We start from the raw sequence: 224,196 nt of genomic DNA, 5'->3' as shown, positions 1-224,196 counted from the left end.
TAAGAAATTTCGGATTTCTAATCAATCGGTTAGAGTTTTAATAAATAAATTCGTTGGACGAATGTTAGTTGCGAAGAATGCCAAAAATATAAAAACAGAGATGTAGGAATTTTCTGTAAAACAGTGCGCTAAAGGACATTGATGTAATGGCAGAGAGCTTTAAGGAGATGCTGCGCACATTAATCGTGGCGATACGATTGGTAAGAGAGGTTGCGCCAGTCTCTGGGAGCTGAGCTTGCTCACGATGGAGGGAGCAGATTCGGAATGAGAGGCGGCTGACCCACCGCTATCGTGAGCAGGGCTCGCTCCCATAGTGGATTTGTGGTGGGGCGAGGATGGGGTATGGCGCCGGGCCTGTGGGCAAGCTCAGCGCCTGCGGGTTACTGCTTTTCCAACACCCACTGCCGCTTACCCGGCGTGAACGACGGCATTTCATCGGCCAGCGCTGCATTCACAGTCTGGAATATTTCCAGCGTCTTGCCGTTGCGGGCGAAGATCCAGGTGTTGCCGTGGCCGTTCTGTTGCAGCCAGATGTTGTCGTTGCCGCCGCTCATGGAGGCGCAGTCGCCAGCCAGGCAGAGGGCGTAGCGGTCGGCGCCGGGGAGGCCGCTGACCTGGCCGTCGGGTCGGAACTGCACGCTGGTGCCTTGGCCGGGGCCGTCGACGATGTTCCAGGTGCCACCCAGGTAGGCGGCATACAGCGCTCGCTCGAAGCTGGCGCCGATAGGGGCGCCTTCCGGTACCTGGACCTGGGCGCGGTCGAAGACTTGCTGGGGTTCGTTCTCGGTGGCGGTCTGGCTCAGTTGGTCGCCGTCGCGCTGGAGTTCGCTGGCCGAGCTGCCGTAGAAATCGACTTTCCACGCGCCGTCTTCTTCGCCCAGCAACTTGCCTTCGACGTTTTCAAAGCCGTTGGTGTAGCGCGCCTGACCGGCTCGGGTGTTGACGTCCCATTCCAGGTTCGGGCCATAGGCCTGCAGGGCTTCGCGCAGTGGGCCGCCCTTGGCGGCAGCGTCGATGGCGGCCTGGTTGATCCAGGTGCCGCTGATGTCACGGTCGGCGGGGTCGCTGGCGCAGCCGGCCAGGAGGAGGGCGAGCAGCGGGAGAGCAAGCGCTTTGCGCATGGTGGAATCCTTTAAAAACGAAAACGGCGCAGCGGGGGACGCTGCGCCGGCCTTGTTACTCGATGACCAGGATGGCATCCATCTCGACCTGCGCGCCTTTGGGCAGGGCGGCCACGCCGATGGCGGCGCGGGCAGGGTAGGGCTGTTCGAAGTACTTGCCCATGACCTCGTTGACCTTGGCGAAGTGGCTCAGGTCGGTGAGGAAGATGTTGAGCTTGACGATGTCCTTGAACGAACCACCGGCTGCCTCGGCCACGGCCTTGAGGTTTTCGAACACTTGCACGGTCTGGGCTTCGAAGCCTTCCACCAGCTCCATGGTTTTCGGGTCCAGTGGGATCTGGCCCGACATGTACACGGTGTTGCCTGCCTTGATCGCCTGGGAGTAGGTGCCGATGGCGGCCGGGGCCTTGTCGCTGGTGATAACGGTCTTGGTCATGAGGACTCCTTGTTATGGGTGGGCTACGCGCGCATGCGGGTGATGCGGATGACGCCGGTCAGGGCGCGCAGTTTCTTGATCACGCGGGCCAGATGCACGCGGTCGTGCACGCTGACCACCAGTTGGACGACGCTGATGCGGCCATCGCGTTCGTCCATGCTGATTTTCTCGATGTTGCCGTCGGCGGCGTTGACGCTGCTGGCCAGCAGGGCGATCAGGCCGCGCTGGTGCTCCAGCTCGACCCGCAGCTCGACGTTGAATTCGCCGGTGACATCCTTGGCCCAGGAGAGCTGGATGCATTTTTCCGGGTTGTGGCGGATTTCGCTGATGTTTCGGCAGTTTTCCAGGTGCACCACCATCCCCTTGCCGGCGGACAGGTGGCCGACGATCGGGTCGCCCGGAATCGGCGTGCAGCACTTGGCGTAGCTGAGCACCAGGCCCTCGGTGCCGCGAATCGCCAGCGGGCCTTCGGGGCTTGGCAGCTGTTCGCCTTCGCCGAGCAGGCGGCGGGCGACGACGTAGGCCATGCGGTTGCCCAGGCCGATGTCTTCGAGCAGGTCTTCGACCAGTTCGAGGCGGTACTCGGTGAGCATGATCTGCACGCGCTCGGCCGGGATCTTGTCCAGTGAGCTGTCGAAGCCGTTGAGGACTTTGTTCAGCAGGCGTTCGCCCAGGCTGATGGATTCGGAGCGACGTTGCAATTTCAGGGCGTGGCGGATGTGAGTCCGGGCCTTGCCGGTGACCACGAAGTTGAGCCAGGCGGGGTTCGGCCGCGCACCGGGGGCGCTGACGATTTCCACCGTGGAGCCGCTTTGCAGCGGTTCGGACAGCGGCGCCAGGCGACGGTTAATGCGACAGGCGATGCAGCTGTTGCCGACGTCGGTGTGCACCGCGTAGGCGAAGTCCACCGCCGTGGAGCCCTTGGGCAGTTCCATGATCCGGCCCTTGGGCGTGAAGACGTAGACCTCGTCCGGGAACAGGTCGATCTTGACGCTTTCGATGAATTCCAGCGAGTTGCCGGCGCGTTGCTGCATTTCCAGCACGCCCTTGACCCACTGCCGCGCTCGGGCGTGGGTGCCCTTGGGCTGTTCGTCGCCGCTGGATTTGTAGAGCCAATGGGCGGCGATGCCGTTGTTGGCCATCTCTTCCATTTCACGGGTGCGGATCTGGATCTCGATCGGGACGCCGTGCATGCCGAACAACGTGGTGTGCAGCGATTGGTAGCCGTTGGCCTTGGGGATCGCGATGTAGTCCTTGAAGCGCCCCGGCAACGGTTTGTACAAATTATGTACGGCACCCAGCACGCGATAGCAGGTATCGACCTTGTCGACGATGATCCGGAACGCGTAAACGTCCATGATCTCGTTGAAGGCCCGACGCTTGCCGCGCATTTTCTTGTAGATGCCGTAGAGGTGTTTCTGCCGGCCGCTGACTTCGCCTTCGATGCCGTCAATGGCCAGGCAGTGGCTCAGCGACTCTTCGATCTTGTTGACGATTTCCTTGCGGTTGCCCCGGGCGCGCTTGACGGCCTGGTTGATCCGCGCCGAACGCATCGGGTGCATGGCCTTGAAGCCGAGGTCTTCGAACTCGATGCGAATCGCATGCATGCCCAGGCGGTTGGCGATGGGCGCGTAGATTTCCAGGGTTTCCTTGGCGATGCGCCGGCGTTTTTCACCGGACAGTACTTCCAGGGTGCGCATGTTGTGGAGGCGGTCGGCGAGCTTGACCAGGATCACGCGAATGTCGCGGGCCATGGCCATGGCCATTTTCTGGAAGTTTTCGGCCTGAGCCTCGGCCTTGGTCTCGAAGTTCATCTGGGTCAGTTTGCTGACCCCGTCGACCAGTTCGGCCACGGTCTCGCCGAACTGCGCTTGCAGCGCTTCCTTGGCGATGCCGGTGTCTTCGATCACGTCATGGAGCATGGCGGCCATCAGGCTCTGATGGTCCATGTGCATGTCGGCCAGGATATTCGCCACCGCAAGGGGATGCGTGACGTACGCCTCGCCGCTGCGGCGGCGCTGGCCGTCGTGGGCTTGTTCGGCGTAGAAATAGGCTCGGCGGACCAGATTGACCTGGTCCGTGCCGAGGTAGGCCGATAAGCGATCGGCGAGGGCGTCTATGCTCGGCATGATGATGACTCCTGCCGTTTGCTGTGACCCCGCGCCGTGCTACGTCGACCAGGCATAGATTTAGACCGCCTCGTTGGACTCGTCCTCGAACGCCGCGAACAGCGGTTCGTCTTCAACGATTTCAGCATTGGCGATGAACTCGTAGCTCATCAGGCCTTCGGCGATTTCACGCAGCGCTACCACGGTAGGCTTGTCGTTTTCCCACTGGACCAACGGCTCTTTGCCACCGGTGGCCAGCTGACGGGCCCGCTTGGTAGAGAGCATGACCAGCTCAAAGCGGTTTTCCACGTGTTCTAGGCAGTCTTCAACGGTTACGCGGGCCATGGTATTCCTCGGAGCGAATGCAATATGCGCGCTGCCCGGTTGGGCGAGCGGACTCGACAGTTTAAAAAAACACCAGCGTTTAGGGAAGCGCTGATTTTTTGACCAAACCCCTCGGCGCGCTGCGACTACCAATGTAAAGCCGTCGCAGCGGTTTTGGGAAGGGCCGGTCAGCCCAGCAGTTCGGCCAATAATTTTCCGAAACGTTGCTGCTGGCGTTTCTGTTGCAGCTGATTGGCGCGGAAAATGGCTTTCAGGTCGTCCAGTGCGTGGGCGAAATCATCGTTGATGATCAGGTAATCGTAGTCCACGTAGTGGCTCATTTCGCTGACTGCTTCTCGCATCCGGCCTTCGATGATCTCGTCGCTGTCCTGGCCACGGTTGGTCAGGCGCTGGCGCAAGGCCTGCTGGCTCGGTGGCAGGATGAAGATCGAACGGGCCTGGGGCATCAGCTTGCGCACCTGCTCGGCGCCTTGCCAGTCGATTTCCAGGATCAGGTCATGGCCTTCGTCCAGGGTCTGTTGCAGGTGGCTTTGCGAGGTGCCGTAGAGGTTGCCAAAGACTTCGGCGCGCTCCAGGAAGTCGCCGTGTTCGGCCATCCTCACGAATTCTTCGCGGTCGACGAAGTGATAGTTCACCCCGTTCACTTCGCCTGGACGCATGGCGCGGGTGGTGTGCGAGACCGAGACGCGGATCTGCGGCTCGGCGTCGATCAGGGCCTTGACCAGGCTGGTCTTGCCGGCGCCCGAGGGCGCGGAAATGATGTAGAGGGTGCCGGTGCTGTGGGTCATGTCGGGTTAGCCTTACTCAATGTTCTGCACTTGTTCGCGCATCTGCTCGATCAACACCTTGAGGTTGACCGCAGCCTGGGTGCTGCGCGGGTCGAAGGCTTTGGAGCCCAGTGTATTGGCTTCGCGGTTGAGTTCCTGCATCAGGAAGTCGAGGCGGCGGCCGGCCGCGCCACCGGATTTGAGCACCCGGCGGACTTCGATGATGTGGGTACTCAGACGATCCAGTTCTTCGGCCACGTCGCTCTTTTGCGCGAGCATGACCATTTCCTGTTCCAGGCGCTGCGGGTCCAGCTCGGCCTTCATGTCGGCGAAGCGATCGAGGACTTTCTGGCGCTGGGTGGCAAGCATTTGCGGGACCAGCTCGCGCAAGGTCGCCACGTCTTCTTCGATTGACGTCAGGCGCTCGTTGATCAGCCGGGCCAGTTCCGCTCCTTCGCGCTCACGGCCCGCCTTGAGTTCCTTGAGGCCCTGATTGAACAGCGCCAGTGCCTCGGCGTTCAGTGCCTGCGGGTCGCTCGCGTCTCCCACCAGCACGCCGGGCCAGGCCAGGACTTCCAACGGGTTCAGGGCGGCGGGGTGCTTGATCAGACTGGCGACGGTTTCGGCGGCGGCCACCAGTTGCGCGGCGCGCTCGCGGTCCACTTGCAGGGTTTTGCCGGTGTTTTCCTCGGTGAAGCGCAGGGTGCATTCCAGCTTGCCCCGGGACAGGCCCTGGCGCAGCGCTTCGCGCACGCCGCCTTCAAGGTCGCGGAAGGACTCGGGCAGGCGCAGGTGCGGCTCCAGGTAACGGCTGTTGACCGAGCGCAGTTCCCAGCTCAGCGTGCCTTGGGCGCCGGCCTTTTCGACGCGGGCGAAGGCGGTCATGCTGTGCACCATGGGGGTTCCTCGCAATGCAGGTCGGGCACGACGGTGGTCGTGGCGCCTGGAATCTATGAATAAAAGCCGACGGGCAGCAAAGGCGCAGGATTGTAGCGCAGTGAGGCGCATGGCCCCAAACCGGGCCTGTGACAAAGCGCTGCAGCCCGTCGGGCGGGGCTTTGAGGGGCCTCGCTCGTCGCAACGGTTTTTTAGAACTGCCTTCTGCCGGTCGACGGCTCTATAATGCCGGCAGTTTTCCGTCCTCTGTACAGGTGTTCCCTATGAAACGTCCAAGTGGTCGCGCTGCCGATCAGCTTCGCTCGATCCGCATTACCCGCAACTACACCAAACACGCCGAGGGATCTGTACTGGTCGAATTCGGTGACACCAAGGTCATCTGCACCGTCAGCGTCGAAAACGGCGTGCCACGGTTCCTCAAGGGCCAGGGCCAAGGCTGGCTGACCGCCGAATACGGCATGCTGCCGCGTGCCACCGGTGAGCGGAACCAGCGCGAGGCCAGCCGTGGCAAGCAGGGTGGCCGTACCTTGGAAATCCAGCGCCTGATCGGCCGTTCGCTGCGCGCCGCTCTGGACATGTCCAAGCTGGGCGACGTGACGCTGTATGTCGATTGCGACGTGATCCAGGCCGACGGCGGTACCCGCACTGCGTCCATCACCGGTGCCATGGTCGCGCTGGTCGATGCCTTGAAAGTGATCAAGAAGCGTGGCGGCCTGAAGGGCGGCGATCCGCTTAAACAGATGATCGGCGCGGTATCCGTGGGCATGTACCAAGGCGAGCCGGTGCTGGACCTGGACTACCTGGAAGATTCCGCCGCCGAGACCGACCTGAACGTGGTCATGACCAGTGCCGGCGGCTTCATCGAAGTGCAGGGCACCGCCGAAGGCGCACCGTTCCAGCCTGAAGAATTGAACGCTATGCTGGAGCTGGCGAAGAAAGGCATGAGTGAGATTTTCGAACTGCAAAAGGCCGCGTTGGCCGACTGATCGTTTCACGCTTCAGACAAGGAGAGCGACATGAGTGATGAGCAAGTCCTGCTGCCCAAGCCAAGCCAGGAGGCACGTCAGTGGGCGATGTTCTGCCACCTGTCCGCCTTGCTGGGCATCGTGATTCCGTTTGGTACGCTGATCGGGCCGCTGGTGCTCTGGCAGGTCAAGCGTGAGTCCGACCCGTTCGTCGATGCCCAGGGCAAGGAAGCGCTGAACTTCCAGATCACGGTGGCGATTGCCTCGCTCATCAGCTTCCTGTTGATGATCGTGGTGATTGGCTTCTTCCTGTTTGGGCTGATCGCCATCGGTGCGCTGGTGCTGACCATCATCGCCGGGATCAAGGCCAATGAAGGGCAGCCGTACCGGTATCCGTTCACCTGGCGGGTGATCAAATAACGATCAGTGAATAACCCCTGTGGGAGCGAGCTCTGCTCGCTCCCACAGGGGTAAAGCGATCAGCCACAAAAAACCGACATCGCTGTCGGTTTTTTTGTGGCTGCAAGATGACACTCAGATCGTCAGCGTCCAGTCGTAGTCCACGATCAGCGGCGCGTGCTGCGAGAACCGTGGCTGGCGCGGCAGGCGGGCGCTGCGTACGAAGCGGCGCAGGCCTGGTGTCAGCAACTGGTAGTCGAAGCGCCAACCGAGGTTGAGCATCTCCGCCTGTTCGTTATCCGGCCACCAGCTGTACTGATCGCCTTCACGGCTGACCTCGCGCAGGGCGTCGACATAGCCCATGTTGCCGATGATCTCGTCCATCCACGCCCGCTCCGGCGCCAGGAAGCCAGGCGATTGCTGGCTGTCGCGCCAGTTCTTGATGTCCAGCTTCTGTTGCGCCACGTATAGCGAGCCACAATAGATGTACTCGCGACGTTTGCGTCGCTGTTTATCAAGGTAACGGGCGAAGTCGTCCATCAACTTGAATTTCTGATTCAAATCTTCATCGCCGTTCTGCCCCGAAGGGAGCAGTAAGGTCGCGATGCTGACCTTGTCGAAATCGGCCTGCAGGTAGCGCCCGTAGCGGTCCGCCGTCTCGAAACCGAGACCGTTGATGACAGCCTTCGGTTGCAGCCGCGAGTACAAAGCCACGCCACCCTGGGCGGGGACTTCTGCATCGCAGGCATAAAGGAAGTAACCATCCAGTTGGAAGGCTGCATCGTCCAGTTCAAAGGCGGAGGCACGGGTATCCTGCAGGCAGATGACGTCGGCATTCTGTGCTTGCAGCCAACTGAGCAAACCACGCTCCACTGCAGCCTGAATACCATTGACGTTCACACTGATGATCCGCATAAATGGCCCCAAAAATCACGTGCGTGTATGATACACGCCGTCTACCTATTTAGCTAAATCCGCGGTATCTGAGGCTTTTTTCATGCAGGCGTATCAACGCGATTTCATTCGTTTTGCCATCGATCGCGGCGTTCTGCGCTTCGGTGAGTTCACCCTCAAGTCCGGGCGCACCAGCCCGTACTTCTTCAATGCCGGCTTGTTCAACAGCGGTTCCGCCCTGGCGCAACTGGGTCGTTTCTACGCAGCGGCCATCGTCGAGAGCGGCATCCCGTTCGATGTGCTGTTCGGTCCGGCCTACAAAGGCATCCCGCTGGCCGCTACCACCGCCGTCGCCCTGGCCGAACAACACGGTCGCGACCTGCCGTGGTGCTTCAACCGCAAGGAAGCCAAGGCCCATGGCGAAGGCGGCAGCCTGGTAGGCGCGCCATTGACCGGTGATGTGCTGATCATCGACGACGTGATCACCGCCGGCACCGCTATCCGCGAAGTAATGCAGATCATCGCTTCACAGGAAGGTGCCAAGGCCGCCGGTGTGCTGATCGCCCTGAACCGCCAGGAGCGCGGTAACGGCGAACTGTCGGCGATCCAGGAAGTAGAGCGTGATTTTGGTATTCCGGTGATCAGCATTGTTTCGTTGAACCAGGTGCTGGAGTTCCTGGCCGATGATCCGCAGCTCAAGCAGCATTTGCCGGCGGTGGAGGCCTACCGGGCGCAGTTCGGCGTCTGAAGGCTCGCTCCTTCTGGGGAGGCAAAAAAAGACCCCGTTCAACCAGGTTGAGCGGGGTCTTTTTTTGGATTGACGCTTAAGGACGCTTGCGATTGCTGATCAACGTACCCACACCCGTATCGGTAAAGATCTCCAGCAGGATCGCATTCGGCACTCGACCATCGATGATCAGCGAACTACCAACGCCGCCCTGTACCGCTTCGAGCGCGCAACGAATCTTCGGCAGCATGCCGCCGTAGATGGTGCCGTCGGCGATCAGGTCATCGACCTGCTGGGTCGACAGGCCGGTCAGGACTTTGCCCGACTTGTCCATGAGGCCGGCGATGTTGGTCAGCAGCATCAGCTTTTCGGCTTTCAGTGCTTCAGCGACCTTGCCGGCCACCAGATCGGCGTTGATGTTGTACGACTCGCCGTTGGCACCCACGCCGATAGGCGCGATCACCGGGATAAAGTCGCCCTGGACCAGTAGGTTCAGCAGGTCGGTGTTGATGCCGACTACTTCGCCCACATGACCGATGTCGATGATTTCCGGTTGGGTCATTTCCGGCGTCTGGCGAGTGACGGTGAGCTTTTTCGCCCGGATCAGCTCGGCATCTTTACCGGTCAGGCCGATGGCGCTGCCGCCATGACGGTTGATCAGGTTGACGATGTCCTTGTTGACCTGGCCGCCCAGGACCATTTCCACCACATCCATGGTTTGCGCGTCGGTGACCCGCATGCCATCGATGAAGTGGCTTTCGATCGACAGGCGCTTGAGCAGATCGCCGATCTGCGGGCCCCCGCCATGGACCACCACCGGGTTGATGCCCACGGCCTTCATCAGCACGATGTCGCGGGCGAAGCCCGTCTTGAGCTCCTCGCTTTCCATCGCGTTGCCGCCGTATTTGATCACCAGGGTCTTGCCGACGTAGCGTCGGATATAAGGCAACGCTTCGGACAAAACCTTGGCGGTATTGGTGGCGGCTTCGCGTTCGAGGGTCATTCAGGGCTCCGGAGCTTCAAAAAGTCAGAACGGTAGTTTCAGATCGGGTGCAACACGTTTGAGTTGGGTGTGGAACACATCCTTGATGCGCTGCAGTTCCGCTTCGTTGTCGGCCTCGAAGCGCAGCACCAGCACCGGTGTGGTGTTGGAGGCGCGAACCAGGCCCCAGCCATGGGGATAGTCGACCCGCACACCGTCGATGGTGGTCAGTTCGGCCCCTTCGCCCCATTGAGCGTCGTGCAGTGCATCAATGATGCTGAATTTGCTCTCTTCGGTCACATGGATATTGATTTCCGGCGTGGAAATATCGTTCGGGAAGGTCGCGAACAACTCTTCGGCCGTGGATTTTTCCTTGCTGAGGATTTCCAGCAGGCGCGCAGCGCTGTAGATGCCGTCGTCGAAACCGAACCAGCGCTCCTTGAAGAAAATGTGGCCGCTCATTTCGCCAGCCAGCAGGGCGCCGCTTTGTTTCATTTTCTTCTTGATCAACGAATGACCGGTCTTCCACATCAGGGGGCGACCGCCGTACTCCTTGATCAGTGGCACGAGGCGACGGGTGCATTTGACGTCGAAAATGATTTCAGCATCAGGGTTGCGCGCCACCACGTCCTTGGCGAACAGCATCAGCAGGCGATCGGGGAACACGACGCTGCCGGTGTTGGTCACTACGCCAACGCGGTCGCCGTCACCGTCGAAGGCCAGGCCCAGATCGGCGTTGGTTTCCTTGACTTTGGCGATCAGGTCTTCGAGGTTTTCCAGCTTGCCCGGATCCGGATGGTGGTTGGGGAAGTTGCCATCCACGTCGCAGAACAGCGGAATGACTTCGCAGTTCAGGGCTTCGATCAGTTGCGGGGCAATCACGCCGGCCGCGCCGTTGCCGCAGTCGACCACCACTTTCAGGCGACGGGCCAGTTTCACGTCCTTGACGATTTCGTCGTTGTAACGCTCGAGGATATCGACCTTGGTGATGCTGCCTTTGCCGCTGCTCAGGTCATTGGTCTTGAGGCGTGTGTGCAGGGCCTGGATCTGCTCGTTGGCAAGGGTGTCGCCGGCGATGACGATCTTGAAGCCGTTGTAGTTCGAAGGGTTGTGGCTGCCGGTGAGCATCACGCCGGATTTGCCGGCCAGCACGTTGGCGGCGTAGTACAGCGCCGGGGTCGGGACCAAGCCCACGTCGCTGACATGGCAGCCGCTGTCGGCAATGCCTTTGATCAATTGTTCGACCAGTTCCGGGCCAGACAGGCGGCCATCGCGACCGACGCATACGTTCGGTTCGCCCTGGGCCAGGCTCTGGGAGCCGATGGCGCGGCCGATCCAGTAGGCGGTTTCGGCGGTCAGGGTTTCCGGCACCACGCCACGGATGTCGTAGGCGCGGAAAATGCTCTCAGGAAAGATCGGGGCAATTGCGGCTGGGGTGTTCATGGGTGGGGCGCTCTATCAAGGAAGTGACTGGACAGGCCGACATTCAGCATCGGCAGGCTCAAGCTGAAGGGTATGACGGCGTTTTTGACAGAGAGTTCGTGGTGGGAAAATGCCATGAGACAGCGTTATCCCGGCCTCGGTCGCCTAATACATTGATTCCGGATGGGAAACCTAGCAGAAAGCCATTGCGCATTTTTTGCCCTGAAACAGAAGTTTAATTAACCGGCCGGACAGGCTGTCCGGCTGGAAGTGGCGGGGTCAGTGGCTGCCTGAATGGCCGAAACCACCTGCGCCGCGCTGGGTCTCGTCGAACTCCTGCACCAGTTCGAAGTGGGCCTGGACCACCGGTACCAGCACCAATTGGGCGATACGCTCGCCTACGGCGATGTTGAATGCGGTTTGTCCGCGGTTCCAGCACGACACCATCAACTCGCCCTGGTAGTCAGAGTCGATCAGGCCCACCAGGTTGCCCAGCACGATGCCGTGTTTGTGGCCCAGGCCCGAGCGCGGCAGGATCAGGGCGGCCAGGCCCGGGTCACCGATGTACACCGACAGGCCGGTGGGGATCAGAAGAGTCTGGCCCGGCTCCAGGAGTGTGTCCTGCTTGAGCATTGCGCGCAGGTCGAGGCCGGCGGAACCCGGCGTGGCGTACTGCGGCAGCGGAAATTCAGTGCCGATGCGGGGGTCGAGGATCTTGGCTTGTAGAGCGTGCATGAATTAAACCTGGTTCAGCCGTTCGGCAATGAAAGTGATCAGTTGGCGGGCAATCTTGCCCTTGCTGGTCTGGGCGAAAAGGGTGGCGTGCAACTGGCGGTCGATCACGCTGCAGGCGTTTTCTTCGCTGTTGAAGCCGATGCTCGGGTTAGCGACGTCGTTGGCCACGATCAGGTCCAGGTTCTTGTCCTGGAGCTTGCGCGCGGCGTAGTCGAGCAGGTTTTCGGTTTCGGCGGCGAAGCCGACACTGAAGGGACGGTCGGGGCGGGTGGCGATGGTCGCCAGAATGTCCGGATTGCGCACCATTTGTAGCAGCAGGCCGTCGCCGCTCGTAGGGTCTTTCTTCAATTTATGCGGGGCGACGACTTCGGGACGGTAATCCGCCACCGCAGCCGAGGCGATGAACAAATCACAGGGGATCGCCGCTTCGCAGGCCGCGAGCATGTCCCGTGCGCTGACCACGTCGATGCGGGTCACCCGGTCCGGCGTCTGCAGGTGCACCGGTCCGGTGATCAGCGTCACCCGGGCTCCAGCCTCGACAGCCGCTTCGGCCAGGGCGAAGCCCATTTTTCCCGAACTGTGGTTGGTGATGTAGCGCACCGGGTCGATGTTTTCCTGGGTCGGCCCGGCGGTGATCAGCACGTGCTTGCCGGTCAGGGCCTGGCGCTGGAAGCAATCGGCGGCACATTGAGCCAGATCGGTCGCTTCGAGCATCCGCCCCATGCCGACATCCCCGCAGGCCTGGCTGCCGGACGCCGGGCCGAAGACTTTCAGATCACGGCTTTCGAGTAATTGCAGGTTGGCCTGGGTGGCCGGGTCGCGCCACATGGCCTGGTTCATGGCCGGTGCGACGGCGACCACGGCGTCGGTGGCGAGCACCAGCGTGGTCAGCAGGTCGTCGGCGATGCCTTGGGCCAGGCGAGCGATCAGGTCGGCCGTGGCCGGTGCGATCAACACCAGGTCGGCCCATTTGGCCAGTTCGATATGGCCCATGGCGGCTTCGGCCGCCGGGTCGAGCAGGTCCAGGTGGACCGGGTGCCCGGACAGGGCCTGCATGGTCAGCGGCGTGATGAATTCACTGCCGCCACGGGTCATGACGACCCGCACTTCCGCGCCCTGGTCGATAAGCCTGCGAACCAGCTCGGCGCTCTTATAGGCGGCAATGCCGCCGCCGACGCCCAGAACGATGCGTTTCCGATACAGCCGCTGCATAGGCCTGCCTTTCGATTTCAGTGGTCAGTGCAAGGCGAACCTCTGGGCAACAGCCTGCCGGGGTGCAAATCGCCTGCAAAAAAGATGGGCTACGATATCACAGCGACCGCTATGGAACAGCGGCGCCCACGATCAGGGAGCGACTATGAGCATTCGGGATTGGCCTGCAGCCGAGCGGCCGCGGGAAAGGTTATTGGCGTTGGGAGCGGGAAGTCTCTCGGACGCCGAGTTGTTGGCGATTTTTCTACGAACCGGCGTCTCCGGTAAAAGCGCGGTTGATCTGGCGCGACATCTCTTGACCCAATTTGGCAGTCTGCGTGCTTTGCTCGAAGCCGATCAGGTCACGTTCAGCAGCCATGTGGGGCTGGGGCCGGCGAAATATGCCCAGTTACAAGCGGCTCAGGAAATGAGTCGTCGTCACCTGGCCGAACGGGCCCGACAAAGAACGACGCTGGAAAATCCCCATGTGGTCCGTGATTACCTGAAGTCGATGCTTCGCCACGAACCTCACGAGGTGTTTGGCTGCCTGTTTCTCAACTCCAGGCATCAGGTACTGACATTCGAGGCGCTGTTTCGCGGCTCTATCGACAACGCCAGTGTTCATCCGCGGCAGGTGGTCAAGCGAGCCCTGGCCCATAACGCCGCCGCGCTGATTCTGTGCCACAACCATCCCTCCGGCAACGCCGAACCGAGCCAGGCCGACCGGGTACTGACCGAGCGGCTTCAGGAAGCATTGGAGTTGATCGACGTACGGGTTCTCGACCATTTCATCATCGGCGATGGGGAGCCGTTGTCGATGGCGGAGTATGGGTGGATGTGAGCAAAGTCCGATGCGCTGAAGCTCTTTTGTGGGAGCGGACTTGTTCGCGAAGGCGGTGTGTCAGTCGACATTCATTCAACTGATCCACCGTTTTCGCGAGCAAGCCCGCTCCCACAGGGGGGACTGTGGGCAGGAGGTTACTTGAGACTGACCTTGGAATAATCCTGGCGTCCAAACGGGCTGACCGCATAACCCTGGACTTCCTTGCGGGTCAGCGCAAAGGCGGTCGGGTGCGCCAGAGGGAGCCAAAGGGCCTGCTGCTGGATCTGCGCCTGGGCCTGCTCATAGAGCTTGGTGCGCACGCCTTGTTCGCTCGTGGTCTTGCCGGCGCTGATCAGCTTGTCCAGGTCCGCGTTGCAATAGCGGGCGAAGTTGGTGCCGGACTTGACCGCCGCGCAGGAGAATTGCGGTGTGAGGAAGTTGTCCGGGTCGCCGTTGTCGCCGGCCCATCCCATGAACAGCAGGTCGTGCTCACCGGCTTTGGCGCGGCGGATCAGCTCGCCCCATTCGATCACGCGGATTTCGGCCTGGATGCCGATTTCCGCCAGGTCAGATTGCAGCAGTTGCGCTCCAAGGCTGGGGTTGGGATTCAGCAGGCTGCCGGATGGGCGGGTCCAGATCGTTGTTTGAAAGCCGTCCTTCAAGCCGGCCTTGACCAGCAGATCACGGGCCTTGGCCGGGTCATGGGCGTAACCGGGCAGATTCCTGGCGTAGCTCCAGGTGTTGGGTGGGTAGGGACCGTCTGCCGCTTCGGCGGTGCCTTCAAAGACTGTCTTGAGGTAGCTGCTCTTGTCGAAGGCGAGGTTGATGGCTTGCCGTACTTCAGGCTTGTCCAGCGGTGGGTGCTGGCTGTTGATCGCCACGAACGCGGTCATGAAGGCGTCGGTCTGCTCCACTTTCAGCGTGGCTTCCTGTCTGGCGGCCTGTACGTCCAGCGGCTTGGGTGACAGGGCAATCTGGCATTCATTGCGCCGCAATTTCTGCAAGCGCACATTCGCATCCGGGGTGATGGCGAAGATCAGCGGGTCCACCGAGGGCTTGCCGCCGAAATAGTCGCCGTTGGCCTTGTAGCGGATCGATGCGTCTTTCTGGAATCGATTGAACACGAACGGGCCAGTACCGATGGGCTGGCTGTTGAGCTTGTCCGGTGTCCCGGCCTTCATCAGTTGGTCGGCGTACTCAGCCGAATAGATCGAGGCGAAACCCATGCTCAGGGTGGCCAGAAAGGTCGAGTCCGCGTGATCGAGGGTGAAGCGCACGGTCAGCGGGTCCAGGGCGTCGATCTTTTTGATCAGCGCCGGCAATTGCATGGACTGGGCGTGGGGGAAGCCGCTCTGCGCGACTTTGTGCCAGGGATTGGCCGGATCCAGCATGCGCTCGAAGCTGAATTTCACGTCCTCGGCTGTCAAGTCTCGACGTGGCGTGAAGTATTCGGTGCGATGGAACCTGACCGTTGGACGCAACTTGAACACATAGGTCAAGCCATCGGGCGAGACTTCCCAGTGCTCGGCCAGGCCGGGGACTACTTTGCCGCTGGCGGTGTCGAATTCCACCAATCGATTCATCAGCACGTCGGCAGAGGCGTTGGTGGTCGTCAGGGAATTATATTGGACGACATCGAACCCTTCCGGGCTGGCCTCGGTGCAGACGCTCAGGGCAGCGGCCTGGGCCAGTGGGCTGGCCAGCAGGGGAGTGAGGAGCAGTGACAGGGCGGCGAGACGCATGAGCAGTTTCCTTGTGCAGGTCGAAGGCCCATCTGCGAGTGCAGTCTGGAAAAGGCCTACCCTAGTGGGCTCGCCGGTAAATGACTATCCCCTTTTTGCTTTTTCCGGCACGCTTTGCCGCCGTATCGATGGCTGGAAACCGGTCGACGGTATAAAAACGCCGGTTCAGCGACGAGCGGTCATGGATAGCGCCCGCCCTTGCACCGGCTATCCGGAGCGGTCGTTCGAGGATTTCCCCGGAAGACAAATCAAACGGGCTGTTGTTGTGCCTGGGTCTTTCTGGTATAAAGCAGCGCTCTTTTCTAGGGGCCCGGTTCCTTCACTGTAGGTGTAGCCGGTAAGACCCTTAAAGAAACGCGGCGCCTGGCGCCAAATGACTGAGAGATTAAGCGGCCAACCCATGCCGGGTTGGGCATGTGGTTTTAGAGGGCTGAGGCATGTCTAGAGTCTGTCAAGTTACCGGTAAGGGTCCGGTGACTGGGAATAACATTTCCCACGCAAACAACAAAACCCGTCGTCGTTTCCTGCCGAACCTGCAGCATCACCGCTTCTGGGTTGAGTCCGAGAAACGTTTTGTACGTCTGCGCGTATCTGCCAAGGGCATGCGTATCATCGACAAGCGCGGCATTGATGTCGTGCTGGCCGAACTTCGCCGCGATGGCAAGGTTTAAGGGAGCTAATCATGCGTGAATTGATTCGTTTGATCTCGAGCGCCGGTACTGGTCACTTCTACACTACCGACAAGAACAAGCGTACTACCCCGGACAAAATCGAGATCAAGAAATATGATCCGGTTGTTCGCAAGCACGTGATCTACAAGGAAGGCAAAATCAAGTAATTGATTTTCCCTCTGCAAAAAAGGCCCGTATCGAGAGATACGGGCCTTTTTTTTCAGGCCGGCCACGATCCTGTGGGAGCGAGCCTGCTCGCGATGAGGCCAGACCTGCCGGCCCTTACTCTCAAGCCTTTTCCTCGAACACCACATAAATCTTGCGGCACGGCTCCAGCACTTCCCAGGTGCCCTTGAATCCCGCCGGAATCACGAAACGGTCACCCGCTCGCAAGGTCTTGGCGTTGCCCTCGCTGTCGCGCAGCACGGAAACGCCCTGGACGATTTCGCAGTATTCATGCTCGGTGTAATTGACTGTCCACTGGCCGACCGCGCCTTCCCATACGCCGGCGTTCATTTGTCCGCAGGGGCTGTTGTAGTGGTTGAACACGGCTTGTTCGGGATCCCCCTTGAGAACCTTGGTCGGATCCGGGCGATAGCGGTCGGCGGTGGTGGTGGCCTGACTGAAATCGACGATGTCCTGAATGCTCATATCCGTAATCCCCGGTGAATGCCTGGAAAGCCCCGAGTCTATGTTTATTAAAATGAACATCGCAAGGCCGTTTCCCGCCTTGGTGTCAAATATATTGAAACACAGGGGGTGGCTGGTTTAGGGTGGCGGGTGCCTTGGGTCGAAAACTTGTTCCGTAAACAGGCTGGCCGGGCAGAATTCTTGAGCGCCGCGCACCGCACGGCGCTCGTACTCAAATAAGAGGAGGACACTCGCATGACCACCCTGACTCGTGCCGACTGGGAACAACGCGCCCGCGATTTGCGTATCGAGGGTCGCGCCTTCATCAACGGCGAATACACCGATGCGGTGTCCGGTGAAACCTTCGATTGCCTGAGCCCGGTCGATGGCCGGCTGCTGGGCAAAATCGCCAGCTGCGACGTGGCCGATGCCCAGCGTGCTGTCGAGAACGCCCGAGCAACCTTCAATTCCGGCGCCTGGTCGCGCCTGGCACCGAGCAAGCGTAAAGCCACCATGATTCGTTTCGCGGGCCTGCTCAAGCAGCACGCCGAGGAACTGGCCCTGCTCGAAACCCTGGACATGGGCAAGCCCATCAGCGATTCGCTGAACATTGACGTTCCCGGTGCGGCGCAAGCACTGAGCTGGAGCGGCGAGGCCATCGACAAACTCTACGATGAAGTGGCGTCGACCCCGCACGACCAATTGGGCCTGGTGACTCGCGAGCCGGTGGGCGTCGTGGGGGCTATCGTGCCGTGGAACTTTCCGCTGTTGATGGCCTGCTGGAAGCTCGGTCCGGCACTGTCCACCGGTAACTCGGTGGTGCTCAAGCCGTCAGAAAAATCGCCGCTCACCGCCATCCGCATCGCAGCCCTGGCCGTTGAGGCGGGCATTCCGAAAGGCGTGCTGAACGTGTTGCCTGGCTACGGCCACACCGTGGGCAAGGCCCTGGCGCTGCACATGGACGTCGATACGCTGGTGTTCACCGGTTCCACCAAGATCGCCAAGCAACTGATGATCTATTCCGGCGAGTCCAATATGAAGCGCGTCTGGCTGGAAGCTGGCGGCAAGAGCCCGAACATCGTGTTCGCCGACGCTCCGGACCTGCAAGCTGCCGCCGAGGCCGCGGCCAGCGCCATCGCCTTCAACCAGGGCGAAGTCTGCACCGCCGGCTCGCGCCTGTTGGTCGAACGCTCCATCAAGGACACCTTCCTGCCATTGGTAATCGAAGCCCTCAAGGGCTGGAAGCCTGGTAACCCGCTGGACCCCGCGACGAATGTCGGCGCTCTGGTCGACACCCAGCAAATGAACACCGTGCTGTCCTACATCCAGGCAGGCCATAGCGACGGCGCCAAGTTGGTGGCTGGCGGCAAGCGAATCCTGGAAGAAACCGGCGGTACCTACGTCGAGCCGACGATTTTCGATGGGGTGAGCAATGCCATGAAAATCGCCCAGGAGGAGATTTTCGGTCCGGTCTTGTCGGTCATCGCTTTCGATACCGCCGAAGAAGCTATTCAGATTGCCAACGACACGCCCTATGGCCTGGCCGCGGCGGTATGGACCCGGGACATCTCCAAGGCGCACCTGACCGCCAAGGCCTTGCGCGCTGGCAGCGTGTGGGTGAACCAGTACGACGGTGGCGACATGACCGCACCGTTCGGTGGCTTCAAGCAATCGGGTAACGGCCGTGACAAGTCGCTGCATGCGTTCGACAAATACACTGAGTTGAAGGCGACCTGGATCAAGCTCTGACGAGAGTCTGCTGCGACACGGATCCTCCTTGTGGGAGCGGGCTTGCTCGCGAAAGCGGTATCACATTCAACGACTGAGTTGACTGACACTCCGCCTTCGCCAGCAAGCCCGCTCCCACATTTGCTTTGTGTAAAGCTTGAAATGTAATTACCCACAGGAGCGTGGAAATGCGTTGGGCGACTTATTTCGCCGTGTTGGCGTCCGTCCTGAGTGTCGGGCTGGCCTTGGGCGTGAGCATGCCGCTGGTGTCGCTGCGTCTGGAAGGCTGGGGTTATGGCGCGTTTGCAATCGGCGTGATGGCGGCCATGCCGGCTGTCGGGGTGCTGCTTGGGGCCAAGGTGTCGAGTCGGCTGGCCGCGCGGTTTGGTACGGCGGCGTTGATGCGCCTGTGCCTCTGGGGCGGGGCGGTGTCCATCGGATTGCTGGCATTGTTGCCTAGTTATCCGGTCTGGTTGGTATTGCGGCTGGGGATCGGTGTGGTCCTGACCCTGGTGTTCATACTGGGTGAGAGCTGGATCAATCAACTGGTTATCGAGCAGTGGCGAGGACGGTTGGTGGCGCTGTATGGCTGCAGTTACGCCCTGAGCCAACTGTCGGGTCCGTTGCTGCTCGGTGCCCTGGGAACGGATCACGACTACGGTTTCTGGGTTGGCGTTGGCCTGTTGATGGTCGCCCCATTGTTGTTGCTCGGTCGCACCGGCGCGCCCACCAGCGAGGCCAGCAGCGTCACGCTCATGGATCTCTGGGGATTTTGCCGGAGCTTGCCAGCCATCGCCTGGGCCGTGTCGTTGTTCGCAGCGTTCGAGGCGATGATCCTGACGCTGTTGCCGGTTTATTGCTTGCGCCAGGGTTTCAGTGCCGATATTGCCTTGGCGATGGTCAGTACCGTGGTGGTGGGCGATGCGCTGTTGCAATTGCCCATAGGCGCCTTGGCCGATCGCTTGTCGCGTCGGTCGCTGTTCACCGGCTGTGCGGTGGCGCTGACCTTGTCCAGCCTGGCGGTTCCGCTGCTGATCGATACCTTGTTGATCTGGCCGTTGTGGGTGCTGTTTGGTGCCAGTGCGGGGGGCTTGTTCACGTTGTCGTTGATTCTGATTGGCGAGCGTTATCGCGATGATGCGCTGGTGCGTGCCAATGCCCATGTCGCCCAGTTGTGGGGGATCGGCTGCCTGGTCGGTCCCCTGGTGGCGGGGGCGGGCAGCCAGTGGATCAGTGGCCACGCGCTGCCCTTGTTCATGGCGGTGGGGGCGTTCGGGCTGGTGATACTGTTGTTGCGCCAAGGGGCATTCGGGGCGGCGCAGCCCGCCTGATCCCTATAGCATCCGCTCCAGGCCGATGGTGTTGGCGAACCAGGCATTGAACCGTCGCCACCAACTGCCCGGCTCGCGATCCAGATCGTGCAGCTTGCCGTTGTCTTCGGTGGTCCACACCAACTTTCCATCTTCCAGTCGGGGTCGATAACTCAAGGGCGGTGCCATGCCCTGCAAGGCCAGGTCGCGCACCTGGCCCGCCAGTTCCGGGCTGTCCACCAGGACGCCGACTTCGGTATTCCACAACACTGAGCGTGGGTCGAAATTGAACGAGCCGATGAAGGATTTCTGTCCGTCGAAAATGATCGCCTTGCTGTGCAGGCTCGAATCCGATTCGCCGTAGGATTTGCTATAGAACAGATGTGGGCTGCTGCCACCGGTGTCGCCAGGTTGGCGACGCAATTCGAACAGCCGTACGCCATGCTCTAGCAGCGTCTTGCGATAAGGCGCGTAGCCGCCGTGTACCGCCGGCACGTCGGTGGCGTCCAGGGAGTTGGTCAGCAGGCTCACTGACACCCCGGCGTCGGCGCGGCTGGTCAGGTATACCAGCCCCGGTTGGCCGGGAACGAAGTACGCTGAAATCATGATCAGCTCTTTGCTGACGCCCGTCAGCTCCGGGCCCAATTGGGTGGTCAGCAACAGTTGCGGGTCCGGTTCGTCCTTCGCCAGTACTTTGCTGGGCGCGTCCCACAATGCCTGGTTCCAGGCCCAGATCAACTGATCGCGCCAGATGTCCAGCCGCGGCTGGGTCCTGTAAGTGGTCAGTTGCTGGTACAGCGCGTGATTCTCCTTGTGCGTCTGCTCCAAAGACTCTTGCAGGCGCAGGCGGCTGTTATCCAGCTCCTTGGCGGTGGGGCGATGGGACAGGAATTGCTCGATCGGCTTGCTCAGGGCGCTATTCCAGTACTGGTCGAAACTGTGCCCCAACTGCTGCGCCACGGGACCGACGCCGAGCAGGTCGATGTCCGTGAAGTTGAGGTTGGGTTCGGCGTCGAAATACTCGTCACCCAGGTTGCGTCCGCCGACGATCGCCATGCTGTTGTCCGCCAGCCAGAGCTTGTTATGCATCCGCCGGTGCTGCAACGAAAGGTTGAACAGGCGCCCGAGGCCGCGCGTCACGCCTGTGGCGCGTCCCAGGTGGAGGGGGTTGAACAGGCGGATCTGGATGCGGGGATGGGCGGCGAGGGTGGCGATGATCTGATCCTGGCCATCACTGGTGGTGTCGTCCAGCAGGATCCGCACCCGTACGCCCCGGTCGGCGGCCTTGAGCAATTCGTCCACCAACATGCGTGTGCTGATGCCGTCATGAACGATGTAGTACTGCAGATCCAGGCTGCTCTGGGCGTTACGAATCAATTCGGCCCGGGCGGTGAAGGCGTCGGTGCTGTCGGAGAGCAGGCGAAACCCCGAGCGTCCTTCGTGAGGAGCGGCCTGGGCCTGGACCGAGCGGCCAAAGGAGGAGTCGGAAGCCGGCAATGCCTGGGAAGGCTCGCGGGTGATGTCTACGCTGGCGCAGCCACCCAGCAGCGAGACGATTAACAGGAGCGCAGGCAGGATCGGACTGGATCTCACGTAGGAACGTTCCGCTTGTTGTTATTGATCGGCTTTGATGCCGCTTCCCTGCGTAAACTTCAGACGTCGCTGCATTGGGTTTCGTTCAACAACGCAGCGGCAGCGGCACCGACCTTGCGTACAGCTTCCTCGATCTGTGCCGTTGGCTTGGCAGCGTAGTTCATCCGCAGGCAGTTGCGGTACTTGCCCGACGCCGAAAAAATACTGCCAACAGCAACCTGCACCCCTTGGTCGTGCAGGACCCGGTTGAGCTTCAGCGTATCGAAACCGTCAGGTAGCTCGATCCACAGCATGAAGCTGCCTCGCGGACGACTGGCCCGGGTGCCCGACGGAAAATAGCGGCTGACCCAGTCGATCATGGCGTCGCGATTACGCTGATATTGCGTACGCATCCGTCGCAAATGAGGTTCGAAGTGTCCGCCTTTGAGAAATTCTGCGATGGCGATCTGCGGCTGCGGGGCAGTGGAACCGGTGCTGATGTATTTCATGTGCAGCACTCGCTCCAGATACCGGCCCGGAGCGACCCAACCTACTCGCAGGCCCGGTGCCAGGGTCTTGGAAAAAGAACTGCAGAGTAGGACGCGGCCATCTTCGTCGAAGGACTTGATCGTGCGAGGGCGCGGGTAGGTGTAGGCCAATTCCCCATACACATCGTCCTCGATAATCGCCACGTCGAAGCGCTGGGCCAAGGTCAGCAGAGCGCGTTTATTGGCCTCCGGCATGATATAGCCCAGGGGATTGTTGCAACTGGGCGTCAACTGTATGGCCTTGATCGGCCACTGTTCCAGGGCCAGCTCCAGCGCGTCCAGGCTGATGCCCGTGAGCGGGTCTGTTGGAATTTCCAGGGCCTTCATGCCCAGGCCCTTGAGGGTTTGCATGGCGCCATGAAAGCTGGGGGAATCCACGGCCACGATATCGCCCTGCTCGCAGGTTGCGCGGATGCTGACCGACAGCGCTTCGTGGCAACCCGTGGTAACGATCAAGTCGCTCGGGCCCAACTGGCAACCGGAGTCCAGCGACAGGCGGGCGATCTGTTCGCGCAGGGCGAGGTTGCCATAGATGTTGTCGTAATACAGGCCGGGCATGTCCTGGCGACGGCTGATCTGAGCCAGGCTGCGCAGCAGCGGTTTCAGGGTCGGCGAGTTGACGTCCGGCATACCGCGCCCCAATTGCACCACATCCTTGCGTGGCACGGCGCGTATCAGCTCCAGCACCTGGTCCCATTGGGAAATGTCCACCGGTCGTTGGGCGGGACGGCCGACCACCGGCAGGTCTGGCAACTCGCGGCTGACCGGCACGAAATAGCCGGATTTGGGCTTCGGCATCGCCAGACCGCTGTCTTCGAGCACGCGATAGGCCTGCTGCACCGTACTCAGACTGACCCCGTGTTCCACGCTCAAGGCCCGTACCGACGGCAGCCGGTCACCGGGGCGATAGAAGCCCTGTTCTATGCGGGTGCCAAGCAATTCGGCGAGGTTCACGTAGAGGGTCATGGCGTGCTCTCGATGAGGTACCGATACAGTTGGTTGGTAAAAACAGGATTCAGTCCAAAAAAAGCCAAATCTGTATGCTTCTAAAATTAACAGGTTGAATCTGTATTGAGTTTTTCTGTCCGCGCATCATGAAAGCTCTGGCTATCCATGTAAACAGGAGCGATGAAAATGAACGGCTTGAGCGATGTACGGCTAACGCTGCACGGTCAGGAACTGGAGGCGGGGCAGGAAAAGGAGATGCGCAGTGCCATGCCGCGCAATGCGCCTGCCTGCCTCGGCCGCTGGGGCCTGTTCTGGCATCGTCTGCATACACGCAAAGCCTTGTTGGAGCTGACACCCGAACAGTTGCGGGATATCGGGTTGAGCCGGGAGCAGGCGCGGGCGGAGGGGTTGAAACCGTTCTGGCGGCTCTGAAGTGAAGTCGTCATCAATCTGCTATCGCGGGCAAGCCTTGCCTGCGATAGCTCCCTGAGCCACTCAAGCTTTCAGACCAACTCTTTCAGCCTGTGCCACAGCATCCCCAACGCCAACAGCGGTGAACGCAGGTGTTTGCCCCCAGGGAACGTGATGTGGGGCACCTTGGCGAACAGGTCGAACCCGCCGCTGTGCTGCCCACTGATGGCTTCGGCCAGTAGTTTTCCGGCCAGGTGCGTGGCATTCACGCCATGACCGGAGTAAGCCTGGGCGAAATACACATTGGGTTGGTCCTTGAGTCGACCGATTTGCGGCAGGCGATTGGCGCCGATGCCGATCATCCCACCCCATTGATAATCGATTTTCACGCCCGCCAGTTGCGGGAAGACCTTGAGCATCTTCGGACGCATATAGGCGCCGATGTCCTGCGGATCACGGCCCGAATAATGGCAGGCGCCGCCGAACAGCAGGCGTCGGTCCGCCGAAAGCCGATAGTAGTCCAGCGCCACCCGCTGATCACAGACCGCCATGTTTTGCGGCAATAAACTGTGGGCCAGGGTCTCGCTCAGGGGCTCCGTGGCGATGATGTAGCTGCCGGCCGGCAGCACTTTGCCGCTCAACTCCTGGTTGAGGCCGTTGAGGTAGGCGTTGCAACCCAGTACCAGGGTCTTGGCACGCACCGAGCCATGTTCGGTGTGCACCTTCACTTGCGGGCCGTAATCGATACGCGTGACCGCCGATTGCTCGAACAGGCTGACCCCCAGTCGCTGCGCCGCGTCGGCTTCGCCCAAGGCCAGATTCAAGGGGTGCAGGTGACCGGAGCCCATGTCAATCAGGCCCCCCACGTAGCGATCCGAGCCCACCACGCTGTGCATTTCGTGGGCTTGCAGCAGTCGGGTCGCGTGGCGATAGCCCAGGCTGCGCAACTCTTCGGCGTCTTCGGCGAAGCCTTCCAGATCGGCGGGCTTGTTGGCCAAGTCGCAGTAGCCCCAGGTCAGGTCACAGGAGATCTGAAAACGCTCGATGCGTTGTCGGACGATTTCCACCGCTTCCAGGCCCATGAGTTTCATCTGACGCACGCCTTCGGTACCGATGACCGGCGCGAACTGCTCCAGGCCATGGCCGACGCCTCGAATCAATTGGCCGCCGTTACGCCCGCTCGCGCCCCAACCGATCCTGTGGGCCTCCAGCAACACCACGTTCAGGCCGCGCTCGGCCAGTTCGATGGCCGTGTTCAGCCCGGAGAATCCGCCGCCGACCACGCAGACATCGGCCACTCGCTCGCCTTGCAGCGCCGGATGATCCGGTTGTGGCAGGCTGCTGGCGGCGTAATAGGAAGCGGCGTGTGCGTGGCTCGGGACAGCTTGCTGAACACGGGCGTTCATGTGCGTAATCCTGATTGTCATGTTTGAGAAATTTTACGGAGCATAAGCCGCGGCTTCGCTCGTGGGCAACATTGGTCGGCCGGCGCTGTCTGGCCCGCTGCTTTTTAAGGCAGAATCCCGGACTGTCTCGCCTTGGTAGCCGTTTCGATGAGTTGCAACAGTCAAAAAATCCGCACGCTGCGCCAGCAGATCCCGTCGTTCGAATGTGTGCCGGGGTGCCATGACTGCTGCGGGCCAGTGACCACGTCCCCCGAGGAAATGGCCCGTCTGCCGCGCAAGACCCGGGCCGAACAGGACGCCGCCCTGGAAGCGCTCGATTGCGTGCACTTGGGACCGAACGGTTGCACCGTTTATGACGAGCGACCGTTGATCTGTCGGCTGTTCGGCACCACGGCGAGTTTGCCGTGCCCCAATGGCCGGCGCCCGGTGGAGCTGATCCATCCGCGGGTCGAACAGCAGATCCATGAGTACATGGCCTGCAATCGGCAGGTATTGGTCTGACGCCGCAACGACCAGGTTCAATCCGGAATCGGCAGGTTCAGGCTCTCCTTCACCTCTTCCATCACGATATAACTCTTGGACTCACGAACGTGGGGCAGCTTGAGCAGGATGTCGCCCAGCAGCTTGCGGTAGGAGGCCATCTCGGAAATCCGTGCCTTTACCAGGTAGTCAAAATCCCCCGACACCAGATGGCACTCCAGAACGTGAGGTAATTTCAGTACGGCGCGTCGGAATTCTTCAAAAGTATCGCCGGATTTGTAGTCGAGGCTGATTTCGACAAATACCAGCAGGCTGCCTTTCAGGTGCTGGGGATTGAGCCGGGCGTTATAACCCATGATGATCCCTTCGCGCTCCAGGCGGCGCACCCGCTCGGTACAAGGAGTAGTGGACAGGCCGACCTTTTCGCCCAGCTCGGTGAAGGAGATCCGCCCGTCGGCCTGGAGGATGCGCAGGATGTTGCGGTCGATCTTGTCCAGTTCGCGTTTGGTCTGTGTATTGGTGCGCACAGGGGATGCTCCTCCATGAAAAGGGTTTTTGCCGAGAATTCTCGCCAAATATAGGCATTTATATAGTGAAAAGCACTGCCTGATCTTTTTTAAACTGCGCGCATCAAAGCTGTGTACAACAAACGTCAGCGGTTATCCGCGATGAGGTCATAAAATGCGCGTTCTGGTCTTGGGTAGCGGCGTCATCGGCACGGTCAGTGCCTACTATCTGGCCCGGGCCGGATTTGAAGTGGTTGTAGTCGACCGTCAACCGGCGCCCGCCATGGAAACCAGCTTCGCCAACGCCGGCCAGGTTTCGCCGGGCTATGCCTCGCCGTGGGCCGCTCCGGGCGTGCCGCTCAAGGCCATCAAGTGGCTGCTGCAACGTCATGCGCCGCTGGCCATCAAGGCCACGGCCGACATTGACCAGTACCTGTGGATGGCGCAGATGCTTCGCAACTGCACCGCCAGTCGTTACGCCATCAACAAGGAACGCATGGTGCGCCTGTCGGAGTACAGCCGCGACTGTCTCGACGAGTTGCGCGCCGAAACCGGCATTGCCTACGAAGGCCGTAGCCTGGGTACCACACAGTTGTTCCGTACACAGGCTCAGCTCGACGGCGCGGCGAAGGACATCGCCGTACTGAAAGAGTCCGGCGTGCCCTTCGAAGTCCTCGATCGCGAAGGCATCGCGCGGGTCGAGCCGGCCCTGGCCAATGTCACCGACATCCTGGCGGGCGCCCTGCGGTTGCCCAACGACCAGACCGGCGATTGCCAGATGTTCACCACGCGCCTGGCGGAAATGGCCGTCAAGCTCGGTGTGGAATTCCGCTTCGGCCAGGATATCCAGCGCCTGGACTTTGCCGGTGACCGCATCAATGGTGTCTGGATCGACGGCAAGCTGGAAACTGCTGATCGTTACGTCCTGGCCTTGGGCAGCTATTCGCCGCAATTGCTCAAACCCCTCGGTATCCGCGCCCCGGTCTACCCGCTCAAGGGGTATTCCCTGACCGTGCCGATCACCAACCCGGCAATGGCGCCCACCTCTACCATCCTCGACGAAACCTACAAGGTAGCGATCACCCGTTTCGACAACCGCATCCGTGTGGGCGGCATGGCGGAAATCGCCGGTTTCGACCTGTCGCTGAATCCGCGTCGCCGTGAAACCCTGGAGATGATCGTCAACGACCTATATCCTCGGGGCGGCGATCTGGCCCAGGCCAGTTTCTGGACCGGCTTGCGCCCGACGACCCCGGACGGTACGCCGATCGTTGGCGCCACGCCGTTCAGGAACCTGTTCCTGAATACCGGTCATGGCACGCTCGGCTGGACCATGGCCTGCGGTTCCGGTCGTTTGCTGGCGGACCTGATGGCTCGGAAAAAGCCACAGATCAGCGCCGAAGGTCTCGATATTTCCCGTTATGGCAGCAAACATCAGGAGTCTGCGAAACATGGCAATCCAGCGCCAGCTCACCAATGACCGCATGAGCCAGGTTGTGGTGCACAACGGCACCGTTTACCTGGCCGGGCAAGTCGGCGACGACATGAGCGCCGGCATTGAACAACAGACCCGCGAAACCCTCGCCAATATCGAGCGTCTGCTTGACCTGGCCGGGACCGACAAGAGCCGCTTGCTGTCGGTGACGATCTACCTGAAAGACATCGAGGCGGATTTCGCAGGCATGAACGCCGTCTGGGACAAATGGCTGCCCCAAGGTGTCGCGCCGGCCCGAGCCACAGTGCAGGCCCGGCTTTGCGAACCGGAAATCCTCATCGAACTGTCGGTCGTGGCCGCGCTGCCGTAAACCGATCGAATCAATCCCTCTCCCGGCGCTGTTGATGGTGCATGCCGTCAGCCAGCGCCGGTTTTTTACCCTGTCCGACTATTAGAAGTCTGCCGCCATGCGTCCTGCTCGTGCACTGATCGATCTCCAAGCCCTGCGTCATAACTACCAACTGGCCCGCGAAGTCACGGGGGCCAAGGCCCTTGCGGTCATCAAGGCCGACGCCTACGGGCACGGTGCGGTACGTTGCGCCGAGGCCCTGCAGGACAGTGCCGATGGGTTCGCCGTGGCCTGCATCGAAGAGGCCCTGGAGTTGCGGGCCGGTGGGATTCGTGGACCGATCCTGTTGCTGGAAGGTTTTTTCGAGGCCGACGAGCTGTCGCTGATCGTCGAGCATGATCTGTGGTGCGTCGTGCATTCCTTGTGGCAGCTCGAAGCAATCGAAAAGGCTGCGATGAGCAAGCCGATCACCGTCTGGCTCAAACTTGATTCCGGAATGCATCGGGTCGGATTGCACCCTGCGGACTATCAAGGCGCCTATCGTCGACTGCTGGCCAGCGGCAAGGTGGCGAAGATAGTGTTGATGACTCATTTCGCCCGTGCCGACGAGCTGCACGACTCCAGCAGCGTCCAGCAACTGGCGGTGTTCGAGGCGGCTCGCCAGGGCCTGGTGGCGGAAACGAGCCTGCGCAATTCACCGGCAGTTCTGGGATGGCCGCAGATTCCAAGCGACTGGGTGCGCCCGGGCATCATGCTGTATGGTGCGACGCCCTTCGATGAAGCCCAGGCTACGGCGTCACGCCTGCAACCGGTGATGACACTGGAGTCGAAGATCATCAGCGTGCGCGAATTACCCGCCGGCGAGCCGGTGGGATATGGCGCCCGCTTCGTGACCGCGCAACCGACTCGGGTCGGGGTGGTTGCCATGGGGTATGCCGATGGGTACCCACGCCAGGCGCCGACCGGTACGCCGGTGCAGGTAGACGGACAGCCCAGTCAACTGGTCGGACGGGTTTCGATGGACATGCTGTGTGTCGATCTGACGAACCTGCCACACGCCGGCCTCGGTTCGAGCGTAGAGCTTTGGGGCAAGCACGTTCTTGCCAGTGACGTCGCGAAGGCCGCCGGCACGATTCCCTATCAGATTTTTTGTAACCTGCGACGAGTGCCAAGGCTCTATTCCGAGGGCTGAGACGAAGCAGGTTTGACCGGAGGTCGCTTCACTGCGCAGGATTCGGGCCAAGGTGTTGTAAATACTGAACGCTGTCGCCATGATAACGCTCACTTACACCACAACCTGACTTCCTGGAGGTTCCTGCATTGGACGTCGGTGAACGACTGCAAGCCATTCGTAAACTCAAAGGTCTTTCCCAGCGTGAACTCGCCAAGCGCGCGGGCGTCACCAACAGCACCATTTCCATGATCGAGAAAAACAGTGTCAGCCCCTCGATCAGCTCGCTGCGTAAGGTCCTTGGCGGAATCCCCATGTCCATGGTCGAGTTTTTTTCCGAAGAAATCCTTCAGGAGAAACCGACCCAGATCGTCTACAAAGCCAACGAATTGATCGACATCTCCGATGGCGCCGTGACCATGAAACTGGTGGGCAGGGCGCATCCGAGCCGGGCTATCGCCTTCCTTAACGAGATCTACCCGCCTGGCGCCGATACCGGTGAAGAGATGCTTACCCATGAGGGTGAGGAGACCGGGATTCTGGTGGAAGGTCGGTTGGAGCTGGTGGTGGGTGCCGAGACATTCGTGCTCGAAGCGGGTGACAGCTACTATTTCGAAAGCACCAAGCCGCACCGTTTCCGTAATCCGTTCGATGCGCCGGCGCGACTGATCAGCGCAGCCACACCGGCCAATTTCTAAGAAACATGGCGCCGAGCCTGGATGGCAGAGGCGCCTGGGGGTAAGCGGGTCATGCCGAACAAGACCCTTGCGACTTTAGGGTTGTTTCAGTGTGACAGGCTTACCGCTATACTTGCGCCCGCCTGCAAACCGTGGCCGCAGGCGTGACTAGCCACCATTGAGGGTGTACGCGTGAACCTAATTATGAAAATGCTGGCTGCACCAGCTACCGTATTGGCCCTATGGGCTGCGAGCGCTCAAGCGGCGCCCAACGATGAAATCGCCAAGCGTCTTGAACCCGTCGGCCAGGTTTGTGTTCAGGGGAAAGAATGCAAGGGCATGGAAGTCGCCGCTTCGGCTGGTGGCGCTGGTGGTGCTGCCAAGACGCCAGACGCTGTGATTACAAAACATTGCAACGCATGCCACAGCACTGGGTTGCTGGGCGCTCCGAAAGTGGGTGACGCGGCAGCTTGGGGCGAAAGGGCAAAAAAAGAAGGTGGTGTTGATGGCCTGCTGGCCAAAGCTATCTCCGGTATCAATGCCATGCCGCCTAAAGGCACTTGCGCCGACTGCTCGGAAGACGAGCTCAAGGGCGCCATCAAAAAGATGTCTGGCCTGTAAAAGCCAACAGCCCGCATCCATCCGGAAAAGCCGCTTACGAGCGGCTTTTTTGTGCCTGCGGCTTTGCAACGCTGTTCATCGCAACCAAGACCCGTCAATCTCGGTCCAACCCACATTCACGGAGCAGGTCGGAGGGGCGGATGGTGCAATTGTGTTCAATCGAACAGGCGGTGGACGAGGTGCTGGAGCGGTTGCCGGCGCACATTCACCTTGGCATCCCCCTGGGGCTGGGCAAGCCCAACCTGTTCGTCAACGCGCTTTACCGACGCATCGCCCAACTGCCGGAGCGGCAGCTGACCCTCTACACGGCGCTGAGCCTGGGACGGCCGAACCTGGGCGATGGTTTGCAGAAGCGTTTCCTGGAGCCCTTCATCGAGCGTGTCTTTGGCGACTACCCTGAACTGGATTATCTCGCCGACCTGCATCGGGACTGCCTGCCTTCCAACATCCGGGTCGAGCAGTTCTTCCTGCAACCTGGCAGCCTGCTGCACAGCGCTTCGGCCCAGCAGGACTACGTCAGCAGCAATTACAGCCACGCTGCCCGGGATATCAATGCCGCTGGCCTGAACCTGATCGCGCAACTGGTGGCGAGCGACCCGCAGCACCCGGATCGCCTGAGTCTGAGCTGCAACCCCGACATCACGCTCGACCTGCTGCCCATGATTGCCAAGCGGCGGGCGGCGGGGGAGACCATCCTCATGCTGGGCCAGGTTCACAGCGACTTGCCCTACATGCCAGGGGACGCGGAAATCGGCATCGATGACTTTGATTTCCTGATCGACGAGAAGGACAGCCACACGCTGTTTTCCACGCCCAACATGCCGGTGGGGTTCCAGGATCATTTCATCGGCCTGCATGCCAGCACCCTGGTGCGCGACGGCGGCACGTTGCAGATCGGCATCGGCTCCATGGGGGACGCATTGACGGCCGCGTTGCTGGCGCGCCAGGCGGATAATCTGGGTTATCAGGCGTTGCTGGCCGACCTGAACCTTAGCCAGTGGGCGCAGTTGATCGAGCGCGAGGGCGGCGTCGAGCCGTTTACCAAAGGTCTGTATGGGTGCAGTGAAATGTTCGTCAACGGCCTGCTGGTGCTGGCCGAGGCCGGAATTATCCGCCGCAAGGTCTACCCCGACGTGACGACCCAGGAACAGGCCAACGCCGGCACCCTCGATGAGGCGGCGCAGCCCGACGGCGTGTGCATCCACGGTGGCTTCTTCCTGGGCCCGCGCAGTTTCTACGAGCGCTTGCACGAATTGCCTCAAAGCAGGCGGCTCGAATTCAACATGACCCGCATCAGCTACATCAACGAGCTGTACGGCCAGGAACAGCTCAAACGCCTGCAACGAATCGATGCGCGTTTCATCAACACGGTATTCACCATGACCTTGCTGGGCGCCGGGGTGGCCGATCAACTGGAAGACGGACGGGTGCTCAGCGGCGTGGGCGGGCAGTACAACTTCGTTGCCCAGGGTCATGCGCTGGAGGGGGCACGCTCGATTCTGCTCTTGCGCAGTTGGCGCGAGGCGGGAGGCGAGGTCAGCTCGAACATTGTCTGGGAGTACGGCCACTGCACGATCCCCCGGCACTTGCGGGACATCGTGGTCACCGAGTACGGCCTCGCCGACTTGCGGGGCAAGACCGACGCCGCCGTGATCGAAGCGTTGCTGAACATCAGCGATTCACGCTTCCAGCCGGGGCTGATCGAGCAGGCGCAGAACGCAGGCAAGCTGCCCAGGGATTTCCGTCTCGATCCACGCTTCGCCGACAACACCCCGCAACGTTTGCAGGCGATCCAGGCCCGGCATCCGAACCTGTTTCCCGAATACCCGCTGGGCTCTGATTTCGACGGGGTAGAGCGCGATCTCTTGCGGGCGTTGAATTGGCTCAAGAGCAAGTTCAAGCTCACCGAAATGTTCGAACTGGGCAAGGCTGCCCTCGATGCGCCGGAGCCCGGAGCCTACCCCGAGCATCTGGAGCGGATGCAGTTGGCGAGCCCGGACGGGCTAAAAGAGGAATTGGCTCAGCGGTTGCTGCTGGCGGGGTTGAAGGCTACGGCGCTGTAACGACGAACACATTCCATTGTGGGAGCGGGCTTGCTCGCGAATGCGGTGTGTCAGATAAGGTAATTTCAACTGACACACCGCATTCGCGAGCAAGCCCGCTCCCACAGGGAAATGCGTGCGGTCAGTCTATGAAGGTCACAACCCCACCCGCCAGCGACTTCACTCGCGCCAGCGATTCAACGCGATAGCCTTGGGCATCCAGCTCAGCACGACCGCCCTGGAAGGATTTCTCGATCACGATCCCCAGTCCGGCCATGGCTGCGCCTGCCTGCTTGATGATGGAGATCAGCGCCTGGGACGCCTTACCGTTGGCCAGGAAGTCATCGATGATCAGCACGCGGTCGCTGCTGGTCAGGTGGCGCGGGCTGATGGCTACGGTGTTTTCGGTTTTCTTGGTGAACGAATACACGGTGGCCGACAGCAGGTTTTCCGTCAGGGTCAGGGATTGCTGCTTGCGGGCGAAGATCACCGGTACGCCCAGGTTCAGGCCGGTCATGATCGCCGGGGCAATGCCCGAGGCTTCGATGGTGACGATCTTGGTCACGCCCGAATCCCTGAACCGCGCGGCAAATTCGTCGCCGATCAGCTTCATCAGCTGCGGGTCGATCTGGTGGTTCAGGAAGGCGTCGACTTTCAGAACCTGATCGGAAAGCACGATGCCTTGTTCACGGATTTTCTGGTGCAGGGCTTCCATGAAGCCTCCTTTGGTGGCGCTTTCGACGCCTGAGGTCAGTTGAAAAAATCGATTCTAGCGTTTGAGCATCGCGCGTATATCGGCCAGGGCGTTGTTGCCTCGCACGGCCTTCACTTCGGTCGGCGTGTCGTCGTTGCCTTCCCAGGCCAGGTCATCCGGCGGCAGTTCGTCGAGGAAGCGGCTCGGGGCGCAGTCGATCACCTCGCCGTATTGCTTGCGCTTGGCGGCGAATGTGAATGCCAGTGTCTGGCGTGCCCGGGTGATGCCGACATAGGCCAGGCGCCGTTCTTCTTCGATGGTGTCGGCTTCGATGCTGGAGCGGTGGGGCAGGATTTCCTCTTCCATGCCCATGATGAACACGTAGGGAAATTCCAGTCCCTTGGAAGCGTGAAGGGTCATCATCTGCACGCCTTCGGCACCTTCTTCCTCCTCCTGTTGGCGCTCGAGCATATCGCGCAGCACCAGCTTGCCGATGGCGTCCTCGACCGTCATGTCGCCGTCTTCGTCTTTTTCCAGGGTGTTCTTCAACGCTTCGATCAGGAACCAGACATTGCCCATGCGATAGTCGGCGGCCTTGTCGCTGGAGCTGTTGGTGCGCAGCCAGTTTTCATAGTCGATGTCCATGACCATGCTGCGCAGCGCCGAGATCGGGTCTTCCCCGGCGCACTGCTCGCGTACCTTGTCCATGAAGCGCTTGAAGCGCGCCAGGCGATCGGTGAAACGGCTGTCCAGGTGTTCGCCCAGGCCGATTTCATCGGTGGCGGCGTACATCGAGATCTTGCGCTCGGTGGCGTAGTTGCCAAGTTTTTCCAGGGTGGTGGAACCGATTTCCCGGCGCGGGACGTTGATCACCCGCAGGAAGGCGTTGTCGTCGTCCGGGTTCACGATCAGGCGGAAGTAGGCCATCAGGTCTTTCACTTCCTGGCGACCGAAAAAGCTGTTGCCGCCCGACAGGCGATAAGGGATCTGATGGTGCTGCAGCTTCAGTTCGATCAGCTTGGCCTGGTAGTTGCCGCGATACAGGATGGCAAAGTCGCTGTACGGTCGGTCGGTGCGCAGGTGCAGGCTGAGGATTTCCATGGCGACGCGTTCGGCTTCGGCGTCTTCGTTGCGGCAGCGGATCACTCGGATCTCGTCGCCGTGGCCCATCTCGCTCCACAGTTGTTTTTCGAACTCGTGGGGGTTGTTGGAAATCAGCACGTTGGCACAGCGCAGGATGCGGCTGGTGGAACGGTAGTTCTGCTCCAGCATCACCACCTTGAGCGACGGATAGTCTTCCTTGAGCAGCATGAGGTTTTCCGGCCGCGCCCCGCGCCAGGCATAGATCGACTGGTCGTCATCACCCACGACGGTGAACTGGTTGCGTTTGCCGATCAGCAGCTTCACCAGCAGATACTGGCTGGCGTTGGTGTCCTGGTATTCGTCCACCAGCAGATAGCGGACCCTGTTCTGCCATTTTTCAAGGATGTCGGCGTGGTCCTGGAACAGCTTGACCGGCAGCAGGATCAGGTCGTCGAAGTCCACCGCGTTGAAGGCCTTGAGCGTGCGCTGGTAATGGGCGTAGACGATGGCGGCGGTCTGTTCTTTGGGGTTGCGGGCGTTTTCCAGGGCCTCGGGCGGCAGGATCAGGTCGTTTTTCCAGGCGCCGATCATGTTCTTGATCTCGTCCACGCCGTCGTCGCCCGAGTATTCCTTTTGCATGATGTCGGTCATCAGGGCCTTGACGTCGGTCTCGTCGAAAATCGAAAAGCCCGGTTTGTAGCCCAGTCGCGCATGTTCCTTGCGGATGATGTTCAGGCCCAGGTTGTGGAACGTGCAGACCGTCAGGCCTCGGCCTTCGCCGGGGCGCAGCAGGCCGCCGACTCGCTCCTTCATTTCCCGGGCGGCCTTGTTGGTGAAGGTCATGGCGACAATGTACTGGGCGCGGATGCCACAATTCTGGATCAGATGGGCGATCTTGCGGGTGATCACACTGGTCTTGCCGGAGCCAGCACCGGCGAGCACCAAAAGTGGGCCGCCGACATAGTTCACGGCTTCTTGCTGCCGGGGATTGAGTCGGGACATGACAGAGTCAGGGAGTCGTTTGCGAAAATGGGCCGGCATTTTAACAGGCTCAGCGAATTGTGCTGCTTTGTCCGACTTGTGACGCCCCATCGCGGGAACATCGCCGTTTTGCTGGCGCGACCCGGAATTTGCGGCAGATTTGCAGGGAATGTTCGATTTTTGGATGAAAAATTCACCAGAAGCCTGTATTTGAGAACCATTGCCATTGGTCATTGCCGATTGGCAGGTCATAATGCCCGGCGCCTACCACCTTGCAGAGTCTAGGGAGTCAGCTTGTCCACGCCTGTCGAACCCTTGCGTTTGCTGCTATTGGCCGAAGAGCCTGAATGGCCGGCGATACTGCGCGAGTGCCTGGCGCCCATGGCGGGCTCCGTCGTGCTGATCAGCGCCCCGGACTGGGAGTCGGTCAGCAGTCTGTTCGAAGATAATCGCAATGCCGTACTGCTGACCGTCGCGGCATTGCAACCGGCGCCCGGCCGTTGCCGCCTGCCGACTGTCCTGCTGCTTGAACAGGAACCGGCGACGCCACCCGATGGCGCCAGCGACTGGCTGGTGCGAGACATGCTCGACAGCGCGACCCTGCGCCGTTGCCTGCGCCATGTGCGCGAACGCGGTGTGCTGGAAAATACGTTGCAGCGCCTGGCCGAACAGGACCCCTTGACTGGCATCGCGAATCGCCAGGGTTTCCAGACCCTGCTGGCGGCGCGCCTGGCCGAAAACGACGGTCGCGGCCTGGCGCTCGGTCATCTGGACCTGGACAACTTCCGCCACGCCAACGATGCCCTGGGCCATCAGGCTGGCGACCGCTTGATCCTGCAAGTGGTGTCGCGCCTCAAGGGATCGCTGGAGGCAGGCGACCAGCTGGCGCGCCTGGGCGGCGACGAGTTTGCCTTGCTGATCGACACCCGCCGCGCGCCTCAACGGGCCGAATGGATCGCCGAGCGCATCACGCAAGCCATGGCCGAGCCTTATTGGGTAGACGGTGAGAGCCTGCTGATTGGCTGCAGCCTGGGCATAGCCCACGCTCGCGCCCAGGCTGGCGCCGATCCGCTGATGTGGCACGCCCACATCGCAATGCAGCAGGCCAAGAGCACTCAGGGTTGTACCTTCCATATCTTCAACGAGCGGATCAACCGCAATGCCCGTAGCCTCGCCGACCTGGAGAGCGAACTGCGCCGGGCACTGCGGCGCGATGAGCTGGAACTGCATTATCAACCCCGACTGGATCTCGATAGCGGCAGTATTGTCGGCCTCGAAGCCCTGGTGCGCTGGCGCCACGGTGAGCGCGGGTTGCTGCCGCCGAGTGAATTCGTGCCGCTGGCCGAACAGAGTGGGTTGATTGTGCCGCTGGGCTACTGGGTGATTTCCCGGGCGCTCCGGGACATGCAGGCACTGCGCGAGCGGGGCCTGGCGCCATTGCATATGGCGGTCAACCTGTCGTTCCGGCAGTTCCAGGACAGTCAGTTGCTGGTGACCTTGAGCCGACTGATCGCCGAGCGCGGTGTGGAGGCTCAATGGCTTGAATTCGAACTCACCGAAACCGCCGTCATGCGCCGCAGTGAGTTGGTCAAGCAGACCATGGACGCCCTGGGACGCCTGGGGGTACGTTTTTCCCTGGACGACTTCGGCACCGGGTTTTCCTCATTCGTGCACCTCAACAGCCTGCCCATCGCCCTGCTCAAGATCGACAAGAGTTTTGTCGGTGGCATGGAGCAGCGTGAAGAGAACCGCAAGCTGGTACACGCGATGATCAACCTGGCTCACAACCTGAACCTGGACGTGGTGGCCGAAGGCGTGGAAACCCCGGAGCAGCTGGCGTTGCTGCGCGGCTTCGGTTGCGACCAGGTGCAGGGTTACCTGATCAGCAAACCGTTGCCGTTGCCTGATCTGGTTGAGTACCTGATGCTCGATGGCAGGTCGACACAGCAAGGCATGGCCTGACCTGGCCCCCCCGTCTTCTGTGGGAGCGAGCCTGCTCGCGATAGCGGCCTATCAGTCAACATTGAAGTAGCAGGCACACCGCCATCGCGAGCAGGGGAATGCTCAATCGATCTGGACGGTGTCGAAACCTCGCTGCCCAGTCGCAGCCCTGATCATCCGCGCCATCTTCCCCTCGAACGCCAGTGTCAGGCTCACCGCCGCGCATGCCAGTCCCAGGGCCAGGCCCCACCAGACACCGGTCGGCCCCCAATTCAGGTGAAAGGCCATCCACCACGCGGCCGGTGCACCGATCAGCCAATAACAACCCAGGCCCACCAGGAAGGTGGTCTTGGCATCCTTCAGCCCACGGATGCAGCCCATGGCGATGGTCTGCGTGCCATCGAACAACTCGAACCACGCCGCGACCGCCAGCAGGCTCACCGCCAGGTCGATGACCCCACGGAAAGCCGGGTCGTTGTGGTCCAGAAACAGGCCGATAAGCTGATTCGGCAACAGCCAGAACACCATGGCGAATGCCAGCATCACCGCCGCGCCGAAGCCGATACCGACCCGTCCGGACAGTCTCGCCATGAGCAGTTGCCCGGCGCCGTAGTGTTGGCCGATGCGCATGGTGATCGCATACGACATCCCCGCCGGGACCATGAACGCCACCGAGACGATTTGCAGGGCGATCTGGTGTGCCGCCAATGGCGTACTGCCCATGGTGCCCATGCACAGCGCGGCGAACGCAAACAGGCCGACCTCCACGGTATAGGTGCCGCCAATCGGCAAGCCCAGGCGCCAAAGTTCCTTGAGGTATTGGCGATTGGGTCGCGACAGGCCTGCAAGCAATGGATAAGCGTGGTAGGCCGGGTGCTTGTGGATATGCCACGCCAACACCAGGGCCATGCAATTGGCGACAATGGCCGTCACCAGGCCAATCCCCATCAGCCCCAGTTTCGGCAGGCCGAACAGGCCCGTGATAAGCGCATAGTTGAGCAGGAAGTTGGCCACGGTGCCGCCCAGGCTGATCACCATCACCGGCGTGGCCCGGCCAATGGCGCTGGTGAAACCGCGCAGGGCCATGAAACTCAGGTAGCCGGGCAGGGCGAATGGCAGGGCCAGCAGGAATTGCCCGGCGGACAGCACGTTGGTTTCGGTCTGGCCGAACATCAACAGCACGGGTTTGAGGTTCCACAGCAGTAACCCCGCCACCAGGGCCATCAGCCAGGCCAGCCATAACCCGGCCTGGGTCAGCCGGGTAGCGCCCTCGACATCGCCCGCGCCTTGGCGGATTGCAACCAGGGTGCCCACGGCTGCGATCACACCGATGCAGAAAATCGAGACAAACGAATAAGACGCCGCTCCCAGCCCACCACCGGCCAGGGCTTCGGGGCTCAGGCGCGCCATCATCAATGTGTCGGTCAGGACCATCAACATGTGCGCCAACTGCGAGGCGATCAACGGCCCCGCCAGCCGCAGAATGGCCCGGAGTTCGGTACGCGCCGGATGTTGCATGGTCATCACGCTCCCTGTTTGGAAAAGGCAGTAAAGCGTCGATTCTCGGCGTCTCCGGGGCTTTGCACAAAAGGATAAAAAAGATCGCTGGCATGATTAAAACTCATGCAGGATGTCTGGTACGGTGCGTGGACAACCTTACGGAGCTTCACCATGGCGCGTCGTCTTCCTCCTTTATATGCACTGCGGGCGTTCGAAGCCGCGGCGCGGTACAGCTCGTTTACCCGGGCCGCGGACGAATTGTCGATTACGCAAAGCGCGGTCAGCCGCCATATCCGTACCCTTGAGGAGCACTTTGCCTGCCGACTGTTCCAGCGCAGCGGACGCAACCTGCAACTGACCGAAGCGGCGCGGCTGCTACTGCCGGGCGTGCGCGAGGGGTTCATGGCGCTCGAACGGGCCTGCCATACCTTGCACGGGGAGGACGGTATCCTGCGCATGAAGGCACCCTCGACCTTGACCATGCGTTGGTTGCTGGCGCGCCTGAGTCGCTTTCGCCATTTGCAGCCGGGCAATGAAGTGCAGCTGACCAGTGCGTGGATGGATGTCGACTCGGTGGACTTCAACACCGAGCCTTTCGATTGCGCCGTATTGTTGAGCAACGGGCACTTCACGGCAGACTGGGAAGCGAGCCTGCTTTTTCCCGAAGAGTTGATCCCGGTAGGCGCGCCGAACCTGTTGAACGATCAGCCCTGGGACATTGGACGGCTGGCCTGCACGGAATTGCTGCACCCAACGCCAGACCGTCGGGACTGGCGCAAGTGGCTCGAATGCATGGGCCTTTCCGACAAGGTTTCGCTCAAGGGTGGCCAGGTGTTCGATACGCTGGAGCTGGGCATGATCGCGGCCGCTCGCGGTTATGGTGTATCGATGGGCGACTTGCTGATGGTGGCCGAGGATGTGGCCCAAGGGCGTTTGAGCCTGCCATGGCCGACAGCCGTCGCCAGCGGTGAGCATTACTACCTGGTCTGGCCGAAAACCCGGCCGGGAGGTGAACGTTTGCGTCGGCTCAGTGACTTTCTCCAGGGTGAGGTGAAGGCCATGCAATTACCAGCGGTAAAGCGCCTCGGCTGAATCGTTAAACGCCTGATTGATGGCTACTTGATATTAATCCGCCCGTGGCGCTCAAGTATTTGGCTTTGCCGCCGAATTCGTGCACATGGAACCTTCGTCCAGAAAGGGCTTACCGATAAATTCACCCGAATAAAATGCCGAGTGTGCGACTCGATCAGGATGATCCGGTCACTCGTCCAGGAGCCGTCATGTCTCAACCCCGTGCCCGGATCGCCTCACAGCTGGGTCTTGCCCTCGCCGTGATACTGGCGGTCGTGATTTCCGGTAGTACCGTTTTTGCCTTGCGTTCGCTGGATACAGCCAACCTGGCCACCCGCGAAGAACACCTGGCCAGCGAAGCGCGTTTGTTAGCCGACCAGCTCAGCACTTTCCATGGCACCCTGCGCGAAAGCACCCAGCGGTTGGCCGGCCTGTTCGAAAAGCGTTTCAGCGCTGGCCTCAGCGTACACCCGGACCAGCCGGTTGCCGTGGCGGGCGTCCAGGTCCCGAGCCTGAACCTGGGCAGTACGGTATTGAACAACGATTTCACCGAAGTCGACGAGTTCAAACAAATGACCGCCGGAACGGCCACGGTATTCGTGCGCAACGGCGATGATTTCTTCCGGGTCAGCACCTCGGTCAGCAAGCAGGACGGTACGCGCGCCATCGGTACGGTGCTCGACCATGCCAGCCCGGCCTATGCTCGCTTGATGGCCGGGCAGAGCTATATCGGTCGCACCTTGCTGTTCGGGCGCTACTACATGACCCAGTACAGCCCGGTGCGCGACAGCAGCGGCAAGATCATCGCCGCGCTGTATGTAGGGTTCGATTACACCGATGCGCAGAACGCGCAATTCGAAAACCTCAAGCGCTTCCGCATTGGCCAGACCGGTTCGCTGGCTTTGCTGGATGAGCAAAACAAATGGCTGGTGCCACCCGCCGGCGTGCAGGCGCTGGACCAGGCAGCCACCACGACCCAGAAGCTGATAAAGACGCCGGGCAAAGGTGTGTTCTGGAACGACACCGCCGAAGAGTTCTACAGCGTCGCCGTTGCGTTCGAAGGCGGGCCATGGGCGGTTGTGGCGAGCATGCCGAAAGCCGAGATCAGCGCCGTGACCTGGAATGTGGGCACGCAACTGGCCATTGGCAGCCTGCTGGCGATGCTGCTGGCCGTTGGCGCGGCGATGTGGCTGCTGCGCAGCAAACTGGCGCCTCTTGGGGATCTGGTACGCCAGGCGGAAGCCTTGGGGGCCGGTGATCTGAGCGTCCGCCTCAACGTGTCGAGCCATGACGAAATCGGTCAACTGGCCCGTGCCTTCAACCAGATGAGCCAGGCGCTGTCGACCATGGTCGAACACATCCGCAAGGCTTCCCAAGAAGTCAACAGCCGCGCCCAAGCCTTGTCCGGCTTGTCCAGCGGGGCGTACGAAGGGATGGAGCAGCAGTCCGGCGAAATCACCAGCATGGCCGGCGCGGTGGAAGAGTTCAGTGCGACGTCGTTGAACATTGCCGACAACATGAGTAACACCCAGCGTCTGGCGCAGGAAAACGCACAACAGACCCAGATCGGGCGCACGTCGATGGATGAAGCTTCGTCGTCCCTGGAGCAGATCGCCGGCGCGCTCAACAGTACCGCCACGGTCATCAATACTCTGGGCCAGCGTTCCCAGGAAATCGGCGGCATCGTGGGCGTGATTACGTCCATTGCCGAACAAACCAACCTGCTGGCCTTGAACGCCGCCATCGAAGCCGCCCGTGCGGGTGAGCAGGGCCGTGGTTTCGCCGTGGTGGCTGACGAAGTCCGTAGCCTGGCGTCCCGTACCCGTCAGGCCACTGACGAAATCTCCAGCATGATCACCAGCATCCAGCAGGAAACCGGCAACGCCATCAGTACCATGGAACAGGGCAACCTGTTGATGCAGGAAGGCCTGTCGCGCAACGCCAACGTGGCTTCGGCCCTGGCCCGCATCGACGAGCAGAGTCGTTCGGCCGGCCAGCAGTTCGCGGCGATTACCACCGCCACCCAGGAACAAAGCAGTACCGCGACCTTGTTGAGCAGTAACCTGCAGAGCATCGCCATGGCCAACAGTGAACAACGCGAAGTGGTCTCGAACCTGGCGATTACCGCCAAGGAACTGGAAAAACTGGCGCAGGACCTGCGTCAGGAAGTCGATCGGTTCCGCTGAGGCATTCTGCTGCCGGCAGAAGGGTCTCATCGCGAGCAGGCTCACTCCCACGGGATGACGGTTGATTTTCAGTCAAACCCTGTGCGAGCCCTGCTCGCGATAGCGGCAGGCCAGCCAGCCTCGCGCCAACCGGGCCGCTTTTATCGAGTCGCTTACCCCCCTTCATTTTCGCGGTGGTTGCGGTTTTTCTACTTGCTGAAACGTTTCTGCAAGACTATAAAATCCGCACAACTCCAAAAAGAAGGCTTACTCCCCATGACTCCGCTCAAACTTTTTGTTGCCCTCGGCGCCTTGGGCGTCGCGTCCCACGCCATGGCCTGGGACTACGTCCTGCTCGACACCGACAAAGCCGCACAACCCTGGCAAATCACCAGCCAGCAGCTTGGCGTCAAAACCGACAAACCCTTTTCCGTGACGATGCGCACCCTGCACGGCGGGCGGCAGGAGGGCGTCAGTATCGTGGACATCGACAACGGCACCCTGAAGCTTTCGGTAGTCCCGACCCGTGGCATGAACGTATTGCAGGCCTCGGTGGGCAGCGTGCGCATGGGCTGGGATTCGCCGGTCAAGGAAGTGGTCAATCCGGCCTTTATCGAGCTCAACGGTCGCGGTGGGCTGGGTTGGCTCGAAGGTTTCAACGAACTGGTGACCCGTTGCGGCTACGAATGGGTCGGCCACCCGGGCATGGACAATGGTGAGCTGCTGACCCTGCATGGTCGCGCCGCCAACATCCCGGCCAATAAGGTCACCCTGCATATCGATGAAAAACCGCCCTACGCCATCACGCTCCGCGGCGAGCTGAAGGAGCAGGCATTCAAGAAGGTCGACTTCTCGGTGCAGACCGAACTGGTCACCGAGCCTGGCAGTGTGACCTTCGCACTCAACGATACGTTGACCAACAATGGCGATTATCCGAAGGAATACCAGGCGCTGTACCACAGCAATTTCAGCACGCCGTTCCTGGAGCAGGGCGCGCGTTTCGCTGCCCCGGTCAAGCAGGTGTCGCCCTTCAACGACAAGGCCAAGGGCGACCTGGGCGATTGGCAAACCTACCGGGGGCCAACGCGTGATTACGACGAAACCGTCTACAACGTCGTGCCATACGCCGATGCCAAGGGCGACACACTCACTGTATTGCACAACAAGGCCGGCAACCTTGGCGTGTCGGTGGGCTTCAACACCGCGACGCTTCCGGTCTTCTCCCTGTGGAAAAACACCGACACCCAGGGCCAGGGATATGTGACCGGGTTGGAGCCGGGCACCAGTTTTTCCTATAACCGCCGGTACCAGCGGCCTTTGGGCCTGGTCCCCACTATCGGGCCGAAAGAGCACAAGCGGTTCACGATCAATTACAGCCTGTTGGCGGACAAGAGCGCCGTGGACAAAGCACTCAAACGCATCGATACCATCCAGAACGATCAGAAAACCGAAGTGCGCGACACGCCGCTGGTGGATCTGACCAAGCCATGACCCGGGTCATGGTGTAGCGGGCCGATATTGCAGCGCTTCGGCCAGGTGCTCGCGCCGGATGCTTGCCGCTTGCTCCAGGTCCGCCAATGTTCGGGCGACCTTGAGCAGGCGATGGGCTGCACGCAGCGATAAGGTCAGCCGTTCGCAGGCCGTTTCCAGCCAGGTTTCGTCAGGAGTGGATAAATGGCAGTACCGGCGCAAACCTGGCAGGTCCAGAAAAGCGTTGGCGCAACCCTGGCGTTTTTGCTGGCGCTCGCGGGCTTCGGCCACCTGTCCGGCGACGGTGGCCGTATCCTCGCCCGGTGTGCTCCGTGGATTGAGTGCGGTGGCTTCGCGGGAGACGGTCAAGTGCAAGTCGATACGGTCCAGCAAGGGGCCGGACAACTTGTTGCGATAGCGTTGCACCATGTCCGGCGTGCAGGAGCAGCGGCCAGTGGGCTCGCCCAGGTATCCACAGGGGCACGGATTCATTGCCGCCACCAGTTGGAAACGTGCCGGAAAGCGCACCCGGTCACGGGCGCGCGACACCACGATGAAACCTGATTCCAACGGTTCCCTCAGCACTTCCAGGACCTTGCGGTCAAATTCGGGCAGTTCATCCAGAAACAGCACGCCATGGTGAGCGAGGGTGATTTCCCCTGGCTGCGGTTTGGATCCGCCGCCCACCAGCGCTGGACCGGAGGCCGAGTGGTGCGGCTGGCGAAACGGCCGTTGCGGCCAGTGGCTCAACGGCACGCAACTGGCGACCGATTGAATCGCCGCGACCTCCAGGGCCTCGCTCTCGGCCAATGGCGGCAACAGCCCTGGCAGGCGGCTCGCCAGCAAGGTCTTGCCGGTTCCCGGAGGCCCGCTGAACAGCAGGTTATGAGCGCCGGCGGCAGCGATCAGCAAGGCGCGCTTGGCTCCGGCCTGGCCTTGTACTTCGTTCAGGTCTGGATAAGGCTTGCTGGCCGAGAGCAACCCATTGGAAACGAAAGGTTCGATGGGCGTATGGCTGTTGAGGTGCGCGACGGCTTCGAGCAGATGATCCACGGCGATGACCTTCAGGCCCGACGCCAGGCAGGCTTCCTCGGCGTTTGCCCGTGGGACTACCAGCGTACGCCCGGCCCTGCGTGCCGCCAGCGCCGCGGGCAAGACACCGCGCACCGGCCGCACCGCGCCGGATAATGCCAGCTCACCAAGGCATTCCACGTCGTCGAGGGTCAGGGTCGGCACTTGCACACTGGCTGCCAGGATCCCCAGGGCAATCGCCAGGTCGAACCGCCCGCCATCCTTCGGTAGATCGGCGGGCGCCAGGTTCAAGGTGATGCGCCGCGCCGGGAAGTTCAGCCCTGAGTTGATGATCGCGCTGCGCACCCGGTCCTTGCTTTCCTTCACAGCCGCTTCCGGCAAACCGACCATCGTCAGCGATGGCAAACCATTGGCCAGATGAACCTCAACGGTAACGGCAGGGGCCTCCACCCCTACCTGGGCGCGGCTGTGGACGATGGCGAGCGACATGGAACGTTCCTTGAGTGAAGAAAGGGCCGCGTCCTGCGGCTGTTCAAAGCGTAGTCGTGAGGGGAGACCCCGGAGCGGTAATTGAATGGCCGATTTTTCGCAGGATGTTTCGAATACGGCGTGGGCGATCAGGCCCCTCTGCTAGACTGAAAAAGTCCGGTATTGGCGGTATACAAACGGCACAGGGAGGAAGCGGCCATGGACAATCTGCTGGCGCTGTTGACCGACAACCGCTTCATGCCTCATGGCCACTGCTACATGTGGCGTCCGGACCTGCTCTGGACCAATGTCATCGCCGATGGCTTGATCACTTTTTCCTACATCAGCATTCCCTTCACCCTTCTTTACTTCATCCACAAGCGCAAGGACGTTCCGTTCGACTGGATGCTGGCGGCTTTCGGCGTCTTTATCCTGGCCTGCGGGACCAGCCATGTGATGGAAATCCTGACCATCTGGCAACCCTACTACTGGCTGTCGGCGCTGGTTAAGGTCATCACCGCCATTGCCTCGGTGATCACCGCTATTTTGCTGGTCCGGCTGATACCCGCGGCGCTGAAGATCCCCAGTCCCCAGCAGTTAGCCAGGGTCAACGACGAGTTGCGCGAAGCCCAGGCTGAACTGGTCACCACCGCCCGCCGAGCGGGAATGGCGGAAATAGCCACCAACGTCTTGCATAACGTGGGCAACGTGCTCAATAGCGTTAACGTGTCAGCCCAGGTCTTGTACGACAAATTGCACACGTCCAAAGGGCAGGGGGTCGCCAAGGTCGTCCAGTTGATGAAGGAACATTCCGACGATCTGGGCGATTTCTTCAACAGCGATCCAAAGGGTCGGGCTCTGCCGGAGTACCTGGGCAAACTCGCCGAGTCGCTGGCAATCGAGCAGCAGAGCATGATCAATGAGTTGGCGCAGTTGACCAAAAGCATCGACCACGTCAAGGAAATCGTCGCCACTCAGCAGGCGTATGCCGGCAACTCAAGTGTGTTGGAGCCGGGGTCGTTGCGAGAGTTGATCGAGGATGTGGTGCGAATCTGCCATGTCTCTCTGGCGCGTCATCATGTGACGGTGGTCAAAGAGCTCGACGATATCCCGCTGATGCCGCTGGATAAACACAAGGTTCTGCAGATATTGATCAACCTGATCAATAACGCCAAGCAGGCCCTCGACCCGGTCGTGGACCGGCCATCCCGGATCATCCTGCGTCTCAAGGCCATTGAAGACAAGCGAGTGCGGGTCGAGGTCGAGGACAACGGCGAGGGCATTTCCATGGGCAATCTCACCCGGGTGTTCGAGCATGGTTTCACGACACGGGTCGACGGCCATGGCTTCGGCTTGCACAGCTGCATCCTGGCGGCCCATGAAATGGGCGGTGAACTGATGGTACAAAGCGACGGGCCGGGACTCGGAGCGCTTTTTGCGCTGGAGCTGCCGATGGTGTCCGCTTCGGACAAACCGCATTGAAACATCCCAGGCGCATCCCGAGCCTGCTTATTCCTGCGTTGGAGCCAATCGCGCTTCCAGCTCCGCCACCTTCGCCTCCAGGCTCTCCAACCGGGCCCGGGTCCGCGCCAAAACCACCATCTGGCTGTCGAATTCTTCCCGGCTAACCAGGTCCAGCTTGCTGAATCCGCTTTGCAGCAGCGCTTTGAACTGGCTTTCGATTTCACTCTTGGGCAGGGGGGTATCGCCGCTGAGTAGACGGGAGGCGTGGCCGCTCAGGGCGTCGAGGAGGTCTTTTGGCGCAAGCATGTCTGGTGTCCTGAAAACAATGGCAGGCAGTGTATCACGCAGTGTCTATAGTCAATTCACGAGTGCGGATGCACGCTTTTCGCGCACGGGGCCGGGCGCTGTCGCACTGTTGTTGTGCGTATCGCTGCGGTTCGTGGTGCAGCGCAGGTCGGCGAATCGGGTAAGGGATTGAAATCAGTGGGTTTGGGCACAGATGGCAAGGTTTCTGCTTAGTGGCTGATGACCCATGCACTGATGCAGTCGTTGTGACGAATGCAGTGCAGCAGACGAAGCGGGGAGCTTCGTCAGGAACGGTTGACTGGCGCCGGTCGGGCAACTTGGGCCGACGATGCGTTACAAAGCCAGGCACTGCGCTTAGACTTGAGTCGGGTTTGTTTTCCTGGGGCAAGTCCACCAATTCGGGAGAGAGTTTCATGAAGCTAGTCACTGCCATCATCAAGCCGTTCAAGTTGGACGACGTGCGCGAGTCGCTGTCCGAAATCGGCGTGCAGGGCATTACCGTTACCGAGGTCAAGGGCTTCGGCCGGCAGAAAGGCCATACCGAGCTGTATCGCGGCGCGGAATACGTGGTCGATTTCCTGCCCAAGGTGAAGATCGACGTCGCCATCGACGACAAGGATCTGGACCGGGTCATCGAGGCCATCACCAAGGCTGCCAACACCGGCAAGATCGGTGATGGAAAGATCTTTGTGGTCAATCTGGAACAGGCTATCCGCATCCGTACCGGCGAAACCGATACCGACGCCATCTAAGCCGCCAAACCCAACGCCCCAGGAGAAAACAATATGACTCTGCGTAAATTCGCAGGGCTAGGAGCCCTGTTGTCCTTCGTAATGCCTGGCCTGGCCATGGCGGAAGAAGCGGCAGCCCCTGTACTGAATTCCGGCGACACCGCCTGGATGCTGACTGCCACGATTCTTGTCCTGTTCATGACCATCCCTGGCCTGGCGCTGTTTTACGGCGGCATGGTCCGGTCGAAAAACCTTCTTTCCGTGATGATGCAGTGCTTTGCCATTACCGGTCTGATCAGCATCCTGTGGGTCATCTATGGCTACAGCATCGCGTTCGATACCACCGGCATGGAGCAGGGCGTCGTCAATTTCAACTCCTTCATCGGCGGCCTGGGCAAAGCGTTCCTGGCGGGCGTCACCCCGGCCAGCATCACCGGCCCGGCGGCGCTGTTCCCTGAAGCGGTCTTCATCACTTTCCAGATGACGTTCGCCATCATCACGCCGGCCCTGATCGTCGGCGCCTTCGCCGAGCGGATGAAGTTCTCCGCCATGCTGATCTTCATGGGGGTGTGGTTCACGCTGGTCTACGCGCCGATTGCGCATATGGTCTGGTCCGGTAACGGCGGCCTGATGTGGGACTGGGGCGTGCTGGACTTCGCCGGCGGCACCGTAGTGCACATCAACGCCGGTATCGCGGGACTGGTGGCGTGCCTGGTGCTGGGCAAGCGCAAAGGCTTCCCGAGCACGCCGATGGCGCCGCATAACCTGGGTTACACCCTGATGGGCGCTGCCATGCTGTGGGTTGGCTGGTTCGGCTTCAACGCCGGTTCCGCCGTCGCCGCCAACGGCACGGCCGGCATGGCGATGCTGGTGACTCAGATCGCCACCGCTGCGGCGGCGCTGGGCTGGATGTTTGCCGAGTGGATCACCCACGGCAAGCCAAGCGCACTGGGCATCGCCTCGGGCGTGGTGGCGGGTCTGGTTGCGATCACACCGGCTGCCGGCACCGTGGGCCCGATGGGCGCCCTGGTCATCGGCCTGGCGGCGGGCGTGGTGTGCTTCTTCTGCGCGACCACCCTCAAGCGCAAGCTCGGCTACGACGACTCCCTGGATGCCTTCGGCGTGCATGGTATCGGCGGTATCCTCGGCGCGATCCTGACCGGTGTGTTCGCCGCACCGGCCCTGGGTGGCTTCGGCACCGTGACCGATATCGGTGCGCAGGTCTGGATTCAATTCAAAGGTGTGGGTTTCACCGTGATCTATACGGCGATCGTCACCTTCATCATCCTCAAGGTTCTGGACGCCGTCATGGGCCTGCGGGTCTCCGAGGAAGAAGAAGCCGTTGGCCTGGACCTGGCCGAACACAACGAGCGTGGCTACAACCTGTAAGCGCACGCAAAAAAAATTATGCCCGGTTCGCCGGGCATTTTTTTGTCCGCAGTTTGTCATTGCTCAGAAGAAGGCCCGGTTTTTTCCGACGTCTTTTGTCATGTAAGCGACACGGTTTTTCTACCGCCAAAGGCTTACATCGAAGGAGGAATATTAGGCTCTTTGTTTTTTTCCAGAGCGCGCTAGAATGCGCGCCGAACGTGCGGAGATCTGTATGTGGCAACAGACGCTGATAACCCTGCGGGCCAGGCCCAGGGGCTTTCATCTGGTGACGGACGAGTTGCTCGCCGGTCTGCCTGAACTCCGGGCGTGTCGCGTCGGTCTGTTGCATCTGTGGCTGCAGCATACCTCGGCCTCGTTGACCATCAACGAGAACGCCGATCCGGCGGTTCGTCGAGACTTCGAACGATTTTTCAATCGGCTGATCCCACAAGGAACCGCCGGTTATGAGCACAACGACGAAGGCCTGGACGACCTCCCGGCGCACTTCAAGGCCAGCGTGCTGGGTTGTCAGGTCAGCCTGCCGGTAACGGACGGGCGACTGGCACTGGGTACCTGGCAAGGTGTTTATCTGGGCGAGCACCGTGATCATGGCGGTGCTCGTAAAGTCCTCGCCACCTTGTACGGTGAAGGGGCATGACCGCTGATTGCCGGCGGATGTTGAATTTTTTCTGGCAGCCTTCGACAGTTGGCGAAGCTGGGCTATAACTAATCTGCTTTTCGCAAGTCATGAGGTAGAACATGAGCGACGATGATCTGGAAAACGACGACCTCGAAGTCGGTGACGAAGACGAGGCCGAAGACGGTCTGGAAGCGGCGGCTGAAGATGTTGCCGATGAGGATGTTGCCGATGTCCCGGTGCCTGCCAAGGGCAAGGCCAAAGCGGCAGTGTCGATCGACGAGCTGCCGAGCGTAGAGGCCAAGAACAAGGAGCGTGATGCGCTCGCCAAGGCCATGGAAGAGTTCCTGGCCAGGGGCGGAAAGGTGCAGGAAGTGGAGGCCAACGTGGTCGCCGATCCGCCCAAGAAGCCTGACAACAAGTACGGCAGCCGCCCTATCTGAGCTTCTGCTTTTTGCTTGCATGAAAAAGCCCGCCGTCGCTGCGGGCTTTTTCATGGGCGCATGACAGTGCACCGTCCATGTGGGAGCGGGCTTGCGCGCGAAGGCGTTTCAACATCCAGCAGATGAGTTGGCTGACCCAGCGCTTTCGCGAGCAAGTCCGCTCCCACAGAGAACTGTGGCGTTTGCCGGCTCAGGACTGGCTATGCCACCCCGCCAGCAACCCCGGCAGTTCCGTCAGGCTGCGAATCTCGGCATCCGGTTTGTGCTCGGCATCCCAGGTCTTGCCCGCCGGGTTGAACCACACCGCCCGCAAGCCGGCCTGCTGAGCGCCGGCGATGTCGTCGCCCGGATGATCGCCAATGTGCACGGCGGTTTGCGCGGTGGCGCCGCCGCGTTGCAGGGCTTCGTGAAACAACCGGGCGTCTGGCTTGGCGACGCCGATGTCTTCGGCACACAGGGCGAACTTGAAGTAGTCCGCCAGCCCCAGGCGACGTACATCGGCGTTGCCATTGGTGACCACGCCGAGGGAGAAGTGATTGGCCAGGATTTCCAGGGTGGGCTGCACCTCCGGAAAGACCTCCAATTGATGGCGCGCATGCAGGAACGCCTCGAATGCCTGGTCCGCCAGACCAGAGGCCTGCCACTGGTCATAGCCTGCCTCTTGCAGCGCACGGAACAGCACTCGCCGGCGCAGCGCACTGATGCGGTGCTTCAGGTCCGGCTCCTCGCGCAGCACTTGTTCGCGGATCGCCCACAGGTGCTCCACCGGCACGCCACCCAGATCCGGTGCGTTGTCGGTCAACCATTGGCGTAAGACGGCTTCGGCGCTGGCGATCACCGGGGCGGTGTCCCACAGCGTGTCGTCCAGGTCGAAAGTGATGAGCTCGATGGTCATGATTCGTCGCCCTTGATGCGTTTGGCCCTGGGGTGGGCACTGTCATAGACCGTCGCCAGGTGTTGGAAATCCAGATGAGTGTAGATCTGGGTGGTCTTGATGTCCGAGTGGCCGAGCAGCTCTTGGACCGCGCGCAGGTCCTGGGAAGATTCCAGCACGTGGCTGGCGAAGGAGTGCCTGAGCATGTGCGGATGCAGGTTCTGTCCCAGTTCGCGTTCGCCGGCGGCCTTGACCCGTATCTGGATGGCCCGTGGTCCGAGGCGCCGACCCTGTTGGCTGACGAAGACGGCGTCGTCGGCAGGGTTGGCCAGTGCCCGCAGCGGCAGCCACAACGCCAGGGCTTCGCGGGCCTTGCGGCCGATGGGCAGCAGGCGTGTCTTGCTGCCCTTGCCGAGCACCTGGACCATGCCATCGGCCAGGTCCAGTTGCTCCAGGTTCAGGCCCGTCAGCTCTGAAAGTCGCAAGCCGGAGGAATAGAACAGTTCGAGAATCGCCTGGTCCCGTCGCGCCAGGAAGTCATCCTCGACCGCGCCTTCGAGCAGTTGCAGGGCGCGGTCGGTGTCGAGGGTCTTCGGCAACCGGCGCTCGCCCTTGGGCGGTGCCAGTCCGGTGGCCGGATCGTGGTCGCAGAGGCCTTCGCGGTTGAGGTAGTGGTATAAGCCACGTACTGCCGACAACAGTCGTGCCAGGCTGCGGGAAGATTGTCCCTGCTGGTGCAGTCGTGCGATCAGGCTGCGCAGGCGCTGGATGTCCAAGGCCTGCCAACTGCCGACGTTCTGCTTCTGGCACCAGCCCAGCACTTTTTCCAAGTCGCGACGATAGGCCGACAACGTGTGGGGCGACACTTGGCGCTCACTGCGCAGGTGTTCGCAGTAGGCCTCCAACTGCCGCTCCATCATCAGCGTACCGAGCGCAGCGAACCGGCAACCCGTGGCAATACCCGGCCGGTGACTTCGGCGATGTAGCTCAAGAACAGCGTGCCCACCGAGCTCTTGTAGTGCTGGGGATCGCGACTGGCGATGGCCAGCACGCCGTGCACGCCCTGATGGGCGATGGCGACGACGGCGGTGGAGCCAATCTGCTTGCGTTGTTCTTCGCCAAAGAGGAAGTCCAGCTCATGCTCGCGCAGGCTGCCGCTGACGCTCTTGTTTTCCGTGAGCAGGCCGCCGATGGCGGTCTGCGCATCGGCATGGGTCACCCAGCGGCCGACCGGCATAGCGTTGTCGCCAAACAGGATCAGGCTGACAAAAGGCACCTGGAAATCCTGTCGCAGGCTGTCTTCGACGCTCATCACCACATCTTCCAGGGTACTGGCGTCCATCAGGGCCAGTATCAGGCGACGGGTCTTTTCGAACAGTCGGTCGTTGTCCCGGGCCACATCCATCAGGTGCGAGAGACGATGACGCATTTCAATGTTGCGCTCGCGCAGGATCTTCATCTGATGCTCCACCAGCGATACGGTATCGCCGCGCCGGTGGGGGATGCGCATCACTGAAAGCAACTCTTCGCGCTCGACGAAAAAGTCCGGATGAGCCTCCAGGTAAGCGGCCACCGCCGCGGCATCCGGAAGCGGGCTCGGGGTTTCGTCGGGCTGCGGGGCTGGAACCTGTGGCTTGTCGGTCATGGGTTTGACTCACTCAAAGACGAACTTGTCCTTCGTATACGCGTACTGCCGGCCCGGTCATCATCACCGGTTGGCCGGGGCCTGCCCACTCGATGGACAAGCGCCCGCCGGGCAGGTCGATCAACAGGGGTGAATCCATCCATCCCTGGCTGATCGCCGCGACGGCAGCGGCACAGGCGCCGGTGCCGCAGGCCTGGGTTTCCCCCGCACCGCGTTCCCAGACACGCAATTGCGCGCGGTGGCGGTCGATGACTTGCAGGAACCCGACGTTCACTCGCGCAGGGAAGCGCGGGTGGTTCTCGATCTTCGGTCCCAACTCATGCACCGGGGCGCTGTTGATGTCGCTGACCCGCAGCACCGCATGAGGGTTACCCATGGACACCGCCGCCAGTTCCACCGTGACGCCATCGACCTCCAGCGGATAGCTCAAGGCCTGGGCGGGTGCTTCGAACGGAATGTCCGCCGGTTTCAGGCGCGGGGCGCCCATGTTGACGCCGATCTGGCCGTCGTTGCGCACGTCCAGCTCGATGATGCCGCTTTTGGTCTCGACGCGAATCCGCCGTTTGGCGGTCAGGCGCTTGTCCAGCACGAAACGGGCGAAGCAGCGCGCACCGTTGCCGCACTGTTCCACTTCCGAACCGTCGGCATTGAAGATCCGATAACGGAAATCCACATCCGGATTGGTGGGGGCCTCGACGATCAGCAATTGGTCGAAACCGATACCAGTGTGCCGGTCGCCCCATTGCTTGGCATGCTTGGGCAGGATGTGCGCGTGCTGGCTGACCAGGTCGAGGACCATGAAGTCGTTGCCCAGGCCGTGCATCTTGGTAAAACGCAGCAGCATGGTTTTACTCCGGCAGCAGGCTTTCGCCGGCAAACAACTCGGCTACCGTCTCGCGGCGACGCACTTCGAATGCCTGGTCACCGTCTATCAGCACTTCGGCGCAGCGGCCGCGAGTGTTGTAGTTGGAGCTCATGACAAACCCATAGGCACCGGCCGAATGCACGGCCAGCAGATCCCCTTCTTCCAGCGCCAGCTCCCGGCTCTTGGCCAGGAAGTCGCCGGTTTCGCAGATCGGTCCGACGATATCGTAGCTGCGCGTGGCGGTATCGCGAGGACGTACCGCCGTCACGTCCATCCACGCTTGGTACAGCGCCGGGCGGATCAGGTCGTTCATGGCCGCGTCGACGATGGCGAAATCCTTGTGCTCGGTGTGCTTGAGGTATTCGACCCGGGTCAGCAGCACACCGGCGTTGGCGACGATGTAGCGGCCCGGCTCGAACATCAGCGCCAGGTCGCGACCTTCGAGGCGTTCGCGCACTGTCTTGATGTAGTCGGCCACCAGGGGCGGTTCTTCGTCGCGATAGCGCACGCCGACGCCGCCGCCCAGGTCGATGTGGCGCAGGTAGATGCCGCAATCACCGAGGCGGTCGACCAGGGCCAGCAGGCGGTCGAGGGCATCGATGAAGGGTTCCAGGGTGGTCAGCTGCGAGCCGATGTGGCAATCGACGCCCAGCACTTCCAGGTTCGGCAGTTGCGCGGCGCGCACGTACACGTCTTCGGCGTCGGCGATGGCGATACCGAACTTGTTTTCCTTGAGCCCGGTGGAAATGTACGGGTGGGTGCCGGCATCCACATCCGGGTTCACCCGCAGGGAGATCGGCGCGCGAACGCCCAATTCGGCGGCGACCACTTGCAGGCGTTCCAGCTCATCGGTGGATTCGATGTTGAAGCAGTGCACACCGACTTCCAGGGCGCGACGCATGTCTTCACGGGTCTTGCCGACGCCGGAAAACACGATCTTGTCGGCGCTGCCGCCGGCGGCCAGGACGCGTTCGAGCTCACCACCGGAGACGATGTCGAAACCGGCGCCCAGGCGTGCCAGGACGTTGAGCACGCCCAGGTTGGAGTTGGCTTTCACGGCAAAGCACACCAGGTGTGGCATGCCGCTGAGCGCGTCGGCGAAGGTCCGGTACTGGGCCTCGATATGGGCACGGGAATAGACATAGGTCGGCGTGCCGAAACGTTCGGCGATCGCAGACAGGGCGACTCCCTCCGCGAACAGCTCCCCGCCACGGTAGTTAAAAGCGTCCATGGCGTTCCCTTAGTAGGTGGTGGAATGGGTGTCGTGCGAGTGGGACTTGGACTGCGACGACTTGGCCTGCTCTTCAGGGGACTTGCTCTCATCAGGCAGATACAGGGGACCTTTCTGGCCGCAGGCTGTCACAAGGCAGGCAACCGCGACGAGCGCAGCAAGGGAAGAGATCAGGCGCTTCATGGCGAAATCCTTGAAAATGCGTTAATTGCGCCGGAGTATACCGGCCACCCGGCAGCTTGCCTATGCAACGGGACTCCCGTCCGGCGGGCCTGGGGGACGTTATCGACTCAGGCGGGCGCGGTTGGCGTCGATCGGTATATCCTTTGCAATCGCCAGAAAGCGCCCGTATCTTGCGGCGCTTGAGCATGAGCAGACATTTTCGAGGTTGTCGCAATGAGTTTGACTGAAGCCCGTTTCCACGATCTGGTCGATACCACCCAGCAAATGTTGGAGGACATCTTCGATGAGAGCGAACTGGACATCGACCTGGAAAGCGCCGCCGGTGTGCTGACCGTCAAGTTCGAAAATGGCAGCCAGCTGATTTTCAGTCGCCAGGAGCCGTTGCGGCAGTTGTGGCTGGCGGCAGTGTCCGGCGGTTTCCACTTCGACTACGACGAGGAAAGCGAGCGTTGGCTGTGCGACAAGAGCGAAGAGCAACTGGGCGAAATGCTCGAGCGCATCGTGGCGGCACAGGCCGGAGTGAAATTCGATTTCGAAGGTCTGTAACGGCGTGGCCCGGACCGCTGCGGTGCGACCGCCCAAGCCGCTCTACAGCAATGTCGGCCCGGCCGTGCCGTCGCCGTGCACCAGTGTGTGCAAGCTGAATGAGCAGAAAATCTGCCTGGGCTGCTTCCGCCACGTGGACGACATCCGCGAATGGCGCTCGGCCGATGATGAGCGGCGGCGGGCGATCTGTGCCGAGGCGCTCAGGCGCAAGCATCGCACCTAGATGCTGCCCCTGAATCATTGTGGGAGCGGGCTTGCTCGCGAATGCGGCGGGTCAGTTGAGTAAGTTCTTGGCTGTACCGCCGTCTTCGCGAGCAAGCCCGCTCCCACAGCGAACACGGTGTAGGGGTGTTCTCTTGGGGCTCCGGCTTGTTTATTTATTGAGCTGTGTTAGTGTCCGGCTACGCCTCAACGCCTCAACGCATCGAGGCCCGTGAAAACCCCGTCTTCCTGTGGCGGGGTTTTGCTTTTTTCGTGCAGAAGAAAGGAGTCTGCCTGGATCATGACCGCACCTTCCATCACCCTTACTCGCCTGGACGTACAGCGTCTGGAGCGTCTGATCGACAGCCTGGATGAAACGCTTCCGGGCGTGATCGCGTTGCAGACCGAACTGGACCGCGCCGACACCCTGGTGAGCCATGAAGACGTGCCCGCCGACGTCGTGACGATGAATTCGCGTGTGCATTGTCGCGAGGAAAGCAGTGGCAAGGACTATCACCTGACCCTGGTGTATCCACAGGATGCCAATGCCGACGAAGGCAAAATATCGATCCTGGCGCCGGTAGGCAGTGCGCTGCTGGGCCTGAAGGTTGGCCAGCACATCGACTGGCCGGCCCCGGGCGGCAAGACCCTCAAGTTGACATTGCTGGCTGTGGAATACCAGCCTGAAGCGGGCGGCGACTTCCACCTCTGACTATTTCAGACCAGGGCCAGCGCCTCGTTCAGGGCGCGTTCCAGGTCAGCCTTGTAGCGCAGGTACAAATTGCTTGAGCAGGCCCCGTCACCCACCAGGCCCGAAAGGTCCAGGTCGGTGATATAGCAGCGATAGCGTTCGGCCTCGCGACGCTGCTCGACGATTTCCCTGGCGACCACGCGGAACAGTTGGTCGCCATGTTCCAGTTCCGAAAACTCCTGCTGATTGCAATACAGGGTGACGTGGACCTGGCCGTGGGCGGCTTTACCGATAATCGCCTGCACGTCGTAGAACGGCTTGTTCACCGGTGTCTGCGGGGCCTGTCGCGCCTCGATCCGCCGCGCCCGGCCATTGCCTGAGGGCAGGAGCTGGTAATACAGGGTTTCGAGGTTCAACGGCTGGTCGCTGTCCATCGACAGCAGGGCGTCACGGCGGTACAACACCGATTGCAGGAAGCGTTGCAGCGGCACCAGCAGGCTTTGCTCGTCGTGATAGGGCAGGCGTTGTTGCCAAAGGGCGTTGAGCTCATCGAGTACGTACAGGTCAGCCTCATCTTCGTTGACCCGGTAGAACACCTGGAGGCACTCGGGTTGGCCCGTGGGCAGGATCAACGCCAGGTCGTGGTCTTCCAGGGCCATCGGATCCAGGTGCAGCGGACTGTAGGCCGTCAACTCTTCGCCCAGGTAATCCACCAGCGCCGACAGGCTGGCCAGCGCCACATGGTTGACCTGGCCAGGCACCAGCTCCAGCACATGGTAGTGCTGCTGGACTTGCAGCAGGTAACGGTGATTGAGGTTGCTGAGCAGCAGAGTCTGGGCCGTTTCGATGACTTCCTCGACCCGCCGTGCGATGAATTGCGCACGGTTGTGGCAGAAGCAGCGGACCCGCAAGCGTGGCTGGCGCTGCCCGGAGGGCAGGTCGTTGAGGTAGTCGCGCAGGCAATCGAGCAGGGCGTGCTCACCATCGAAGCGGTTGACCAGCACTTCGTTCCAACTATTGAGCGTGACCTGATCGAGAGTCAGCACCAGGTTCTCCCGAACCCCGGCGTAGCTCAGGGAGTCGGTGCGCTCGGTGGTCATCAGGATATTCAGGTCGCGGTGATGCTTGAGCGGGTCGACGCCGACGTTCACCAGGATCAGCACTTCGCTGGGCACGCTGGCATGCAGCAGCTGTTCTTCGTCGACCGTGGCCAAGGGCAGGGCAATGGCCTGTTGCAGGCTGCCCAGCAGATTGAACAGCTCGAATTCGCTCAAGTCACTGTCGCCAGGGTGCAGCGCCAGTCGCGTGCTGCTATCGATCACGCCGTTGCGATGGCACCAGGTCAACAGTTCCAGCAGTTCGCGGCTGCGCTTGATCGGCGCGAAGTTCTCCCACTCCAGGGCATTAAGGTTGCCGTTGTACAGACCCCACTGGTTTTGCCCGGGCTCTTTCTTGTTGGGCGACTGGACCAGCGTCAGGGTGTCCTCGGCCAAGTCCGGGGCGATGCCGGGGTTGATGAACTCGACCTTGTCGGCCTTGCGTTCGAACGCCGCATACAGGCGTCGGCCAAGGACGTTGAGGTCCCGTTTGTTGATCAGGCTGACGGTCTTCTCGGTACGGGCGAACTGAGTCAGGAATCGATAGCTGTAGGTCAGCTCGTTGACCAGCGCACGCCGTTCGTTGCTGACCTGGCGCACCTTCCACTGGCTGCGGCTATCCAGCAGCGCGAGCTGGCGCTGATCCCAGCCCCACTCGGCAGCCAGGCGCTCGAGGAGCGTGCGTTGCCAGCCGCTGCTGCGCGACGGGCCGGTGAGCTTGCGGTTGACCTTCAGATAGAGGGCACGACGGATCAGTTCCAGACGCTCGGGTTCGCCACGGGCGTTGAGGTATTCCTCGATGCGGCGATAGACCAGCACGTAGGGGTCCAATTCTTCCAGATCCAGGCGGTTGGCGAACACCGCTTGTTTGAAGCGCAGGCTCAAACATTGGACATCCGGGTGTTCGCTGGCGTAGACCTCGGTCAGCAGCAGCTTGAGCACGGACTTGTACGGCGACTCGATACCCTTGAACAACTGCCACAGCCCCGCCCCGATGAACTCGCCGGGTGGGATGTAGGCCATGTGCCCCAGGTCCAGCGTCTCGTCCGCGCGGATGAAGCGCTTGGAGATCAACGTGTGGGTGTATTGCTCATAGTTGTCTTCTTCATAGACCGGTACCAACCACCAGATCGGCGTACGCCCGGCGAGCCAGATCGCGGTGCGGTAGAACTCGTCCAGCAGCAGGTAGTGCTGGGTCGTGCCGCAATCGTCGGAACTGAGCCGGGTGTCCCGTTCGCCTCGCACGAACCGGGCCGGATCGATCAGGAAGAAGTGGGCTTCGGCACCCTGGGTCGCGGCCCAGGCTTCCAGCAACTGGCATTTCTTGCGCAACTCCGCCAGTTCGTCGTCGCTCAGGTCAGGTCCATGGCAGACCCACACATCCATGTCGCTCTGGTCCGCCTGGGCAAGTGTGCCCAGGCTGCCCATCAGGAACAGGCCGAGGATGGGGCGCGGCGGGTTGCTGCCGTGCCGTGGCTTGTAGGAAAACGAGCGGGTCAGCCGCTGGGCCTCGGTGAGAACATCGCCATCGGGTTCGTAGTTCGACAGCCCGGCCGGGGTATTGCTCGAGACGTAGCCGGGCAACAGGGGATGATTGACGTGGAAAAACAATGGCAGCAAGGTCAATACGCTCTGCTGGCGAGGCGACAGGCCTTCCAGGGCGCGATTCATCCGGATTGTGTTGAGCTTGAGAAAACGTGCGCGCAGCTGGTTCAGGACCTTGCGGTCGATTCCCTCATCCAGGTCTGGGCGTATTTCGTGATTGCGGGTCATGTCGGCTCAAACCGGCTCGCGGTGTCGAACGTGGGAGATCGAAGGTGATGGCAGTTTAGCGTCCGGGCTGTGGAATTCTTAAGCTGAAATATGATTTTGACGTCAGATTTCTTACATGGGCGCGCAATGCGCCTGCGGAAATCCCGATGCGGGGATTTCCGTGGGCGATAGGACGATCAGGCGGCTTGCGATACGACGTTGAGAATGGTCAACAGGCTTTGCACATGCTCGGCGGCATCCCGTCCCAGGCTGGTCAGGTAACCGCCATCGGACTGAGTGATCAGGCCTTTTTCGTGCAGGCGCTTGGCAGCAGCGATGGCAGAGGGGGCAGCGGTCTGATGAATTTTCAGGCCTTCCTGGGAACTGTCCAGGTTGAAGAGTGCAAGGATTTCCAGTTCGGCAACCAGCTCAGGGGTAAGCGACATAAGGACTCCAGACTTTCTAGGAATTTGGACGACAGCGCCCTTAAGTTGAGCGCACTCGGGCGAACTGTCCAGTGTCAGAGCCATGCTTTTTTATTTTACCGGGGGAGCACACCTTGCTCCCCCATCGGATTCATCGCTTTTCCGGCGGTAATTCGGGCAGGGCGCGCAATGCGGTTTCGTACCATTGGGTATCGAACGGGCGATCTTCCTCGAGCATGGCATCAATCTCATAGGCCAGCACATGGGCCATCAGGTTGAGAATGTCTTCGCGTTCGTAGTTCACCAGGGTCAGTTTGTTGAACGTCGCCTTGGCCGCCGGCGGGTTGCCGCTTTCGATCTGGTTTTCGATGGCTTCGATCAGCGTCGATTCGACGAATTCTTCTTCGTCGTTGTCGATGTCGTTTGGCTCGCTCATGGCAGGCTCCTGATAGGAAAGCCGCCAGTCTACCTGCATTCAGCAGGGTGATGCTCCTGGCGAGAAATGTGCGGGCGGTCTATAACGCAAGGCTGCCAACCCCACACGGCCTGGAGGCATTTGTAATGCTCGAGCTTTACGGTTTCTCTGTCAGTAATTATTACAACATGGTCAAGCTGGCGCTGCTGGAGAAGGGCCTGCCCTTCGAAGAGGTGCCGTTCTACGGCAACCAGACCCCCGAAGTACTCGCCGTCAGCCCTCGCGGCAAGGTGCCGGTGTTGAAAACCGAACACGGGTTTATCAACGAAACCAGTGTCATCCTCGAATACATCGAACAAACCCAGCCAGGCAAGCCACTGTTGCCCGATGAGCCGTTCGCACGCGCCCAGGTGCTGGCCCTCTGCAGGGAAATTGAACTGTACATCGAGCTGCCGGGACGGGCTTGCTACGCTGAGGCGTTTTTTGGCATGGCGGTGCCCGATGCCATCAAGGAAAAGACCCGGGCCGAGTTGCTGCTGGGATTTGCCACGCTCGGTCGCCACGGCAGGTTCTCGCCCTATGTGGCGGGCGATAGCTTGAGTCTGGCCGATCTGTATTTCCTCTACAGTGTCTCGCTGGCCTTACAAGTGGGCAGGAAATTGTTCGATATCGACCTGCTGGCCGACATGCCGGCGGCCAAGGCGCTGATGGAGCGGCTGGAGGCGAACCCGAACGTGCAGCGGATCGCTGCGGACAAGGAAGCGGCGATGCCGGGTTTTTTGGCAATGGTCGCGGCCAAGAAGTGAATTTGTAGCGTCTGAGCGGACGCCTTCGCGAGCAAGCTCGCTCCCACAGTAGATCTTCATAAATGCAGGCTCTATGAGCCGACGCAGATCCAATGTGTGAGCGGGCTTGCTCGCGAAGCTTTTCAGCTTTTAGCGGCTGGCGAGCAACGCCTGGCCGCGCGCCACGGCGGCCTTGACCTGTGCCGGTGCCGTGCCGCCGATGTGGTCACGGGCATTGACCGATCCTTCCAGGGTCAGTACCGCAAATACGTCCTGCTCGATCTGATCGCTGAACTGGCGCAGTTCATCCAGGCTCATCTCGGCCAGGTCCTTGCCATTGTCCACGCCGTACTTCACGGCATGGCCGACGATCTCATGGCAATCGCGGAAGGGCAGGCCACGGCGAACCAGGTAGTCCGCCAGGTCGGTGGCGGTGGAGAAGCCGCGCAGGGCCGCTTCGCGCATCACCGCATGCTTGGGCTTGATGGCAGGGACCATGTCGGCAAAGGCCCGCAGCGAGTCGCGCAGGGTGTCGGCGGCGTCGAACAGCGGTTCCTTGTCTTCCTGGTTGTCCTTGTTGTAGGCCAGTGGCTGGCCTTTCATCAGGGTCAACAGGCCCATCAGCGCGCCGAATACGCGGCCGCTCTTGCCCCGGACCAATTCCGGGACGTCGGGGTTTTTCTTTTGCGGCATGATCGAACTGCCGGTGCAGAAGCGATCCGGCAGGTCGATGAACTGGAATTGCGCGCTGGTCCACAGCACCAGCTCTTCGGAGAACCGGGACAGGTGCATCATCGCGATACCGGCGGCGGCGCAGAACTCGATAGCGAAGTCACGATCCGAGACGTTATCCAGGGAGTTGCCGCCCACGGCGTCGAAACCCAGCAACTGTGCGGTGTACTCACGATCGATGGGGTAAGTGGTGCCGGCCAGCGCAGCGCTGCCCAAGGGCATGCGGTTGGTGCGCTTGCGGCAATCGACCAGGCGTTCGTAGTCGCGGCTGAGCATCTCGAACCAGGCCAGCATGTGGTGCCCGAAGGTCACCGGTTGGGCTGTCTGCAGGTGGGTGAAGCCGGGCATGATGCTTTCGGCTTCGCGCTCGGCCAGTTCCAGCAGGCCTTTTTGCAGGCGGGTGATCTCGGCCAGGATCAGGTCGATTTCATCGCGCAGCCATAGACGGATGTCGGTGGCCACCTGGTCGTTGCGACTGCGACCGGTGTGCAGCTTCTTGCCGGTCACGCCGATGCGATCGGTCAGGCGTGCTTCGATGTTCATGTGCACGTCTTCGAGATCGACGCGCCAGTCGAATTGGCCGGCCTCGATCTCGCTCTGGATGGTCTTCAGGCCATCGATGATGCTGTCGCGCTCGGCATCGGTCAGCACGCCGACCTTGGCCAGCATGGTGGCGTGGGCGATCGAACCCATGATGTCGTGGCGATACAGGCGCTGGTCGAAGTTGACGGAGGCGGTGAAGCGGGCGACGAAAGCGTCGACGGGTTCACTGAAGCGGCCGCCCCAGGACTGATTGGTCTTGTCAGTGCTCATGAATTCGCTCGTGATCGGCTGTGGAAAAAGTAGCGGTTAAGGCTGCCACGGATGATAACAGGGTTACCGGCGCCGGCGCTGGCACTGTCCGGCAGGTTTTTTCGATGGCGCCCGGACTTGCGACGCAGGGTTTGCACAACGATATTTTCCAATTGAGCAATATCATCGTGGCAACCGTCTACAGTGGACGATAGGACGTCGGATTTTTTACTCATGGTGCATCGGACGAACCCAGACGCGGAGGTGCTCATATTGATCGGATCGAGTCTTGATAATCCCTACGGCGACGCCGTGCGACAACGGGCCCCGAGCATCGGTCGGCAAGCGCTGGTAAAGATAGGCAACCGCCTCGCGGCACTTTTTGGCCCTCGAACGAGTCTTAGCGTGAATCGCGGTGACGGATGTCATCGCCTCTGTCTACGCTATCCTTGTGCGAGACTCACGCAGGAATCCAGCGCACTATGAATGTCCTGATCGTTGATGACGAACCCCTGGCCCGCGAGCGCCTCAGCCGAATGGTTGGTGAACTCGAGGGGTACAGTGTCCTGGAGCCGAGCGCCACCAATGGCGAAGAGGCTCTGGCCCTTATCGACAGCCACAAGCCGGATATCGTATTGCTCGACATCCGCATGCCTGGCCTGGATGGCCTGCAGGTCGCGGCGAAGCTGTGCGAGCGAGAGTCGCCACCCGCGGTGGTGTTCTGCACCACGCGGGACGACTTCCCACCCGAGGTATTGCAGGCCGGGGCCGTGGGCTACCTGGTCAAGCCGGTGGCGTCCGAGGCATTGCTTGACGCGTTACGCAAGGCCGAGCGGCCCAATCGGAGTCAACTGGCGGCGCTGACCCGACCGGCCGCCGAAAGCGGTAGCGGCCCACGCAGTCACATCAGTGCGCGGACCCGCAAGGGTATCGAGCTGATTCCGTTGAATCAGGTGGTCTACTTCATTGCCGACCATAAATATGTGACTTTGCGCCACGAGAGCGGCGAAGTGCTGCTGGACGAACCACTCAAGGCCCTCGAGGATGAGTTCGGCGAGCGCTTCGTGCGCATCCATCGCAACGCCCTCGTGGCCCGCGAGCGTATCGAGCGCCTGCAGCGTACGCCCCTGGGGCATTTCCAGCTGTTTCTCAAAGGCTTGAACGGCGATGCGTTGATCGTCAGCCGGCGACATGTGGCCGGCGTACGCAAGATGATGCAACAGCTTTGACCATCGGTGCGGAGCGTCCCGGTGCTCCCTTTCCATGATATTGACGGGCAGGGAGGCCCCGGGGTCGTGATTCAAGTCAAAGCGTATTTGGCTGAGCTGTTATTATCCGTCGTATCTTTTCAGTACGGATTGATCCATGTCCCCTCGCGAGATCCGCATCGCCACCCGTAAAAGCGCCTTGGCCCTGTGGCAGGCCGAATACGTCAAAGCCCGCCTGGAAGCGGCCCATCCCGGCCTGATCGTCACGCTGGTTCCCATGGTCAGTCGCGGAGACAAGTTGCTGGATTCGCCGCTGTCGAAAATCGGTGGCAAAGGCCTGTTCGTCAAGGAGTTGGAAACTGCGCTGCTGGACAACGAAGCGGATATCGCCGTTCACTCGATGAAAGACGTGCCCATGGATTTTCCTGAAGGCTTGGGTCTGTTCTGTATCTGTGAGCGCGAAGATCCGCGCGATGCGTTCGTTTCCAATACCTATGCCAGCCTGGACGCACTGCCAGCCGGGAGTGTGATCGGCACGTCCAGCCTGCGTCGCCAGGCCCAGTTGCTGACCCGTCGGCCGGACCTGCAGATCCGCTTCCTGCGCGGCAACGTCAATACGCGGTTGGCCAAGCTCGATGCCGGCGAGTACGACGCAATCATCCTGGCCGCCGCCGGCCTGATCCGCCTGGGCTTCGAGGACCGCATCACTTCGGCCATCAGTGTCGAGGACAGTTTGCCGGCCGGCGGACAGGGGGCGGTGGGTATCGAATGCCGCAGCGCCGACAGCGAGATCCATGCCTTGCTCGCGCCCTTGCACCATGAAGACACTGCCACCCGTGTATTCGCCGAGCGCGCCCTCAACAAGCACCTCAACGGTGGCTGCCAGGTGCCGATTGCCTGCTACGCCGTGCTCGAAGGTGAGCAGGTGTGGTTGCGTGGCCTTGTGGGGGATCCCAATGGCGGACAGTTGCTCAGTTCCCAGGCGCGGGCACCTCGTGGCGATGCCGAAGCTTTGGGTGTGCGGGTGGCCGAGGATTTGTTGAGCCAGGGCGCCGACGACATCCTCAAGAAGGTCTACGGCGAGGCAGGCCACGCGTGACGGGCTGGCGGCTGCTGCTGACCCGGCCGGAGGACGAGTCGTCGGCCCTGGCAGCGATGCTGGCGGATGCTGGAGTATTTACCAGCAGCTTGCCGCTGCTGACTATCGAGCCGCTCCCTGCGTCCGATTCCGAGCGGGAGATTCTCCAGCGGCTGGACCAGTATTGTGCGGTGATCGTGGTCAGCAAACCGGCGGCCCGGCTCTGCGTGGAACGGTTGCGCCAGTATTGGCCAGAGCCCCCGGAGCAGCCCTGGTTCAGCGTGGGCGCCGCCACCGGGCAAATCCTTGCCGATGCGGGCCTCACCGTGTCTTACCCGGACAAGGGTGACGACAGCGAAGCCTTGCTTGAACTCCCTGAGCTGCGTCAGGCTCTCGCCGGGCCTGGGCCGCGGGTCTTGATCGTGCGTGGCGAAGGCGGGCGTGGTCTGCTGGCGGAGCGCTTGCGTGAGCAAGGTGCTAGTGTCGATTATCTGGAGTTGTACCGACGCAGCCTGCCTCGGTATCGCGACGGCGAGTTGGTGGAGAAAGTCGAAGCGGAACGCTTGAACGCGCTGATGGTCAGCAGTGGGCAGAGCTTCGAGCATCTGTATCGCTTGGCCGGCGAAGCGTGGCCCGCCCTGGCGCGGTTGCCGTTATTCGTTCCAAGCCCAAGGGTTGCCGAGATGGCGCGTGCCGCCGGCGCCCGAACAGTTGTGGATTGTCGTGGCGCCAACGCCTCGGCTTTGCTGGCGGCGTTACGGGAACAAGCCGTGCCGTTTTCTAATGCAAAGGATGGACACGTGAGCGAAACAGCCTTGCCAAAAGAAGATAAAGACCGACCAGCCATCGATGCGCCGGTTGAACCTGCGGCACCGACGGCCCCGCGTCGCGGTAACGGGTTGGCCGTTGTCGCCTTGTTGCTGGGCGCAGCCGGTGTCGCCGTGGGTGGCTGGGGCGTCTGGCAGGTCCGTCACCTGCAAGCCAATAATCAGCAGCAGTTCGCCCAGGTCCAGGCGCTGAACGATCAGGCGCAGAATCTCAAGCTCAACGAGCAGCGTCTCAGTGAACGCCTTGCGCAGTTGCCCGCGGCCGAAGAGCTGGAGGAGCGGCGGCGTCTGGTCGCCCAATTGCAGGGCGACCAGCAGCATCTGAGCCAGCGACTGGAAACGGTGCTGGGGGCCAGCCGCAAGGACTGGCGCCTGGCTGAGGCCGAGCATCTGTTGCGCCTGGCCAGCCTGCGCCTTTCCGCCTTGCAGGACATCAGCAGCGCCCAGGCGTTGGTCCAAGGGGCAGACGAGATCCTGCGCGAGCAAAACGACCCGGGCTCATTTGCCGCCCGTGAACAACTGGCCAAAACGCTTGCGGCGTTGCGCAGCACCGAACAGCCAGACCGGACCGGGCTGTTCCTGCAACTGGGTGCCTTGCGTGACCAGGTCCTGCAGCTTTCGGAACTGGCACCCGAGTACAAGGATCGTGGCGAGTCGCTGCTGGGATTGACCGCCGACGGCGACGGCGCCAGCCGCTGGGCTCAGTGGTGGGATCAGATTTCGCGCTACATCCGTATCGATTTCAATGCCGACGAGAATGTCCGTCCGCTCTTGGCCGGGCAGAGCCTGATGCAGGTGCGCCTGGCCTTGAGCCTGGCACTGGAGCAGGCGCAATGGGCCGCCCTCAACGGTCAGGCGCCGGTGTACACCCAGGCGCTGGACGAAGCTCGTGACGTCCTCAGAAACAACTTCAACCAGGACAACCCGCAGAGCAGGATCATGCTCGAGCGCGTGGCGGAACTGTCCCGGCAACCGGTCACCGTGGTCACTCCGGACCTGGCGGGTGCCCTCAGCAGCGTCCAGGCCTACCTGGAACGTCGCAATCTCACCGTTGAAGAATCGATCAAACCCCTGGCCAAGCCTGGTGAGCAGGAGGCCAAGCCATGAAGCGCCTCTACGTGATTCTGTTCGTGGTGATCGCTGCCGCCGCCTTGCTGGGCGTCGCGATCGCCGAGCATTCGGGTTACGTGCTGGTGGCCTACAAGAACTTCCGTTACGAAGCCGGCCTGTGGGTCACCCTGGCATTGGTGATGGTGCTCTGGTTGCTGTGGTGGTGCGTGCGCGCGTTGATCGGGCTGGTGACCACGTCCAGCGGCGTGGTCAACCCTTGGTCACGGCGTAACCGCAGTCGTCGTGTGCAGGTGGCGATCGAACACGGTCAGTTGGACCTGGCCGAAGGGCGTTGGGCCAGTGCCCAGCGACATTTGCATCGTGCCGCCGAAGCCGAGCGCCAGCCCTTGCTGTATTACCTCGGCGCGGCCCGCGCGGCCAATGAACAAGGACTGTACGAGCAGAGCGACAGCCTGCTCGAACGCGCCCTGGAGCGTCAGCCCCAGGCCGAACTCGCCATTGCGCTGACTCACGCTCAGTTGCAGATGGATCGCGGCGACACCGACGGAGCCCTGGTCACGTTGCAAGCGATGCACGATCGTCATCCCCACAACGCCCAGACCTTGCGCCAGTTGCAGCGCCTGCATCAACAGCGCGGTGACTGGTCGGCGGTGGTTCGCCTGTTGCCGGAGCTGCGCAAGGACAAAGTCTTGCCTGCGGCCGAACTCGCGGAGCTGGAACGTCGGGCCTGGGGCGAAAATCTTTCCCTGGCGGCGCATCGCGAAGAAGACGGCAGCATGGGCCTGCAATCGCTCAACCGTGCCTGGCAGCAGCTGACCGCCGCGCAGCGCCAGGAGTCGGCATTGATCGCGGCCTATGCCGAGCAACTGCGACAGTTGGGTGCCCAGGGCGAGGCTGAAGAAGTGTTGCGCACGGCACTCAAGCGTCACTATGACAGCCACTTGGCGCGTCTGTATGGACTGGTCCGTGGCCAGGACCCGATCCGGCAGTTGCAGGCGGCCGAGGGCTGGCTCAAGGATCATCCGGCCGATTCCAGCCTTCTGCTGACGTTGGGACGCCTGTGCCTGCAGAACAGCTTGTGGGGCAAGGCAAGGGATTATCTCGAAAGCAGCCTGCGGATCCAGCGCAACCCGGAGGCCTGTGCCGAACTGGCGCGACTGCTGGCGCAGTTGGGGGATGCCGAGCGCAGCAACCAGTTGTTCCAGGAGGGCCTGGGCTTGCTGGATGAACGGCTGCTCGCTGCGCCATTGCCGTCGTCCCAGGCCTTGCCCGGCTGATAGGACGGGGCGGACAGTGCCGGCAATCAAATGTGGGGCGTTACCATGGGGTTGGCTGCCAATAATGGTCCGGTTCAAGGCTCGAAGGGTGTTCTAAGCAAAGTCCTACAGAGGATTGCGCTGAATCCTCTCGCGTCTGTCGGGAATTCCCTACACCCTTGGTGAAGTGTCTGCGCGGGCCTGCCTTGAAAGGCCCGAGGGCTTTCCTCTACCGTAACTACCTGTCTTTTTTGTTACGGAACCGCCATGTCTTTGGCCTGCTCACGCTTCTTGTTTTTCATGGCTTCCATCGCTGCGGCCCTGGCCCTGGGCATCGCCAGCTATCTGGAATATGCGGTCGGCCTGGCGCCTTGCAGCCTGTGTGTCCTGCAGCGGTTGTGCCTGATGTTGTTCCTGGGAAACTGCCTGACGGCCTGTGTGCACGGTCCGGGTCAAACGGGCAGCATTATCTACGGGGCCATGGGGCTGGTTCTCGTGTCCGGGGCGATGACATTGGCGTGGCACCAGGTGCTGGTGCAAAGTCATTCGGCTGAGCTACTGCCTGATTGCTTCAGCCGCACGGAGGGATCGAATTCATGGTGGAGCGCCGTGCATCGCGTCATCGACGGTGCGGTCGACTGTGCAAGCATCACCTGGACACTGTTCGACTTGAGCGTTCCCGAATGGAGCCTGCTGTTTTTTCTCGCCGTGTCCATCGTCATGACCTACTTGCTACTTCGCCTTGTCTGGAATGCACTGATCCGACCGCTCGGCGGCAAGACGTCGCAATGGGCCCGGATCGGGGATTAAACACTTGTATGAACTTTATCTCCTGCGTACCTTGAAGCAGCTGTCGTGCGGGCATAATCTGGCCCGCACGTATCATTGGAATCGTGCCGTTCGATCATGTTGTGTCCGGCTTGCCATGAGTCAGGTGTACGCAGGCTGCGAGGGGCATGACTCACAAGGGAAGAAATCGCCATGCTCGAAAGTTGTCAGAATGCTCAGGAACGCTGGGGTGGGGTGCATCTGCTGATCGACCGCTGGTTGCAGGAGCGTCACGAACTGGTTCGGGCCTATGATGCGCTCGGCGACAAGCCCGAGGCGCTGGGAGAAAGCCGCAAGCCGCTGCAAGAGTTTTGCGGTGTGCTGGTTGACTACGTCTCCGCTGGCCATTTCGAGATCTACGAACAACTGACGAGCGAAGCCAAGGCCTTCAACGACAAACGTGGCCTGGAGCTCGCCGATCAGATCTATCCGCGCATCGACGTCATTACCGAAAAGCTGCTGGCCTTCAATGACCTGTGCGATGAAGGCAAGTGCGTAGCGGAAAAATTCAAGGAATTGGGTGGCCTGCTGCATGAACGTTTCGAGCTGGAAGACTGCCTGATCGAAGTGCTGCACAACGCCCATAAGGAAGAGGCCGCGGTCCAGGCTTGAAAGCCCTGCGGCGATAAAAAAACGGTGCGCATTGCGCACCGTTTTACGTTTTCGCCAACGTCAGATCGTCGCACCCAGCAACTCGATTTCAAACACCAGTGGCGTGAATGGCGGGATCACATCCCCGGCACCTTCGGCGCCATAGGCCAGGGTCGAAGGAATCACCAATCGCCATTTCGCGCCTACCGGCATTTGCGGTAATGCACTGCGCCAGCCATCGATCACGCTGTCGAGGTTGAACCACTGAGCCTGGCGGTTGGAATCGAATACCGTGCCGTCGGGCAGCCGCCCCGTGTACAACACCTGGACCTTGCCGTGAGGGCCGGCTTTTGCTCCGTTGCCTGGCTTGAGTTCGGTCAGCAGGATGCCGTCGGCCAATTGCTGTACGCCTGGTCGGTTCTTCTCTTCGTTGAGAAACTTCTGTTCCGTCTTCAGCGCGACCTCGACCTGCGGTGTCGTCGACTGAGCACTCAGTTGTGCCTGGTGTTCGGCGAGGATCTGTTCGATGCGTTCATCCTTGAGGGCCAATGGCTTGCCCTGATAGGCATGCTGCAAACCTTCCACCAACGCCTGGATCTGCAAATCGGGTACGTCCTGGCGAAGACGCTCACCCAGGCTCGCGCCCAGGCTGTAGGCCAGGTCGTGAGCATCGCTTGCGCTGGTTTTATCGGCGGCCTGGGTCGTGGTGCAGACCATGCACAAGCATAAAAACAGGTGACGCAACATGTGTACTTTCTCCGGCCTCGAATCGAGGGATTATGCCAGTGCGAATGTCGGTGCAAGTGGATCGTACCGGCAGTGGCTCAGAAGATTTTTCGTCCCTTGCAACGCAACGTCCTGTGTACTGTCAACATGCCCTAGCGGCGGTTGCAGCAGAGGTCTAGTATGAGCCGCACTCACGTCAGTCAGGAGGTAAACCATGTCGGCCCCCAAGAAGCCTGTAAATACTCCGTTGCACTTGCTCCAACAACTCTCGGGCAGCCTGCTCGAGCATTTGGAAAATGCCTGCTCCCAAGCCCTGGCTGATGCTGAAAAACTGCTCGCCAAACTGGAAAAACAACGCGGCAAAGCGCAGGAAAAACTGCACAAGTCCCGCACCAAACTGCAAGAAGCAGCCACCGCCGGCAAGGCCAAGGCGCAGGCCAAGGCCAAGGACGCCGTCAAAGAACTCGAAAACCTGCTCGATGCCTTGAAGGATCGTCAGTCCGAAACCCGTGCCTACATCTTGCAACTCAAGCGTGATGCCCAGGAAAGCCTGAAGCTGGCCCAGGGTGTCGGTCGCGTGCAAGAGGCTGCCGGCAAGGCACTGACCCTTCGTGCTGCCAAGCCTGTCGCTGTATCGGCCAAAAAGCCGGCCGCTAAACCTGCTGCGGTTAAAACACCGGCCAAACCTGCCGCGAAAGCGCCAGCCAAAGCAGCGAGCAAGCCTGCTGCCAAACCGGCAGTGGCAAAACCTGTCGCGGCCAGCGCAGCTAAACCGGCTGCGAAAAAACCGGCCGTGAAAGCGGTCGCCAAACCGGCTGCAAAAGCCTCGGCTGCCAAGCCTGCGGCTGCTAAACCCGCTGCCAAGCCTGCCGCCAAAGTGGCTGCTGCCAAACCTGCTGCAGCAAAAAACACCACGGCCAAGCCAGCTGTCAAAGCGGCCGCGAAACCCGTTGCTGCCAAAACTGCCGCCAAGCCAGCGGCGGCAAAAACAGCGGCTGCCAAACCTGCTGTGGCTAAACCTGCCGTAGCCAAGCCAGCCGTAGCCAAGCCTGCTGCCAAATCGACGGCCAAGCCGACCACTGCAAAAGCGCCTGCAAAAACGGCGGCTAAACCTGCTGCCAAGCCTGCTGCTGCGAAGCCGGCCGCCGCCAAGCCTGCCGCCAAGCCAGCCGCGAAACCGGCTGTGAAGAAACCCGCCACCGCAAAACCAACGACCGCTGCGGCCAAGCCTGCGGCACCGTCGCCGGCACCCGCTGCATCGCCCGCTCCATCCGCCAGCACACCTGCTCCGGCGGTGAACCCGACTGTCGCCACGACGCCGGCCACCAGCACCCCAACCAGCGCTTCCTAAGGTTTTAAACCGCAGGATCCGACACGGCGACGCGCAACAGATGCAGCGCGTCGCCGTGTGATGGGTCGGTACTCGCCACCCACCCTTGCAGCCATTGCTCGGCGTCGACCGGTCGTCCTCCAGGCCAATCCGTGGTCGCCGCTTCCAGTCGTTTCAATAGCTGCCGTTCAGCCTCCAGCTCCAGCTTCTTGATTTCTTCGCGCAGATTATCGAGTTCGGTGTCTTGCTGGGCACGGTCTTTCCATTGGGTGCGAAGGGCCCGCAAAGGCTGTATGACTTCCATGTCCCAGGTGTCGGCCAGTTGTTGAAGTTGCAGCAGCCTTCGTTCGTTGCAAGCCACACCGCGTTGCGCCAGCCATAAACCACACAGCAGCAGGCAGACGCTCGCACCGGCTTTTTGCAGGGTCAGGCATGCCTGCTCTACACCAGGCCTGGCATAGAGATCGAGGGAAAAACTCCACAGGTCAGAGGACATCGTGCTACTCGCGCCAGTTGCGAGCGAAGCTGGTAGACTCCGCCGCCATTATGATCCGACTTCAGAACCTGACTTTACAGCGTGGCCCGCAACGTCTGCTAGAAGACGCCGAGCTGACCCTGCACGCCGGCCACAAAGCTGGCCTCATCGGTGCCAACGGCGCCGGCAAATCGAGCCTGTTCGCCTTGTTGCGAGGCGAGTTGCACCCGGACTCCGGTGATTGCTCGCTGCCGGCCGACTGGCGCATCGCCCACATGCGCCAGGAGGTCGATACCCTCGAACGGCTGGCGGTGGATTACGTGCTCGATGGCGACGTGCGCCTTCGCCAGGTCCAGCGGGACCTGGCCGCCGCCGAAGCGGCCCACGACGGCGCCGCGCTGGCTCGTCTGCATTCCGAGCTCGACACTGCCGACGGCTACACCGCCGACGCCCGTGCGCGCAAATTGCTGGCGGGACTGGGCTTTACCAACGAACAGATGGACCGTCAGGTCGGCGATTTTTCCGGTGGCTGGCGGATGCGCCTGAACCTGGCACAGGCCTTGATGTGCCCTTCGGATCTGCTGTTGCTCGACGAGCCGACGAACCACCTGGACCTCGACGCCATCATCTGGCTCGAGGACTGGCTAAAGAGTTATCCGGGCACGCTGTTGCTGATTTCCCACGACCGCGACTTCCTCGATGCCGTGGTGGATCATGTGGCCCATGTCGACCAACGCAAGCTGATCTTGTATCGCGGCGGCTACACCGCTTTCGAGCGCGCCCGTGCCGAGCGACTGGCCCAGCAACAGCAGGCCTACGAAAAGCAGCAGGCGCAGCGTGCGCACATGGAAAGTTACATCGCCCGCTTCAAGGCCCAGGCCACCAAGGCCCGTCAGGCCCAGAGCCGGATCAAGGCGTTGGAGCGCATGGAAGAGCTTTCCGCGGCCCACGTCGATTCACCGTTCGATTTCGTGTTCCGCGAATCCACCAAGATTTCCAGTCCGCTGATCGACCTGTCCGACGCACGCCTGGGCTATGGCGACAAGACCGTGCTGGAGAAAGTCAAATTGCAACTGACGCCGGGTGCACGGATCGGGTTGCTGGGCCCCAACGGTGCCGGTAAGTCGACCCTGATCAAGAACCTCTCCGGCGAGCTTCAGCCCCTGGCCGGACGCCTGACCCGTGGCGAGAACACCGTCGTTGGCTACTTCGCCCAGCATCAGCTGGACTCCCTCGATGCCAAGGCCAGCCCCTTGCTGCATTTGCAGCGCCTGGCACCGACCGAGCGCGAGCAGACCTTGCGTGATTTCCTCGGTGGGTTCGACTTCCGGGGTGGCCGCATCGACGAGCCGGTACTGAATTTTTCCGGGGGTGAAAAAGCCCGCCTGGCATTGGCGCTGATCGCTTGGGGACGACCGAACCTGTTGTTGCTCGACGAACCGACCAACCACCTGGACCTGGAAATGCGCCTGGCCTTGACCATGGCGTTGCAGGAATTCAGCGGTGCGGTATTGGTGGTGTCCCACGACCGGCATTTGCTCAAGAGCACCACGGATAATTTCTTCCTGGTGGCCGATGGCAAGGTCGAGGAATTCGACGGTGACCTGGAAGACTATGCGCGCTGGCTGGTGGAATACCGCCAGCGCAACGCGCCGGTCAGCACCACGCCGGTGAACCCGGACAAGACTGACAAGAAAGCCCAGCGCCAGGCCGCGGCGGCGCTGCGTCAACAGTTGGCGCCCCATAAGCGCGAGGCCGATAAGCTCGAGGCCGAGCTGGGCAAGGTGCACGAAAAACTGCAGAAGATCGAAACCAGCCTGGGCGACAGTGGTCTCTACGAAGCGGCGCGCAAGGATGAGTTGCGCGATCTGTTGGCCGAACAGGCCCGGTTGAAGATTCGTGAAGCGGAGCTTGAGGAGGCGTGGATGCAAGCCCTGGAGTTGCTGGAAACCCTGCAGGCGGAGCTGGAGGCGCTTTCCTGATGGAAGCGTTGACCATGCCCATACCCGTGATGTGGATCGAGCCGATCTGGCTCGGCGTACAAGTGCTGTTGATCCTGCTGGCCGGTTACGTCGCACAGCGTTTCGTGGCGCGTGCCCTCACGGGCCTTGGCGAGCGTTATCCCATTCCGCCGCAACTGGTGATCATCCTGCGCGGCGTGCTGCGCTGGTTGATCATGGGCAGTGCGATGCTCGTGGTGCTCGAACGCCTGGGCGTCTCCGCCACGGTGTTGTGGACGGCGTTGTCGGGGTTTGTCGCCGTGGCGGCGGTGGCGTTCTTCGCCATCTGGAGCGTGCTGTCCAATCTGCTGTGCGCTGTCTTGATCTACACCGTCGGTCCGTTTCGCCTGGGGGATGTGGTCGAGCTGGTGGAGGCCACCGACAAACCCGGTATCAAGGGCCGGGTGGTGGCGATCAACTTGCTGTACACCACCTTGATCGAGCCCGAGGAACTCGGCACCGGCAGTTCCATGATCCAGGTGCCCAACAGCCTGTTTTTCCAGCGTTCGGTCCGTCGCTGGCGTGGCAGCGAGGCGTTTCCGGTCGGCGGGTTCCTCGAGTAGCCCCCCCCGAGTGATAAAAAGCGGTGGTCAACTGCCCGCCGGCGCATTAGCTTAGTCGTTTTGACGAATCTTGGCCGAGGTGTGCAATGCTGCTGGAAACATGGCTGGCGTTTTTCGCCGCTTGCTGGGTGATCAGTCTGTCGCCGGGCGCCGGTGCCATTGCATCGATGTCCAGCGGTCTACAGTACGGTTTCTGGCGCGGTTACTGGAATGCCCTGGGCCTGCAACTGGGCCTGGCGCTGCAGATCGTGATCGTCGCCGCGGGTGTTGGCGCGATCCTCACCGCGTCGGCCACGGCGTTCTATGCCATCAAATGGTTTGGCGTCGCCTACCTGGTTTACCTGGGCGTCAAGCAGTGGCGCGCGATTCCTGGCGATATCAGTGACGATGCGGCCGTACGGCCTATCGGCAAACCCATGGCGCTGGTGTTCCGCGGTTTCCTGGTCAACATCAGCAACCCCAAGGCCCTGGTGTTCATGCTGGCGGTACTGCCGCAGTTCATCGACCCTCATGCGCCCCTGGTCAAGCAGTACCTGATCCTGGGCGTGACCATGATCTGCGTCGACCTTGTCGTCATGGCCGGCTACACCGGGCTGGCATCGAAGGTTCTGCGCCTGTTGCGTACGCCCAAGCAGCAACGGCGGATGAACCGGACCTTTGCAGGGCTGTTCATCGGAGCGGCGGGTTTGCTGGCGACGATCCGCAAGGCGGCGGTGTAAAGCCGAACGAAACGTGTGGCGAGGGGATACATACCCTCGCCACAAGGGATCGCTGAACCTTCAGCGCAGGATCACCGGCGCGCTATCCCTGGGCAGGTTATTGCGCTGCACCGGCTCGCCGGGTTGCTGGTAGCTCGGGCCACCGAGCTGTTCGCTCATCTGCCGCGCCACATCTTCGCCCAGCGCCTTGGACACCTCGCGCACGACCCGTGGGCGATTCAGGCTGATGCGCACGTCCCGGTGGTTCAACAGCTTGGTGTCCTGGCCTTCCCCCATGGCGGTGAACGCCGAGGTGATCTCGAAGGTCCTGGTGTTGATCAGGCTGAAGTCGGCCACCAGGGTCAGGGCGAGTACCGCCGAGTAGCTGTCGGTGTTGGCCAGTTCGTTGACGTCGCGGGTGAAGTCGATGTCCGACACGGTGCCGAAGAGCACGTAGTCGGCGCCCTTGAAGTGGCCGGCCTTGATGCGCTTGATCACGTCATAGACATCGCCCTTGGACGACGCGGTGTAGGGCGTGCCTTGCACCAGCTGGAACATCCCGCTGCGCAGGATCTCACCCTTGATGTCACCGGTGAACTTGCGCAGTTCACCCTGCTCGATATAGCTGCTGGTGGCTTCCATCTCGTCGTAGCTCGACGATGCACTGGCGCTGTAGGCGCCCGCCTGGAAGTTGCTCTGGGCCGAAACCGTATGGATGTATTCTTCCACCCGCTCCTGATACGCCAGGTCGGTGACGGCGACTTTCGGGGCCGCCTGCGCGCCGAACGCACAGGCCAGGGCCATGATGCCTATCCATGTGCGCATGGCTTAGCGCTCCGTGGTCTTGCGGATTTCTTTCTCGTCCATCCACTCGGCCAGACCGCTCTCGACGTCGATCAGTTGCAGGCTGAATTTGTAGAAGACGTCCTTGTAGTCGCTGCTGCGCTTGACGATCGAACTGATGGAGCCTTCGAGACGGTACTTGGCGGCGATCATGTTGCCGGTCTTGGCCACGGTACTCTTCTTGTACAGGCCGCTCTGGTTCTGCAGCTTGAGCTGGTCGACCTGGCTGTCCATGGCATTGTTGTCGCTGGCAAAGCGCGCCGCGCCGGTCTTCATCAACTGGGTCTTGATGCTGGTGGTGATCTCGCGGGTATCGATGTACTCGCTGGTCTTGTTCTTCACATCATAAACCTGGACCACGGGACGGCCCTGCAGGATGCCGGACTGGGCCAGGGAGCGGGTCATGGATTCGGCGATCATCTGCAGGTCGGTGGAACCGAACTCGTTGGTCACGGTTTCCACGGCCTTGGTGTCGCCGTAGGTGATGTTCTTGTTGCCCAATACCGGGGAGTTGTTGGCGCAGCCGCTGACCAGCAGGGCAGCGAGGGCGAGGGATGAAATGCGTAGAAACATGTGGGGCCTCTCAAAACTGAAAAAGGGAACGGTGCGCGGTGCCAGTCAGGCTTGCCCTCAAGGCGTGTTGATTTCCAACCGGAAATCCACGGCCTTGGGTGTCGGAGCGATGGCCGGCAGGAAGCTGGTCTGTTCGCCATAGAGCGTCAGGCTTTTCCAGGTTTCTTCCTCGGCGATAGGGAAACCTTCAGGTCCCAGCCAGGCGAAGCGGTAGTACATCGTCTTGTTGTTGTAGCTGGTATTACTCAGCTGCACGTTGACGGTCATGTAGCCGTTTTCCCGCGCCACGCGCATGGCGCCCACCACGATGTTCTTGGTTTTGCCCATGGCCACGACCTTGCTGGCAGCGCTGCCCGGTTCCGGTGGCGGCGGGGTGGCGCAGCCGGCCAGCAAGGCCAGGGCGCCGACGGCGATTAGTTTTAAACGCATGTGAGCAAGACTCCGTTCTTAAGGTTGCTTGAGGCTGGCGATGGCGGTCGGGTTGGCGCTCGGGATCACCCGGGCGGCCAGGCCACCGGCGAAGACCTGATTGCCCACGGCCCGCAGGCTGACCACCTGGTAACGCTGATCGACGACCACCTTGACCACGGAGCCGCCTATCGCGCTTGGCAGGGTGATTTCATGCTCGCCTTTCTTCAGGCGCAGGCGGACCACCTGGGTGTAGTCCGGCAAGGTGCGCCAGGTACGGGTGTCGGCACCTTCGAGCACGGCCGAGGTGAGGCCCACGGCCAGTCCGGCCAGCGGATTGGTTTCGTTGATCTGCTTTTGCGCCACGCCACGGGTGATGGCTCGCACGGTGGTGCGCAGGATGATGCCCGGCATGTCATCGCGCAGGGCGCGGCGGGACATGGCGGTGGTGCTGTTGAGCTGGGTCAGGTCCAGTTGCCGGCCGTCGACACCGATCTGGGCGAAGGCAGCGGTGGACGTGTCGGGCTTGATCACCGGGAACGACAATGGCGTGATGACGACATTGCCGCTGATGGGCAGGGGCAGGGGGATGCGGATCGAATCACGGGACGGCGCCAGGCCACTTTGCACCACGATCAGGACGTCGCTGTCATCGTTCTTTGCGGCAGGCTTGTCGAGATTGAGCAGTGCCTGTTCCAGCAGCGGGGTGTTGGGACGCAGCTCGGCGGCTTTGCGATAACCCGGTGCGGCGAGGTTTTTCTCGCCCAGGGCCTCATAGACGAAACCGGCCAGATAATGGCTGAATGCGCTCTGATAGCTGTTCTTGAGGCCGACCACTTCCGGGGCGTCGAGACTGGCCACCGGATAGCCCTGCAGGTCCTTGTACTCGGTCCTGACCCCTTGCTGCTCAGCCTCTTCTTCGCGCTTGAGATATTGCTTGTCTCGCAGGTCGGCGATCACCGCTTCGCGTTCGTGGGTCTTCTTGATTTGGGTCCGAGCGCCGTCAAAGTCATTCACGGCCAGCAGGTTCAGGGCCATCTGCGTGGTCAGCATGACCTTTTCGTAGTCATACCCTTCGTAGCGCCGGACCTTGTCGTTGACCAGGAAGCTACCGAATTGCGCCACGTACTTGGCGGTGTCGAGCTTGACCGCATCTTCCCATTGGCCGACCTGCTGGTCGGCGCTGGTCCAGGCCGCCTGGCTGCCGGACAGATCGCCCTTGGCGCGCAGTAACTCGCCTTTTTCGAAGAAGTACAACAGGTCCTTGTCCTTGCTGTTGTTTTTTTCCAGCAGGGTCAGGGCCGCATCGACGTTGCCAGAGGCGAGCTGTTGGTTGGTCTGGGCCAGTTCGCTGTCGTAATTACGGAAAACCGAACAGCCTGACAGCAAGGTGATCGCACCGAGAGCGACCGAGAAAACGGCACGGGAGGCCATAAACATTCTTCCCTGAGGTATCAGCCGGGTGTGCGGGTCGGGCTGGGGCGATCCACGGACATGCGTCGGAACGCTGTCGGTTCCTCGCATTCGGAGGAGCTTTTTTTGCCTCGGACATCGAGAAGGCGGCGGGATTATAAACATGGCCGTTGGCTATGTAATGGCTTTTCAATTCCTAAATGCCGTTTTTGTGACATCACTTCCAAAGCATGAAGATCCGATGAAAAAGCATCTGCGATGCATATCGGCGCTTGAGTCGAAGGCTGTGGACGTGAACAATGTGTTACTTCTTATTTCCAACTGAGAATTGTTGATGATTGCCCCGCTTCGTTTTCTGGGCTGGCTTGCACTGCCATTGCTGGCCCTGTGTAGCCCCCATTTGCTGGCCGACACCCTTGAAGGCGCCCCACAGGCGCTGCATCTGCTGGACTACATCGGTGCGGATTACCCGGCGACGGTGGAAGCGGGGAAGGTCATCGACGAGTCCGAATACCGCGAACAACTGGAATTCATCCAGGTGCTGGAGGGGCTGGTCGTTGCGCTGCCGGCCAAGCCGGAAAAGGCCGAGCTGACACAGGGCATCGGCGCCCTGCGTAACGCGATCAGCCAACGCCAGGATGGCGCCGAGGTGGCCCGAATGGCCCGCCAGATGGGGGCCCGGCTGGCGGTGGCCTATGAGGTCAGCCAGGCCCCGGTCATCACCCCGGACCCCGCGCGCGGGGCACCGCTGTACGCTCAGAACTGCTCGGTTTGCCATGGCGACAGCGGCGCTGGCGATGGCCCTGCCGGTGTCGGCCTGGAGCCGCCGCCCGCCAACCTGCGCGACAGCAAACGACTGGACAACCTGAGCCTCTACGCCATCTACAGCACCCTAGGCCTGGGCGTCGAAGGCACCGACATGCCGGCGTTCGCCGACCAGCTCGACGACCGTCAGCGCTGGGACCTGGCGACCTACATTGCCAGCTTCAGTGCCGATCCGGCCGCCGCGAAGGGCGAGCAGACCTTCAATCTCGCCGACCTGGCTCGCCAGACGCCGGCCGAAGTCCTCGCGACGCAAGGCCCGGCCGCAGCGGCCACCTTCCGCGCCCAGCGTGCCCAGCCGCCCCAGGTCCAGCGCGGCCCGGCGCAATTGCTCGACTACACTGCCGCCACCTTGGATAAAAGCATCGCGGCCTACCGTGCTGGTGAGCATGACCAGGCCTATGACCTGTCGGTAGCCGCCTATCTGGAAGGTTTCGAGCTGGTGGAGAGCTCGCTGGATAACGTGGATGCAAACGTGCGCAAGGATACGGAAAAAGCCTTGATGGCCTACCGTCAGTCCTTGCAGGACGGGCTGCCGGTGGAGCAGGCCGAACAGCGCCTGGCGGCGGCGAAGGCCAAGCTGGAGGAATCCGCGGGCTTGCTGGGCGGCGATGGCCTGAGCTGGTCGCTGAGCTACATTTCCGGCCTGCTGATCCTGTTGCGTGAGGGGCTGGAAGCGATTCTGGTACTGGCGGCCATCCTGGCATTCCTGCGCAACACCGGCCAGCAATCGGCGGTTCGCAGCGTCAACGTCGGTTGGGGGCTGGCGTTGCTCGCCGGTCTGGCGACCTGGGGCTTGGCTGCCTATGTAATCGATGTCAGCGGTGCCCAGCGTGAGCTGCTCGAAGGCGCAACGGCGCTGTTCGCCAGTGTGATGGTGTTGTGGCTGGGTGTCTGGATGCACGACCGGCGTCACGCCGCGGCCTGGCAGGACTACATCAAGAGCAGCCTGGTGGGCGGTGGTGGCCGCTTCGGTTTCGCTGTCCTGGCGTTCTTCTCAGTCTACCGCGAGCTGTTCGAAGTGATCCTGTTCTATGAAACCCTATGGCTGCAGGCCGGCCCCGCCGGGCATAACGCCGTGCTGGCCGGAGGCGCGACGGCGCTGGTGCTGCTGGTCGGGTTGGCCTGGGTGATCCTGCGCGGTTCGGCGCGTCTGCCATTGGCGCTGTTCTTCAGCATCAACGCGGCATTGCTGTGTGCGCTGTCGGTGGTATTCGCCGGCCATGGCGTGAAGGCATTGCAGGAGGCGGGGATCTTCGGGACCCGTCCGGTGCCGTTCTTCGATTTCGATTGGTTGGGCATCCACGCCGACGCTTATTCGCTGGCGGCCCAGGTGGTCGCGATCGTGGCGATTGTGGTGCTGTACGGGCGCAGCTGGGTGGCGGAGAAGCGGCGGGCTCAGGTTTTCTGATCACCTTTGTGGGAGCGAGCAAGCCCGCTCCCACAGAGAACGCGACGGTATCAGGCGTCGTTCTCGTGGGTCAGCTCCAGCACACGGTCCACCAGCTTGTTGATGCCCGATGCCGCTTCGCTGATGTTTTGCGCCAGCATGTAGGCCGGGGTGCTGACCAGTTTGCGAGCGGTGTCCTCGACGATGTCTGTCACTGGGCAATCTGTATGGGTGCCGCCCATTCTGGTCACCGCGGCGGCTGTGTCGGTATCGGTGCCGATGGTGCAGATCACGCCTGGACCATAGATCTTCGCTGCCAGGGCAGGGGAAATACAGATCAGCCCCACTGGTTTGCCGGCCTCGGCGAAGGCCTCGGCCAGCGCCAGGACTTCTGGCTGGACGGTGCAGCCTGCGCCTTCGACGGCAAAATTGGACAGGTTCTTCGCCGACCCGAAGCCTCCGGGCACGATCAAGGCATCGAAGTCCTCGGCCCTGGCCTCGCGCAAATCCTTCACATTGCCTCGGGCAATCCGGGCCGACTCCACCAGTACGTTTCGGCTTTCGGGCATCTCTTCACCGGTCAGGTGATTGATCACATGCAATTGGGCGATGTTGGGTGCAAAGCACTGCACCTGCGCGCCGCGTTGGTCGAGGCGCAGCAAGGTGATCACGCTTTCATGGATCTCGGCGCCGTCGTACACGCCACAGCCGGAAAGGATCACTGCAACTTTTTTGCTCATGGGCTTTTCTCCAGATTCATGGCGTTAAATGTCCACTAATTTGTCACTCGTTGCCATAGGGTTATCGGGCCGCTACACCTAATCTGCCGACTATCTCCCTGCCTCGCATGACTGGGTCGCATCATGAATTTCATTCTGTATGCCGTGCCGTTCTTCTTCGTGTTGATTGCCGTCGAACTGTTGGCCGATCGCTGGCGTGGTGTCAGCCATTACCGCGTGGCTGATGCGATCAACAGCCTCAGCACCGGCGTGCTGTCTACTACCACCGGGTTGTTGACCAAGGGCGTAGGCCTGGTGACCTATGCCTTCGCCCTGGAGCACCTGGCCGTTTTTCGATTGCCCGCCGACCGGGCCTGGGTCTGGGTTCTGGCTTTTGTGTTCTACGACTTCTGTTACTACTGGCTGCATCGCATGGGGCATGAACGCAACATTCTCTGGGCCGCCCATTCGGTGCATCACCAGAGTGAGGACTACAACCTCTCCACCGCATTGCGCCAGACCAGTACAGGGTTCCTGTTGAGCTGGTTTTTCTACCTGCCACTGGCCGTGTCGGGTGTCCCGCTGGTGGTGTTCGTCAGCGTCGCGGCGCTGAATCTGCTGTATCAGTTCTGGGTCCATACCCAGCACATTCCCAAGCTCGGTTGGCTGGAGTGGTGCTTCGTTACGCCGTCCAATCATCGTGCCCACCATGCGCAGAACCTTCTCTATATGGATCGCAACTACGGAGGGGTGTTCATTATTTGGGACCGTCTGTTCGGCACCTTCCAGGAGGAAGACGAGAATGAACCGGTGATTTTTGGCGTGACCACACCGTTGGCCAGCTGGAATCCCTTGTGGGCCAACCTGCAGTTCTACGCCCAACTGTGGGCCGACGCCCGGCGGGCCGAACGGTGGTGGGACAAGCTACGGATCTGGTTCATGCCCACCGGTTGGCGGCCGGCGGACGTCGCTGCGAAGTATCCTCTGAACAAACCGGACCTGAGCCGGTTTCGCAAGTTCGAGGTGCCGCTGGACGTACGCCAGCAGTGGTACGTGGCGCTGCAATTCTGTGCCTACATTGCGCTGGGCAGTTATTTGATGAATCTGGAGAGCAGCTTGCCGGTCGCCGCCTTGATGTTGGGGTGGGGGGCGGTGGCGTTCGGGGTGTTCGTGCTGGGCGTCGCCCTGGAGAATCGACCTTGGGCGTTGCGGTTGGAGCTGTTGCGGTTGGCCTCGAACCTGCCCTTGGTATGGCTGGCGCCCCTGGTCGGATTATGGCCGGCCAGCGCTCAGCTCAGCGCCATAGCCTGGGCCGGGGTACTTTGTTACAGCCTGCTCAGCGGGATTGGCTTGTATTGCTGCCGCAACCGGCTCACTCGCTGGGTGTCGTAGGTTCGCCCGACCTGGCTTGCTCCAGCCGCTCGGCCTCGAGGACTTTCCTGGCCAGTCGGGCATTCTTTAGCCGGCGGCGCAGCCACAGTCCAAAACCCAACACCAGCAGGCTGCCGAGCACCCACAGTTCATATTTCTTGATGCTGGGCAGAATGGTCTCGAGCGCGGCTCCGAAGTGGTACGCCGCCGCGGCCAGCGCGGTGGCCCAGATGGCTGCGCCAATGCCGTTGAGCAAGAGGTAGCGGCCCGGCGGATAGCCCGAGAGGCCGATAGCCACCGGCATCACCGTGCGCAGGCCGTAGACGAAGCGAAAGCTCAGAACCCAGATGTCCGGATGCCGACGAATGTGCTCCAGTGCGCGGTCACCCATCAACTGCCAGCGAGGCTTGCGAGCCAGTAGCTTGCGCCCATGCTTGCGTCCCAGGAAATACCACAGCTGATCGCCCGCGTAGCTGCCGCAGAATGCAACGACGACCACCAGGTTGATGTCCATGTAGCCACGGAACGCCAGGAAGCCTGCGAGCACGAGGATGGTTTCACCCTCGAAGAACGTGCCGATAAACAGGGCCAGGTAGCCGAAGTCATGTAGAAATTGTTGGAGCATTGTCTGGGTGCTGGCGAAATGAACGCGCAGCCTAACCCTTCAGACACATTCAGGAAAGTATCGAAATGTGTCTCGACGTGAACAATTCCTACAACGACAATAACTGCGACGACGGGTCACAGGTCCAGAACATTGCCGCTCGGGCGCAACACTTCTGTAATGTGTTCGTCATAATGACCGCTTATAACTGTCACGCTTGCCCGTCAGCGCGGGCTCAGGAGTCTGCCGTGAGCTTTACCCCCGCCAACCGTCTTTTCCCCGCCACCCGCCTGCGTCGCAATCGTCGTGATGAGTTCTCTCGTCGGCTCGTGCGTGAAAACGTGTTGACCACCAACGACCTGATCCTGCCGGTGTTCGTGTTGGACGGTGAAAACCGTCGCGAAGCAGTGACGTCGATGCCCGGCGTGGAGCGCCTGACCATCGATCTGTTGCTCGAAGAAGCCGCTAAATGGGTTGAGCTGGGGATTCCGGCGCTGGCGTTGTTCCCGGTAACGCCGCCGGCGCTCAAATCCCTGGACGCCGCCGAAGCCTGGAATCCAGAGGGCATCGCCCAGCGAGCGACCCGCGCCTTGCGCGAGCGTTTCCCTGAGTTGGGTGTAATCACCGACGTTGCGCTGGATCCGTTCACCACCCACGGACAGGACGGCATCCTCGATGAAGAGGGCTATGTGCAGAACGACGTCACGGTCGATGCGCTGGTCAAGCAGGCGCTGTCCCACGCCGAGGCCGGCGCCCAGGTAGTGGCGCCGTCGGACATGATGGACGGTCGCATCCAGGCGATCCGCGAAGCTCTTGAAGTGGCGGGTCACGTCAATGTGCGGATCATGGCCTATTCGGCCAAGTACGCCAGCGCCTATTACGGTCCGTTCCGCGATGCCGTCGGTTCGGCCCTGAACCTGGGCAAGGCCAACAAGGCCTCCTATCAGATGGACCCTGCCAACAGCCAGGAAGCCTTGCACGAAGTGGCGGCGGACTTGTCGGAAGGGGCCGACATGGTGATGGTCAAGCCGGGCATGCCGTACCTCGACATTCTCTGCCGGGTCAAAGACGAATTCAAAGTGCCGACCTTTGTCTACCAGGTCAGCGGCGAGTACGCCATGCACATGGCGGCGATCCAGAACGGCTGGTTGAGCGAAGGGGTGATTCTCGAATCCTTGACCGCTTTTAAACGCGCCGGCGCTGATGGCATCCTGACTTACTTCGCCGTGCGCGCTGCCCAATTGCTACGAGAGCAGAAATAGCCTCCCAGGAACTTGCGATGAATACCGAAGGACTCACTGAAGTTGCCGTAAAAGACGCTCAACCCGTGGTCGAGCAAATCGACGAGACGCCACCGGAGCTGGAGCCTGCTCCCCCGGTGGCTACCGAGCCAGCCCCGGTTCCGGCGATTGCGATCCCCAACCTGGATGACAGCAGCCTGTACATCCATCGCGAGTTGTCGCAACTGCAATTCAACATCCGCGTGCTGGAACAGGCGCTGGACGAGTCTTATCCGTTGTTGGAGCGGCTGAAGTTCCTGCTGATCTTTTCCAGCAACCTCGATGAGTTCTTCGAGATTCGCGTCGCCGGCCTGAAGAAGCAGATCACCTTCGCCCGCGAACAGGCCGGCGCCGACGGCCTGCAACCCCATCAGGCCCTGGCGCGCATCAGCGAACTGGTTCACGACCAGGTCGACCGCCAGTATGCGATCCTCAACGACATTCTGTTGCCGGAGCTGGAAAAGCATCAGGTGCGCTTCATTCGTCGCCGCTATTGGACCACCAAGCTCAAGGCCTGGGTGCGCCGCTATTTCCGTGACGAGATTGCGCCTATCATCACGCCGATCGGCCTTGACCCGACTCACCCGTTTCCGTTGCTGGTCAACAAGAGCCTGAACTTCATCGTCGAGCTGGAGGGCATCGATGCCTTCGGTCGCGATTCCGGTCTGGCGATCATCCCCGCGCCACGCCTGTTGCCGCGCATCATCCGTGTGCCGGAGGACGTCGGCGGCCCTGGCGACAACTATGTATTCCTGTCGTCGATGATCCATGCCCACGCCGATGACCTGTTCCAAGGCATGAAAGTGAAGGGTTGCTACCAATTCCGCCTGACGCGTAACGCCGACCTGTCGGTGGACACCGAGGACGTCGAGGACCTGGCCCGCGCCCTGCGCGGTGAGCTGTTCTCCCGGCGCTATGGCGATGCGGTGCGCCTGGAAGTGGCCGACACCTGCCCGAAACATCTGTCCGATTACCTGCTCAAGCAGTTCAACCTGCATGAGACCGAGCTGTACCAGGTCAATGGCCCGGTCAACCTCACCCGTCTGTTCAGCATCACCGGCCTGGACAGTCATCCGGAACTGCAATATTCGCCGTTCACGCCACAGATCCCGAAATTGTTGCAAAACAGCGAGAACATTTTCAGCGTGATCAGCAAGCAGGACATCCTGCTGTTGCACCCGTTCGAGTCGTTCACTCCGGTAGTCGACCTGCTGCGCCAGGCCGCCAAGGACCCGCACGTCCTGGCGGTGCGCCAGACCCTGTACCGCAGCGGCGCCAACTCGGAAATCGTCGATGCCTTGGTGGATGCGGCGCGAAACGGCAAGGAGGTCACGGCGGTGATCGAATTGCGGGCGCGCTTCGATGAAGAGTCCAACCTGCAACTGGCCAGCCGTCTGCAAGCGGCCGGCGCGGTGGTGATCTATGGCGTGGTCGGCTTCAAGACCCACGCCAAGATGATGCTCATCCTGCGGCGCGAGGCCGGTGAGATTGTGCGTTACGCCCACCTGGGCACCGGCAACTACCACGCGGCCAACGCCCGTCTATACACCGACTACAGCCTGCTGACGTCCGACGATGCCTTGTGCGAAGACGTCGGCAAACTGTTCAGCCAGTTGATCGGCATGGGCAAGACCTTGCGCATGAAGAAACTGATGCATGCGCCGTTCACCCTGAAAAAGGGCATGCTCGACATGATCACCCGGGAAACCCAGTTCGCCCTGGATGGCAAGCCGGCGCACATCATTGCCAAGTTCAACTCGCTGACCGATCCGAAGATCATCCGTGCGTTGTACAAGGCCAGTCAGTCGGGCGTGCGCATCGACCTGGTGGTGCGTGGCATGTGCTGCCTGCGCCCGGGCATCCCCGGGGTTTCCCATAACATCCACGTGCGCTCGATCATTGGCCGCTTCCTGGAACACACGCGGGTGTTCTACTTCCTGAATGGTGGCGAGGAGCAGATGTTCCTGTCCAGCGCCGACTGGATGGAGCGCAACCTCGACAAGCGCGTCGAGACCTGCTTCCCGGTAGAGGGCAAGAAACTGATCCTGCGGGTGAAGAAAGAGCTGGAAAGCTACCTCACCGACAATACCCACAGTTGGAGCCTGCAATCGGACGGCCGCTACATCCGTAACACGCCGACAGGCAACCAGAACCCACGCAGCGCCCAGGCGACCTTGCTGGAGCGCCTGAGCAGCCCGGTGCTGCCGGTTCGCTAGAGGTTTGCGGGAGGGGGCAGGCTCTGCTCCCTCGCCACAGGAGACTCTCACCGCCGCCTGATCAGTGGATATTCAGCACGATCCCGACACGAGCCAGCCATTCCGCTTCCAGGGCGAAGTCGGCCTGGGTCAGTTGGTTTTCTTCCAGCCAGCCGTCGGGAAACATCACATCCAGTTGATCGCCGTCGGCGTGCAGAGCTACCTGGGGCATTTCCTGGGTGCCGCGGATGTGGTGGAACAGGATTGCGAAACGCAGCAGCACGCACAGGCGAATCAGCTTGATGCCGTCATCGCCGAACTCAGTGAACTTGTCCTTGGGAATATTGCGCCGGTGGCCACGCACCAGCAGGGCGAGCATTTGCTGGTCTTCCCGGGAAAAACCCGCCAGGTCGGAGTGTTCGATCAGGTAGGCGCCGTGCTTGTGATAATGATAGTGGGCAATGTCCAGGCCCACTTCATGCACCTTGGCGGCCCAGCCCAGCAGTTCGCGCCAGATACCGTCGTTCAGGTCCCAGTCCTCGGCCACCTGGTCGAAGGCATGCAGCGCCTTGCGTTCGACGCGCACGGCCTGCTCCAGATCGACGTGGTAACGCTCCATGAGCGAACCCAGAGTGCGCTCGCGGACGTCTTCGTGGTGATGGCGTCCCAACAGGTCGTAGAGCACGCCTTCGCGCAGGGCGCCTTCGCAATGGTCCATGCGTTGCAGTTCGAGGGCGTCGAAAATGGCCTCGAGAATCGCCAGGCCGGCCGGGAAAATTGCCCGGCGGTCGGGCTTGATGCCTTCGAAGTCGATCTTGTCCGATTCACCGAGCTTGAACAGCCTGCGCTTGAGCCAGGCCAGGCCCTCGGCGTTGACTTCGCCGTTGCCATGGCCGCCGGCCTTGAGCGCCAGGCCGATGGCGCGAATGGTGCCCGAGGAACCGATGGCTTCGTCCCAGGTCAGGCGGTGCAGGGCGTGTTCGATACTCATGATTTCCAGCCGTGCCGCCGTGTAGGCCTGGGCGTAGCGGGCCGGGGTGATCTTGCCGTCGCGGAAATAACGCTGGGTGTAGCTGACGCAGCCCATTTGCAGGCTTTCGCGCAGCAGGGGCTCGAAGCGCTGGCCGATGATGAACTCCGTACTGCCGCCACCAATGTCCGCCACCAGTCGCTTGCCGGGGGTGTCGGCCAGGGTGTGGGAGACGCCCAGGTAGATCAGGCGGGCTTCTTCACGGCCGGAGATGACTTCCACCGGGTGACCGAGGATTTCCTCGGCGCGGCGGATGAATTCGCCACGGTTGCGCGCCTCGCGCAGGGCGTTGGTGCCCACGATCCGCACTGCGCCCAGGGGCATGCCGTTGATCAATTGTGCAAACCGCTTGAGACAGTCGAGCCCACGCTGGATGGATTCTTCGCTCAGGCGGCGCTCTTCGTCGATGCCGGCAGCCAGCTGGACCTTGTCACCGAGCCGTTCGAGAATCCGTATTTCCCCGTTCTGGGCCTTGGCGACGACCATGTGGAAACTGTTGGAGCCCAGGTCTATGGCGGCGATCAGGGACAGATTCTTGGCTTGGGATGGCGGCATGGTCAGGAAGTCTCGGTCGATAACCTTGCCATCCTGCCACGATCGACCGCTTACGCCAATGATGGAGCCAGGACCGGCGCCACAATGCTTCAGGCCACGGACTCGACCGTCCCGATGAAGTTCGCCAGCTCTGCTGTCTGTGGATGGGCGAACAGCACCTTGGGATCCCCCGCTTCATGCACCTTGCCCTGGTGCATGAATACAAGCTTGTCCCCCACCTCACGGGCGAACCGCATTTCGTGGGTGACCATGATCAATGTCATGCCTTCTTTGGCCAACTGTCGGACCACATTGAGCACTTCATTGACCAGTTCGGGGTCCAGGGCCGAGGTGATTTCATCGCACAGCAAGACCTTGGGGGACATCGCCAGCGCCCGGGCAATGGCTACCCGCTGCTGCTGGCCACCGGAGAGACGCTCCGGGAATGCATCGAATTTCTCGCCGAGCCCGACCCGCTCCAGCATCTGTCGCGCCAGTTCGGCGGCCTTGGCCTTGGATACTTTCTGTACGACCTGAGGGGCGAGCATGACGTTTTCGCCAACGGTCAGGTGCGGGAACAGGTTGAACTGTTGGAACACCATTCCGACTTTCTGGCGCAGACTGCGCAGATCGGCGCGGGCGGCGTCGAGGTATTCGCCGTCCACTTCGATCACACCGTCGTTGATCGATTCCAGGCCATTGAGGGTGCGCAGCAAGGTGGATTTGCCCGAACCGCTGCGGCCGATGATCGCGACCACCTGGCCTTCCTCGATGCTCAGGTCGATGCCTTTGAGTACGTGATGGTCGCCATAGTATTTATGCAGGGCGGAAATTCTAAGCAGAGGCATGCAGTCTCCTTTCCAGGTAGCGCGCACTGAGGGACAAGGGGTAGCAGAGCAGGAAGTAACCGAGGGCCACCAGGCCATACACCATAAAGGGCTCGAACGTGGCGTTGGCGAGCATGCCGCCGGTCTTGGTCAGTTCGGTGAAGCCAATGATCGAGGTGACTGCCGTGCCTTTGATCACTTGCACCGAGAACCCGACGGTCGGTGCCACGGCGATGCGCAGTGCCTGGGGCAGGATCACGTAGCGCAACTGCTCCAGCCGGTTCAGTGCCAGGCTGGAAGAGGCTTCCCATTGACCATGGGGAATGGCCTCGACGCAACCGCGCCAGATCTCCGCCAGGTAGGCGCTGGTAAACAGCGTGAGGGCAATTGCCGCTGCCATCCAGGGCGAAATCTCCACCCCGGCCAGGGCCACGCCGAAGAACACCAGAAACAATTGCATCAGCAAGGGTGTGCCCTGGAACAGCTCGATATAGGTACGGGCGACATGGCGGGTCAGAGTGCCCTTGGCGATGCGCAGCACCAGGACCAGCAAACCGATCACGCCCCCACCTATAAACGCCACCAGGGACAACGCCAGGGTCCATTGCAGGCCCGTGAGCAGGTTGCGCACCACGTCCCAGAAAGTGAAATCGCTCATTGGGCGCTCCGGTACAGGCAGCGGCGGCCCAGCCAGTTCAGGAACTGGCGGATCAGCAGCGCCATGCACAAATAGATCAGGGTCGTCAGCGCATAAGTCTCAAAGGCGCGGAAATTGCGCGATTGGATGAAGTTGGCTGCGAAACTCAACTCTTCGGTGGCGATCTGGGAACAGACCGCCGAGCCCAGCATCACGATGATGATCTGACTGCTCAGGGCCGGCCAGACCTTGCCCAGCGCTGGTAGCAGCACCACGTGACGAAAGGCCTCGAAGCGGCTCATCGCCAAGGCCGCAGCGGCTTCCAGCTGTCCTCGGGGGATGGCCTGGATGCCGGCGCGGATAATTTCGGTGGAATAGGCCCCCAGGTTGATCACCATCGCCAACACCGCCGCCTGCCATTCGGAAATCTGCAGGCCCAGGGACGGCAAGCCGAAGAAGATGAAGAACAGCTGCACCAGGAATGGCGTGTTGCGGATCAACTCCACGTACACGCCGAAAATCGCGGCGAATGGCCGGATATCCCACGCTCGCACTACGGCGCCCACGATACCCAGGCCGACCCCGAAGAGTGCGCCTATGGCCGTCAACTCCAGAGTGAACAGCGCGCCGCGCACCAGCAGCTCGGTGTTTTGCACCACCGGCAGGAAATCGAACTGATAAGCCATGCTCAGCCCCTTAAACGTCGTTCAGAGGTCGGCCGGCAGTGGCTGTTTCAGCCAGGTCTGCGAATTTTTCTCCAGGCTGCCGTCTGCCTTGGCCGTGGCGAGGATCTGGTTGACCTTGTCCAGCAGCGCCGGCTCGTTCTTGTTCACGCCGACATACACCGGCGAGTCCTTGAGCTTCACTTTCAAGGCCGGCACACGCTTGGGGTTGCGTTCGCTGATGGCCACCATCACCACGTTGCCGCTGGCGATCAGGTCCACCTGGCCGGCGAGATAGGCGGCGATGGTCGAGTTGTTGTCTTCGAAGCGTTTGATGGTGGCGTCTTGCGGCGCAACCTTGGTCAGCTCGATGTCTTCAATGGCGCCACGGGTGACACTGATGGTCTTACCCTTGAGATCATCCAGGCCATTGATAGTCGCCTCGGGCGGGCCGAACACGGCGAGGTAGAACGGCGCATAGGCGCTGGAAAAGTCGATGACCTTCTCACGTTCCGGGTTCTTGCCCAGGCTGGAGATCACAAGGTCAACCTTGCCGGTGGTCAGGAAGGGAATGCGGTTGGTGCTGTTGACCGGCGTCAGTTCAAGCTTGACCTTGAGCTGATCGGCCAGCAGCTTCGCCGTATCGATGTCCAGGCCCCGGGGTTTCATGTCCGGGCCTACCGAGCCAAAGGGTGGAAAGTCCTGGGGCACCGCGACTTTCAGGGTGCCGCGCTTGACCACATCTTCAAGACCATCGGCGTGTGCGGGAATCTGACAAAGCATCAAGCTGGCAAACAGGGCAGTGAGCAGGGCGCTGAAACGCGGGGTCATGGCGTATCTCCGGGATCGGTGATGTGGTTTCTGCATTGCGACAGAGCACGGTGCGTGCCAAGGCGATTTTCCGGTGGTGAAAGCCTCGGTTTTACTGGTGAGAGGCGGTCTTACTGGTCTGAACAGTTGCGCCGCATTTCGCACCGTTATCGAGCGTTGGTATTGGCCGCCGAACCCCGCTGGGGCACGACTTGCCGGGCGCGCCGAATAGCTTTACAACTAGCCGCTCACTGGTCCGGTCTGTCGAAAAGAACATGAATTCCATCCCTCGCGCCGTCCCTGAAGTGGCGTTGCAAGCCATCCGCAAACTGATCGTCGAACAGGGCTTCGGTCCGGGCGATGCGCTGCCGTCGCAACGCGATCTGGCCGTGCGATTGGGCGTGAGTCGGGCATCGCTGCGCGAGGCGCTTTCGTCGTTGAGCGCCCTGGGCATGATCAGCGTGCAGCCGGGCAAAGGGGTGTTCGTGCAGTCCCAGGTGGACGTTTCGCGCAACGAGTCGACCCCGGCCTGGCCGTTCGCAGCCCAGGCCTCTCCGATGGACATTTTCCAGTTGCGTTATGCGCTGGAAGGCTTCGCGGCCGGGTTGGCGGCGGTGACGCTGACTCCCGGGGAGCTCGACGTGCTGGAGGACAATGTCGAAGCCATGCGCCGGGAGTTGAAGTCAGGGCATTTCGACGCGGCGGCACGACTGGATTTCGAATTCCATCGACGAATCCTGCTGGCCAGCGGCAACCAGGCAATGCTGAGCATCCTCTCTGCCAGCGCCGAGATCTTCCTGGAGAGCCAGAAGCTACCGTTCATCAGGGCCGAGCGGGCCATGGAAACCTGGCAGGAGCACCGCAAGATCCTCCGCGCACTGGCCCGCCGTGCATCGGGCCCCGCGCAAAAAGCCATGCAGGAACATGTACGTAACGCTGCGCTGCGCACCGGAATCGCCTTTGTCGCCCCCGCTGCTTCTTGAGCCGGGCGATACACGGTTGCATGCTCCGTCATAGCGAGACTCAATCAACTGCGGCTTCCTGAACCCGGGAAGGGCCGCTATGATGGGCCACGTTTTTTTGCTGACAACCCCGGAGAATTCCATGAGCAGCGATCTGATCAAACACGTTAGCGACGCTAGCTTCGAGGCTGACGTAATCAATGCCGAAGGCGCGGTACTGGTCGATTATTGGGCTGAGTGGTGCGGTCCGTGCAAGATGATCGCGCCGGTCCTGGACGAAATTGCCAAGACCTACGAGGGCAAGCTGACCGTTGCCAAGCTGAACATTGACGAAAACCAGGAGACTCCGGCCAAGCACGGCGTGCGTGGTATCCCGACCCTGATGCTGTTCAAGAACGGCAACGTCGAAGCCACCAAGGTCGGCGCACTGTCGAAGTCGCAGCTGGCGGCCTTCATCGACGCCAACCTCTAAGCGCTGAATGCCGTAGTAAAAGCCCCGCCAATCGCGGGGCTTTTTCGTTCTGCGGGGCTAGACGCTCGTAAATCCAGGTGTTACATTCGGCCCCGCACTGGTTTCTCCAGCGCCCCCTGCAAGCCGTCGCCGACGCTCTCCTTTCGAATAAGTACGCGATCCTGTCGCCTTCTCCGCGGCGCGGCCTCATTAAGCCAAAAGCTTAATTTCCCCTCCATAAATGATTACGTCATTCCTATATGAATCTGACTGAACTCAAGCAAAAGCCGATTACCGAACTGCTCGAATTGGCCGAACAGATGGGCCTAGAAAATATGGCCCGTTCGCGCAAGCAGGACGTGATTTTCTCCCTGCTCAAGAAACACGCGAAGAGCGGCGAGGAAATCTCCGGTGATGGCGTGCTGGAGATTCTCCAGGACGGCTTCGGCTTTCTCCGTTCCGCGGACGCTTCCTACCTGGCCGGCCCGGATGATATCTACGTCTCGCCGAGCCAAATCCGCCGTTTCAACTTGCGCACCGGTGACACCATCGTTGGCAAGATCCGCCCTCCGAAGGAAGGCGAGCGTTACTTCGCGTTGCTCAAGGTCGACACCATCAACTTCGACCGTCCGGAAAACGCGAAGAACAAGATTCTTTTCGAAAACCTGACCCCGCTGTTCCCGACCGTGCGCATGAAGATGGAAGCCGGCAACGGCTCCACCGAAGACCTCACCGGTCGTGTCATCGACCTGTGCGCACCCATCGGCAAAGGCCAGCGTGGTCTGATCGTGGCGCCGCCGAAGGCGGGCAAGACGATCATGCTGCAGAACATCGCGGCCAACATCGCCCGTAACAACCCTGAAGTTCATCTGATCGTGCTGCTGATCGACGAGCGTCCGGAAGAAGTGACCGAGATGCAGCGCACCGTGCGCGGCGAAGTGGTCGCCTCGACGTTCGACGAGCCGCCAACCCGCCACGTGCAGGTTGCCGAAATGGTGATCGAGAAGGCCAAGCGCCTGGTCGAGCACAAGAAGGACGTGGTGATCCTGCTGGACTCCATCACCCGTCTGGCCCGTGCCTACAACACCGTGATCCCGAGCTCCGGCAAGGTGCTGACCGGTGGTGTCGACGCCCACGCCCTGGAAAAACCGAAGCGTTTCTTCGGTGCGGCGCGCAACATCGAGGAAGGCGGTTCGTTGACCATCATCGCCACCGCGCTGGTTGAAACCGGCTCGAAGATGGACGAAGTGATCTACGAAGAATTCAAGGGCACCGGCAACATGGAGTTGCCTCTTGACCGTCGCATCGCCGAAAAGCGTGTGTTCCCGGCCATCAACATCAACCGTTCCGGCACGCGCCGCGAAGAGTTGTTGACCGCCGACGACGAGCTGCAGCGCATGTGGATCCTGCGCAAGCTGTTGCACCCGATGGATGAAGTGGCGGCTATCGAGTTCCTGGTGGACAAGTTGAAAACCACCAAGACCAACGATGAGTTCTTCCTGTCGATGAAGCGTAAGTAAATCGGGCGGGATAGACCAGCTAGAGCCGGGGAAACCCGGCTTTTTGCTATCTGTGCATTCACTATTCGGAACGGGCGGCGTTAAACTCGGGCCCCCGAACGCCACGGCCACCATGAGGCTTTTGCATGCAGTATCGCGATTTGCGCGACTTTATCAGCGGTCTGGAACAGCGCGGCGAACTCAAGCGCATCCAGGTGCCGGTATCCCCCGTGCTGGAAATGACCGAGGTCTGCGACCGCACCCTGCGAGCCAAGGGCCCGGCGCTGCTGTTTGAAAACCCCACCGGTTTTGACATCCCGGTCTTGGGCAACCTGTTCGGCACACCGGAGCGAGTGGCCCTGGGCATGGGGGCCGAGGCCGTCAGCGAGTTGCGGGAAATCGGCAAGCTGCTGGCGTTTCTCAAGGAGCCCGAGCCGCCGAAGGGGCTGAAGGATGCCTGGTCCAAGCTGCCGATCTTCCGCAAGATCATTTCCATGGCACCGAAAGTCGTCAAGGACGCGATCTGCCAGGAAGTGGTGATCGAGGGCGACGATGTCGACCTGGCCATGCTGCCGGTGCAGACCTGCTGGCCGGGCGATGTGGGGCCGTTGATCACCTGGGGGCTGACGGTCACCAAAGGCCCGAACAAGGATCGCCAGAATCTCGGGATCTATCGACAGCAGGTGATCGGCCGCAACAAGGTCATCATGCGTTGGCTCAGCCACCGTGGCGGCGCGCTGGATTACCGCGAATGGTGTGAAAAACATCCCGGCCAGCCATTCCCGGTGTCCGTGGCCCTGGGCGCGGACCCGGCGACCATCCTTGGGGCCGTCACGCCCGTGCCGGACACACTTTCCGAATATGCATTCGCCGGCCTGCTGCGCGGCAACCGCACCGAACTGGTGAAATGCCGCGGCAACGATCTGCAAGTCCCGGCCACCGCCGAGATCATCCTCGAAGGCGTGATCCACCCCGGCGAAATGGCGGACGAAGGTCCCTATGGTGACCACACCGGCTATTACAACGAAGTCGACAGCTTCCCCGTGTTCACCGTCGAGCGCATCACCCACCGGACCAAGCCGATCTACCACAGCACCTACACGGGACGGCCGCCGGACGAACCGGCCATTCTCGGCGTGGCGCTGAACGAAGTCTTCGTGCCGATCCTGCAGAAGCAATTTCCGGAGATCACCGATTTCTACCTGCCGCCTGAGGGCTGTTCGTACCGCATGGCCGTGGTGACCATGAAGAAGTCGTATCCAGGGCACGCCAAGCGCGTGATGCTGGGGGTCTGGTCGTTTCTGCGACAGTTCATGTACACCAAGTTCGTTATCGTCACTGACGACGATATCAACGCACGGGACTGGAACGACGTGATCTGGGCCGTCACCACGCGCATGGACCCCAAGCGCGACACGGTGATGATCGACAACACGCCGATCGATTACCTCGACTTCGCCTCGCCGGTGTCCGGCCTGGGATCGAAGATGGGACTCGATGCCACGCACAAATGGCCTGGTGAAACCACCCGTGAGTGGGGCCGGGTTATCGTCAAGGATGAAGCCGTTACCCAACGGATCGATGCCATATGGAATCAGTTAGGAATAGATTGATGCGTGTAACCCTGCAGCCTTCCGGCGCGGTGCTGGAAATACAGCCCGCAGAGCGGATTCTCGACGGTGCGCGGCGCCTGGGCTACGAGTGCCCGCAAAGCTGCCGCAACGGCAACTGCCATGTCTGTGGCGCGTTGCTGGTGGAGGGACGCGTTGAGCAGGCGGGCGAAGTACGCGATCACGGTGAAATTTTCACCTGCATCGCCCAACCCCTGGAAGATTGCGTCGTGCTGTGGGACGGCGTGCTGGCACCGGGTGAGTTGCCGGTTCGCCGCCTGGCCTGCCAGGTCGTGGAGTGCGTCGACGTGGGTGGCGATGTCTGGCGGGTCAATCTGCGCGCGCCGGCGGGTAAGCCGCCACGTTATCACGCGGGACAATACCTGATGGTCGAGCGGGAAAATGGCGAGAAATCGGCCTTTTCCCTGGCCTCGGCCCCGCACTCGGGGCGCAATCTACAGTTGCACGTGCTGGTGCGCGAAAACAGTGCCAAGACCCTTCTTGAGCAATTGCGCCGTAATCCTAACGTGCACGTAGAGATGCCATTTGGCGACACCCACCTGTCCGAACTGCCTGATGGCCCGCTGGTGCTGATTGCTGCTGGTACCGGCATGGCGCAGATGCACAGCCTGATCGAGTATTGCCGCGCCGAAGGCTTCAAACACCCGGTACACCTGTACTGGGGCGTGCGACGTCCGGACGATTTCTATGAGATCGAGCATTGGGACGAGTGGAAGAAACTGCCCAATCTCTTCCTGCATAAGGTCGTCAGCGATCTGTGTGGTTGGGAAGGGCGCTGTGGAATGCTCCACGAGGCTGTGTGCGAGGACATCAGCGACCTTTCTGGCGTCCACGTTTATGCCAGCGGTTCGCCGGCGATGATCTATGCCACGCTCGATGCGCTGGTGGAAGCCGGAATGGACGCCCACCAGATGCGGGCTGACGTGTTTGCCTACGCTCCGCGGGCATGACGGACTGAACCCGGCAATCGTGAGGCTGTAACGAGGAGCAAGCTTGCCCACCACAGCGGGTTATAACTCCCTATATTTCGTATCGGTATTTAGGTTCGGGGCTCAATACCGATAACGTATATAGGCGCGCGATGGCATTTAACTTGCCTCGTTTGTGCCAAACGTCAGCAGCCTGACGCGCCAAGTCACTTCGAACCGCGAGCCAAACGCTACCGGCCATGACCGCTATCGAAACCGCCATTACCTGTGCCCTGTATCCGCCACGCCTCGACCTGGGGCCGCAGCTGACCCGTGAACAATTGCTCGCTTCGATGCACTCGACCATGCGCCTGCACCAAGGCGGCCCCGTCTGGTTATTTGCCTACGGTTCGTTGATCTGGCGGCCAGAGTGCACGGCGGTGGAGCGGGTGCGCGGTCGGGTTCATGGGTATCATCGAGGTTTGTACCTGTGGTCCCACGAACATCGCGGCACGCCCGAATGGCCGGGGTTGGTGTTTGGGTTGGACCGGGGTGGTTCATGCAGCGGTTTTGCCTACCGATTGCCGGAAGAGAACCTTGAAGACTCGCTGTTTGCCTTGTGGCAGCGCGAGATGCCGTTTCCGTCCTATCGCCCGCACTGGCTCAGTTGCCGTCTGGAAAATGGGCGTCGGGTGCAGGCCCTGGGGTTCGTGCTGGAGCGACACCTGCCCAGCTATGCCGGCAACCTGCCGGATCATGTGCTGAGCCAAGTGTTCGAAAGCGCCTGTGGGCGTTATGGCACGACTCGTGATTACGTCGAGCAGACCATCCTCGCCCTGCGCAGCCACGCCATGCCAGACCGGAATCTGGAGGCGCGACTCAGGCGTTGCAGATCAGCCCAGGATCAGGCCACCGCCTCGCGGCTCTGACTGGCAACTTGTTTGTGCCACAGGGTTGGCGCAAGGAAGGCCATTGCCAGCAGGCAGGCGCCCACGAGCAACACGAAGCCACCGTTCCAGCCGAAATGGTCCACGGTGTAGCCCATAGCGGCGCTGGCTGCGACGGAGCCGCCGAGATAACCAAACAGACCGGTGAAACCGGCGGCGGTACCTGCGGCTTTCTTCGGTGCCAACTCGAGCGCCTGTAGGCCGATCAGCATCACCGGGCCGTAGATCAGGAAGCCAATGGACACCAGGGCGATCATGTCGACGGTCGGGTTGCCGGCCGGGTTCAGCCAGTAGACCAAGGTCGCCACCGTCACCAGCGCCATGAACACCATGCCTGTCAGGCCACGGTTGCCCCGGAAGATCTTGTCCGACATCCAGCCGCACAGCAGCGTGCCGGGAATGCCCGCCCACTCATAGAAGAAATAGGCCCAGGAACTCTTGTCCACCGTGAAGCCCTTGGCTTCCTTGAGATAGGTCGGCGCCCAGTCCAGTACCCCATAGCGCAGCAGATAGACGAACACGTTCGCCATGGCGATGTACCAGAGCATCTTGTTGCGCAGCACGTATTTGACGAAGATTTCCTTGGCGCTGAATTCCTTCTCGTGGCTGGCGTCGTAGCCTTCCGGGTAATCGTTCTTGTATTTCTCGATCGGCGGCAGGCCCACCGATTGCGGGGTGTCACGCATCGTCACGAAGGCGAACAGCGCGACCATCAGCGCTACGGCGGCCGGTACATAGAACGCCGCATGCCAGTCGTTGAACCAACCCATTCCCAGCAGGAACAGCGGGCCGATCAGGCCGCCGCCGACGTTATGTGCCACGTTCCAGACCGACACCACGCCGCCGCGTTCCTTCTGTGACCACCAGTGCACCATGGTCCGACCACTGGGTGGCCAACCCATGCCCTGGGCCCAGCCGTTGATGAACAGCAGGATGAACATCATGGTCACACTGGACGTTGCCCAAGGTGCGAAACCGAAGATAAACATCACCCCCGCAGAGACCAGCAGGCCGAATGGCAGAAAGTAGCGTGGATTGGAACGGTCGGACACCAGGCCCATCAGGAATTTCGAGAGCCCATAGGCAATGGCGATGGCCGACATGGCGAGGCCCAGCTGGCCGCGGGAGTAGCCTTCGTCGATCAGGTAGGGCATGGCCAGGGAAAAGTTCTTGCGCAGCAGGTAGTAGCCTGCATACCCGATGAAGATCCCGGCAAAAATTTGCCAGCGAAGGCGTCGATAGGTGCTGTCTATTTTTTCTTCAGGCAGGGACGCCTGATGAGCGGCAGGACGAAAGAAAGCAAACATTCAAGGGCTCCAGATTCTTGTTATGACTGCGGATATGAATGTTACAGTTTCGTTACCGAAAATAGCATTGCCTATCGTCATTTAAATAGGGGAAATTTTCGTTATTGAATGTTCTTAAGTGAACATGGCTTTTCAGGCGCGGACGATTATTTGTGTCACCGCCCTCGCGAGGGCGGCAACTCGGTTTCACATCGAGATGTTTCAGCGCACCTGCACCACCACCTTCCCCACGGCCTTGCGCTGCCCAAGGTCATTGATCGCCTGGGCGGCATTGCTCAATGGATACACCTGAGAAACCAGCGGCTTGAGTTTCCCCTCGGCGAACCAGCCGAACAGCTGCTGGAAGTTGGCGGCGTTGTCCTGGGGCTGGCGTTGGGCGAAGGAGCCCCAGAACACGCCGAGTACGGCGGCGCCCTTGAGAAGGGCCAGGTTTACCGGCAGTTCGGGGATGCGTCCGCTGGCAAACCCCACCACCAGCAATCGGCCGTTCCAGGCAATGGCACGGATGGCCTGGTCGAACAGGTCACCGCCCACCGGGTCGTAGATCACGTCGGCGCCCTGGCCGTCGGTGAGGCGCTTGATTTCATCCTTGAGACTGGTTGCGCTGTAGTCGACCAATTCATCGGCGCCGGCCGCCTTGGCGACGGCGAGCTTCTCCGGGCTGCTGGCGGCGGCAATGACCCGCGCGCCCATGGCCTTGCCGATCTCCACCGCTGCCAGGCCGACGCCGCCGGATGCACCGAGTACCAGCAGGGTTTCGCCAGGTTGCAGATTGGCCCGCTGCTTGAGGGCGTGCATCGAAGTGCCGTAGGTCATGCTGAAGGCCGCGGCGGTGTTGAAATCCATGGTCGGAGGAATGGGCAGGACATTGTAGCCCGGCACCGCCACTTGCTCGGCAAAGCTGCCCCAACCGGTCAGCGCCATGACCCGGTCACCGACTTTCAGGTGGCTGACCTTTTCGCCCACTTCACTGACAACGCCCGCCGCTTCGCCGCCGGGAGAAAAAGGGAAGGGCGGTTTGAATTGGTATTTGCCCTCGATGATCAGCGTGTCGGGGAAATTCACCCCGGCAGCATGCACGTCCAGCAGCACTTCGTTCTTTTTCGTGATGGGGCTGGCGACGTCTTCCAGCACCAGCGATTCGGCGGGGCCGAATTCTTTGCACAGCACGGCTTTCATCAGGGCTATTCCTTTGGGAGTGTTGGCCGATAAGTGTAGGTGTGAGAGTCAATGGGTCAACGAGCATGCCCTGCCCTGATAGCCAGCCATAAGCTTGTGCTTGAGCGGCGGGGCGGTATGCTGGGCCGCAAACCGGATGAGGAGTCGAATGTGAAAGCGTGGATCATGTTGATGCTGGCCCTGTCGCTGCCTGTGGCAGTGATGGCCGAAGAGGCCAAGGAAGCGAAGGAAGGCGAGGCGCCGAAGGTCAGTTACATCACCCTGAGCCCGCCGTTCGTGGGTAATTATGGTCTCGATGGCACGGCGAAGCTGAAGGTCTACAAGGCTGACGTGGCCCTGCGCGTCACCGGCGATGCTGCCGCTGCAGCGGTCAAGGCCAACGAGCCGCTGATCCGTAACCAGCTGGTCGCACTGTTTGCGCAGCAGACCAGCGAGACGATGAACAACCTCGAAGCCAAGGAAAAACTGCGTCAGGAAGCGTTGAAACAGACCCAGCAGGTGATGAACGACGAGACCGGCAAGCCGATGGTGGACGATCTGTTGTTCAACAACCTGATCATCCAGTGAGTCTTGTGTTGTTCGGGCCGACCTATCGCGAGCAGGCTCGCTCCCACAGTATCCAAGGTGGGCACAGATCATGTGTCTATACCGGAACCCTGCTCACGATGGCGGCCTGGACAGTGATAGAAACCTAGGGTCGCAACGCAATCACCGCCGCCCACTGCTCGGCTGTCACCGGCATCACCGACAACCGTGAGCCCTTGCGCACCAGTGGCATTTCAGCCAGAGCGGTCTGCTGCTTGAGGTAGTCGAGCTTCAACACACGGGGAAACGTCTCGACGTGGGCCACATCGATGGCCGTCCACGGATTTTTTTCGGGGCTGGCCTTGGGGTCGAAATAGGGGCTGTCGGGCTCCAGGGCCGTCGGATCCGGGTATCCGGTACGAACGATTCGGCCGATCCCGGCGATTCCGGGTTCAGGGCAGCTGGAGTGGTAGAAAAAGAAGGTATCGCCCTCGGCCATGGCCCGCAGGAAGTTGCGCGCCTGATAGTTACGGACGCCGTCCCAGCGTGCCAGGCCGAGTTTCTCCAGGCCTTGGATGGACAGTTCGTCGGGCTCGGATTTCATCAGCCAATAGGCCATGTTTTATACTCCGGTGGCGGTGTCGAGAAAAGTTCGCCGATTCTATGACAAACCGACGGTCGGTTGACGCCAGCGTTTGCGTGCCGGTTCAGCTTGCCGCAAAATGCCGGCCTTCCAAGCTTGACGCTGCTGCACGGCCAAATAAGAAAACCGCTGCTGTCATCGTGTGTGATATGCCTTGAGGGGGGCAATCGATGAAACGCAAACCGGATTTGTTGTGGATTCTGGTCATTCTGTTCGGTCTGGGTGTCGTGACCACCGGTTACGCCCAAAGTCTATGGGCCAGCAAGACCGAAGCGCCAATGGACATCACCCAGCCCGCGCCCTCGCTTAAACGCTGAAGCTGCCTTGCAGACGCCGCCAGGTATCGCGGCGTCTATCGTGCGACATACCAGCGCTTGTCACTGACCGTTCCTTGCAACGGCACGTCCCAGCTTGCTTGCGCCAGCCGTTCGACCTTCTGACATTCATGGGCCAGTCCCAGCAGCGTCGGCTTGCGCCATTGCTTGCGTCGCGCCAGATAGGCCAGGCTGCGGTCATAAAAACCGCCCCCCATCCCCAGCCGACCTCCGGCATCATCGAATCCCACCAGCGGCAGCAGCACCAGGTCCAATGCCCACACCTTGCGTTGCCGGGCAATGCTGACGTGGGGTTCCAGGATGCGAAAACGATTGGGCCGCAACTTTTCGCCAGGGCGGATGCGCTGGAAAACCATCTTGGTCCGGGGCCACGGGCTGAGCACCGGTAGATAAGTGGACTTGCCCCGACGCTGGGCGGCCCGTAGCAGCAGGCGCGGATCGATTTCGCCATCGTTGGGCAAGTACAGGGCGATGTGCCTGGCGCGGCGAAACAGCGGATGCTGGGCCAGTTGCCGGTAGAGTCCGTGGGCCGCTTCGCGTTGCTGGGCCGGCGTCAGGGCACGCCGGGCCTGGCGCAGCAGGCGTCGCAATTGTGGGCGGGGCAGCAGCGCTGGCTCGGTCATGATCGATGCTTCGGCAAGGGTCGTGGCGACAGGGTAACCGCAAACGCCGTGGCCAGAAATGCCCGCACCAGACACAACAATGCCAGTCTTGTTGACTGGCATTGTCTGGGATCAGGCTCCCCGGATGAACCGCTGTCGGCTTAGCCCTTGAACCCGAGAGTTCAAGGTGGAAGTTGCAGGGGGCGTTAAGGCTTTCCGTCAAGCGGACATGCACACCGGCCCCAACGTGCAACCCCCGTGGTTGTGCGTATCGGCTCAGGGACATCACCAACTGGCAAGCACCCCAGGGAGTGATGCGAGTATACCTCAGGATGCCTCGCGAATCAGCCCTTGCTGACGTCTGGATCGGTAGCCAGCACCAGATCCACCCGTTCGAGCAGGTCGCGCACCTGCTCACGGGTCGAACCGCTGACCTGCGCCTGCGGCGTATCCTGGCGATGCAAGAGGTCGTGGGTAATGTTCAAGGCGGCCATCACGGCGATGCGGTCGGCACCGATGACTTTGCCGCTGCTGCGGATCTCGCGCATCTTGCCATCCAGGTAACGGGCGGCGCTCACCAGGTTGCTGCGCTCTTCCTGGGGGCAGATGATGGAATACTCTTTGTCGAGGATCTGCACGGTAACGCTATTGCTTGAACTCATGAGTCTTGCTCCAGGGCCTTGAGGCGCGAAATCATCGATTCGACCTTACGCCGGGCGATTTCGTTTTTTTCAATGAGGTGCGCGCGTTCCTCGCGCCAGGTTTTTTCCTGAGCTAATAGGAGTCCGTTTTGACGCTTAAGTTGCTCGACCCGGTCAATTAGCAATTCGAGTCTGGCCATCAGCGCTTGCAGGTCGGTGTCTTCCATTGTGTCCACTGAAGAAGGTGTCTGATGGGGATTGGGTCGTACAGCCTCTGATAGTCTTGGCGAGTCTGTCGATGTAGGATACAAGGCCTCCATTCTAGACATAGCGCCGTCTGGCGCCTAGCTGCCCATGCCCATTCAGAATTCCCCGTATCAAGCTTTCGCCACCCTGCTGAGCACCAGCGGTCATCCCGTTTCGCCTGCCGAACTGCATGGCCTGTTGCTCGGGCGCAGTTGTGCCGGTGCCGGCTTCGACGCCGAAGGTTGGTTGGCCGACGCCGCCGAGCTGCTTGAAGGCGAGCCGGCGGACAACGTCCGCAACGCCCTTATCGGCCTGCAGGAAATGGTCAAGGGCGAATTGACCAGCGACGACATGACCGTCGTCCTGCTGCTGCCCACCGACGACGCGCCGCTGGCCGAGCGCGCTGCTGCCCTGGGCCAGTGGTGCCAGGGCTTTCTCGCCGGCTTCGGCCTGACCCGCCGCGAATACGCGCTGAGCGAAGAGGCCAAGGAAGTGCTGCAGGACCTGGCTGCGATCTCCCAGGTCCAGGATGCCCTGGAGGAATCCGACGACGGCGAAAGCGACTACATGGAAGTGATGGAATACCTGCGGGTCGCGCCCCTGTTGCTGTTCACCGAGACCAAGAAAACCGATGCAGCGGCCCCCAAGCCGTCCTTGCATTAAATTTCAGAGGGACCCCGTCTGCCCATGATCCATATCCCGAAATCGGAATACAGCCGTCGCCGCAAGGCCTTGATGGCGCAGATGGAACCCAACAGCATCGCAATCCTGCCCGCCGCCGCCGTTGCGATCCGCAACCGCGACGTCGAGCATGTCTACCGCCAGGACAGTGACTTCCAGTACCTCAGCGGCTTCCCCGAGCCGCAGGCGGTCATCGTGCTGATCCCCGGCCGGGCTCATGGCGAGTACATCCTGTTCTGTCGCGAGCGCAACGCCGAACGTGAATTATGGGATGGCCTGCGGGCCGGCCAGGAAGGCGCGATTCGCGACTATGGCGCGGACGACGCGTTCCCCATCACCGACATCGATGACATCCTCCCGGGCCTGATCGAGGGCCGCGACCGGGTGTATTCGGCCATGGGCAGCAACCCGGAATTCGACCGGCACCTGATGGAGTGGATCAACGTGATCCGCTCCAAGGCCAACCTCGGTGCCCAGCCGCCGAACGAATTCGTTGCCCTGGATCATCTGCTGCACGACATGCGCCTGTATAAATCGGCGGCGGAAGTGAAGGTCATGCGCGAGGCCGCGCGGATCTCCGCCCAGGCGCATATTCGTGCGATGCAGGCGGCGCGTCCGGGCCTGTACGAATACAGCCTGGAAGCCGAACTCGATTATGAGTTCCGCAAGGGCGGGGCGAAGATGCCGGCCTATGGCTCGATCGTTGCGGCAGGCCGTAACGGTTGCATCCTGCACTACCAGCAGAACGACGCGTTGCTCAAGGATGGCGACCTGGTGTTGATCGACGCCGGTTGTGAAATCGACTGCTACGCCAGTGACATCACGCGTACCTGGCCGATCAACGGCAAATTCTCGCCCGAGCAGAAGGCGATCTACGAGCTGGTACTGGCGGCCCAGGAAGCGGCGTTTGCCGAGATCGCGCCGGACAAGCACTGGAACCAGGCCCATGAAGCGACGGTCCGGGTCATTACCGAGGGGCTGGTACGCTTGGGGCTGCTGGTAGGCGACGTGGACGAATTGATCGTCAGCGAGGCCTACCGGGCGTTCTACATGCATCGTGCCGGTCATTGGCTGGGCATGGACGTGCATGACGTGGGCGAGTACCGGGTCGGCGGCGAATGGCGGGTATTGGAAGTCGGCATGACGCTGACGGTAGAGCCGGGTATCTATATCAGCCCGGACAACCGTAGCGTTGCAAAAAAATGGCGCGGCATTGGCGTGCGCATCGAGGATGACGTGGTAGTGACCAGAACCGGTTGTGAAATCCTGAGCCGTGGCGTGCCGAAAGCGGTGGCCGAAATCGAGGCCTTGATGGCCGCCGCACGGACCCGGGCGGCATGAGCCGGGTCAACCTTGCGATCATCGGCGGCGGGCTGGTGGGGGCGAGCCTGGCACTGGCGCTGCAGGTCGGCGCCAAGTCCCGAGGCTGGACGATCACACTGATCGAGCCTTTCGCACCTGGTCATGCCTGGCAGCCGAGCTACGATGCCCGGTCGTCGGCGCTGTCGTTCGGTTCCCGGCAGATCTATCAGCGCCTGGGGCTCTGGCAGGAAGTTTCCCGTCGGGCCGAGCCGATCAAGCAGATCCATGTGTCCGATCGCGGACGGTTTTCGACGGCGCGGCTGTCGGCCATGGAAGAGGGCGTGCCAGCCCTGGGCTATGTGGTGGAAAACGCCTGGCTCGGCCAGTGCCTGTGGCAGGCTCTCGACCCGGAAGTGGTCAGCTGGCGGTGCCCGGCGCAGGTCACCCGGATGGAACCGATGGTGGACGGGTATCGCCTGACATTGGACGACGAAACCCTCCTGGAATGCGACCTTGCGGTGCTGGCCGATGGTGGCCGCTCCAATCTGCGAGAGCAGTTGGGTATCGGAGTGCGGAACCGGCCCTATGACCAGAGCGCACTGATTGCCAACATTACCCCCGGCGAAGCCCACAACGGCATGGCCTTCGAGCGCTTCACCGACGATGGCCCGATGGCCTTGTTGCCGCTGCCGGAGAACCGTTGCGCGCTGGTCTGGACCCGCCAGGGCATGGATGCGCAACGGCTCGCAGCCCTCGACGAGCACAGTTTCCTCAGCGAATTGCAGGGGGTGTTCGGCTATCGCCTGGGTACCTTGAAGCAGGTAGGCGCGCGGCATCTCTATCCACTGGCGCTGGTGGAGGCCGAAGAGCAGGTGCGCCCCCATCTGGCGATCCTGGGCAATGCCGCCCATAGTTTGCATCCGATTGCAGGGCAAGGGTTCAACCTATCCCTGCGCGATGCCCAGGCCCTGGCCGATGCGCTGCTCGGCAGCGACAGCGCGCCGGGCGACTTTGTCGTACTGCAGGCCTATCGCGAACGCCAGCGGCTGGACCAGACCTTGACGGTAGGCTTCTCCGACCAGGTCACGCGTCTGTTCAGCAGCAGCCTGCCGCTGGTGTCCCTGGGTCGCAACCTCGGTTTGCTGGGCCTCGACCTGCTGCCGCCAGCCAAGCGCTGGTTCGCTCGCCAGGCCATGGGCCTGGGGACCCGGCCCGATGTGTAGTCAGAGTGCCGGACTTTCTTTTCATGGGCGGCCCGTGCCGCCCGCAACACAGGCTTGAAGCATGGAATTGCGTGCAGATCTGCTGATTGTCGGTGCCGGTATGGTCGGCAGCGCCCTGGCGTTGGCGTTACAGGGCAGTGGCTTACAAGTGCTGCTGCTGGACGGCAGCCCGATGAGTGTCAAACCCTACGATCCCCAAGCGGCGTTCGAGCCCCGGGTCAGTGCCCTGTCGGCAGCCAGCCAGCGGATCCTCGAGCGCCTGGGTGTGTGGGAGGGCATCACCGCCCGCCGCGCCAGCCCGTATACCGACATGCACGTCTGGGACGGCAGCGGTACCGGGCAGATCCATTTTTCGGCCGCCAGCCTGCATGCCGACGTGTTGGGTCACATCGTGGAAAACCGTGTCGTGCAGGACGCTTTGCTGGACCGGTTGCATGACTGCGACCTGGGCCTGCTGGCCAACGCCCGATTGGAGCAGATGCGCCGTTCCGGCGACGACTGGCTGCTGACCCTGGCGGATGGCCGCACCTTGCGCGCGCCGCTGGTCATTGCTGCGGACGGCGCAAATTCCGCCGTGCGGCGCCTGACCGGGGTTGCCACCCGCGAGTGGGATTACATGCACCATGCCATCGTTACCAGCGTGCGCAGCGCCCGGCCGCACCGGATGACGGCCTGGCAGCGTTTCACCGACGACGGTCCTCTGGCGTTCCTGCCCCTGGAGCGAGATGGCCGGCACGACTGGTGCTCGATTGTCTGGTCCACCACCCCAGGTGAAGCACAGCGACTGATGGCGCTCGATGAGGCTGGCTTCTGCGGCGAGCTGGAGCGGGCCTTCGAAGGCCAGCTCGGCCATGTCATCAGCGCCGATCCGCGCCTGTGTGTGCCGTTGCGTCAGCGGCACGCCAAGCGCTACGTGTCCGAAGGACTGGCGCTGATCGGCGACGCAGCCCACACCATCCATCCTTTGGCCGGGCAGGGGGTGAACCTGGGGTTCCTCGACGCTGCCGTGCTGGCCGAAGTGGTGTTACAGGCAGCCGGACGGGGCGAGCGGCTGGCAGACGTCAAGGTGCTGAGCCGCTACGAACGCCGGCGCATGCCCCATAACCTGGCGCTGATGGCGGCGATGGAGGGTTTCGAGCGGCTGTTCCAGGCCGATCCGTTACCGGTGCGCTGGTTGCGCAATACCGGTTTGAAACTGGTGGACCGCTTGCCGGAAGCCAAGGCGCTGTTCGTGCGCGAAGCGCTGGGGTTGACCGGAGATTTGCCGGATCTGGCCAGGGCCTGAGAACCGGGGTGCGGTTCCTGGCCTCATCGCAACATTTGGAAACGTCTCGACCCACGGTTCGATTGTGATGCCAAATGTGAGTCCTTATCATTTACGCTCGTTCACCACCGAGAGACCGTCCCCATGTTGGCACCCAAGCGCCTGCTGTCCGCCCTCGCCCTGACCCTGATCGGCACTACGACCGTCCAGGCCGCCGATGAGGTGGTGGTTTACTCTTCGCGCATCGACGAACTGATCAAGCCGGTCTTCGACGCCTACACGAAGAAGACGGGCGTCTCGGTGAAATTCATCACCGACAAGGAAGCGCCGCTGATGCAGCGCATCAAGGCCGAAGGTGAAAACGCCACGGCCGACCTGCTGCTGACCGTCGACGCCGGCAACCTCTGGCAGGCCGAGCAGATGGGCGTCCTCCAGCCGTTCACGTCCCCCGTTATCGATGCCAACATCCCGCCTCAATATCGTGCTTCCTCTCATGCCTGGACCGGCTTGAGCCTGCGGGCGCGGACGATTGTCTATTCCACCGACCGGGTCAAACCAAGTGAGTTGAGCACTTATGAAGCCCTGGCGGGCAACGAGTGGGAAGGTCGCCTGTGCCTGCGCACCTCGAAGAAAGTCTACAACCAGTCCCTGACCGCCACCCTGATCGAAACCCACGGCGCGGAGAAAACCGAGGCGATCCTAAAGGGATGGGTCAAGAACTTGTCCACGGATGTCTTCTCCGACGACACCGCGCTGCTTGAGGCCATCAACGCCGGGCAGTGCGATGTCGGCATCGTCAACACCTACTACTACGGCCGCCTGCACCAGCAGAAGCCAGACCTGAAAGTGAAGCTGTTCTGGCCGAACCAGGCTGACCGTGGCGTGCACATCAATCTTTCGGGCATTGGCCTGACCCGCCATGCTCCGCATCCGGAAGCGGCGAAGAAACTGGTGGAGTGGATGACCACGCCCGAGGCGCAAAGCATCTTCGCCGACATCAACCAGGAATTCCCGGCCAACCCGAAGGTGGAGCCGTCCAAGGAAGTCGCAGCCTGGGGCGAGTTCAAGGCCGACACGTTGCCGGTGGAAGTGGCGGGTAAACGCCAGGCCGAGGCGATTCGCATGATGGATCGTGCCGGCTGGAATTAAGCGCTTCATGGATCGCAGCCTGTGGGGTTCCTGGCGGATAGCTAACTGCCAGGAGCGCCGCAGGCTGCGATCTTTTGCGGTTTAATACGCCTCCACTGATCGTCCGAGTATTCTCATTGGCCCACCCCGTCCAACGCCGCTGGTACCCCTTGGTCTTCGCCATCGCTGCGTTGGTCCTGTTGCCCTTGAGTGTCCTGCTGCTGTCCTGGCAGAGCATCGACGCACAGATCTGGTCCCATCTCTGGGATACCCAGATGCCACGTCTGCTGGGCAACACGCTGACGTTGATCATCGGCGTCGGCGCAGGTGTCACATTACTGGGCGTCAGCCTCGCCTGGCTCACCAGTCTCTGTGAGTTTCCCGGTCGACGGTGGCTCGACTGGGCGTTGATGTTGCCGTTCGCCATCCCTGCCTACGTGCTGGCATTCGTCTTCGTCGGCCTGCTGGATTTTGCCGGCCCGGTGCAGACCTTGCTGCGCGAGGGATTCGGCAGCGGCCTGCGTCTGCCCCGGGTCCGTTCCACCGGCGGGGTGATCCTGGTGTTGATCCTGGTTTTCTATCCTTACGTCTACCTGCTGGCGCGAAGTGCGTTCCTGGCCCAGGGGAAGGGCTTGATGGAGGCGGCCCGGGTGTTGGGCCAATCACCCTGGCAGGCGTTCTGGCGGGTGGCGCTGCCGATGGCCCGACCAGCCATCGGCGCGGGTGTTGCGTTGGCGCTGATGGAGACGCTGGCGGATTTCGGTGCGGTGTCCGTGTTCAACTTCGACACGTTCACCACCGCCATCTACAAGACCTGGTACGGCTTCTTCAGCCTCTCCAGTGCTGCCCAGTTGGCCAGTCTTCTGCTGCTGGCGGTGATGCTGGTGCTCTACGGAGAGCGTCGTGCCCGAGGTGCCCAGCGAGTTGGCAACGAGCGACCCCGAGTCAAGGCGTTGTATCACTTGCGTGGGCTCAAGGCGGTCGCAGCCAGCGGTTGGTGCCTGCTGGTGTTCGCCTGCGCCTTTGTCATTCCGGTCCTGCAATTGGTGGTGTGGTTCTGGCAGCGGGGGCGTTTCGATCTCGATGAACGTTATGCGGGGTTGATCGTCCACACGCTTTACTTGGGTAGCATGGCGGCATTGATCACCGTTTGCGTTGCCTTGCTGCTGGCTTTCGCCCGCCGTCTGGCGCCGACCCGTACGATCCGCGCCGGCGTAGGCGTGGCGAACCTGGGATATGCCTTGCCCGGCTCAGTACTGGCGGTGTCGATCATGCTTGCGTTCAGCTACCTGGATCGCGAGTTGGTCATTCCGCTGTCGACCTTGGTCGGCGGCGCGAGCAAGCCCCTGTTGCTGGGCAGTCTGTCGGCTCTGTTGCTGGCGTACCTGGTGCGTTTCCTGGCGGTAGCCTACGGCCCGTTGGAGAGCAGCCTGGGACGAATCCGTCCGTCATTGCCTGAAGCGGCACGCAGTCTGGGAGTCAGTGGGCCACGACTGTTTTTCAAAGTGTATCTGCCGTTGCTGCTACCCGGCACCTTGAGCGCGGCGTTGCTGGTGTTCGTGGATGTCCTCAAGGAGATGCCCGCGACCCTGCTGATGCGCCCGTTCGGCTGGGACACGCTGGCTGTGCGCATCTTCGAAATGACCAGCGAAGGGGAGTGGGCACGGGCCGCCCTGCCGGCGTTGACCCTGGTATTGGTGGGGTTGTTGCCGGTGATCGGATTGATACGTCGTTCGGCACGCTAGCGGTCACAGGTGCCAGTCTCCTGTCATGCGGCTACAATGCGCCGCATTCGGTGCGGTCTGTCTGTCAGACCGGGTAACTGAGAGCGGCTTGAAATGCCTTTCGGCATTCGCGCCGTGCAGTGCCCGTCCGCACCTTCGCCAAGCCCGGAAGGAGAAACCCATGGGACAGCGTACGCCTCTGTATGACCTTCATCTCGCCCTCGGCGCGAAGATGGTCGATTTTGGCGGTTGGGATATGCCTCTGCATTACGGCTCGCAAGTCGAAGAGCATCATCAGGTGCGTCGCGACTGCGGTGTGTTCGATGTATCCCACATGACGGTGATCGATGTCGCCGGTTCCCAGGCGAAGGCCTGGTTGCAGCGCTTGCTCGCCAACGATGTCAATCGCTTGCAGGACACGGGCCACGCCCTCTACAGCGCCATGCTCAACGAGCACGGCGGCATCGTCGACGACATGATCGTCTATCGGATCGAGGACGGTTACCGTCTGGTCTTCAATGCCTCGACCCGCGATCAGGACCTGGCCTGGATGCAGGCGCAGCTCGGCGCCTATGACGTGCAACTGCGCGAGCGCCCCGAGTTGGCAATGCTGGCTATCCAGGGGCCTCAAGCCCGACACAAGATTGCCGAGCTGGTCACGCAATCCCGTGGTCAGTTGATCCAACAACTCAAACCCTTCGAAGGTCGTTCCGACGGCGAATGGTTCATCGCCCGCACCGGCTACACCGGAGAGGATGGCCTGGAGATCGTCCTGCCTGCCCATGAGGCCCTGAGTTTCTTCAACGATCTGGTCGGCGCCGGCATTTCTCCAATCGGCCTCGGCGCCCGCGATACCCTGCGCCTGGAGGCTGGCATGAACCTCTACGGCCAGGATATTCATCAAGACGTTTCCCCGCTGGCCTCGAACATGGCCTGGAGCATCGCCTGGGAGCCGGCTAGCCGCCAGTTCATCGGGCGTACGGCGCTGGAGGCCGAACTCGCCGCAGGCGTGCAGCACAAACTGGTCGGCCTGGTGCTCGAAGAGCGAGGGGTCCTGCGTGCCCATCAGGTGGTCCGCATCGCCGATATTGGCGAAGGGGAGATCACCAGTGGTAGTTTTTCTCCTACGCTTAGCAAGTCGATCGCCCTGGCTCGTGTTCCGATGGCTACGGCCGACCGCGCCGAGGTGGAAATTCGTGGTAAGTGGTACCCGGTACGGGTGGTCAAGCCGACCTTTGTCCGCCATGGCAGAACCCTGATCTAACTTTTGGCTGGCCGTTGGCCGCTGACACTTCTCTAGAGGACACAGAATATGAGCGACATCCCTGCCGAATTACGTTTTGCCGAAAGTCATGAGTGGGCGCGCCTGGAGGCTGACGGTAGCGTCACCGTGGGTATTTCCGATCACGCTCAGGAAGCACTGGGTGATGTCGTGTTCATCGAGCTGCCGGAGCTTGGCAAAGAATTGGCGGCCGGTGATGCGGCAGGGGTGGTGGAATCCGTGAAGGCAGCTTCGGATATCTATTCGCCCGTGTCGGGTGAAGTCGTTGCAATCAACGAAGCCCTGGGTGACGAGCCGGAAGCGTTGAACAATACGCCCTACGAGTCCTGGATCTTCAAGATCAAGCCTTCCAATGCAGATGCCGACCTGGGCAAATTGCTGGATGCGGCGGGTTACAAAGATTTGATCGGCGAGTAACCAGGAACCTGTTGGAGTGGGCTTGCTCGCGAATGCGGTGTGTCAGTCACCCTTTGTATTGCTGATCCACCGTCATCGCGAGCAGGCTCGCTCCCACAGGGCGGACTGGAGACTTCCAAAGAAAATGCCGCTCGATCGAGCGGCATTTTTCATCGTGTTGAATCAGTCCTGGGCGACGGCGTTTTTCGCCAGGATCGCGTTGGCCAGCTCCATGTCGGAAGCTTGCAAGCCGGGGTTGTCGGCACGGACTTTCTGCATGGCTGCTTCCAGGTAGGGGCCACGGATGTTGCCGTCACTGGCAACGAAGCTGCCGGCGTCGTCCTGGGCGGCGACGATCAGCTTGTTGTCCTTGAACGTCAGGTAGGTGGAACCGGTGGTCGCACCGGATGAAATGACGTTACGCCAAAACGTGTCGGCCATCGCCGAGCCAACAGGAAGAGACAGCAAGGCCAGGGTCGCGACAGCAAGTTTGAGACGCATGATAGGTGACTCCACAGGGTTAACTATGACTTTGGATTACCTGCGCCTCGATTCAGTTCCGTGACTGCCTGGTCAGGCGTCGCCGAACTCATTTCTGTTCGCTTTGCGGCGTTACCCGGAGCACTTCCTCAACGGTGGTCAGCCCGGCGGCGACTTTTTGGGCGCCGGATAGTCGCAAGCTGCGCATGCCCTCCTTGAATGCCTGGCGACGTACCGCCAGCAGGTCAGTGTCGGCGTGGATGAGTCCCTTGATGTTGTCGCTCAACTGCAGGATTTCGTACACCCCGGCGCGCCCGCGATAGCCGGTGTCACGACATTCCAGGCAGCCGACAGCCTGTTGGGCGTTGCCAGGCAGCGGGGCCTGCCACGGGCGCGTCAGGGTTTGCCAGTCATCCTCGTCCAGGGTCAGGGGCGCCTTGCAATGAGGACACAGCGTGCGCACCAGGCGCTGGGCCATGACCCCCAGCACTGTCGCCTTGATCAGGTAATGGGGCACGCCGAGCTCCAGCAGGCGGCTGATGGCGCTCGGTGCGTCGTTGGTATGTAGCGTCGAGAGCACCAGGTGCCCGGTGAGCGCTGCCTGGATGGCCATTTCGGCGGTTTCCAGGTCGCGGATCTCGCCGATCATGATGATGTCCGGATCCTGCCGCATCAGTGCTCGAACGCCGGCGGCGAAGCTCAGGTCGATGTTGTGTTGCACCTGCATCTGGTTGAAGGACGTCTCGACCATCTCGATCGGGTCCTCGATGGTGCAGAGGTTCACTTCCGGCGTCGCCAGTTTCTTGAGGGTGGTGTAGAGAGTGGTGGTTTTGCCGGAACCGGTGGGGCCGGTCACCAGGACGATGCCGTTGGGCTGGCGGGTCATGTCCTGCCAGCGACGCAGGTCATCGGCGGAAAAGCCGAGCTGGTCGAAATCCTTGAGCAGCACTTCCGGGTCGAAGATCCGCATGACCATTTTTTCGCCGAATGCCGTGGGCAGCGTCGACAGGCGCAATTCCACCTCGCCACCATCAGGTGTCTTGGTCTTGACGCGGCCGTCCTGGGGTTTGCGCTTTTCCGCGACGTTCATTCGCCCCAGGTTCTTCAGGCGACTGATGATCGCCATCGTGACCTGCGGCGGGAACTGATAGACGGTGTGCAGCACCCCGTCGATTCGAAATCGCACCGTGCCTTGTTCGCGCCGTGGCTCGATGTGGATATCGCTGGCGCGCTGCTGGAAGGCGTACTGGAACAGCCAGTCGACGATGTTGACGATGTGTGCGTCGTTGGCGTCCGGTTCCTGATCACTGGCACCCAGGTTGAGCAGTTGTTCGAAGTTGCTCAGGTTGCTCGGTTGCTGGTCGACAGCGGTCGCGCCGCTGACCGATTTGGCGAGGCGATAGAACTCCACGCTCAGGCGTTGGATGTCCACCGGGTTGGCGACCACCCGCTTGATTGGCAGCTTCAGCACGTGGGTCAGATCCGATTCCCAACTGCTGACGTAAGGTTGGGCGCTGGCAACGGTGACGGCGTCGCGGTCGACCGCCACCGCCAGGATCTTGTGGCGCTGGGCAAAGGCGTATGACATCAGGGGCGTGACGGCCGCGACGTTGATCTTCAACGGATCGATGCGCAGGTAGGGTTGGCCGGCCTGCTGGGACAACCACAGTGTCAGGTTTTCCAGGTCCAGGCGCTTGCCGGGGCGGCTGAGATCGTCCAGATGCTGGTTGGCGATGAACTCCAGGGGATGCAACTGAGAACTGGCGCTGTGGCGTCGCCGGGCGTTGAGCGCGGTTTCTGCCGAGTCCTGGCTGATGAGGCCCTGGGCGACCAGCTGGCGCAACAGATCGTTGAGGTCCAGCCAGCGGTCCTGTGTGGCGTGTTTGGTGGACATGCGGGATTCCTATTGAACAATTGCAGCAAAGCCGCGATACAGACGCTTCGGCGTCCTCTCGGTCTGCAAAAGAATAGTCCCGACCCTATGGACCGTTGGGCCACTACCCGACCAATGCGTTTCGAATTCTTGCTCCGGCCGGCCTCAACCCACGGCCTGGGCCGGCTCGAGCCACGTTTTTTCAGCGTTGCGCAGGGTTACCGAACAGACGCTGATCAGGTTACGTAATTTTTCAGCGATGACCTGGGCACGGTGCCAGCTGAGCCCGTCCATGAGGATTTCCATGGTCAGCAGATCGCCCTCACGTTCGACGTGAACTAGCTGCGGAGTCAGGCCCTGCAGGGCAAACAAGTTCAATGCACGGCACAGCACGTCGGCCTCGGCCTCGGCCTGCAACCGATATTGCGCAAGGCAATGGGCGTTGGCGGTGTGCCAGACGTCGGCACGGGTGGGCACCGTGCTGACGGATTCGATTAAGGGCATGATTGATCTCCTGGGATTCGGGAGAAATATTTGCATGCCGGAACGGGTATTTCTTATCTAATATCAGAGGTATTTGCGGTTTGGCGAATCGTTCAAGTTTATTAACGGATTTTTAAGGGTTTATTTATGCAAAGCGAGCTGGACGGCTACGACCGACGGATACTGGCACTGCTGCAAGAAGACGCTTCGCTCTCCAGCGCCCAGGTCGCCGAGCGCGTGGGTCTGTCCCAATCGCCCTGTTGGCGTCGAATCCAACGGATGAAGGAAGAGGGCATCATCCGCGGGCAGGTGACTTTGCTCGATCGGAAGAAAATCGGCCTTAACACGCAGATCTTCGCTGAAATCAAGCTCAACGCCCACGGCCGATCGAATTTCACCGAGTTCACCGAAGCGATTCGCGGTTTCCCCGAGGTGCTTGAATGCTACGTACTGATGGGGTCGGTGGATTTTCTGCTGCGCATCGTCACGGCGGACATCGAGGCGTATGAGCGTTTCTTCTTCGAGAAACTGTCGCTGGTGCCGGGGATTCAGGAGGTGAACTCGATCGTGGCGCTGTCGGAGATCAAGTCCACGACGAGTTTGCCGGTGATGCGATGATTGGCGGGGGGAATGTTCTGACCCCATCGCGAGCAGGCTCGCTCCTACAAAAGGTCGGGGTTGTTGCGGATATTGTGCCCAACCCGGATCGAAATGTGGAAGCGAGCCCTGCTCGCGATGGCGATGTTACAGGCGCAACAAGGTTTTCCATGCCCGATTCTGATACACCGCGATCGCCTGTTGTTTGCGCGCTTCCAGGGCTTCGTCGGTGATCGGCTCGTTGGCCAGTTGCGCCAGCTTGTTCAGCTCGCCGTAGAGGCGGTCCATTTCCGGGATATCGAGTACCTGCCGGGCATGGTGCAACCAGACCTGGATGCGCTCGATGCGTGGCAACTGTTCGGCCAGGTCTTCCGGCTGCTGCTGATAACGTTGCAATTGCAGGGACGAGGACTCTTCCCCCAGCAGGCGCGGCAGCCAGCTGTCCAGTTGTGCGGCCCCCTGGCGATTGCCACGGGTATTGCGCTCGGCCGTCCAGCTACGGGCCAGCAGCCAGCGAGAGGTGTTGAGGGAGAACAGGCCCCAGCGCGGGTCCTGCAGTTCTTCCAGGAACTGCTCGGGCGCGGCCTTGCGCACGTCTTCGTCGTCCAGGCCAGCCTGGACCACCGGGCGCCAGTCTTCCAGCAATGCATCCAGGGCAACCCGCAGGTCGTGAGTTGACTGGCGTGGCGCGGCTTGGCCGAGGCTGCTGAGCAGGGCCCGCAGTTCGGCCAGGTTATCCACCCAGTCCTGCAACAGGCGCCAGTGGCCGTTGAAGCGATATTGCTCGGCCAGGCGCTGGCTGCTGCCCAGCAAATGCCAGCTCAGCGCGGCAAAGGCGTCATCCAGCGGCATCTCGGCGGTCAGCTGTGGAGCCGGCAGGCTCAGGGCGTAGCTGCTTGCATCGTGCAGGCGATAGCCACGCTCGGCCTTGCTGATGTCACACGGCATCAAGGGTAGGGTCTCGGCCAGCTCGGCGGCCAACTCCAGCAGGGCGGCGGGTTCGCCTTCGCGCAGTTCCAGCTCCAGTTCGCAGATTTCTTCTTTCTGCTTGCCGACCACCACATGGCCCAGGTCCAGCGCGGCTTCGATGACCACTTTATTTTTGCCACGGCCCCAAGCGATTTCAGCGCGTTCGCGGACGAAATCGGTGGTGAAGATGGCTTTCAGGGTTTTCTTGTCCAGTTCGGCCAGTGATTCGGGCCAGCATTCGCCGTCGAGTTTCTTCAGGTCGAGCTTGGCCTTGGGCAGGTGCCAGTCGTACTCGTTACGCTCGGACAGACCGGCGATGCTCTGGCCGCGGGTCTTGAGGGTCTGAATCACCTCTTCGCCGTCGCGACGCAGGCGCAGGGCGACTTTGGCGCGGGCCAGGTCACGTTCGGGGGTGTCGAAATACTGATTCATCAGTTCGCGGCGTTCCCAGCCGCCTTTGTTGCGTTTTTTCAGCAGCGGGTGCTCACGCAGGGCTGCCAGGGTCTCGCGGCTGACGCGGAGTTTGATTTCGGTTTCTTTCTGCATGGCCGGAAAATCCAGGGATCGGGTGCGCAGCCGGGGAGAGGTGTGGCTGCCAAGGTCGTGCAGTGTACAGGAGTCATCCGCCTTGCGTGCCGCGACGGTTTATTACTGGCGTCGGATGGTTCTATGATGGACGTCAATTTGTAAGCCCGGAGACAGCGATGCCTTTGCCATCCATGAAAGATCAGTTCGCTGCCCTGATCGCCGCGCCTTCGGTCAGCTGTACGCAACCCACGCTGGACCAATCCAACAGTGCCGTGATCGAACTGCTGGCGGGTTGGCTCAGTGATCTTGGATTTTCCTGTGATATCCAGCAGGTCAGCCCCGGCAAGTTCAACCTGCTGGCCAGTTTCGGCAGCGGCCCGGGAGGCCTGGTACTGGCCGGGCACAGCGACACGGTGCCCTTCGATGGCGCATTGTGGCAGACCGACCCGCTGAAACTCACCGAGATCGATGGCCGCTGGGTTGGCCTGGGCAGCTGCGACATGAAAGGCTTTTTCGCCCTCGCCATCGAGGCGCTCAAGCCGCTGCTGGACCAGCCGTTCAAGCAGCCGCTGCTGATTCTCGCCACTTCTGATGAGGAAAGCTCCATGGCGGGGGCCCGGGCCCTGGCCGAGGCCGGGCGTCCATTGGGGCGTGCCGCCATCATCGGGGAGCCGACCGGGCTCAAGCCGATTCGTCTGCACAAAGGCGTGATGATGGAGCGTATCGACATCCTCGGGCGCAGCGGCCATTCCTCCGACCCAAGCCTGGGGCGGAGCGCCCTCGAAGCCATGCACGATGCCATGGGGGAACTGCGCGGCCTGCGCCTGCAATGGCAGCGTGAATTTCGGAATCCGCAATTCAGCGTGCCCCAGCCCACCCTGAACTTCGGCTGCATCCACGGTGGCGACAACCCTAACCGAATCTGCGGCCAATGCTCCATGGAGTTCGACCTGCGCCCGCTGCCGGGCATGGATCCGCAAGTGCTGCGGGCGGCAATCCAACAGAAGCTCAACCCGATTGCCGAACGGCATCAGGTCAAGATCGACTATGCGCCGCTGTTCCCCGAAGTGCCGCCGTTCGAGCAGGCCGAGGATGCCGAACTGGTGCGTCTGGCCGAACGGCTCACCGGTCATCGTGCCGAAGCAGTGGCGTTTGGCACCGAAGCGCCTTATCTTCAGCGCCTTGGCTGCGAAACCCTGGTGCTGGGGCCTGGCGATATCGCCTGTGCCCACCAGCCGGGCGAGTACCTTGAAATGTCACGTTTGCAGCCTACCGTGCAACTGCTGCGGCAGTTGATCGGACATTACTGCCTGACGCCGGCCACGGCCGGCTAAATCGCCCGCATTCGGGCCCGTATTCATGAGGAGAGCGCGCGTGTCGCCAAGCCTGTTCCGACGATAACCATCAGCCTGCTGTGCGTTCTGTTTCGTCTTTTTTTGGCTGTTATTTATTACAGGTCCAGGTTCATGCCCGAATACGTCAATTGGCTTCGCCACGCTTCGCCCTACATCAATGCCCACCGTGATTGCACGTTCATCGTCATGCTGCCCGGCGATGGGGTGGAACATCCGAACTTCGGCAACATCGTCCATGACCTGGTGCTGTTGCACAGCCTCGGCGTGCGCCTGGTCCTGGTCCATGGTTCGCGCCCGCAGATCGAAACCCGGCTCGCGGCGCGGGGGCTGACCCCTCATTACCACCGTGGCATGCGCATCACCGATGCCGCGACCCTGGAATGCGTGATCGACGCGGTCGGGCAGTTGCGCATCGCCATTGAGGCGCGCCTGTCGATGGACATGGCCTCTTCGCCGATGCAGGGGTCGCGGTTGCGGGTGGCGAGCGGCAACCTGGTCACGGCGCGGCCGATCGGCGTGTTGGAGGGCGTGGATTACCACCACACCGGTGAAGTGCGCCGGGTCGACCGCAAGGGTATCAATCGCCTGCTGGACGAGCGCTCCATCGTGCTGCTGTCGCCGTTGGGCTATTCGCCCACCGGGGAAATCTTCAACCTTGCCTGCGAGGACGTTGCCACCCGCGCGGCCATCGACCTGGCGGCCGACAAGCTGCTGCTGTTCGGCTCCGAGCCAGGACTGATCGGCGAGGACGGTCGACTGGTGCGCGAATTGCGCCCGCAACAGGTCCCCGCCCATATGCAGCGCTTGGGCAGCGATTATCAGGCCGAATTGCTGGATGCGGCGGCCCAGGCCTGCCGGGGCGGCGTGGCCCGCAGTCACATCGTCAGTTACGCCGAGGACGGTGCGCTGCTGGCCGAGCTGTTCACCCGCGACGGCAGCGGCACGCTGGTGGCGCAAGAACAGTTCGAAGTGGTGCGTGAAGCGGCTATCGAAGATGTCGGTGGCTTGCTGGACCTGATCAGTCCGTTGGAAGAGCAGGGGATTCTTGTACGTCGTTCCCGCGAAGTATTGGAGCGGGAAATCGAACAGTTCAGTGTGGTCGAGCGCGAAGGCATGATCATCGCCTGCGCGGCGCTCTACCAGATCGCCGATTCGGATGCTGGCGAGCTGGCCTGCCTGGCGGTGAATCCCGAATATCGTCACGGCGGTCGTGGCGACGAACTGCTGGAGCGAATCGAAACCCGGGCCCGTGCCCAAGGGCTCAAAACATTGTTCGTGCTCACCACCCGTACCGCCCACTGGTTCCGCGAGCGTGGCTTTGAGCCCAGCAGTGTCGAACGCCTGCCAGACGCCCGAGCGTCGCTCTACAACTATCAACGCAATTCGAAAATCTTCGAAAAAGCGTTGTAGGCGTAGCGCCCAATCCTGTGCAGCCAGGCTGTACGCTTTTTGACTTCAGACAATGATTTGTCCGAAGGAATGCCTCCAAGATTGCGACCTACGGCAGCCGAACGCCTTGGCGTGGGGCTGCTGTAGGGATCGCAAGCCTTGATCCAGACGGATCGACGTCCTGAAAAGGTGCGGACGAAAAAATATCCAGTAATCAGCAGGCTGGCCGATATTGAATAGCGTCAGTTTGACGACGCTTTGATGGCAGCTATATTTCAAAATAATCTGAAAACTGCTGAAACAATTCTTTTTGGAAGTATTAAGAATCCATTATTCTGCGGGCCGGCATCGCGACGTTAGACCATGGTCGTAATCACAAATGGTTACGATTGACTTGTCAGTCACGGTCTGGCGCTAATCGCGCATCCGCGGATTCCGGGCGTTCGATCCGGAACCACAGATACACAAGAATTAGAAAACGAGAGGAGCGAAGCATGAACAAGTCCACCTTGGCCCTGGCCGTGGCCGTTGGGGTTCTGGCGCAGCAGGCAGGCGCCGCCGGTTTTATTGAAGACAGCAAGGCTACCTTGGGTCTGCGTAACTTCTACATCAACACGGATAACCGTGATTCTGCTGCTACAACGAACAAGTCTGAGGAATGGGGCCAAGGTTTCGACCTGCGCTTCACCTCCGGTTACACCCAAGGCACCGTTGGCTTCGGTATCGATGCCATTGGCCTGCTGGGTATCAAGCTGGATTCGGGCGGCGGTACCAACGGCGCCTCCAATAACAGCTACGGTGGTACGGTCTTCCCGAGCAACTCCAACGGCGAAGCGGTGGATAACTTTTCCAGCCTGGGCCTGACAGCCAAAGCCAAGGTTTCCCAGACCGAGCTGAAGCTGGGCACCTTGCAGCCAAAACTGCCCGTAATCGTGACCAACGACGGTCGTCTGCTGCCGCAAACCTTCCAGGGCGGTCAGATCACCTCGAACGAAATCAAGGACCTGACCCTCATCGGTGGTCAGATCGAGCACGCTAAAGGTCGTAACTCCAGCAACAACGAGGAGTTGTCCATTGCCGGTGCGAACGGTCGTACCGCAAGCGGCCGCGATAGCAACAAATTCATTTACGGTGGCGGTGACTACAAAATCACCAAGGACCTGACTGCCCAGTATTACTACGGCAACCTGGAAGACTTCTACAAGCAGCACTTCCTGGGTCTGGTGCACAACTGGGCCATCGGTCCGGGCGTGCTGAAATCTGATCTGCGCTATTTCAACAGCCGCAGCGACGGCGCCAATGGCCATGACTCCAACTACTACACCACTGGCTACTATGGCGGCAGCGTCACCAAGGGCAAGGTCGACAACAACCTGTACAGCGGCTTGTTCCTCTACACCGTCGCAGGTCACACCTTTGGTGGTGGCTATCAGGCCAGCAACGGCGACAGCGATTTCCCTTGGCTGAACCAGGGCGACGGCTCGTCGGCTTACCTGACTACCGACATGCAGATCGCCAAGTTCGCCCGTGCCGGTGAACGTACCTGGCAGGGTCGCTACTCGTACGACTTCGCCAAGCTCGGTGTGCCTGGCCTGACCGCTGGCGTCATCTACCTGCGTGGCGACAATATCGATCACGCCACCGGTGACAAGACCGAGTGGGAGCGTGACATCACCGTTGGCTACGTTGTACCGGAAGGCGCTCTGAAGAACGTAGGCGTGATGTGGAAAAACGCTACCTGGCGCAACGACATCCCAGGTCAGCGCGACCAGGATGAAAACCGCCTGATCGTCAGCTACTCGATCCCGTTGCTGTAAGTAACGCGCTCGCGTAACGAAAAAAAGCCCCGCCCGGCAACACGCCCGGCGGGGCTTTACGTTTTCGAGTCAGGCCCACCCCTGTAGCCTTTCCCGAAACGACTCCTCTTTCGGCAACTCGAGGCCTTCTCGAACCTCGTTGAGGATGTTGGGCTTATAGATGTGTCGGCGCCAGTGAACACTTTTTTATATTTCCAAAAGATCTATAAAGATCAGCATTCATTCTTTTTCAAACCGCCTGGAACGAGGCACAGTCAGGCTCTACAAGATCTCATCCAGGAGCCCCAACATGAGCCTCAGACTCGGCGACATCGCCCCCGACTTCGAACAGGATTCCAGCGCCGGCAAGATCCGCTTCCATGAATGGCTTGGCGACAGCTGGGGTGTGCTTTTTTCCCACCCGGCGGATTTCACGCCGGTCTGCACCACTGAATTGGGTCTGACGGCCAAGCTCAAGGATGAATTTGCCCAACGCGGCGTGAAGGCGATTGCCCTCTCGGTCGACCCGGTGGATTCGCACCACAAGTGGATCGAAGACATCAACGAAACCCAGAACACCGTCGTCAATTTCCCGATCCTGGCCGACGCCGACCGCAAGGTGTCGGACCTCTACGACCTGATCCACCCCAATGCCAGCGATACCCTGACCGTGCGTTCTCTGTTCGTGATCGACCCGAACAAGAAGATTCGCCTGACCATTACCTACCCGGCCAGCACCGGACGCAATTTCAACGAGATCCTGCGAGTGATCGACTCCTTGCAACTGACCGACAGCCACAAGGTCGCCACCCCGGCCAACTGGCAGGACGGCGATGAAGTGGTGATCGTGCCATCGCTCAAGGATGAGGAAGAAATCAAGCGGCGCTTCCCTAAAGGCTATCGGGCCGTGAAACCTTATTTGCGCCTGACACCGCAACCGAATCGCTGAAGAGAGGATCAACCAAACCTTCATTTCACAGGGAATCTATGTGCAACAGGGTTTTGGCCGTTTCGACGGCCTTTTTTATTGCCTTCAAAAAAATGAGCTGATATTTATTTATGGAATAACCAAATGAATAAATATGATTTAAAGATATATAACTCCGCTGTTATCGTTTGCATCAGACAGCGAGATCGCCCACCGCGAATCGCGCAGAACGTGTAAGGAATGGTTGGCATGTTGGTCGTCTCACTTGGTGGCAGTCCCAGTCAGCGCTCCCGTTCCGGGGTGCTGTTGGAGCGCGCGCAGCGTTGGTTGCAGCAGCAAGGGGTGGAGGTGGTGAGTTATCAGGTGCGTGACTTTCCCGCCGAGGACCTGCTCCATGCCCGCTTCGACAGTCCGAAAATCGTCGACCTGCTCCAGCAGATCGATAACGCCGACGGCCTGTTGATTGCCACACCGGTGTACAAGGCGTCTTTTTCCGGTGCGCTGAAAACATTGTTGGACCTCCTGCCAGAACGCGCCCTGAGCCATAAGGTGGTATTGCCCATGGCCACCGGGGGCAGCATCGCCCACATGCTGGCCGTGGATTACGCCCTCAAGCCGGTGCTGTCGGCGCTCAAGGCTCAGGAAATGCTGCAGGGGATCTTTGCCGAGGATAGCCAGATCGCCTATGGCGAAGGCAGTGCCCAGGCGCAATTGACGCCCGCCTTGCAGCAACGCCTGCACGAAGCGCTGGAGCAGTTTCTCAGCGCCATGGCCCGTCGACCCAGGCCACTGGACCCAAGTCTGTTGAACGAACGTTTGTTGAGTGCTCGCTGGAGCATTTGAACCCCGATACACCCTGATTCAACTCACCTTACTCAGCCGCCAACGGCCAAGCAGGTGCAGCCAAAACCCCACAGCAAAAAGGAGAGGCGCCATGCGCACTGTCATTTTGCGTCGCGGGCTGGTCGCTCTGTTTGCTGCGGCTGTGTCCTTCGGCGCTACTATCCAGGCTCAAGCCGAGACGTTGCGGATCGGTTATCAGAAGTACGGCACCCTGGTGCTGCTCAAGGCCAAGGGCACCTTGGAAAAACACCTCGCCGCCCAGGGCGTGGATGTGCAATGGACTGAATTCCCCGGCGGCCCGCAATTGCTCGAAGGCCTCAACGTCGGCTCCATCGACTTCGGCGTGACCGGTGAAACCCCGCCGGTGTTTGCCCAGGCGGCGGGTGCCGATCTGCTTTACGTCGCCTACGAACCGCCGGCACCCAACAGCGAGGCGATCCTAGTGCCCAAGGGCTCGCCGATCCAGTCGGTGCAAGACCTCAAGGGCAAGAAGATCGCGTTGAACAAAGGTTCCAACGTCCATTACCTGCTGGTACGAGCCCTGGAAGATGCCGGCCTGAAATATTCCGACATCCAGACCGTGTTCCTGCCTCCGGCCGATGCCCGTGCCGCATTCGAGCGTGGCAGTGTCGACGCCTGGGTGATCTGGGATCCGTACCAGGCAGCCGCCGAACAACAGTTGCAAGCGCGCACCTTGCGTGACGGCAAGGGAATCGTCGACAACCACCAGTTCTACCTCGCCACCAAACCCTATGCGCAAAAGAACCCCCAGGTCATCACCACCCTGGTGGAAGAGGTGCGGGCGGTAGGGGAGTGGTCCAAGGCCAACCCCGAAGACGTGACCAAACAGGTATCGCCACTGCTAGGCCTGCCTGCCGACATCACTCTGACGTCGGTGAAACGCCAGGGTTACGGTGCGTTGTTCCTGACGCCGGAAGTGGTCGCGGCACAGCAGAAAATCGCCGACAGCTTCTATCAGCTCAAATTGATCCCCAAGCCCTTGAGTATCAGGGACGTGATCTGGACGCCACCGGCGGCCGTTGCGAACGCGCAGTAATCCGATTTCCTTAGGAGACCACTCCAATGAGCCTCAATATTTTCTGGTTCCTGCCCACCCACGGCGACGGCCATTACCTTGGCACCGCCGAAGGCGCTCGCGCCGTCGACCACGGCTACCTGCAACAGATCGCCCAGGCGGCGGATCGACTGGGTTTCGGTGGGGTGCTGATTCCCACCGGACGTTCCTGCGAGGACTCCTGGCTGGTGGCCGCTTCGTTGATTCCCGTGACCCAGCGCCTGAAATTCCTCGTTGCCTTGCGCCCCGGGATCATTTCTCCGACGGTGGCGGCGCGCCAGGCTGCGACCCTGGACCGGTTGTCCGGCGGCCGGGCACTGTTCAACCTGGTCACTGGCGGCGACCCGGATGAGCTGGCGGGCGATGGCCTGTTCCTCGATCATGAGGCGCGCTACCAGGCTTCGGTTGAATTCACCCGCATCTGGCGTCGTGTGCTGGAAGGCGAGACGGTGGATTACGACGGCGAGCACATCAGCGTGAAGGGTGCCAAGCTGCTCTATCCACCGATCCAGCAGCCGCGTCCACCGCTGTACTTTGGTGGATCTTCCGAAGCGGCCCAGGATCTGGCGGCCGAACAGGTGGAAATGGTCCTGACCTGGGGCGAGCCGCCGGAAGCCGTGGCGGAAAAAATCGCCCAGGTTCGGGCCAAGGCCGAGAAGCTCGGCCGTACCGTGCGATTTGGCATCCGCCTGCACGTGATCGTGCGGGAAACCAATGCCGAGGCCTGGCAGGCGGCCGACCGATTGATCTCCCACTTGGACGACGACACCATCGCCCGTGCCCAGGCGTCCCTGGCCCGTTTCGATTCGGTGGGCCAGCAGCGCATGGCCGCGTTGCATGGAGGGCGGCGCGACAAGCTGGAAGTCAGCCCCAACCTTTGGGCCGGCGTGGGGCTGGTTCGCGGCGGTGCTGGTACGGCGCTGGTGGGCGATGGCCCGACCGTGGCGGCGCGGGTCAAGGAATATGCCGACCTGGGGATCGATACGTTCATCTTCTCGGGTTATCCACACCTGGAAGAGTCCTACCGCGTGGCGGAATTGCTGTTCCCGCACCTGGACGTGGAACGCCCGGAATTGCCGAAGAGCGGCGGTTATGTGAGCCCGTTTGGTGAAATGGTCGCCAACGACATTCTTCCCAAAGCCGCGTCCCAGAGCTGAGGCGGCCATGAAGAAAGTTATCCACAACCTGGCGCCCTGGGCGGTGCCGCTGCTGTTGCTGGCGATATGGCAACTGTCGGTGTCGGGGGGCTGGTTATCCACGCGGATCCTGCCGGCTCCGGTGGCGGTGATCGAGGCCGGGGTGAACCTGGTGCGCAGCGGCGAGATCTGGACGCACCTGGCTATCAGTGGCTGGCGTGCGGTGGTGGGTTTCCTGATTGGCGGCGGCATCGGCCTGGCCCTGGGTTTCATCACTGGTTTGTCGAAATGGGGCGAGCGTCTGCTGGACAGTTCCGTGCAAATGCTCCGGAACATCCCGCACCTGGCGCTGATTCCGTTGGTGATCCTGTGGTTTGGTATCGACGAGTCGGCGAAGATTTTCCTGGTGGCCCTCGGCACGCTGTTTCCGATTTACCTCAACACCTATCACGGCATCCGTAACGTCGACCCGGCGTTGGTGGAAATGGCCCGCAGCTATGGTTTGTCCGGCTTCAGCCTGTTTCACCAAGTGATCCTGCCGGGCGCCTTGCCTTCGATCCTGGTGGGTGTGCGCTTTGCCCTGGGATTCATGTGGCTGACGCTCATCGTGGCGGAGACCATCTCTGCCAGTTCCGGCATCGGCTACCTGGCGATGAATGCCCGAGAGTTCCTGCAGACCGACGTGGTAGTACTGGCGATTCTGCTGTACGCCGTGCTCGGCAAGCTTGCCGACCTTGCCGCCCGTGGGCTCGAGCGGGTCTGGTTGCGCTGGCATCCGGCGTACCAGGTCAACAGGGGAGGTGTCGCATGACTGCGCAACAACCTCCGCGCCTGTTGCAAGGCATTCCGCTGGCGGTGCGCAACCTGCAAAAGACCTTTGGCTCGCGCCAGGTGCTGCGGGACATCGACCTGCACATTCCCGCCGGGCAATTCGTGGCAGTGGTCGGGCGCAGCGGTTGTGGCAAAAGCACCTTGCTGCGTCTGCTGGCCGGCCTCGATCAGCCTTCCGACGGCCAGTTGCTGGCCGGTTCTGCACCGTTGAGCGCTGCACAACAGGACACGCGGCTGATGTTCCAGGAGGCGCGCTTGCTGCCCTGGAAAAAAATCATCGACAACGTTGGCATCGGGCTCAAGGGCAACTGGCGGCCACAAGCGCTACAGGCGTTGGAATCCGTGGGCCTGGCCGATCGTGCCCATGAATGGCCGGCGACATTGTCCGGTGGACAGAAGCAACGGGTGGCCCTGGCCCGGGCCCTGATTCATCAGCCACGGCTGCTGTTGCTCGACGAACCCCTGGGAGCGCTCGACGCGCTGACACGTATCGAAATGCAGCAGTTGATCGAACGCCTGTGGCAGCAACACGGTTTTACCGTGCTGCTGGTGACTCACGATGTCAGCGAAGCAGTGGCCATTGCCGACCGGGTGATCCTGATCGAGGACGGCCAGATTGGCCTCGATCTGGCCGTCGACCTGCCACGCCCACGGGCACGCGGCTCTCATCGGCTGGCTGCCCTGGAAACCGAAGTCCTCAACCGCGTGCTGTCCTTGCCCGGCCAACCGCCGGAACCCGAACCCGTTTCACCCTTGCCCACGCAGTTGCGGTGGGCGCAATAACCTCATCCAGAAAAGGAATCGACACCATGACCATCAAAGCCATCAACGTGCGTAACCAGTTCAAAGGCATCATCAAGGAAATCGTCGAAGGCGACGTGCTGTCGGAAATCGACGTCCAGACCGCTTCCGGCATCGTCACTTCCGTGATCACCACCCGCTCCGTAAAAGAGTTGGAGTTGACGATCGGCAGTGAAGTGATTGCTTTCGTCAAATCGACAGAGGTATCTATCGCCAAGTTGTGAACAATGTTCCATCCACAGCCCCGGATGGCGTGAGCCCTTCGGGGTTTTTTTAGTGACGGATGAGAGGTGCGAGTGGCTGAGACCGTCAGATGACTTGTCGCTTGGGCAGATACGGCGGCAGATACAACCCCAGGTACGCATCGAACACCCGCATGCCTTCCTCCGCCATGCGCGGGGTGATCTGGCCGTGTTGTTGCACCGAGCGGGCATAGACGCGGTCGCCCAGTTCCATGGCGAGGGCGAATACATCGACGTCATCGGGCAGTGTCGGCAGTTCGAAATGGTGGGCGAAGAGCTTGTGCATCAAGTCGCCCAGCTCCAGGTCGTGCTGACGATCGGCCTGGGTGACTTCGGTCAGGCCATGTTGGGCCAGGATCAGCTGGCGGGCGGCGGCGTCCTGGTCGTAGATCGTCAGCATGCGCTGCTCCACCAGTCGCGACAGGTCGCGCCAACCGCTTAGAGATCCATGATTGATCGGCGCTTGCAGGCAAGCACGGAAGGCCGCGTGGACGTCGGCGGTCAGGGCTTCGAGCAGGGCCGGGACGCTGGCGAAGAAGTGATACACGGAAGAAGGCGGAATGCCGGCGCGTTCGGCAACGCTGTAGATGGACAGGTTGCCCACACCTTCGCTCGCCAGCAGCGTGCGGGCAGCATCGAGAATCGAGTCGATCCGAGCCTGGCTGCGTGCGCGAGGTTTGCGAGGGCTGGCGATGCGCGTCATGGAGGTCTCCTGCGGGGGCTGCCGGGCATTGTACGAGCCGGGAGATAGGTTGTCTGCTCGGCTGCCATCGCGAGCAGGCTCGCTCCCACATAGGATCTGCGGGGGAGGCCACAAAATTGGAGGCACTCAATATCCTGTGGGAGCGAGCCTGCTCGCGATCCGCCGAAGGCGGCCATAAAAAAACGCCGCAGGCCGTGAAGGCCTGCGGCGTTTTCTCTACCGCAACCGCTTAAACGGTATGCAGATACCAGTTGTACTCGAGGTCGGAGATGGAGTGTTCGAATTCCTCCAGCTCACTCTCTTTGCAGGCCACGAAGATATCGATGTATTTCGGGTCGATGTACTTGGCCATGACCTCGCTGTCGTCCAGTTCCCGGAGGGCGTCGCGCAGGTTGTTCGGCAGGCTCTGTTCGTTCTGCTCGTAGCTGTTGCCTTCCACCGGTGCGCCCGGCTCGATCTTGTTGACCAGGCCATGGTGCACGCCCGCCAGTACGGAGGCCATCAGCAGGTACGGGTTGGCATCGGCGCCGGCGACGCGGTGTTCCAGGCGCACGGCATCGGCCGAGCCGGTCGGTACGCGCAAGGCCACGGTGCGGTTGTCCAGGCCCCAGGTCGGGGAGTTCGGCACGTAGAACTGTGCGCCGAAACGACGGTAGGAGTTGACGTTGGGGCAGAGGAACGCCATCTGCGCGGGCAGGGTCTCGAGCACACCGCCGATTGCGTGACGAAGCGCGGCGTTCTGCTCGGGATCCTCACTGGCAAAGATATTGTTGCCATCTTTGTCCAGAATCGAAATGTGGACATGCAGGCCGTTGCCCGCCTGGCCCGGATACGGCTTGGCCATGAAGGTGGTGTCCATTTCATGGTCATAGGCGATGTTCTTGATCAGACGCTTGAGCAGAACGGCGTAGTCGCAGGCTCTCATCGGGTCGGCCACATGGTGCAGGTTCACTTCGAACTGCGCCGGGGCACTTTCCTTGACGATGGCGTCGGCGGGGATGCCCTGCTCCTTGGCGCCTTCCAGGATGTCCTGGAGGCAATCGACATACTCGTCGAGGTCGTCGATCAGGTAGACCTGTGTGGAATGGGGGCGTTTGCCGGAAATCGGTGAACGGGGTGGTTGTGGACGGCCGTTCACGTTCTCCTGGTCGATCAGGTAGAACTCAAGTTCGAAGGCCGCGCAGATGGTCAGGCCCAGCTCGTCGAACTTGGTCACGACCTGGCGCAGGACTTCGCGAGGGTCAGCGAAGAAAGGCTCGCCTTCGAGCTCGTGCATGGTCATCAGCAGTTGCGCGGTCGGGCGCTTTTGCCAGGGTTCGTTGGAAAGAGTGCCGGGGATCGGGTAGCAGATGCGGTCGGCATCGCCGATGTCCAGGCCCAGGCCGGTGCTTTCCACCGTCGAACCATTGATGTCCAGGGCAAACAGGGAGGCCGGCAGGTTGATGCCTTTCTCGTAAACCTTGTGGAGGCTGGTGCGTTCGATGCGCTTGCCACGCACCACACCATTCATATCCGCAATCAGAAGGTCAACGTACAGAACCTCAGGATGTTCCTTAAGGAACGCGTTCGCTTCGTTAAGCTGAACGGCACGCGGGGGTACCGACATGATGCAACACCTTTGTTGTTAAAAATATCAATCATTGATCTCTTTGAAACCCAGTCAACCCGAACGGCATGCCGAAGTCAAGCAGGGCCTTTTTTGCCCTAAAAAAGCACCTGGGGGGCTTTTTTGAGGCAATTTGGGGCGTTTTTATCCCTTTAAAGGTCGTGGCGCCCGCAGGCTTGAGCGGGCCGTATTGTATTTTTTACGGGGGTGTTGTGTAAAAAAATGAACAAGGCTAAGCTCGATTCAAACCCATAACAGCAATAATACCGGGGTGTTTCATGTCTCGCCTGCCGTCCCAACGGCGTCACCCGCTGTCCCGGCAAATTGGTTGGCATGCTCGTCGCATCCGTGGCGATAAGCGCCGCCAGGCCATGATGAAGGTCATCGGGCACTTCTCCATGTCGATTTCGCCCCTGGTGTACCGGCCGTCATCATCGTCCAATATTCTGGACGCTCTGGACGAAACTCTCTTTAGCGGCTCTCCTTTCAATGTAGAACCTTTTCCCGGGCATTTGTCGGGCAGAGGCAACACAACGCGACGCCGATGCGTCAAACAACCCCTGACTACCCTTGGCAGCCAGGAAAATCACGCCTAGAGGCATTTATGAGTAACAACCTCGACCAGCTCACCGATTGGTTGAAAGACCATAAGATCACAGAAGTCGAATGCATGATTGGCGACCTGACCGGTATCACGCGGGGCAAGATCTCGCCGACCAACAAATTCATTGCCGAAAAAGGCATGCGCCTGCCCGAGAGCGTTCTGCTCCAGACCGTTACGGGCGACTATGTCGAAGACGACATCTATTACGAACTGCTGGACCCGGCGGACATCGACATGGTGTGCCGTCCGGACGAAAACGCGGTGTTCCTGGTGCCTTGGGCCATCGAACCCACCGCCCAGGTGATCCACGACACCTATGACAAGCAGGGCAACCCCATCGAGTTGTCGCCACGCAACGTACTCAAGAAGGTACTCAAGCTCTACGCCGACAAGGGGTGGCAGCCGATCGTCGCGCCGGAGATGGAGTTCTACCTGACCAAGCGCAGCGACGACCCGGACTTCCCGCTGCAACCGCCTGTCGGCCGCTCCGGCCGCCCGGAAACCGGTCGCCAGTCTTTCTCCATTGAAGCGGCCAACGAATTCGATCCTCTGTTCGAAGACGTCTACGACTGGTGCGAGTTGCAGGAGCTGGACCTCGATACCTTGATCCACGAGGACGGCACGGCGCAGATGGAAATCAATTTCCGTCATGGCGACGCCCTGTCCCTGGCCGATCAGATCCTGGTCTTCAAGCGCACCATGCGTGAGGCCGCGCTCAAGCACAATGTGGCTGCCACGTTCATGGCCAAGCCCATGACCGGCGAGCCGGGCAGCGCGATGCACCTGCATCAGAGCATCATCGACAAGGAAACCGGCAAGAACGTTTTCTCCAATGAAGACGGGACCATGAGCGAGTTGTTCCTGCATCACATCGGCGGGTTGCAGAAGCTCATCCCCGAGCTGTTGCCGCTGTTCGCGCCCAACGTCAATTCGTTCCGCCGCTTTTTGCCGGATACCTCGGCGCCGGTGAACGTGGAGTGGGGTGAGGAGAACCGTACGGTTGGTCTGCGGGTACCGGATGCCGGGCCGCAGAACCGCAGGGTGGAAAACCGTCTGCCGGGTGCCGATGCCAACCCGTACCTGGCCATCGCCGCCAGCCTGCTGTGTGGCTTCATCGGCATGGTAGAAGGCCTCAACCCGAGCGCCCCGGTAGTGGGCCGTGGTTATGAGCGGCGCAACCTGCGCTTGCCGCTGACCATCGAGGACGCTCTTGAGCGCATGGAAAACAGCAAGACCATCGAGAAATACCTGGGCAAGAAGTTCATCACGGGCTACGTCGCGGTCAAGCGGGCCGAGCATGAAAACTTCAAGCGCGTCATCAGTTCGTGGGAGCGGGAATTCCTGCTCTTTGCCGTCTGATGCGCCGGGCGGGGCGGCCAAGGCCGCTTCGCCCCCACCGATAAAGGAGAATCCGCATGACCCGCAACAATCCGCAGACCCGTGAATGGCAAGCCTTGAGTAGCGATCATCACCTGGCGCCGTTCAGCGATTTCAAGCAGCTCAAGGAAAAAGGTCCGCGCATCATCACCCGCGCCAAGGGTGTCTACCTCTGGGATAGCGAAGGCAACAAGATCCTCGACGGCATGGCCGGGCTCTGGTGCGTGGCGGTCGGTTACGGCCGCGATGAACTGGCCGATGCCGCCAGCCAGCAGATGCGCGAGCTGCCTTATTACAACCTGTTCTTCCAGACGGCCCACCCGCCGGCGCTGGAATTGTCCAAGGCCATCGCCGAGGTCGCTCCGCCAGGCATGAGTCATGTGTTCTTCACCGGGTCCGGTTCCGAAGGCAACGACACCATGCTGCGGATGGTCCGCCACTACTGGGCGATCAAGGGCCAGCCGAACAAGAAGGTCATCATCAGTCGCAAGAACGGCTATCACGGTTCGACCGTGGCCGGCGCGAGCCTGGGTGGCATGACTTATATGCACGAGCAGGGCGACCTACCGATCCCGGGCATCGTCCATATCGCCCAGCCGTACTGGTTCGGTGAAGGCGGCGACATGAGCCCCGAGGAGTTCGGCCTGTGGGCCGCCAACCAACTGGAAGAGAAGATTCTCGAAATCGGCGTGGACAACGTCGGTGCGTTCATTGCCGAGCCGATCCAGGGTGCGGGTGGCGTGATCGTGCCGCCGGACAGCTACTGGCCGCGAGTAAAGGAGATCCTCGCCAAGTACGACATCCTGTTCGTGGCCGACGAAGTGATCTGTGGTTTCGGCCGTACCGGCGAGTGGTTCGGTACCGACTATTACGGTCTGAAACCCCACATGATGACCATCGCCAAGGGGCTGACTTCCGGCTATATCCCCATGGGCGGCCTGATCGTGCGCGACGATGTGGTCGCGGTGCTCAACGAGGGTGGCGACTTCAACCACGGGTTCACCTATTCCGGTCACCCGGTGGCGGCTGCGGTGGCCCTGGAGAACATCCGCATTCTGCGCGAAGAGAAAATCATCGAGCGGGTCCACGGCCAAACGGCACCTTATTTGCAGAAGCGCCTGCGGGAACTGAACGATCACCCGTTGGTGGGTGAAGTGCGCGGGGTCGGTTTGCTGGGGGCGATCGAACTGGTCCGGGACAAGGCCACGCGCCAACGTTATGAAGGCAAGGGCGTGGGCATGATTTGCCGGCAGTTCTGCTTCGATAACGGGCTGATCATGCGGGCGGTGGGCGACACCATGATCATTGCGCCGCCGCTGGTAATCAGCGAGTCCGAGATCGACGAGTTGGTGACCAAGGCACGGCGCTGCCTGGACCTGACTCTGGGTGCGTTGCAAGGCTGAGTGCTAGGCTCTGAGCGAGGCGCTTTGAAGGGCTTCGCCCGGTGCGAAAAGGCTGGGTATATGTGTTGAAAGCCTGCCCTGTAACTTGCCAGACTACCGCCTGTTCAAGTTGCCCGCGAGCCGGCTACTGAACTGTGGCTAAGAAGAATAACTGGAGCATCATCCATGAAGGCATTAGGTATGAAGATAGCTGGCAAGACCCTCCTCGCCATGTCCCTGATGGGCGTGATGGCAGGTGCCGTCCAGGCGGACGACAAAGTGCTGCATGTCTATAACTGGTCCGACTACATCGCCCCGGACACCGTCGCCAAGTTTGAAAAAGAGACGGGGATCAAGGTGGTGTACGACGTATTCGACAGCAACGAAACCCTGGAAGCCAAGTTGCTGGCCGGCAAGTCCGGTTATGACATCGTGGTGCCGTCGAACAACTTCCTGGCCAAGCAGATCAAGGCGGGGGTCTATCAGCCGCTGGACAAGTCCAAGCTGCCAAACTGGAAGAACCTCGACACCGACCTGCTCAAGGCAGTAGGCGATGCCAGCGACAAAGGTAACCAGCATGCCTTCCCTTACATGTGGGGCACCATCGGTATCGGCTATAACCCCGAGAAGGTCAAGGCAGCACTGGGTGTCGACAAGATCGATTCCTGGGATGTTCTGCTCAAGCCGGAAAACATCGCCAAGCTCAAGAGCTGCGGCGTGAGCTTCCTCGACTCGCCGACCGAAATGATCCCGGTGGCGTTGCATTACCTGGGCTATCCGACCGACAGCCAGGACAAGAAGCAACTGGCCGATGCCGAGGCGCTGTTCCTCAAGATCCGTCCATCGATCAGCTATTTCCACTCTTCCAAGTACATCTCCGACCTGGCCAACGGCAACATCTGTGTCGCCGTGGGTTATTCGGGTGATATCGAACAGTCCAAGTCCCGTGCCGCCGAAGCCGGTGGCAAGGTCAAGGTGGCCTACAGCATTCCGAAAGAAGGCGCTGGTTCGTTCTACGACATGGTCGCCATTCCAAAGGATGCCGAAAACGTTGAGGCTGCCTACAAGTACATGAACTTCCTGATGAAGCCGGAAATCATGGCGGAAATCACTGACAACGTGCGTTTCCCGAACGGCAACAAGGCTGCTACCCCGCTGGTGGACAAGGAAATCTCCGGAGATCCGAACATCTATCCATCGGATGAAGTGAAAGCCCATCTGTATGCAATCAGCGACTTGCCGCCCGCTACCCAGCGGATCCTGACCCGCAGCTGGACCAAGATCAAATCCGGTAAATAAGCCGGCCTGAGGCACCTTCCTGTTGTCGCCGCCATCGCGGCGGTTGGCAACAGGAGCAATTAAATAATTAAAAGTTTTGCTGGATCGGTTTATCGAGGGTAAGTTGCGCGCCGGTTTTGTTGCAGGGCTCTCGTGGCCGGTAACAGGGGGCAACTTGGGCCCAACTATATAGAGGACCTCCACGTGCCAGTCTTTTCTTTGTTACGCAACGCCTTGCTGGTCAGTGCAGGCCTGACGCTCGCGGTCAGCGTCCAGGCTGCCTCCACCGTGCATATTTATAACTGGTCGGACTACATCGGCGAGTCCACGCTGGCGGATTTCGAAAAAGCCACCGGGATCAAGCCGGTGTATGACGTATTCGATTCCAATGAAACCCTGGAAGGCAAATTGCTGGCGGGTCGTACCGGCTATGACGTGGTCGTGCCGTCCAACCATTTCCTGGGCAAGCAGATCAAGGCCGGGGCGTTCCAGAAGCTCGACAAGGCGCAATTGCCCAACTATGCGAACCTCGACCCTTCGCTGCTCAAGCGCCTGGACAAGAACGATCCGGGCAACCAGTACGCCGTGCCTTATCTGTGGGGGACCAACGGCATCGGCTATAACGTCGAGAAGATCAAGGCGGTGCTGGGCGTCGACAAGATCGACTCGTGGGCCATGCTGTTCGAGCCGGAAAACATCAAGAAACTGTCCAGTTGCGGCGTCTCGTTCCTCGATTCCGGTGACGAGATGATTCCGGCCATGTTGAATTACCTGGGCCTGGACCCCAACAGCGAAAACCCTGAAGACTACAAGAAGGCCGAGGCCCAGCTCCTAAAGATCCGGCCCTACGTGACCTACTTCAATTCCTCCAAGTACATCTCCGATCTGGCCAATGGCGAGATCTGCGTGGCCGCCGGTTTCTCCGGGGATATTTTCCAGGCCCGCGAACGTGCCAGCGAGGCCGGCAAGGGCGTCGAAATCGCCTATGTGATCCCAAAAGAAGGCGGCAACCTCTGGTTCGACATGCTGGCGATCCCACGTGACGCCACCAACGTCAAGCAGGCCCATGCGTTCATCAACTACCTGCTCGAGCCTGAGGTGATCGCCAAGGTCAGCGATTACGTCGGATATGCCAACCCGAACCCCAAGGCTGGCGAACTGATGAATCAGGAGGTGCGCACTGACGAAGCGGTCTACCCACCCCAGGCGATCGTCGACAAGCTCTACGTCAACTCCGAGTTGCCGCCCAAGATCCAACGACTCATGACCCGAAGCTGGACCAAGGTCAAGTCGGGTAAATAGCAAAAACGCTCTAACTCAAGGTTCGCCCGCGAGGGGCGAACTGTAAATTCTGTGGGAGTTTCGTAAATGGCAGTTGCCTCCGGCGCCTATAAGAAAGCCCTCGAGGGCGACCACGCACCCAAGCAGGTGTTGGTCAAGATCGACCGGGTCACGAAAAAGTTCGACGAGACGATTGCCGTGGACGATGTGTCCCTGGAAATCAAGAAGGGTGAGATCTTCGCCCTGCTCGGCGGTTCGGGATCGGGCAAATCCACCTTGCTGCGCATGCTGGCCGGGTTCGAGCGACCCACGGAAGGGCGCATTTTCCTCGACGGTGTGGACATCACCGACATGCCGCCCTACGAGCGGCCGATCAACATGATGTTCCAGTCCTATGCCTTGTTCCCCCACATGACCGTGGCGCAGAACATCGCGTTCGGCCTGCAGCAGGACAAGATTCCCAAGCCCGAGATCGATGCCCGCGTGGCCGAGATGCTCAAGCTGGTGCAGATGAGCCAGTACGCCAAGCGCAAGCCTCACCAGCTCTCCGGCGGCCAGCGTCAGCGCGTGGCCCTGGCCCGTTCCCTGGCCAAGCGCCCCAAGTTGCTGCTGCTCGATGAACCGATGGGCGCCCTGGACAAAAAGCTGCGCTCGCAGATGCAGCTCGAACTGGTCGAGATCATCGAGCGGGTGGGCGTGACCTGCGTCATGGTGACCCACGACCAGGAAGAGGCCATGACCATGGCCGAACGCATCGCGATCATGCACCTGGGCTGGATCGCTCAGATCGGTAGCCCGATCGACATCTACGAAACCCCGACCAGCCGGCTGGTCTGCGAGTTCATCGGCAACGTCAACATCTTCGAGACCGAAGTGGTGGACGACGCCGAGGGCCATGCGGTGCTGACCTGCAAGGACCTGGATCGCAATATCTACGTGGGCCATGGCATCAGTACGTCGGTGCAGGACAAGTCTGTGACCTACGCCATCCGCCCGGAAAAACTGCTGGTGACCGCCGAGCAACCGACCTGCGAGCACAACTGGTCCAGTGGCAAGGTCCATGACATCGCCTACCTGGGCGGTCATTCGGTGTTCTACGTCGAGTTGCCGAGCGGCAAGCTGGTGCAATCCTTCGTCGCCAACGCCGAACGCCGCGGCCAGCGGCCGACCTGGGGCGACCAGGTGTTCGTCTGGTGGGAAGACGACAGCGGCGTGGTGCTTCGCTCATGAACATGCGCAAACTCAAGCGTCGACTCGCCCGAATAACGCCCGGTGGCCGTCAACTGGTCATCGGGGTGCCCTTCATCTGGCTGTTCCTGTTCTTCATGCTGCCGTTCTTCATCGTCCTGAAGATCAGCTTCGCTGAAGCCGACGTCGCGATTCCGCCGTACACCGAGATCTATAGCTACGTCGACCAGAAGCTGCAGATACTGCTCAACATCGCGAACTACGCGATGCTCAGCGAGGATGAGCTGTACATCGCCGCTTACCTGGGCTCGCTGAAAATGGCCCTGATCAGCACCGCCCTGTGCCTGTTGATCGGTTATCCGATGGCCTACGGCATCGCCAACGCCCGCAAGGAAACGCAGACGGTGCTGGTGCTGCTGATCATGATGCCGACCTGGACCGCGATCCTGATCCGCGTCTATGCGTGGATGGGCATCCTCAGCAACAACGGTTTGCTCAACGGCTTCCTGATGAGCATGGGGTGGATCAGCGAACCCTTGCAGATCCTCAACACCAACCTGGCGGTGTACATCGGCGTGGTCTATTCGTACCTGCCATTCATGATCCTGCCGTTATACGCCAACCTGGTCAAACACGACCCTAGCTTGCTGGAGGCGGCGTCCGACCTGGGCTCCAGCACCTTCAACAGCTTCTGGAAAATCACCGTGCCGCTGTCCAAGAACGGCATCATCGCCGGCTGCATGCTGGTGTTCATCCCGGTGGTGGGCGAATTCGTCATCCCGGAACTGCTGGGCGGCCCGGAAACCCTGATGATCGGCAAAGTGCTGTGGCAGGAATTCTTCAACAACCGTGACTGGCCGGTGGCATCCGCCCTGGCGGTGGTGATGCTGGCGATCCTGATCGTGCCCATCATCCTGTTCAACCGCAGTCAGGCCAAGGAAATGGAGGGCAAGGAATGAAACGCTTTCGTTTTTCCAGCCTGATGCTGGTGTTGGGATTGTTGTTCATCTACGCGCCGATGGTGATCCTGGTGATCTTCTCGTTCAACGCCTCGAAGCTGGTGACGGTGTGGGGCGGCTGGTCGATCAAGTGGTACGTCGGCCTGCTGGACAACACCCAACTGATGGGGTCGGTGGTGCGTTCGCTGGAAATCGCCTGCTATACGGCGGTGGCGGCTGTGGCTCTGGGCACGTTGGCGGCTTTCGTGCTGACCCGCATCACCCGCTTCAAGGGGCGGACGCTGTTCGGTGGCCTGGTCACCGCGCCGCTGGTGATGCCGGAAGTGATCACCGGTCTGTCGCTATTGCTGCTGTTCGTCGCCATGGCGCAGATGATCGGCTGGCCCCAGGAGCGCGGCATCGTCACGATCTGGATCGCTCACACGACGTTTTGCGCCGCCTACGTGGCAGTGGTGGTCTCCTCGCGCCTGCGTGAGTTGGACCTGTCCATTGAAGAGGCCGCCATGGATCTCGGTGCGCGGCCATGGAAGGTGTTCATCCTGATCACCATCCCGATGATCGCACCGTCGCTGGCGGCGGGGGGCATGATGTCCTTCGCGTTATCCCTGGATGACCTGGTACTGGCAAGCTTCGTCTCCGGCCCCGGTTCCACCACGTTGCCGATGGAGGTGTTCTCGGCGGTGCGCCTGGGCGTCAAGCCGGAGATCAACGCCGTGGCGAGCCTGATCCTGCTGGCCGTGTCGCTGGTGACGTTCCTGGTCTGGTACTTCAGCCGTCGGGCTGAGGAAAACCGTCGGCGGGCCATTCAGCAAGCCATCGAGGAAAGCGCTGCCGACTCCTGGAAACAACCGCAGGTGCGCCGGCCGGAGACCGTATCGGCCTAGAGACCAGGCAGCTCCCCTGCGGGAGCGAGCCTGCTCGCGATAGCAAGGGAATCGCCCGTTTCATTTCTTCAACGCGTCATGAGCCTCGAGGGCCCGCAACGAATAGATGTACGCCGCGCCAGCGTTCAGCGAAACCGCAGTGGCCAGGGTGGCGGCGATTTCCTCGCGGGTAGCACCGGCCTTGATGGCCGCGTCGGTGTGTACACCGATGCAGCCATCACAGCGGGTCGTGATCGCCACGGCGATGGAAATCAATTCGCGGGTCTTGGCGTCGAGCACGTCGTTTTCGGCGGCAGCTTCATCCAGGGCCATGTAGGCCTTGACCATTTTCGGGTTGCTTTTGCCCAGCGCGCCGAAGGCGCTTTTGATAGTGGGCAGCAGTTCGGACCAGTTGTTGAACATCGCATTGACTCCTGTAGTTGGGGGGCAGGGCATCGAGCCCTTGTAGTCTTGACCATCCATGGCGATCAAGCCGTTTTCATGACGAAATGCACGGCACCCGACTCATGGCGTCCTGGCCGGCAGTAGCTTCAAGGTTTCGCGGGTGTTTGCCGTCACTTCTTCCTCGGCCAGGTGCGCCTGGTGATACACGCCTTCGATGTACGCCTCGGCCTGATCCTCGTAATGCTTATCGAACGGCACACCACTCTGGCCGACAGGGTTGATGGTGACGCTGTGGCTGGGGTCGGCGAAGTCGATAATGCGCCGGGTTGACGGGCCATAGGTCACCGGCCACGGGGCGGGGCCGATTTTCGCCGAGAGGTTGTTGGGCACCTCATGGGTGCCCGGCGCGGCAAAGGGGCCGACATTGAAAATCCGGTCCAGCGGTTTTTGCATGCCCAGTGGATGGCCGTGGGTCAGGGTGTGGGCCTTGCCCCACTGCCATTGCATGGGGTCGTCACCGAGGGTCGCCTTCAGGTGCGCCAGGCTCCAGGTCCAGGCGATTTTAACGATGTCGGTGCGGGTCTCCGTGCCCAGTGTCGAGCGGTCGTCCCACCAGGGTGAATCCTGGGAAGCCGCCAAGCGTGGAAGGGCGGCATCGATCACCCGAGTCGACAGCGCGGTGTCGAAGAACCCGTCCCCCAGTTCATCGTGCAGGGCGGCGTCGGCCAGGTTGAACAGGAACTGGTTGAACAGTGTGGCGCTGACGGAATCCACCGGGTAATCACCCTGCCATTGAGCCAGTTGTTCGACGAATTTGCGTTCCCGCGGGTCGCTGGCCACCTCTCGCAATACCGGCAGCAGCGGCGCGAGCAGCCGAGGTCCGTAGGCGGTGGTGGTGCCCAATTGCAGTTTGCGCGTGGTCTCGATGTCCCACTTTGCCTGCTTGTCGCCCAGCTGCTGGTTGAGTTGCTGACCGCGGTCGGCGAGGTTGTAATACCCGGGGATTTCCATGCCGCTGACTGTCACTGGTTGGAAATTCGCCGAGACAATGTAGCCCCGGTCCGGGTTCTCTTCCTGCGGGTTGCTGCTGAACGGGTAGAAACCCTCTTTGTCCGCCTCGGGGTTGCTGCCATCGAGAATGAAGCCAGGCTTTACGCCAGCCGGTCGCTTGGGCAGTTGCGCCGCGGCCCACCAGCCGATGTCGCCCTTGGCATTGGCCCACACGACGTTCAGCCCGGGCGCGTGGATCTTGGCTGAGGCGCCACGGGCCTTGGTGAGGGTATCGGCGCGATTGAGCTGGTAAAACGCCTCGAGGATCGGATTGCGGCTTTCCAGCAAACCCCACCACATGGCGACCGGGGTCTTGCCGGCATGCGCACCAAGGGCGTCGTTGACGATCGGGCCATGGGGCGACTGGCGCAGCACTAGCGTCACCGGTGCCTGGCCTTTGACCGCGATCTGCTGTTCGCTGCGGGTCATGTCCACCCATTGGCCGTGATACCAGACCTGCTCGGGATTGTCCGGGTTGACCTTCTCGGCGATCAGGTCCAGATCGTCGTTCTGGAACATGGTGACGCTCCAGCCGAAATCCTTGTTCATGCCCAGCGTTGCAAAGGGCATCAGCGCTTGGTAATGCCCATAGAGCTCGAAACCTGGCGCCGACAGGTGCGCCTCATACCACACCGAGGGCGCCGAAAAGCGGATGTGCGGGTCGCCCGCCAGCAACGGCTTGCCGCCATGAGTGCGGCTACCGGATACCGCCCAGGCATTGCTGCCTTCGAACTGCGGCAGGCCATTATCGGCGAAGGCCTGCTCGCTCAGGTGCGCCAGGGCGTTGAGGTCTTTCCAGTCTTTTGCGGTCAACGGCAGGCCGCTCTTGCCTGCCTCGGTCAGCACCCCTTGGGGCTGCCATTCAAGGTCGAAGATGTTCAGGTATTCAGGGCCCAGTTGATCGCGCACGTAGGTCAACAGCGGTTCGGTACGAAAGGCCGCGGCAAAACTGTAGGCCATGTAGCCGGTGATGCTCACGGTGTCTTCAGCCGTGAAGGGACGCTTGGGAATACCCAATACATCGAATTCCAACGGCCGGGTGTGGCTGTCCTGGTAGAGGTTGATACCATCCAGGTAAGCCTGCATTGCCAGCCACGCCGGGGCTTGCCGATCCTGTTCGGCCACGTAGGTCGCGGCGCGCTCGCGAATGCGCAGGCTGCGCATGAGCTTGTCGGTATCGAGCAGTTTCGGCCCCAGCACCTCGGCCAGTTCGCCACGGGCGAGCCGGCGCATGATCTCCATCTGGAACAGCCGGTCCTGGGCATGGACGTAGCCAAGGGCGCGGTACATATCGGTTTCGTTCCCGGCGTGGATATGCGGCACGCCCCGCTCGTCGTAGCGCACCGTGACTGTGCCGTGCAACCCTGCCAGTTGCACGGTGCCTTGGCGGGTCGGTTGCTTGCTGTAGAGGTAGCCGCCCGCGACGATGATGGCGGTGACGACGAGCGAGAGAAGTGCGATGAGGCTGCGTTTCATGAAGCTTCCTTTGCCGATGACGCGCTGTTTTCTTCCTGTTTAACATGCCGCTGCCTGTCGGTGCATCGTTCGTCGCAGGGTATTGTCTAGGGTTTGGCGGAAGTGTCCTCGCCCCACGGGCAATAACAACCCACTGCCAGCGTATGGGTAGCGCTGACCGCTCGGCCGACGCTCAACGCCTCGAGAATAGGCTCGATAAAGCTGTTGTTCGAGTTGCAGGTCAGCCCTTCACTGTAGGGGCCGAAGTACGCCAGTTGGCCGCTGCGATCCCAGATTGCCACGGCCGGGCTGGCGGGAATCCGGTCTGAACCGGGGAGCGCGGCGAGGGGCTTGAGGCGGTTCAGGGTGGTGGGCAACTGACCTTGGCTGCCGGTCTTTTGCACCGCATAGAACTCGACACCTTGCGGTACGTATTGATCGACCAGTTCGGAAAGATGCTGCTGGTTGCCGACGTTGCACGGACATGCCGGGTCCCAGAAATGTACCAGGCGGATCGCACCCGGGCCGGCCAACTCCGCGGGCAGGCGCAAGGGATCGCCGGAGAAGAGCGCAGTATGTTGGCTGAACGCGCGCAGGAAACGACCCTGGAACCAGTCATAGGCCACCCATAAAACGGCGGCGCACCCGAGGACGAGCAGGCTGGCAAACAGGGTCGTGCGGTGGGACGGGCGCATGGAGTCGATCCTCTGGGGGCGGGTAGCTTGCCATGGCTGGCGCGACAGATGAATATCGCAGGCTGACAAAGTCCGTTTTGCGCGATGCGCTCTGCCTGGAAATATTGATGCCTGCCACTTTCGACCCCGATCACCTGCGCGCCAGCCTGCCATCCCTGGCCCAGTGGCAGCCGCTGTCCGAGCAGGCGCAGGCCTACCAGCACTTTTATAGATTGGATTTTCCCCAGCGCAGCATGCGCAAGGGGCTGGGGCGCTTCGAAGTCGACGGGTATGAGTTGGTCGGGCAAGTCTGGTGGCCTGAAAAAGCCGTGGCGACGGTATTTGTATTTCATGGCTACTACGATCATATGGGACTGTACCGGCACTTGATCGAGTGGGCCCTGGAACAGAAATTCGCGGTCATCGCATGCGACTTGCCGGGGCACGGGCTGTCGAGCGGCGAACGCGCCAGTATCGGCGATTTCGCCGAATACCAGGCTACGTTGCAGGGGCTGTTGGCCGAGGCCGTGACGCTAGGGCTGCCGCACCCCTGGCACCTGTGTGGGCAAAGTACAGGCGGGGCGATTGTGGTCGATCATGTGCTCAACCACGGCGCCCAGAGCCCGGCCCAGGGGCAGGTCATTTTGCTGTCACCCCTGGTGCGGCCACGGGCATGGGGTTGGTCGCGCCTGAGTTACTACCTGCTCAAGCCTTTCGTGAACGGTATTGCCCGGCGCTTCAGCGAGAACTCCACCGACCCCGGTTTCCTGCCGTTCCTGCAGGCCGACCCGTTGCAACCGCTGCGTTTGCCCACCGCGTGGGTGGGAGCGCTGGCGCAATGGATCAAGCGTATCGAAGCCGCTCCCAGTAGCCCGCGCCGGCCGTTGATCGTGCAGGGGCAGGCGGACATGACGGTGGATTGGAAGCACAACCTGCAAGTGCTGCGTAGCAAATTCGATCGACCCCAGGTGTTGATACTACCCGAGGGCCGGCATCACCTGGCGAACGAAGCGCTGGCGATGCGTCAGGAAATGTTTGGGTTCTTGAGCAAGCGGATGAGTCGGCTCCGGGATTGACCTGAATATGGCTATCGCGAGCAGGCTCGCTCCCACAGGAGATCGAGTGAAGCCGGATTTCGCGACAGGCCACGATCCCATGTGGGAGCGAGCCTGCTCGCGATGGGCGTAATCCCAGGCGCTGAAGTTCTACCTACTGCCCCAGATTCTGCCCCACCGCCAAACCCGCCCGAATCGCCGCCAGCGCCGCTTGATAATAAGCCTGGCCCTCGGCCGATTCTGCGAAGGTGGCGAACTCTTCCAGTTCCGTATCCGTCAGGTCGCGGTAGACGTAGAGCAGGGTATTGTTCAGGTCGGCGCCGATCTGTTCCATCAGCCGCTGACGCTGGCCGTTCAGCATGCTCTGGGTCTGGCCAGCGCCCAACAGGCCGGGGATCATCGAACTCAGGCTGTCGGCCGCCACGCCGGCAATCGCCAGGCTGACTTCGGCGCCGGCCTCACGGGCGGGCAGTGCCTGCGCCAGGTGGCCGATGATCAGCAGGCGGTTGTCGCTGGCCTGCATCTTGGGCAGGCCTCTGGCATTCTTGGCCAGTTGATCGCGACGTGTGGCCAGCAACTCGGCGGCCACCACCTTGCGACCCAGTGGCGACTGGAAGAAATCCAGGGCCGGCCCCGGGTTGCCGAGATGCTTGCGCAGTTGTGCCTCGGCCCTCTGATCCATGGCCTGTGGGGCAAAACGTTGATTGCTGTTGTTCACCAGCGCCTGGAAGACCGCCGGCGGCAGGCTGTTCTGATAACGCTGTTGCGCGGCGCTCAAGGCATCGTTGAAATGCGCGCGCTGTTCCGGCCAGCCGGCGACCTTGTACAACTGGTCGTAGCTGTCTGCCCAGGCAGGCAAGACGCAGAACATCAACAGTGAGAAAAGCAAACGGCGCATAGGGACTCCTGTCAGCAGCCGACTATTCTCCGTGGGGTGTGGGGTCTTGTCGAGAATTCGTATCAAGTTCGTACGACAGTGCCACCCGCAGCGCCAAACCCGCTGCGTGGCGCTGTTGGTTTTACCGGCACAGGCATACTATGCGCGCCATGCAAATACCTTCTGATCACCCGCTGCTGTTACGTATCGTGGACGACCTCGCCGAGCGCGGCTGGTCGCAGCAGGACCTTTTTCTGTCGGACGATTTGACCCGTGCCCTGGCGGCCGAATGTCGCCAACGCGCCGCCGAGGGCGAACTGGCCCCGGCCGCTGTCGGACGCGGACCGTTCTCGGAAATCCGTGAGGGCATTCGGGGCGATCGTATCCAGTGGATCGAACCCGGTCAGGCGCAGGCCTGCGACCGTTACCTGGGCCTGATGGACAGCCTGCGCGAGGCGATGAACCGGGGGCTGTTCCTGGGCCTGGAAGATTTCGAAAGCCATTTCGCCCTGTACCCACCGGGCGCGTTCTACCTCAAGCATGTCGATCGCTTTCGCGACGACGATCGGCGCATGGTGTCGGCGGTGTTGTACCTCAACGACGATTGGCTGCCGGACCAGGGCGGTCAACTGCGCATGTACCTGGACGGCGCCGAACATGACGTACTGCCCAGGGGTGGTTGCCTGGTGGTGTTCCTGTCGGGCGATATCCCCCATGAAGTGCTGCCCGCCACCCGCGACCGCTTGTCCTTGACCGGCTGGTTCCGGCGCCGTGGCAACGAGTTGTTCTGAGCATGGAAAGGATCCTGGTCAGTCGCTGCCTGCTCGGCCATCGTGTGCGCTATGACGGTGGTGCCAGCGGGCCGTTCGATGTGCTGCAGCAATGGCTGGACGAAGGCCGGGTCGTGCCGCTGTGCCCGGAAGTCGCAGGTGGCTTGCCCACGCCTCGGGCACCGGCGGAGATTGCCGGTGGGCAGGGCGTACGTGTGCTCGACGGCGAGGTTGCAGTTGTCACCGCCGATGGCGAAGACGTCAGCGCCCAGTTTTTATCCGGTGCCCGTCAGGCGCTGGATCAGGTCCGTGAGCACGGCATCCGGATCGCCGTGCTCAAGGCCAACAGCCCGTCGTGCGGTAACCTGCTGACCTATGACGGGACGTTCAGCGGTGTGAAAGTCCGTGGCGAAGGCGTGACCGCTGCGTTGCTCAAGCGCCATGGCGTGCAGGTGTTCAGCGAGTTGCAATTGCCGGAAGCCGCAGCGGCGCTGCAAGCCTTGATCAACGAATAACTCCGATCGAACCGGCTTCCGTGGCCGTTTCTCCTGGACTGATTATCAAAGCTGCCCGGCCAATTGCTCAATCTGCTCCTGCCGCTCAGCCTGACTCAAGCGTGGCTGTGGGTTGAGCGATGACCACTGTGGATAAGCTCGGGCCTTGGTCAGGGCTTCGGGAAGCTTGCCTTCGCGCCAGCTTTTGTCCTGGGGCGTGGCGATGCGGATGCTTTCCATCGCCGCATGGCCGCGCTGATTGAGGGCTTGCAGCAGTTGTCGCTGTCGCAGGGCCAACAGGCGCAGCACGCTGTCGTCCACGGTCAATTCTCGTTGCCCCTTGAGCTTGCCCAGCAGCCGGTTGCCGTAGCCGCGGGCGGTTTGCACGGCGCCGCCGGCGATGGCGCCTGCCAGCGCGGCGGCACCCAGGGTCAGGCCACCCACCAGCAAATCTACGCCGGCACCGGCCGCGGCGCCCGCCGCGATCCCGCCGCCGACGCGCACCCCCAGTTGTTTGAGGGTTTCGGGATTGAACAGGTCGTCACCCCAGCGACCGTCCAGCAGCGGCAGATCGCTCGCCGCCGCGTCCTGGGCGCGGAAAGCGAACAGCTTGAGCAAAGCTTCGACGCAACGCTGTTCGCGCTGACGGACTGCGCTACGCAATTCGCTGATGGCCTGGCGTTCCAGTTCGGGATCGCTGGCGACACTGCGGCGGCAGGCGGCGCAGTCAATCAGTAATTCAGCGATCAGCCGCGCCGCGCTCTGCTGGCGGGCCTGGCGTTGGGCCTGTTGATCGGCGACCAGCCGCTCCAGTTGCCCACGAGCGCCTTCGAGCAACAGCGCGAGGCTCTCATACAGGCGGCGCTCGCCATCCTCCGGCGGGACCACGCTGTCAAAGCGCACCAGCGCATGCAGCCCCAGCCGCGCCAAGGCTTCGCGCCAGGCCTGTTCGCGATGGTTGGCGCTGCTGACAAAATTCAGCACCGGCAGTAGCGGCTTGCCACAACTGGCGAGTACCTCTAATTCGTCGCGATACTTGGCCAGCACCGGTTCCCGGGCATCGATGACATACAGTCCGGCATCGCTGGCAAGCAGTTGCCGCAATACCTTGGCCTCTTGCTCGAAACGCTGCCGGGCTTCGCTGCCCTCGAGGAAGCGAGCCAGGCGCGCCGGGCCGTCGAGGCGTTCGCCGGGACGCTCCAGGCGCTCCAGGTAATCGAGCAGGGCGATGGCGTCCTCCAGGCCCGGCGTGTCGTACAGCTCCAACAGCGCTTCGCCGTCCACCGACAGGCGCGCACCTTCGACGTGGCGGGTGGTGCTCGGCCGGTGGGAGACTTCGCCAAAGCCGACGTCACGGGTCAGTGTGCGCAACAGGGAGGTCTTGCCAACATTGGTATGACCGACCACGGCCAACTTGAGCGGTTTAATCGGATCAGTCATGGCCGCTCTCCAACCAGTTCAAGGGCGCGCAATCGGCGAAGGGCAGTTGCAACTGTCGCAGCGCCGTGTGCCAATCCCCCAGACGCTCGGCGTCCAACGCTTCGCCGGCCGGTGCCTGCAACAGCCAGACGCGGGTGGTGCTGGCGCTGCGGGCCAGCTCGGCGATCAACGCCAGGCTGCCGCGGTCCGGCGAGCGCCGAGGGTCGCAGGCAATCGCCAGTCGCGCGGGTGGAAAGCGCGACAATTGTTCCAGGAGCTTGTTGCGGGACTCGCGGCTGTCGAGGATACCGGCGTTCTTCACTGTGTCCGGTAGTTTCGGAGGCCAGGGTCGATCGTCCAGCTCGATGGCCACCAACAGCGCGCCGTCGCTTTGCGCCGCACCGGCTGCCGGCTCGATCCGATGCAACTGCGCGGGTGCGGCGTCGTTGATGCCCAGTCGTTCGCTGCTGGGCATCAGGTGCTCGCGCAATTGAGCGTAGCCCGGCAGGTTCAAGTCCAGACACAGCCGCGCCCGGCCACGTCGCCAACGCCATAGGCAGAGCAACGCCAGGCACAGGCGCGGCAACACCCCGTAGACCAGCAGCACGCCGACCAGCCAAGCGGCCCAGGCCTGGCGTGCGGTCTCCAGATTGAGGGCACCTTCGCCGCTGGCGCGGATCATGTCTATGGTCGGCACACTGAACCCCAACAGAGCCGGCAAGGCGCCGAGGGATCGAGTCAGGGCGACGAAGGTTTCGCCGCCGAGAATAGTAGTTTCCCAGACAAAGCCATAGCGCCGGGTCGCCATCAGCATCAAGACGATGACCAGCGCGCTGAGCATCGCCAGCGACCACAAGCCGTTGACCAGCGCGCCGAGGGCCCAGCGATTGAGCTTGTGCCGTTGCAGCAACACCAGCAACGCCGGCGCCAGTTGCGCGGCCTTGGCATCCCGGGCCAGTTTCTCACTGAGCCACAGCCACAGGCGCCCCAGCGTCGCGCCTTGCTCACCGACGAATAGCAGGCCCAGAGCCCAGCCGATGAGCAGGATCAGGTTCAGTCCCAGCAGAGTGCCCAAGGCCCAGAACACATTGACGGGTGTCTGTCCGTCACCCAGCGCGGCGAATCCCAGGCCGGCACCGCTGGCAATGGCAAGCACCGTCAATACCAGCACGGCCAGGCGCGCCCCTTGCAACCAATGGCACAGGGCTTGGGTCAGACCGTCGCGCTCGGCCAAGCGTAGGGCTCGGTGGCGGATGCGGCTGGATAAATCGCCGCCCGCCGCACGGGCCAGGCGGTTGGCTTCCTGGTCTTGCAGCGGGCCGGCATGCTCTTCACGCAGGCGTATCGTCTCGGTCAGCCAGAGGCTTTGCAATTCAGTCAGGGTTCCAGTCACGGGCGCTTCCGTCGCAAATGAACGTTGAGGATAACCGCTGCGGCGCCTGTCGGGGTACGTCGGGGCTCTGGTATCCTCGCCGTCATGAAAAAATCTCTCCCTCTCAGCCTGATCGCAGCCCTCGGTGAAAACCGCGTGATCGGCATCGACAACAGCATGCCCTGGCACCTGCCCGGGGATTTCAAATACTTCAAGGCCACCACCTTGGGCAAGCCCATCATCATGGGGCGCAAGACCTGGGACTCCCTGGGCCGACCGCTGCCTGGGCGCCTGAACATCGTGGTCAGCCGCCAGCCTGGTCTGCAGCTGGAGGGGGCGGAAGTCTTCTCCACCCTGGAAGCTGCCGTGGCGCGGGCCGAGTCCTGGGCGTTGGAGCAGGACGTTGATGAGTTGATGCTGATTGGCGGTGCCCAACTCTACACCCAGGCGCTGGAACAGGCCGATCGGCTGTACCTGACCCGTGTGGCGCTGAGTCCGGATGGGGATGCGTGGTTCCCGGAGTTCGATCAGAGCCAGTGGAAACTGGTCTCGAACCAGCCGAATCCGGCGGAAGGGGATAAGCCGGCCTACAGCTTTGAGGTGTGGGAGAAGCGTTAAACCATGTGGGAGCAAAGCTTGCTCGCGATTCAGGTCGATGCGGTGCTTCAGTCGAACCGCGCCATCGTTCTTCGCGAGCAAGCTTTGCTCCCACAGTGATTAGCTATCAGGCATGCACCAACTCAGCATGCTCCTCGGCATCCAGGACAGCCTTGTCAGTCTGCTGCATCACTTGGCTGGTAATGGCGCCGGCGGTGATCGAGCCGCTGACGTTCAACGCCGTGCGGCCCATGTCGATCAACGGTTCGACGGAAATCAGCAACGCCACCAGCGAGACCGGCAAGCCCATGGCCGGCAGCACGATCAGCGCCGCGAACGTCGCGCCGCCACCGACACCCGCCACCCCGGCCGAACTCAAGGTCACTATTGCCACCAGCGTCGCGATCCACAGCGGATCCAGTGGGTTGATACCCACCGTCGGCGCGACCATCACCGCCAGCATGGCCGGATAGAGACCGGCGCAACCGTTCTGGCCGATGGTGGCGCCGAACGAAGCGGAGAAGCTGGCGATGGCGCGCGGGATACCGAGGCGGCTGGTTTGGGCCTCGATGCTCAGCGGGATGGTCGCGGCGCTGGAGCGGCTGGTGAAGGCAAAGGTCAGCACCGGCCAGATCTTGCGGAAGAAACGCAGCGGGTTGATCCCGGCGGCGGAGACCAGCAGGCCGTGGACCAAGAACATCAGGCCCAGCCCCAGGTACGACACCACGACAAAGCTGCCGAGCTTGATGATGTCCTGCAGGTTGGAGCCGGCCACCACCTTGGTCATCAATGCCAGCACGCCGTAGGGGGTCAGCTTCATCACCAGGCGCACCAAGCGTGTTACCCAGCTTTGCAGGGTGTCGATGGCATCGATCACTTTCTGACCTTTCTGCGCGTCATCCTTGAGCAACTGCAACGCGGCGACGCCCAGGAAGGCTGCAAAAATCACCACGCTGATGATCGAGGTCGGCTTGGCCCGGGCCAGGTCGGCAAACGGGTTCTGCGGGACGAACGAGAGCAGCAACTGCGGGATGTTCAGGTCGGCGACCTTGCCGGCATAGTCGCTCTGGATGACTTGCAGGCGCGCCAGCTCCTGGGTCCCAGCCACCAGGCCTTCGGCGGTGAGACCGAACAGGTTGGTCAAGCCGATGCCGATCAGGGCGGCGATGGCCGTGGTGAACAGCAGCGTGCCGATGGTCAGGAAACTGATCTTGCCCAGGGACGAGGCGTTATGCAGGCGGGCCACGGCGCTGAGGATCGAGGCGAAGACCAGCGGGATCACGATCATCTGCAGCAATTGCACATAACCATTGCCCACCAGGTCGAACCAGCCGATGGACGCCTTGAGCACCGGGTTGCCGGCGCCGTAAATCGTGTGCAGGGCGGTGCCGAAGACCACGCCCAGGATCAGTGCCAGCAGCACTTTTTTTGCCAGACTCCAAGTGCCATGGCGCGTTTGCGCCAGACCGAACAGCAAGGCGAGGAACACCAGCAGATTGAGGATCAGCGGCAGATTCATCAAGTAGAACTCCGATAAGACTGTGCCGGTCGCCTGAAGCCGCGACCGCGAACCGGGGAGCCTAACAGGCTGATTACTAAAGAATTAAGACTAAAAAAGCATGTTTAATGTCGTTTATGGAATAAGAGCTTGGCGTTCATAGCTATGTCGCTGGCGTAATCAAGACGCAAGCGGTCGCGGGCAGGCGGGGTTTGTCACAGGCATTTGTTAGCGTCGTGTTCTCTGAACCCTGGGAGAAATGCCGATGAAGCTCGTACCTCGTTTTCTCGCTGTCGCCGTGGGTCTTGGCCTTGCCAGCCAAGTGCTTGCCACTGAACTCAAGCATTGGCCGGCGGAGCAGGCCAAGGCGCTGGAGGCGATGATCGCAGCCAACGCCAATAAGGGTCATTACGCGGTGTTCGACATGGACAACACCAGCTACCGCTATGACCTTGAAGAGTCATTGCTGCCGTTCATGGAAAACAAGGGCCTCATCAGCCGTGAAACCCTGGACCCGTCCCTGAAGCTGATGCCGTTCAAGGACACGGCCGACCACAAGGAAAGTCTGTTCAGCTATTACTACCGCTTGTGCGAAGTGGACGACATGGTCTGCTACCCGTGGGTCGCCCAGGTGTTTTCCGGCTTCACCCTCAAGGAACTCAAGGGCTACGTCGACGAGCTGATGGCCTCCGGCAAACCGGTGCCGACCACGTATTACGATGGCGACAAGGTGGTCAATTACAACGTCAACCCACCCAAAGTCTTCACCGGCCAGGTCGAGCTCTACAACAAGCTGATGGAAAATGGCATCGAGGTCTATGTCATGACCGCGGCGTCGGAAGAGCTGGTGCGCATGGTCGCTTCCGATCCCAAATATGGCTACAACCTCAAGCCGCAGAACGTCATCGGCGTGACCACGCTGCTCAAGGACCGCAAGACCGGCGAGCTGACCACCGCCCGTAAGCAGATCACCGCCGGCAAGTATGACGAGAAAGCCAACCTCGGTCTGGAATACACCCCTTATCTGTGGACCCCGGCGACCTGGATGGCCGGCAAGCACGCGGCAATCCTGACCTACATCGACGAATGGAAGAAACCGGTACTGGTGGCCGGTGATACGCCCAGCAGCGACGGCTACATGCTGTTCCACGATGTTGATGTGGCCAAGGGTGGGATCCATTTGTGGGTCAACCGCAAGGACAAGTACATGGCCCAGATCAACGGCATGATGGCCAAGCACGCTGCTGCCCAGGCCAAGGAAGGATTACCGGTCACGGCGGACAAGAACTGGGTGATCGTGAAACCGGAGGATATTCAGTAATCCCAGCTCCAGATCCGCTCCTACAGTGAATCGTCCCGGCATATCTGATAACAAAATGCCCCGCACTTGGCGGGGCACTTTTGTTTCGCTATGAACGTTTACAGCCCGTCCAGCATCGCCTTGTTGCGTACCGCACCCTTGTCGGCGCTGGTGGCGAGCAGGGCATAGGCCTTGAGCGCAGTGGTCACCTTGCGCGGGCGTACTTCCGCGGGCTTCCAGCCTTTCTTGTCCTGTTCCGCACGGCGTTCGGCCAGTTCCTCGTCGCTGATCAACAGGTTGATCGAGCGGTTCGGAATGTCGATCAGGATCTTGTCACCGTCGCGCACCAGGCCGATGGCGCCACCTGCGGCGGCTTCCGGCGAAGCGTGGCCGATGGACAGGCCCGAGGTGCCGCCGGAGAAACGGCCGTCGGTCAGCAGGGCGCAGGCTTTGCCCAGCCCCTTGGATTTCAGGTAGGACGTTGGGTAGAGCATTTCCTGCATGCCCGGGCCGCCTTTCGGACCTTCGTAGCGAATGATCACGATATCGCCGGCCTTGACTTCATCGGCGAGGATGCCGCGTACGGCGCTGTCCTGGCTTTCGAAGATCTTGGCGTTGCCTTCGAACACGTGGATCGACTCGTCGACGCCAGCGGTTTTCACCACGCAGCCATCCAGAGCGATGTTGCCGTACAGCACGGCCAGGCCACCTTCTTTGGAGTACGCGTGCTCGACGCTGCGGATGCAGCCGTTTTCACGGTCGTCGTCCAGGGTTTCCCAGCGAGTCGACTGGCTGAATGCCGTTTGCGTCGGAATGCCCGCCGGGCCGGCCTTGAAGAAGTGGTGAACGGCTTCGTCGTTGGTCTGGGTGATGTCCCATTTGGCGATGGCATCGGCCATGGTTTTGCTGTGCACCGTCGGCAGGTCGGTGTGCAACAGGCCGCCACGGGCCAAGGAGCCGAGGATGCTGATGATGCCGCCGGCTCGGTGCACGTCTTCCATGTGGTACTTCTGGATGTTCGGCGCGACCTTGCACAGTTGCGGCACGTTGCGGGACAGGCGATCGATGTCACGCAGGTCGAAATCGACCTCGGCTTCCTGGGCCGCCGCCAGCAAATGCAGGATGGTGTTGGTGGAGCCCCCCATGGCGATGTCCAGGGTCATGGCGTTTTCGAATGCTTTGAAGCTGGCGATGTTGCGCGGCAGTACCGACTCGTCGTTCTCACCGTAGTAACGCTTGCATAGCTCGACGATGGTACGGCCGGCCTCCAGGAACAGCTGTTCGCGATCGCTGTGGGTGGCGAGGGTCGAACCGTTGCCCGGCAGGGCCAGGCCCAGGGCTTCGGTCAGGCAGTTCATGGAGTTGGCGGTGAACATGCCGGAGCACGAACCGCAAGTCGGGCAAGCGCTGCGCTCGTACTCGGCGACTTTCTCGTCGGAGGCGCTGGAGTCGGCGGCGATCACCATGGCGTCTACCAGGTCCAGGCCATGGCTGGCCAACTTGGTCTTGCCGGCTTCCATCGGGCCGCCGGAAACGAAGATCACCGGGATATTCAGGCGCAGGGCGGCCATGAGCATGCCGGGGGTGATCTTGTCGCAGTTGGAGATGCACACGATGGCGTCGGCGCAGTGGGCGTTGACCATGTATTCGACGGAGTCGGCGATGATCTCGCGGCTCGGCAGCGAATAGAGCATGCCGTCATGGCCCATGGCGATGCCGTCGTCCACCGCGATGGTGTTGAATTCCTTGGCGACGCCACCGGCGCGTTCGATTTCGCGGGCGACCAGTTGGCCCAGGTCCTTGAGGTGAACGTGGCCGGGTACGAACTGGGTAAAGGAGTTGGCAACGGCGATGATCGGCTTCTTGAAGTCGTCATCCTTCATCCCCGTGGCGCGCCACAAAGCGCGGGCGCCGGCCATATTGCGGCCATGGGTGGATGTTTTCGAGCGGTATTCGGGCATGGAACACTCCGGGCGGCTAATCAGGTACAAATCAGGTATCAATGGGAAGTGAGCTTCTGTTGATGTCTGGAGCACTCGAGAGTGGCTGTGTGTCCAGAAGCGACCGATGACTTTGCAGGATCACTGCGCGCCTCAGCATGAGCTCATAAACCCGCCGGGGATGAATGGCGATGAATACCCTGATTCTACACCGCTGGCGTCAGGATGAAATGACGCAAATCGCTGAACGGCTGCCAATGCCGCGAGGAACGACAAGGGGGGCGTTCAACCGGGCAACAGAACTTTGTGGCGATGCCGGACCAGGCCATTGAGCGCCAGCCCCAGGAGGCTGAGCAATATCAGGCAAAGGGCCAACGTGGTTTGAAGGTCCAGCGGGGTGAGGCTGATCGTGGCGCTGGTCATCCCGCCGACGATGAAAATCAGTACGCTGCCGGCCGATGCCGACGTACCGGCCTGCTCGGGAAACAGGTTCATGGCCCGGGTGTGGGCGGCGGCGCGGGCAATGGTGGTTCCGGCGGTGCAAACAATCATGGGCAGCAGCAAGGTGGCGATGGACAGGCCCAACTGACTGGCGAGTCCGAACATCAGTATCCCCGCCGTCAGGATCAGACCCAGGCCGGAGACGATTTGTGTCTGCGAGTCGATCCGGTTGCTCAACACGGTTGCCATTGCCCCACCGCCAATATAGGCCAGGCCGTAGCCCAGCAGGGTCAGCGAAAATGCCTCGGGCGAAAGCTTCAACTGATCGATGAAAACCAGTGGCGAGATGACGATGAAGGAAAAGTGACAGGAAAAAGCCAGCGCAGAGGTCAGCCAATAGGCCATGAAGCTGAAGTCACTGCAGACCTTTCGATACGCCTCGATGAAGTTCAGGTGTTCCACAGGCGGGGCCGTCGCAGAGGACGGAAGTAAAAGACAGGCCCCTGTAAATGCCCCGATTGCCAGGGCGATGAATACCAGGAAGCTGCCCTGCCAGCCCATCCAGCTTTGCAGTCCGGTGCCGGCCAAGGGAGAAACCGAAATGAATATACCGCCGCAGGTCACCAGGAATATTCGCAGTCGTTGCTGTTCCCTTCCGTCAAAGAGGTCCTGGATCAAGGCTTGGGAAAGGACAAAACAGCCGCACCCCAGTGCCTGGACGACTCGGAAAAACAGAAAGAACCCGTAGCTATCGGCTATGACGCACCCGATCGCCCCCATCGCCGCGACCGTGATGCCAACCAGCAACAGGGCTTTGCGGCCCAGGGCGTCGGAGAGAGGGCCCACCAGCAGTTGCGAGAGGGCGATGCCCACCGCGAACAGACTGACGGACAGGGCGATGTCGGACGATGAGTGCCCGAAGTGCTCGGATAGCGCAGGGAACGAGGGCAGTACCACATCGATCGGGAACACGCCGAGCAAGGTCAGCGTGAGCAGTAAACCGACGGCGGCTGGCTTATGGGGGTGGGGTGTACGCCTGGTATCAGCCATTGATGAACCCCGCTTGGGTGAAAACCATCCGGTAGTGGTCGTTATCGAAGAAGCGTGCGTTGCTCATGGCGGTAAACGTCGATACCGCGCCGGAACGAACACGCTGGGCATGAGCACCTGGCTGCAGAAGAGCGGAAATGATCTGTCGTGAGGATTGTTCCTCGAAGCCGGCGCTGGCGAGGCTGCGCAACAGCCAGGGCTCGTCCGGCTCGAAATAGAGCCCGATGATACGCAGCAGCATCCCGGCGGCGAGGTCGCGTTGCGTGGCGTCCAGGGCTGACCACAGGTACTGGAACACCTGACTGAAGTAGCGGCTGTGGCGCGCCTCGTCTTCGAGGTGGTTCCTGAGCATCCGGTACACCGTGCAAACCAGGGTATGGCGGGTAACGGCGAGCAGCTCCCTGGCAATGATCGTTTCGGAAACGAACCCCAGCAGGAACCAGGCCAGGGGACGGTCCGTAGGGGAAGTGTCTTCGATCATGGCCAATAGCCGATTGATGCGCCTGGGCGGTTGGCGATCCTCGATACCGTAGAGGGCTGCGATCTGCTCGGCCATCTCATTGGAAAAAAGTGCGTGGTAGCCCTCGTCGGTATAAAGCTGCAGGGCCGCGGTTTTCATCTGTCGTGGGACAGGCACGGCCAGTTCACCATGCACGATGGTCTCGACCGAGCGATTGACAACCCGGTGTTCGAGCAACGTCGTGTAGTCGAGGAAGTACACCAGGTGGTTAGCCGCCAGACGCTGGGCGACGGCGCGGCCTGCGTGGTGGACAAATGGATGTTCGACATAGGGAATGAAGGCTGGCGGAAACCAGTCCCGGGTTGAAAGTTGCTGCTCCAGGTCGTCGGGCAGACGGTAGTGATCCCGACGGGTGCGCACCGCAGCCTTGTTGTCCCAATCGCCCAAGGTGTAGCGCGGCAACTGCATGAAGGTGGCGCCGGTCATGACGCAGCATCCTGGCGTTCGATCAGGGCCATCAGCTCTTTGCAGTGCACCTGTCCGTCGCCATGGCCGCAGCCGACAAAAAACAGGGGTTGTTCGCAGGAGTCCTCGAGCCCCAGCAGCCGCTCGACCTCTTGGTCGCTCAGTGCCCCGGTCAGCCAGGTGTCGAGACCGAGGGCAGTAGCGACCATCAGGAACGTCTGGGAAACATGGCCCGTTTCGACGAAAGCCATGCGGTAGGCGCGGGAGTGCTCGTATTTCCACCAGAGCTTGTCGAAGCGCGAGGTGATGAACAACCCGAACGGCAAGGGGTTGATGAAGTGCTGGCCGCAAAGCATTCGACCCAAGGGCGCATCCGGCAGGGGGCCGATCAGGCTCAAGGCGTGTTCGTCAGGATGATAGGCATAGAGGCCCGGTGTCAGCCCGGTCACGTTGCGGACGTAAAGGTAACCCTCGCAGGCATTCAGGCCGCCCCCTGATGGGCTGCTGCGTCTGGCGCCCAATGATTCCGGACAGGCACCCTCACGGGCGCCCTGGCGTTCGTTCAGGTAACCCAGGGTCAGGTACAGCAGTGTGCTGACTTGCTCGATGGATACTGGCTGTTCGTGGAATGAACGCGACGTTTGTCGGTCGATCAGGGCTCGCGCCAGCGAAGCGTGCTGCAAGTCGGTCAGTAGAGGGGGCGACAGGGCCACTCGGGCGGCGGAATCATGTTTGATCCTGGCGGGAGGCCTGGGCGAAGACAGCACTTCGTCGCAATGTTGCAGATACAGGTTCGCCCATTCATTTACATCTTGAGGAATGTTTGCGTACGGAATGTTTTTCGTGCCGAGATGAAAGATTCTGGAGAGTTCATCCCACTTCCAATGAGCGGGCACTCTTTCTTTTTCAATAATGATATCGGCCTTCAGAAGGTCCATGTCGATGGCGTTGTGAATATCGAATTTAGTGGGGGCTTGTATGAGTTCTGCAAGCCGTGTCGAGTAATCAAGTTCCAGTTCGAATTGAGTATGTTGTTCATAGTTCCAGACGACCTGATGGGGGGGGCGGGCAAGGATGAACAGGCAAGGGTTTATATGCATGGGGACTGATTCCGCTTATACGAAGGGCCAGGACAGGGCCAGGGCGCCGGCGTTCCCCGGCCCTGCTTCTACCCGCTTACGTACTTATTTGGCGACGGCTTTTGGAACAACCAGGCCGGCCAGGTTTGCGATTTTGTCAGCTTCCAGATTGATTGCTTTCATGATACAGCTCCTTTGTTTTTGATAAGTGTTGTGTTTCAGTGGAATCACTTTCGAAGTGACGCTTGAATAATTGATTTTTAATGAATGATTGGCAAGCGGATATTGAGTAGGAAAGCTCCAGTAATAATGTGGGAGAGTTCGTACAGAATTTATGGGTGTCGTTATTAACGACGGCATAAAATGATTTTTCAGACAAAAAAATCGCAGCCTGGGCTGCGATTGGAATGTGCGCGAGCGCGGAGCCGAAGCGTCGGCCCCGTCGTGAAACTCAACTGTTGGGCAACAGCCGGCAGATGATGCTCTTGATGTAGCGGGTTTCGGCAATGGCAGGGTGTACCGGGTGGTCTGGTCCCTGGCCGCCGCGTTCAAGCAGCTGGATGTTGCGGTCCAAATGGCGGGCACTGGTCAGCAGGATGTTCTGCAGATCATCCTCAGGCAGGTGCATCGAGCACGAAGCGCTGACCAGGATGCCGTCCTTGGTGAGCAGGCGCATGGCTTGTTCGTTGAGGCGGCGATAGGCGCCTTCGCCGTTCTTGAGGTCTTTCTTGCGCTTGATGAAGGCCGGAGGGTCGGCGACGATCACGTCGAAACGTTCTTCACTGGCCTTGAGCTCCTTCAGGGCTTCGAACACGTCGCCTTCGATGCAGGTCAGCTTCTCGGCGAAGCCATTAAGTGCCGCGTTGCGCTCGACACCGTCGAGGGCGAAGCCCGAAGCGTCGACGCAGAACACTTCACTGGCGCCGAATGCCGCGGCTTGCACGCCCCACCCGCCAATGTAGCTGAACAGGTCCAGCACGCGTTTGCCCTTGGCATAGGGCGCCAGGCGTGCGCGATTCATGCGGTGATCGTAGAACCAGCCGGTTTTCTGGCCTTCCATGACCGGCGCTTCGAATTTCACGCCGTTCTCTTCCAGGGCTACCCATTCAGGCACCAGGCCGAAGACCGTTTCGACGTAGCGTTCCAGGCCCTCGGCGTCACGGGCGGCGGAATCGTTCTTGAACAGGATGCCGCTGGGCTTGAGCACCTGGGTAAGAGCGGCGATGACGTCGTCTTTGTGAGCTTCCATGGTGGCAGATGCGATCTGTACCACGAGGATGTCGCCGAAGCGGTCGACTACCAGGCCCGGCAACAGATCCGAATCGCCGTAGACCAGACGATAGAACGGTTTGTCGAACAACCGCTCACGCAGGGACAGCGCCACGTTGAGGCGGTGTACCAGCAGGGATTTGTCCAGTGGCAACTTCGCATCGCGCGACAGCAGGCGTGCGCAGATGAGGTTGTTCGGGCTCATTGCGACAACACCCAACGGTTTGCCACCGGCGGCCTCGAGGATCGCCTGGTCGCCGGCCTTGAAACCGTGCAGCGGCGTGGCGGCTACGTCGATTTCGTTACTGTAGACCCACAGATGACCGGCGCGCAGGCGGCGGTCGGCATTGGCTTTGAGGCGCAGGCTGGGCAAGGACATGAGGTCGCTCCGGAAAAAAGAGCGGGAGTATACCGCGTCGCGGTGACAGGCGGGCTCGGTGGGCGATGAAACGCGGGGGACGTCCTCCTCCTGACAAGCCTTGCTCCCACAGGGGGGCGTGTCAGGGCTCCGGGCAAAATTTCCTCAAGCCGGGCAGGTGAGCGGCCGAACTAGGGGAGTGCCTGAGTGAAAGTTTTCCCGATCCGCCCCGGCGGCGTGTCGGACCCGTCCTTAAGGGTTAGAATCCCCGCCTGTCCCAGAGTATGTGCAGCCATGTCCAAAGAGCTTTCCGCCGAACAGATCCAACAAGCCCTGCAAGGCATCAGCGTTCCGCCCCAGCCGCAGATCATGGTGGATCTGCAGATGGAGCAGTACATGCCCGACCCGGACCTGGAGACCATCGCCAAGCTGATTTCCCATGACCCCGGTCTTTCCGGGGCCTTGTTGAAAATCGTCAACTCGCCGTATTACGGTTTGCGTAACAAGATCACCTCGATCCAGCGCGCTGTGAATCTGTTGGGCAGTCGCTCGATCATCAACCTGATCAACGCGCAATCGATCAAGGGCGAGTTGCACGACGACACCATTGTCACCCTGAACCGTTTCTGGGATACGGCCCAGGATGTGGCAATGACCTGCCTGACCCTGGCCAAGCGGGTCGGCCTGGAGAATGGCGACGAAGCCTATGCCCTGGGGTTGTTCCATGATTGCGGCGTGCCCTTGATGCTCAAGCAGTTCCCCAATTACATGAGCGTGCTGGAGGAGGCATATGCCAGTGCCAGTGCCGACTGCCGGGTAGTGGACACCGAGAACCGTTTGTTCAATACCAACCATGCGGTGGTCGGTTACTACACCTCCAAGTCATGGCGTTTGCCGGACCACGTCAGCCAGGCCATCGCCAACCACCATAACGCCCTGGCGATTTTCAGCGACGAGTCTTCACGCAACAACAGTCAACTGAAGAACTTGCTGGCGATCCTGAAGATGTCCGAACACATCTGTGCGTCATACCGGGTGCTGGGCAACCAGGCCGAGGACCACGAATGGGCGTGTGTCGGCGAGCTGGTGCTCGATTACATCGGCTTGTCGGAATATGACTTCCAGACTCAGAAACAGGAAATCCGCGACCTTGCCACTCGCTGAAACCCGATAGCACCGAACATCGCTCATTTAGAGAACGCCATGCCAGAACTGCCGGAAGTCGAAACCACCCGTCGCGGGATTGCGCCACACCTTGAAGGACAGCGGGTTAGCCGCGTGATTGTGCGTGACCGTCGCCTGCGCTGGCCGATTCCGGAAGACCTCGATGTGCGGCTATCGGGCCAGCGGATCGTGCAAGTGGAGCGGCGCGCCAAGTACCTGCTGATCAATGCCCAGGTGGGCACATTGATCAGCCACCTGGGCATGTCCGGCAATCTGCGTTTGGTGGAGGTGGGTATGCCGGCTGGCAAGCACGAGCATGTGGACATCGAGCTGGAGTCCGGCCTGGCCTTGCGCTACACCGATCCTCGACGTTTCGGGGCGATGCTTTGGAGCCTTGATCCGCTCAACCACGAACTGCTGATCCGCCTCGGGCCGGAGCCGCTGACCGATCTGTTCGACGGCGAACGCCTGTTCCAGCTTTCCCGTGGACGTTCCATGGCGGTCAAGCCGTTCATCATGGATAACGCGGTGGTGGTAGGCGTGGGCAACATTTATGCAACCGAAGCGCTGTTCGCCGCCGGGATCGATCCGCGCCGGGAGGCCGGGGGTATTTCCCGGGTCCGGTATCTGAAACTGGCCATCGAGATCAAGCGCATCCTTGCCCATGCCATCGAACGCGGCGGCACCACGTTGCGGGACTTTATCGGGGGCGATGGCCAGCCCGGGTATTTCCAGCAGGAACTGTTCGTGTATGGCCGGGGCGGTGAGCTGTGCAAGGTTTGTGGAACGGGGCTGCGGGAAATTCGGCTGGGCCAGCGTGCGAGTGTCTGGTGTCCCCGCTGTCAGAGGTGATTCCTCCTACGGTCTATAGTCAGTAGTCATACTGTCTAGCCGAAGGACCGACCCATGAATCTGCTTCGCCCCGTCGTTCTTGCGCTGCTGCTGAGTGTCGGTTTGCCTGCGCTGGCGAACACCGGCAGCGGTGATCCGCGCTACACCATCCAGAATCCGCCGGCCTACGCCATGATCGGCGATCTGCTGATCGCCCGCCCGCTCCTGCTCGCCGCCACCGTGATCGGGGCCGGTGCATTCGTGGTGTCGTTGCCCTTTACCGCGCTGGGTGGTGGGGTTGGCGATGCGGGGAAGGCATTGGTTGTGGACCCGGCCAAGGCCACGTTCGTGCGGTGTCTGGGGTGTATTGGAGAGGGGTTTGAGCGGCAGGAGTGAAGGCCCTTGGCTTCGTGGTATGGCTGATGGCCTCATCGCGAGCAGGCTCGCTCCCACAGGAGAGCTGCTCAGGACACAATTTTTGCAGACACTGCAGATCCCTGTGGGAGCAAGCCTGCTCGCGATAGGGCCAATACAGGCGCTACAGAACCTTCTGGCTCAAGCCTTGCCCGTAATCCTGCGGTACTTGGCCATCAACTGCTCTTCGGTTTCCGGATGGGCTTCGTCCAGTGGGATGCAATCCACCGGGCAGACCTGTTGGCACTGGGGTTCGTCGTAATGGCCGACGCACTGGGTGCACAGATTCGGATCGATAACGTAGATCTCTTCGCCTTGGGAAATCGCTTCGTTCGGGCACTCGGGTTCGCAGACGTCGCAGTTGATGCAATCGTCGGTGATGATCAGGGACATGCAAGCTCCTGCCGGGGCGTTGGGCCCGGGCATCTGAAAACGGATGTGCTCAATTGTGCCGCATTGGCGGGCTCAGTGCACGCGGGCGCGATAGACTGCACCATGGGGCAAGGACGCGGCTGCGAAGCGAGTCGCAGCCAGCGGGCTACTTCTTGAAGCGCTGGGTCAGCGCATCGGCCACGACCGGGTGGACGAATTTGCTGATATCGCCGCCCAGGGCTGCAATTTCCCGCACCAGAGTCGACGAAATGAACGAGTAGCGCTCCGACGGCGTCAGGAAAAGACTTTCCACGTCAGGCGCCAACTGACGGTTCATGTTGGCCAGCTGGAATTCGTATTCGAAATCCGAGACGGCACGTAGCCCACGCAGGAACACGTTGGCGTTCTTTTCCTTGGCGAATTGCGCCAGCAGGGTCGAGAAGCCGACCACTTCCACGTTGGGCAGGTGCCTGGTGACCTCGCGGGCCAGTTCCACGCGTTGTTCCAGGGGGAACAGCGGGTTTTTCTTCGGGCTGGCGGCGACGGCAATGATCACATGATCGAACAGGCGCGAGGCGCGTTCGACCAGATCGCCATGGCCCTTGGTAATAGGGTCGAAGGTACCTGGGTACAACACTCGGTTCATCGCGTCGTCCTGGCGGGAGTCCGTTGGGGAGTCGGATGGTATCGCAGCCTACTCGGTCGGCCAAGTCGGCTGTGGGATAAGAAAGCACTATAGACGGTACGAATCATCCGGGTATTCATGAGTTTTTTAGCCGTTCGGCCAGCGAATTCGCCAGTTGTGCCGTCAGGCCATACACCGATAACTGCGGATTGGCGCCAATGCTGGTGGGGAACAGCGAACCGTCGTGGATCGACAGGTTACTCAGTTGATGATGACGGCCAAGACTGTCGGTCACGGCCATTCTGGGATCTTCCCCCATGGCACAACCGCCCATGACATGCGCGCTGCTCAGGCGGGTGCGGAACAAGGAAAGGTCCAATTCATCGATCAGCGTCCGGGCTTCGGCCAGGGTTTTTACGTAACGCGCATCGCTGTGCACCGGCATGACCGCCCGGGCGCCTGCGGCGAACTGGATTTCGGCCATGCTGTGGAACGCCCGTCGCACACCGTCCCATGCGTAGGGCGATACCGGATAATCGAGCACCGGCGTGCCGTCGCTGCGCAATTCAACGCTGCCGCCACGGCTGTCCGGATGAAAACCGTCACGCAGCAAGGCCAGCATGGCGTGGGTGTGAGGCAGTTGCGCCATATACCCGGCATTCTCCTGGCCGAAGCCGCCCAGCAACGTGGCGGCAAGAGCGGGATGCAAGGGAGGGACCTCAAGCTTGTAGGACATTTTTCCGGTGGTCCCGTCCTGCCATTGGAAATGATCCGAATAGACCGACTGCGGCGCCCCGTAGAACGGATTGATGACGTCGTCGAACTGCCCGACCGAGATGTTCACCAGATGCAGGAAGGTACGCTTGCCCAAGCGCTGGTGTGGGTCTGGTGCATCGGAGCGCAACAGCAAGGCCGGGCTGTTGATGCCACCGCCGGCCAGTACGTAGTGCCGCGCCTTGACGGTAATGCGCCGCCCGGTCGGCGCCACGCAGCGTTCGTCCATTGCCACGCATTGCAGATCGACAACCGCATCATTGCGTAGGGTCAGGCGTTCAGCCCGCGCCAGGTAAAGCAACGCGCCCCCCTTGTCCAGCGTGGCCGGAATGGTCGTCACCAGCATGGACTGCTTGGCATTGGTGGGGCAGCCCATGCCGCAATAACCCAGGTTCCAGCAGCCCCGCACGTTGCGCGGGATGACGTGCCAATCGTAGCCCAGCCGTTCACAGCCTTTGCGGATCACGTCATTGTTGGCATTGGGCGGAATCAACCATGGCGCCACGCCCAGGCGCTGCTCCATGCGCTCGAACCAGGGGGCCATTTCGGCGGGACTGTGCCCCTTGACGTTGTGTGCCGAGGCCCAGTGATCCAAGGTCTGGTCCGGTGTGCGAAAGCTGGACGTCCAGTTGATCAAGGTCGTGCCGCCCACCGCCCGCCCTTGAAGAATGGTGATGGCCCCATCCTTGCTCATGCGCCCGAGGCCTTCCTGGTACAAGCTCGTGTAGGCTCGATCCTCGAGCAACTTGAAGTCGCTGCTGGTCTTGAGCGGGCCTTCCTCGATCAGCAGGACCTTGTAGCCGGCGGCACTGAGGATTTCCGCCGTGGTGCCGCCGCCCGCGCCGCTGCCGATGATCGCCACATCCGCTTCCAGGACCAGGTCCTGGGTCAACTGCGCGCCGTTGTAGGTGGTCCAGCCGCGGGCCATGCCTTCGCGGAACGGGTCGGGTACGGGCATTTCAGATTCTCTTGTCGTTTAGGGATTTTCGCCGACTCCCTTTGCGGAAGCGGGCTTGCTCGCGAATGCGGCGGATCAGCAATATTGAGATTGACTGACACACTGCTTTCGCGAGCAAGCCCGCTCCTACAGGGTGTTTGCCTGAATTTTCAAACGGTAGGCGGTCCCGGATAGCCGCAGTGGGCCCAGGCCTCGGGCGTGCTGTACCAGGCCATCATCACCATTTGCAGCAAGGAGGCGTGGCCCTGGCGCAGCAGGTCCAGGGAGCTGTTTTCCCACCGATCGAGAAACTGGCGGATGTCATCGGCGCTGGCGTTTTCCCACGCGCCCCAGACGCCGGTGAGTGGCCCTCGGGTGATGCCCAGCGTGAGCACGTCGAACAGTTGGTGGACGAGTTTGAGCATGGCCGGGGAAAGATGAGCCAGGCCGGTGTCCAGGCTTTGCAGGGTGGCAGTCGTAGCGGCGGGCAGTTGCTCAACGGCCACCGCTCCGTCCAGCATCACAGGGATAACGGCACGCAGAAATGGCAGATCGCTGCCGCGCACGGCCGTCAGGCCCTGGCCCGGTTGGCTTGGCGAGCAACCGGCGAGACCAACGGCACTCAGGAAAAGGCTGGCGCCGACGCTGAATTTCAGCAGGCCGCGCCGTGACAGGGCGGGTGTATCGGTCAGGCTTGGGTTCATTATTGTTATTACCTGGCAAGACGCGCTTTAGCGGATGAACAGCTTCTGGATCAATTTCTGAAGCGGTCCGCCGTAAGGCGGGTAAATCAACCTGGCGGCGTTGAAGCGCTGTTTGGTCAGCACGCCCTTGGCCTTGCTGAAGGTCAGGAAACCCTCATGTCCGTGGTAATGCCCCATCCCCGAGGCGCCGATGCCGCCGAATGGCAGGTCATCCTGGGCCACATGCAGCAGTGTGTCGTTCAGACAGACGCCGCCGGAATGGGTCTCGTTGAGTACGCGGTTCTGTTCGGCCTTGTTGTAGCCGAAATAGTAGAGCGCCAACGGACGCGGCCGCTGATTGATGTAGGCAAACGCCTGGTCCAGGTGCTCATAGGGCACGATGGGTAGCAGCGGGCCGAAGATCTCGTCCTGCATGACGGTCATGTCGTCGCTGACATTGAGCAACAGGCTGTGGGCCATGCGCCGCCCCTGGCCCTGGTCGAACAGCTCGATCAGCAAACCGCCCTTGCTGGTGGCATCGCTGATGTAGCCATTGAGCCGTGCAAGCTGTCGTTCGTTGATGATAGCGGTGTAGTCCGGGTTATCAGTCAGGGTCGGATAAAACCCACGAACAGCTTCGCGATACGCCTCGACGAATTCACCTACTCGGTTCTGCGGCACCAATACGTAGTCCGGTGCGACGCAGGTTTGTCCAGCGTTGAGCATCTTGCCGAAGGCAATGCGTTCGGCGGCGTCCTTCAAGGGGACGTCGGTGGATACGATGGCCGGTGATTTGCCGCCCAGTTCGAGGGTCACGGGGGTCAGGTTGTCGGCGGCGGCACGCATCACATGCCGGCCGATGCTGGTGGCGCCGGTGAACAGCAGGTGATCGAACGGCAACCTGGAAAATGCCACGCCGACGTCAGCCTCGCCGAGCACTACGCACACCAGGTCCTGGGGGAACACCCGGGCCAGCAATTGCTTGAGCAGTAACCCGGTCGCCGGCGTCGCCTCGCTGAGCTTGAGCATCACCCGGTTGCCCGCCGACAGCGCTCCGACCAACGGTCCGATAGCCAGAAACAGGGGGTAATTCCAGGGCACGATGATCCCGACCACGCCCAATGGCTGATACACCACTTTGGCCGAGGCGGGCTGGAAGGCCATGCCTACCTTGCGTCGGGAAGGTTTCATCCAACCCTGAAGATGCCGGCTCGCATAACGGATGCCATGCAGGCTTGGCATCAGCTCCGCCAGCAGCGTTTCGTCGGCGCTACGGTGGCTGAAATCCTGACTGATGGCGTCGATCAAGGCCTGTCGTTCGTCGCTCAATATCTGCCGCAGTGCCTTGAACCACTGTCGGCGTTGGGCGGCGGTTGGCAAGGGATGAGCGGCGTAGGCCTGGCGCTGGGCATCGAAGAGCGGCTGCAGCTCATCCAGGTTCTGTTGGGATTCGTGCAGATAAGCGATGTCGGCAGACATTGGCAGGCCCCGGTTATTATTAGAGTGGGTGTTTTTTAGAGCTTATGCTCTAAAAAGTCAAATGACATCCATGACGGCTTTGGGTTTGTCCCGGAGACGATAGATCGTAAGATGCCGTTCAATGCCTTCGTCAAAGTAAAGCCCAAGCCATGGCCACACGAATGAAAACCAGCGAGCGCATCGTGCAAAACAGCCTCGAGCTGTTCAACCAGCAGGGCGAGCGCAGCGTCAGCACCAATCACATTGCCGCCCACATGGACATGTCCCCTGGCAATCTCTATTACCACTTCCCTAACAAGCAGGCGATCATCGCCGTGCTGTTCAGCGAATACGAAAACCTGGTGGACAGTTTCCTGCGACCGCCCCAGGGCCGGGCGGCTACGGTGGAGGACAAGCGTTTCTACCTGCAGGAACTGCTGTCGGCGATGTGGAGCTACCGCTTCCTGCATCGGGACCTTGAACACCTGCTCGACAGCGATCCGGACCTTGCCGCCCGCTATCGTCGGTTTTCCCAGCGCTGCCTGATCCACGGCACTGCTATCTATGAAGGTTTCGTCGCCGCCGGCATCCTGAAGATGGACCGGGTACAGATTGAGTCCCTGACGCTCAACGCCTGGATCATCCTCACCTCGTGGGTGCGGTTTCTGTGTACCACGCGAGAAAACTCCAGCCATTTGAGCGAACAGGCCATCAAGCGCGGGGTGTACCAGGTACTCGTGCTGGAGGCCGGCTTCGTGACCGATGAGGCGCGCGAAGCGGTGGACGCACTGTTCAAGGAATATTATGTCCCCTTGGCCCAGACTCTGGAGGAAGGGCAGTAGGATTCGGACCCGATTCAGTCAAAGGAGCTTCAGCATGCCCATCGCGCAACTCATCAGCCCTCAAGCCCTTGAGCAAAGGAGGACACAGCCCGGTTTGGTGATTCTGGACTGTCGCTTTGCCCTGGAGGATCCGGATTACGGTCAGCGCAGTTACGCCGAGGGGCATATCGCCGGGGCTTCGTTCGCGGACCTCGAACGGGACCTGAGCGGCCCGGTGACCAAGGGCGTGACCGGACGTCATCCGTTGCCGGAGCCTGGCGCCTTGATCGAGCGCCTCCAGGCCTGGGGCATCAATCACGACAGCGATATCGTGCTGTATGACGACGGCCCCGGCGCCTACGCCGCTCGGGCCTGGTGGCTGCTGGTCTGGCTGGGCAAGCGCGATGGTCTCTACATTCTCGACGGTGGGCTCAAGGCCTGGCATGCCGCCGGTTTGCCCCTGAGCCTTGATCCACCCGCCGTTCAGCGCGGGGCCTTCAGCGGTTCACCGGACGCGGCCCTGCTGCTCAGTGCCCGAGAGCTTGAGCAGCGCCTCGGTCGCTCGGACATGACTTTGCTGGACGCCCGGGCGTTGCCGCGATTCAAAGGTGACGTCGAACCAATCGATCCAGTGGCCGGCCACATTCCGGGGGCGCAGTGCGCGGCGTTCACTGACAACCTGGGCGGTGATGGACGCTTCCTGCCGGCGGATCGGCTCAAGGAACGTTTCGCTGAAAAACTCGGCGGGCGTTCACCGACCGAGCTGGTGGCTTATTGCGGCTCCGGTGTGACGGCATGCCATAACCTGTTCGCCTTATGCCTGGCGGGGTACCCGTTAGGGCGGTTATACGCCGGCTCGTGGAGCGAATGGATCAATGATCCGCAGCGTAGTGTGGCGACGGGGGAATAGCAGCTGAGCCCAGGACCAATATGGGAGCGAACCGAGTATCGATCATAGGCCCAGGCTGGCCAACCACTGGGGTATGCGCCGCTCCAGGTAATACCCGGGGTTGCGCAGGGTCCCCTCGACAAACCCCACATGCCCGCCCTGGGCATGCAACTCAAGTCGTGTGGAAGCTGACAATTCGCCGGGCTCAGGCACGCTGTGGGGAAAGACGAAAGGATCGTCGGCGGCCTGGATGACCAGGGTCGGTGTGCGGATCCCATCCATGAAATACCGGCTGGAGGCGCGGCGGTAGTAATCCGACGCGTCGGAAAAGCCATGCAGGGGGGCTGTCACCCGGCCGTCGAAGTCCCAGAACGTGCGCATGTTTTCCAGGGAGCCCAATGCCGACAGCGCTGCCAACCCTTCGTGGCGCCCGTCGTGCTTGAACTGGCGTTGTTTGTTGCGCACATAGGCGACCAGTTCCCGCATGAAGTGCGCCTGATAAAACCTGGAAAAGCCCTGACCGATGCGGTCGGCGCAATGGTCAAGGCGAAACGGCACGGAAACCGCCACCGCTCCCAGCAACTGGCTGTCACTGCCGGTCTCTCCCAGGTGCTTGAGCAGCACATTGCCCCCCAGCGAATAGCCCACCGCAAACAGTGGCGCCAATGGCCGTCGAGCTCGCACATGGACGATAGCGGCGGCGAGGTCTTCGCTGACACCCGAGTGATAGCTGCGAGGCAGCAGGTTCGGCTCGCCAGAGCAGCCACGCCAGTTCAGCGCGACACTGGCCCACCCCAGACGTCCGAGGGCCTGTTGCAGCCCGGCCACGTAAGGCGAGTTGGAAGAGCCGGTCAGCCCGTGAAGCACCAGTACCAGTGGTACCTCGGCCCTGTGGGGGCCATGCCAGTCGAGGTCGAGGAAGTCGCCATCCTCCAGCCACAGGCGTTCACGTTGGCGATCGATAGGGAGGGTCTTGCGCCATAACGGTCCCCACAAGGTTTGCAGGTGCGGGTTGCCCAAGCCCGGAGCCGGGACGAATCGTTCTGATGCGGCAGACATTATTGTTGTTCTCGATGCAGCGACCGTCCGTTCAGCCAACGGCAACGGCCATGCGTTGCCACAACGCGTAATACACCCGCCCGGACTTCTGCTCGCGATGCAAGCGCCAGTTCCCCGGCAAGCCGAGGGTGGATGGAGCGGTCTCGCTTTCAGTGTAGACCCAGGCATCCTCGGCCAGCCAATGGCGTTCTTCGAGCAAGGCGCACACCGTCGGCAGCAGGTTCTGGTTGAACGGCGGGTCGAGGAACACCAGGTCGAATGGCGTAGCCGGTTGGCTTTCCAGATAACGTAATGCGTCGGCCGTCTGTACCTGACCGACGGTGCAGCGCAGGGTGCCCAGGTGCTCTTTCAGGCTAGAGACGGCCAGGCTGCTGGCGTCCAGCGCCTGGCCCATGGCCGCGCCGCGGGACAGCGCTTCGAGGAACAAGGCGCCGCTGCCGGCGAATGGATCCAACACCCGGGCGCCTGGCACATAAGGCGCCAGCCAGTTGAACAGGGTTTCGCGTACCCGGTCCGGTGTCGGACGCAAGCCTGGCGCGTCTGGAAAGCTCAGGCGTCGGCTGCGCCACTCGCCGCCGATGATGCGTAGCTGGTTGATCCCGTTATGGACGGGTTTCTTGCTGGAATTCGATGGGCGGGCCATTAGTGCTCCGGAACCCCGAGCGGTTGCTCGGTGGGTTTGTCTGTGGGGGCTGGCAGCGGTTTTTGCGGCACGGTCGGGCCGGCGGTGACGATGACCATTTTGTCGATGCTCAGATGCCTGTTCAACGCTGCCTTGACCTGCTCGACCGTCAGTACCTGGGACTGGCGCATGAAGTCTTCGAGGTAACTTGGTGGCAGATCATAGAAGCCCATGGCGCCGAGCTGGCCGACGATATCCGCGTTGCTGGCCGTGGACAGCGGGAAACTGCCGGCCAGTTCACGCTTGGCATCGTCGAGTTCTTTCTGGGTGGGGCCGTCCCTGAGGTAATCGGCAAACACGTCCTGGACCAGTTTCAGCGTGCCTTCGCTCATCTCGGCACGGGTCTGCAGATTGATCATGAACGGGCCACGACCCTGCATCGGCGTAAAGCCGGAGTACACACCGTAGGTCAGGCCGCGTTTTTCCCGCACCTCGGTCATCAGCCGCGTGCCGAATCCGCCACCACCGAGGATCTGGTTGCCCAGGGACACGGCGGCATAGTCCGGATCGTCACGGTCGATGCCCAGCTGCGCGAGCATCAGGTTGGTCTGTTTGGACGGGAATTCAATATGGGTGGTGCTCGCCTTCGGTTCCACCGGCGACGGTGTTTTCGCCAGGGCAGGGCCTTTTGGCAAGCTGGCAGACACCTGGCTGGCAATCGCTTCGGCTTCGGCGCGGGACAGGTCCCCCACGAGGGCAATCACAGCGTTGCCGGCGGCATAGGCCCTGGCGTGAAACGCACGGGCCTGGGCCAGCGTGATCGGTGGAATGCTTTCGGCGGTGCCGTCGCTGGAGTGGGCGTACGGGTGATCGCCGTAGAGACGCTTCATCAGTTCCAGGCCCGCCAGTTTGCCGGGGTTTTGCTTCTGATACTCGAAACCGGCCAGCAGCTGGTTCTTGATGCGTTCGAAGGAGTCGGTGGGGAAAGTCGGTTTGCCGACCACTTCGGCGAACAGCTTCAGGGCCGGCTCCCGCTTGTCCTTTGCACTGAGGCTGCGCAGCGACACCAGGGCCATGTCCCGGTGGGCGCCATTGCCGAAGTCCGCGCCCAGGCTTTCGAAGCCTTGTGCAATGGCACTGACATCCTTGCCGGCCACGCCTTCGTTAAGCATGGCGTTGGTCAGCGTCGCCAGGCCAGGCGCATCGCCATCCTGGCTGCTGCCGGCAGCGAACGTCACGCGCAGGTCGAACATCGGCAATTCCCGGGCTTCGACGAACAATACCTTGGCACCGTCGGCGGTTTTCCAGGTCTGTACGTCAAGCTGGCGTCGGCTGGGTGCCTTGCCATCGAGTTCGGACAGGGATTGCAGTTTGTTACCGGACCTGGCCTTGTCCAATGCCTGGCTGGCGTCCGTACTGCTCGATGGTGACAGATAAAAGGCCAGGGCGCCGACCAGGGCGATCGACACCAGGCCGATCAGCAGCAGGCGGGATGGTTTGCGCTCACTCATGAGCTTTCTCCTCGGGCAGGACGTGCGCGACGCTCAGGCGCGAGCGGGTGAAATACAGCTGGGCTGCCTTCTGGATATCTTGCGGGGTCACGCTTTGCAGTTCGGCAAGTTCGGTGTCCATCAGCTTCCAGGACAAACCGACGGTTTCCAGCTGGCCCATGGCGGTGGCCTGGCTGGTAATCGAATCGCGCTCGTACACCAGGCCGGCAATGACCTGGGCACGGACGCGTTCCAGTTCGTCGTCGGTCGGTGGGGTGGTTTTCAGTTGTTCAAGCAAGCGCCACAAGCCTGCTTCGGCCTGGGCGAGGGTCTTGTTCTTCTGGGTATTGGGAGTCGCCGACAAAGAGAACAGCGTGTCGCCCCGGGTGTAGGCGTCGTAGCTCGACGAGCCGCCGGAGACCAGCTCTTCGCCGCGCTCCAACTGGGTCGGGATCCGCCCGCTGTAGCCGCCGTCCAACAGCGCCGAAATCAGCCGCAACGCGTTGACCGAGCGTTTGTCGGTTGCTGTGGCGATGCCGGGTACATTGAACGCCATCATTACGCTGGGCAGTTGGGTCTGCACGTGCAGGGTGATCTGGCGCTCGCCGGGTTCGCCCAGCTCCAGGGGGATTTTCGCCACAGGGACGTCGCGCCGTGCAATCGGGCCGAAATAACGCTGGGCCAGTGACTTGACCTCATCCGGTGTCACGTCGCCGACCACCACCAGGGTCGCGTTGTTCGGGGCGTACCAGGACTCATACCAGTGACGCAGTTCCTCGACCTTCATCCGGTCCAGATCGGCCATCCAGCCGATGGTCGGCGTGTGGTAGCCGCTGGCCGGGTAAGCCATGGCCTTGAAGCGCTCATAAGCCTTGGACATCGGCTTGTCGTCGGTGCGCATGCGACGTTCTTCCTTGATGACCTCGATTTCGCGGCTGAACTCCTCCGGTGGCAGGCGCAGGCTGGCCATCCGATCGGCTTCCAGTTCGAAGGCCACGCCCAGGCGATCGCGGGCCAGCACCTGGTAATACGCGGTGAAGTCATCGCTGGTGAACGCGTTCTCTTCGGCCCCCAGGTCTCGCAGGATCAGCGAGGCTTCGCCTGGTCCGACTTTTTCACTGCCCTTGAACATCATGTGCTCCAGGGCGTGGGACAAACCGGTCTGCCCCGGTGTCTCGTAACTGGAGCCGACCTTGTACCAGACCTGGGACACCACCACCGGCGCCCGGTGATCTTCGCGCACCACGACCTTCAGGCCGTTGTCCAGGGTGAATTCATGAGTGGGTTGTGGATCGGCAGCCAAGGCTGAAAAGGGCAGGCAGACTGCGCTGAGCAGCAGGCCTGCGGCGCGGCGGGCGAGAGCATTCATTCGTGTTTAAACCTGTTGGGTTGCCCGCCATGTCTTAGCGTCGGCGGGCGAGAGGGTGCTAGGATACTGGTCCGTTTTACTGGCGGCCACGCCTATCGGGCCTTTTGTCGGGTAGACGTACCGATAAAGTGTCGGTTTGGCTCGTTGATCGCGGCGTTTTCGCCGACGATGCCTTGCCAGTCCTTCGAAAAATCAAGGTCGAGGTGTTCCAGGAACACTTGGACAAAATGTTGCGCGTGAACAAGCTGGATGAAACGCAGTCTGTTCAGCATCGAATATTGATCACCGAGGCGCCCTTGTGGCGCGTCGCTACCGTGAGATAGCCGTCCTCCATGTTTGGTTCCAACGACGACAAGAAGACCCCAGCTGCGGCTGGCGAGAAAAAAGGCCTGTTCGGATGGCTGCGCAAGAAGCCGCAGGAAACCGTCGTCGAACAACCGCAACCCGAGCCTGCCGCCGAGGCAGTGGTCGAAGACGCCGCGCCCATCGTTCTGCCATTGGCCGAGCCGGTGCTGCAACCGGTCGAGCCTCAGACCGAGCCCGCTGCCGAACCGGTGGCCGAACTGCCGCTGACGCCCCCCGCCGGGCAAACGCCCTGGTTGACCCTGCCGGTGGCGGAGGAGCCGGTAGGGCTGGTGGAAGATGTGCAGGCACCCCATATCACGCCACCGATCCCGGCCCCGGTCGTGGAGCCGGTTGCCGAAGCGCCCGCTGCCTCCCTGCCAGATCCGGAGTCGGTTCCCGCTCTGTCCGAGGCGCCGGTCCCCGACGAGTCGACGCCTGCCCCCGAGCCAGGCAAGGTCGGTTTTTTCGCTCGCCTCAAGCAAGGTCTGTCCAAGACCAGCGCCAGTATCGGCGAAGGCATGGCCAGCCTGTTCCTGGGCAAAAAAGTCATCGATGACGAGTTGCTGGACGACATCGAAACCCGACTGTTGACCGCCGACGTTGGCGTCGAGGCGACGTCGCTGATCATCCAGAACCTGACCCAGAAGGTCGCCCGTAAACAGCTGACCGATGCCGACGCGTTGTACAAGTCCCTGCAAGGCGAGCTGGGCAACCTGCTCAAGCCGGTGGAACGACCATTGGTGATCGCTGCGCAGAACAAGCCGTTCGTGATTCTGGTGGTGGGCGTCAACGGCGCCGGCAAGACCACCACCATTGGCAAACTGGCGAAGAAGCTGCAATTGGAAGGCAAGAAGGTCATGCTCGCTGCCGGCGATACCTTCCGTGCCGCCGCGGTCGAGCAGTTGCAGGTATGGGGCGAGCGCAACAGAATTCCGGTGATCGCCCAGCACACCGGCGCCGACTCCGCTTCGGTGATCTTCGACGCCGTACAGGCCGCCAAGGCCCGTGGCATCGATGTGCTGATCGCCGATACGGCCGGTCGCCTGCACACCAAAGACAACCTGATGGAAGAACTGAAAAAGGTTCGACGGGTCATCGGCAAGCTCGATGCCGACGCGCCCCATGAGGTGCTGCTGGTGCTGGACGCGGGCACTGGCCAGAACGCCATCAACCAGGCCAAGCAATTCAACCAGACCGTCGAACTGACAGGTCTGGCCTTGACCAAGCTCGACGGCACCGCCAAGGGCGGGGTGATCTTCGCCCTGGCCAAGCAATTTGGCCTGCCTATCCGCTACATCGGCGTGGGCGAAGGCATCGACGATTTGCGCACCTTTGAAGCCGAGCCCTTTGTCCAGGCACTGTTTGCCGAGCGGGAGCATTCATGATTCGTTTCGAACAGGTCGGTAAACGCTACCCGAACGGTCACGTCGGCTTGCATGAACTGAGCTTTCGGGTGCGTCGGGGTGAGTTTCTGTTTGTCACCGGCCATTCCGGCGCCGGTAAAAGTACCTTGCTGCGCCTGCTGCTGGCGATGGAACGACCCACCAGTGGCAAGTTGCTGCTGGCCGGTCAGGATCTGAGCACCATCAGCAATGCCCAGATTCCTTTCCTGCGGCGGCAGATCGGCGTGGTATTCCAGAACCACCAATTGCTGTTCGACCGCACCGTGTTCAATAACGTGGCCTTGCCGCTGCAGATCCTGGGGTTGTCCAAGGCCGAGATCAGCAAGCGTGTGGATTCGGCCCTGGAACGCGTGGCCTTGTCGGACAAGGCCGAGCTGTACCCCGGCGACCTGTCCACCGGCCAGCAACAGCGCGTCGGCATCGCCCGCGCCATCGTACACCGCCCGGCCTTGTTGCTGGCGGACGAACCCACCGGTAACCTCGACCCGCGTCTGGCGGCGGAAATCATGGGCGTATTCGAAGACATCAACCGTTTGGGCACCAGTGTGCTGATCGCCAGTCACGACCTGGCCCTGATCGCGCGCATGCGTCATCGCATGCTGACCTTGCAGCGTGGCCGCCTGATCGGTGACGGGGAGGCTGGCGTATGAGCGCAACCCGCAGCCCCAAAGTGGCCGAACGCGTGGCTCCGAAAGCCTCCGAGCCTCAGCCGAAAAAGAAAAAGCACGATGATGACGGTCCGGACTTCGCCACGTTGCTGCATGCCTGGATCGAAAGTCATCGCGCCAGCCTGCTCGACAGCCTTCGCCGCCTGGGCAAGCAGCCGATTGGCAGTTTCTTTACCTGCATGGTCATGGCGGTCGCCCTGAGCCTGCCGATGGGCCTGTCATTATTGCTCAGCAACGTGGAGCGTCTCGGGGGCTCCTGGCAGCGCGCGGCGCAGATTTCCCTTTACCTGCAACTGGAGGCGACGCCGGCCGAGGGCGGGGCGTTGCGCGAGCAGATCAAGGCCATGCCGGGCGTCGCCGATGCCGAATATATTGGCCGCGAACAGGCACTGGAGGAGTTCCAGCAGCAATCCGGCCTGGGCGAAGCGCTCAGGGAACTGCCGGAGAACCCGCTGCCGGGTGTGGTCCTGGTGACGCCGAAGGAGGTCGATAAGCCGACCCTTGAAGCATTAAGACAAAGACTTTCCGAACTTCCGAAGGTACAACAAGCGCAACTTGATCTAGTCTGGGTCGAGCGTCTTGCGGCAATCCTCAAGCTCGGCGACCGGTTTGTCTTCGGTCTGACGGTGCTTCTGGTTTCTGCATTACTTTTGGTGATAGGCAATACCATTCGTCTTCATATTGAAAACCGCCGCACCGAGATAGAAGTGATTAAACTCGTCGGCGGCACGGACAGTTATGTGCGCAGGCCCTTCCTCTATATGGGCGCGCTGTATGGCTTCGGTGCCGGGATCCTGTCCTGGGGCGTATTGGCGTTCGGTCTGGACTGGCTGAACGATGCGGTGGTGGGACTGGCCGGTTTGTACGGCAGTGATTTCGCGTTGGCCGGAGTGCCGGTCGCCGACGGTCTGTCGCTCTTGCTTGGCGCGGTGCTGTTGGGTTATATCGGTGCATGGATTGCGGTCGCACGCCACTTGCGTGAGCTTGCGCCAAAATAGTGTTTTTTGCGCGTATTGACCTTTCGGTTTTTGTGGGAACTAGTTTTAGAGTTCCCGGTCAATTTTCGCAGTGCTGAACTGCACGAGTTATGTGAGTCGGAGGTTTTTTCGTATGACCACTTCTTTGCAACCTGCGTATGCTCTGGTCCCGGGTGCGAACCTGGAGGCCTATGTGCATACGGTGAACAGCATCCCTTTGCTGACACCCGAGCAGGAGCGTGAACTGGCCGAGAGTCTCTACTATGAGCAGGATCTTGAGGCGGCTCGGCAAATGGTGCTCGCCCACCTGCGTTTTGTCGTACATATTGCCCGCAGCTATTCCGGCTACGGGCTGGCCCAGGCCGACCTGATCCAGGAAGGCAACGTTGGCCTGATGAAGGCGGTCAAGCGTTTCAATCCGGAAATGGGCGTGCGGCTGGTGTCGTTCGCGGTTCACTGGATCAAGGCGGAAATCCACGAGTTCATCCTGCGCAACTGGCGCATCGTGAAAGTCGCGACCACCAAGGCCCAGCGCAAGCTGTTCTTCAACCTGCGCAGCCAGAAGAAGCGCCTGGCCTGGCTGAACAACGACGAAGTCAATCGCGTGGCCGAAAGCCTGGGTGTCGAGCCTCGGGAAGTGCGCGAGATGGAAAGCCGGTTGACCGGCCAGGACATGGCCTTCGACCCGGCTGCCGAAGCGGACGACGACAGTGCCTTCCAATCGCCGGCCAACTACCTGGAAGACCACCGGTACGACCCGGCGCGTCAACTGGAAGACGCCGACTGGAGCGATAACTCCAACACCAACCTGCACGAAGCCCTGGAAGTGCTGGACGAGCGTAGCCGCGATATTCTCTACCAGCGCTGGCTGGCCGAGGAAAAAGCCACGCTGCACGACTTGGCGCAGAAGTACAACGTGTCGGCCGAGCGGATTCGCCAGCTTGAGAAAAGCGCGATGAACAAGCTCAAGGTGTCGATTGCGGCCTGACTTGCAGTAATGACAAAAAAACGCCCCGATCAGTGATGATCGGGGCGTTTTTGTTCGTGCCCGACATTTGAATCCACCGCCGACCCTGTGGGAGCGAGCCTGCTCGCGATAGCGATAGGTCAGTGGCATCAATGTGTCAGATACACCGCTATCGCGAGCAGGCTCGCTCCCACAAGGAATCTTCCATAAAGACTCTATGGCGTTGTGGCTACTGGGCCCAAGGTGCCCGGCGTGCATGGTTCAGCCCCAGCAGATAGCTGTCTCCACCCAACTGGCTCATCTGTTGGCGGATCCAGCTCGCCCGCCGCAACACATAAGGGCTAGGTCGACTGGCGCTCCATTTACGGGGATTGGGCAAGACCGCCGCCAGCAGGCTCGCCTGTTGGCGGGACAGCGCATCGGCGCCGACGCGGAAATGATGTCGCGCTGCGGCTTCGGCGCCGAACACGCCGCTATCCCACTCGACACTGTTGAGGTACACCTCGAGGATCCGCTGCTTGGGCCAGAATACCTCGATCAGAGCGGTGAACCACGCTTCCAGCCCCTTGCGCAGCCAGCTGCGACCCGACCACAGGAACAGGTTCTTGGACACTTGCTGGCTGAGGGTGCTGGCACCGCGAATCGAACCGCCGCGCCCGTTGTGGGCAAATGCGGCCTGAATCGCGCTGATGTCGAAACCCCAGTGTTCAGGGAATTTCTGGTCCTCGCCGGCAATGACCGCGACCTTGAGGCTGTCGGAAATCTGATCCCAGGGTTGCCAGGTGCGCTGCAGGTCAATCGGTTCCCCGCCAAACCAGGATTCGACCTTGCGTTCGATCATCAGCGCGGTGAACGGTGGCGGCACCACGCGAAACAAAAGCACCAGCACAACGCTGCCGATGGCGAACCAGAGCGAGGCTTTAACGAATCGTCGAAACAGTGAACGCAGTGAACGCAGCATAGGGATGGCTTGGCCGAACCGGTCGAGCGGGCCATTATACAGACCCTGCCCACCGAGTCTGACTGGAGTTCTCATGCTGCGTAACTTTCTGATGCTGGCCGCTTTCTTCGGCTTCACAGGCGTGGCGCTGGGGGCATTTGCCGCCCATGGCCTGAAAAATCGCCTCAGCGCCGAGTACCTGGCGATTTTCCACACCGGGGTCACTTATCAACTGGTGCATACGCTGGCACTGCTGGGCGTTGCGCTGCTGGCAACGCATATTCCGGGTCGGATCGTGACCTGGGCCGGGTTGTCATTCGTGATCGGCATCGTCCTGTTCTCCGGCAGCTTGTACCTGCTCACCCTGACGGGTATCAGCAAGCTCGGCATCATCACCCCGTTCGGTGGCGTGGCGTTCCTGATCGGCTGGCTCTGCCTGGGACTCGCGGCCTGGCGCCTCCAACTTGCCGCTTGAATCCTGCCGCTTGCAGGGCTCCCTGACCAAGGGACTTGGGTCGCCCTGACGGATCGGGCTAGAATGCCAGCCCCTAAAAATGATGGCGGCATGCGGCATGCGCATTCAGTTGAACGGCGAACCCTTTGAACTGCCCGACGGTGAAACCGTTGCGGCCCTGCTGACCCGTCTGGATCTTGCCGGACGTCGCGTCGCGGTGGAGCTCAATCTGGATATCGTCCCGCGCAGCCAGCATGCCGACACCACGCTGAACGACGGTGACAGCGTCGAAGTGGTCCACGCCATCGGCGGCGGCTGATCACGGCGGCTTCACAGCATTTCGCAAGAACCTCACCCCTACAGAGGATTTCCCATGAGCATCGTTCGTAGCGACAAGCCCTTCGTTCTGGCCGGTCGTACCTACCAGTCGCGCTTGCTGGTAGGCACCGGCAAGTACCGCGACATGGAAGAAACCCGCCTGGCCATCGAGGCCTCGGGCGCCGAAATCGTCACCGTCGCCGTACGCCGGACCAACATCGGCCAGAACCCGGGCGAACCGAACCTGCTGGATATCCTGCCGCCGGATCGCTACACCATCCTGCCCAACACCGCCGGCTGCTTCGATGCCGTCGAAGCCGTGCGTACCTGCCGCCTGGCCCGTGAGCTGCTCGATGGCCACAACCTGGTGAAGCTGGAAGTGCTGGCGGACCAGAAAACACTGTTCCCCAATGTGATCGAAACCCTCAAGGCCGCCGAAACCCTGGTCAAGGAAGGTTTCGACGTGATGGTGTACACCAGCGATGACCCGATCATTGCGCGTCAACTGGCGGAAATCGGCTGCATCGCGGTCATGCCGCTGGCTGGCCTGATCGGCACGGGGCTGGGCATCTGCAACCCTTACAACCTGCAGATCATCCTCGAAGAAGCCAGGATTCCAGTGTTGGTAGATGCCGGTGTCGGCACCGCCTCCGACGCCACCATCGCCATGGAGCTGGGTTGCGAAGCCGTGTTGATGAACTCCGCCATCGCCCACGCCCAGCAACCGGTGCTGATGGCCGAAGCCATGAAACACGCCATTGTGGCCGGCCGCCTGGCTTATCTGGCCGGCCGCATGCCGAAAAAACTTTACGCCAGCGCCTCCTCGCCGCTGGATGGTCTGATCAAGTAAGAGTTATTGATGACTGAATCGAACGACACGCCGGTCCTGCCGGAAGAAGGCGAAGAGCGCCAGCACCGCCGTATCAAGAGTTTCGTGATGCGCGCCGGGCGCATGACCGAAGGCCAGCAGCGTGGCCTGGAGCAGGGCGCACCGCTGTTCGTCCTGCCGCTGGCCGATGGGCCGGTGGATTTCGACCAGGTGTTCGGCCGCTCGGCCCCGCGCTCGCTGGAAATCGGCTTTGGCATGGGTCATTCGCTGCTGGAAATGGCCGCTGCCTCGCCTGACCAGGATTTCATCGGCGTGGAAGTGCACCGGCCCGGTGTCGGCGCGCTGCTGAACGGCGTGCTCACCCAGGGGCTGACCAACCTGCGGGTCTACGATTGCGACGCCATCGAAGTGCTCAACCGTTGTGTGGCCGATAACAGCCTCGACCGGCTGATGCTGTTCTTTCCAGACCCTTGGCACAAGAGCCGTCACCACAAGCGCCGTATCGTCCAGGCGTCATTCGCCGAGCTGGTACGCAGCAAGTTGAAGGTCGGCGGTGTGTTGCACATGGCCACCGACTGGGAACCCTATGCCGAGTACATGCTGGAAGTCATGAACGTCGCGCCGGGTTACCGCAACCTGGCCGAAGACGGCAAATACATCCCGCGTCCGGCCGAGCGGCCGATCACCAAGTTCGAACGCCGGGGCGAAAAGCTCGGGCATGGGGTTTGGGATTTGAAGTTCGAGAAGTTGGCGTAAGCCATACGCTGTACCCAATGTGGGAGCGGGCTGTGGGAGTAAGGCTTGCCCGCGATAGCCGCGCCTCGGTATCAAGCTGGATCCGAGTCGCCTGAATCGCGAGCAAGCTTTGCTCCCACAGGCTCGCTCCCACAATTGTTTTTGCGGTGTGGCTGGGTTCAGCGCCGATCCGCCACCACCCCGATCAACACCAGCACCACCAACAATACCGGCGCCAGGCTGTAGTTGTTGAACTGGCTCAAGCCCCGAACCACCCACGGCGTGGCGTAGATCAGTGCCGCGCCGCTGCCGATCATGCACAGCAGGGCGATCAAGGGGACGCGCAAGGCTCCGGCGATGCTACCCAGGCGTTGCTCGATCCAACCCTTGATGTCGGCGCCAAACAACACCAGCAGGCAGCCTACCAATGCGAGGGAGATTTCCGACAGGTTGCTGCGGCTCCAGCGGGACACGGTGGCGAGCAGGTCGAGTACCAGATCCATTCGATTTCCTTGTGTTGATCAGCTCAGAAATTTCTGCAGCAAGTCGTTGAGAAACAGCTGTCCGCGCTCGGTCGCCGCCAGACGTGACGGTTCGACCTGCAACAACCCGCTTTGTTCGGCCTCGCGCCGGCCTTTGGCCAGGCTTTCCAGGGGTAACCCGGTACGCTGCGGATACAGCCGCGCCTCTACGCCTTCGGTCAGCCGCAGGGCATTCATCAGGAACTCGAAGGGCAGCTCTTCGTTGTTCAGGACTTTTTCGCCAGCCAGAAAGCGCTTGGCCGGGTTGAGGTAGTCTTTGGGCAAGCGAGTCTTCCAGGTGCGCACGATGCGCCCGTCCGGATGGCTGAGCTTGCCGTGGGCGCCGGCACCGATGCCGATGAAATCGCCAAAGCTCCAGTAGTTGAGGTTGTGCCGCGCCGCCCGGCCGGGCTGGGCATAGGCGGAGACTTCGTACTGTGCGTAACCCTGTTCGGCCAGCAGTGCCTGCCCCGCCTCCTGGATGTCCCACAGGGTGTCGTCTTCCGGCAGCGTTGGTGGCTGGTTCCAGAACACCGTGTTCGGCTCCAACGTCAGCTGGTACCAGGACAGGTGAGTCGGCTTCAAGGCGATGGCCTGGCGCAGGTCGCTCAGGGCGTCGTCGAGGGATTGGTCGGGCAGGCCGTGCATCAGGTCCAGGTTGAAGTTATCGAACCCGGCCTGGCGGGCCATGCCGGCGGCCCGCACGGCTTCGTCACCGTTGTGGATCCGGCCCAGGGCTTCGAGCTTGGCCTGCTGGAAACTCTGGATGCCAATGGACAGGCGATTGATGCCCAAGGCCCGGTACGCGACGAACTTCTCCTGCTCGAAGGTGCCGGGGTTGGCTTCCAGGGTAATCTCGATGTCCGGGGCGAAGGGTATTCGCGTCGCCACGCCTTCGAGCAGCCGACCCAGGGCCTGGGCGCTGAAGAGGCTTGGAGTGCCGCCGCCAAAGAAGATCGAGCTCAGTTGTCGACCGTGTACTGCGTGCAGGTCCTGATCGAGGTCGGCCAGCAGGGCGTCGATGTATGCCTCTTCCGGCAGCTGTGCGCTGGCGGCGTGGGAGTTGAAATCGCAATACGGGCATTTACGCACGCACCACGGGATATGGACGTACAGCGCCAAGGGTGGCAACACCGGCAGCGGCGCCCTGGGCGCTTGTGCACCGCCGTGTATCAGCGGTGCGGGGGAATCATTGGTCATTGCAGACCCAGGCGTTGACGCAGCAGGGCCATGGCGCGGGCGCGGTGGCTAAGCTGGTTTTTTTCAACCGGGCCCAGCTCGGCGCTGGAACAGTTGCGCTCCGGCACCCAGAACAGCGGGTCGTAGCCAAAGCCGTGTTCGCCGCTGGCCTCGGTGAGGATGCGCCCATGCCACAAGCCTTCGCAGAGGATCGGCAGCGGGTCGTCGGCATGGCGTACCAGGGCCAGCACGCAAACGAACTGCGCGCCGCGCTCGGCTTCAGGCACGTCCTTGAGGGCTTCGAGTAGCTTGGCGTTGTTCGCCGCATCACCCTTGCCGTCGGCATAGCGCGCCGAATAGATGCCCGGCGCGCCGCCGAGGAAATCCACCGCCAGCCCGGAGTCGTCGGCCAATGCCGGCAGGCCGGAAATACGCGCCGCGTTGCGGGCCTTGAGGATGGCGTTCTCGACGAAGGACAAACCGGTTTCTTCAGGCTCCACCTGGCTGAATTCGCCGATCGAGCGCAGCTGCACCGACCCGCCGAGCATGGCCTGGAGTTCCTTGAGTTTGCCGGCGTTGTGGCTGGCCAGTACGAGTTGGCTGAGGTTCATCATTGGCCGGGGAACAGTTCCTGGTTGAAATTGAGGGTGTTGACTTTGTCGCCGGTTTTCACAGCGACTTCAAAGGTACGAACTTCCTGTTGTTGTACAGGATACTGAGCGACGTAATAGAGCGCGTTCGGCTCGTCCACCTTTTTGAAGGTCAGCGGGATGCTGTTGCCGATAAGGTCCTTGATTGAGCCACTGACCTCGGCCTCCAGGGATTTGCCAGCCCGGAGCGCGGAAATAATGATTACGCCTTCCTTGCTGTCTCGGCTCAGTCCGGCTGCCTTGGCAGTTTCCGGCTTCAGAAAGGTGGAGTTGTAGGTGTTGTAATGCACAGTGATGTCACCAAACACCTCCATGCGTTCGGGCTTGATGACCTCGGCGGCCATGGCCATGACACTCAGACAGGCGGTAATGAGAAACAACGCTAGACGTTTCATGTCGTGCTCCTGATCAGGCGGGGGTTACACCGCGACCTGGTGGTCGGTGAGGCCTGGGCTGCTGACCCGATAAATGCCTATCTCACCTAATAGATTAGGCCATAGTTTACTGGCCCACCCATGGCGGTGCTGCTGGTCCACCGCCAGGCGGTCGATGACCTTGGCCTGGCGCTCGCGGCACAGTTCCTCGAAATCCTCGAAGGTACAGAAATGGATATTCGGCGTGTTGTACCAGGTGTAGGGCAGGAATTCCGACACTGGCATGCGGCCCTTGCTCGCCAGGTACCAGCGGCAGCGCCAGTGCCCGAAGTTGGGGAAGGTGATGATGCACTGGCGCCCGACCCGCAGCATTTCGTCGAGGATCCTGTCCGGGTAGTGCACCGCTTGCAGCGCCTGGGTCATGACCACGATGTCGAAGCTGTTGCTGGCGAAATTGCCCAGGCCCTTGTCCAGGTCCTGCTCGATGACATTGATCCCCTTGGCCACGCATTCGGCGATATTGTCCGGGTCGTTTTCCAGGCCATAGCCTGTGACTTGCTTGTTGTCCCGCAGCCAGGTCAGCAGTTCGCCGTTGCCGCAACCCAGGTCGAGCACACGGCTGCCGGCGGGGATCCATTCCTGGATGATTTCCAGATCGGCTCTCATGGCGTCCTCACAGCGTAATACGGTTCATGTAGTTGCCGAACGCCTGCAGATAGCGCGGGATCGGGATCAAGAAGGCGTCATGGCCCTGGGGGGCGTCGATTTCCAGGTAGCAGACGTCCTTGCGCGCAGCCATCAACGCGTCCACCAGTTCCCGGGAGCGGGCGGGGGAGAAGCGCCAGTCGGTGGTGAACGACATCACGCAGAACTTGGCGGTGGCGCCTGCGAAGGTTTTCGCCAGGTCGTCGTTGAAGTTTGCCGCCGGGTCGAAGTAGTCCAGGGCCTTGGTCATCAACAGGTAGGTGTTGGCATCGAAACGCCCGGAGAACTCTTCGCCCTGATAGCGCAGGTAGCTTTCGACCTGGAACTCGACGCTGTGGAAGTCGTAGTTGAGCTTCTCGCTCTTGAGGCCTCGGCCGAATTTCTCGCCCATGGAGTCATCGGACAGGTAGGTGATGTGCCCGACCATCCGTGCCAGCATCAGCCCGCGCTTGGGAATCACGCCCTGTTCCTGGAACGAGCCGCCGTGGAATTCCGGGTCGGTGAGGATCGCCTGGCGCGCCACTTCGTTGAAGGCGATATTCTGCGCCGACAGCTTGGGGGCCGAGGCGATTGCCAGGCAATGGCGCACGCGGTCCGGGTAGGTGATGGTCCATTGCAGGGCCTGCATGCCACCCAGGCTGCCGCCGATGACGGCGGCCCACTGGGCGATGCCGAGCCGGTCGGCCAGACGGGCCTGGCTATGCACCCAGTCTTCCACGGTCAATACCGGGAATTCGGCCCCGAAGGGCTTGCCGGTGTCCGGATTGATGCTGCTGGGACCGGTGGAACCGTTGCAGCCGCCGAGGTTGTTCAGGCTCACCACGAAGAATCGATTGGTGTCGATGGGCTTGCCGGGGCCGATGCAACTGTCCCACCAGCCGGGCTTGCGGTCATCGACGCTGTGGTAGCCGGCGGCGTGGTGGTGACCCGACAAGGCATGGCAGATCAGCACGGCATTGCTGGCCGTGGCGTTGAGGCTGCCGTAGGTTTCGTAGATCAGGTCATAGGCTGGCAACGAACGGCCGCAGGCAAGGGCCAGGGGCTCGCTGAAATGCGCCATTTGCGGCGTCACCAGACCAACGGAATCGGGGGGAAAGACAGCTGGCATCGACCCTGCTCTCGTTGAAATGAGGCGTAAGTCTAAAGACCGCTGGGGTTAGCGGCAAGCAATGGGCCGCGCTGATTGTTCAGCAGATGCAAACCTGTGGGAGCAAGGCTTGCCCGCGATAAAGACAGTGCGGTCTTTCAGGAACCGAGGTGCCTGTTTCGCGAGCAAGCTTTGCTCCCACAGAGAGAGGTGCTGACTGATCAGGCCGGTATCGGGTCAGATCAGCACCCGCAGGATCTCCGGCATCATGGTCACTGCCGCCAGGTTGTTGATCACCAGCATGTCGATCAGCTTGAGCACCAGGAACGCCAGGATCGGCGAGATGTCCAGGCCGCCGAGGTTCGGCACGATGCGACGGAACGGTGCCAGGGCCGGCTCGCAGATCTGGTTTACCAGCTCGGCGCCCGGGTTGTGGCTGCCCGGCGCGACCCACGACAGGATCACGCTGATGATCAGGGCGAAGAAGAAGATCTTCAGAAACAACGCGGTCACGCCGATGATCGACCAGATCAGCAGCTGCAGCGGGTTACCAGTGGTGCCATAGGTCAACAGCAGGGTCAGGGCCATCAGCGCCATTTGTATCAGGATCGCCAGCAGCAACGACGACATGTCCAGGCCGAACAGGCTCGGGATAATCCTACGCAGCGGCTTGAGCAGCGGCTGGGTAGCCTTGACGACGAACTGGCACAGCGGATTGTAGAAGTTGGCGCGCACCAGCTGTAGCACGAAGCGCAGCAGCACGATCAACAGGTACAGGCTGCCAAGGGTTTGCAGCACATAGACCGCTGCGGTGTTCAATCCGATCATGAATGGCTCCTTTATTGGCCCAGTTGTTCGGCCATCTCGGCCGAGCGATGCGCGGCGGCGCCGAGTGCTTTTTCCACCAGGGCTTCAAAGCCCCCGGCCTGGAACGATTTGATCGCCGCTTCGGTGGTGCCGGCGGGCGAAGTCACGCGACGGCGCAGCTCGGCGGCGTCAACGTCACTGGACACCGCCATATGCGCGGCGCCGAGGGCGGTCTGCAGGGTGAGCCGAGCGGCGGTTTCCCGAGGCAGGCCAAGCTTCTCGCCAGCGGCGGTCATGGCTTCGATCAGCAGGAAGAAATACGCCGGCCCCGAGCCGGATACGGCGGTGACCGCGTCCAGTTGCTGTTCTGTCTCCAGCCACAGCGCCAGGCCCACGGCCGACAAGAGTTCTTCGGCCTGCTGGCGTTGTCCGGTAGAGACCTGCGGGGTCGCGAACAGACCGCTGACGCCCTGGCGCAGTAACGCCGGGGTGTTCGGCATACAACGTACGATCGGCTGGGCACCGAGCCAATTGTTCATGCTGGCGCAGGTGATGCCAGCGGCAATCGATACCACCAATTGATCAGGCTTGAGGCTCGGGCGAAGGGCTTCGCACACGGTTTTCATCGCCTGTGGCTTGACCGCCAGCACGACGACGTCGACGCCGTCGATGGCCTGGGCGTTGTCGGCGAAGGTTTCGATGCCGTGCTCGGCGCTCACTCGGGCGCGGGTCTCGTCACCGGGATCGCTGGCGCGGATCTGCGAGGCATCCAGGCCCTTGGCCCGCAGGCCGCCGATCAGGCTGGCGGCCATGTTGCCGGCGCCGATGAAGGCAATACGCGTGTTGCTCATGACAGGTCCTTGATTGAAGAGTTGAGTCGGCATGGGTTAACGGGTGCCGTAGTCGCGGGCGCCAAACAGGGCCGTGCCGATACGGACCCAGGTAGCGCCCTGGGCGATGGCGGATTCGAGGTCGTGGCTCATGCCCATGGACAGGGTGTCCAGTGGCAGGTCGAGGCTGGCTTGCAGGCGTTGGACAGTGGCAAAGGCAGTGTCCTGGGCCGTGCGATCTTCGGTTGGTTCAGGAATGGCCATCAGTCCACGCAGCCTCAGGCGCGGCAAGGCGCTGATGGCGTCGGCGAGGGCTGGCAGGTCCGTTGGGGTACAGCCGGATTTGCTGGCTTCGCCGCTGACGTTGACCTGGATGCAGATGTTCAGCGGCGGCAACTCGGCCGGGCGCTGTTCGGACAGGCGTTGGGCAATTTTCAGGCGATCCACGGAGTGCACCCAGGCGAAATGTTCAGCGATAGCGCGCGTCTTGTTCGACTGAATGGGGCCGATGAAGTGCCAGATCAAGGGCAGGTCGGTCAGTTCGGCCTGCTTGCCCAGTGCCTCTTGCAGGTAGTTCTCACCGAAATCCCGCAAGCCGGCGGCATAGGCTTCCCGCAGGGCCTGGGCGGGTTTTGTCTTGCTTACCGCCAGCAGCTGAACGCTGTGTTCGGCACGTTGGGCGGCTTGTTCCGCGGCGCGGATCCGTGAAACTACCTGGGCGATGTTGTCTGCTATGGTGGACATAAAGAAGCGCCAGCGGGTCTGAGGTTCGCGGCATTCTACTGGAATTGAGGAGCGCTATGGATATCACCGAACTGCTGGCGTTCAGCGCCAAACAGGGGGCGTCGGACCTGCATCTGTCCGCCGGGCTGCCGCCAATGATCCGCGTCGACGGCGATGTGCGCAGGATCAACCTGCCGGCACTGGACCACAAGCAGGTCCATGAGTTGATCTACGACATCATGAACGACCGGCAGCGAGTCGATTACGAAAAGCTTCTGGAAACCGATTTTTCCTTCGAAGTACCGGGTGTGGCACGGTTTCGGGTCAACGCCTTCAACCAGAATCGTGGGGCGGGAGCGGTGTTCCGGACCATTCCGTCGAAAGTCCTGACCATGGAAGACCTGGGGATGGGCGATGTGTTTCGCAAAGTGACCGAAGCGCCCCGGGGACTGGTGCTGGTGACCGGGCCAACCGGTTCGGGCAAGTCCACTACGCTGGCGGCGATGATCGATTACCTCAACACTCATAAGCATCACCATATCCTCACCATCGAAGACCCCATCGAATTTGTCCACGAACCGCGCAAATGCCTGATCAACCAGCGGGAAGTGCACCGCGACACCCAGGGTTTTTCCACGGCTCTGCGCTCGGCCCTGCGGGAAGATCCGGACGTGATCCTGGTGGGGGAGATGCGCGACCTGGAAACCATCCGCCTGGCGCTGACCGCTGCTGAAACCGGGCACCTGGTGTTCGGCACCCTGCACACCACTTCGGCGGCCAAGACCATCGACCGGGTGGTGGACGTGTTCCCGGGCGATGAAAAGTCCATGGTTCGCTCGATGCTGTCGGAGTCGCTGCAAGCGGTGATCTCCCAGACGCTGATCAAGAAGATCGGCGGCGGTCGCGTCGCGGCCCATGAAATCATGCTGGGCACGGCGGCGATCCGTAACCTGATCCGTGAAGACAAGGTGGCGCAGATGTACTCGGCCATCCAGACTGGCGGCTCGCTGGGAATGCAGACCCTGGACATGTGCTTGAAGGATCTGGTGAGCAAGGGGCTGATCAGCCGGGAGCATGCGCGGGAGAGGGCGCGCACGCCGGATAATTTCTAAGTAGGTTTCGAGGACGCTATCGCGAGCAGGCTCGCTCCCACAGAAGAGTGCATTCCCTGTGGGAGCGAGCCTGCTCGCGATGGGGCTATCGGCTGGGCCTTGAACGCTGGATCAGCGCTGAACGACTCGCATCCCCGCCGGCTCTTTCGGCAAGACCCGCTTGGCCACCACGTAATGGGTGTCCCAGTAGGGTTTGTTCAAATTGTCGATGGTCACCGACTTGCCACGACGCGGCGCGTGGATAAAACGGTCGTTGCCCAGGTAGATCGCGACGTGATTGACCCGACGGCTTTTGAGCTTGAAGAAAATCAGATCGCCGGGCTTGAGGTCCTTGCGATCGACTTTCTCGCCATGCCCGCTGGCCATTGCATTGGAGGTGCGTGGCAGATCGAAGGTGGCATCGTTGAAGGCATATTTCACCAGTCCACTGCAATCGAAACCCTTGCTCGGACTGCTGCCGCCCCAGCGATAAGGGGTGCCAAGCACATTCACGGCGCGGCTCAGGACAGTGCTGCTTGTCTTGGCGGCCATGGGCGGCACCAGCTTGCTGTTGGCGGTGCTCACACGCTGGGCGTTCTGCCGGTTCTTGCTCGAAGGAGCAGAAACATGGGATTTAGGTGTGAAGCCATTGATATTGGGAAGACGTTGCTCACGGTTGGTGGCGTGGGCGGCCAGGGGCAATAATAGGCAAAGGGTCAGCCATGTCTTGAAAAATGGACGCATTAGGCAGGGCTCATAAAGGTTAGCGCGCAACTTTATAACAGCTTTTTTTGCGATTCCGAGGCCGTTTGTCGATTCAAAAGGGCGCTAAAAAGCGGGTAATTGCGGCATTTTGTACGGATTGTCCGACAGAACCCCCGTATTCCGGGGCTTTCGCCGACTCGCATCATCAGGCACCGCTTGTCGGCTCGACACGAAAAAGTCACAAAAAGTCCCAACAAATTTATCTATCGAGGTAAAGAGACCATTCATGAACAGCTATCAGCAGGGCACAGCGCACGATACACACAGCAAAGTCATCGGGTATCTGCTCTGGATTTTCGGTTTCACCGGTGCCCACCGCTTCTACTATGGCAAGCCGGTGACGGGCACGATCTGGTTCTTCACGCTGGGCTTGCTGGGCATTGGCTGGCTGATCGACCTGTTCCTGATACCGTCCATGGACCGCGAAGCGGACCTGCGCTTCACTCCGGGGCCGATCGAATACAGCGTGGCGTGGATCCTGCTGACGTTTCTCGGTGTTTTTGGTGTGCACCGCATGTATCAGGGCAAGTGGCTCAGCGGTATCGTCTACTTGCTGACCGGCGGGGTGTTCTTCCTGGGGGTGCTGTATGACTTCTGGACGCTGAACGATCAGGTGTCGATTCGTAATGCGCAGAAGCGAGGGGCTTTTCAGTAAGGCGGGAAGACCGAGTCGCCTGTATTCGCGAGCAAGCCCGCTCCCACACTGGATCTTCAGTGATCACATATCTTGTGAGCACCCTATGATCCAATGTGGGAGCGGGCTTGCTCGCGAAGCAGGCGACGCGGTATCAGGCCTGGTGGGTAATCCGTCCATCCATCAAGGTATAACGCACCACACCCGGCAGGCTGTGACCGAGGAACGGGCAGTTGTCACCCTTGGAGCGCCAGGCTTCGCCGGCCACGGTCGATGCGCACGGGTCGAACAGTACCAGGTCCGCCGCCGCGCCGACGGCCAGTTTGCCAGCCGGCAGCTCCAGCGCCTGGGCCGGGCCGGTGCTCAGGCGAGCCAGCAGGGTCGGCAGGTCCAGCAAGCCGTCTTCCACCAATGTCAGGGCCAGCGGTAGCAACAATTCGACGCTGCTGATGCCAGGCTCCGTGGCACCGAACGGCGCCAGCTTGGCATCGCGCTCGTGGGGCTGGTGATGGCTGGCAATGGCCGAGATCACGCCGGACTTCACGGCTTCACGCAGGCCATCCCGGTCGGCGCGGGTGCGCAGAGGCGGTTGGACGTGATAGACGCTGTTGAAGTCGATCAGCGCTTCGTCGGTCAGGATTAACTGGTACAGCGCCACATCAGCGGTGACCGGCAGACCACGAGCCTGGGCCTGGGCGATCAGCGCCGCGCCACGAGCGCTGGTGAGCTGGCTGAAGTGGGCGCGCACGCCGCTCTGTTCCACCAGCAGCAGGTCCCGGGCCAGGGCCACGGTCTCGGCGGTTTCCGGAATGCCGGGCAGGCCGAGGAAACTGGCGGTCGGGCCTTCGTGGGCCAGCCCGCCGTCGGCCAGGTCATTATCCTGCGAGTTGAAGATCACCGTCAGGCCGAAGGTCGCCGCGTATTCCAGGGCGCGACACAGCGTGCGGGTGTTGCGGAAGTTGTTCAAGCCGTTGCCGAAGGCCACGCAACCGGCGTCACGCAGGGCGATGAGTTCGGCCAGTTGCTCGCCTTCCAGGCCTTTGCTCAAGGCGCCAATGGGGAACACCTTGGTGTTGCCGGCTTCGCGGGCGCGGTCGAGGATCAGTTCGGCCACGGCCGACGTGTCCAGGACCGGTTTGGTCCGTGGCGGGCAGCACAGGCTGGTCACGCCACCGACGGCGGCAGCGTGTGTCTCGCTGACAATGGTGCCTTTGCGACTGTAGCCGGGCTCGCGCAGGGCGACGTTCAGGTCTACCAGACCGGGCGCGGCCACCAGACCCCGGGCATCGAGGGTCTGGGCGGCAGTGAAGCCGGCCGGTGCGGCGCCAAGCGCGGCGATCTTGCAGGCATCGATATGAATGTCGGTCACTTGATCCAGGCCGCTGGCCGGATCGATCACGCGTGCGCCGAGAATGCTGAGTTTCACTGGGCGTTCTCCTGGTCGAGTTGGCGCTGGGCCGTTTGTCCGCTCATGGCCATGGAGAGCACGGCCATGCGAATGGCGATGCCGTAGGTCACTTGGTTGAGGATCACTGAATGCGGGCCGTCGGCCACTGCCGACTCGATCTCTACGCCTCGGTTGATCGGTCCCGGGTGCATGACGATGGCGTCGGGCTTGGCCCCGGCCAGTCGGGCGGTGGTCAGGCCGAACAGGCGGTAGAACTCGCCTTCGCTGGGCAACAGGCCGCCGGTCATGCGTTCACGTTGCAGGCGCAGCATGATCACCACGTCGACATCCTTGAGGCCTTCGGTCATGTCGGTGTAGACCTTCACGCCGTATTGCTCGACGCCAATGGGCAGCAGGGTCTTGGGGGCAATCACCCGGATGTCCGGGCAGCCGAGGGTCTTGAGGGCCAGCATGTTGGAGCGGGCCACCCTGGAGTGCAGGATGTCGCCGACGATGGCCACCGAGAGATTCTCGAAGCCGCCCTTGTGGCGGCGGATGGTGAGCATGTCCAGCATGCCCTGGGTCGGGTGGGCGTGACGGCCGTCGCCGCCGTTGATGATCGCCACCTGCGGGCAGACATGTTCGGCAATGAAATGCGCCGCCCCGGAATCGCCGTGACGCACCACGAACATGTCCGCAGCCATGGCTTCGAGGTTGCGCAGGGTATCGAGCAGGGTCTCACCCTTGCTCGCCGAAGACGTGGACACGTTGAGGGTGATCACGTCCGCCGACAGCCGCTGGGCGGCCAGCTCGAAGGTTGTGCGGGTGCGGGTGGAGTTTTCGAAGAACACGTTGCACACGGTCTTGCCGCGCAGCAACGGGACTTTCTTCACCGCCCGGGCGCCGACCTCGAGGAACGAGTCGGCAGTGTCGAGAATTTCCGTCAGCAGCTCGCGGCGCAGGCCGTCGAGGGACAGGAAGTGCCGCAGCTGGCCCTGATCGTTGAGCTGCAGCGGGCGCTTGGTTTCGAGAGGCGTCATCGCGATGGACTCTTACAAGGGCAGTTAAAGGGCAAGGTCTTGCAGTTCGAGTTGCAGCGGCGTCGGGCCCAGGAGCTTGACCCGCTCGTGAGCGGCCAGCGTCAGCGTCGCGCCGACCACGTTCGGGCGAATCGGCAGTTCGGCGGCGTCCAGGTCCAGCAGGCAGACCAGGGTCACGCTGGCCGGGCGGCCATAGTCGAACAACTCGTTCATGGCGGCGCGGATGGTTCGGCCGCTCATCAGAACGTCGTCGATCAGCACCAAGTGCTGGCCCTCGATCTCGAAGGGTAGCGCCGAAGGACGCACTTGCGGATGCAGGCCGTTCTGACTGAAGTCGTCGCGGTAGAAGGATACATCCAGGGTGCCCAGGGGCGACTGGCTGCCCAATACTTCGAGCAAGGCCTGGGCGACCCACACGCCACCGGTGCGAATACCGATATAGCGCGGCTCGCTGATGCCGCGTTGTTCCAGGTGTGCCTTGAGACGGATCGCCATCTGACTGATCAGTTCGGCAGGATTGGGCAGGCTCATGCTGGCTCCTTCAGGTTTCCGGGCCGGTGTGAGTGGCGCGGTTCATCGCTAAAAGAAAGCGCCTTGGCGGCGCTTTCGAAAATCAGGTATCGAACAGGGCGGTATTGGCATCGAGCCAGCCCTGCAACAGCAGGGCGGCGGCGATGGCGTCCACCGGGTTGTCGCGGTAACTGCCTTTCTGCCCCCCGCGCCCTTGGCGCTCGCCCTTGGCTTCGAACGTCGTGAGGCGCTCGTCGTGGGTATAGAAAGGCAGGTTGAAACGGCCGTTGAGCCGGCGGGCGAACTTTTCGGCGCGTACGCACATGTCGCTGGGCGTGCCGTCCATGTTCAGTGGCAGGCCGACCACCACGGCGTCGGGTTTCCATTCCTTGATCAGCGCTTCGACCTGATTCCAGTCCGGCACCCCGTTCTGCGCCTTCAGCGTGCACAGCTCGCGGGCCTGCCCGGTCACGACCTGGCCGACCGCGACGCCGATCTGTTTGGTGCCGTAATCGAATCCCAGCAGCAAACGCAGGGCCATCAGGCGTGGCCTGCCTGACTGGTCAGCAGGCTGAGGTTGATACCCAGCCGGCTGGCCGCCGCTTCCAGGCGCAGTTCGCTGCTGGTATTGAACAGGATGTCGGCGTCGAACGGGCAGGTCAGCCAAGCGTTGTCGGCGAGTTCGGCTTCCAGCTGCCCGGCTTCCCAACCGGCATAACCGAGGGCGATCAGGCTTTTTTCCGGGCCGACACCATCGGCAATGGCGAACAGTACATCCTGGGAGGTGGAAAGCGATATGCCATCAAGCTCCACGGTGGCCTGATAACTCTGTCCCGACGGATGGAGCACGAAGCCGCGGTCAGTCTGTACCGGGCCACCGATGAAAATCGGGACGTGCTGGCACAACAATGGCGGCTCTACTTCGGGGCGCAACTGCTCGAGAATGTCCGCCAGGTTGAGCTCCTGCGGCCGATTGATCACTAGCCCCATGGCGCCATTGGCCGTGTGCTCGACGATGTAGGTCAAGGTGTGGGCAAAGTTCGGATCGGCCATGTGCGGCATGGCAATCAGGAAGTGATGCTTGAGGTAGGTGGGGCTGACATTTTTCATAGGCGCTAGTGTGGCGGTGCAGGGCGGAACTGACAAGCTGGGGATGTGCAGGAAATGCAGCAGTGGGTCCTCATCCCGCTGTGGGAGCGGGCTTGCTCGCGAAGGGGCCAGTACAGTCAATGGCTATCTTGTGACTGGGCCACCGTCTTCGCGGGCAAGCCCGCTCCCACAAAGGTTGTGCGGTGGATCAGTTGCTCGAAAGCCGGTCACCCCGGGCAAATTTCCAGGTGCGAATGATTTCCAGGCGGTCGATGTCCGACAGGTCCCCGGTAAACGGCGCGAATGGCGCGGCCAGGCGCACGATGCGCTGGGCCGCCTGGTCCAGCAATGGCTGGCCGGAAGACTCCAGCACCAGCACTTCATACAAGGAACCGTCGCGGTTGATCGAGACCATCAGCCGCAGGTTGCCGTAGATCTGCTTGCGTCGGGCTTCGTCGGGGTAATTGAGGTTGCCGATGCGCTCGACTTTCTTGCGCCACTCATCCTTGTACCAGGCGCCCTTGTCGCGCATGGTCGAGGCGGCGCTCAAGCGGTGAATGCGCGGGCGCTTGGCATAGAGCTGCTGTTCCTGGGCCAGTTCGGCTTCCAGGCTGGCGATGTCGCTGGACAACTGGGCGCTGTCGAAGGTCGGCGTCGGGGCCTTGGGCTTGGGATCGGGCTTGACCTCTTCCTTGACCGGGGCTTTTTTCGGCTTCGGTGCCACAGTGGTCACGGCCGCCTTGGGCGCGGTTTCCTGCACTTCGGGCTTGGCTGCCGGCGCAGGGGTGGCCTTTTGCACTTGATTGTCCTGGAAGGGTGCGATCTCGGTGGTCTTGGGGGTCGCCTTCTTTTCCAGGGTGCCGCTGCCCTGCTGGTTATCCTGGGCCAGGAAGTCCGCCTGCTTGGGCTTGGTTTCGCTCTTGAAGGTGGCCAGGGTGATTTCCAGGGTCTGGCTGATCTGCTTGGGTTCGACCGTGGCAAACCCGACGCCCAGCAGCAGGGCCAGGTGGATCAGCGCTGCCAGGAACAAGGTAAAACCAAGGCGATCGGCCGGGCGCACGCCGCGATGGGCGAGTTCTTGGGGCAGATCGGATGGGAGGGTCATGACAAGGAAACCAGCATCGCGTTTTTTTCAGGCCGGGCATGATAACGCAATGTCGGTTTCCTTCATCAGATCCGGATCAACGAGCCTTGAGCTTCTGATCGATGGCATCCATCAGCAGGCCGCCGATGTCGGTGCCGAAGGCGTTGTCGATCTCGCGGATGCAGGTCGGGCTGGTGACGTTGATTTCCGTCAGGTGTTCGCCGATCACGTCCAGGCCCACGAACAGCAGGCCTTTTTCCCGCAGGGTCGGACCGACCTGGGCGGCGATCCAGCGGTCTTTCTCGGTCAGCGGTCGCGCTTCGCCCCGACCACCGGCCGCCAGGTTGCCACGGGTTTCGCCGGCCGCCGGGATGCGTGCCAGGCAATAGTCCACCGGCTCGCCGTCGATCATCAGGATGCGCTTGTCGCCGTCGACGATGGCCGGCAGGTACGCCTGGATCATGATCTGCTGCTGGCCGTGCAGAGTCAGGGTTTCCAAGATCACCGACAGGTTCGGATGGCCGGCGGTGTGGCGGAAGATCGAAGACCCGCCCATGCCATCCAGCGGCTTGAGGATCACGTCGCCGTGATGGTCGGCGAATTCTCGCAGTACATCCGGGCGCCGGCTGACGATGGTGGGGGGCGTGCAGTGCGGGAACAGTGTGGCGAACAGCTTTTCGTTGCAGTCGCGCAGACTCTGGGGCTTGTTGACCACCAGCACGCCGGCGCTTTCGGCTTGTTCCAGCAGGTAGGTGGAGTACACGAACTCCATGTCGAAAGGCGGATCCTTACGCATCAGGATCACGTCCAGATCGCTCAGCAATGCATCGCTTTCGGCGTCCAGTTCGAACCATTTCTCCGGGTTGGCGAAGACTTTCAGCGGCTTCATCCGCGCCCGCGCCTGGCCTTCGGCCTGGTAGAGATCGCGCTGCTCCATATAGAACAGCTCCCAGCCGCGCTTTTGGGCGGCCAGCAGCATGGCCAGCGAGCTATCCTTTTTGTAGGAAATGCTGGCAATAGGGTCCATGACAATGCCGACGCGTACGCTCATGGCTTGGTTCCTCGAAATCTGATGGACACGAATGATGTAAAAAAGTGGCGTCAGAGTGGCGCCCGGCGAATTGGCGGTCAAGGAAAAACCATCGCACCGAGCGGCCGATAGCCCGGCGCCGGAGACTGTGCTAAAAAGGCTGCCATGTGGCGCGCGGGCCTTGAACATCAAGGGCTTGCGCCGTCGGTCGCATTTACGCGTAAAAAACCGGTTCGCAGTGGCAATGGCAGAGCATCTTACGCAACAACAACCCAGCGCCTTGAAGGTCATGGTCATCGACGACTCGAAGACCATCCGCCGCACCGCCGAAACCTTGCTGCGCAACGTGGGTTGCGAAGTGATCACGGCTGTCGACGGCTTCGATGCCCTGGCCAAGATTACCGACCATCATCCGGGCATCATCTTTGTCGACATCATGATGCCGCGTCTGGACGGTTATCAGACCTGCGCCCTGATCAAGAACAACAGTGCGTTCAAGGCCACGCCGGTGATCATGCTGTCGTCCCGCGATGGCCTGTTCGACAAGGCCAAGGGACGCATCGTCGGTTCCGATCAGTTTTTGACCAAGCCTTTCAGCAGGGAAGAACTGCTGGGCGCGATACAGGCCCATGTCCCGGGCTTTGCCGCCGTCCAGCCGCACCAGGCACATTAAATGACGCTCGGCCGTTGGGCCTGGGGTCGACAAAAATGGGGAACACCATGGCACGAATTCTGATCGTCGATGATTCGCCGACCGAAATGTACAAGCTGACCGGCATGCTGGAAAAGCACGGCCATCAGGTCCTGAAAGCTGAGAACGGCGCCGACGGCGTGGCCCTGGCGCGCCAGGAAAAGCCCGACGCTGTGCTGATGGACATCGTCATGCCGGGCCTCAATGGTTTCCAGGCGACACGCCAGCTCACAAAGGACCCGGAAACCGGCCATATCCCGGTGATCATCATCACCACCAAGGACCAGGACACCGACAAGGTCTGGGGCACGCGCCAGGGCGCAAAGGATTACCTGACCAAGCCGGTGGACGAAGACACCCTGATCAAGACCCTCGACAACGTACTGGCGGGTTGACGTCGCGGCCATGAGCCCATCCCTGACCGCGTTCGAACTGCTGGCGCAGATTGACCGGCGCTGCCGGTCGCTGGCCGCGGACCTGCCGTCCCAGCCGATCCTGCGCCATAACTGGAGTGGCATCGGCTTTCGCCTGGGCGAGCACTGGTACGTGGCCCCCATGGACGAAGTCAGCGAAGTGCTGCATGAGCCGCGCCATACGCATCTGCCCGGGGTCAAGCCATGGGTGCGCGGCGTGGCTAACCTACGTGGCCGGCTGTTGCCCTTGATGGACCTGTGCGGTTTTTTCGGTCATGAACTGTCGGCCGTGCGCAAGCAAAGGCGGGTGCTGGTGGTGGATCACGACGAGATATTTGCCGGGTTGCTGGTGGACGAAGTCCTCGGGCTGCAGCATTTCGCCCAGGACAGCCTGGAGCCCACGCCTGTTGGCGATCTCGACGGGCCGGAAGCGGTATTCGTCAAGGGCCGGTTTCGCGGCGAGCGGCAGTGGCAGGTGTTCAGTCCTTTCGCGTTGACGCGGTCGGCGGGGTTCATGGATGTGGCGATTTAACAGATACAGCGCAGCCTCCTGTGGGAGCGAGCCTGTGGGAGCAAAGCTTGCTCGCGATGCAGACGCCTCGGTCGGCAGCAAACCGTGTTGTCATCATCGCGGGCAAGCCTTGCTCCCACAGAGCCGCCCTGAGGTCAGTCACCCATGGCGAGTTGGATTGGGCAGTACAGGCGAGAACCGATGATCAAAGCAAGCACAGGCAAGCCACTGGAAGCGTCGCGCAGTCGTTCGCAGATCATCGTGCTGTTCGTCGCGCTGATCGTCTTCATCATGCTGTTGTTCGCCAATTTCGCCTACCTCAATACCCAGTCCACCTACGACAAGCAGTACATCGGCCATGCCGGCGAGTTGCGCGTGCTGTCCCAGCGCATTGCCAAAAACGCCACCGAGGCCGCCGCTGGCAAGGCTGCGGCATTCAAGCTGTTGAGCGACGCCCGCAACGATTTCGCCCAGCGTTGGGGGTATCTCAAGCAAGGCGACCCGGTGACTGGACTGCCGCCGGCGCCCTCGACCCTGCGGCCCCAGTTGCGCGCCGTGCAACTGGACTGGGAGCGCCTGCTCAAGAACACCGATGCCATCCTGTCCAGTGAGCAGACCGTGCTGTCGTTGCACCAGGTGGCGGCGACCCTGGCCGAAACCGTGCCGCAGTTGCAGGTCGAGTACGAGAAAGTCGTCGAAATCCTGTTGCAACGTGGCGCGCCCGCCGGCCAGGTGGCCATGGCCCAACGTCAGTCGTTGCTGGCCGAACGCATTCTTGGCGCAGTGAACACCGTATTGGCGGGGGATGAGAACGCCAGCCAGGCCGCCGACACCTTCGGCCGCGATGCCGCACGTTTCGGCCAGGTACTCAACGGCATGCTGCAAGGTGATCCAACCTTGAAGATTTCCCAGGTCCAGGACCGCGACGCCCGGGCACGCCTCACTGAAATCAGCGAGCTGTTCGAGTTCGTTTCGGGCTCGGTAGACGAAATTCTCGAGACCTCGCCGGAGCTGTTCAAGGTCCGCGAATCGGCTGGCAATATCTTCAACCTGTCACAGACCCTGCTCGACGAAGCCTCGCACTTGACCACGGCACTGGAGAACCTCGCCGCAGGCCGCTCCGTCCACACCATCGGTGGCTACGTGCTGGGCCTGCTGGCGCTGACGTCGATCATCCTGATCGGCCTGGTCATGGTCCGTGAAACCAATCGCCAACTGCACGAAACCGCGCAGAAGAACGAGCGCAACCAGAACGCGATCATGCGTCTTCTGGACGAAATCGCCGACCTGGCCGACGGTGACCTGACTGTCACGGCGTCGGTTACCGAGGACTTCACCGGTACCATCGCCGACTCTATCAATTATTCGGTGGACCAACTGCGTGACTTGGTCGCCACCATCAATCTCACCGCCGGCCAGGTCGCCGCGGCGGTCCAGGAAACCCAGGCCACCGCCATGCACCTGGCCCAGGCTTCCGAACACCAGGCCCAGCAAATCAGCGAAGCTTCGACTTCAATCAATGAAATGGCTCAGTCCATCGACCAGGTTTCGGCCACCGCCGCCGAGTCGTCGGCGGTGGCCGAGCGCTCCGTGGAGATCGCCAACAAGGGCAACGAGGTGGTGCACAACACCATTCATGGCATGGACAATATCCGCGAGCAGATCCAGGACACCGCCAAACGCATCAAGCGCCTGGGCGAGTCTTCCCAGGAAATCGGCGACATTGTCAGCCTGATCGACGACATCGCCGACCAGACCAACATCCTGGCCCTCAACGCCGCCATCCAGGCGTCCATGGCCGGCGATGCCGGGCGCGGGTTCGCAGTGGTGGCCGACGAGGTGCAGCGGCTGGCGGAGCGTTCTTCCGCGGCAACCCGGCAGATCGAAACGCTGGTGCGGGCGATTCAGGCCGACACCAACGAAGCGGTGATTTCCATGGAGCAGACCACCAGCGAAGTGGTGCGCGGCGCCCGCCTGGCCCAGGATGCCGGTGTGGCCCTAGAGGAAATCGAAGGCGTGTCCAGGACCCTCGCGGCGCTGATCCAGAGCATTTCCAACGCAGCGCGACAACAAACCACCTCGGCGGGGCAGATTTCCCTGACGATGAACGTGATCCAGCAGATCACCACGCAGACATCGTCCGGCTCCACTGCTACCGCCGAGAGCATCGGTAACCTGGCGAAGATGGCCAGCCAACTGCGTCGTTCGGTGTCGGGGTTCACCTTGCCGGCAGCGCCCGAATTGGACGAGGACAAGGTGTGACGGTTCTGTCGATTGGGAGTGGTTATGGGTGATCGGCACGACTACGTGGCCCTGGAATGGGTCAAGGGCGAGATTGCCGAAACGCTGAAGCAGGCCCATCTGGCCCTCAACCGCCTGGTGGAAGATCCGCAGGCGTCGGATGCCCTCGGCCAATGCCTGGCTTGTATTCATCAGGTCCACGGCGGCCTGCAGATGGTCGAGTTCTACGGCGCGGCCTTGCTGGCCGAAGAGATGGAGCAACTGTGTGCCGCCTTGCGCAACAACAGCGTTGCTCATCGCGACGAGGCCATCAGCCTGTTGAGTCAGGCCCTCGGGCAGTTGCCGATGTACCTGGATCGCGTCCAGGGCGCGCGTCGCGACTTGCCGCTGGTGGTGCTGCCGCTGATCAACGACCTGCGCAGCGCCCGGGGCGAGGGCCTGCTGTCGGAAACCAGTCTGTTCAGTCCCGAGCTGCCGGAAATCGCACCACTCAGCGACGCGGCCCTGAAGCGGCTCGAACCGCCGGAGCTGCCCAACACGTTACGCAAGCTGCGCCAGACCCTGCAGATGGCCCTGGTAGGTCTGTTGCGCGAACAGGACGACGCCACACACCTGGGCTACCTGACCAAAGTCTTCCACCGCCTGGAAGGGCTGTGCGCCGGGGCGCCGCTCAATGCATTGTGGCAGGTGGCCTCGGCGCTGGTCGAAGGCATGCGCGAGGGGCGCATCGCCAACAGCCCGGCGCTGCGCAGCCTGTTCAAGGAAGCCGACAAGGAGCTCAAACGCCTGCTGGAGCAGGGCATGCCGGGCATCAATCAACCGGCGCCGCCCCATTTGCTCAAGAGCTTGTTGTTCTATATTGCCAAGGCTGAACATCCCAGCGGGCAGATGCAGATCATGAAAGAACGCTACTCACTGGAAGACGCGCTACCCGACAGCGCCATGGTCGACGAAGAACGTGCGCGCCTGGCGGGCCCCGACCGCGATGCCATGCGTTCGGTACTCACCGCACTTTGTGAAGAACTGGTGCGCGTCAAGGAGCGGCTGGACCTGTTCGTGCGCAGCGACCGCCAGCACGCCTCGGAGCTGGACAGCCTGCTGGCGCCCCTGCGGCAGATCGCCGATACCCTGGCGGTGCTCGGTTTCGGTCAGCCGCGCAAGGTCATCATCGATCAGTTGGCGGTGGTCCTGAGTCTCGCCCAAGGCCAGCGCGAACCCGATGACGCGACCCTCATGGACGTCGCCGGCGCCTTGCTCTACGTCGAGGCCACCCTGGCCGGCATGGTCGGCACCGTCGAGCCCGAAAGCCCGGAAGACAACCCGCTGCCCACCACCGACCTGACCCAGATCCACCAGATCGTCATCAAGGAAGCCCACACCTGCCTGCAGCAGGCCAAGGATATGATCGTCGACTACATCGAGGCCGACTGGAACAGCGAGCAGCTACAGGGCTTGCCCGCCTTGCTGACCCAGGTCCGTGGCGCGCTGGCGATGATTCCCCTGGGGCGCGCCGCCGGCCTGGTGGAAGCCTGCAACGGTTTCATCCGCGATCATCTGCTGCTGGAGCGGGCCCAGCCGGGGTGGGAAGAACTCGATCACCTCGCCGATGTGATCAGCGGTCTCGAATACTATCTGGAGCGCTTGAGCGACGATCCGCAGAATCCCGGTGAGTCGCTGCTCGATGAGGTGGAGCGAAGCCTGGCGGCCCTCGGTTATTTCCCCGACGAAGCCCGGGTGCCATTGCTCGACGATGTGCTGAGCCCCAACGAGGCGCAGCTCATGCAGGACCTGCAGGAGCTGGATGATCCGCAGACCGTGCAGTCCCTGGCCGAGGTGCTGGCCAGTCCGGTCTCGGCGGTCAACCCCCCGGCGCGTAGCACGCCGGGCAGCCTGTTGCCGCCGCCGGTGGACGAACATCCGGTGGACGACGAGCTGCGCGAAGTCTTCCTGGAAGAAGCCGAGGAAGTGCTGGAGGTGCTGCGCGAGTACCTGCCCCGGTGGACGGCGCGACCCGACGATCAAGGCATCCTGGGTGAACTGCGCCGGGCCTTTCATACCCTCAAGGGCAGTGGTCGCATGGTCCGGGCACTGGTGTTGGGGGAATTGGCGTGGGCGGTGGAGAACCTGCTCAACCGCGTGCTGGAACGCAGCGTCGAGCCGGGAGCCTCGGTACAACGGTTGGTCGACGACACGGTGCAACTGCTCCCCGGCCTGGTGGCTGAGTTCGCCGACCATCGCCAGCGCCAGCGCGACGATGTCGACCGTCTGGCTGCCCGCGCCCATGCCCTTGCCAGGGGCTGCGACGAGGAGGATGAGGACCAGCGGGACGTGGCCGCCCTCGACCCTTTGCTGTTGAAAATCTTCGACAACGAAGCCCAGGGCCATCTCGCCAGCTTGCGGCGCTTTCTCGACCAGGCCGTCGAACACATGCCGTTGCAGGCGGGCGATGAATTGCATCGGGCCCTGCACACCCTCAAGGGCAGTGCGTTCATGGCCGGCGTGCTGCCCATCGCCGAACTGGCGGGGACGATGGACCAGCTCGCCCGGGAATACCGGGCGCACCTGATTGCCCTCGACCTCGATGAGGTGGAATGTCTGCTGGAGGCCGAGGGCCTGCTGCGCCTGGGGCTGCGCCAGCTGAAAAGCGATCCGCTGGCGCCGATTCCCGGTGCCGAGGACCTGATCCAGCGAACCCAGGCCCTGTTGGCCGAGCGCCTGCGGGCGGCGCTCAACGCACCAGACAAAGGCCTGCGGCCCAAGCGGGATCCGCAACTGATCAATGATTTCCTCGCCCAGGGCATGGACATTCTGTTGGATGCCGAAAGCCTGTTGCAGCGTTGGCAGGAACACCCCGGCCAAGGCCAGGAACTGAGCGCGCTGCTGGATGAGTTGACCACCCTCGGTGAAGGTGCGCACCTGGCTGAGCTGCATCCGATGGATGAGCTGTGCGAAGCCTTGCTCGACCTCTATGGCGCGGTGGAGGAAAGCAGCCTGGCGGTCAACGATGAATTTTTCCAGCAAGCGCAACTCGCTCATGAGGCGTTGGTCGACATGCTCGATGAATTGGCGGCCGGGCAACAGGTCCATCCGCAGCCCGAGCGGGTGCAGGCCTTGCGTCGCTTGCTCGAGGCAGGTCTCGATCCGTCGGCCACGGGCCTGATCCGCAGCGACGGTAGCCGGACCCTGAGCATCCGCGAACTGGGCGATGCGACGACCGAGCTGGAACGTGACGATGCGGCCGTGGACGACGACATCACCTCGATCTTCCTCGAGGAGGCCCAGGATATCCTGGAAAGCGCCGCCCAGGCCCTGCAACGCTGGCTGGCCGACCCGGACAACGGCGCGCCACTGTCCTCGCTGCAACGGGACCTGCATACCCTCAAGGGCGGTGCCCGGATGGCCGATGTCCGGCCGGTGAGCGACCTGGCCCAGGAGCTGGAAAACCTTTATGAAGGGTTGGTGGACCGCCGCTACAGCTACAGTGACGAGTTGGCGCAACTGCTCAACAGCAGCCATGAGCGCCTTGAGCTGCTGCTCGGGCAATTGCAGCAGGGCCAAGTGCTGGGCGATCCCGTTTCGCTGATCGACGCCATCCGCAGGTTCCGCCAGGACAAACCGCACGCCGTCGAGGCAAGCGGAGTGACCCAGGGCGACGGCACCCATCATGATCCCGAGCTGCTGGAGATCTTCCTCGAGGAAGGCTTCGACATCCTCGACAGTTCCGGCGCGGCGTTGCTGCGTTGGCAGGCCGAGCCGTCGAACCGCCAGGCCGTCGAAACCCTGTTGCGCGACCTGCATACCCTCAAGGGGGGGGCGCGGATGGTGGAAATCGGTCCCATCGGCGATCTCGCTCACGAACTGGAAAACCTCTACGAGGGGTTGTCGGCAGGTCTGCTGCAAGCGACCCCGACGCTGTTCACGCTGCTGCAAAGCAGCCATGACCGGCTGGCGCACATGCTCGACGCGGTGCGGGCCGGCCAGCCCTGTCCGCCGGCGGACCGCCTGATCGCGCAGATCCAGGCGGTCAACCAGCCACAGGCAAGCCCGGCGCCCGAAGCCGCGGTTGTGCCGGTTCCTGCTCCGATCCCCGCGCCTGCCAAGCCTGAGCCGGGCGCCTCGGGCGAAGGTGCGGACATGGTCAAGGTCTCCGCCGAACTGCTGGACGACCTGGTGAACCTGGCGGGGGAGGCTTCGATCTTTCGTGGTCGTATCGAACAGCAGGTCAATGACGCGCGGGTGGCTTTGGGCGAGATGGAAACCACCATCGAGCGCATGCGCGATCAATTGCGGCGCCTCGACACCGAAACCCAGGGACGGATCCTCAGTCGCCAGCAGGTAGAGGCTGAGCGGCTGGGCTACGAAGATTTCGACCCGTTGGAAATGGACCGCCATTCCCAGCTGCAGCAGTTGTCCAGGGCACTGTTCGAATCCGCTTCGGACCTGCTCGACCTCAAGGAAACCCTGGATCGGGGTAATCACGACGCGGAAAACTTGCTGCAACAGCAAGGCCGGATCAACACCGAACTCCAGGAAGGCCTGATGCGCACGCGCATGGTGCCGTTCGAGCGCATGCTGCCGCGCCTCAAACGCATCGTCCGGCAGGTGGCCCAGGAACTGGGCAAGGATGTGGAGTTCGTGGTCGATAACGCCGAAGGCGAGATGGACCGCAATGTACTGGAACGCATGGCCGCGCCGCTGGAGCATATGTTGCGCAACGCCGTCGATCATGGCCTGGAACCCGCCGATGTGCGCATCGCCGCCGGCAAACCGGCGCGCGGCCGCATCAGCCTCGAACTTTCACGGGAAGGCGGCGACATCATTTTCGACATCCGCGACGATGGCGCCGGCGTGCCCCTGGAGGCGGTGCGGAACAAGGCGATCAAGCGTGGACTGCTGGCGCCGGACAGTGACATCAGCGACCGCGATGTCTTGCAGTTCATCCTGCAGCCGGGTTTTTCCACCGCTGAGAAAATTACCCAGATCTCCGGGCGCGGCGTCGGCATGGACGTGGTCCATGAAGAGGTGCGGCAACTGGGCGGCAGCATGATGATCGATTCCACGGCGGGGCAGGGCGTGCATTTCCGTATTCGCCTGCCGTTTACCGTGGCGGTCAACCGGGCACTGATGGTGCAGTGTCATGAAGACCAGTACGCGATCCCGCTCAACACCATCGAAAGCATTGTGCGGGTGCTGCCCGCCGAGCTGGATGCCTATTACCAACTCGATCCGCCGGTCTACACCTACGCCGGGCAACGCCATGAGTTGTACTACTTGGGCGAAGTACTGAAGACTGGCGCCCGTGCCAAGCTGCTGGGCCAGAGCCAGCCCTTGCCGCTGCTGCTGATGCAGTGCAATGAGCGGCATGTCGCGGTGCAGGTGGACGCGACCCTTGGGACTCGGGAAATCGTGGTCAAAAGTCTAGGCCCGCAATTCTCTTCGGTGCAGGGACTGTCCGGCGCGACCATCCTGGGGGACGGCCGGGTGGTGCTCATCCTCGACTTGCTGGCGCCGATCCGCGCCTTGCCTGGCCAGACCCCACGGCGCCAGGCACTGGCCGAAGGTGACGGCGAACATCAACGGCCGTTGCTGGTGCTGGTGGTGGACGATTCGGTGACGGTGCGCAAGGTCACCAGTCGCTTGCTGGAGCGCCACGGCATGCATGTGCTTACCGCCAAGGACGGGGTGGATGCCATGGCCTTGCTGAGCGAACACTCCCCGGACCTGATGCTGCTGGACATCGAAATGCCGCGCATGGACGGTTTTGAAGTGGCGACCCAGGTGCGCAACGACCCGCGCCTGGCACACCTGCCGATCATCATGATCACGTCCCGTACGGGCCAGAAACACCGCGATCGGGCCATGGCCATCGGCGTCAACGACTACCTGGGCAAGCCGTATCAGGAATCGGTACTGCTCGAGAGCATTGCCCACTGGAGCAGAACCCATGCATGAAGACCGGACCCGGTACCTCACCGGTCTGCTGCTGCCGCTGTCCGATCGGCATCTGGTGTTGCCCAACGTCGCGGTGGCCGAGCTGATCGACTATCAGAGCAGCGCCTTCGATATGGACACCCCGCCGTGGTTCCTGGGCTGGGTCAGCTGGCGCGAACGGCAGATCCCGCTGCTGAGCTTCGAATCGGCCTGCGGCCAGAAAACCATGATCGGCGAACGAGCGCGCATCGTCGTGCTCAACGCCCTGGGCGGCCGCCCCGAACTGAAGTTCATCGCACTGCTGGTACAAGGCATCCCGCGCTCCCACAAGCTCGATAGTCAACTGAGCTATGTAGATGTGCCGTTGTGCGGATTGGAACAAGCGGCGGTGCAGGTTGGGGATCATGTGGCGAAGGTGCCGGATCTGCTGGCGTTGGAAGAGCTGGTAATCGCCGCCGGGTTGGTGCAGATCATTACTCCAACCGTAACGATCCACCGCTGAGCTTGATTGATGCACCCACCATGACACTCCTAAGGTAAGCCCCACGACAGCGAACCCGTGGAGTGGTCATGACAACAACAATATCCCCCGACTCGCGCTGGACGCGGCGGCGCAGCGAGAAGCAGCGGCGGCTCGAACTGGTGAAGGGGCTTGCCGACGGTGTGGTGTTGCCCACCGACAAAATCGTCGCGGCGCTGGAGGCGTTGATCCTGCCGGGTGACCGCGTGGTGCTGGAGGGCAATAACCAGAAGCAGGCGGATTTTCTGTCGCGCTCTCTGGCCAAGACCGACCCTTCTAAGTTGCACGACCTGCACATGATCATGCCCAGCGTCGGCCGTTCCGAGCACCTCGATCTGTTCGAGCGCGGTATCGCCCGCAAGCTGGACTTTTCCTTCGCCGGCACCCAGAGTCTGCGCATCAGCCAGTTGCTGGAGGACGGCCTGCTGGAAATCGGCGCGATCCACACCTACATCGAGCTCTACGCCCGGCTGGTGGTGGACTTGATCCCCAACGTGGTGCTCTCGGCCGGTTTCATGGCTGACCGCGCCGGCAACATCTACACCGGCCCCAGTACCGAAGACACCCCGGCATTGATCGAGCCGGCGGCCTTCAGCGACGGCATTGTCATTGTCCAGGTCAACCAGTTGGTGGACGACGTCAGCGACCTGCCGCGAGTCGACATCCCGGCATCCTGGGTGGATTTCGTGGTGGTGGCCGATAAGCCCTTCTACATCGAACCGCTGTTCACCCGTGATCCACGCCATATCAAGCCGGTGCATGTGTTGATGGCGATGATGGCGATCCGCGGGATCTATGAAAAACACAACGTTCAGTCCCTCAACCACGGCATCGGTTTCAACACCGCCGCCATCGAGCTGATCCTGCCGACCTACGGCGAATCCCTCGGCCTGAAGGGCAAGATCTGCCGTAATTGGACCCTCAATCCGCACCCGACCCTGATCCCGGCCATCGAAAGCGGCTGGGTCGAAAGCGTGCATTGCTTCGGCACCGAACTGGGCATGGAACGCTACATCGCCGCCCGGCCCGACGTGTTCTTCACCGGGCATGACGGCTCGCTGCGCTCCAATCGCATGGTCTGCCAACTGGCCGGGCAATACGCGGTGGACCTGTTCATCGGAGCCACGTTGCAAGTGGACGGCGACGGTCATTCCTCCACCGTTACCCGTGGCCGGCTGGCCGGTTTCGGGGGGGCGCCGAACATGGGCCATGATCCGCGCGGCCGGCGTCACGGCACGCCGGCCTGGCTCGACATGCGCCACGGCGATGGCGACGCACCACTGCTCGAGCGCGGCAAGAAACTGGTGGTGCAGATGGTCGAGACGTTCCAGGAAGGCGGCAAACCCACCTTCGTCGACACCCTCGATGCAGTGGATGTGGCGAAGAAAGCCGGCATGCCCCTGGCGCCGATCATGATCTACGGCGACGACGTCACCCATCTGCTCACCGAGGAAGGCATTGCCTACCTGTACAAGGCCCGCTCCCTGGAAGAGCGCCAGGCCATGATCGCGGCTGTAGCCGGCGTCACCGCCATCGGCCTGCGGCACAACCCGAAAGAGACGGCCCGCATGCGTCGTGAAGGTTTGATCGCCTTGCCCGAAGACCTCGGCATCCGCCGCACCGACGCCACCCGCGAATGGCTCGCCGCCAAAAGCGTGGCCGATCTGGTGGAGTGGTCCGGTGGCCTCTACAACCCCCCCGCCAAATTCAGGAGCTGGTAAATGCACGCACTCAACCGGCAACCCGACACGCTGTCCCTGGCCGAGCGCCTGGCGGACCTGGCAGTCGACGCGCTGATCGACGAAGCCGACCTGTCGCCCAAACCGGCCTTGGTGGACCGCCGTGGCAGCGGTGCCCATACCGATCTGCACCTGGGCCTGATGCACGCCTCGGCGCTGTCGCTGTGGCCGGCGTTCAAGGAAATGGCCGAGGCCGCCATCGATTACGCTGAAATCGGCCTGCCGCTGCGCGAAGCCCTCGGACGGATCGGCCGCGAAGGCGAAGCCACGATGCTTGCCACCACGGGCGGCGTGAACACGCACCGCGGCGCGATCTGGGCCTTGGGCCTGTTGGTCGCTGCCGCCGCGCTGGAACCTGAATCCAGCGTTGCGGGCGCCGTCACGTTGCGCGCAGCACGCCTGGCCTTGCTCGACGACCGCTACGCGCCAAGACCCTTGAGCCACGGCGCCCAGGTCGCCCAGCGTTACGGCGTGCGTGGTGCCCGTGAAGAAGCACAGCTGGCTTTCCCGGCCGTGACGGGCCTGGGCCTGCCGCAACTCAAGCGCAGTCGCGCAGCCGGGGCAGGGGAGCAGAACGCCCGGCTCGATGCCTTGCTGGCGATCATGACCACCCTGGCCGACACCTGCGTGCTGTATCGCGCCGGCGAAGCGGGCCTTAAGGCCATGCAACAAGGTGCCAGAGCCGTACTCGACGCTGGCGGCTGTGCGAGCCTCGGTGGTCGTCGCCAACTGCACGCGCTGGACCAACAACTGATTGCCTTGAACGCCTCGCCCGGCGGCGCTGCGGACCTGCTCGCCGCCTGCCTGCTGCTCGACCGTGTCGAGCGTGGCGATGGCTTCTTCCCAGGAGTGTGCTGATGGAAACCTTATCCTTTGAATTCCCCGCCGGGCAGCCGCCACGGGGCCGGGCGCTGGTGGGCTGTGTTGGCTCGGGCGACCTGGAAGTGCTGATCGAGCCCGGGCTGGCGGGCAAGTTGACCATCCAGGTGCAGACCTCGGTCAATGGCAGCGAGCAACGCTGGCAGCATCTCTTCGCCCGCATGTTTGACGGCCAGACGCCACCGGCGCTGGCGATTGATATCCACGATTTCGGCGCCACCCCCGGCGTGGTGCGCCTGCGCCTGGAACAGGGTTTCGAGGAGATCGGTCATGACTGACAGCACAACGCTTTTGAATAAACGCAGCTTCGTCGAGCTGGGCGCCCGGCAACGGGCCCAGGCCTTGCTCGATGACGGCTCATTCCGCGAGCTGCTCGATCCGTTCCAACGGGTCATGTCGCCGTGGCTGTCGCGCCAGGGCGTGGTGCCGCAAAGCGATGACGGCGTGGTGATCGCCAAGGGCACCCTAGATGGCCTGCCGGTGGTGATTGCCGCCATCGAAGGAGCGTTCCAGGGCGGCAGCCTCGGTGAAGTCGGCGGGGCGAAAATCGCCGGCGCCCTGGAGCTGGCCGCCGAAGACAATCGCAAAGCAATTCCGACCCGTGCCGTGCTGCTGCTGGAAACCGGCGGCGTGCGTTTGCAGGAAGCCAACCTCGGGTTGGCGGCCATCGCGGAAATCCACTCGGCCATCGTCGACCTGCGCCAGTATCAACCGGTGGTTGGCGTGGTGGCCGGGAGCGTCGGCTGCTTTGGCGGCATGTCCATCGCCGCCGGCCTGTGCAGTTACCTGTTGGTCACACAGGAAGCGCGGCTGGGCCTGAACGGCCCGCAGGTGATCGAGCAGGAGGCCGGTATCGAGGAATATGACGCCCGGGACCGTCCGTTCATCTGGAGCCTGACCGGTGGCGAACAGCGTTTCGCCACCGGTCTGGTGGATCGCTATGCCAGTGATGACGTTGCACAGATTCGCCAGCAGGTCAGTCAGTTGCTGCACCTGGGCGTGCCCGCTGAGCATCGCAGTAGCCAGGCCGAACTGTTCCTGCAACGCCTGGGGCGGTTGGACACCGAGGCGCAAATCGAACCGGCAGCGGTTCGCCAGCTGTATCAGGGAGAACGCTCATGAGTTCGTATTCGTTGAGAGGCCTGCGCTGGTTCGAAGCGTTGAGCAACGGCGTCAGGCCGCTTCCAGGCCTGCCGGCTTCGTTGAAAGTGGCCGACACCCAATTGGGCGGACAAGACGTGCGCCTGTTGGCGGTGGTGGCCGATCCGGATAACCGTTTCCCTCGGGCGCGCAACGGTGAGGTTGGCTTGCTGGAAGGTTGGGGTTTGGCCAAGGCCGTGAACGATGCCGTGGAAGCCGACCGTGATGCGCCGGTCAAGCGGCCGCTGATCGCCATCGTCGACGTTCCGAGCCAGGCCTATGGCCGTCGGGAAGAAGCCCTGGGCATCCATCAGGCACTGGCCGGGGCGGCGGACAGCTATGCCCGCGCCCGTCTGGGTGGACATCCGGTGATCGGCCTGCTGGTGGGCAAGGCGATGTCCGGTGCGTTCCTGGCCCATGGGTATCAAGCCAACCGTTTGATTGCGCTGCGCGACCCCGGGGTGATGGTCCACGCCATGGGCAAGGCTTCGGCGGCGCGGGTGACCCTGCGCAGTGTTGAGGCGCTGGAAGCCCTGGCCGCCAGCGTGCCGCCGATGGCCTATGACATCGACAGTTATGCCAGCCTTGGGCTGTTGTGGGAAACCCTGTCGGTGGAACGGATCGAGCAACCGTCGGCGGCGGACCTGGCGCGGGTCCACGAATGCCTCATCCAGGCCATCCGGGACGTCGAAACCGGTCCGCGGGACCTGCGCGGGCGGCTGGGCGCCGCCAATCGCATGGCCTCGAGCAAGGTTCGCCAATTGTTGAGAGCACAGTGGTGAACACGTTCCTGGCCCACGACCTGCTGTGGGGCATGACGCCGGAGCACTTGCCGGTGGACGCACCTGCGTGGGCGTACGAAGCCCTGGGTGCCGGTCAACCGGTGGTGGTCCGGCGCGCCACGACGGCAGCGAACCGTATCGCCGTCGGGGTTCGTGGACGCTTGCGTGAGCAGCGTTATGCCACAACGATGGCGAAGTCCGCGATTACCCGACGGGTCAGGCCGGAAGATCTCGGCCACGCTGTCTTGGTCCGCGATCTGCCAGCGCTGCACGCATTGGCCCGGCTGAGGCCGGTGCTCGATGGCTGCAGTTGGGTGTGGGGGGTCAGCGGCGCCGTCGGGTTCGAACTCGCCAGCGGCGTCGAAGCGTTGCATGAGCGCAGCGACCTCGACCTGATCCTGCGCATGCCGCATCCGCTGGATCGCGGTCATGCCCGTGAGCTGCTCGCGCAACTGGATGCGTCGGTGTGCGTGGTGGACATGCAGTTGCAAACGCCCCACGGTGCCGTCGCGTTGAGGGAGTGGGCCGGTCCGGCGCGCCGGGTGCTGCTCAAGGACAATCGGCAGGCGCGCCTGGTGTGCGACCCCTGGCAGCCGTCGCTGGAGCCGATGCCATGAAAATGTTCGTGTTCCCCGGCCAGGGTGCGCAGCGAGCGGGCATGCTCCGTGAGCTGGCACCGCAGATCCTGGAGGAAGCCAGCGAGGTGCTGGGTGAGGACGTGAAGCAACTGGACAGCGCTGAGGCGTTGCAATCGACCCGTGCGGTGCAGTTGTGCCTGTTGATCGCTGGCGTAGCGGCGTCCCGGCGCTTGCTGGAACAGGCGCCCGCGCCGGATTACGTGGCGGGGCTGTCCATCGGTGCGTATCCGGCGGCTGTGGTGGCGGGTGCGTTGGGGTTTGCCGATGCCTTGCGGCTGGTCAGCCTGCGGGGCGAATTGATGCAGCAGGCATATCCAAAAGGCTACGGCATGACCGCCATCATCGGCCTGGAGCTGGTGACGGTGGAGACGTTGCTGGCCCAGGTGCACAGCGATGCAACACCGGTCTACCTGGCCAACATCAACGCCGATAACCAAGTGGTTATCGCCGGCAGCGACGAGGCCATGGCCATCGTCGCCGGACAGGCACGGAGCCAAGGCGCCGCGAAAGCGTGTCGGCTGACCGTCAGCGTACCGTCCCATTGCCCGTTGCTGGAGGCTCCGGCGCGAACGCTCGCCGAGGCGTTCAGCGATGTGTCGTTGAAACTGCCTGGCCTGGGTTACCTCAGCGGCAGCCGTGCCCGGCCCGTGATGAGCACCGAGGCCCTGCGCGACGACCTGGCGTTCAATATGTGCCGCGTCGTCGATTGGCGCGGCACCGTGCAAAGCGCCTATGAGCGCGGCGTGCGCCTGCAGATCGAATTGCCGCCCGGAGCGGTGCTGACCGGGCTGGCCCGCCGGGTGTTCGAACAGGGCACCGTCATTGCGTTCGACGGTGCGCGGCTCGACACCTTGCAGGCCCTGTTGCGTGAGGAGGGAAGCCAACGACTCTAGACCACCGACTCAGGCTTCGAACGACAAAAACAACAATCCCGACGATGCATTTTGAGGACTACGACAATGATTATTTACGGTGTGGCACTGTTGGCGATCTGTACGCTGACAGGGGTGATCCTGGGCGACATGCTGGGCGTGCTGCTGGGGGTGAAGTCCAACGTCGGCGGAGTCGGCATTGCAATGATCCTGCTGATTTGCGCGCGCTTGTGGATGCACCGGCACGGCGGCATGACCAAGGATTGCGAGATGGGCGTCGCCTTCTGGGGCGCCATGTACATTCCGGTGGTGGTCGCGATGGCCGCGCAACAGAATGTTGTCACGGCCTTGCACGGCGGCCCGGTGGCTGTACTGGGGGCGATTGGCTCGGTGTTGCTGTGCGGCGTGACCATTGCGCTGATCAGCCGGACCCACAAGGGCGAACCCTTGCCCGACGAACCGACCGAAGTGACGCCCCTCGGCACGCCTGTAGGAGGTCGCTGATATGTGGGATCTCATCGAGAAAGGCTTGGAACATAACGGCCTGATCACGGCGTTCGCTTTCGTCGGCGTGATCATGTGGGTGTCGGTAGTGTTGTCCAAACGCCTGACCTTCGGACGCATTCACGGCTCGGCAATCGCCATCGTCATTGGCCTGGTGCTGGCCTGGGTGGGTGGAACCATGACCGGTGGGCAGAAAGGTCTGGCGGATCTGTCGCTGTTTTCCGGCATTGGCCTGATGGGCGGGGCCATGCTGCGTGACTTCGCCATTGTCGCCACGGCGTTCGAGGTCCAGGCTACCGAAGCGAAGAAGGCCGGGATGATTGGCGTCGTCGCGCTGTTGCTGGGCACGATCCTGCCCTTTATTGTCGGTGCGAGCGTGGCCTGGTCGTTCGGCTATCGCGATGCGGTGAGCATGACCACCATTGGCGCGGGCGCGGTGACTTATATCGTTGGGCCAGTGACCGGCGCGGCGATTGGTGCCACTTCCGATGTCATGGCGTTGTCGATTGCCACCGGGTTGATCAAGGCGATCCTGGTGATGGTCGGCACCCCTGTGGCGGCACGTTGGATGGGCCTGGACAATCCGCGTTCGGCCATGGTCTTCGGCGGGCTCGCCGGAACCGTGAGCGGGGTGACGGCCGGGTTGGCCGCGACGGATCGGCGACTGGTGCCGTACGGTGCGTTGACGGCAACGTTCCACACCGGGCTTGGCTGCCTGCTGGGGCCTTCGTTGCTGTTTTTCATTGTTCGCGGGATTGTTGGCTAGGTTCCGGCTGATGTTGCGCTTGTCATGACGCCATCGCGAGCAGGCTCGCTCCCACTGAGGGGCGGTGGTGCCCCTCCCTCCGCGGACATTGTGGGAGCGAGCCTGCTCGCGATGAAGGCACCACCGTTTCAAACCTGGCGATTGGCATACATCCGGCATTCGGCAAGTAATGCCAGCAGGTTCGGATCGCGTTCCTTGGCCTTGAGGAACACCACGCCGATGTGCTGCTGCAACCGGTACTTTTCCTGCAATGGGATCAACTTCACCCGTTTTTCGTACACCGCCGCAATCCGCCCTGGCAACAGGGCATAACCCACCCCCGAGCTGACCATGCTCAGCAGGGTGAAGATGTCGTTGACCTGCATCGCCACCTTCGGCTCGAACCCCGCTTGCCTGAATACTCTGATCCCGTCCTGATGCGTGGCGAAGCCCTGGGTCAGGGTGATGAACGTCTCGTCGCGCACCTCGGCCAGGTCGACTTCGGTCCGTTGGGCAAACGGCGAGTCTGCCGGTGTGGCGAGGAAAATGTCATCGGAAAACAGGGCGATGTGCTCGCAGTCCGGGTCGTTGACGCTGTCGTCCAGGGACACCAGGATCGCGTCGACTTCCATGTTCTTGAGCTTGTACAGCAAGTCGATGTTCGAACCCATGATCAGGTCGATGTTGAGTTCGCTGCGGCGGATTTTCAAACCCATGATCAGCTGCGGCACAGTCTTGACCGTCAGCGAATACAGCGAACCGAGCTTGAAGCGTTCGGCGGAGAACCCGGCGGCTTCGCGGGTCAGGCGCACGCTGTCGACCACGTCCTGGATCAGCTTTTGCGCTCGTTCTTCAAGCACGTAGGCACTCTCCAACGGCGTGAGGTTTCGTCCTTCGTGCTTGAACAACGGACAACGCAAGGCACTCTCCAGGGAATGGATGGCCCGGTGCACGCTGACGTTGCTGGTCTGTAACTCGGCTGCCGCCCGCGCCATGTTGCCGGTGCGCATGAAGGCCAGGAACACCTCGAGTTTCTTCAGGGTCAATTCTTCGTCGATCAGCATGGGCGGGGCTCTTGGTCGTGTCACCCGATTGTGCCCCAATACCTCTGGGAGACCTATCTTGCGGCAAACCATTGCACTTTGACGCGCCAGGCCCGAGCCTTGGCGCATGTTCGGGAATGTGAGGGGGATGGATGTACCACGGGGAACGACTCAATGCCTGGACCCATCTGGTCGGGGCGGTCGCAGCGTTTATCGGTGCGGTGTGGTTGCTGGTGATTGCGGGGATGGCCGGCGATCCGTGGAAGATCGTCAGCGTGGCGATCTATGGATTTACCTTGCTGGTGCTGTACAGCGCTTCGACCGTCTACCACAGCGTGCGCGGGCGCAAGAAAGCGATCATGCAGAAGGTCGACCACTTTTCGATCTACCTGCTCATCGCCGGGAGTTATACGCCGTTCTGCCTGGTGACGTTGCGCGGACCATGGGGCTGGACCTTGTTCGGGATTGTCTGGGGGCTGGCGCTGATCGGGATCCTGCAGGAAATCAAGCCGCGTTCCGAAGCACGGATCCTGTCGATCGTGATCTACGCCGTAATGGGCTGGATCGTGCTGGTGGCGGTCAAGCCTTTGCTGGCGGCGCTGGGCAGCGCCGGATTCGCCTGGCTGGCCTCGGGTGGTGTGTTGTACACCGTGGGTATCATCTTTTTTGCGCTTGATAAGCGACTGCGCCATGCCCATGGCATCTGGCATTTGTTCGTGATCGCCGGCAGCCTGCTGCATTTCGTGGCGATTCTGTTTTACGTTCTCTAGGTGGAAAGGCGATCCAGCTGCGCTTGTGCCCGCGAGGCGAAAATCTCCAGCAGCGCGCCCAGGGTGTGCACCGGCGCCTCGTTGGCGCGGGTCACGGCATAAAGGGATATGGGCAGCGGTGGCGACAGCGGTCGGATGGCCGTGCGGCTGGCCGAAGCGCCCAGCGCCGTGAACGGGTCGATCACCGCCAATCCGGCGCCGGACTCCACCATGGCCCGGGCCAGTGAGTAAGTCTGCACGGCGATGCTGACCCGCGGTGGCGGCTCCACGGACTCGAGGTAGCCGTCGAGCCTGGCGGACAGGGGGTCGGCACTGGACAAGCCGATCAGAGGCGCATTGGCCAGTGCCTGTAATGGCATCGGCGTGCCGACCGCCGCTTCGTCCCAATGCCCCTTCGGTGCCAACGCCACCAATACGCCGTTGGCCAGGGCCTGGGCCTTGAGTCCGGGATGCTCGGGCGGTTGCAACGTCAGGGCGACATCGATTTCGCGCATCAACAGGTTCTGGACCAGCTCGCGGCTATGGGCGCTGGACAATTCGCAGACGATGTCCGGGTGACGTTGGGTCCATTGATGAACGGCCTCAGGCAGCAGCGAGAGGGCCAGGGCCGGCGTCGCACCGATGCGCAGACGATGACCCGGCGCGCGGCGCAGGTTCTGGGCCAGCCGTCGCACGCCTTGCAGGCTTTCGCTGACCTTGTCCACTTCACGCTCCAGCGCCAACGCTTCGGGCGTGACCTGCAACTTACCGCGAACCCGCAGGAACAGGGCAAAGCCCAGTTGCTGCTCGGCATGCTGCAGCACCTTGGTCACCGCCGGCTGGGAGACATGCAGCAACTGCGCGGCACCACTGATGGAACCGGTCTGGCGGATCGCCTGGAAAACCTCGATGTGACGAAGGCGCATGGCAACTCCATAACCTTTGCTTATAGGCGGTGCATCTTTATTGATTGTTCGGTGGCTGTCACCTGCCCCTAATCTGAGGCCATTCGAAACAGGTGTGAGACGGACATGGCTCAGCGGGTTTGCATCATCGGTGGCGGCGTGGTCGGGTTGACGACGGCCTATGCGCTGGTGCGTGAGGGTATCGACGTGACGTTGCTGGAAGCCCGGGACACCCTGGGCAGCGAAACCAGTTTTGCCAATGGCGGCCAGTTGTCCTACCGCTACGTCGCTCCGCTGGCGGATGCCGGTGTGCCATGGCAGGCATTGGGCTGGATGCTGCGCGGTGATTCGCCACTCAAGTTGCGGCCACGCCTGGATCCGGCGCAGTGGCGCTGGATGGCCTCGTTCATCGGCGCGTGCCGGACGTCGATCAACCGACGTAACGGTGCTCATTTGTTGCGCCTGGCGTTGCTGAGCCAGTCTACCTTGCAGGATTGGCGTGAAGATGACCGCCTCGATGGCTTTGACTGGCGGCGCAACGGCAAACTGGTCACGTTCCGCGATGCCGGACATTTCGAACATGCCCGCAAGCGGGTGACCGATAGCCTCCATCAACAGGTGCTGGGCGCCGCCGAGTGCGTGGGCCTGGAACCGGCATTGAACGGCGTGCCCTACGTGGGCGGCATCTACACGCCGGATGAAGAAGTTGCCGACTGTCATGGCTTTTGCCAGCAATTGGCGGCCCGTTTGCGGGCCTCGGGCCGTTGCGAGTTCCTGATGGGGCGGACAGTGACCAGGATTCACCACGCCGACGGCCGGGTACGAGCGCTGGAGTCGGGTGGGCAGTTGTTACCCGTGGACAACCTCGTCATCGCGGCCGGCCACCGCAGTGCGGCCCTGGGACTGCCGGGGGTGCAAATGCCGCTGTATCCGCTCAAGGGCTATAGCCTGACGGCGCCCATCGGCGCTCGGCATCGAGCACCGGAGCTGAGCATCACCGACTATGACCGCAAAATCGTCTACGCCCGTATCGGTGAACAATGGCGGGTGGCGGCGATGGTGGACATCGTCGGCTTCGACCCGACGCCCGACCCTCGGCGCCTTGCCCTGATCAAGCGCCAGGCCCGGGAAACGTTTCCCCAGGCCGCGGATTACGAGCACGCCAGCGAATGGGCCGGCATGCGCCCGGCCACCCCCAGTGGCGTGCCGCTGATCGGTGCCACCCGCTACCCTAACCTGTGGCTCAATCTCGGCCACGGTGCGCTGGGCTTTACCCTGGCCTGCGGCAGCGCCCGCCTGCTCAGCGAACTGATCCGCCAGCGCGAACCGTCCATCGATCTGCGGGGCCTCGCGCCCCGTGCCGCCTGACCCACCCGCAACGGAGAATAACAATGCCAAAACACACGTTGATCGGCTGTACCCTGAGCCTGTTGTTGAGCTTCCAGGCCCACGCGACGCAAGAGCCCCTGACCGGCACCCTGGAGAAGATCGCCAGCAGTCGAAGCATTACTCTGGGTTATCGCGATGCATCGGTGCCGTTTTCCTACATCGGTGACGGCAGCGGTAAGCCGATGGGCTATTCGGTGGAGCTGGCGAACAAGGTCGTCGAGCGCATCAAGACTCAACTGGCGCTGCCGCAACTGGACGTGAAGTACAACCTGGTCACGTCCCAGACCCGCATCCCACTGGTGCAGAATGGCACCGTGGACCTGGAGTGCGGCTCCACCGGTGTGACCGCGGAGCGGCAGAAACAAGTGGCGTTCTCCTATGGCTTTATCTACGTGAAGGGCCAATTGCTGACGGCCAGGGACAGCGGCATCCACCGCTTTGCCGACTTGCGCGGTAAAAACGTGGTCACCACCGCCGGCACCACCAACGAACGTTTTCTGAAAAGCTACAACCAGGACAACAAGACCGACATGTTCGTCATCAGCGCCAAGGACCACGGCGAAGCCTTTCAGATGCTCGAAACGGGTCGGGCCGCGGCGTTCTACATGGACGATGCGCTGCTGTATGGCGAGCGGGCCAAGGCTCGTGACCCGCACAAGTGGGTGGTGGTAGGCGAAGAACAATCGCGGGAAATTTACAGTTGCATGGTGCGCAAGGATGATCCGCAATTCCTGGCGCTGGTCAACGCGACCCTGGGGGATTTGTACAAATCCGGGGAGATCAACGACATCTACGACCGCTGGTTCCAGAAACCGATTCCACCCAAGGGATTGAATCTGGAGTTCCCGATGACCACTGAGCTGAAGGCGATCATTGCCACGCCTGTGAGCGATCCGGTGCAGTAGCGGCTCCCACAAGGAAACGCTCGCATTCCAGCCTTAGAAATCCCCCCACAACTGCTGCGCCACCGCCAGGGCCACCACCGGCGCGGTCTCGGTGCGCAGCACGCGTGGGCCGAGACGGGCAGCGTGGTAGCCGACGGTCTTGGCTTGTTCGACTTCGGCGTCGGACAATCCGCCCTCGGGACCAATCAGGAACGCCAGAGTCGATGGCCGGGCATGGCTGACCAGCGGCTCGGCCACCGGGTGCAGGACCAGCTTCAGCTCGGCGTCGGTCTGCTTCAGCCAGTCGGCCAGCAGCAACGGCGGGTGAATCAGCGGCACGGTCGAGCGACCGCATTGCTCGCAGGCACTGATCGCCACCTGACGCCAATGCAACAGGCGTTTGTCGGCGCGTTCGTCCTTGAGGCGCACTTCGCAGCGGTCGCTGAATATCGGGGTGATCTCGCTGACGCCCAGTTCCGTGGCTTTCTGGATGGCCCAGTCCATGCGTTCGCCCCGGGACAGACCCTGGCCGAGGTGGATGTGCAGCGGCGATTGCGGTTGTCCGTCGAACTGCTCGTTCAGCTGTACCCGCACATGTTTCTTGCCGACTTCGGCCAGGATACCCCTGAACTCCTGCCCCGAACCGTCGAATACCTGCACCGCATCCCCCTCGGCCATGCGCAGTACACGGCTGATGTAATGGGCCTGGGCCTCGGGCAGTTCGTGCTCGCCAAGACTCAGGGGGGTGTCGATGAAGAAGCGGGACAGTCTCATGCTGGATCTCTGTAGAAAAAGAAAATCTTGGGTGATGCCATTGGCCCCATCGCGGGCAAGCCTTGCTCCCACTAGGACAGTGGACTTGCTGTGGGAGCAAGGCTTGCCCGCGATGGCTGTTGCTCAGGCTCAGCCCGGATCGCGATAGCCCGGATGAAAATCTTCAGGCACCGCCACGCTGACCTTGTCCCGGGTGGCGATATCGATGCCTTCGCTGGCCACTTCGGCCAGGAAGTCGATCTGCTCGGGCGTGATGACATACGGTGGCAGGAAGTACACCACACTGCCCAGTGGCCGTAACAACGCACCGCGTTCAAGGGCGTGCTGGAACACAGTCAGGCCGCGACGCTCCTGCCAGGGGTAGGCGGTCTTGCTGGCCTTGTCCTTGACCATCTCGATCGCCAGCACCATACCGGTCTGGCGCACTTCGGCCACGTTGGGGTGGTCGGCCAGGTGCGCGGTGGCGCTTGCCATGCGTGAGGCCAGGGCCTTGTTGTTTTCGATGACGTTGTCTTGCTCGAAGATGTCCAGCGTCGCCAACGCCGCCGCGCAAGCCAGCGGGTTGCCCGTATAGCTGTGGGAATGCAGGAAGGCGCGCAGGGTCGGGTAGTCGTCGTAGAACGCGTTGTAGACCTCATCGGTGGTCAGGCACGCCGCCAATGGCAGGTAGCCGCCGGTCAGGGCCTTGGACAGGCAGAGGAAATCCGGCGTGATACCAGCCTGTTCACAGGCGAACATCGTCCCGGTACGGCCGAACCCAACGGCGATTTCGTCGTGGATCAAGTGCACACCGTAGCGGTCACAGGCCTCGCGCAGCAATTTCAGGTACACCGGGTGATACATGCGCATGCCACCGGCGCCCTGGATCAGCGGTTCGACAATCACCGCGGCTACGCTGCCGTGGTGCTCGGCGAGGGTCTGTTCCATGGCCGCGAAGATCGTGCGCGAGTGCTCTTCCCAGCTCACGCCCTCAGGGCGGTGATAGCAGTCGGGGCTTGGCACCTTGAGGGTGTCCAGCAGCAACGCCTTGTAGGTTTCGGTGAACAGCGGCACGTCGCCCACCGACATCGCCGCGATGGTTTCGCCGTGGTAGCTGTTGCTCAGGGTCACGAAGCGCTTCTTCTCGGGACGGCCGCGATTAACCCAGTAATGGAAGCTCATCTTCATCGCCACTTCGATACATGACGAGCCGTTGTCGGCGTAGAAGCAACGGGTCAGGCCTTCGGGCGTGATCTTGACCAGGCGTTCGGATAGCTCGATCACTGGTTGGTGGCTGAAGCCGGCGAGGATCACATGTTCCAACTGGTCGACCTGGTCCTTGATCCGCTGGTTGATGCGCGGGTTGGCATGACCGAACACATTGACCCACCAGGAGCTGACGGCGTCGAGGTAGCGCTTGCCCTCGAAGTCTTCCAGCCACACGCCTTCACCGCGCTTGATAGGGATCAGCGGCAGTCGTTCGTGATCTTTCATCTGGGTGCAGGGATGCCATAGCACCGCGAGATCGCGTTGCATCCACTGGTTATTCAGGCCCATGTACAGTCTCCTCGAGGCGGCTCGCGGCGGGCGCGGGCCAAACAATCGGGCAAGCCTATGCAATGGCGGCCCCGGGGACAACCCATTGTGTCGGTCCCCGCTACTTTGAGCCAGGCGATAGACGTCGCTGGCGGCGTTATGATGGCTGACGTATTCTTCGCCGTTCTCTGAGCCGGCTGGCTCGAAAGAACAGAAATTTCCCAGGTTTTTATTCCGGAGTTCGCAGAATGTCTGCTGGTTGGCTGCGCGCGTGTGCGCTGGTGGTGATAGGGCTGTTCAGCGTTACGGCGCTGGCGAAGGACAAGCAACCGACGGCCATCGTCATCGGTGGCGGCCTGGCGGGGCTCACGGCGGCCTACGAGTTGCAGAATAAAGGCTGGACGGTGACCCTGCTGGAGGCCAAGCCCAGCGTGGGCGGCCGTTCGGGCATGGCCACCAGTGAGTGGATCGGCAATGAAAAGACTCAGCCGGTGCTGAATAAATACGTCTCTACTTTCAAGCTGGGCACCACGCCGGCGCCGGAATTCGTGCGCACCCCCAGCTATCTGATTGACGGCACCTACTTCACCGCCGCCGACCTGACCACTAAGCAGCCGGCCACCGCCGAAGCGCTCAAGCGCTACGAAACCACCCTGGACGAGCTGGCGCGTTCCATCGAGGACCCGCTGAATCCGACGGCCACCAGCACGCTGCACGCGCTGGACCAGATGACCGTATCCGCCTGGCTGGACCGCTTGCAGCTTCCGGCCACTGCGCGGCAACTGGTGAATCAGGAAATTCGTACCCGTTACGACGAACCTTCGCGTCTGTCGCTGCTGTATTTCGCACAGCAGAACCGGGTCAATCGCGGTGTGTCCGACCGCGACCTGCGGGCTTCGCGCCTGCTCGGTGGTAGCCAGGTGCTGGCACAGGCCTTCCTCAAGCAACTGAAAACCATCAAGACCGACTCGCCGGTGTCGGCCATTTCCCAGGACAAGGACGGTGTGACCGTCAAGGTCGGCAGCGTGGGCTATCAGGCCGATTACGTGGTGCTGGCCGTGCCGCTGCGCGCGCTGAACAAGATTCAACTGACACCGGCCCTGGACGCCCAGCACCAGGCCGCGATAAAGGGCACCAACTACGGTTGGCGCGACCAGATCATGCTCAAGTTCAAGACCCCGGTCTGGGACAGCAAGGCGCGCATGTCGGGTGAGATCTTCAGCAATACCGGCCTGGGCATGATGTGGATCGAACCGGCCCTCAAAGGTGGCGCCAATGTCATCATCAACCTTTCAGGGGATAACGCCCGGGTGATGCAGGCCTTTGGCGACAAACAAATGGTCGATCAGGTGCTGATCCGCCTGCACGCGTTTTATCCACAGGCCCGTGGCGCGTTTACCGGTTACGAAATCCGTCGCTATAGCACCGACCCGTCCACCGGCGGTTCCTACCTGGCCTTCGGCCCGGGCCAGATCAGCAAGTTCTGGCGCCTGTGGGAAAAGCCGCTGCAGCGTGTAGCCTTTGCCGGTGAACACACCGACGCCTTGTATCCAGGCACTCTGGAAGGCGCGCTGCGCAGCGGTCAGCGTGCTGCCAGCCAAGTGCAAGACCTGGCGGCGGGCAAGTCGTTCGAGCCGACCAAGGTCGTTCCGGCTGCAACGGCAGCAGCTGCCGGTGCGGTCGCGGCGAAGAAGGGCAACTTTTTCACCAACCTGTTTGGCGGTTCGGATGACGCCAAGCAGCCTGAGCCGGTCAAGGCTCCAGAACCGGTGGCTCCGCCAGCACCGACGCCCGCTCCGGCGCCAACTCCGGCGCCGGCACCTGCACCGGTAGAAGCGCCGAAACCTGTGGCGCCGGTAAAAGCCGAGCCTGCCAAGAAGGCACCAGCGAAGAAACCGGCCACCAAGACCCCGGCGAAAAAGACGTCGGCCAAGGCTCCGACAAAAAAGGTCGAACCGGCGAAGAAGCCAGCAGCCAAGCCGGCAGCATCCACACCGGCAGCCACTGAGACCAAAACTCAGTAAAACAGGTGTTACAAAAAAAGCGCGGCGAGTCAGCCGCGTTTTTTTTTGTCTGGAAAAACCCTTCGCGAGCAGGCTGCTCCCACATGGGACTGTGGTGACCGCGCCGAATGCGATTCTTGTGCGAGCTTGCTCGCGATGAGGGGCGCTGTGATCCTGATTATCACAGGTTGTATTTCGTTTTAATCTTTCCTTAACCGACCCCAACCAAACTGATGATCGTATTTCTCGATATTTCAAAGCGAAATTTTCCGCTTTAATTCGATAGATAACTCGCTAGTCTTGATCGCAGTTTTTACAGGATATGAGCAATGCAGCTACGCAACTCTTCTTCCCGCTATGGCTGGGTCAGTATCGTGATGCACTGGGGCGTTGCGCTGGTGGTGTACGGGCTGTTTGCGCTGGGCTTGTGGATGGTCGGCCTGGACTACTACAGCAGCTGGCGCAAAGATGCGCCGGACCTGCACAAGAGCATCGGCCTGGTGTTGCTGGCGGTGATGTTGCTGCGGGTGATCTGGCGCTTCGTCAGCCCGCCGCCACCGACCCTGGCCACCTACGGTCGCCTGACCCGCGTCGGTGCCAAGCTTGGCCATAGCGCGCTGTATTTCGGCCTTTTCGCCGTAATGATCGCCGGTTACCTGATTTCCACCGCAGACGGTGTCGGGATACCGGTGTTTGGTTTGTTCGAAGTCCCCGCGCTGGTGTCCGGACTGCCCGACCAGGCAGACGTCGCCGGCGAGATTCACCTGTACCTCGCCTGGGCGCTGGTAATTTTTTCCGGCCTCCATGCGTTGGCAGCATTGAAACACCACTTTATCGACCGTGACGCGACCCTCAAGCGAATGCTGGGGCGCCAAGCCTGATGTTCAACCTCGACTCCAAAGGAATAGAAAGCATGTTGAAAAAGACGCTCGCCGCCCTGGCAATCGGTTCCGCCCTGCTGACGGCTGGTCAGGCCATGGCTGCCGACTATGTGGTCGACAAGGAAGGCCAGCACGCCTTCGTCGACTTCAAGATCAGCCACCTGGGCTACAGCTACATCACCGGTACCTTCAAGGATATCGACGGCAAGTTCAGCTTCGACGCGGCCAAGCCGGAAGACAGCAAGATCGAATTCAACGTTCGCACCGCCAGCGTGTTCACCAACCACGCGGAGCGTGACAAGCACATCGCCAGCGGTGACTTCCTGAACGTGAGCAAGTTCGCCGACGCCAAGTTCGTTTCCACCAGCGTCAAGCCCACCGGCAAGAACGCCGATGGCAAGGAAACGGCTGATGTAGCCGGTAACCTGACCCTGCTGGGCGTCACCAAGCCGATCGTGGTCAAGGCCACGTTCCTGGGTGAAGGCAAAGACCCATGGGGCGGCTACCGTGCTGGCTTCGAAGGTACGACCAGCATCAAGCGTTCCGATTTCGGCAAACAGAAAGACCTGGGCCCATCGTCCGATGTGGTTGAGCTGTATGTGACCTTTGAAGGTGTCAAAGCGAAGTAATTTTCGCGCCTGACAAAAAAACGCCCCCGGCCTTACGGTCGGGGGCGTTTTTTTATTGCTGTATGAATAAGGTACAGCCAACCCCGAACCCTGTGGGAGATTCTATGTTGCAGGGCAACCCTGCAACATCGGCTTCGGCTGGTATTCGCTCTGATTTTTCATCAGAGCGAATGCAACTCGGCAGAGCTTACGGGCAAGCACCACCAATGCCTGAGTTTTTGAAAAGCCTCTTGCCAGGTATGACTCGTAGAAGGGTTTCCATCTAGGCGAGCGAGAGGCCGTCATCGCAGCGATGTGAGCTAAGCGCCTTATCTCTGGATCGCCTTTCTTGGTTAGATACCGGGGGCCATTCTTTTTGCCAGAGTCATCCACCCTCAGGTCCATTCCCAAAAACGCAATAAATGCATTGCTGTTCGCAAAATTGCCCCGCATGTAACTGGTGGCCAGTCCGGTTGCGACCAGCTCGCCTACGCCTTCGATGGCTTTACAACGGACGATGTTTTCTGCAATTCCTGAGTCTTTGCTGACCTTTCGTAGCAGTTTCTGAATAGCCTTGATCGCTTGCTCAAAGGCTGTTTGCTGAGTGGCCAGCGCTTCCTTCAGCAGAGGCTCGTCGATCCAGCTCAACATCAGAGCGGTATGATTTCTGACCAGCGTCGCACGTCTATGAAGCAAGCTCTTTAGCGTTGTGTAGGCCTTTGGAGGGGGACACCAGAGCCGCAGCTCGTGCTGTTCATTGGTCAAATACCGCGCTAACAAACGAGCATCACAAGGATCGTTCTTGGCTCGCTGCCCAATGCCGCGACGATAGTTACTTACCCGATAAGCATCCACGACATAAACCTGATGCCCCATCGCATGAGCCAAGTCGACGGTGTCCAGGTGATAAATGTTGGTAGCTTCAATGGCAATGGCGCTTTGGGCGGGCAACGTTTTAAGCCAGCGTTTTAGGGTTGTTCGATCATTCTTAACGGTATCTATCGTTTGCAGATCAGAGCGATATACAGCGATTTCGGCCTTAGCGACATCAATGCCAACAACCGTTTGCGAGGTAAGGATTGTCATAACAAATCCTCGGGGCTAGGGTTTAGGTGCTTGTCGGGGTCTACCTTTGCGCTGGCTTGCATCTATCGTCGATCTTGTCGATGAATTCCATATTGGCGCTTTGGGTAGAAGGGGCGGGACGAGAAGTCTCCCACGGTCCGTACTGGCTAGAGTCGGAATCGAGCTTTTAGTCCCGCCCACCCCTTCAAGTCTAAACATACAAGCGAGCCTGCT

General features: G+C 61.5%; 218 protein-coding genes, 1 other RNA gene and 4 pseudogenes. 121 read left to right on the top strand and 102 right to left on the bottom strand.

Annotated features, from left to right (window positions below):
• Positions 1-380: 380 nt before the first annotated feature.
• The 6 genes from AD666_RS06055 to AD666_RS06030 form a co-directional block, all read right to left on the bottom strand.
• Positions 381-1,121, bottom strand: coding sequence for a hypothetical protein (locus tag AD666_RS06055; protein WP_053148688.1), 741 nt, complete (start codon positions 1,119-1,121; stop codon positions 381-383).
• A gap of 55 nt (positions 1,122-1,176) precedes the next feature.
• The gene (locus AD666_RS06050) at positions 1,177-1,557 is read right to left on the bottom strand and encodes a RidA family protein (protein WP_053148685.1); all 381 of its coding nucleotides are present in this window, start codon (positions 1,555-1,557) and stop codon (positions 1,177-1,179) included.
• A gap of 23 nt (positions 1,558-1,580) precedes the next feature.
• Positions 1,581-3,686: a bifunctional GTP diphosphokinase/guanosine-3',5'-bis pyrophosphate 3'-pyrophosphohydrolase gene (spoT, locus tag AD666_RS06045; RefSeq protein ID WP_053148682.1), complete on the bottom strand. Its 2,106-nt coding sequence runs from the start codon at positions 3,684-3,686 to the stop codon at positions 1,581-1,583.
• Positions 3,687-3,746: 60 nt separating this feature from the next.
• Complete coding sequence (gene rpoZ, locus AD666_RS06040; protein ID WP_003177259.1) at positions 3,747-4,010, bottom strand: DNA-directed RNA polymerase subunit omega; 264 nt, start codon at positions 4,008-4,010, stop codon at positions 3,747-3,749.
• 167 nt (positions 4,011-4,177) lie between these two features.
• Positions 4,178-4,798, bottom strand: coding sequence for a guanylate kinase (gene gmk / locus AD666_RS06035; protein WP_053148679.1), 621 nt, complete (start codon positions 4,796-4,798; stop codon positions 4,178-4,180).
• Positions 4,799-4,810: 12 nt separating this feature from the next.
• Complete coding sequence (locus AD666_RS06030) at positions 4,811-5,674, bottom strand: YicC/YloC family endoribonuclease (protein ID WP_053148675.1); 864 nt, start codon at positions 5,672-5,674, stop codon at positions 4,811-4,813.
• A 263-nt stretch (positions 5,675-5,937) separates the two neighbouring features.
• Here AD666_RS06030 and rph point away from each other — a divergent pair, with 263 nt between their 5' ends.
• Together rph and AD666_RS06020 are read left to right on the top strand one after the other, a co-directional pair.
• Complete coding sequence (rph, locus tag AD666_RS06025; protein WP_024780256.1) at positions 5,938-6,660, top strand: ribonuclease PH; 723 nt, start codon at positions 5,938-5,940, stop codon at positions 6,658-6,660.
• 30 nt (positions 6,661-6,690) lie between these two features.
• Positions 6,691-7,059 (top strand): DUF4870 domain-containing protein, encoded by a 369-nt coding sequence (locus tag AD666_RS06020; RefSeq protein ID WP_053148672.1) that lies wholly within the window; start codon positions 6,691-6,693, stop codon positions 7,057-7,059.
• Positions 7,060-7,173: 114 nt separating this feature from the next.
• On the opposite strand, the gene AD666_RS06015 is transcribed toward AD666_RS06020, so the two are convergent.
• The gene (locus AD666_RS06015; RefSeq protein ID WP_013694557.1) at positions 7,174-7,953 is read right to left on the bottom strand and encodes an exodeoxyribonuclease III; all 780 of its coding nucleotides are present in this window, start codon (positions 7,951-7,953) and stop codon (positions 7,174-7,176) included.
• 82 nt (positions 7,954-8,035) lie between these two features.
• On the opposite strand from AD666_RS06015, the gene pyrE reads away from it, so the two are divergent.
• The gene (gene pyrE, locus AD666_RS06010) at positions 8,036-8,680 is read left to right on the top strand and encodes an orotate phosphoribosyltransferase (protein WP_053148669.1); all 645 of its coding nucleotides are present in this window, start codon (positions 8,036-8,038) and stop codon (positions 8,678-8,680) included.
• A 76-nt stretch (positions 8,681-8,756) separates the two neighbouring features.
• On the opposite strand, the gene argB is transcribed toward pyrE, so the two are convergent.
• The 4 genes and pseudogenes from argB to coaBC all read right to left on the bottom strand — a co-directional run bounded on the left by argB (position 8,757) and on the right by coaBC (position 13,010).
• The gene (gene argB / locus AD666_RS06005) at positions 8,757-9,662 is read right to left on the bottom strand and encodes an acetylglutamate kinase (RefSeq protein WP_053148666.1); all 906 of its coding nucleotides are present in this window, start codon (positions 9,660-9,662) and stop codon (positions 8,757-8,759) included.
• A gap of 24 nt (positions 9,663-9,686) precedes the next feature.
• A pseudogene (locus AD666_RS06000) lies at positions 9,687-11,090 on the bottom strand (phosphomannomutase/phosphoglucomutase); the annotation flags it as partial.
• 252 nt (positions 11,091-11,342) lie between these two features.
• Complete coding sequence (gene dut, locus AD666_RS05995) at positions 11,343-11,798, bottom strand: dUTP diphosphatase (RefSeq protein ID WP_053148660.1); 456 nt, start codon at positions 11,796-11,798, stop codon at positions 11,343-11,345.
• A gap of 3 nt (positions 11,799-11,801) precedes the next feature.
• On the bottom strand, positions 11,802-13,010 hold the full coding sequence (gene coaBC / locus AD666_RS05990) for a bifunctional phosphopantothenoylcysteine decarboxylase/phosphopantothenate--cysteine ligase CoaBC (protein ID WP_053148657.1): 1,209 nt from the start codon (positions 13,008-13,010) through the stop codon (positions 11,802-11,804).
• A gap of 145 nt (positions 13,011-13,155) precedes the next feature.
• On the opposite strand from coaBC, the gene radC reads away from it, so the two are divergent.
• Entirely contained in the window at positions 13,156-13,830 is a 675-nt protein-coding gene (gene radC / locus AD666_RS05985) for a DNA repair protein RadC (RefSeq protein WP_053148654.1), read from the top strand.
• Between the two features lie 137 nt (positions 13,831-13,967).
• Here the strand turns inward: radC and AD666_RS05980 are convergent, their stop codons facing one another.
• Entirely contained in the window at positions 13,968-15,554 is a 1,587-nt protein-coding gene (locus AD666_RS05980) for an ABC transporter substrate-binding protein (protein ID WP_053148651.1), read from the bottom strand.
• 437 nt (positions 15,555-15,991) lie between these two features.
• On the opposite strand from AD666_RS05980, the gene rpmB reads away from it, so the two are divergent.
• Both rpmB and rpmG read left to right on the top strand, forming a co-directional pair.
• The gene (gene rpmB, locus AD666_RS05975) at positions 15,992-16,225 is read left to right on the top strand and encodes a 50S ribosomal protein L28 (RefSeq protein WP_007921114.1); all 234 of its coding nucleotides are present in this window, start codon (positions 15,992-15,994) and stop codon (positions 16,223-16,225) included.
• An 11-nt stretch (positions 16,226-16,236) separates the two neighbouring features.
• Positions 16,237-16,392 carry a 50S ribosomal protein L33 gene (gene rpmG, locus AD666_RS05970; RefSeq protein ID WP_003177274.1) on the top strand — a complete coding sequence of 52 codons (156 nt, stop codon included), beginning with the start codon at positions 16,237-16,239 and terminating at the stop codon, positions 16,390-16,392.
• A 121-nt stretch (positions 16,393-16,513) separates the two neighbouring features.
• On the opposite strand, the gene AD666_RS05965 is transcribed toward rpmG, so the two are convergent.
• On the bottom strand, positions 16,514-16,876 hold the full coding sequence (locus AD666_RS05965) for a cupin domain-containing protein (RefSeq protein ID WP_053148648.1): 363 nt from the start codon (positions 16,874-16,876) through the stop codon (positions 16,514-16,516).
• A gap of 234 nt (positions 16,877-17,110) precedes the next feature.
• Between AD666_RS05965 and AD666_RS05960 the strand changes: the two genes are divergently transcribed.
• Positions 17,111-18,604, top strand: coding sequence for an aldehyde dehydrogenase (locus AD666_RS05960; RefSeq protein ID WP_053148645.1), 1,494 nt, complete (start codon positions 17,111-17,113; stop codon positions 18,602-18,604).
• Between the two features lie 167 nt (positions 18,605-18,771).
• On the top strand, positions 18,772-19,914 hold the full coding sequence (locus tag AD666_RS05955) for an MFS transporter (RefSeq protein WP_053148642.1): 1,143 nt from the start codon (positions 18,772-18,774) through the stop codon (positions 19,912-19,914).
• A 3-nt stretch (positions 19,915-19,917) separates the two neighbouring features.
• Here AD666_RS05955 and AD666_RS05950 read toward each other — a convergent pair whose 3' ends face one another.
• Complete coding sequence (locus AD666_RS05950) at positions 19,918-21,486, bottom strand: phospholipase D family protein (RefSeq protein WP_053148640.1); 1,569 nt, start codon at positions 21,484-21,486, stop codon at positions 19,918-19,920.
• 59 nt (positions 21,487-21,545) lie between these two features.
• A complete protein-coding gene (locus AD666_RS05945; RefSeq protein ID WP_053148637.1) occupies positions 21,546-22,979 on the bottom strand; it encodes a PLP-dependent aminotransferase family protein in 1,434 nt (477 codons plus the stop codon).
• 168 nt (positions 22,980-23,147) lie between these two features.
• Between AD666_RS05945 and AD666_RS05940 the strand changes: the two genes are divergently transcribed.
• Positions 23,148-23,393, top strand: a complete 246-nt coding sequence (locus AD666_RS05940) for a DUF1127 domain-containing protein (protein ID WP_053148635.1) — start codon at positions 23,148-23,150, stop codon at positions 23,391-23,393.
• Positions 23,394-23,464: 71 nt separating this feature from the next.
• On the opposite strand, the gene AD666_RS05935 is transcribed toward AD666_RS05940, so the two are convergent.
• Positions 23,465-24,778, bottom strand: a complete 1,314-nt coding sequence (locus AD666_RS05935) for an FAD-binding oxidoreductase (RefSeq protein ID WP_053148632.1) — start codon at positions 24,776-24,778, stop codon at positions 23,465-23,467.
• Positions 24,779-24,925: 147 nt separating this feature from the next.
• On the opposite strand from AD666_RS05935, the gene AD666_RS05930 reads away from it, so the two are divergent.
• Positions 24,926-25,279: a YkgJ family cysteine cluster protein gene (locus AD666_RS05930; RefSeq protein ID WP_053148629.1), complete on the top strand. Its 354-nt coding sequence runs from the start codon at positions 24,926-24,928 to the stop codon at positions 25,277-25,279.
• Between the two features lie 17 nt (positions 25,280-25,296).
• Here the strand turns inward: AD666_RS05930 and AD666_RS05925 are convergent, their stop codons facing one another.
• Positions 25,297-25,785 (bottom strand): Lrp/AsnC ligand binding domain-containing protein, encoded by a 489-nt coding sequence (locus AD666_RS05925; RefSeq protein WP_003206849.1) that lies wholly within the window; start codon positions 25,783-25,785, stop codon positions 25,297-25,299.
• Between the two features lie 154 nt (positions 25,786-25,939).
• On the opposite strand from AD666_RS05925, the gene dadA reads away from it, so the two are divergent.
• The 6 genes from dadA to AD666_RS05895 all read left to right on the top strand — a co-directional run bounded on the left by dadA (position 25,940) and on the right by AD666_RS05895 (position 32,080).
• Positions 25,940-27,244, top strand: a complete 1,305-nt coding sequence (gene dadA, locus AD666_RS05920) for a D-amino acid dehydrogenase (RefSeq protein ID WP_053148626.1) — start codon at positions 25,940-25,942, stop codon at positions 27,242-27,244.
• Entirely contained in the window at positions 27,216-27,569 is a 354-nt protein-coding gene (locus AD666_RS05915) for a RidA family protein (protein ID WP_053148623.1), read from the top strand. Before dadA ends, AD666_RS05915 begins: the two co-directional genes overlap by 29 nt.
• Before the next feature lie 97 nt (positions 27,570-27,666).
• The gene (gene alr / locus AD666_RS05910; protein ID WP_053148620.1) at positions 27,667-28,740 is read left to right on the top strand and encodes an alanine racemase; all 1,074 of its coding nucleotides are present in this window, start codon (positions 27,667-27,669) and stop codon (positions 28,738-28,740) included.
• Positions 28,741-28,868: 128 nt separating this feature from the next.
• Complete coding sequence (locus AD666_RS05905) at positions 28,869-29,417, top strand: cupin domain-containing protein (protein WP_053148616.1); 549 nt, start codon at positions 28,869-28,871, stop codon at positions 29,415-29,417.
• A 183-nt stretch (positions 29,418-29,600) separates the two neighbouring features.
• On the top strand, positions 29,601-30,017 hold the full coding sequence (locus tag AD666_RS05900; protein WP_053148613.1) for a cytochrome c5 family protein: 417 nt from the start codon (positions 29,601-29,603) through the stop codon (positions 30,015-30,017).
• A gap of 140 nt (positions 30,018-30,157) precedes the next feature.
• On the top strand, positions 30,158-32,080 hold the full coding sequence (locus AD666_RS05895) for an acetyl-CoA hydrolase/transferase C-terminal domain-containing protein (RefSeq protein ID WP_053148610.1): 1,923 nt from the start codon (positions 30,158-30,160) through the stop codon (positions 32,078-32,080).
• Between the two features lie 121 nt (positions 32,081-32,201).
• On the opposite strand, the gene AD666_RS05890 is transcribed toward AD666_RS05895, so the two are convergent.
• Together AD666_RS05890 and rep are read right to left on the bottom strand one after the other, a co-directional pair.
• Entirely contained in the window at positions 32,202-32,774 is a 573-nt protein-coding gene (locus AD666_RS05890) for a xanthine phosphoribosyltransferase (RefSeq protein WP_053148607.1), read from the bottom strand.
• A 54-nt stretch (positions 32,775-32,828) separates the two neighbouring features.
• Complete coding sequence (rep, locus tag AD666_RS05885; protein WP_053148604.1) at positions 32,829-34,838, bottom strand: DNA helicase Rep; 2,010 nt, start codon at positions 34,836-34,838, stop codon at positions 32,829-32,831.
• 273 nt (positions 34,839-35,111) lie between these two features.
• Between rep and AD666_RS05880 the strand changes: the two genes are divergently transcribed.
• Positions 35,112-36,779, top strand: coding sequence for a bifunctional diguanylate cyclase/phosphodiesterase (locus tag AD666_RS05880; RefSeq protein ID WP_053148602.1), 1,668 nt, complete (start codon positions 35,112-35,114; stop codon positions 36,777-36,779).
• Positions 36,780-36,881: 102 nt separating this feature from the next.
• Here the strand turns inward: AD666_RS05880 and AD666_RS05875 are convergent, their stop codons facing one another.
• Positions 36,882-38,282 (bottom strand): NorM family multidrug efflux MATE transporter, encoded by a 1,401-nt coding sequence (locus AD666_RS05875; protein WP_053148599.1) that lies wholly within the window; start codon positions 38,280-38,282, stop codon positions 36,882-36,884.
• A gap of 147 nt (positions 38,283-38,429) precedes the next feature.
• Between AD666_RS05875 and AD666_RS05870 the strand changes: the two genes are divergently transcribed.
• The 4 genes and pseudogenes from AD666_RS05870 to AD666_RS05860 all read left to right on the top strand — a co-directional run bounded on the left by AD666_RS05870 (position 38,430) and on the right by AD666_RS05860 (position 42,985).
• Positions 38,430-39,350, top strand: a complete 921-nt coding sequence (locus AD666_RS05870; RefSeq protein ID WP_053148596.1) for a LysR substrate-binding domain-containing protein — start codon at positions 38,430-38,432, stop codon at positions 39,348-39,350.
• A gap of 134 nt (positions 39,351-39,484) precedes the next feature.
• Positions 39,485-40,660 (top strand): annotated as a pseudogene (locus AD666_RS27000) (Cache 3/Cache 2 fusion domain-containing protein); the annotation flags it as partial.
• A complete protein-coding gene (locus tag AD666_RS26995) occupies positions 40,655-41,515 on the top strand; it encodes a methyl-accepting chemotaxis protein (RefSeq protein WP_371259566.1) in 861 nt (286 codons plus the stop codon). The pseudogene AD666_RS27000 and the gene AD666_RS26995, both read left to right, overlap by 6 nt.
• A gap of 255 nt (positions 41,516-41,770) precedes the next feature.
• Positions 41,771-42,985: an aldose 1-epimerase family protein gene (locus AD666_RS05860; RefSeq protein ID WP_053148591.1), complete on the top strand. Its 1,215-nt coding sequence runs from the start codon at positions 41,771-41,773 to the stop codon at positions 42,983-42,985.
• A gap of 6 nt (positions 42,986-42,991) precedes the next feature.
• Here the strand turns inward: AD666_RS05860 and AD666_RS05855 are convergent, their stop codons facing one another.
• Positions 42,992-44,485, bottom strand: a complete 1,494-nt coding sequence (locus AD666_RS05855; RefSeq protein WP_053148589.1) for a YifB family Mg chelatase-like AAA ATPase — start codon at positions 44,483-44,485, stop codon at positions 42,992-42,994.
• A gap of 198 nt (positions 44,486-44,683) precedes the next feature.
• Here AD666_RS05855 and AD666_RS05850 point away from each other — a divergent pair, with 198 nt between their 5' ends.
• Positions 44,684-45,946 carry a sensor histidine kinase gene (locus AD666_RS05850; protein WP_053148586.1) on the top strand — a complete coding sequence of 421 codons (1,263 nt, stop codon included), beginning with the start codon at positions 44,684-44,686 and terminating at the stop codon, positions 45,944-45,946.
• Between the two features lie 27 nt (positions 45,947-45,973).
• Here the strand turns inward: AD666_RS05850 and AD666_RS05845 are convergent, their stop codons facing one another.
• Positions 45,974-46,234, bottom strand: a complete 261-nt coding sequence (locus tag AD666_RS05845) for an accessory factor UbiK family protein (protein WP_053148583.1) — start codon at positions 46,232-46,234, stop codon at positions 45,974-45,976.
• A 413-nt stretch (positions 46,235-46,647) separates the two neighbouring features.
• Here AD666_RS05845 and glnK point away from each other — a divergent pair, with 413 nt between their 5' ends.
• From glnK to sutA, 4 genes are all read left to right on the top strand, one after another.
• Positions 46,648-46,986 carry a P-II family nitrogen regulator gene (glnK, locus tag AD666_RS05840; protein ID WP_002555808.1) on the top strand — a complete coding sequence of 113 codons (339 nt, stop codon included), beginning with the start codon at positions 46,648-46,650 and terminating at the stop codon, positions 46,984-46,986.
• A 33-nt stretch (positions 46,987-47,019) separates the two neighbouring features.
• A complete protein-coding gene (locus tag AD666_RS05835; RefSeq protein WP_053148580.1) occupies positions 47,020-48,354 on the top strand; it encodes an ammonium transporter in 1,335 nt (444 codons plus the stop codon).
• Positions 48,355-48,568: 214 nt separating this feature from the next.
• Positions 48,569-48,994: a secondary thiamine-phosphate synthase enzyme YjbQ gene (locus tag AD666_RS05830; protein WP_053149682.1), complete on the top strand. Its 426-nt coding sequence runs from the start codon at positions 48,569-48,571 to the stop codon at positions 48,992-48,994.
• Positions 48,995-49,095: 101 nt separating this feature from the next.
• Entirely contained in the window at positions 49,096-49,416 is a 321-nt protein-coding gene (gene sutA / locus AD666_RS05825) for a transcriptional regulator SutA (protein WP_053148577.1), read from the top strand.
• Between the two features lie 190 nt (positions 49,417-49,606).
• On the opposite strand, the gene AD666_RS05820 is transcribed toward sutA, so the two are convergent.
• The 6 genes from AD666_RS05820 to AD666_RS25835 are packed head-to-tail and all read right to left on the bottom strand — an operon-like array spanning position 49,607 to position 54,214.
• Positions 49,607-50,311: an HAD family hydrolase gene (locus AD666_RS05820; protein WP_053148573.1), complete on the bottom strand. Its 705-nt coding sequence runs from the start codon at positions 50,309-50,311 to the stop codon at positions 49,607-49,609.
• A complete protein-coding gene (gene xerC, locus AD666_RS05815) occupies positions 50,308-51,207 on the bottom strand; it encodes a tyrosine recombinase XerC (protein WP_053148570.1) in 900 nt (299 codons plus the stop codon). Before xerC ends, AD666_RS05820 begins: the two co-directional genes overlap by 4 nt.
• Before the next feature lie 2 nt (positions 51,208-51,209).
• A complete protein-coding gene (locus AD666_RS05810) occupies positions 51,210-51,935 on the bottom strand; it encodes a DUF484 family protein (RefSeq protein ID WP_053148566.1) in 726 nt (241 codons plus the stop codon).
• A gap of 13 nt (positions 51,936-51,948) precedes the next feature.
• A complete protein-coding gene (gene dapF / locus AD666_RS05805) occupies positions 51,949-52,779 on the bottom strand; it encodes a diaminopimelate epimerase (RefSeq protein ID WP_053148565.1) in 831 nt (276 codons plus the stop codon).
• Positions 52,780-52,783: 4 nt separating this feature from the next.
• Entirely contained in the window at positions 52,784-54,031 is a 1,248-nt protein-coding gene (gene lysA / locus AD666_RS05800; protein ID WP_053148562.1) for a diaminopimelate decarboxylase, read from the bottom strand.
• Between the two features lie 9 nt (positions 54,032-54,040).
• On the bottom strand, positions 54,041-54,214 hold the full coding sequence (locus AD666_RS25835; RefSeq protein ID WP_082339676.1) for a lipoprotein: 174 nt from the start codon (positions 54,212-54,214) through the stop codon (positions 54,041-54,043).
• Positions 54,215-54,427: 213 nt separating this feature from the next.
• On the opposite strand from AD666_RS25835, the gene cyaY reads away from it, so the two are divergent.
• The 3 genes from cyaY (at position 54,428) to rnk (ending at position 55,673) form a co-directional block, all read left to right on the top strand.
• Positions 54,428-54,760 (top strand): iron donor protein CyaY, encoded by a 333-nt coding sequence (gene cyaY / locus AD666_RS05795; protein ID WP_053148559.1) that lies wholly within the window; start codon positions 54,428-54,430, stop codon positions 54,758-54,760.
• A 4-nt stretch (positions 54,761-54,764) separates the two neighbouring features.
• Entirely contained in the window at positions 54,765-54,983 is a 219-nt protein-coding gene (locus AD666_RS05790; RefSeq protein ID WP_053148556.1) for a DUF1289 domain-containing protein, read from the top strand.
• A gap of 279 nt (positions 54,984-55,262) precedes the next feature.
• Positions 55,263-55,673, top strand: a complete 411-nt coding sequence (gene rnk, locus AD666_RS05785; protein ID WP_053148552.1) for a nucleoside diphosphate kinase regulator — start codon at positions 55,263-55,265, stop codon at positions 55,671-55,673.
• Positions 55,674-55,678: 5 nt separating this feature from the next.
• On the opposite strand, the gene AD666_RS05780 is transcribed toward rnk, so the two are convergent.
• From AD666_RS05780 to AD666_RS05770, 3 genes are all read right to left on the bottom strand, one after another.
• On the bottom strand, positions 55,679-58,522 hold the full coding sequence (locus tag AD666_RS05780) for a class I adenylate cyclase (RefSeq protein WP_053148550.1): 2,844 nt from the start codon (positions 58,520-58,522) through the stop codon (positions 55,679-55,681).
• Between the two features lie 176 nt (positions 58,523-58,698).
• On the bottom strand, positions 58,699-58,947 hold the full coding sequence (locus AD666_RS05775) for a TIGR02647 family protein (RefSeq protein ID WP_053148548.1): 249 nt from the start codon (positions 58,945-58,947) through the stop codon (positions 58,699-58,701).
• Between the two features lie 130 nt (positions 58,948-59,077).
• Positions 59,078-59,362: a hypothetical protein gene (locus AD666_RS05770; RefSeq protein WP_053148545.1), complete on the bottom strand. Its 285-nt coding sequence runs from the start codon at positions 59,360-59,362 to the stop codon at positions 59,078-59,080.
• A 125-nt stretch (positions 59,363-59,487) separates the two neighbouring features.
• Between AD666_RS05770 and AD666_RS05765 the strand changes: the two genes are divergently transcribed.
• Entirely contained in the window at positions 59,488-60,147 is a 660-nt protein-coding gene (locus tag AD666_RS05765; protein ID WP_053148542.1) for a glutathione S-transferase family protein, read from the top strand.
• Positions 60,148-60,276: 129 nt separating this feature from the next.
• Here AD666_RS05765 and argH read toward each other — a convergent pair whose 3' ends face one another.
• Positions 60,277-61,671, bottom strand: a complete 1,395-nt coding sequence (argH, locus tag AD666_RS05760) for an argininosuccinate lyase (RefSeq protein WP_053148539.1) — start codon at positions 61,669-61,671, stop codon at positions 60,277-60,279.
• A 318-nt stretch (positions 61,672-61,989) separates the two neighbouring features.
• On the opposite strand from argH, the pseudogene AD666_RS26990 reads away from it, so the two are divergent.
• From AD666_RS26990 to AD666_RS05725, 8 genes and pseudogenes are all read left to right on the top strand, one after another.
• Positions 61,990-62,136: pseudogene (locus AD666_RS26990) on the top strand (sensor histidine kinase); the annotation flags it as partial.
• Positions 62,133-62,879: a LytTR family DNA-binding domain-containing protein gene (locus tag AD666_RS05750; protein ID WP_053148533.1), complete on the top strand. Its 747-nt coding sequence runs from the start codon at positions 62,133-62,135 to the stop codon at positions 62,877-62,879. The pseudogene AD666_RS26990 and the gene AD666_RS05750, both read left to right, overlap by 4 nt.
• A 136-nt stretch (positions 62,880-63,015) precedes the next feature.
• Positions 63,016-63,957, top strand: a complete 942-nt coding sequence (gene hemC / locus AD666_RS05745) for a hydroxymethylbilane synthase (RefSeq protein WP_053148530.1) — start codon at positions 63,016-63,018, stop codon at positions 63,955-63,957.
• Positions 63,954-64,700, top strand: a pseudogene (locus AD666_RS26760) (uroporphyrinogen-III synthase); the annotation flags it as partial. The gene hemC and the pseudogene AD666_RS26760, both read left to right, overlap by 4 nt.
• Positions 64,701-64,736: 36 nt before the next feature.
• Positions 64,737-65,870, top strand: coding sequence for a uroporphyrinogen-III C-methyltransferase (locus AD666_RS26755; RefSeq protein WP_053149674.1), 1,134 nt, complete (start codon positions 64,737-64,739; stop codon positions 65,868-65,870).
• Entirely contained in the window at positions 65,867-67,111 is a 1,245-nt protein-coding gene (locus tag AD666_RS05735; RefSeq protein WP_053148527.1) for a heme biosynthesis protein HemY, read from the top strand. The genes AD666_RS26755 and AD666_RS05735 overlap by 4 nt, the downstream gene beginning before the upstream one ends.
• A gap of 246 nt (positions 67,112-67,357) precedes the next feature.
• Positions 67,358-67,900, top strand: a complete 543-nt coding sequence (locus AD666_RS05730) for a disulfide bond formation protein B (protein ID WP_053148524.1) — start codon at positions 67,358-67,360, stop codon at positions 67,898-67,900.
• 171 nt (positions 67,901-68,071) lie between these two features.
• Positions 68,072-68,530 (top strand): Rsd/AlgQ family anti-sigma factor, encoded by a 459-nt coding sequence (locus tag AD666_RS05725; RefSeq protein ID WP_053148521.1) that lies wholly within the window; start codon positions 68,072-68,074, stop codon positions 68,528-68,530.
• Between the two features lie 60 nt (positions 68,531-68,590).
• Here AD666_RS05725 and AD666_RS05720 read toward each other — a convergent pair whose 3' ends face one another.
• Entirely contained in the window at positions 68,591-69,256 is a 666-nt protein-coding gene (locus AD666_RS05720; RefSeq protein ID WP_053148518.1) for an FKBP-type peptidyl-prolyl cis-trans isomerase, read from the bottom strand.
• Between the two features lie 193 nt (positions 69,257-69,449).
• Between AD666_RS05720 and AD666_RS05715 the strand changes: the two genes are divergently transcribed.
• Complete coding sequence (locus tag AD666_RS05715; protein ID WP_053148516.1) at positions 69,450-70,586, top strand: AlgP family protein; 1,137 nt, start codon at positions 69,450-69,452, stop codon at positions 70,584-70,586.
• 4 nt (positions 70,587-70,590) lie between these two features.
• Here the strand turns inward: AD666_RS05715 and AD666_RS05710 are convergent, their stop codons facing one another.
• Positions 70,591-71,061: a TIGR02444 family protein gene (locus tag AD666_RS05710; protein ID WP_053148513.1), complete on the bottom strand. Its 471-nt coding sequence runs from the start codon at positions 71,059-71,061 to the stop codon at positions 70,591-70,593.
• A 50-nt stretch (positions 71,062-71,111) separates the two neighbouring features.
• Here AD666_RS05710 and AD666_RS05705 point away from each other — a divergent pair, with 50 nt between their 5' ends.
• From AD666_RS05705 to rhtB, 3 genes are all read left to right on the top strand, one after another.
• Positions 71,112-73,022 carry an ATP-binding cassette domain-containing protein gene (locus AD666_RS05705; protein WP_053148511.1) on the top strand — a complete coding sequence of 637 codons (1,911 nt, stop codon included), beginning with the start codon at positions 71,112-71,114 and terminating at the stop codon, positions 73,020-73,022.
• On the top strand, positions 73,022-73,603 hold the full coding sequence (locus AD666_RS05700) for a mechanosensitive ion channel family protein (protein WP_053148508.1): 582 nt from the start codon (positions 73,022-73,024) through the stop codon (positions 73,601-73,603). Before AD666_RS05705 ends, AD666_RS05700 begins: the two co-directional genes overlap by 1 nt.
• A gap of 86 nt (positions 73,604-73,689) precedes the next feature.
• A complete protein-coding gene (gene rhtB / locus AD666_RS05695) occupies positions 73,690-74,322 on the top strand; it encodes a homoserine/homoserine lactone efflux protein (protein WP_053148505.1) in 633 nt (210 codons plus the stop codon).
• 60 nt (positions 74,323-74,382) lie between these two features.
• On the opposite strand, the gene AD666_RS05690 is transcribed toward rhtB, so the two are convergent.
• Genes AD666_RS05690 through AD666_RS05675 form a run of 4 tightly spaced genes read right to left on the bottom strand, consistent with a single transcriptional unit; the run spans position 74,383 to position 77,559 of the window.
• Positions 74,383-75,126, bottom strand: a complete 744-nt coding sequence (locus AD666_RS05690) for a hypothetical protein (protein WP_053148498.1) — start codon at positions 75,124-75,126, stop codon at positions 74,383-74,385.
• A gap of 3 nt (positions 75,127-75,129) precedes the next feature.
• Positions 75,130-75,717, bottom strand: coding sequence for a penicillin-binding protein activator LpoB (lpoB, locus tag AD666_RS05685; RefSeq protein ID WP_053148495.1), 588 nt, complete (start codon positions 75,715-75,717; stop codon positions 75,130-75,132).
• A gap of 57 nt (positions 75,718-75,774) precedes the next feature.
• Positions 75,775-76,146 (bottom strand): YcfL family protein, encoded by a 372-nt coding sequence (locus AD666_RS05680; RefSeq protein ID WP_003206754.1) that lies wholly within the window; start codon positions 76,144-76,146, stop codon positions 75,775-75,777.
• An 18-nt stretch (positions 76,147-76,164) separates the two neighbouring features.
• Positions 76,165-77,559, bottom strand: a complete 1,395-nt coding sequence (locus AD666_RS05675) for a COG3014 family protein (protein WP_053148492.1) — start codon at positions 77,557-77,559, stop codon at positions 76,165-76,167.
• A 313-nt stretch (positions 77,560-77,872) separates the two neighbouring features.
• Here AD666_RS05675 and AD666_RS05670 point away from each other — a divergent pair, with 313 nt between their 5' ends.
• The gene (locus tag AD666_RS05670) at positions 77,873-79,771 is read left to right on the top strand and encodes a cytochrome c/FTR1 family iron permease (protein ID WP_053148490.1); all 1,899 of its coding nucleotides are present in this window, start codon (positions 77,873-77,875) and stop codon (positions 79,769-79,771) included.
• 50 nt (positions 79,772-79,821) lie between these two features.
• Here the strand turns inward: AD666_RS05670 and elbB are convergent, their stop codons facing one another.
• Positions 79,822-80,490: an isoprenoid biosynthesis glyoxalase ElbB gene (elbB, locus tag AD666_RS05665; protein WP_053148486.1), complete on the bottom strand. Its 669-nt coding sequence runs from the start codon at positions 80,488-80,490 to the stop codon at positions 79,822-79,824.
• A 123-nt stretch (positions 80,491-80,613) separates the two neighbouring features.
• Here elbB and AD666_RS05660 point away from each other — a divergent pair, with 123 nt between their 5' ends.
• Positions 80,614-81,861: a sterol desaturase family protein gene (locus AD666_RS05660; RefSeq protein WP_053148483.1), complete on the top strand. Its 1,248-nt coding sequence runs from the start codon at positions 80,614-80,616 to the stop codon at positions 81,859-81,861.
• On the opposite strand, the gene AD666_RS05655 is transcribed toward AD666_RS05660, so the two are convergent.
• Positions 81,842-82,465 carry a DedA family protein gene (locus AD666_RS05655; protein WP_053148480.1) on the bottom strand — a complete coding sequence of 208 codons (624 nt, stop codon included), beginning with the start codon at positions 82,463-82,465 and terminating at the stop codon, positions 81,842-81,844. The genes AD666_RS05660 and AD666_RS05655 overlap by 20 nt on opposite strands.
• Positions 82,466-82,692: 227 nt before the next feature.
• Between AD666_RS05655 and hemB the strand changes: the two genes are divergently transcribed.
• Together hemB and ppk1 are read left to right on the top strand one after the other, a co-directional pair.
• Positions 82,693-83,706, top strand: coding sequence for a porphobilinogen synthase (hemB, locus tag AD666_RS05650; RefSeq protein WP_053148477.1), 1,014 nt, complete (start codon positions 82,693-82,695; stop codon positions 83,704-83,706).
• Positions 83,707-83,723: 17 nt separating this feature from the next.
• A complete protein-coding gene (gene ppk1 / locus AD666_RS05645) occupies positions 83,724-85,940 on the top strand; it encodes a polyphosphate kinase 1 (protein WP_053148474.1) in 2,217 nt (738 codons plus the stop codon).
• Positions 85,941-86,001: 61 nt separating this feature from the next.
• Here the strand turns inward: ppk1 and ppx are convergent, their stop codons facing one another.
• The 5 genes from ppx to AD666_RS05620 form a co-directional block, all read right to left on the bottom strand.
• Positions 86,002-87,504: an exopolyphosphatase gene (ppx, locus tag AD666_RS05640; protein WP_053148471.1), complete on the bottom strand. Its 1,503-nt coding sequence runs from the start codon at positions 87,502-87,504 to the stop codon at positions 86,002-86,004.
• Between the two features lie 89 nt (positions 87,505-87,593).
• Positions 87,594-88,331: an amino acid ABC transporter ATP-binding protein gene (locus tag AD666_RS05635; RefSeq protein WP_053148468.1), complete on the bottom strand. Its 738-nt coding sequence runs from the start codon at positions 88,329-88,331 to the stop codon at positions 87,594-87,596.
• The gene (locus tag AD666_RS05630; RefSeq protein WP_053148465.1) at positions 88,318-88,968 is read right to left on the bottom strand and encodes an amino acid ABC transporter permease; all 651 of its coding nucleotides are present in this window, start codon (positions 88,966-88,968) and stop codon (positions 88,318-88,320) included. Before AD666_RS05630 ends, AD666_RS05635 begins: the two co-directional genes overlap by 14 nt.
• Positions 88,965-89,633 (bottom strand): amino acid ABC transporter permease, encoded by a 669-nt coding sequence (locus tag AD666_RS05625; protein ID WP_053148462.1) that lies wholly within the window; start codon positions 89,631-89,633, stop codon positions 88,965-88,967. The genes AD666_RS05630 and AD666_RS05625 overlap by 4 nt, the downstream gene beginning before the upstream one ends.
• 21 nt (positions 89,634-89,654) lie before the next feature.
• Complete coding sequence (locus tag AD666_RS05620; RefSeq protein WP_053148459.1) at positions 89,655-90,440, bottom strand: transporter substrate-binding domain-containing protein; 786 nt, start codon at positions 90,438-90,440, stop codon at positions 89,655-89,657.
• Positions 90,441-90,694: 254 nt separating this feature from the next.
• On the opposite strand from AD666_RS05620, the gene AD666_RS05615 reads away from it, so the two are divergent.
• From AD666_RS05615 to AD666_RS05590, 6 genes are all read left to right on the top strand, one after another.
• Positions 90,695-91,402 carry a FadR/GntR family transcriptional regulator gene (locus tag AD666_RS05615; protein WP_053148456.1) on the top strand — a complete coding sequence of 236 codons (708 nt, stop codon included), beginning with the start codon at positions 90,695-90,697 and terminating at the stop codon, positions 91,400-91,402.
• 121 nt (positions 91,403-91,523) lie between these two features.
• Positions 91,524-91,853 carry a thioredoxin TrxA gene (gene trxA, locus AD666_RS05610; protein ID WP_053149671.1) on the top strand — a complete coding sequence of 110 codons (330 nt, stop codon included), beginning with the start codon at positions 91,524-91,526 and terminating at the stop codon, positions 91,851-91,853.
• A gap of 239 nt (positions 91,854-92,092) precedes the next feature.
• The gene (gene rho, locus AD666_RS05605) at positions 92,093-93,352 is read left to right on the top strand and encodes a transcription termination factor Rho (RefSeq protein WP_053148453.1); all 1,260 of its coding nucleotides are present in this window, start codon (positions 92,093-92,095) and stop codon (positions 93,350-93,352) included.
• Between the two features lie 125 nt (positions 93,353-93,477).
• Positions 93,478-94,944: a 4-hydroxy-3-polyprenylbenzoate decarboxylase gene (gene ubiD / locus AD666_RS05600; protein WP_053148450.1), complete on the top strand. Its 1,467-nt coding sequence runs from the start codon at positions 93,478-93,480 to the stop codon at positions 94,942-94,944.
• Positions 94,944-95,912 (top strand): CDP-6-deoxy-delta-3,4-glucoseen reductase, encoded by a 969-nt coding sequence (locus tag AD666_RS05595; protein WP_053148447.1) that lies wholly within the window; start codon positions 94,944-94,946, stop codon positions 95,910-95,912. The genes ubiD and AD666_RS05595 overlap by 1 nt, the downstream gene beginning before the upstream one ends.
• Positions 95,913-96,130: 218 nt before the next feature.
• A complete protein-coding gene (locus AD666_RS05590; protein WP_053148444.1) occupies positions 96,131-96,799 on the top strand; it encodes a gamma-glutamylcyclotransferase in 669 nt (222 codons plus the stop codon).
• Here AD666_RS05590 and glpT read toward each other — a convergent pair.
• Both glpT and AD666_RS05580 read right to left on the bottom strand, forming a co-directional pair.
• Positions 96,775-98,124 (bottom strand): glycerol-3-phosphate transporter, encoded by a 1,350-nt coding sequence (glpT, locus tag AD666_RS05585; protein ID WP_053148441.1) that lies wholly within the window; start codon positions 98,122-98,124, stop codon positions 96,775-96,777. The genes AD666_RS05590 and glpT overlap by 25 nt on opposite strands.
• A 201-nt stretch (positions 98,125-98,325) precedes the next feature.
• Entirely contained in the window at positions 98,326-99,303 is a 978-nt protein-coding gene (locus AD666_RS05580) for an NADPH:quinone oxidoreductase family protein (RefSeq protein ID WP_053148438.1), read from the bottom strand.
• A 150-nt stretch (positions 99,304-99,453) separates the two neighbouring features.
• Between AD666_RS05580 and AD666_RS05575 the strand changes: the two genes are divergently transcribed.
• The gene (locus AD666_RS05575; RefSeq protein WP_053149666.1) at positions 99,454-99,870 is read left to right on the top strand and encodes a flagellar basal body-associated protein FliL; all 417 of its coding nucleotides are present in this window, start codon (positions 99,454-99,456) and stop codon (positions 99,868-99,870) included.
• A 124-nt stretch (positions 99,871-99,994) separates the two neighbouring features.
• On the opposite strand, the gene AD666_RS05570 is transcribed toward AD666_RS05575, so the two are convergent.
• Positions 99,995-100,447, bottom strand: a complete 453-nt coding sequence (locus AD666_RS05570) for an EVE domain-containing protein (protein WP_053148435.1) — start codon at positions 100,445-100,447, stop codon at positions 99,995-99,997.
• 194 nt (positions 100,448-100,641) lie between these two features.
• Here AD666_RS05570 and AD666_RS26595 point away from each other — a divergent pair, with 194 nt between their 5' ends.
• Complete coding sequence (locus AD666_RS26595; RefSeq protein ID WP_092179885.1) at positions 100,642-100,788, top strand: hypothetical protein; 147 nt, start codon at positions 100,642-100,644, stop codon at positions 100,786-100,788.
• 35 nt (positions 100,789-100,823) lie between these two features.
• Here AD666_RS26595 and AD666_RS05565 read toward each other — a convergent pair whose 3' ends face one another.
• The 4 genes from AD666_RS05565 to AD666_RS05555 all read right to left on the bottom strand — a co-directional run bounded on the left by AD666_RS05565 (position 100,824) and on the right by AD666_RS05555 (position 102,276).
• The gene (locus AD666_RS05565; protein ID WP_053149663.1) at positions 100,824-101,429 is read right to left on the bottom strand and encodes a 5-formyltetrahydrofolate cyclo-ligase; all 606 of its coding nucleotides are present in this window, start codon (positions 101,427-101,429) and stop codon (positions 100,824-100,826) included.
• A gap of 113 nt (positions 101,430-101,542) precedes the next feature.
• Positions 101,543-101,722, bottom strand: a non-coding RNA gene (gene ssrS / locus AD666_RS25815) — 6S RNA.
• Between the two features lie 30 nt (positions 101,723-101,752).
• The gene (locus tag AD666_RS05560; RefSeq protein WP_053148432.1) at positions 101,753-102,070 is read right to left on the bottom strand and encodes a cell division protein ZapA; all 318 of its coding nucleotides are present in this window, start codon (positions 102,068-102,070) and stop codon (positions 101,753-101,755) included.
• Positions 102,067-102,276 carry a TIGR02449 family protein gene (locus AD666_RS05555; protein ID WP_017845111.1) on the bottom strand — a complete coding sequence of 70 codons (210 nt, stop codon included), beginning with the start codon at positions 102,274-102,276 and terminating at the stop codon, positions 102,067-102,069. Before AD666_RS05555 ends, AD666_RS05560 begins: the two co-directional genes overlap by 4 nt.
• A gap of 127 nt (positions 102,277-102,403) precedes the next feature.
• Between AD666_RS05555 and AD666_RS05550 the strand changes: the two genes are divergently transcribed.
• The 8 genes from AD666_RS05550 to gcvH all read left to right on the top strand — a co-directional run bounded on the left by AD666_RS05550 (position 102,404) and on the right by gcvH (position 111,316).
• Complete coding sequence (locus AD666_RS05550) at positions 102,404-102,958, top strand: YecA family protein (protein ID WP_047702515.1); 555 nt, start codon at positions 102,404-102,406, stop codon at positions 102,956-102,958.
• Between the two features lie 24 nt (positions 102,959-102,982).
• Positions 102,983-104,317 (top strand): Xaa-Pro aminopeptidase, encoded by a 1,335-nt coding sequence (pepP, locus tag AD666_RS05545; RefSeq protein ID WP_053148429.1) that lies wholly within the window; start codon positions 102,983-102,985, stop codon positions 104,315-104,317.
• Positions 104,314-105,501 carry a 2-octaprenyl-6-methoxyphenyl hydroxylase gene (ubiH, locus tag AD666_RS05540; protein ID WP_053148427.1) on the top strand — a complete coding sequence of 396 codons (1,188 nt, stop codon included), beginning with the start codon at positions 104,314-104,316 and terminating at the stop codon, positions 105,499-105,501. Before pepP ends, ubiH begins: the two co-directional genes overlap by 4 nt.
• A 67-nt stretch (positions 105,502-105,568) precedes the next feature.
• Complete coding sequence (locus tag AD666_RS05535; RefSeq protein ID WP_172679601.1) at positions 105,569-106,786, top strand: 2-octaprenyl-3-methyl-6-methoxy-1,4-benzoquinol hydroxylase; 1,218 nt, start codon at positions 105,569-105,571, stop codon at positions 106,784-106,786.
• A 123-nt stretch (positions 106,787-106,909) separates the two neighbouring features.
• A complete protein-coding gene (locus tag AD666_RS05530) occupies positions 106,910-107,914 on the top strand; it encodes an extracellular solute-binding protein (protein WP_053148421.1) in 1,005 nt (334 codons plus the stop codon).
• Positions 107,915-108,030: 116 nt separating this feature from the next.
• Positions 108,031-109,638, top strand: a complete 1,608-nt coding sequence (locus AD666_RS05525; protein WP_053148418.1) for an iron ABC transporter permease — start codon at positions 108,031-108,033, stop codon at positions 109,636-109,638.
• A gap of 160 nt (positions 109,639-109,798) precedes the next feature.
• A complete protein-coding gene (gene gcvT, locus AD666_RS05520; RefSeq protein WP_053148416.1) occupies positions 109,799-110,881 on the top strand; it encodes a glycine cleavage system aminomethyltransferase GcvT in 1,083 nt (360 codons plus the stop codon).
• A gap of 48 nt (positions 110,882-110,929) precedes the next feature.
• Positions 110,930-111,316: a glycine cleavage system protein GcvH gene (gene gcvH / locus AD666_RS05515; RefSeq protein ID WP_053148414.1), complete on the top strand. Its 387-nt coding sequence runs from the start codon at positions 110,930-110,932 to the stop codon at positions 111,314-111,316.
• A 162-nt stretch (positions 111,317-111,478) separates the two neighbouring features.
• Here the strand turns inward: gcvH and AD666_RS05510 are convergent, their stop codons facing one another.
• The 3 genes from AD666_RS05510 to AD666_RS05500 all read right to left on the bottom strand — a co-directional run bounded on the left by AD666_RS05510 (position 111,479) and on the right by AD666_RS05500 (position 114,152).
• Positions 111,479-111,799, bottom strand: a complete 321-nt coding sequence (locus AD666_RS05510; protein ID WP_172679600.1) for a DUF2388 domain-containing protein — start codon at positions 111,797-111,799, stop codon at positions 111,479-111,481.
• An 85-nt stretch (positions 111,800-111,884) separates the two neighbouring features.
• Positions 111,885-113,669, bottom strand: coding sequence for a GspE/PulE family protein (locus AD666_RS05505; protein ID WP_053148406.1), 1,785 nt, complete (start codon positions 113,667-113,669; stop codon positions 111,885-111,887).
• A 144-nt stretch (positions 113,670-113,813) separates the two neighbouring features.
• Entirely contained in the window at positions 113,814-114,152 is a 339-nt protein-coding gene (locus AD666_RS05500; RefSeq protein WP_053148403.1) for a hypothetical protein, read from the bottom strand.
• 126 nt (positions 114,153-114,278) lie between these two features.
• Here AD666_RS05500 and AD666_RS05495 point away from each other — a divergent pair, with 126 nt between their 5' ends.
• On the top strand, positions 114,279-114,749 hold the full coding sequence (locus AD666_RS05495; protein WP_053148400.1) for an Lrp/AsnC family transcriptional regulator: 471 nt from the start codon (positions 114,279-114,281) through the stop codon (positions 114,747-114,749).
• A gap of 126 nt (positions 114,750-114,875) precedes the next feature.
• Here the strand turns inward: AD666_RS05495 and AD666_RS05490 are convergent, their stop codons facing one another.
• Positions 114,876-116,243, bottom strand: coding sequence for an inorganic triphosphatase (locus AD666_RS05490; protein WP_053148397.1), 1,368 nt, complete (start codon positions 116,241-116,243; stop codon positions 114,876-114,878).
• Between the two features lie 158 nt (positions 116,244-116,401).
• Here AD666_RS05490 and argE point away from each other — a divergent pair, with 158 nt between their 5' ends.
• From argE to AD666_RS05440, 10 genes are all read left to right on the top strand, one after another.
• Positions 116,402-117,559, top strand: a complete 1,158-nt coding sequence (gene argE / locus AD666_RS05485) for an acetylornithine deacetylase (protein WP_053148383.1) — start codon at positions 116,402-116,404, stop codon at positions 117,557-117,559.
• A 132-nt stretch (positions 117,560-117,691) separates the two neighbouring features.
• A complete protein-coding gene (gene argA, locus AD666_RS05480) occupies positions 117,692-118,990 on the top strand; it encodes an amino-acid N-acetyltransferase (protein WP_053148381.1) in 1,299 nt (432 codons plus the stop codon).
• A gap of 473 nt (positions 118,991-119,463) precedes the next feature.
• Positions 119,464-120,786, top strand: a complete 1,323-nt coding sequence (locus tag AD666_RS05475) for an OprD family porin (RefSeq protein ID WP_053148378.1) — start codon at positions 119,464-119,466, stop codon at positions 120,784-120,786.
• 289 nt (positions 120,787-121,075) lie between these two features.
• Positions 121,076-121,714 carry a peroxiredoxin gene (locus AD666_RS05470; RefSeq protein ID WP_053148375.1) on the top strand — a complete coding sequence of 213 codons (639 nt, stop codon included), beginning with the start codon at positions 121,076-121,078 and terminating at the stop codon, positions 121,712-121,714.
• Between the two features lie 228 nt (positions 121,715-121,942).
• The gene (ssuE, locus tag AD666_RS05465) at positions 121,943-122,536 is read left to right on the top strand and encodes an NADPH-dependent FMN reductase (protein WP_053148372.1); all 594 of its coding nucleotides are present in this window, start codon (positions 121,943-121,945) and stop codon (positions 122,534-122,536) included.
• Between the two features lie 91 nt (positions 122,537-122,627).
• Positions 122,628-123,593 (top strand): sulfonate ABC transporter substrate-binding protein, encoded by a 966-nt coding sequence (locus AD666_RS05460; RefSeq protein WP_053148370.1) that lies wholly within the window; start codon positions 122,628-122,630, stop codon positions 123,591-123,593.
• A 26-nt stretch (positions 123,594-123,619) separates the two neighbouring features.
• Positions 123,620-124,768, top strand: a complete 1,149-nt coding sequence (ssuD, locus tag AD666_RS05455; protein WP_053148367.1) for an FMNH2-dependent alkanesulfonate monooxygenase — start codon at positions 123,620-123,622, stop codon at positions 124,766-124,768.
• Positions 124,769-124,775: 7 nt separating this feature from the next.
• The gene (gene ssuC, locus AD666_RS05450; RefSeq protein ID WP_053148363.1) at positions 124,776-125,558 is read left to right on the top strand and encodes an aliphatic sulfonate ABC transporter permease SsuC; all 783 of its coding nucleotides are present in this window, start codon (positions 124,776-124,778) and stop codon (positions 125,556-125,558) included.
• Positions 125,555-126,361, top strand: coding sequence for an aliphatic sulfonates ABC transporter ATP-binding protein (gene ssuB / locus AD666_RS05445; protein WP_053148360.1), 807 nt, complete (start codon positions 125,555-125,557; stop codon positions 126,359-126,361). The genes ssuC and ssuB overlap by 4 nt, the downstream gene beginning before the upstream one ends.
• 26 nt (positions 126,362-126,387) lie before the next feature.
• Positions 126,388-126,603 (top strand): molybdopterin-binding protein, encoded by a 216-nt coding sequence (locus AD666_RS05440; RefSeq protein WP_053148357.1) that lies wholly within the window; start codon positions 126,388-126,390, stop codon positions 126,601-126,603.
• An 85-nt stretch (positions 126,604-126,688) separates the two neighbouring features.
• On the opposite strand, the gene AD666_RS05435 is transcribed toward AD666_RS05440, so the two are convergent.
• Positions 126,689-127,324, bottom strand: coding sequence for a TetR/AcrR family transcriptional regulator (locus AD666_RS05435; protein WP_053148353.1), 636 nt, complete (start codon positions 127,322-127,324; stop codon positions 126,689-126,691).
• 229 nt (positions 127,325-127,553) lie between these two features.
• Positions 127,554-128,930 carry a glutamine synthetase family protein gene (locus tag AD666_RS05430; protein WP_053148350.1) on the bottom strand — a complete coding sequence of 459 codons (1,377 nt, stop codon included), beginning with the start codon at positions 128,928-128,930 and terminating at the stop codon, positions 127,554-127,556.
• A gap of 604 nt (positions 128,931-129,534) precedes the next feature.
• Between AD666_RS05430 and AD666_RS05425 the strand changes: the two genes are divergently transcribed.
• The 7 genes from AD666_RS05425 (at position 129,535) to AD666_RS05395 (ending at position 137,883) form a co-directional block, all read left to right on the top strand.
• Complete coding sequence (locus tag AD666_RS05425) at positions 129,535-130,893, top strand: glutamine synthetase family protein (protein ID WP_053148347.1); 1,359 nt, start codon at positions 129,535-129,537, stop codon at positions 130,891-130,893.
• A 56-nt stretch (positions 130,894-130,949) separates the two neighbouring features.
• On the top strand, positions 130,950-132,314 hold the full coding sequence (locus tag AD666_RS05420) for an aspartate aminotransferase family protein (protein WP_053148345.1): 1,365 nt from the start codon (positions 130,950-130,952) through the stop codon (positions 132,312-132,314).
• A gap of 180 nt (positions 132,315-132,494) precedes the next feature.
• Positions 132,495-133,592, top strand: a complete 1,098-nt coding sequence (locus tag AD666_RS05415; RefSeq protein ID WP_053148343.1) for a polyamine ABC transporter substrate-binding protein — start codon at positions 132,495-132,497, stop codon at positions 133,590-133,592.
• Between the two features lie 183 nt (positions 133,593-133,775).
• Entirely contained in the window at positions 133,776-134,873 is a 1,098-nt protein-coding gene (locus tag AD666_RS05410; protein ID WP_053148340.1) for a polyamine ABC transporter substrate-binding protein, read from the top strand.
• 66 nt (positions 134,874-134,939) lie between these two features.
• Positions 134,940-136,082, top strand: coding sequence for an ABC transporter ATP-binding protein (locus AD666_RS05405; RefSeq protein ID WP_053148338.1), 1,143 nt, complete (start codon positions 134,940-134,942; stop codon positions 136,080-136,082).
• Positions 136,079-136,999, top strand: a complete 921-nt coding sequence (locus AD666_RS05400; RefSeq protein WP_053148336.1) for an ABC transporter permease subunit — start codon at positions 136,079-136,081, stop codon at positions 136,997-136,999. Before AD666_RS05405 ends, AD666_RS05400 begins: the two co-directional genes overlap by 4 nt.
• Positions 136,996-137,883 carry an ABC transporter permease subunit gene (locus tag AD666_RS05395; RefSeq protein ID WP_053148334.1) on the top strand — a complete coding sequence of 296 codons (888 nt, stop codon included), beginning with the start codon at positions 136,996-136,998 and terminating at the stop codon, positions 137,881-137,883. Before AD666_RS05400 ends, AD666_RS05395 begins: the two co-directional genes overlap by 4 nt.
• A 60-nt stretch (positions 137,884-137,943) precedes the next feature.
• Here the strand turns inward: AD666_RS05395 and AD666_RS05390 are convergent, their stop codons facing one another.
• The 3 genes from AD666_RS05390 to AD666_RS05380 all read right to left on the bottom strand — a co-directional run bounded on the left by AD666_RS05390 (position 137,944) and on the right by AD666_RS05380 (position 141,467).
• Entirely contained in the window at positions 137,944-138,285 is a 342-nt protein-coding gene (locus AD666_RS05390) for a carboxymuconolactone decarboxylase family protein (RefSeq protein WP_003206631.1), read from the bottom strand.
• Positions 138,286-138,387: 102 nt separating this feature from the next.
• On the bottom strand, positions 138,388-140,793 hold the full coding sequence (locus AD666_RS05385) for a penicillin acylase family protein (RefSeq protein WP_053148332.1): 2,406 nt from the start codon (positions 140,791-140,793) through the stop codon (positions 138,388-138,390).
• 86 nt (positions 140,794-140,879) lie between these two features.
• The gene (locus tag AD666_RS05380) at positions 140,880-141,467 is read right to left on the bottom strand and encodes a DUF6436 domain-containing protein (RefSeq protein WP_053148330.1); all 588 of its coding nucleotides are present in this window, start codon (positions 141,465-141,467) and stop codon (positions 140,880-140,882) included.
• Between the two features lie 107 nt (positions 141,468-141,574).
• On the opposite strand from AD666_RS05380, the gene AD666_RS05375 reads away from it, so the two are divergent.
• On the top strand, positions 141,575-142,522 hold the full coding sequence (locus tag AD666_RS05375; protein ID WP_053148328.1) for an alpha/beta hydrolase: 948 nt from the start codon (positions 141,575-141,577) through the stop codon (positions 142,520-142,522).
• Between the two features lie 133 nt (positions 142,523-142,655).
• Here AD666_RS05375 and AD666_RS05370 read toward each other — a convergent pair whose 3' ends face one another.
• Positions 142,656-143,399, bottom strand: coding sequence for a DUF2059 domain-containing protein (locus AD666_RS05370; RefSeq protein WP_053148326.1), 744 nt, complete (start codon positions 143,397-143,399; stop codon positions 142,656-142,658).
• A 140-nt stretch (positions 143,400-143,539) separates the two neighbouring features.
• On the opposite strand from AD666_RS05370, the gene AD666_RS05365 reads away from it, so the two are divergent.
• Together AD666_RS05365 and AD666_RS05360 are read left to right on the top strand one after the other, a co-directional pair.
• Positions 143,540-144,169, top strand: coding sequence for a 2OG-Fe(II) oxygenase (locus AD666_RS05365; protein ID WP_053148324.1), 630 nt, complete (start codon positions 143,540-143,542; stop codon positions 144,167-144,169).
• Positions 144,170-144,171: 2 nt separating this feature from the next.
• Complete coding sequence (locus AD666_RS05360) at positions 144,172-144,663, top strand: DUF523 domain-containing protein (protein ID WP_053148322.1); 492 nt, start codon at positions 144,172-144,174, stop codon at positions 144,661-144,663.
• A 45-nt stretch (positions 144,664-144,708) separates the two neighbouring features.
• Here the strand turns inward: AD666_RS05360 and AD666_RS05355 are convergent, their stop codons facing one another.
• Both AD666_RS05355 and AD666_RS05350 read right to left on the bottom strand, forming a co-directional pair.
• Positions 144,709-146,082 carry a GTPase/DUF3482 domain-containing protein gene (locus AD666_RS05355; protein WP_053148320.1) on the bottom strand — a complete coding sequence of 458 codons (1,374 nt, stop codon included), beginning with the start codon at positions 146,080-146,082 and terminating at the stop codon, positions 144,709-144,711.
• Complete coding sequence (locus AD666_RS05350; RefSeq protein WP_053149659.1) at positions 146,075-147,442, bottom strand: DUF2868 domain-containing protein; 1,368 nt, start codon at positions 147,440-147,442, stop codon at positions 146,075-146,077. The genes AD666_RS05355 and AD666_RS05350 overlap by 8 nt, the downstream gene beginning before the upstream one ends.
• Before the next feature lie 96 nt (positions 147,443-147,538).
• Here AD666_RS05350 and AD666_RS05345 point away from each other — a divergent pair, with 96 nt between their 5' ends.
• Positions 147,539-148,051, top strand: coding sequence for a dihydrofolate reductase (locus AD666_RS05345; RefSeq protein ID WP_053148318.1), 513 nt, complete (start codon positions 147,539-147,541; stop codon positions 148,049-148,051).
• A gap of 106 nt (positions 148,052-148,157) precedes the next feature.
• Here the strand turns inward: AD666_RS05345 and AD666_RS05340 are convergent, their stop codons facing one another.
• A complete protein-coding gene (locus AD666_RS05340; protein ID WP_053148316.1) occupies positions 148,158-149,549 on the bottom strand; it encodes an L-cystine transporter in 1,392 nt (463 codons plus the stop codon).
• Positions 149,550-149,793: 244 nt separating this feature from the next.
• On the opposite strand from AD666_RS05340, the gene AD666_RS05335 reads away from it, so the two are divergent.
• Positions 149,794-150,849, top strand: coding sequence for a phosphorylcholine phosphatase (locus AD666_RS05335; RefSeq protein WP_053148313.1), 1,056 nt, complete (start codon positions 149,794-149,796; stop codon positions 150,847-150,849).
• 98 nt (positions 150,850-150,947) lie between these two features.
• Here the strand turns inward: AD666_RS05335 and ilvD are convergent, their stop codons facing one another.
• The 5 genes from ilvD to AD666_RS05310 form a co-directional block, all read right to left on the bottom strand.
• The gene (ilvD, locus tag AD666_RS05330) at positions 150,948-152,789 is read right to left on the bottom strand and encodes a dihydroxy-acid dehydratase (protein WP_053148311.1); all 1,842 of its coding nucleotides are present in this window, start codon (positions 152,787-152,789) and stop codon (positions 150,948-150,950) included.
• A gap of 264 nt (positions 152,790-153,053) precedes the next feature.
• The gene (locus tag AD666_RS05325; RefSeq protein WP_053148309.1) at positions 153,054-154,259 is read right to left on the bottom strand and encodes an MFS transporter; all 1,206 of its coding nucleotides are present in this window, start codon (positions 154,257-154,259) and stop codon (positions 153,054-153,056) included.
• The gene (locus AD666_RS05320) at positions 154,252-155,205 is read right to left on the bottom strand and encodes a diiron oxygenase (RefSeq protein ID WP_053148307.1); all 954 of its coding nucleotides are present in this window, start codon (positions 155,203-155,205) and stop codon (positions 154,252-154,254) included. The genes AD666_RS05325 and AD666_RS05320 overlap by 8 nt, the downstream gene beginning before the upstream one ends.
• On the bottom strand, positions 155,202-156,284 hold the full coding sequence (locus tag AD666_RS05315) for a SagB family peptide dehydrogenase (protein ID WP_053148305.1): 1,083 nt from the start codon (positions 156,282-156,284) through the stop codon (positions 155,202-155,204). The genes AD666_RS05320 and AD666_RS05315 overlap by 4 nt, the downstream gene beginning before the upstream one ends.
• 430 nt (positions 156,285-156,714) lie before the next feature.
• The gene (locus AD666_RS05310) at positions 156,715-157,911 is read right to left on the bottom strand and encodes a class I SAM-dependent rRNA methyltransferase (protein WP_053148303.1); all 1,197 of its coding nucleotides are present in this window, start codon (positions 157,909-157,911) and stop codon (positions 156,715-156,717) included.
• Positions 157,912-158,184: 273 nt separating this feature from the next.
• Between AD666_RS05310 and AD666_RS05305 the strand changes: the two genes are divergently transcribed.
• From AD666_RS05305 to AD666_RS05295, 3 genes are read left to right on the top strand one after another with little or no spacing between them, the layout of a single operon-like run.
• Complete coding sequence (locus AD666_RS05305; protein WP_053148301.1) at positions 158,185-159,054, top strand: HDOD domain-containing protein; 870 nt, start codon at positions 158,185-158,187, stop codon at positions 159,052-159,054.
• 39 nt (positions 159,055-159,093) lie between these two features.
• Positions 159,094-159,906, top strand: a complete 813-nt coding sequence (gene mutM, locus AD666_RS05300) for a bifunctional DNA-formamidopyrimidine glycosylase/DNA-(apurinic or apyrimidinic site) lyase (RefSeq protein ID WP_053148299.1) — start codon at positions 159,094-159,096, stop codon at positions 159,904-159,906.
• A gap of 54 nt (positions 159,907-159,960) precedes the next feature.
• Entirely contained in the window at positions 159,961-160,281 is a 321-nt protein-coding gene (locus AD666_RS05295; protein WP_053148297.1) for a hypothetical protein, read from the top strand.
• A 159-nt stretch (positions 160,282-160,440) separates the two neighbouring features.
• Here the strand turns inward: AD666_RS05295 and AD666_RS05290 are convergent, their stop codons facing one another.
• The 5 genes from AD666_RS05290 to AD666_RS05270 all read right to left on the bottom strand — a co-directional run bounded on the left by AD666_RS05290 (position 160,441) and on the right by AD666_RS05270 (position 165,169).
• Positions 160,441-160,692, bottom strand: coding sequence for a YfhL family 4Fe-4S dicluster ferredoxin (locus tag AD666_RS05290; protein ID WP_009683359.1), 252 nt, complete (start codon positions 160,690-160,692; stop codon positions 160,441-160,443).
• Between the two features lie 145 nt (positions 160,693-160,837).
• Entirely contained in the window at positions 160,838-161,317 is a 480-nt protein-coding gene (coaD, locus tag AD666_RS05285) for a pantetheine-phosphate adenylyltransferase (protein WP_053148295.1), read from the bottom strand.
• Between the two features lie 115 nt (positions 161,318-161,432).
• A complete protein-coding gene (locus AD666_RS05280) occupies positions 161,433-163,028 on the bottom strand; it encodes a GMC family oxidoreductase (protein WP_053148293.1) in 1,596 nt (531 codons plus the stop codon).
• A 149-nt stretch (positions 163,029-163,177) separates the two neighbouring features.
• Positions 163,178-163,711, bottom strand: coding sequence for a hypothetical protein (locus AD666_RS05275; protein ID WP_053148291.1), 534 nt, complete (start codon positions 163,709-163,711; stop codon positions 163,178-163,180).
• 27 nt (positions 163,712-163,738) lie between these two features.
• Positions 163,739-165,169 (bottom strand): coniferyl aldehyde dehydrogenase, encoded by a 1,431-nt coding sequence (locus AD666_RS05270; protein ID WP_053148289.1) that lies wholly within the window; start codon positions 165,167-165,169, stop codon positions 163,739-163,741.
• A 149-nt stretch (positions 165,170-165,318) separates the two neighbouring features.
• Between AD666_RS05270 and AD666_RS05265 the strand changes: the two genes are divergently transcribed.
• The gene (locus tag AD666_RS05265) at positions 165,319-165,990 is read left to right on the top strand and encodes a TetR/AcrR family transcriptional regulator (protein WP_053148287.1); all 672 of its coding nucleotides are present in this window, start codon (positions 165,319-165,321) and stop codon (positions 165,988-165,990) included.
• Positions 165,991-166,024: 34 nt separating this feature from the next.
• Positions 166,025-166,879: a sulfurtransferase gene (locus AD666_RS05260; RefSeq protein ID WP_053148286.1), complete on the top strand. Its 855-nt coding sequence runs from the start codon at positions 166,025-166,027 to the stop codon at positions 166,877-166,879.
• A 42-nt stretch (positions 166,880-166,921) separates the two neighbouring features.
• Here AD666_RS05260 and AD666_RS05255 read toward each other — a convergent pair whose 3' ends face one another.
• The 4 genes from AD666_RS05255 to AD666_RS05240 are packed head-to-tail and all read right to left on the bottom strand — an operon-like array spanning position 166,922 to position 171,398.
• Positions 166,922-167,917 (bottom strand): hydrolase, encoded by a 996-nt coding sequence (locus AD666_RS05255; protein ID WP_053148284.1) that lies wholly within the window; start codon positions 167,915-167,917, stop codon positions 166,922-166,924.
• A gap of 31 nt (positions 167,918-167,948) precedes the next feature.
• Positions 167,949-168,560, bottom strand: a complete 612-nt coding sequence (rsmD, locus tag AD666_RS05250; protein ID WP_053148282.1) for a 16S rRNA (guanine(966)-N(2))-methyltransferase RsmD — start codon at positions 168,558-168,560, stop codon at positions 167,949-167,951.
• Complete coding sequence (locus AD666_RS05245) at positions 168,560-170,050, bottom strand: pitrilysin family protein (RefSeq protein WP_053148280.1); 1,491 nt, start codon at positions 170,048-170,050, stop codon at positions 168,560-168,562. The genes rsmD and AD666_RS05245 overlap by 1 nt, the downstream gene beginning before the upstream one ends.
• Positions 170,043-171,398 carry a pitrilysin family protein gene (locus AD666_RS05240; RefSeq protein WP_053148278.1) on the bottom strand — a complete coding sequence of 452 codons (1,356 nt, stop codon included), beginning with the start codon at positions 171,396-171,398 and terminating at the stop codon, positions 170,043-170,045. Before AD666_RS05240 ends, AD666_RS05245 begins: the two co-directional genes overlap by 8 nt.
• 332 nt (positions 171,399-171,730) lie before the next feature.
• Here AD666_RS05240 and ftsY point away from each other — a divergent pair, with 332 nt between their 5' ends.
• From ftsY to rpoH, 4 genes are all read left to right on the top strand, one after another.
• Positions 171,731-173,128: a signal recognition particle-docking protein FtsY gene (gene ftsY, locus AD666_RS05230; protein ID WP_053148276.1), complete on the top strand. Its 1,398-nt coding sequence runs from the start codon at positions 171,731-171,733 to the stop codon at positions 173,126-173,128.
• Positions 173,125-173,796, top strand: a complete 672-nt coding sequence (ftsE, locus tag AD666_RS05225) for a cell division ATP-binding protein FtsE (RefSeq protein WP_053148274.1) — start codon at positions 173,125-173,127, stop codon at positions 173,794-173,796. The genes ftsY and ftsE overlap by 4 nt, the downstream gene beginning before the upstream one ends.
• Complete coding sequence (gene ftsX / locus AD666_RS05220) at positions 173,793-174,812, top strand: permease-like cell division protein FtsX (RefSeq protein WP_053148272.1); 1,020 nt, start codon at positions 173,793-173,795, stop codon at positions 174,810-174,812. Before ftsE ends, ftsX begins: the two co-directional genes overlap by 4 nt.
• 112 nt (positions 174,813-174,924) lie before the next feature.
• The gene (gene rpoH / locus AD666_RS05215; protein ID WP_053148269.1) at positions 174,925-175,779 is read left to right on the top strand and encodes an RNA polymerase sigma factor RpoH; all 855 of its coding nucleotides are present in this window, start codon (positions 174,925-174,927) and stop codon (positions 175,777-175,779) included.
• 208 nt (positions 175,780-175,987) lie between these two features.
• Here the strand turns inward: rpoH and mtgA are convergent, their stop codons facing one another.
• Complete coding sequence (gene mtgA, locus AD666_RS05210; protein ID WP_053148268.1) at positions 175,988-176,719, bottom strand: monofunctional biosynthetic peptidoglycan transglycosylase; 732 nt, start codon at positions 176,717-176,719, stop codon at positions 175,988-175,990.
• Between the two features lie 73 nt (positions 176,720-176,792).
• Here mtgA and AD666_RS05205 point away from each other — a divergent pair, with 73 nt between their 5' ends.
• The 4 genes from AD666_RS05205 to trmB all read left to right on the top strand — a co-directional run bounded on the left by AD666_RS05205 (position 176,793) and on the right by trmB (position 179,055).
• The gene (locus AD666_RS05205; protein ID WP_053148266.1) at positions 176,793-177,173 is read left to right on the top strand and encodes a DUF423 domain-containing protein; all 381 of its coding nucleotides are present in this window, start codon (positions 176,793-176,795) and stop codon (positions 177,171-177,173) included.
• A gap of 97 nt (positions 177,174-177,270) precedes the next feature.
• A complete protein-coding gene (gene thiS, locus AD666_RS05200) occupies positions 177,271-177,471 on the top strand; it encodes a sulfur carrier protein ThiS (protein ID WP_053149652.1) in 201 nt (66 codons plus the stop codon).
• Positions 177,472-177,525: 54 nt separating this feature from the next.
• Entirely contained in the window at positions 177,526-178,320 is a 795-nt protein-coding gene (locus AD666_RS05195) for a thiazole synthase (protein WP_053148263.1), read from the top strand.
• 9 nt (positions 178,321-178,329) lie between these two features.
• Positions 178,330-179,055 (top strand): tRNA (guanosine(46)-N7)-methyltransferase TrmB, encoded by a 726-nt coding sequence (gene trmB, locus AD666_RS05190; RefSeq protein WP_053148261.1) that lies wholly within the window; start codon positions 178,330-178,332, stop codon positions 179,053-179,055.
• Between the two features lie 158 nt (positions 179,056-179,213).
• Here trmB and AD666_RS05185 read toward each other — a convergent pair whose 3' ends face one another.
• The 9 genes from AD666_RS05185 to AD666_RS05145 all read right to left on the bottom strand — a co-directional run bounded on the left by AD666_RS05185 (position 179,214) and on the right by AD666_RS05145 (position 185,931).
• Positions 179,214-179,537, bottom strand: coding sequence for a DUF3392 domain-containing protein (locus tag AD666_RS05185; protein ID WP_053148260.1), 324 nt, complete (start codon positions 179,535-179,537; stop codon positions 179,214-179,216).
• 18 nt (positions 179,538-179,555) lie between these two features.
• Positions 179,556-180,755 carry a radical SAM family heme chaperone HemW gene (gene hemW / locus AD666_RS05180; protein WP_053148258.1) on the bottom strand — a complete coding sequence of 400 codons (1,200 nt, stop codon included), beginning with the start codon at positions 180,753-180,755 and terminating at the stop codon, positions 179,556-179,558.
• On the bottom strand, positions 180,752-181,348 hold the full coding sequence (rdgB, locus tag AD666_RS05175) for an RdgB/HAM1 family non-canonical purine NTP pyrophosphatase (protein ID WP_053148256.1): 597 nt from the start codon (positions 181,346-181,348) through the stop codon (positions 180,752-180,754). Before rdgB ends, hemW begins: the two co-directional genes overlap by 4 nt.
• On the bottom strand, positions 181,345-181,779 hold the full coding sequence (locus AD666_RS05170; RefSeq protein WP_053148254.1) for a DUF4426 domain-containing protein: 435 nt from the start codon (positions 181,777-181,779) through the stop codon (positions 181,345-181,347). The genes rdgB and AD666_RS05170 overlap by 4 nt, the downstream gene beginning before the upstream one ends.
• A gap of 24 nt (positions 181,780-181,803) precedes the next feature.
• Positions 181,804-182,424, bottom strand: coding sequence for a methionine biosynthesis protein MetW (gene metW / locus AD666_RS05165; protein ID WP_053148252.1), 621 nt, complete (start codon positions 182,422-182,424; stop codon positions 181,804-181,806).
• 7 nt (positions 182,425-182,431) lie between these two features.
• On the bottom strand, positions 182,432-183,571 hold the full coding sequence (locus AD666_RS05160) for a homoserine O-acetyltransferase (RefSeq protein ID WP_053148250.1): 1,140 nt from the start codon (positions 183,569-183,571) through the stop codon (positions 182,432-182,434).
• Between the two features lie 216 nt (positions 183,572-183,787).
• Positions 183,788-184,378 carry a YggT family protein gene (locus AD666_RS05155; protein ID WP_053148248.1) on the bottom strand — a complete coding sequence of 197 codons (591 nt, stop codon included), beginning with the start codon at positions 184,376-184,378 and terminating at the stop codon, positions 183,788-183,790.
• 11 nt (positions 184,379-184,389) lie between these two features.
• On the bottom strand, positions 184,390-185,208 hold the full coding sequence (gene proC / locus AD666_RS05150; protein ID WP_053148246.1) for a pyrroline-5-carboxylate reductase: 819 nt from the start codon (positions 185,206-185,208) through the stop codon (positions 184,390-184,392).
• Positions 185,209-185,244: 36 nt separating this feature from the next.
• Positions 185,245-185,931 (bottom strand): YggS family pyridoxal phosphate-dependent enzyme, encoded by a 687-nt coding sequence (locus AD666_RS05145; RefSeq protein ID WP_053148244.1) that lies wholly within the window; start codon positions 185,929-185,931, stop codon positions 185,245-185,247.
• Positions 185,932-185,987: 56 nt separating this feature from the next.
• Between AD666_RS05145 and AD666_RS05140 the strand changes: the two genes are divergently transcribed.
• Positions 185,988-187,022 carry a type IV pilus twitching motility protein PilT gene (locus AD666_RS05140; RefSeq protein ID WP_053148242.1) on the top strand — a complete coding sequence of 345 codons (1,035 nt, stop codon included), beginning with the start codon at positions 185,988-185,990 and terminating at the stop codon, positions 187,020-187,022.
• Between the two features lie 111 nt (positions 187,023-187,133).
• Here AD666_RS05140 and AD666_RS05135 read toward each other — a convergent pair whose 3' ends face one another.
• Entirely contained in the window at positions 187,134-187,745 is a 612-nt protein-coding gene (locus AD666_RS05135) for a C40 family peptidase (protein WP_053148240.1), read from the bottom strand.
• Between the two features lie 247 nt (positions 187,746-187,992).
• On the opposite strand from AD666_RS05135, the gene AD666_RS05130 reads away from it, so the two are divergent.
• A complete protein-coding gene (locus tag AD666_RS05130) occupies positions 187,993-188,421 on the top strand; it encodes a TM2 domain-containing protein (RefSeq protein ID WP_053148238.1) in 429 nt (142 codons plus the stop codon).
• A gap of 133 nt (positions 188,422-188,554) precedes the next feature.
• Here the strand turns inward: AD666_RS05130 and AD666_RS05125 are convergent, their stop codons facing one another.
• From AD666_RS05125 to gshB, 7 genes are all read right to left on the bottom strand, one after another.
• Positions 188,555-189,826 carry a dihydroorotase gene (locus AD666_RS05125; RefSeq protein WP_053148237.1) on the bottom strand — a complete coding sequence of 424 codons (1,272 nt, stop codon included), beginning with the start codon at positions 189,824-189,826 and terminating at the stop codon, positions 188,555-188,557.
• Entirely contained in the window at positions 189,823-190,827 is a 1,005-nt protein-coding gene (locus AD666_RS05120; RefSeq protein ID WP_053148235.1) for an aspartate carbamoyltransferase catalytic subunit, read from the bottom strand. Before AD666_RS05120 ends, AD666_RS05125 begins: the two co-directional genes overlap by 4 nt.
• A gap of 24 nt (positions 190,828-190,851) precedes the next feature.
• Entirely contained in the window at positions 190,852-191,358 is a 507-nt protein-coding gene (gene pyrR, locus AD666_RS05115) for a bifunctional pyr operon transcriptional regulator/uracil phosphoribosyltransferase PyrR (RefSeq protein WP_053148233.1), read from the bottom strand.
• An 82-nt stretch (positions 191,359-191,440) separates the two neighbouring features.
• Positions 191,441-191,878, bottom strand: a complete 438-nt coding sequence (ruvX, locus tag AD666_RS05110) for a Holliday junction resolvase RuvX (protein WP_053148231.1) — start codon at positions 191,876-191,878, stop codon at positions 191,441-191,443.
• On the bottom strand, positions 191,878-192,447 hold the full coding sequence (locus tag AD666_RS05105) for a YqgE/AlgH family protein (protein ID WP_053148229.1): 570 nt from the start codon (positions 192,445-192,447) through the stop codon (positions 191,878-191,880). The genes ruvX and AD666_RS05105 overlap by 1 nt, the downstream gene beginning before the upstream one ends.
• 187 nt (positions 192,448-192,634) lie before the next feature.
• Entirely contained in the window at positions 192,635-193,531 is an 897-nt protein-coding gene (locus tag AD666_RS05100; RefSeq protein ID WP_053148227.1) for an energy transducer TonB, read from the bottom strand.
• Positions 193,532-193,607: 76 nt separating this feature from the next.
• Positions 193,608-194,561, bottom strand: a complete 954-nt coding sequence (gene gshB, locus AD666_RS05095; protein WP_053148225.1) for a glutathione synthase — start codon at positions 194,559-194,561, stop codon at positions 193,608-193,610.
• A 223-nt stretch (positions 194,562-194,784) separates the two neighbouring features.
• On the opposite strand from gshB, the gene AD666_RS05090 reads away from it, so the two are divergent.
• From AD666_RS05090 to madM, 15 genes are all read left to right on the top strand, one after another.
• Positions 194,785-195,213 carry a PleD family two-component system response regulator gene (locus AD666_RS05090; protein ID WP_053148223.1) on the top strand — a complete coding sequence of 143 codons (429 nt, stop codon included), beginning with the start codon at positions 194,785-194,787 and terminating at the stop codon, positions 195,211-195,213.
• Positions 195,214-195,260: 47 nt separating this feature from the next.
• Positions 195,261-195,626: a twitching motility response regulator PilH gene (pilH, locus tag AD666_RS05085; protein ID WP_053149649.1), complete on the top strand. Its 366-nt coding sequence runs from the start codon at positions 195,261-195,263 to the stop codon at positions 195,624-195,626.
• Positions 195,627-195,636: 10 nt separating this feature from the next.
• Complete coding sequence (locus AD666_RS05080; RefSeq protein WP_053148221.1) at positions 195,637-196,176, top strand: chemotaxis protein CheW; 540 nt, start codon at positions 195,637-195,639, stop codon at positions 196,174-196,176.
• Between the two features lie 180 nt (positions 196,177-196,356).
• Positions 196,357-198,417, top strand: coding sequence for a methyl-accepting chemotaxis protein (locus AD666_RS05075; RefSeq protein ID WP_053148219.1), 2,061 nt, complete (start codon positions 196,357-196,359; stop codon positions 198,415-198,417).
• Positions 198,418-198,441: 24 nt separating this feature from the next.
• On the top strand, positions 198,442-204,348 hold the full coding sequence (locus tag AD666_RS05070; protein ID WP_053148218.1) for an Hpt domain-containing protein: 5,907 nt from the start codon (positions 198,442-198,444) through the stop codon (positions 204,346-204,348).
• Positions 204,341-204,829 carry a chemotaxis protein CheW gene (locus AD666_RS05065; RefSeq protein WP_053148216.1) on the top strand — a complete coding sequence of 163 codons (489 nt, stop codon included), beginning with the start codon at positions 204,341-204,343 and terminating at the stop codon, positions 204,827-204,829. Before AD666_RS05070 ends, AD666_RS05065 begins: the two co-directional genes overlap by 8 nt.
• A 68-nt stretch (positions 204,830-204,897) precedes the next feature.
• Positions 204,898-206,568 (top strand): malonate decarboxylase subunit alpha, encoded by a 1,671-nt coding sequence (gene mdcA / locus AD666_RS05060; RefSeq protein WP_053148214.1) that lies wholly within the window; start codon positions 204,898-204,900, stop codon positions 206,566-206,568.
• Positions 206,569-207,444 (top strand): triphosphoribosyl-dephospho-CoA synthase, encoded by an 876-nt coding sequence (locus AD666_RS05055; protein WP_053148212.1) that lies wholly within the window; start codon positions 206,569-206,571, stop codon positions 207,442-207,444.
• The gene (locus tag AD666_RS05050; RefSeq protein WP_053148210.1) at positions 207,444-207,743 is read left to right on the top strand and encodes a malonate decarboxylase subunit delta; all 300 of its coding nucleotides are present in this window, start codon (positions 207,444-207,446) and stop codon (positions 207,741-207,743) included. The genes AD666_RS05055 and AD666_RS05050 overlap by 1 nt, the downstream gene beginning before the upstream one ends.
• Entirely contained in the window at positions 207,736-208,587 is an 852-nt protein-coding gene (locus tag AD666_RS05045) for a biotin-independent malonate decarboxylase subunit beta (protein WP_053148208.1), read from the top strand. Before AD666_RS05050 ends, AD666_RS05045 begins: the two co-directional genes overlap by 8 nt.
• Positions 208,584-209,387 carry a biotin-independent malonate decarboxylase subunit gamma gene (gene mdcE, locus AD666_RS05040; RefSeq protein WP_053148206.1) on the top strand — a complete coding sequence of 268 codons (804 nt, stop codon included), beginning with the start codon at positions 208,584-208,586 and terminating at the stop codon, positions 209,385-209,387. Before AD666_RS05045 ends, mdcE begins: the two co-directional genes overlap by 4 nt.
• Complete coding sequence (locus AD666_RS05035; protein ID WP_053148204.1) at positions 209,381-210,004, top strand: malonate decarboxylase holo-ACP synthase; 624 nt, start codon at positions 209,381-209,383, stop codon at positions 210,002-210,004. Before mdcE ends, AD666_RS05035 begins: the two co-directional genes overlap by 7 nt.
• The gene (gene mdcH / locus AD666_RS05030) at positions 210,001-210,918 is read left to right on the top strand and encodes a malonate decarboxylase subunit epsilon (RefSeq protein ID WP_053148202.1); all 918 of its coding nucleotides are present in this window, start codon (positions 210,001-210,003) and stop codon (positions 210,916-210,918) included. The genes AD666_RS05035 and mdcH overlap by 4 nt, the downstream gene beginning before the upstream one ends.
• A 66-nt stretch (positions 210,919-210,984) precedes the next feature.
• The gene (gene madL / locus AD666_RS05025) at positions 210,985-211,401 is read left to right on the top strand and encodes a malonate transporter subunit MadL (protein ID WP_053148200.1); all 417 of its coding nucleotides are present in this window, start codon (positions 210,985-210,987) and stop codon (positions 211,399-211,401) included.
• Position 211,402: 1 nt separating this feature from the next.
• Entirely contained in the window at positions 211,403-212,167 is a 765-nt protein-coding gene (gene madM / locus AD666_RS05020) for a malonate transporter subunit MadM (RefSeq protein WP_053148198.1), read from the top strand.
• Between the two features lie 128 nt (positions 212,168-212,295).
• Here madM and AD666_RS05015 read toward each other — a convergent pair whose 3' ends face one another.
• Complete coding sequence (locus AD666_RS05015; protein WP_053148196.1) at positions 212,296-213,210, bottom strand: LysR substrate-binding domain-containing protein; 915 nt, start codon at positions 213,208-213,210, stop codon at positions 212,296-212,298.
• Between the two features lie 131 nt (positions 213,211-213,341).
• Here AD666_RS05015 and AD666_RS05010 point away from each other — a divergent pair, with 131 nt between their 5' ends.
• Complete coding sequence (locus tag AD666_RS05010) at positions 213,342-213,959, top strand: hemolysin III family protein (RefSeq protein ID WP_053148194.1); 618 nt, start codon at positions 213,342-213,344, stop codon at positions 213,957-213,959.
• On the opposite strand, the gene AD666_RS05005 is transcribed toward AD666_RS05010, so the two are convergent.
• Positions 213,956-214,864, bottom strand: a complete 909-nt coding sequence (locus AD666_RS05005; protein WP_053148192.1) for a LysR family transcriptional regulator — start codon at positions 214,862-214,864, stop codon at positions 213,956-213,958. The genes AD666_RS05010 and AD666_RS05005 overlap by 4 nt on opposite strands.
• 105 nt (positions 214,865-214,969) lie before the next feature.
• On the opposite strand from AD666_RS05005, the gene AD666_RS05000 reads away from it, so the two are divergent.
• Positions 214,970-216,211 carry a D-amino acid dehydrogenase gene (locus tag AD666_RS05000; protein WP_053148190.1) on the top strand — a complete coding sequence of 414 codons (1,242 nt, stop codon included), beginning with the start codon at positions 214,970-214,972 and terminating at the stop codon, positions 216,209-216,211.
• Positions 216,212-216,234: 23 nt separating this feature from the next.
• Positions 216,235-217,137 carry a transporter substrate-binding domain-containing protein gene (locus tag AD666_RS04995; protein ID WP_053148188.1) on the top strand — a complete coding sequence of 301 codons (903 nt, stop codon included), beginning with the start codon at positions 216,235-216,237 and terminating at the stop codon, positions 217,135-217,137.
• 33 nt (positions 217,138-217,170) lie between these two features.
• Here the strand turns inward: AD666_RS04995 and AD666_RS04990 are convergent, their stop codons facing one another.
• Together AD666_RS04990 and AD666_RS04985 are read right to left on the bottom strand one after the other, a co-directional pair.
• Positions 217,171-217,890: a 16S rRNA (uracil(1498)-N(3))-methyltransferase gene (locus AD666_RS04990; protein WP_053148186.1), complete on the bottom strand. Its 720-nt coding sequence runs from the start codon at positions 217,888-217,890 to the stop codon at positions 217,171-217,173.
• Between the two features lie 129 nt (positions 217,891-218,019).
• On the bottom strand, positions 218,020-219,426 hold the full coding sequence (locus AD666_RS04985) for an adenosylmethionine--8-amino-7-oxononanoate transaminase (RefSeq protein WP_053148184.1): 1,407 nt from the start codon (positions 219,424-219,426) through the stop codon (positions 218,020-218,022).
• 227 nt (positions 219,427-219,653) lie between these two features.
• Between AD666_RS04985 and AD666_RS04980 the strand changes: the two genes are divergently transcribed.
• From AD666_RS04980 to AD666_RS04970, 3 genes are all read left to right on the top strand, one after another.
• Positions 219,654-221,429, top strand: a complete 1,776-nt coding sequence (locus tag AD666_RS04980; RefSeq protein WP_053148182.1) for a flavin monoamine oxidase family protein — start codon at positions 219,654-219,656, stop codon at positions 221,427-221,429.
• Between the two features lie 308 nt (positions 221,430-221,737).
• Positions 221,738-222,289: a cytochrome b gene (locus AD666_RS04975; protein ID WP_053148180.1), complete on the top strand. Its 552-nt coding sequence runs from the start codon at positions 221,738-221,740 to the stop codon at positions 222,287-222,289.
• Between the two features lie 32 nt (positions 222,290-222,321).
• Positions 222,322-222,918: a YceI family protein gene (locus AD666_RS04970; RefSeq protein WP_053148178.1), complete on the top strand. Its 597-nt coding sequence runs from the start codon at positions 222,322-222,324 to the stop codon at positions 222,916-222,918.
• Between the two features lie 102 nt (positions 222,919-223,020).
• Here the strand turns inward: AD666_RS04970 and AD666_RS04965 are convergent, their stop codons facing one another.
• The gene (locus AD666_RS04965) at positions 223,021-223,983 is read right to left on the bottom strand and encodes an IS110 family transposase (RefSeq protein ID WP_053147561.1); all 963 of its coding nucleotides are present in this window, start codon (positions 223,981-223,983) and stop codon (positions 223,021-223,023) included.
• Positions 223,984-224,196: the final 213 nt, after the last annotated feature.

It is taken from the genome of Pseudomonas sp. Pf153, assembly GCF_001269775.1.
GTDB lineage: Bacteria > Pseudomonadota > Gammaproteobacteria > Pseudomonadales > Pseudomonadaceae > Aquipseudomonas > Aquipseudomonas uvaldensis.
This window is presented reverse-complemented; position numbering and strand designations above follow the sequence as displayed.

Excerpts from the sequence above, each read along its gene's own strand:
- AD666_RS06055 (WP_053148688.1), bottom strand. The coding sequence starts at position 1,121 with ATGCGCAAAGCGCTTGCTCTCCCGCTGCTCGCCCTCCTCCTGGCCGGC.
- AD666_RS06050 (WP_053148685.1), bottom strand. The coding sequence starts at position 1,557 with ATGACCAAGACCGTTATCACCAGCGACAAGGCCCCGGCCGCCATCGGC.
- spoT (WP_053148682.1), bottom strand. The coding sequence starts at position 3,686 with ATGCCGAGCATAGACGCCCTCGCCGATCGCTTATCGGCCTACCTCGGC.
- rpoZ (WP_003177259.1), bottom strand. The coding sequence starts at position 4,010 with ATGGCCCGCGTAACCGTTGAAGACTGCCTAGAACACGTGGAAAACCGC.
- gmk (WP_053148679.1), bottom strand. The coding sequence starts at position 4,798 with ATGACCCACAGCACCGGCACCCTCTACATCATTTCCGCGCCCTCGGGC.
- AD666_RS06030 (WP_053148675.1), bottom strand. The coding sequence starts at position 5,674 with ATGGTGCACAGCATGACCGCCTTCGCCCGCGTCGAAAAGGCCGGCGCC.
- rph (WP_024780256.1), top strand. The coding sequence starts at position 5,938 with ATGAAACGTCCAAGTGGTCGCGCTGCCGATCAGCTTCGCTCGATCCGC.
- AD666_RS06020 (WP_053148672.1), top strand. The coding sequence starts at position 6,691 with ATGAGTGATGAGCAAGTCCTGCTGCCCAAGCCAAGCCAGGAGGCACGT.
- AD666_RS06015 (WP_013694557.1), bottom strand. The coding sequence starts at position 7,953 with ATGCGGATCATCAGTGTGAACGTCAATGGTATTCAGGCTGCAGTGGAG.
- pyrE (WP_053148669.1), top strand. The coding sequence starts at position 8,036 with ATGCAGGCGTATCAACGCGATTTCATTCGTTTTGCCATCGATCGCGGC.
- argB (WP_053148666.1), bottom strand. The coding sequence starts at position 9,662 with ATGACCCTCGAACGCGAAGCCGCCACCAATACCGCCAAGGTTTTGTCC.
- dut (WP_053148660.1), bottom strand. The coding sequence starts at position 11,798 with ATGCACGCTCTACAAGCCAAGATCCTCGACCCCCGCATCGGCACTGAA.
- coaBC (WP_053148657.1), bottom strand. The coding sequence starts at position 13,010 with ATGCAGCGGCTGTATCGGAAACGCATCGTTCTGGGCGTCGGCGGCGGC.
- radC (WP_053148654.1), top strand. The coding sequence starts at position 13,156 with ATGAGCATTCGGGATTGGCCTGCAGCCGAGCGGCCGCGGGAAAGGTTA.
- AD666_RS05980 (WP_053148651.1), bottom strand. The coding sequence starts at position 15,554 with ATGCGTCTCGCCGCCCTGTCACTGCTCCTCACTCCCCTGCTGGCCAGC.
- rpmB (WP_007921114.1), top strand. The coding sequence starts at position 15,992 with ATGTCTAGAGTCTGTCAAGTTACCGGTAAGGGTCCGGTGACTGGGAAT.
- rpmG (WP_003177274.1), top strand. The coding sequence starts at position 16,237 with ATGCGTGAATTGATTCGTTTGATCTCGAGCGCCGGTACTGGTCACTTC.
- AD666_RS05965 (WP_053148648.1), bottom strand. The coding sequence starts at position 16,876 with ATGAGCATTCAGGACATCGTCGATTTCAGTCAGGCCACCACCACCGCC.
- AD666_RS05960 (WP_053148645.1), top strand. The coding sequence starts at position 17,111 with ATGACCACCCTGACTCGTGCCGACTGGGAACAACGCGCCCGCGATTTG.
- AD666_RS05955 (WP_053148642.1), top strand. The coding sequence starts at position 18,772 with ATGCGTTGGGCGACTTATTTCGCCGTGTTGGCGTCCGTCCTGAGTGTC.
- AD666_RS05945 (WP_053148637.1), bottom strand. The coding sequence starts at position 22,979 with ATGACCCTCTACGTGAACCTCGCCGAATTGCTTGGCACCCGCATAGAA.
- AD666_RS05940 (WP_053148635.1), top strand. The coding sequence starts at position 23,148 with ATGAACGGCTTGAGCGATGTACGGCTAACGCTGCACGGTCAGGAACTG.
- AD666_RS05935 (WP_053148632.1), bottom strand. The coding sequence starts at position 24,778 with ATGAACGCCCGTGTTCAGCAAGCTGTCCCGAGCCACGCACACGCCGCT.
- AD666_RS05930 (WP_053148629.1), top strand. The coding sequence starts at position 24,926 with ATGAGTTGCAACAGTCAAAAAATCCGCACGCTGCGCCAGCAGATCCCG.
- dadA (WP_053148626.1), top strand. The coding sequence starts at position 25,940 with ATGCGCGTTCTGGTCTTGGGTAGCGGCGTCATCGGCACGGTCAGTGCC.
- AD666_RS05915 (WP_053148623.1), top strand. The coding sequence starts at position 27,216 with ATGGCAATCCAGCGCCAGCTCACCAATGACCGCATGAGCCAGGTTGTG.
- alr (WP_053148620.1), top strand. The coding sequence starts at position 27,667 with ATGCGTCCTGCTCGTGCACTGATCGATCTCCAAGCCCTGCGTCATAAC.
- AD666_RS05900 (WP_053148613.1), top strand. The coding sequence starts at position 29,601 with ATGAAAATGCTGGCTGCACCAGCTACCGTATTGGCCCTATGGGCTGCG.
- AD666_RS05895 (WP_053148610.1), top strand. The coding sequence starts at position 30,158 with ATGGTGCAATTGTGTTCAATCGAACAGGCGGTGGACGAGGTGCTGGAG.
- AD666_RS05890 (WP_053148607.1), bottom strand. The coding sequence starts at position 32,774 with ATGGAAGCCCTGCACCAGAAAATCCGTGAACAAGGCATCGTGCTTTCC.
- rep (WP_053148604.1), bottom strand. The coding sequence starts at position 34,838 with ATGTCCCGACTCAATCCCCGGCAGCAAGAAGCCGTGAACTATGTCGGC.
- AD666_RS05875 (WP_053148599.1), bottom strand. The coding sequence starts at position 38,282 with ATGACCATGCAACATCCGGCGCGTACCGAACTCCGGGCCATTCTGCGG.
- AD666_RS05870 (WP_053148596.1), top strand. The coding sequence starts at position 38,430 with ATGGCGCGTCGTCTTCCTCCTTTATATGCACTGCGGGCGTTCGAAGCC.
- AD666_RS26995 (WP_371259566.1), top strand. The coding sequence starts at position 40,655 with ATGAGCCAGGCGCTGTCGACCATGGTCGAACACATCCGCAAGGCTTCC.
- AD666_RS05860 (WP_053148591.1), top strand. The coding sequence starts at position 41,771 with ATGACTCCGCTCAAACTTTTTGTTGCCCTCGGCGCCTTGGGCGTCGCG.
- AD666_RS05855 (WP_053148589.1), bottom strand. The coding sequence starts at position 44,485 with ATGTCGCTCGCCATCGTCCACAGCCGCGCCCAGGTAGGGGTGGAGGCC.
- AD666_RS05850 (WP_053148586.1), top strand. The coding sequence starts at position 44,684 with ATGGACAATCTGCTGGCGCTGTTGACCGACAACCGCTTCATGCCTCAT.
- AD666_RS05845 (WP_053148583.1), bottom strand. The coding sequence starts at position 46,234 with ATGCTTGCGCCAAAAGACCTCCTCGACGCCCTGAGCGGCCACGCCTCC.
- glnK (WP_002555808.1), top strand. The coding sequence starts at position 46,648 with ATGAAGCTAGTCACTGCCATCATCAAGCCGTTCAAGTTGGACGACGTG.
- AD666_RS05835 (WP_053148580.1), top strand. The coding sequence starts at position 47,020 with ATGACTCTGCGTAAATTCGCAGGGCTAGGAGCCCTGTTGTCCTTCGTA.
- AD666_RS05830 (WP_053149682.1), top strand. The coding sequence starts at position 48,569 with ATGTGGCAACAGACGCTGATAACCCTGCGGGCCAGGCCCAGGGGCTTT.
- sutA (WP_053148577.1), top strand. The coding sequence starts at position 49,096 with ATGAGCGACGATGATCTGGAAAACGACGACCTCGAAGTCGGTGACGAA.
- AD666_RS05820 (WP_053148573.1), bottom strand. The coding sequence starts at position 50,311 with ATGACCATCGAGCTCATCACTTTCGACCTGGACGACACGCTGTGGGAC.
- xerC (WP_053148570.1), bottom strand. The coding sequence starts at position 51,207 with ATGGAGCGGCAGTTGGAGGCCTACTGCGAACACCTGCGCAGTGAGCGC.
- AD666_RS05810 (WP_053148566.1), bottom strand. The coding sequence starts at position 51,935 with ATGACCGACAAGCCACAGGTTCCAGCCCCGCAGCCCGACGAAACCCCG.
- dapF (WP_053148565.1), bottom strand. The coding sequence starts at position 52,779 with ATGCTGCTGCGTTTTACCAAGATGCACGGCCTGGGCAACGACTTCATG.
- lysA (WP_053148562.1), bottom strand. The coding sequence starts at position 54,031 with ATGGACGCTTTTAACTACCGTGGCGGGGAGCTGTTCGCGGAGGGAGTC.
- AD666_RS25835 (WP_082339676.1), bottom strand. The coding sequence starts at position 54,214 with ATGAAGCGCCTGATCTCTTCCCTTGCTGCGCTCGTCGCGGTTGCCTGC.
- cyaY (WP_053148559.1), top strand. The coding sequence starts at position 54,428 with ATGAGTTTGACTGAAGCCCGTTTCCACGATCTGGTCGATACCACCCAG.
- rnk (WP_053148552.1), top strand. The coding sequence starts at position 55,263 with ATGACCGCACCTTCCATCACCCTTACTCGCCTGGACGTACAGCGTCTG.
- AD666_RS05780 (WP_053148550.1), bottom strand. The coding sequence starts at position 58,522 with ATGACCCGCAATCACGAAATACGCCCAGACCTGGATGAGGGAATCGAC.
- AD666_RS05775 (WP_053148548.1), bottom strand. The coding sequence starts at position 58,947 with ATGTCGCTTACCCCTGAGCTGGTTGCCGAACTGGAAATCCTTGCACTC.
- AD666_RS05770 (WP_053148545.1), bottom strand. The coding sequence starts at position 59,362 with ATGAGCGAGCCAAACGACATCGACAACGACGAAGAAGAATTCGTCGAA.
- AD666_RS05765 (WP_053148542.1), top strand. The coding sequence starts at position 59,488 with ATGCTCGAGCTTTACGGTTTCTCTGTCAGTAATTATTACAACATGGTC.
- argH (WP_053148539.1), bottom strand. The coding sequence starts at position 61,671 with ATGAGCACTGACAAGACCAATCAGTCCTGGGGCGGCCGCTTCAGTGAA.
- AD666_RS05750 (WP_053148533.1), top strand. The coding sequence starts at position 62,133 with ATGAATGTCCTGATCGTTGATGACGAACCCCTGGCCCGCGAGCGCCTC.
- hemC (WP_053148530.1), top strand. The coding sequence starts at position 63,016 with ATGTCCCCTCGCGAGATCCGCATCGCCACCCGTAAAAGCGCCTTGGCC.
- AD666_RS05735 (WP_053148527.1), top strand. The coding sequence starts at position 65,867 with ATGAAGCGCCTCTACGTGATTCTGTTCGTGGTGATCGCTGCCGCCGCC.
- AD666_RS05730 (WP_053148524.1), top strand. The coding sequence starts at position 67,358 with ATGTCTTTGGCCTGCTCACGCTTCTTGTTTTTCATGGCTTCCATCGCT.
- AD666_RS05725 (WP_053148521.1), top strand. The coding sequence starts at position 68,072 with ATGCTCGAAAGTTGTCAGAATGCTCAGGAACGCTGGGGTGGGGTGCAT.
- AD666_RS05720 (WP_053148518.1), bottom strand. The coding sequence starts at position 69,256 with ATGTTGCGTCACCTGTTTTTATGCTTGTGCATGGTCTGCACCACGACC.
- AD666_RS05715 (WP_053148516.1), top strand. The coding sequence starts at position 69,450 with ATGTCGGCCCCCAAGAAGCCTGTAAATACTCCGTTGCACTTGCTCCAA.
- AD666_RS05710 (WP_053148513.1), bottom strand. The coding sequence starts at position 71,061 with ATGTCCTCTGACCTGTGGAGTTTTTCCCTCGATCTCTATGCCAGGCCT.
- AD666_RS05705 (WP_053148511.1), top strand. The coding sequence starts at position 71,112 with ATGATCCGACTTCAGAACCTGACTTTACAGCGTGGCCCGCAACGTCTG.
- AD666_RS05700 (WP_053148508.1), top strand. The coding sequence starts at position 73,022 with ATGGAAGCGTTGACCATGCCCATACCCGTGATGTGGATCGAGCCGATC.
- rhtB (WP_053148505.1), top strand. The coding sequence starts at position 73,690 with ATGCTGCTGGAAACATGGCTGGCGTTTTTCGCCGCTTGCTGGGTGATC.
- AD666_RS05690 (WP_053148498.1), bottom strand. The coding sequence starts at position 75,126 with ATGCGCACATGGATAGGCATCATGGCCCTGGCCTGTGCGTTCGGCGCG.
- lpoB (WP_053148495.1), bottom strand. The coding sequence starts at position 75,717 with ATGTTTCTACGCATTTCATCCCTCGCCCTCGCTGCCCTGCTGGTCAGC.
- AD666_RS05680 (WP_003206754.1), bottom strand. The coding sequence starts at position 76,146 with ATGCGTTTAAAACTAATCGCCGTCGGCGCCCTGGCCTTGCTGGCCGGC.
- AD666_RS05675 (WP_053148492.1), bottom strand. The coding sequence starts at position 77,559 with ATGGCCTCCCGTGCCGTTTTCTCGGTCGCTCTCGGTGCGATCACCTTG.
- AD666_RS05670 (WP_053148490.1), top strand. The coding sequence starts at position 77,873 with ATGATTGCCCCGCTTCGTTTTCTGGGCTGGCTTGCACTGCCATTGCTG.
- elbB (WP_053148486.1), bottom strand. The coding sequence starts at position 80,490 with ATGAGCAAAAAAGTTGCAGTGATCCTTTCCGGCTGTGGCGTGTACGAC.
- AD666_RS05660 (WP_053148483.1), top strand. The coding sequence starts at position 80,614 with ATGAATTTCATTCTGTATGCCGTGCCGTTCTTCTTCGTGTTGATTGCC.
- AD666_RS05655 (WP_053148480.1), bottom strand. The coding sequence starts at position 82,465 with ATGCTCCAACAATTTCTACATGACTTCGGCTACCTGGCCCTGTTTATC.
- ppk1 (WP_053148474.1), top strand. The coding sequence starts at position 83,724 with ATGAATACCGAAGGACTCACTGAAGTTGCCGTAAAAGACGCTCAACCC.
- ppx (WP_053148471.1), bottom strand. The coding sequence starts at position 87,504 with ATGCCGCCATCCCAAGCCAAGAATCTGTCCCTGATCGCCGCCATAGAC.
- AD666_RS05635 (WP_053148468.1), bottom strand. The coding sequence starts at position 88,331 with ATGCCTCTGCTTAGAATTTCCGCCCTGCATAAATACTATGGCGACCAT.
- AD666_RS05630 (WP_053148465.1), bottom strand. The coding sequence starts at position 88,968 with ATGAGCGATTTCACTTTCTGGGACGTGGTGCGCAACCTGCTCACGGGC.
- AD666_RS05625 (WP_053148462.1), bottom strand. The coding sequence starts at position 89,633 with ATGGCTTATCAGTTCGATTTCCTGCCGGTGGTGCAAAACACCGAGCTG.
- AD666_RS05620 (WP_053148459.1), bottom strand. The coding sequence starts at position 90,440 with ATGACCCCGCGTTTCAGCGCCCTGCTCACTGCCCTGTTTGCCAGCTTG.
- AD666_RS05615 (WP_053148456.1), top strand. The coding sequence starts at position 90,695 with ATGAATTCCATCCCTCGCGCCGTCCCTGAAGTGGCGTTGCAAGCCATC.
- trxA (WP_053149671.1), top strand. The coding sequence starts at position 91,524 with ATGAGCAGCGATCTGATCAAACACGTTAGCGACGCTAGCTTCGAGGCT.
- rho (WP_053148453.1), top strand. The coding sequence starts at position 92,093 with ATGAATCTGACTGAACTCAAGCAAAAGCCGATTACCGAACTGCTCGAA.
- ubiD (WP_053148450.1), top strand. The coding sequence starts at position 93,478 with ATGCAGTATCGCGATTTGCGCGACTTTATCAGCGGTCTGGAACAGCGC.
- AD666_RS05595 (WP_053148447.1), top strand. The coding sequence starts at position 94,944 with ATGCGTGTAACCCTGCAGCCTTCCGGCGCGGTGCTGGAAATACAGCCC.
- AD666_RS05590 (WP_053148444.1), top strand. The coding sequence starts at position 96,131 with ATGACCGCTATCGAAACCGCCATTACCTGTGCCCTGTATCCGCCACGC.
- glpT (WP_053148441.1), bottom strand. The coding sequence starts at position 98,124 with ATGTTTGCTTTCTTTCGTCCTGCCGCTCATCAGGCGTCCCTGCCTGAA.
- AD666_RS05580 (WP_053148438.1), bottom strand. The coding sequence starts at position 99,303 with ATGAAAGCCGTGCTGTGCAAAGAATTCGGCCCCGCCGAATCGCTGGTG.
- AD666_RS05570 (WP_053148435.1), bottom strand. The coding sequence starts at position 100,447 with ATGGCCTATTGGCTGATGAAATCCGAGCCCGACGAACTGTCCATCCAA.
- AD666_RS26595 (WP_092179885.1), top strand. The coding sequence starts at position 100,642 with ATGAAACGCAAACCGGATTTGTTGTGGATTCTGGTCATTCTGTTCGGT.
- AD666_RS05565 (WP_053149663.1), bottom strand. The coding sequence starts at position 101,429 with ATGACCGAGCCAGCGCTGCTGCCCCGCCCACAATTGCGACGCCTGCTG.
- AD666_RS05560 (WP_053148432.1), bottom strand. The coding sequence starts at position 102,070 with ATGAGTTCAAGCAATAGCGTTACCGTGCAGATCCTCGACAAAGAGTAT.
- AD666_RS05555 (WP_017845111.1), bottom strand. The coding sequence starts at position 102,276 with ATGGAAGACACCGACCTGCAAGCGCTGATGGCCAGACTCGAATTGCTA.
- AD666_RS05550 (WP_047702515.1), top strand. The coding sequence starts at position 102,404 with ATGCCCATTCAGAATTCCCCGTATCAAGCTTTCGCCACCCTGCTGAGC.
- pepP (WP_053148429.1), top strand. The coding sequence starts at position 102,983 with ATGATCCATATCCCGAAATCGGAATACAGCCGTCGCCGCAAGGCCTTG.
- ubiH (WP_053148427.1), top strand. The coding sequence starts at position 104,314 with ATGAGCCGGGTCAACCTTGCGATCATCGGCGGCGGGCTGGTGGGGGCG.
- AD666_RS05530 (WP_053148421.1), top strand. The coding sequence starts at position 106,910 with ATGTTGGCACCCAAGCGCCTGCTGTCCGCCCTCGCCCTGACCCTGATC.
- gcvT (WP_053148416.1), top strand. The coding sequence starts at position 109,799 with ATGGGACAGCGTACGCCTCTGTATGACCTTCATCTCGCCCTCGGCGCG.
- gcvH (WP_053148414.1), top strand. The coding sequence starts at position 110,930 with ATGAGCGACATCCCTGCCGAATTACGTTTTGCCGAAAGTCATGAGTGG.
- AD666_RS05505 (WP_053148406.1), bottom strand. The coding sequence starts at position 113,669 with ATGTCCACCAAACACGCCACACAGGACCGCTGGCTGGACCTCAACGAT.
- AD666_RS05500 (WP_053148403.1), bottom strand. The coding sequence starts at position 114,152 with ATGCCCTTAATCGAATCCGTCAGCACGGTGCCCACCCGTGCCGACGTC.
- AD666_RS05495 (WP_053148400.1), top strand. The coding sequence starts at position 114,279 with ATGCAAAGCGAGCTGGACGGCTACGACCGACGGATACTGGCACTGCTG.
- AD666_RS05490 (WP_053148397.1), bottom strand. The coding sequence starts at position 116,243 with ATGCAGAAAGAAACCGAAATCAAACTCCGCGTCAGCCGCGAGACCCTG.
- argE (WP_053148383.1), top strand. The coding sequence starts at position 116,402 with ATGCCTTTGCCATCCATGAAAGATCAGTTCGCTGCCCTGATCGCCGCG.
- argA (WP_053148381.1), top strand. The coding sequence starts at position 117,692 with ATGCCCGAATACGTCAATTGGCTTCGCCACGCTTCGCCCTACATCAAT.
- AD666_RS05475 (WP_053148378.1), top strand. The coding sequence starts at position 119,464 with ATGAACAAGTCCACCTTGGCCCTGGCCGTGGCCGTTGGGGTTCTGGCG.
- AD666_RS05470 (WP_053148375.1), top strand. The coding sequence starts at position 121,076 with ATGAGCCTCAGACTCGGCGACATCGCCCCCGACTTCGAACAGGATTCC.
- ssuE (WP_053148372.1), top strand. The coding sequence starts at position 121,943 with ATGTTGGTCGTCTCACTTGGTGGCAGTCCCAGTCAGCGCTCCCGTTCC.
- AD666_RS05460 (WP_053148370.1), top strand. The coding sequence starts at position 122,628 with ATGCGCACTGTCATTTTGCGTCGCGGGCTGGTCGCTCTGTTTGCTGCG.
- ssuD (WP_053148367.1), top strand. The coding sequence starts at position 123,620 with ATGAGCCTCAATATTTTCTGGTTCCTGCCCACCCACGGCGACGGCCAT.
- ssuC (WP_053148363.1), top strand. The coding sequence starts at position 124,776 with ATGAAGAAAGTTATCCACAACCTGGCGCCCTGGGCGGTGCCGCTGCTG.
- ssuB (WP_053148360.1), top strand. The coding sequence starts at position 125,555 with ATGACTGCGCAACAACCTCCGCGCCTGTTGCAAGGCATTCCGCTGGCG.
- AD666_RS05440 (WP_053148357.1), top strand. The coding sequence starts at position 126,388 with ATGACCATCAAAGCCATCAACGTGCGTAACCAGTTCAAAGGCATCATC.
- AD666_RS05435 (WP_053148353.1), bottom strand. The coding sequence starts at position 127,324 with ATGACGCGCATCGCCAGCCCTCGCAAACCTCGCGCACGCAGCCAGGCT.
- AD666_RS05430 (WP_053148350.1), bottom strand. The coding sequence starts at position 128,930 with ATGTCGGTACCCCCGCGTGCCGTTCAGCTTAACGAAGCGAACGCGTTC.
- AD666_RS05425 (WP_053148347.1), top strand. The coding sequence starts at position 129,535 with ATGAGTAACAACCTCGACCAGCTCACCGATTGGTTGAAAGACCATAAG.
- AD666_RS05420 (WP_053148345.1), top strand. The coding sequence starts at position 130,950 with ATGACCCGCAACAATCCGCAGACCCGTGAATGGCAAGCCTTGAGTAGC.
- AD666_RS05415 (WP_053148343.1), top strand. The coding sequence starts at position 132,495 with ATGAAGATAGCTGGCAAGACCCTCCTCGCCATGTCCCTGATGGGCGTG.
- AD666_RS05405 (WP_053148338.1), top strand. The coding sequence starts at position 134,940 with ATGGCAGTTGCCTCCGGCGCCTATAAGAAAGCCCTCGAGGGCGACCAC.
- AD666_RS05400 (WP_053148336.1), top strand. The coding sequence starts at position 136,079 with ATGAACATGCGCAAACTCAAGCGTCGACTCGCCCGAATAACGCCCGGT.
- AD666_RS05395 (WP_053148334.1), top strand. The coding sequence starts at position 136,996 with ATGAAACGCTTTCGTTTTTCCAGCCTGATGCTGGTGTTGGGATTGTTG.
- AD666_RS05390 (WP_003206631.1), bottom strand. The coding sequence starts at position 138,285 with ATGTTCAACAACTGGTCCGAACTGCTGCCCACTATCAAAAGCGCCTTC.
- AD666_RS05385 (WP_053148332.1), bottom strand. The coding sequence starts at position 140,793 with ATGAAACGCAGCCTCATCGCACTTCTCTCGCTCGTCGTCACCGCCATC.
- AD666_RS05380 (WP_053148330.1), bottom strand. The coding sequence starts at position 141,467 with ATGCGCCCGTCCCACCGCACGACCCTGTTTGCCAGCCTGCTCGTCCTC.
- AD666_RS05375 (WP_053148328.1), top strand. The coding sequence starts at position 141,575 with ATGCCTGCCACTTTCGACCCCGATCACCTGCGCGCCAGCCTGCCATCC.
- AD666_RS05370 (WP_053148326.1), bottom strand. The coding sequence starts at position 143,399 with ATGCGCCGTTTGCTTTTCTCACTGTTGATGTTCTGCGTCTTGCCTGCC.
- AD666_RS05365 (WP_053148324.1), top strand. The coding sequence starts at position 143,540 with ATGCGCGCCATGCAAATACCTTCTGATCACCCGCTGCTGTTACGTATC.
- AD666_RS05360 (WP_053148322.1), top strand. The coding sequence starts at position 144,172 with ATGGAAAGGATCCTGGTCAGTCGCTGCCTGCTCGGCCATCGTGTGCGC.
- AD666_RS05355 (WP_053148320.1), bottom strand. The coding sequence starts at position 146,082 with ATGACTGATCCGATTAAACCGCTCAAGTTGGCCGTGGTCGGTCATACC.
- AD666_RS05345 (WP_053148318.1), top strand. The coding sequence starts at position 147,539 with ATGAAAAAATCTCTCCCTCTCAGCCTGATCGCAGCCCTCGGTGAAAAC.
- AD666_RS05340 (WP_053148316.1), bottom strand. The coding sequence starts at position 149,549 with ATGAATCTGCCGCTGATCCTCAATCTGCTGGTGTTCCTCGCCTTGCTG.
- AD666_RS05335 (WP_053148313.1), top strand. The coding sequence starts at position 149,794 with ATGAAGCTCGTACCTCGTTTTCTCGCTGTCGCCGTGGGTCTTGGCCTT.
- ilvD (WP_053148311.1), bottom strand. The coding sequence starts at position 152,789 with ATGCCCGAATACCGCTCGAAAACATCCACCCATGGCCGCAATATGGCC.
- AD666_RS05325 (WP_053148309.1), bottom strand. The coding sequence starts at position 154,259 with ATGGCTGATACCAGGCGTACACCCCACCCCCATAAGCCAGCCGCCGTC.
- AD666_RS05320 (WP_053148307.1), bottom strand. The coding sequence starts at position 155,205 with ATGACCGGCGCCACCTTCATGCAGTTGCCGCGCTACACCTTGGGCGAT.
- AD666_RS05315 (WP_053148305.1), bottom strand. The coding sequence starts at position 156,284 with ATGCATATAAACCCTTGCCTGTTCATCCTTGCCCGCCCCCCCCATCAG.
- AD666_RS05310 (WP_053148303.1), bottom strand. The coding sequence starts at position 157,911 with ATGTCCTTGCCCAGCCTGCGCCTCAAAGCCAATGCCGACCGCCGCCTG.
- AD666_RS05305 (WP_053148301.1), top strand. The coding sequence starts at position 158,185 with ATGTCCAAAGAGCTTTCCGCCGAACAGATCCAACAAGCCCTGCAAGGC.
- mutM (WP_053148299.1), top strand. The coding sequence starts at position 159,094 with ATGCCAGAACTGCCGGAAGTCGAAACCACCCGTCGCGGGATTGCGCCA.
- AD666_RS05295 (WP_053148297.1), top strand. The coding sequence starts at position 159,961 with ATGAATCTGCTTCGCCCCGTCGTTCTTGCGCTGCTGCTGAGTGTCGGT.
- AD666_RS05290 (WP_009683359.1), bottom strand. The coding sequence starts at position 160,692 with ATGTCCCTGATCATCACCGACGATTGCATCAACTGCGACGTCTGCGAA.
- coaD (WP_053148295.1), bottom strand. The coding sequence starts at position 161,317 with ATGAACCGAGTGTTGTACCCAGGTACCTTCGACCCTATTACCAAGGGC.
- AD666_RS05280 (WP_053148293.1), bottom strand. The coding sequence starts at position 163,028 with ATGCCCGTACCCGACCCGTTCCGCGAAGGCATGGCCCGCGGCTGGACC.
- AD666_RS05275 (WP_053148291.1), bottom strand. The coding sequence starts at position 163,711 with ATGAACCCAAGCCTGACCGATACACCCGCCCTGTCACGGCGCGGCCTG.
- AD666_RS05270 (WP_053148289.1), bottom strand. The coding sequence starts at position 165,169 with ATGTCTGCCGACATCGCTTATCTGCACGAATCCCAACAGAACCTGGAT.
- AD666_RS05265 (WP_053148287.1), top strand. The coding sequence starts at position 165,319 with ATGGCCACACGAATGAAAACCAGCGAGCGCATCGTGCAAAACAGCCTC.
- AD666_RS05260 (WP_053148286.1), top strand. The coding sequence starts at position 166,025 with ATGCCCATCGCGCAACTCATCAGCCCTCAAGCCCTTGAGCAAAGGAGG.
- AD666_RS05255 (WP_053148284.1), bottom strand. The coding sequence starts at position 167,917 with ATGTCTGCCGCATCAGAACGATTCGTCCCGGCTCCGGGCTTGGGCAAC.
- rsmD (WP_053148282.1), bottom strand. The coding sequence starts at position 168,560 with ATGGCCCGCCCATCGAATTCCAGCAAGAAACCCGTCCATAACGGGATC.
- AD666_RS05245 (WP_053148280.1), bottom strand. The coding sequence starts at position 170,050 with ATGAGTGAGCGCAAACCATCCCGCCTGCTGCTGATCGGCCTGGTGTCG.
- AD666_RS05240 (WP_053148278.1), bottom strand. The coding sequence starts at position 171,398 with ATGAATGCTCTCGCCCGCCGCGCCGCAGGCCTGCTGCTCAGCGCAGTC.
- ftsY (WP_053148276.1), top strand. The coding sequence starts at position 171,731 with ATGTTTGGTTCCAACGACGACAAGAAGACCCCAGCTGCGGCTGGCGAG.
- ftsE (WP_053148274.1), top strand. The coding sequence starts at position 173,125 with ATGATTCGTTTCGAACAGGTCGGTAAACGCTACCCGAACGGTCACGTC.
- ftsX (WP_053148272.1), top strand. The coding sequence starts at position 173,793 with ATGAGCGCAACCCGCAGCCCCAAAGTGGCCGAACGCGTGGCTCCGAAA.
- rpoH (WP_053148269.1), top strand. The coding sequence starts at position 174,925 with ATGACCACTTCTTTGCAACCTGCGTATGCTCTGGTCCCGGGTGCGAAC.
- mtgA (WP_053148268.1), bottom strand. The coding sequence starts at position 176,719 with ATGCTGCGTTCACTGCGTTCACTGTTTCGACGATTCGTTAAAGCCTCG.
- AD666_RS05205 (WP_053148266.1), top strand. The coding sequence starts at position 176,793 with ATGCTGCGTAACTTTCTGATGCTGGCCGCTTTCTTCGGCTTCACAGGC.
- thiS (WP_053149652.1), top strand. The coding sequence starts at position 177,271 with ATGCGCATTCAGTTGAACGGCGAACCCTTTGAACTGCCCGACGGTGAA.
- AD666_RS05195 (WP_053148263.1), top strand. The coding sequence starts at position 177,526 with ATGAGCATCGTTCGTAGCGACAAGCCCTTCGTTCTGGCCGGTCGTACC.
- trmB (WP_053148261.1), top strand. The coding sequence starts at position 178,330 with ATGACTGAATCGAACGACACGCCGGTCCTGCCGGAAGAAGGCGAAGAG.
- AD666_RS05185 (WP_053148260.1), bottom strand. The coding sequence starts at position 179,537 with ATGGATCTGGTACTCGACCTGCTCGCCACCGTGTCCCGCTGGAGCCGC.
- hemW (WP_053148258.1), bottom strand. The coding sequence starts at position 180,755 with ATGACCAATGATTCCCCCGCACCGCTGATACACGGCGGTGCACAAGCG.
- rdgB (WP_053148256.1), bottom strand. The coding sequence starts at position 181,348 with ATGATGAACCTCAGCCAACTCGTACTGGCCAGCCACAACGCCGGCAAA.
- AD666_RS05170 (WP_053148254.1), bottom strand. The coding sequence starts at position 181,779 with ATGAAACGTCTAGCGTTGTTTCTCATTACCGCCTGTCTGAGTGTCATG.
- metW (WP_053148252.1), bottom strand. The coding sequence starts at position 182,424 with ATGAGAGCCGATCTGGAAATCATCCAGGAATGGATCCCCGCCGGCAGC.
- AD666_RS05160 (WP_053148250.1), bottom strand. The coding sequence starts at position 183,571 with ATGCCAGCTGTCTTTCCCCCCGATTCCGTTGGTCTGGTGACGCCGCAA.
- AD666_RS05155 (WP_053148248.1), bottom strand. The coding sequence starts at position 184,378 with ATGATCGGATTGAACACCGCAGCGGTCTATGTGCTGCAAACCCTTGGC.
- proC (WP_053148246.1), bottom strand. The coding sequence starts at position 185,208 with ATGAGCAACACGCGTATTGCCTTCATCGGCGCCGGCAACATGGCCGCC.
- AD666_RS05145 (WP_053148244.1), bottom strand. The coding sequence starts at position 185,931 with ATGTCCACCATAGCAGACAACATCGCCCAGGTAGTTTCACGGATCCGC.
- AD666_RS05140 (WP_053148242.1), top strand. The coding sequence starts at position 185,988 with ATGGATATCACCGAACTGCTGGCGTTCAGCGCCAAACAGGGGGCGTCG.
- AD666_RS05135 (WP_053148240.1), bottom strand. The coding sequence starts at position 187,745 with ATGCGTCCATTTTTCAAGACATGGCTGACCCTTTGCCTATTATTGCCC.
- AD666_RS05130 (WP_053148238.1), top strand. The coding sequence starts at position 187,993 with ATGAACAGCTATCAGCAGGGCACAGCGCACGATACACACAGCAAAGTC.
- AD666_RS05120 (WP_053148235.1), bottom strand. The coding sequence starts at position 190,827 with ATGACGCCTCTCGAAACCAAGCGCCCGCTGCAGCTCAACGATCAGGGC.
- pyrR (WP_053148233.1), bottom strand. The coding sequence starts at position 191,358 with ATGAGCCTGCCCAATCCTGCCGAACTGATCAGTCAGATGGCGATCCGT.
- ruvX (WP_053148231.1), bottom strand. The coding sequence starts at position 191,878 with ATGGCCCTGCGTTTGCTGCTGGGATTCGATTACGGCACCAAACAGATC.
- AD666_RS05105 (WP_053148229.1), bottom strand. The coding sequence starts at position 192,447 with ATGAAAAATGTCAGCCCCACCTACCTCAAGCATCACTTCCTGATTGCC.
- AD666_RS05100 (WP_053148227.1), bottom strand. The coding sequence starts at position 193,531 with ATGACCCTCCCATCCGATCTGCCCCAAGAACTCGCCCATCGCGGCGTG.
- gshB (WP_053148225.1), bottom strand. The coding sequence starts at position 194,561 with ATGAGCGTACGCGTCGGCATTGTCATGGACCCTATTGCCAGCATTTCC.
- AD666_RS05090 (WP_053148223.1), top strand. The coding sequence starts at position 194,785 with ATGGCAGAGCATCTTACGCAACAACAACCCAGCGCCTTGAAGGTCATG.
- pilH (WP_053149649.1), top strand. The coding sequence starts at position 195,261 with ATGGCACGAATTCTGATCGTCGATGATTCGCCGACCGAAATGTACAAG.
- AD666_RS05080 (WP_053148221.1), top strand. The coding sequence starts at position 195,637 with ATGAGCCCATCCCTGACCGCGTTCGAACTGCTGGCGCAGATTGACCGG.
- AD666_RS05075 (WP_053148219.1), top strand. The coding sequence starts at position 196,357 with ATGATCAAAGCAAGCACAGGCAAGCCACTGGAAGCGTCGCGCAGTCGT.
- AD666_RS05070 (WP_053148218.1), top strand. The coding sequence starts at position 198,442 with ATGGGTGATCGGCACGACTACGTGGCCCTGGAATGGGTCAAGGGCGAG.
- AD666_RS05065 (WP_053148216.1), top strand. The coding sequence starts at position 204,341 with ATGCATGAAGACCGGACCCGGTACCTCACCGGTCTGCTGCTGCCGCTG.
- mdcA (WP_053148214.1), top strand. The coding sequence starts at position 204,898 with ATGACAACAACAATATCCCCCGACTCGCGCTGGACGCGGCGGCGCAGC.
- AD666_RS05055 (WP_053148212.1), top strand. The coding sequence starts at position 206,569 with ATGCACGCACTCAACCGGCAACCCGACACGCTGTCCCTGGCCGAGCGC.
- AD666_RS05050 (WP_053148210.1), top strand. The coding sequence starts at position 207,444 with ATGGAAACCTTATCCTTTGAATTCCCCGCCGGGCAGCCGCCACGGGGC.
- AD666_RS05045 (WP_053148208.1), top strand. The coding sequence starts at position 207,736 with ATGACTGACAGCACAACGCTTTTGAATAAACGCAGCTTCGTCGAGCTG.
- mdcE (WP_053148206.1), top strand. The coding sequence starts at position 208,584 with ATGAGTTCGTATTCGTTGAGAGGCCTGCGCTGGTTCGAAGCGTTGAGC.
- mdcH (WP_053148202.1), top strand. The coding sequence starts at position 210,001 with ATGAAAATGTTCGTGTTCCCCGGCCAGGGTGCGCAGCGAGCGGGCATG.
- madL (WP_053148200.1), top strand. The coding sequence starts at position 210,985 with ATGATTATTTACGGTGTGGCACTGTTGGCGATCTGTACGCTGACAGGG.
- madM (WP_053148198.1), top strand. The coding sequence starts at position 211,403 with ATGTGGGATCTCATCGAGAAAGGCTTGGAACATAACGGCCTGATCACG.
- AD666_RS05015 (WP_053148196.1), bottom strand. The coding sequence starts at position 213,210 with ATGCTGATCGACGAAGAATTGACCCTGAAGAAACTCGAGGTGTTCCTG.
- AD666_RS05010 (WP_053148194.1), top strand. The coding sequence starts at position 213,342 with ATGTACCACGGGGAACGACTCAATGCCTGGACCCATCTGGTCGGGGCG.
- AD666_RS05005 (WP_053148192.1), bottom strand. The coding sequence starts at position 214,864 with ATGCGCCTTCGTCACATCGAGGTTTTCCAGGCGATCCGCCAGACCGGT.
- AD666_RS05000 (WP_053148190.1), top strand. The coding sequence starts at position 214,970 with ATGGCTCAGCGGGTTTGCATCATCGGTGGCGGCGTGGTCGGGTTGACG.
- AD666_RS04995 (WP_053148188.1), top strand. The coding sequence starts at position 216,235 with ATGCCAAAACACACGTTGATCGGCTGTACCCTGAGCCTGTTGTTGAGC.
- AD666_RS04990 (WP_053148186.1), bottom strand. The coding sequence starts at position 217,890 with ATGAGACTGTCCCGCTTCTTCATCGACACCCCCCTGAGTCTTGGCGAG.
- AD666_RS04985 (WP_053148184.1), bottom strand. The coding sequence starts at position 219,426 with ATGGGCCTGAATAACCAGTGGATGCAACGCGATCTCGCGGTGCTATGG.
- AD666_RS04980 (WP_053148182.1), top strand. The coding sequence starts at position 219,654 with ATGTCTGCTGGTTGGCTGCGCGCGTGTGCGCTGGTGGTGATAGGGCTG.
- AD666_RS04975 (WP_053148180.1), top strand. The coding sequence starts at position 221,738 with ATGCAGCTACGCAACTCTTCTTCCCGCTATGGCTGGGTCAGTATCGTG.
- AD666_RS04970 (WP_053148178.1), top strand. The coding sequence starts at position 222,322 with ATGTTGAAAAAGACGCTCGCCGCCCTGGCAATCGGTTCCGCCCTGCTG.
- AD666_RS04965 (WP_053147561.1), bottom strand. The coding sequence starts at position 223,983 with ATGACAATCCTTACCTCGCAAACGGTTGTTGGCATTGATGTCGCTAAG.